At 71.6% G+C, this 224,768-nt stretch carries 189 protein-coding genes, 1 tRNA gene, 1 other RNA gene and 2 pseudogenes; 102 read left to right on the top strand and 91 right to left on the bottom strand.

Annotated elements, in window-relative coordinates; all coding sequences use genetic code 11:
• Positions 1-71 precede the first annotated feature (71 nt).
• On the top strand, positions 72-950 hold the full coding sequence (locus ACPT94_RS04995; protein ID WP_425245201.1) for a helix-turn-helix transcriptional regulator: 879 nt from the start codon (positions 72-74) through the stop codon (positions 948-950).
• Between the two features lie 297 nt (positions 951-1,247).
• On the opposite strand, the gene ACPT94_RS04990 is transcribed toward ACPT94_RS04995, so the two are convergent.
• The 3 genes from ACPT94_RS04990 to ACPT94_RS04980 form a co-directional block, all read right to left on the bottom strand.
• On the bottom strand, positions 1,248-3,146 hold the full coding sequence (locus ACPT94_RS04990) for a CASTOR/POLLUX-related putative ion channel (protein ID WP_425245200.1): 1,899 nt from the start codon (positions 3,144-3,146) through the stop codon (positions 1,248-1,250).
• A 600-nt stretch (positions 3,147-3,746) separates the two neighbouring features.
• On the bottom strand, positions 3,747-4,040 hold the full coding sequence (locus ACPT94_RS04985) for a hypothetical protein (RefSeq protein WP_360351559.1): 294 nt from the start codon (positions 4,038-4,040) through the stop codon (positions 3,747-3,749).
• A gap of 18 nt (positions 4,041-4,058) precedes the next feature.
• Complete coding sequence (locus ACPT94_RS04980) at positions 4,059-13,724, bottom strand: polymorphic toxin-type HINT domain-containing protein (RefSeq protein WP_425245199.1); 9,666 nt, start codon at positions 13,722-13,724, stop codon at positions 4,059-4,061.
• 465 nt (positions 13,725-14,189) lie between these two features.
• Here ACPT94_RS04980 and ACPT94_RS04975 point away from each other — a divergent pair, with 465 nt between their 5' ends.
• Together ACPT94_RS04975 and ACPT94_RS04970 are read left to right on the top strand one after the other, a co-directional pair.
• A complete protein-coding gene (locus tag ACPT94_RS04975) occupies positions 14,190-16,157 on the top strand; it encodes a DUF8189 domain-containing protein (RefSeq protein WP_360351565.1) in 1,968 nt (655 codons plus the stop codon).
• Between the two features lie 191 nt (positions 16,158-16,348).
• Positions 16,349-19,720, top strand: a complete 3,372-nt coding sequence (locus ACPT94_RS04970) for a LamG-like jellyroll fold domain-containing protein (RefSeq protein WP_425245198.1) — start codon at positions 16,349-16,351, stop codon at positions 19,718-19,720.
• Between the two features lie 205 nt (positions 19,721-19,925).
• Here the strand turns inward: ACPT94_RS04970 and ACPT94_RS04965 are convergent, their stop codons facing one another.
• Entirely contained in the window at positions 19,926-20,240 is a 315-nt protein-coding gene (locus ACPT94_RS04965; protein WP_360338857.1) for a hypothetical protein, read from the bottom strand.
• A gap of 185 nt (positions 20,241-20,425) precedes the next feature.
• Here ACPT94_RS04965 and ACPT94_RS04960 point away from each other — a divergent pair, with 185 nt between their 5' ends.
• From ACPT94_RS04960 to ACPT94_RS04950, 3 genes are all read left to right on the top strand, one after another.
• Positions 20,426-20,785 carry an arsenate reductase family protein gene (locus ACPT94_RS04960; RefSeq protein WP_425245197.1) on the top strand — a complete coding sequence of 120 codons (360 nt, stop codon included), beginning with the start codon at positions 20,426-20,428 and terminating at the stop codon, positions 20,783-20,785.
• 66 nt (positions 20,786-20,851) lie between these two features.
• The gene (locus tag ACPT94_RS04955; RefSeq protein WP_425245196.1) at positions 20,852-21,700 is read left to right on the top strand and encodes a hypothetical protein; all 849 of its coding nucleotides are present in this window, start codon (positions 20,852-20,854) and stop codon (positions 21,698-21,700) included.
• A 119-nt stretch (positions 21,701-21,819) separates the two neighbouring features.
• On the top strand, positions 21,820-22,521 hold the full coding sequence (locus ACPT94_RS04950; protein ID WP_425245195.1) for an RlpA-like double-psi beta-barrel domain-containing protein: 702 nt from the start codon (positions 21,820-21,822) through the stop codon (positions 22,519-22,521).
• A 3-nt stretch (positions 22,522-22,524) separates the two neighbouring features.
• Here the strand turns inward: ACPT94_RS04950 and ACPT94_RS04945 are convergent, their stop codons facing one another.
• Complete coding sequence (locus tag ACPT94_RS04945; RefSeq protein WP_425245194.1) at positions 22,525-23,379, bottom strand: alpha/beta fold hydrolase; 855 nt, start codon at positions 23,377-23,379, stop codon at positions 22,525-22,527.
• Positions 23,380-23,453: 74 nt separating this feature from the next.
• Here ACPT94_RS04945 and ACPT94_RS04940 point away from each other — a divergent pair, with 74 nt between their 5' ends.
• The 7 genes from ACPT94_RS04940 to ACPT94_RS04910 all read left to right on the top strand — a co-directional run bounded on the left by ACPT94_RS04940 (position 23,454) and on the right by ACPT94_RS04910 (position 31,161).
• The gene (locus tag ACPT94_RS04940; protein WP_425245193.1) at positions 23,454-23,903 is read left to right on the top strand and encodes a MarR family winged helix-turn-helix transcriptional regulator; all 450 of its coding nucleotides are present in this window, start codon (positions 23,454-23,456) and stop codon (positions 23,901-23,903) included.
• A gap of 333 nt (positions 23,904-24,236) precedes the next feature.
• A complete protein-coding gene (glnII, locus tag ACPT94_RS04935; RefSeq protein ID WP_360338875.1) occupies positions 24,237-25,265 on the top strand; it encodes a glutamine synthetase in 1,029 nt (342 codons plus the stop codon).
• Positions 25,266-25,334: 69 nt separating this feature from the next.
• On the top strand, positions 25,335-27,143 hold the full coding sequence (locus ACPT94_RS04930; protein WP_425245192.1) for a HEAT repeat domain-containing protein: 1,809 nt from the start codon (positions 25,335-25,337) through the stop codon (positions 27,141-27,143).
• Positions 27,144-27,221: 78 nt separating this feature from the next.
• Positions 27,222-27,344: a hypothetical protein gene (locus ACPT94_RS04925; protein WP_107468717.1), complete on the top strand. Its 123-nt coding sequence runs from the start codon at positions 27,222-27,224 to the stop codon at positions 27,342-27,344.
• A 115-nt stretch (positions 27,345-27,459) separates the two neighbouring features.
• Entirely contained in the window at positions 27,460-28,044 is a 585-nt protein-coding gene (locus ACPT94_RS04920) for a winged helix-turn-helix domain-containing protein (protein WP_360338881.1), read from the top strand.
• 66 nt (positions 28,045-28,110) lie between these two features.
• Positions 28,111-29,172, top strand: a complete 1,062-nt coding sequence (locus ACPT94_RS04915; RefSeq protein ID WP_425245191.1) for an NAD-dependent epimerase/dehydratase family protein — start codon at positions 28,111-28,113, stop codon at positions 29,170-29,172.
• A 351-nt stretch (positions 29,173-29,523) separates the two neighbouring features.
• Positions 29,524-31,161 carry a DUF1996 domain-containing protein gene (locus tag ACPT94_RS04910; RefSeq protein WP_425245190.1) on the top strand — a complete coding sequence of 546 codons (1,638 nt, stop codon included), beginning with the start codon at positions 29,524-29,526 and terminating at the stop codon, positions 31,159-31,161.
• A gap of 123 nt (positions 31,162-31,284) precedes the next feature.
• Here ACPT94_RS04910 and ACPT94_RS04905 read toward each other — a convergent pair whose 3' ends face one another.
• Complete coding sequence (locus tag ACPT94_RS04905) at positions 31,285-31,740, bottom strand: hypothetical protein (RefSeq protein ID WP_360338890.1); 456 nt, start codon at positions 31,738-31,740, stop codon at positions 31,285-31,287.
• A gap of 100 nt (positions 31,741-31,840) precedes the next feature.
• Between ACPT94_RS04905 and ACPT94_RS04900 the strand changes: the two genes are divergently transcribed.
• From ACPT94_RS04900 to ACPT94_RS04890, 3 genes are all read left to right on the top strand, one after another.
• On the top strand, positions 31,841-32,341 hold the full coding sequence (locus ACPT94_RS04900; protein ID WP_425245189.1) for a tetratricopeptide repeat protein: 501 nt from the start codon (positions 31,841-31,843) through the stop codon (positions 32,339-32,341).
• A 50-nt stretch (positions 32,342-32,391) separates the two neighbouring features.
• The gene (locus tag ACPT94_RS04895) at positions 32,392-34,314 is read left to right on the top strand and encodes a hypothetical protein (RefSeq protein ID WP_360339059.1); all 1,923 of its coding nucleotides are present in this window, start codon (positions 32,392-32,394) and stop codon (positions 34,312-34,314) included.
• Between the two features lie 95 nt (positions 34,315-34,409).
• A complete protein-coding gene (locus ACPT94_RS04890) occupies positions 34,410-35,099 on the top strand; it encodes a TetR/AcrR family transcriptional regulator (RefSeq protein WP_425245188.1) in 690 nt (229 codons plus the stop codon).
• A 4-nt stretch (positions 35,100-35,103) separates the two neighbouring features.
• Here ACPT94_RS04890 and ACPT94_RS04885 read toward each other — a convergent pair whose 3' ends face one another.
• The 8 genes from ACPT94_RS04885 to ACPT94_RS04850 form a co-directional block, all read right to left on the bottom strand.
• A complete protein-coding gene (locus tag ACPT94_RS04885; RefSeq protein ID WP_360338899.1) occupies positions 35,104-35,460 on the bottom strand; it encodes a 5-carboxymethyl-2-hydroxymuconate Delta-isomerase in 357 nt (118 codons plus the stop codon).
• 61 nt (positions 35,461-35,521) lie between these two features.
• Positions 35,522-37,144: a SpoIIE family protein phosphatase gene (locus ACPT94_RS04880; protein WP_360338902.1), complete on the bottom strand. Its 1,623-nt coding sequence runs from the start codon at positions 37,142-37,144 to the stop codon at positions 35,522-35,524.
• A gap of 70 nt (positions 37,145-37,214) precedes the next feature.
• Entirely contained in the window at positions 37,215-42,620 is a 5,406-nt protein-coding gene (pulA, locus tag ACPT94_RS04875; RefSeq protein ID WP_425245187.1) for a pullulanase-type alpha-1,6-glucosidase, read from the bottom strand.
• Positions 42,621-42,780: 160 nt separating this feature from the next.
• Entirely contained in the window at positions 42,781-44,154 is a 1,374-nt protein-coding gene (locus ACPT94_RS04870) for an alpha-amylase (protein WP_425245186.1), read from the bottom strand.
• A gap of 131 nt (positions 44,155-44,285) precedes the next feature.
• Positions 44,286-45,980: a glycoside hydrolase family 13 protein gene (locus ACPT94_RS04865; RefSeq protein ID WP_360338911.1), complete on the bottom strand. Its 1,695-nt coding sequence runs from the start codon at positions 45,978-45,980 to the stop codon at positions 44,286-44,288.
• 392 nt (positions 45,981-46,372) lie between these two features.
• Positions 46,373-47,284, bottom strand: a complete 912-nt coding sequence (locus ACPT94_RS04860) for a sugar ABC transporter permease (RefSeq protein ID WP_425245185.1) — start codon at positions 47,282-47,284, stop codon at positions 46,373-46,375.
• Between the two features lie 13 nt (positions 47,285-47,297).
• Entirely contained in the window at positions 47,298-48,299 is a 1,002-nt protein-coding gene (locus ACPT94_RS04855; protein ID WP_360338918.1) for a carbohydrate ABC transporter permease, read from the bottom strand.
• Between the two features lie 111 nt (positions 48,300-48,410).
• Entirely contained in the window at positions 48,411-49,682 is a 1,272-nt protein-coding gene (locus tag ACPT94_RS04850) for an extracellular solute-binding protein (RefSeq protein ID WP_360338921.1), read from the bottom strand.
• Between the two features lie 393 nt (positions 49,683-50,075).
• Here ACPT94_RS04850 and ACPT94_RS04845 point away from each other — a divergent pair, with 393 nt between their 5' ends.
• Positions 50,076-51,110 carry a LacI family DNA-binding transcriptional regulator gene (locus tag ACPT94_RS04845; RefSeq protein ID WP_360338924.1) on the top strand — a complete coding sequence of 345 codons (1,035 nt, stop codon included), beginning with the start codon at positions 50,076-50,078 and terminating at the stop codon, positions 51,108-51,110.
• A 131-nt stretch (positions 51,111-51,241) separates the two neighbouring features.
• Entirely contained in the window at positions 51,242-52,102 is an 861-nt protein-coding gene (locus ACPT94_RS04840; protein WP_360338927.1) for a phosphatase PAP2 family protein, read from the top strand.
• 117 nt (positions 52,103-52,219) lie between these two features.
• On the opposite strand, the gene ACPT94_RS04835 is transcribed toward ACPT94_RS04840, so the two are convergent.
• Positions 52,220-55,225: a bifunctional [glutamine synthetase] adenylyltransferase/[glutamine synthetase]-adenylyl-L-tyrosine phosphorylase gene (locus ACPT94_RS04835; RefSeq protein ID WP_360338930.1), complete on the bottom strand. Its 3,006-nt coding sequence runs from the start codon at positions 55,223-55,225 to the stop codon at positions 52,220-52,222.
• Between the two features lie 143 nt (positions 55,226-55,368).
• Between ACPT94_RS04835 and ACPT94_RS04830 the strand changes: the two are divergent.
• The 4 genes and pseudogenes from ACPT94_RS04830 to ACPT94_RS04815 all read left to right on the top strand — a co-directional run.
• A pseudogene (locus tag ACPT94_RS04830) lies at positions 55,369-55,620 on the top strand (hypothetical protein); the annotation flags it as partial.
• Positions 55,605-56,051: a VOC family protein gene (locus ACPT94_RS04825; RefSeq protein WP_360338933.1), complete on the top strand. Its 447-nt coding sequence runs from the start codon at positions 55,605-55,607 to the stop codon at positions 56,049-56,051. The pseudogene ACPT94_RS04830 and the gene ACPT94_RS04825, both read left to right, overlap by 16 nt.
• Before the next feature lie 278 nt (positions 56,052-56,329).
• Positions 56,330-57,214 (top strand): DUF4231 domain-containing protein, encoded by an 885-nt coding sequence (locus tag ACPT94_RS04820; protein WP_360338936.1) that lies wholly within the window; start codon positions 56,330-56,332, stop codon positions 57,212-57,214.
• A complete protein-coding gene (locus ACPT94_RS04815) occupies positions 57,211-60,201 on the top strand; it encodes a TIR domain-containing protein (RefSeq protein ID WP_425245184.1) in 2,991 nt (996 codons plus the stop codon). Before ACPT94_RS04820 ends, ACPT94_RS04815 begins: the two co-directional genes overlap by 4 nt.
• Before the next feature lie 63 nt (positions 60,202-60,264).
• Here ACPT94_RS04815 and ACPT94_RS04810 read toward each other — a convergent pair whose 3' ends face one another.
• On the bottom strand, positions 60,265-60,702 hold the full coding sequence (locus ACPT94_RS04810; protein WP_425245210.1) for a winged helix-turn-helix transcriptional regulator: 438 nt from the start codon (positions 60,700-60,702) through the stop codon (positions 60,265-60,267).
• Positions 60,703-60,842: 140 nt separating this feature from the next.
• On the opposite strand from ACPT94_RS04810, the gene ACPT94_RS04805 reads away from it, so the two are divergent.
• Positions 60,843-61,715, top strand: a complete 873-nt coding sequence (locus ACPT94_RS04805; protein WP_360338945.1) for an aldo/keto reductase family oxidoreductase — start codon at positions 60,843-60,845, stop codon at positions 61,713-61,715.
• A 257-nt stretch (positions 61,716-61,972) separates the two neighbouring features.
• Here the strand turns inward: ACPT94_RS04805 and glnA are convergent, their stop codons facing one another.
• Positions 61,973-63,334: a type I glutamate--ammonia ligase gene (gene glnA, locus ACPT94_RS04800; protein WP_360338948.1), complete on the bottom strand. Its 1,362-nt coding sequence runs from the start codon at positions 63,332-63,334 to the stop codon at positions 61,973-61,975.
• Between the two features lie 323 nt (positions 63,335-63,657).
• Here glnA and ACPT94_RS04795 point away from each other — a divergent pair, with 323 nt between their 5' ends.
• On the top strand, positions 63,658-64,842 hold the full coding sequence (locus tag ACPT94_RS04795) for a globin domain-containing protein (protein ID WP_425245183.1): 1,185 nt from the start codon (positions 63,658-63,660) through the stop codon (positions 64,840-64,842).
• A 6-nt stretch (positions 64,843-64,848) separates the two neighbouring features.
• Here the strand turns inward: ACPT94_RS04795 and ACPT94_RS04790 are convergent, their stop codons facing one another.
• On the bottom strand, positions 64,849-65,373 hold the full coding sequence (locus tag ACPT94_RS04790) for a hypothetical protein (RefSeq protein WP_360338954.1): 525 nt from the start codon (positions 65,371-65,373) through the stop codon (positions 64,849-64,851).
• A gap of 63 nt (positions 65,374-65,436) precedes the next feature.
• Entirely contained in the window at positions 65,437-65,871 is a 435-nt protein-coding gene (locus ACPT94_RS04785) for an RrF2 family transcriptional regulator (protein WP_360338957.1), read from the bottom strand.
• A 193-nt stretch (positions 65,872-66,064) separates the two neighbouring features.
• Between ACPT94_RS04785 and ACPT94_RS04780 the strand changes: the two genes are divergently transcribed.
• The 4 genes from ACPT94_RS04780 to ACPT94_RS04765 all read left to right on the top strand — a co-directional run bounded on the left by ACPT94_RS04780 (position 66,065) and on the right by ACPT94_RS04765 (position 71,617).
• Positions 66,065-66,727, top strand: coding sequence for a thioredoxin-like domain-containing protein (locus ACPT94_RS04780; RefSeq protein ID WP_360338960.1), 663 nt, complete (start codon positions 66,065-66,067; stop codon positions 66,725-66,727).
• Positions 66,724-67,338, top strand: coding sequence for a DUF305 domain-containing protein (locus ACPT94_RS04775; protein WP_425245182.1), 615 nt, complete (start codon positions 66,724-66,726; stop codon positions 67,336-67,338). The genes ACPT94_RS04780 and ACPT94_RS04775 overlap by 4 nt, the downstream gene beginning before the upstream one ends.
• 209 nt (positions 67,339-67,547) lie before the next feature.
• On the top strand, positions 67,548-69,488 hold the full coding sequence (locus ACPT94_RS04770; RefSeq protein ID WP_425245181.1) for a S53 family peptidase: 1,941 nt from the start codon (positions 67,548-67,550) through the stop codon (positions 69,486-69,488).
• An 89-nt stretch (positions 69,489-69,577) separates the two neighbouring features.
• Positions 69,578-71,617, top strand: coding sequence for an NAD(+) synthase (locus tag ACPT94_RS04765; protein WP_360338969.1), 2,040 nt, complete (start codon positions 69,578-69,580; stop codon positions 71,615-71,617).
• A 154-nt stretch (positions 71,618-71,771) separates the two neighbouring features.
• Here the strand turns inward: ACPT94_RS04765 and ACPT94_RS04760 are convergent, their stop codons facing one another.
• The 4 genes from ACPT94_RS04760 to ACPT94_RS04745 all read right to left on the bottom strand — a co-directional run bounded on the left by ACPT94_RS04760 (position 71,772) and on the right by ACPT94_RS04745 (position 76,637).
• A complete protein-coding gene (locus ACPT94_RS04760) occupies positions 71,772-73,010 on the bottom strand; it encodes an MFS transporter (RefSeq protein WP_360338972.1) in 1,239 nt (412 codons plus the stop codon).
• A gap of 99 nt (positions 73,011-73,109) precedes the next feature.
• Positions 73,110-74,168, bottom strand: a complete 1,059-nt coding sequence (locus ACPT94_RS04755; protein WP_360338975.1) for an endonuclease/exonuclease/phosphatase family protein — start codon at positions 74,166-74,168, stop codon at positions 73,110-73,112.
• 144 nt (positions 74,169-74,312) lie between these two features.
• Positions 74,313-74,981 (bottom strand): TetR/AcrR family transcriptional regulator, encoded by a 669-nt coding sequence (locus tag ACPT94_RS04750; RefSeq protein WP_360338978.1) that lies wholly within the window; start codon positions 74,979-74,981, stop codon positions 74,313-74,315.
• Between the two features lie 63 nt (positions 74,982-75,044).
• Positions 75,045-76,637, bottom strand: a complete 1,593-nt coding sequence (locus tag ACPT94_RS04745; protein WP_425245180.1) for an MFS transporter — start codon at positions 76,635-76,637, stop codon at positions 75,045-75,047.
• A 168-nt stretch (positions 76,638-76,805) separates the two neighbouring features.
• Between ACPT94_RS04745 and panB the strand changes: the two genes are divergently transcribed.
• The 3 genes from panB to ACPT94_RS04730 all read left to right on the top strand — a co-directional run bounded on the left by panB (position 76,806) and on the right by ACPT94_RS04730 (position 79,816).
• Entirely contained in the window at positions 76,806-77,681 is an 876-nt protein-coding gene (gene panB / locus ACPT94_RS04740) for a 3-methyl-2-oxobutanoate hydroxymethyltransferase (protein ID WP_360338984.1), read from the top strand.
• A gap of 246 nt (positions 77,682-77,927) precedes the next feature.
• The gene (locus ACPT94_RS04735) at positions 77,928-78,953 is read left to right on the top strand and encodes an ATP-binding cassette domain-containing protein (RefSeq protein ID WP_425245179.1); all 1,026 of its coding nucleotides are present in this window, start codon (positions 77,928-77,930) and stop codon (positions 78,951-78,953) included.
• Positions 78,950-79,816 (top strand): ABC transporter permease, encoded by an 867-nt coding sequence (locus ACPT94_RS04730; protein ID WP_360338990.1) that lies wholly within the window; start codon positions 78,950-78,952, stop codon positions 79,814-79,816. The genes ACPT94_RS04735 and ACPT94_RS04730 overlap by 4 nt, the downstream gene beginning before the upstream one ends.
• Positions 79,817-79,845: 29 nt before the next feature.
• Here the strand turns inward: ACPT94_RS04730 and ACPT94_RS04725 are convergent, their stop codons facing one another.
• Entirely contained in the window at positions 79,846-83,487 is a 3,642-nt protein-coding gene (locus tag ACPT94_RS04725) for an AfsR/SARP family transcriptional regulator (protein WP_425245178.1), read from the bottom strand.
• Between the two features lie 32 nt (positions 83,488-83,519).
• The gene (locus ACPT94_RS04720; RefSeq protein WP_360338996.1) at positions 83,520-83,795 is read right to left on the bottom strand and encodes a hypothetical protein; all 276 of its coding nucleotides are present in this window, start codon (positions 83,793-83,795) and stop codon (positions 83,520-83,522) included.
• 103 nt (positions 83,796-83,898) lie between these two features.
• Here ACPT94_RS04720 and ACPT94_RS04715 point away from each other — a divergent pair, with 103 nt between their 5' ends.
• Positions 83,899-84,699: a site-2 protease family protein gene (locus tag ACPT94_RS04715; protein ID WP_360338999.1), complete on the top strand. Its 801-nt coding sequence runs from the start codon at positions 83,899-83,901 to the stop codon at positions 84,697-84,699.
• Here ACPT94_RS04715 and ACPT94_RS04710 read toward each other — a convergent pair.
• Both ACPT94_RS04710 and npdG read right to left on the bottom strand, forming a co-directional pair.
• Complete coding sequence (locus tag ACPT94_RS04710; protein ID WP_360339002.1) at positions 84,689-84,868, bottom strand: hypothetical protein; 180 nt, start codon at positions 84,866-84,868, stop codon at positions 84,689-84,691. The genes ACPT94_RS04715 and ACPT94_RS04710 overlap by 11 nt on opposite strands.
• A gap of 98 nt (positions 84,869-84,966) precedes the next feature.
• Positions 84,967-85,683, bottom strand: a complete 717-nt coding sequence (gene npdG / locus ACPT94_RS04705; protein WP_360339005.1) for an NADPH-dependent F420 reductase — start codon at positions 85,681-85,683, stop codon at positions 84,967-84,969.
• Between the two features lie 127 nt (positions 85,684-85,810).
• Here npdG and ACPT94_RS04700 point away from each other — a divergent pair, with 127 nt between their 5' ends.
• The gene (locus ACPT94_RS04700; protein WP_360339008.1) at positions 85,811-86,410 is read left to right on the top strand and encodes a hypothetical protein; all 600 of its coding nucleotides are present in this window, start codon (positions 85,811-85,813) and stop codon (positions 86,408-86,410) included.
• Between the two features lie 43 nt (positions 86,411-86,453).
• Here ACPT94_RS04700 and ACPT94_RS04695 read toward each other — a convergent pair whose 3' ends face one another.
• Complete coding sequence (locus tag ACPT94_RS04695) at positions 86,454-86,687, bottom strand: hypothetical protein (RefSeq protein WP_360339011.1); 234 nt, start codon at positions 86,685-86,687, stop codon at positions 86,454-86,456.
• Between the two features lie 58 nt (positions 86,688-86,745).
• Between ACPT94_RS04695 and map the strand changes: the two genes are divergently transcribed.
• Both map and ACPT94_RS04685 read left to right on the top strand, forming a co-directional pair.
• Positions 86,746-87,603: a type I methionyl aminopeptidase gene (gene map, locus ACPT94_RS04690; RefSeq protein WP_360339014.1), complete on the top strand. Its 858-nt coding sequence runs from the start codon at positions 86,746-86,748 to the stop codon at positions 87,601-87,603.
• 199 nt (positions 87,604-87,802) lie between these two features.
• Positions 87,803-88,450: a biliverdin-producing heme oxygenase gene (locus ACPT94_RS04685; RefSeq protein WP_360339017.1), complete on the top strand. Its 648-nt coding sequence runs from the start codon at positions 87,803-87,805 to the stop codon at positions 88,448-88,450.
• Positions 88,451-88,477: 27 nt separating this feature from the next.
• Here the strand turns inward: ACPT94_RS04685 and ACPT94_RS04680 are convergent, their stop codons facing one another.
• Complete coding sequence (locus tag ACPT94_RS04680) at positions 88,478-89,122, bottom strand: PhzF family phenazine biosynthesis protein (protein ID WP_360339020.1); 645 nt, start codon at positions 89,120-89,122, stop codon at positions 88,478-88,480.
• A gap of 560 nt (positions 89,123-89,682) precedes the next feature.
• Here ACPT94_RS04680 and efeO point away from each other — a divergent pair.
• The 4 genes from efeO to ACPT94_RS04660 are packed head-to-tail and all read left to right on the top strand — an operon-like array spanning position 89,683 to position 93,966.
• The gene (gene efeO / locus ACPT94_RS04675; RefSeq protein ID WP_360339023.1) at positions 89,683-90,822 is read left to right on the top strand and encodes an iron uptake system protein EfeO; all 1,140 of its coding nucleotides are present in this window, start codon (positions 89,683-89,685) and stop codon (positions 90,820-90,822) included.
• Positions 90,823-90,839: 17 nt separating this feature from the next.
• Positions 90,840-92,114: an iron uptake transporter deferrochelatase/peroxidase subunit gene (efeB, locus tag ACPT94_RS04670; RefSeq protein WP_425245177.1), complete on the top strand. Its 1,275-nt coding sequence runs from the start codon at positions 90,840-90,842 to the stop codon at positions 92,112-92,114.
• A gap of 3 nt (positions 92,115-92,117) precedes the next feature.
• Positions 92,118-93,002, top strand: coding sequence for an iron uptake transporter permease EfeU (efeU, locus tag ACPT94_RS04665; RefSeq protein WP_360339029.1), 885 nt, complete (start codon positions 92,118-92,120; stop codon positions 93,000-93,002).
• Complete coding sequence (locus tag ACPT94_RS04660; RefSeq protein ID WP_360339032.1) at positions 92,950-93,966, top strand: SCO2278 family lipoprotein; 1,017 nt, start codon at positions 92,950-92,952, stop codon at positions 93,964-93,966. Before efeU ends, ACPT94_RS04660 begins: the two co-directional genes overlap by 53 nt.
• A gap of 104 nt (positions 93,967-94,070) precedes the next feature.
• Here ACPT94_RS04660 and ACPT94_RS04655 read toward each other — a convergent pair whose 3' ends face one another.
• The 3 genes from ACPT94_RS04655 to ACPT94_RS04645 form a co-directional block, all read right to left on the bottom strand.
• Complete coding sequence (locus ACPT94_RS04655) at positions 94,071-94,808, bottom strand: bifunctional DNA primase/polymerase (protein WP_360339035.1); 738 nt, start codon at positions 94,806-94,808, stop codon at positions 94,071-94,073.
• A 123-nt stretch (positions 94,809-94,931) separates the two neighbouring features.
• Entirely contained in the window at positions 94,932-95,555 is a 624-nt protein-coding gene (locus ACPT94_RS04650; protein ID WP_360339038.1) for a TetR/AcrR family transcriptional regulator, read from the bottom strand.
• 132 nt (positions 95,556-95,687) lie between these two features.
• A complete protein-coding gene (locus ACPT94_RS04645; RefSeq protein WP_360339041.1) occupies positions 95,688-96,689 on the bottom strand; it encodes a Gfo/Idh/MocA family protein in 1,002 nt (333 codons plus the stop codon).
• Positions 96,690-96,770: 81 nt separating this feature from the next.
• On the opposite strand from ACPT94_RS04645, the gene ACPT94_RS04640 reads away from it, so the two are divergent.
• The 3 genes from ACPT94_RS04640 to ACPT94_RS04630 all read left to right on the top strand — a co-directional run bounded on the left by ACPT94_RS04640 (position 96,771) and on the right by ACPT94_RS04630 (position 100,651).
• Entirely contained in the window at positions 96,771-98,189 is a 1,419-nt protein-coding gene (locus ACPT94_RS04640; protein WP_360339044.1) for a multidrug effflux MFS transporter, read from the top strand.
• A gap of 114 nt (positions 98,190-98,303) precedes the next feature.
• Positions 98,304-99,389, top strand: a complete 1,086-nt coding sequence (locus tag ACPT94_RS04635) for a serine hydrolase domain-containing protein (protein ID WP_425245175.1) — start codon at positions 98,304-98,306, stop codon at positions 99,387-99,389.
• A gap of 284 nt (positions 99,390-99,673) precedes the next feature.
• Positions 99,674-100,651 carry a small ribosomal subunit Rsm22 family protein gene (locus ACPT94_RS04630; RefSeq protein WP_425245174.1) on the top strand — a complete coding sequence of 326 codons (978 nt, stop codon included), beginning with the start codon at positions 99,674-99,676 and terminating at the stop codon, positions 100,649-100,651.
• A gap of 59 nt (positions 100,652-100,710) precedes the next feature.
• On the opposite strand, the gene ACPT94_RS04625 is transcribed toward ACPT94_RS04630, so the two are convergent.
• Positions 100,711-102,351, bottom strand: coding sequence for an alkaline phosphatase D family protein (locus tag ACPT94_RS04625; RefSeq protein WP_425245173.1), 1,641 nt, complete (start codon positions 102,349-102,351; stop codon positions 100,711-100,713).
• A gap of 283 nt (positions 102,352-102,634) precedes the next feature.
• Here ACPT94_RS04625 and ACPT94_RS04620 point away from each other — a divergent pair, with 283 nt between their 5' ends.
• On the top strand, positions 102,635-103,405 hold the full coding sequence (locus ACPT94_RS04620; protein WP_360351355.1) for an SDR family oxidoreductase: 771 nt from the start codon (positions 102,635-102,637) through the stop codon (positions 103,403-103,405).
• Between the two features lie 254 nt (positions 103,406-103,659).
• Here the strand turns inward: ACPT94_RS04620 and ACPT94_RS04615 are convergent, their stop codons facing one another.
• Complete coding sequence (locus tag ACPT94_RS04615; RefSeq protein WP_425245172.1) at positions 103,660-104,691, bottom strand: aldo/keto reductase; 1,032 nt, start codon at positions 104,689-104,691, stop codon at positions 103,660-103,662.
• A 63-nt stretch (positions 104,692-104,754) separates the two neighbouring features.
• Positions 104,755-105,081 (bottom strand): nuclear transport factor 2-like protein, encoded by a 327-nt coding sequence (locus tag ACPT94_RS04610; protein WP_360351352.1) that lies wholly within the window; start codon positions 105,079-105,081, stop codon positions 104,755-104,757.
• A gap of 247 nt (positions 105,082-105,328) precedes the next feature.
• On the opposite strand from ACPT94_RS04610, the gene ACPT94_RS04605 reads away from it, so the two are divergent.
• Entirely contained in the window at positions 105,329-105,874 is a 546-nt protein-coding gene (locus ACPT94_RS04605; RefSeq protein ID WP_360351350.1) for a DoxX family protein, read from the top strand.
• Between the two features lie 179 nt (positions 105,875-106,053).
• Positions 106,054-106,434 carry a MazG-like family protein gene (locus tag ACPT94_RS04600; protein ID WP_425245171.1) on the top strand — a complete coding sequence of 127 codons (381 nt, stop codon included), beginning with the start codon at positions 106,054-106,056 and terminating at the stop codon, positions 106,432-106,434.
• 15 nt (positions 106,435-106,449) lie between these two features.
• Here ACPT94_RS04600 and ACPT94_RS04595 read toward each other — a convergent pair whose 3' ends face one another.
• From ACPT94_RS04595 to ACPT94_RS04585, 3 genes are all read right to left on the bottom strand, one after another.
• Positions 106,450-107,646, bottom strand: coding sequence for an esterase-like activity of phytase family protein (locus ACPT94_RS04595; RefSeq protein WP_425245170.1), 1,197 nt, complete (start codon positions 107,644-107,646; stop codon positions 106,450-106,452).
• A gap of 62 nt (positions 107,647-107,708) precedes the next feature.
• Positions 107,709-108,111: RNase P RNA component class A (gene rnpB / locus ACPT94_RS04590), an RNA gene on the bottom strand.
• Positions 108,112-108,144: 33 nt separating this feature from the next.
• Positions 108,145-108,723, bottom strand: coding sequence for a Uma2 family endonuclease (locus ACPT94_RS04585; RefSeq protein WP_360351341.1), 579 nt, complete (start codon positions 108,721-108,723; stop codon positions 108,145-108,147).
• 159 nt (positions 108,724-108,882) lie between these two features.
• On the opposite strand from ACPT94_RS04585, the gene ACPT94_RS04580 reads away from it, so the two are divergent.
• The 4 genes from ACPT94_RS04580 to eda all read left to right on the top strand — a co-directional run bounded on the left by ACPT94_RS04580 (position 108,883) and on the right by eda (position 112,028).
• Positions 108,883-109,662 carry a MerR family transcriptional regulator gene (locus ACPT94_RS04580; RefSeq protein WP_360351338.1) on the top strand — a complete coding sequence of 260 codons (780 nt, stop codon included), beginning with the start codon at positions 108,883-108,885 and terminating at the stop codon, positions 109,660-109,662.
• Positions 109,663-109,674: 12 nt separating this feature from the next.
• Positions 109,675-110,247: a hypothetical protein gene (locus ACPT94_RS04575; protein ID WP_360351336.1), complete on the top strand. Its 573-nt coding sequence runs from the start codon at positions 109,675-109,677 to the stop codon at positions 110,245-110,247.
• Positions 110,248-110,444: 197 nt separating this feature from the next.
• Positions 110,445-111,227: a peroxide stress protein YaaA gene (gene yaaA, locus ACPT94_RS04570; protein ID WP_425245169.1), complete on the top strand. Its 783-nt coding sequence runs from the start codon at positions 110,445-110,447 to the stop codon at positions 111,225-111,227.
• A gap of 129 nt (positions 111,228-111,356) precedes the next feature.
• Positions 111,357-112,028, top strand: coding sequence for a bifunctional 4-hydroxy-2-oxoglutarate aldolase/2-dehydro-3-deoxy-phosphogluconate aldolase (gene eda, locus ACPT94_RS04565; RefSeq protein ID WP_425245168.1), 672 nt, complete (start codon positions 111,357-111,359; stop codon positions 112,026-112,028).
• Here the strand turns inward: eda and ACPT94_RS04560 are convergent.
• Genes ACPT94_RS04560 through ACPT94_RS04550 form a run of 3 tightly spaced genes read right to left on the bottom strand, consistent with a single transcriptional unit; the run spans position 112,000 to position 114,987 of the window.
• Entirely contained in the window at positions 112,000-113,379 is a 1,380-nt protein-coding gene (locus ACPT94_RS04560) for a bifunctional RNase H/acid phosphatase (protein WP_425245167.1), read from the bottom strand. The genes eda and ACPT94_RS04560 overlap by 29 nt on opposite strands.
• Before the next feature lie 19 nt (positions 113,380-113,398).
• A complete protein-coding gene (locus ACPT94_RS04555; protein ID WP_425245209.1) occupies positions 113,399-114,142 on the bottom strand; it encodes a zinc ribbon domain-containing protein in 744 nt (247 codons plus the stop codon).
• Positions 114,139-114,987: a Nif3-like dinuclear metal center hexameric protein gene (locus tag ACPT94_RS04550; protein ID WP_425245166.1), complete on the bottom strand. Its 849-nt coding sequence runs from the start codon at positions 114,985-114,987 to the stop codon at positions 114,139-114,141. Before ACPT94_RS04550 ends, ACPT94_RS04555 begins: the two co-directional genes overlap by 4 nt.
• A 794-nt stretch (positions 114,988-115,781) precedes the next feature.
• Here ACPT94_RS04550 and ACPT94_RS04545 point away from each other — a divergent pair.
• Together ACPT94_RS04545 and ACPT94_RS04540 are read left to right on the top strand one after the other, a co-directional pair.
• Positions 115,782-117,005: a hypothetical protein gene (locus ACPT94_RS04545; RefSeq protein ID WP_360351321.1), complete on the top strand. Its 1,224-nt coding sequence runs from the start codon at positions 115,782-115,784 to the stop codon at positions 117,003-117,005.
• A gap of 94 nt (positions 117,006-117,099) precedes the next feature.
• Complete coding sequence (locus ACPT94_RS04540; protein WP_360351318.1) at positions 117,100-117,270, top strand: hypothetical protein; 171 nt, start codon at positions 117,100-117,102, stop codon at positions 117,268-117,270.
• Positions 117,271-117,400: 130 nt separating this feature from the next.
• Here ACPT94_RS04540 and ACPT94_RS04535 read toward each other — a convergent pair whose 3' ends face one another.
• From ACPT94_RS04535 to ACPT94_RS04525, 3 genes are all read right to left on the bottom strand, one after another.
• Entirely contained in the window at positions 117,401-118,339 is a 939-nt protein-coding gene (locus tag ACPT94_RS04535; RefSeq protein WP_425245165.1) for a 3-oxoacyl-ACP reductase, read from the bottom strand.
• An 8-nt stretch (positions 118,340-118,347) separates the two neighbouring features.
• Positions 118,348-119,424, bottom strand: a complete 1,077-nt coding sequence (locus tag ACPT94_RS04530) for a Zn-dependent alcohol dehydrogenase (RefSeq protein ID WP_425245164.1) — start codon at positions 119,422-119,424, stop codon at positions 118,348-118,350.
• Positions 119,425-119,496: 72 nt separating this feature from the next.
• Positions 119,497-120,372 (bottom strand): MaoC/PaaZ C-terminal domain-containing protein, encoded by an 876-nt coding sequence (locus tag ACPT94_RS04525; protein ID WP_360351310.1) that lies wholly within the window; start codon positions 120,370-120,372, stop codon positions 119,497-119,499.
• Positions 120,373-120,707: 335 nt separating this feature from the next.
• Between ACPT94_RS04525 and ACPT94_RS04520 the strand changes: the two genes are divergently transcribed.
• The 3 genes from ACPT94_RS04520 to ACPT94_RS04510 are packed head-to-tail and all read left to right on the top strand — an operon-like array spanning position 120,708 to position 124,289.
• Positions 120,708-122,138, top strand: coding sequence for a sensor histidine kinase (locus tag ACPT94_RS04520; RefSeq protein ID WP_360351307.1), 1,431 nt, complete (start codon positions 120,708-120,710; stop codon positions 122,136-122,138).
• A gap of 5 nt (positions 122,139-122,143) precedes the next feature.
• Positions 122,144-122,776, top strand: coding sequence for a response regulator (locus ACPT94_RS04515; RefSeq protein ID WP_360351363.1), 633 nt, complete (start codon positions 122,144-122,146; stop codon positions 122,774-122,776).
• Positions 122,777-122,807: 31 nt separating this feature from the next.
• Positions 122,808-124,289, top strand: coding sequence for a hypothetical protein (locus ACPT94_RS04510; RefSeq protein WP_425245163.1), 1,482 nt, complete (start codon positions 122,808-122,810; stop codon positions 124,287-124,289).
• On the opposite strand, the gene ACPT94_RS04505 is transcribed toward ACPT94_RS04510, so the two are convergent.
• Positions 124,286-124,936, bottom strand: coding sequence for a class I SAM-dependent methyltransferase (locus ACPT94_RS04505; protein ID WP_360351247.1), 651 nt, complete (start codon positions 124,934-124,936; stop codon positions 124,286-124,288). The two genes, ACPT94_RS04510 and ACPT94_RS04505, sit on opposite strands and share 4 nt — an antisense overlap.
• A gap of 97 nt (positions 124,937-125,033) precedes the next feature.
• A complete protein-coding gene (locus tag ACPT94_RS04500) occupies positions 125,034-126,710 on the bottom strand; it encodes an MFS transporter (RefSeq protein WP_425245162.1) in 1,677 nt (558 codons plus the stop codon).
• 324 nt (positions 126,711-127,034) lie between these two features.
• Here ACPT94_RS04500 and ACPT94_RS04495 point away from each other — a divergent pair, with 324 nt between their 5' ends.
• From ACPT94_RS04495 to ACPT94_RS04475, 5 genes are all read left to right on the top strand, one after another.
• On the top strand, positions 127,035-128,513 hold the full coding sequence (locus ACPT94_RS04495; RefSeq protein WP_360351241.1) for a DHA2 family efflux MFS transporter permease subunit: 1,479 nt from the start codon (positions 127,035-127,037) through the stop codon (positions 128,511-128,513).
• A 148-nt stretch (positions 128,514-128,661) separates the two neighbouring features.
• Complete coding sequence (locus ACPT94_RS04490; RefSeq protein WP_360351238.1) at positions 128,662-129,630, top strand: N-acetylmuramoyl-L-alanine amidase; 969 nt, start codon at positions 128,662-128,664, stop codon at positions 129,628-129,630.
• 170 nt (positions 129,631-129,800) lie between these two features.
• Entirely contained in the window at positions 129,801-130,613 is an 813-nt protein-coding gene (locus tag ACPT94_RS04485; protein WP_360351235.1) for a hypothetical protein, read from the top strand.
• Positions 130,614-130,739: 126 nt separating this feature from the next.
• Positions 130,740-131,750 (top strand): LLM class F420-dependent oxidoreductase, encoded by a 1,011-nt coding sequence (locus ACPT94_RS04480; protein ID WP_360351232.1) that lies wholly within the window; start codon positions 130,740-130,742, stop codon positions 131,748-131,750.
• A 122-nt stretch (positions 131,751-131,872) separates the two neighbouring features.
• Positions 131,873-132,166, top strand: coding sequence for a hypothetical protein (locus ACPT94_RS04475; RefSeq protein ID WP_360351229.1), 294 nt, complete (start codon positions 131,873-131,875; stop codon positions 132,164-132,166).
• Positions 132,167-132,285: 119 nt separating this feature from the next.
• Here ACPT94_RS04475 and ACPT94_RS04470 read toward each other — a convergent pair whose 3' ends face one another.
• The 3 genes from ACPT94_RS04470 to ACPT94_RS04460 are packed head-to-tail and all read right to left on the bottom strand — an operon-like array spanning position 132,286 to position 135,535.
• Positions 132,286-133,356, bottom strand: coding sequence for a prenyltransferase/squalene oxidase repeat-containing protein (locus ACPT94_RS04470; RefSeq protein WP_425245161.1), 1,071 nt, complete (start codon positions 133,354-133,356; stop codon positions 132,286-132,288).
• Positions 133,353-134,117, bottom strand: coding sequence for a class I SAM-dependent methyltransferase (locus ACPT94_RS04465; protein ID WP_360351223.1), 765 nt, complete (start codon positions 134,115-134,117; stop codon positions 133,353-133,355). Before ACPT94_RS04465 ends, ACPT94_RS04470 begins: the two co-directional genes overlap by 4 nt.
• Positions 134,111-135,535, bottom strand: a complete 1,425-nt coding sequence (locus tag ACPT94_RS04460) for a glycosyltransferase family 4 protein (RefSeq protein WP_425245160.1) — start codon at positions 135,533-135,535, stop codon at positions 134,111-134,113. Before ACPT94_RS04460 ends, ACPT94_RS04465 begins: the two co-directional genes overlap by 7 nt.
• A gap of 214 nt (positions 135,536-135,749) precedes the next feature.
• Between ACPT94_RS04460 and ACPT94_RS04455 the strand changes: the two genes are divergently transcribed.
• A complete protein-coding gene (locus ACPT94_RS04455; protein ID WP_360351217.1) occupies positions 135,750-136,412 on the top strand; it encodes a TetR family transcriptional regulator in 663 nt (220 codons plus the stop codon).
• 314 nt (positions 136,413-136,726) lie between these two features.
• Here ACPT94_RS04455 and ACPT94_RS04450 read toward each other — a convergent pair whose 3' ends face one another.
• The 3 genes from ACPT94_RS04450 to ACPT94_RS04440 all read right to left on the bottom strand — a co-directional run bounded on the left by ACPT94_RS04450 (position 136,727) and on the right by ACPT94_RS04440 (position 139,063).
• Positions 136,727-136,984 carry a ferredoxin gene (locus tag ACPT94_RS04450; RefSeq protein ID WP_425245159.1) on the bottom strand — a complete coding sequence of 86 codons (258 nt, stop codon included), beginning with the start codon at positions 136,982-136,984 and terminating at the stop codon, positions 136,727-136,729.
• A 52-nt stretch (positions 136,985-137,036) separates the two neighbouring features.
• Positions 137,037-138,494, bottom strand: coding sequence for an aldehyde dehydrogenase (locus tag ACPT94_RS04445; protein WP_425245158.1), 1,458 nt, complete (start codon positions 138,492-138,494; stop codon positions 137,037-137,039).
• A gap of 290 nt (positions 138,495-138,784) precedes the next feature.
• Positions 138,785-139,063 carry a hypothetical protein gene (locus ACPT94_RS04440; RefSeq protein ID WP_425245157.1) on the bottom strand — a complete coding sequence of 93 codons (279 nt, stop codon included), beginning with the start codon at positions 139,061-139,063 and terminating at the stop codon, positions 138,785-138,787.
• 250 nt (positions 139,064-139,313) lie between these two features.
• Between ACPT94_RS04440 and ACPT94_RS04435 the strand changes: the two genes are divergently transcribed.
• Together ACPT94_RS04435 and ACPT94_RS04430 are read left to right on the top strand one after the other, a co-directional pair.
• The gene (locus ACPT94_RS04435; protein WP_425245156.1) at positions 139,314-140,405 is read left to right on the top strand and encodes a Strvi_7410 family MBL fold metallo-hydrolase; all 1,092 of its coding nucleotides are present in this window, start codon (positions 139,314-139,316) and stop codon (positions 140,403-140,405) included.
• Between the two features lie 55 nt (positions 140,406-140,460).
• Positions 140,461-140,946 (top strand): nuclear transport factor 2 family protein, encoded by a 486-nt coding sequence (locus tag ACPT94_RS04430; RefSeq protein WP_425245155.1) that lies wholly within the window; start codon positions 140,461-140,463, stop codon positions 140,944-140,946.
• Here ACPT94_RS04430 and ACPT94_RS04425 read toward each other — a convergent pair.
• Entirely contained in the window at positions 140,943-141,617 is a 675-nt protein-coding gene (locus ACPT94_RS04425) for a phosphotransferase (RefSeq protein ID WP_360351200.1), read from the bottom strand. The genes ACPT94_RS04430 and ACPT94_RS04425 overlap by 4 nt on opposite strands.
• 295 nt (positions 141,618-141,912) lie before the next feature.
• Between ACPT94_RS04425 and ACPT94_RS04420 the strand changes: the two genes are divergently transcribed.
• The 7 genes from ACPT94_RS04420 to ACPT94_RS04390 all read left to right on the top strand — a co-directional run bounded on the left by ACPT94_RS04420 (position 141,913) and on the right by ACPT94_RS04390 (position 149,001).
• Entirely contained in the window at positions 141,913-143,133 is a 1,221-nt protein-coding gene (locus tag ACPT94_RS04420) for an SCO2321 family membrane protein (RefSeq protein WP_425245154.1), read from the top strand.
• Positions 143,130-143,774 carry an SCO2322 family protein gene (locus ACPT94_RS04415; RefSeq protein WP_425245153.1) on the top strand — a complete coding sequence of 215 codons (645 nt, stop codon included), beginning with the start codon at positions 143,130-143,132 and terminating at the stop codon, positions 143,772-143,774. Before ACPT94_RS04420 ends, ACPT94_RS04415 begins: the two co-directional genes overlap by 4 nt.
• 160 nt (positions 143,775-143,934) lie before the next feature.
• A complete protein-coding gene (locus ACPT94_RS04410; protein ID WP_425245152.1) occupies positions 143,935-145,071 on the top strand; it encodes an energy-coupling factor transporter transmembrane component T in 1,137 nt (378 codons plus the stop codon).
• Positions 145,068-146,870 (top strand): ABC transporter ATP-binding protein, encoded by a 1,803-nt coding sequence (locus ACPT94_RS04405; RefSeq protein WP_425245151.1) that lies wholly within the window; start codon positions 145,068-145,070, stop codon positions 146,868-146,870. Before ACPT94_RS04410 ends, ACPT94_RS04405 begins: the two co-directional genes overlap by 4 nt.
• A complete protein-coding gene (locus tag ACPT94_RS04400) occupies positions 146,867-147,679 on the top strand; it encodes an ECF transporter S component (protein ID WP_425245150.1) in 813 nt (270 codons plus the stop codon). Before ACPT94_RS04405 ends, ACPT94_RS04400 begins: the two co-directional genes overlap by 4 nt.
• A 335-nt stretch (positions 147,680-148,014) precedes the next feature.
• The gene (locus tag ACPT94_RS04395; RefSeq protein ID WP_425245149.1) at positions 148,015-148,437 is read left to right on the top strand and encodes an aggregation-promoting factor C-terminal-like domain-containing protein; all 423 of its coding nucleotides are present in this window, start codon (positions 148,015-148,017) and stop codon (positions 148,435-148,437) included.
• 360 nt (positions 148,438-148,797) lie between these two features.
• The gene (locus tag ACPT94_RS04390; RefSeq protein WP_425245148.1) at positions 148,798-149,001 is read left to right on the top strand and encodes a hypothetical protein; all 204 of its coding nucleotides are present in this window, start codon (positions 148,798-148,800) and stop codon (positions 148,999-149,001) included.
• A gap of 25 nt (positions 149,002-149,026) precedes the next feature.
• Here the strand turns inward: ACPT94_RS04390 and ACPT94_RS04385 are convergent, their stop codons facing one another.
• Positions 149,027-150,262 (bottom strand): cytochrome P450, encoded by a 1,236-nt coding sequence (locus ACPT94_RS04385; protein WP_425245147.1) that lies wholly within the window; start codon positions 150,260-150,262, stop codon positions 149,027-149,029.
• Positions 150,263-150,505: 243 nt separating this feature from the next.
• Here ACPT94_RS04385 and ACPT94_RS04380 point away from each other — a divergent pair, with 243 nt between their 5' ends.
• A complete protein-coding gene (locus ACPT94_RS04380) occupies positions 150,506-151,675 on the top strand; it encodes a steroid 3-ketoacyl-CoA thiolase (protein WP_360351173.1) in 1,170 nt (389 codons plus the stop codon).
• Here the strand turns inward: ACPT94_RS04380 and ACPT94_RS04375 are convergent.
• Positions 151,659-151,850: a DUF397 domain-containing protein gene (locus ACPT94_RS04375; protein ID WP_360351170.1), complete on the bottom strand. Its 192-nt coding sequence runs from the start codon at positions 151,848-151,850 to the stop codon at positions 151,659-151,661. The two genes, ACPT94_RS04380 and ACPT94_RS04375, sit on opposite strands and share 17 nt — an antisense overlap.
• Entirely contained in the window at positions 151,831-152,658 is an 828-nt protein-coding gene (locus tag ACPT94_RS04370; protein ID WP_360351168.1) for a helix-turn-helix domain-containing protein, read from the bottom strand. Before ACPT94_RS04370 ends, ACPT94_RS04375 begins: the two co-directional genes overlap by 20 nt.
• 91 nt (positions 152,659-152,749) lie before the next feature.
• On the opposite strand from ACPT94_RS04370, the gene ACPT94_RS04365 reads away from it, so the two are divergent.
• Positions 152,750-153,175 carry an ATP-binding protein gene (locus ACPT94_RS04365; RefSeq protein ID WP_425245146.1) on the top strand — a complete coding sequence of 142 codons (426 nt, stop codon included), beginning with the start codon at positions 152,750-152,752 and terminating at the stop codon, positions 153,173-153,175.
• A 103-nt stretch (positions 153,176-153,278) separates the two neighbouring features.
• On the opposite strand, the gene ACPT94_RS04360 is transcribed toward ACPT94_RS04365, so the two are convergent.
• On the bottom strand, positions 153,279-153,683 hold the full coding sequence (locus ACPT94_RS04360) for a type II toxin-antitoxin system PemK/MazF family toxin (protein ID WP_425245208.1): 405 nt from the start codon (positions 153,681-153,683) through the stop codon (positions 153,279-153,281).
• A gap of 166 nt (positions 153,684-153,849) precedes the next feature.
• Here ACPT94_RS04360 and ACPT94_RS04355 point away from each other — a divergent pair.
• Positions 153,850-154,370: pseudogene (locus ACPT94_RS04355) on the top strand (IS701 family transposase); the annotation flags it as partial.
• Between the two features lie 133 nt (positions 154,371-154,503).
• On the opposite strand, the gene ACPT94_RS04350 reads toward ACPT94_RS04355, so the two are convergent.
• The 3 genes from ACPT94_RS04350 to ACPT94_RS04340 form a co-directional block, all read right to left on the bottom strand.
• Positions 154,504-154,872, bottom strand: coding sequence for a bleomycin resistance protein (locus ACPT94_RS04350; protein WP_425245145.1), 369 nt, complete (start codon positions 154,870-154,872; stop codon positions 154,504-154,506).
• Between the two features lie 117 nt (positions 154,873-154,989).
• Entirely contained in the window at positions 154,990-155,205 is a 216-nt protein-coding gene (locus ACPT94_RS04345; RefSeq protein ID WP_360348003.1) for a DUF2283 domain-containing protein, read from the bottom strand.
• A 630-nt stretch (positions 155,206-155,835) separates the two neighbouring features.
• Complete coding sequence (locus ACPT94_RS04340) at positions 155,836-156,567, bottom strand: TioE family transcriptional regulator (RefSeq protein WP_360348000.1); 732 nt, start codon at positions 156,565-156,567, stop codon at positions 155,836-155,838.
• A 58-nt stretch (positions 156,568-156,625) separates the two neighbouring features.
• On the opposite strand from ACPT94_RS04340, the gene ACPT94_RS04335 reads away from it, so the two are divergent.
• The gene (locus tag ACPT94_RS04335) at positions 156,626-157,828 is read left to right on the top strand and encodes an erythromycin esterase family protein (RefSeq protein ID WP_425245144.1); all 1,203 of its coding nucleotides are present in this window, start codon (positions 156,626-156,628) and stop codon (positions 157,826-157,828) included.
• A gap of 186 nt (positions 157,829-158,014) precedes the next feature.
• On the opposite strand, the gene ACPT94_RS04330 is transcribed toward ACPT94_RS04335, so the two are convergent.
• The 4 genes from ACPT94_RS04330 to ACPT94_RS04315 all read right to left on the bottom strand — a co-directional run bounded on the left by ACPT94_RS04330 (position 158,015) and on the right by ACPT94_RS04315 (position 164,836).
• Complete coding sequence (locus tag ACPT94_RS04330; protein ID WP_425245143.1) at positions 158,015-160,816, bottom strand: SpoIIE family protein phosphatase; 2,802 nt, start codon at positions 160,814-160,816, stop codon at positions 158,015-158,017.
• A 38-nt stretch (positions 160,817-160,854) separates the two neighbouring features.
• The gene (locus tag ACPT94_RS04325) at positions 160,855-161,976 is read right to left on the bottom strand and encodes a PP2C family protein-serine/threonine phosphatase (RefSeq protein ID WP_425245142.1); all 1,122 of its coding nucleotides are present in this window, start codon (positions 161,974-161,976) and stop codon (positions 160,855-160,857) included.
• Positions 161,977-162,057: 81 nt separating this feature from the next.
• Entirely contained in the window at positions 162,058-162,753 is a 696-nt protein-coding gene (locus ACPT94_RS04320) for a hypothetical protein (RefSeq protein WP_425245141.1), read from the bottom strand.
• Between the two features lie 34 nt (positions 162,754-162,787).
• Positions 162,788-164,836, bottom strand: a complete 2,049-nt coding sequence (locus ACPT94_RS04315; RefSeq protein WP_360347986.1) for a bifunctional glycosyltransferase 87/phosphatase PAP2 family protein — start codon at positions 164,834-164,836, stop codon at positions 162,788-162,790.
• 705 nt (positions 164,837-165,541) lie between these two features.
• On the opposite strand from ACPT94_RS04315, the gene ACPT94_RS04310 reads away from it, so the two are divergent.
• Positions 165,542-166,213 carry an O-methyltransferase gene (locus ACPT94_RS04310; protein ID WP_360347983.1) on the top strand — a complete coding sequence of 224 codons (672 nt, stop codon included), beginning with the start codon at positions 165,542-165,544 and terminating at the stop codon, positions 166,211-166,213.
• A 44-nt stretch (positions 166,214-166,257) separates the two neighbouring features.
• Here the strand turns inward: ACPT94_RS04310 and ACPT94_RS04305 are convergent, their stop codons facing one another.
• Positions 166,258-166,650: an FHA domain-containing protein gene (locus ACPT94_RS04305; RefSeq protein ID WP_360347980.1), complete on the bottom strand. Its 393-nt coding sequence runs from the start codon at positions 166,648-166,650 to the stop codon at positions 166,258-166,260.
• Positions 166,651-166,780: 130 nt separating this feature from the next.
• Between ACPT94_RS04305 and ACPT94_RS04300 the strand changes: the two genes are divergently transcribed.
• Positions 166,781-167,197 carry a DnaJ family domain-containing protein gene (locus ACPT94_RS04300; RefSeq protein WP_360347977.1) on the top strand — a complete coding sequence of 139 codons (417 nt, stop codon included), beginning with the start codon at positions 166,781-166,783 and terminating at the stop codon, positions 167,195-167,197.
• Between the two features lie 74 nt (positions 167,198-167,271).
• On the opposite strand, the gene ACPT94_RS04295 is transcribed toward ACPT94_RS04300, so the two are convergent.
• Both ACPT94_RS04295 and ACPT94_RS04290 read right to left on the bottom strand, forming a co-directional pair.
• Complete coding sequence (locus ACPT94_RS04295) at positions 167,272-167,850, bottom strand: hypothetical protein (RefSeq protein WP_425245140.1); 579 nt, start codon at positions 167,848-167,850, stop codon at positions 167,272-167,274.
• Positions 167,851-167,855: 5 nt separating this feature from the next.
• Positions 167,856-168,539, bottom strand: coding sequence for a hypothetical protein (locus ACPT94_RS04290; protein WP_360347971.1), 684 nt, complete (start codon positions 168,537-168,539; stop codon positions 167,856-167,858).
• Positions 168,540-168,714: 175 nt separating this feature from the next.
• On the opposite strand from ACPT94_RS04290, the gene ACPT94_RS04285 reads away from it, so the two are divergent.
• Complete coding sequence (locus ACPT94_RS04285; protein ID WP_425245139.1) at positions 168,715-169,239, top strand: GNAT family N-acetyltransferase; 525 nt, start codon at positions 168,715-168,717, stop codon at positions 169,237-169,239.
• Here ACPT94_RS04285 and ACPT94_RS04280 read toward each other — a convergent pair.
• Entirely contained in the window at positions 169,236-171,293 is a 2,058-nt protein-coding gene (locus ACPT94_RS04280) for an MDR family MFS transporter (protein WP_425245138.1), read from the bottom strand. The genes ACPT94_RS04285 and ACPT94_RS04280 overlap by 4 nt on opposite strands.
• 162 nt (positions 171,294-171,455) lie before the next feature.
• On the opposite strand from ACPT94_RS04280, the gene ACPT94_RS04275 reads away from it, so the two are divergent.
• Positions 171,456-172,538 carry a peptidoglycan-binding domain-containing protein gene (locus ACPT94_RS04275; protein WP_425245137.1) on the top strand — a complete coding sequence of 361 codons (1,083 nt, stop codon included), beginning with the start codon at positions 171,456-171,458 and terminating at the stop codon, positions 172,536-172,538.
• A gap of 346 nt (positions 172,539-172,884) precedes the next feature.
• Here the strand turns inward: ACPT94_RS04275 and ACPT94_RS04270 are convergent, their stop codons facing one another.
• Positions 172,885-173,547, bottom strand: a complete 663-nt coding sequence (locus ACPT94_RS04270) for an HAD-IA family hydrolase (protein WP_360347959.1) — start codon at positions 173,545-173,547, stop codon at positions 172,885-172,887.
• 200 nt (positions 173,548-173,747) lie between these two features.
• On the bottom strand, positions 173,748-174,329 hold the full coding sequence (locus ACPT94_RS04265; protein ID WP_425245136.1) for a TMEM165/GDT1 family protein: 582 nt from the start codon (positions 174,327-174,329) through the stop codon (positions 173,748-173,750).
• 421 nt (positions 174,330-174,750) lie between these two features.
• Between ACPT94_RS04265 and ACPT94_RS04260 the strand changes: the two genes are divergently transcribed.
• From ACPT94_RS04260 to ACPT94_RS04240, 5 genes are all read left to right on the top strand, one after another.
• Positions 174,751-175,395: an HNH endonuclease family protein gene (locus tag ACPT94_RS04260; protein WP_360347953.1), complete on the top strand. Its 645-nt coding sequence runs from the start codon at positions 174,751-174,753 to the stop codon at positions 175,393-175,395.
• A gap of 90 nt (positions 175,396-175,485) precedes the next feature.
• Positions 175,486-177,114 (top strand): alkaline phosphatase D family protein, encoded by a 1,629-nt coding sequence (locus tag ACPT94_RS04255; protein WP_425245135.1) that lies wholly within the window; start codon positions 175,486-175,488, stop codon positions 177,112-177,114.
• A 146-nt stretch (positions 177,115-177,260) separates the two neighbouring features.
• Positions 177,261-179,189 (top strand): FAD/NAD(P)-binding protein, encoded by a 1,929-nt coding sequence (locus ACPT94_RS04250; RefSeq protein WP_425245134.1) that lies wholly within the window; start codon positions 177,261-177,263, stop codon positions 179,187-179,189.
• A gap of 100 nt (positions 179,190-179,289) precedes the next feature.
• Positions 179,290-179,751 carry a DoxX family protein gene (locus ACPT94_RS04245; protein ID WP_425245133.1) on the top strand — a complete coding sequence of 154 codons (462 nt, stop codon included), beginning with the start codon at positions 179,290-179,292 and terminating at the stop codon, positions 179,749-179,751.
• A 314-nt stretch (positions 179,752-180,065) separates the two neighbouring features.
• The gene (locus tag ACPT94_RS04240) at positions 180,066-180,677 is read left to right on the top strand and encodes a DedA family protein (protein ID WP_360347941.1); all 612 of its coding nucleotides are present in this window, start codon (positions 180,066-180,068) and stop codon (positions 180,675-180,677) included.
• Between the two features lie 588 nt (positions 180,678-181,265).
• Here ACPT94_RS04240 and ACPT94_RS04235 read toward each other — a convergent pair.
• A complete protein-coding gene (locus ACPT94_RS04235; RefSeq protein ID WP_360347938.1) occupies positions 181,266-181,499 on the bottom strand; it encodes a DUF2277 domain-containing protein in 234 nt (77 codons plus the stop codon).
• 180 nt (positions 181,500-181,679) lie between these two features.
• Between ACPT94_RS04235 and ACPT94_RS04230 the strand changes: the two genes are divergently transcribed.
• On the top strand, positions 181,680-182,582 hold the full coding sequence (locus tag ACPT94_RS04230; protein ID WP_425245132.1) for a ketopantoate reductase family protein: 903 nt from the start codon (positions 181,680-181,682) through the stop codon (positions 182,580-182,582).
• On the opposite strand, the gene ACPT94_RS04225 is transcribed toward ACPT94_RS04230, so the two are convergent.
• Positions 182,579-183,109, bottom strand: a complete 531-nt coding sequence (locus ACPT94_RS04225) for a GNAT family N-acetyltransferase (protein WP_425245131.1) — start codon at positions 183,107-183,109, stop codon at positions 182,579-182,581. The two genes, ACPT94_RS04230 and ACPT94_RS04225, sit on opposite strands and share 4 nt — an antisense overlap.
• Before the next feature lie 135 nt (positions 183,110-183,244).
• On the opposite strand from ACPT94_RS04225, the gene ACPT94_RS04220 reads away from it, so the two are divergent.
• Positions 183,245-183,589: a DUF8825 domain-containing protein gene (locus tag ACPT94_RS04220; RefSeq protein ID WP_360347929.1), complete on the top strand. Its 345-nt coding sequence runs from the start codon at positions 183,245-183,247 to the stop codon at positions 183,587-183,589.
• Between the two features lie 58 nt (positions 183,590-183,647).
• Here the strand turns inward: ACPT94_RS04220 and ACPT94_RS04215 are convergent.
• A tRNA-Val gene (locus tag ACPT94_RS04215) sits at positions 183,648-183,722 on the bottom strand.
• A 206-nt stretch (positions 183,723-183,928) separates the two neighbouring features.
• Between ACPT94_RS04215 and ACPT94_RS04210 the strand changes: the two genes are divergently transcribed.
• The 3 genes from ACPT94_RS04210 (at position 183,929) to ACPT94_RS04200 (ending at position 186,846) form a co-directional block, all read left to right on the top strand.
• Entirely contained in the window at positions 183,929-184,717 is a 789-nt protein-coding gene (locus ACPT94_RS04210) for a DUF4097 family beta strand repeat-containing protein (RefSeq protein WP_360347927.1), read from the top strand.
• Between the two features lie 74 nt (positions 184,718-184,791).
• Positions 184,792-186,171, top strand: coding sequence for a coiled-coil domain-containing protein (locus ACPT94_RS04205; RefSeq protein WP_360347924.1), 1,380 nt, complete (start codon positions 184,792-184,794; stop codon positions 186,169-186,171).
• Positions 186,172-186,279: 108 nt separating this feature from the next.
• Positions 186,280-186,846 carry a DUF4383 domain-containing protein gene (locus ACPT94_RS04200; protein ID WP_360347921.1) on the top strand — a complete coding sequence of 189 codons (567 nt, stop codon included), beginning with the start codon at positions 186,280-186,282 and terminating at the stop codon, positions 186,844-186,846.
• Here ACPT94_RS04200 and ACPT94_RS04195 read toward each other — a convergent pair.
• The 4 genes from ACPT94_RS04195 to ACPT94_RS04180 form a co-directional block, all read right to left on the bottom strand.
• Positions 186,834-188,009 carry an amidase domain-containing protein gene (locus ACPT94_RS04195; protein ID WP_425245130.1) on the bottom strand — a complete coding sequence of 392 codons (1,176 nt, stop codon included), beginning with the start codon at positions 188,007-188,009 and terminating at the stop codon, positions 186,834-186,836. The genes ACPT94_RS04200 and ACPT94_RS04195 overlap by 13 nt on opposite strands.
• 114 nt (positions 188,010-188,123) lie before the next feature.
• A complete protein-coding gene (locus tag ACPT94_RS04190) occupies positions 188,124-189,404 on the bottom strand; it encodes a polysaccharide deacetylase family protein (protein ID WP_425245129.1) in 1,281 nt (426 codons plus the stop codon).
• 49 nt (positions 189,405-189,453) lie between these two features.
• Positions 189,454-191,619 (bottom strand): transglycosylase domain-containing protein, encoded by a 2,166-nt coding sequence (locus ACPT94_RS04185; RefSeq protein WP_425245207.1) that lies wholly within the window; start codon positions 191,617-191,619, stop codon positions 189,454-189,456.
• Positions 191,620-191,993: 374 nt separating this feature from the next.
• Entirely contained in the window at positions 191,994-194,300 is a 2,307-nt protein-coding gene (locus tag ACPT94_RS04180) for a peptidoglycan recognition protein family protein (protein WP_425245128.1), read from the bottom strand.
• Between the two features lie 286 nt (positions 194,301-194,586).
• Between ACPT94_RS04180 and ACPT94_RS04175 the strand changes: the two genes are divergently transcribed.
• Positions 194,587-194,805 carry an FmdB family zinc ribbon protein gene (locus ACPT94_RS04175; RefSeq protein ID WP_360347906.1) on the top strand — a complete coding sequence of 73 codons (219 nt, stop codon included), beginning with the start codon at positions 194,587-194,589 and terminating at the stop codon, positions 194,803-194,805.
• 30 nt (positions 194,806-194,835) lie between these two features.
• On the opposite strand, the gene ACPT94_RS04170 is transcribed toward ACPT94_RS04175, so the two are convergent.
• The 3 genes from ACPT94_RS04170 to ACPT94_RS04160 are packed head-to-tail and all read right to left on the bottom strand — an operon-like array spanning position 194,836 to position 199,375.
• Positions 194,836-195,645, bottom strand: coding sequence for an HAD family hydrolase (locus tag ACPT94_RS04170; RefSeq protein ID WP_360347903.1), 810 nt, complete (start codon positions 195,643-195,645; stop codon positions 194,836-194,838).
• Positions 195,645-198,185, bottom strand: coding sequence for a phosphoribosyltransferase (locus ACPT94_RS04165; protein WP_425245127.1), 2,541 nt, complete (start codon positions 198,183-198,185; stop codon positions 195,645-195,647). The genes ACPT94_RS04170 and ACPT94_RS04165 overlap by 1 nt, the downstream gene beginning before the upstream one ends.
• A 23-nt stretch (positions 198,186-198,208) precedes the next feature.
• Positions 198,209-199,375 carry an HpcH/HpaI aldolase/citrate lyase family protein gene (locus tag ACPT94_RS04160; RefSeq protein WP_425245126.1) on the bottom strand — a complete coding sequence of 389 codons (1,167 nt, stop codon included), beginning with the start codon at positions 199,373-199,375 and terminating at the stop codon, positions 198,209-198,211.
• A 246-nt stretch (positions 199,376-199,621) separates the two neighbouring features.
• Here ACPT94_RS04160 and ACPT94_RS04155 point away from each other — a divergent pair, with 246 nt between their 5' ends.
• Positions 199,622-200,386, top strand: coding sequence for a TerD family protein (locus ACPT94_RS04155; protein WP_425245125.1), 765 nt, complete (start codon positions 199,622-199,624; stop codon positions 200,384-200,386).
• A gap of 31 nt (positions 200,387-200,417) precedes the next feature.
• Here ACPT94_RS04155 and ACPT94_RS04150 read toward each other — a convergent pair whose 3' ends face one another.
• The 6 genes from ACPT94_RS04150 to ACPT94_RS04125 all read right to left on the bottom strand — a co-directional run bounded on the left by ACPT94_RS04150 (position 200,418) and on the right by ACPT94_RS04125 (position 204,993).
• Entirely contained in the window at positions 200,418-201,155 is a 738-nt protein-coding gene (locus tag ACPT94_RS04150) for a TerD family protein (RefSeq protein ID WP_360347892.1), read from the bottom strand.
• 97 nt (positions 201,156-201,252) lie between these two features.
• Positions 201,253-202,398 carry a DUF475 domain-containing protein gene (locus ACPT94_RS04145; RefSeq protein ID WP_425245124.1) on the bottom strand — a complete coding sequence of 382 codons (1,146 nt, stop codon included), beginning with the start codon at positions 202,396-202,398 and terminating at the stop codon, positions 201,253-201,255.
• Between the two features lie 125 nt (positions 202,399-202,523).
• Positions 202,524-203,099: a TerD family protein gene (locus tag ACPT94_RS04140; protein ID WP_360347887.1), complete on the bottom strand. Its 576-nt coding sequence runs from the start codon at positions 203,097-203,099 to the stop codon at positions 202,524-202,526.
• Positions 203,100-203,194: 95 nt separating this feature from the next.
• A complete protein-coding gene (locus tag ACPT94_RS04135; protein ID WP_360347884.1) occupies positions 203,195-203,770 on the bottom strand; it encodes a calcium homeostasis/redox stress adaptation protein in 576 nt (191 codons plus the stop codon).
• 150 nt (positions 203,771-203,920) lie between these two features.
• Positions 203,921-204,388 (bottom strand): peroxiredoxin, encoded by a 468-nt coding sequence (locus ACPT94_RS04130; protein ID WP_360347881.1) that lies wholly within the window; start codon positions 204,386-204,388, stop codon positions 203,921-203,923.
• A 167-nt stretch (positions 204,389-204,555) separates the two neighbouring features.
• A complete protein-coding gene (locus ACPT94_RS04125; RefSeq protein WP_167396176.1) occupies positions 204,556-204,993 on the bottom strand; it encodes a DUF3052 domain-containing protein in 438 nt (145 codons plus the stop codon).
• A 348-nt stretch (positions 204,994-205,341) separates the two neighbouring features.
• Between ACPT94_RS04125 and aceE the strand changes: the two genes are divergently transcribed.
• Entirely contained in the window at positions 205,342-208,089 is a 2,748-nt protein-coding gene (aceE, locus tag ACPT94_RS04120) for a pyruvate dehydrogenase (acetyl-transferring), homodimeric type (RefSeq protein WP_425245123.1), read from the top strand.
• Between the two features lie 93 nt (positions 208,090-208,182).
• Positions 208,183-208,920 (top strand): potassium channel family protein, encoded by a 738-nt coding sequence (locus tag ACPT94_RS04115; protein WP_360347875.1) that lies wholly within the window; start codon positions 208,183-208,185, stop codon positions 208,918-208,920.
• A gap of 120 nt (positions 208,921-209,040) precedes the next feature.
• On the opposite strand, the gene ACPT94_RS04110 is transcribed toward ACPT94_RS04115, so the two are convergent.
• Both ACPT94_RS04110 and ACPT94_RS04105 read right to left on the bottom strand, forming a co-directional pair.
• Positions 209,041-209,349, bottom strand: a complete 309-nt coding sequence (locus tag ACPT94_RS04110) for a small hydrophobic protein (protein WP_425245122.1) — start codon at positions 209,347-209,349, stop codon at positions 209,041-209,043.
• A gap of 286 nt (positions 209,350-209,635) precedes the next feature.
• Positions 209,636-211,255 carry an MFS transporter gene (locus ACPT94_RS04105; protein ID WP_425245121.1) on the bottom strand — a complete coding sequence of 540 codons (1,620 nt, stop codon included), beginning with the start codon at positions 211,253-211,255 and terminating at the stop codon, positions 209,636-209,638.
• 67 nt (positions 211,256-211,322) lie between these two features.
• Between ACPT94_RS04105 and ACPT94_RS04100 the strand changes: the two genes are divergently transcribed.
• The 3 genes from ACPT94_RS04100 (at position 211,323) to ACPT94_RS04090 (ending at position 214,171) form a co-directional block, all read left to right on the top strand.
• Complete coding sequence (locus ACPT94_RS04100; RefSeq protein ID WP_360347866.1) at positions 211,323-211,949, top strand: TetR family transcriptional regulator; 627 nt, start codon at positions 211,323-211,325, stop codon at positions 211,947-211,949.
• Positions 211,950-212,041: 92 nt separating this feature from the next.
• Positions 212,042-213,259 (top strand): alpha/beta hydrolase, encoded by a 1,218-nt coding sequence (locus ACPT94_RS04095; RefSeq protein WP_360347863.1) that lies wholly within the window; start codon positions 212,042-212,044, stop codon positions 213,257-213,259.
• A gap of 57 nt (positions 213,260-213,316) precedes the next feature.
• Positions 213,317-214,171, top strand: a complete 855-nt coding sequence (locus ACPT94_RS04090) for a DUF4429 domain-containing protein (protein WP_425245206.1) — start codon at positions 213,317-213,319, stop codon at positions 214,169-214,171.
• Positions 214,172-214,196: 25 nt separating this feature from the next.
• Here ACPT94_RS04090 and ACPT94_RS04085 read toward each other — a convergent pair whose 3' ends face one another.
• Positions 214,197-215,213 carry an aldo/keto reductase gene (locus tag ACPT94_RS04085; protein ID WP_360347860.1) on the bottom strand — a complete coding sequence of 339 codons (1,017 nt, stop codon included), beginning with the start codon at positions 215,211-215,213 and terminating at the stop codon, positions 214,197-214,199.
• Positions 215,210-215,671 carry a MerR family transcriptional regulator gene (locus ACPT94_RS04080; RefSeq protein WP_360347857.1) on the bottom strand — a complete coding sequence of 154 codons (462 nt, stop codon included), beginning with the start codon at positions 215,669-215,671 and terminating at the stop codon, positions 215,210-215,212. Before ACPT94_RS04080 ends, ACPT94_RS04085 begins: the two co-directional genes overlap by 4 nt.
• Before the next feature lie 95 nt (positions 215,672-215,766).
• On the opposite strand from ACPT94_RS04080, the gene ACPT94_RS04075 reads away from it, so the two are divergent.
• Genes ACPT94_RS04075 through ACPT94_RS04065 form a run of 3 tightly spaced genes read left to right on the top strand, consistent with a single transcriptional unit; the run spans position 215,767 to position 218,890 of the window.
• Positions 215,767-216,237, top strand: a complete 471-nt coding sequence (locus tag ACPT94_RS04075) for a GNAT family N-acetyltransferase (RefSeq protein WP_425245120.1) — start codon at positions 215,767-215,769, stop codon at positions 216,235-216,237.
• Positions 216,238-216,255: 18 nt separating this feature from the next.
• Positions 216,256-217,092, top strand: coding sequence for a serine hydrolase domain-containing protein (locus tag ACPT94_RS04070; RefSeq protein WP_425245119.1), 837 nt, complete (start codon positions 216,256-216,258; stop codon positions 217,090-217,092).
• Positions 217,093-217,147: 55 nt separating this feature from the next.
• The gene (locus ACPT94_RS04065) at positions 217,148-218,890 is read left to right on the top strand and encodes a serine/threonine-protein kinase (RefSeq protein ID WP_360347849.1); all 1,743 of its coding nucleotides are present in this window, start codon (positions 217,148-217,150) and stop codon (positions 218,888-218,890) included.
• Between the two features lie 6 nt (positions 218,891-218,896).
• Here ACPT94_RS04065 and ACPT94_RS04060 read toward each other — a convergent pair whose 3' ends face one another.
• On the bottom strand, positions 218,897-219,553 hold the full coding sequence (locus tag ACPT94_RS04060) for a pirin family protein (RefSeq protein WP_425245205.1): 657 nt from the start codon (positions 219,551-219,553) through the stop codon (positions 218,897-218,899).
• Positions 219,554-219,754: 201 nt separating this feature from the next.
• Here ACPT94_RS04060 and fasR point away from each other — a divergent pair, with 201 nt between their 5' ends.
• The 5 genes from fasR to fabF all read left to right on the top strand — a co-directional run bounded on the left by fasR (position 219,755) and on the right by fabF (position 224,666).
• Complete coding sequence (gene fasR / locus ACPT94_RS04055) at positions 219,755-220,960, top strand: fatty acid biosynthesis transcriptional regulator FasR (protein ID WP_360347847.1); 1,206 nt, start codon at positions 219,755-219,757, stop codon at positions 220,958-220,960.
• Positions 220,961-221,049: 89 nt separating this feature from the next.
• Entirely contained in the window at positions 221,050-221,964 is a 915-nt protein-coding gene (locus ACPT94_RS04050) for an ACP S-malonyltransferase (RefSeq protein ID WP_360347844.1), read from the top strand.
• 16 nt (positions 221,965-221,980) lie between these two features.
• A complete protein-coding gene (locus ACPT94_RS04045; protein ID WP_360347842.1) occupies positions 221,981-222,982 on the top strand; it encodes a ketoacyl-ACP synthase III in 1,002 nt (333 codons plus the stop codon).
• A gap of 82 nt (positions 222,983-223,064) precedes the next feature.
• A complete protein-coding gene (locus ACPT94_RS04040) occupies positions 223,065-223,313 on the top strand; it encodes an acyl carrier protein (protein WP_030341284.1) in 249 nt (82 codons plus the stop codon).
• 81 nt (positions 223,314-223,394) lie between these two features.
• Positions 223,395-224,666 (top strand): beta-ketoacyl-ACP synthase II, encoded by a 1,272-nt coding sequence (gene fabF, locus ACPT94_RS04035; protein WP_425245118.1) that lies wholly within the window; start codon positions 223,395-223,397, stop codon positions 224,664-224,666.
• Positions 224,667-224,768 lie beyond the last annotated feature (102 nt).

Raw genomic sequence — 224,768 nt, 5'->3', positions numbered from 1 at the left:
ACCAGTGCCCTCTGCGACGGTAGGACTGCCAGTACCAGGCACAACGGCTGTCCGGCGGAGACAATGGCCGAGTGGACGAGACCCTGGGCACGGCATTGCGCCGCTGGCGCGACCGGCTTTCTCCCCTCGACGTCGGGCGGCCTTCGCGGCCCGGACGACGTGCGGTGGGGCTGCGACGCGAGGAACTGGCCGAGCTCGCGGGGCTGTCGGTCGACTATGTGGTGCGGCTGGAGCAGGGGCGGGCCACGAGCCCTTCGGCGCAGGTCGTCGCGAGCCTGGCCAGGGCACTGCAGCTGCAGCCCATGGAGCGCGATCACGCCTACCGGCTGGCCGGCCTGCTCCCGCCCCAGGAGGGGACGATCTCCACGCATGTTCCGGCGGGGGTCCAGCGGATGCTGGCCCGCCTCGGGGAGTTCCCCGTGGGCGTGTTCAGCGCCGACTGGACCTTGCTGTCCTGGACCCCGGCATGGGCAGTGCTGCTGGGCGACCCCAGCGCACGGACACACGTCGAGCGGAATCTGGCGCGGGCGGTCTTCGCCGCAGGGCCCAGCCGGCTCGCGGCCTGGCCCGTGCTCCAGGACGGCGACGCCCTGAACCCCGCCCTCGTCGCCGACCTGCGCACAGCTCTCGTCGACTACCCCCGCGACCGTGGCCTGACCGACCTCGTCGAGGAACTGAGGTCCACCAGCGCGGAGTTCACCCGACTGTGGGACGAGGGTGCGGTCGGACCGCACGTCTCGGCCCGCAAAACCATCCTGCACCCCCAGGTCGGCGAGGTGACGTGCGACTGCGACGTGCTCACCGTCCCGGGCTGCGACATCCGCCTCGTCGTCTACACGGTGGCCGCGGGTTCCGCCGACGCGGAAAAGCTGGAGTTCCTGCGGGTCACGGGCGGCGTCCGCACCGACGGCCCCTCGCCTCCGGGGCGAGGCAGCTTCTCCACGCCGTAACGGTCTGGCGGCCGGACCCGTTAGGTCCCTCTTCGTGAAACCGGGCGCCACGGCGTTGATCCGCATGGTGGGGGAAGGCCTGCGGTGAGCATGTTGACCGTGGCCTTCGAGGCCGCGTAGGTGACACCCGGGTAGCGGTGGGCCGGATGGTTCGGGTCGGAGACGTGGCAGATGGAGCCGAGGCCGCCGCTCCGTCTCGTCGAGCTTCGCAGGACCGGGAGCCGCTGACACTCAGCGCGTTGCCGTGCCCGGGCGCAGGTGCTGGGCGGCGCCCCCGCGTCCCGCCGCAGCCTTCCGTCAGTCCTTGCCGACGACGACCACCTCGTCCTCGGCCCTCCAGCGGCGTCGCTCGGCCTTGGGCGGATTGATCCGCACGCCGTAGCCGGGACCCGTCGACGAGTCGTCATGGCTTCGGTAACCGATGGCGCATTCACCGCGACGACGTGCCGCGGCCACGACTGTGGCGAAGGACGTCTCACGCCCCGGCAGCACGTAGTCGGTGGCCGGCCGCAGTCGAACCCCGGTGCCGTCGGCGGAGAACAGTTCCTCGAACACCGCTGCCAGGTGCCGGTTCTGGGAGATCTGTGCCATGAGCAGGCCGATGAGCTTGCCACTGATGATCACGTCGGCTCCGGGGCTGATGGGGGCCAGCGCCCGGTTGCGGTCGTCGATCAGTTCGGTGACGACCGGCAGTTCGCGCCCGCCGGCTTCCTCCAGCTGACGCAGAAGCAGGAGGGTGACGAGCGTGCGGTTGTCGGGGTCGTCCGGCGGCTGTCCGGGAGCGGGGTCCTGGCCGAGCACGACCACGCTGTCGTAGGAGTGAACGTCGAGGCGTCGGAGGGTCTCGGGACGGGTGACGTCGCCGTCGTGCAGGGTCACGGTCAGGTCGGTGCCGCTCTGCGCCTCGGCCTCGCTCACCTGCCGGACCGTCGCCTCACCACCGTCCGCGACCACGTCGACGGCGGATCCGGGCCGGGCGCGGCGGCGCAACTGGTCGATCATGAGCGGCGCTCGGCGATTCCAGCCCAGCAGGAGAACCCGCTCCGGCCTCGCGGGCGTCGCAGGACCGGACGCCATCGCCGCCTTCTCGACCAACTCCGCGCAGTCGCCCGGCCAGGCCGTGTCGTCGTCACGGGAGATGACGATGAGCACGTCGTCCGGGGCTATCGGCGTCTGCGGTGGCGGGTTGAGCAGCGGGGTGTCTCCTCGCATCATCCCGACGACGCTCGACGTCGGGTAGGACAGCAGCGCGTCGCCGAACGGGCGGCCGACCAGGGACGGCTCGGTGATCAGGTAGAACTCGTCGCCGGCGAAGTCGAGGAGTTCCTGGTGCACGAGGGAGAGCCCGGGGCGGCGGGCGGCCTGGACGATCAGCCGGGCGGTGACGGTGTCGCTCTCCAGGACGACGCCGCCCGGTCCGGCGGCGAGACGGGCTGCCAGGCGGTAGCTGTCGTCCCGGACGGCGGCGACGACGGGCGGACGGGGTCCCTCCCCCGCCACGGCCGCCCTGAGCGCCAGCAGCGTCTTGACCACCTCGGCGTCGGCGTCGGGCTCGTCGTGGGGCAGGACCAGCACGACACCGGCCGTGTCCGGGCTGGTCAGGGTGAGCACGGCCGGGTCGGTGGTGGGGCCGCTGCGGCAGATCAGCCGCGTACGGCCGACGGGGCCCACCTTCCTGCTCAGGGCCTCCTCCATGGCGGTCTTGTCCCGGTCGGCCAGCACGGCCACCGCCGCGCGCCGCTGGTTGGCGCCCGCGGCCACCAGCTCGCTCACCACCGTGAAGACCTGCTCCGACCACCCCAGAACCACGGCGTGTCCTTGTTCGAGCACGGTGGAACGGCCCCGTCGCAACGCGGTGAGGCGCTCCGTGAGCGCCGTTGTGATCAGGCCGACGAGCGTCGAGACGTACAGCAGAGCGACCAGTGCGAGCAGCACCGACATCGTCACTCGCAGGGGCGTGTCCTTCGCACCGCCCAGCCGCAGTGTCTCCCCGGTGAGGTGCCACACCTCCGCCAGCCGGTCCGTCAGAGGCGCCGGCGCTTGCGGGTCGGTCCACACCAGCACCGCACTGGCCGGGACGACGATGGCCAGACACAGCAGCGCCATCCAGCCGACGAGGACGGAGGCACCGCGGGCCAGCGTGCTGTCGAACCAGTAACGGGCCCTGTCACCGAACGGAGTGCGCCGCTGCGGCACCCTTCCCTCCCCTCCGCCGCCCCGCACTCCTCGTCAGGACGCATCGGGCGCCGTGCACGCGATGCGCCGCGCAGGCCCGCCGGAGAGCACGGATGTGGATACGTATGTGGCAGTGTGGGGAATCGATCGCGGCCGTGGACGCGGTTCGCTGAGCATTCATCCCTTCGGGTTTCCCGAGCCGTCCACTGCGGCGGACCTGCGGTGACGTCAGGGTTTGCCGCCGTCTTCACTCTTTCGAGTCATGTCGACCGGATGCACGGGGCGTCCCGTGTGAACAGATAGCTGGTGATCCGGCAGGCCAGGAACTCGCCAAGGACGAGGTGGCGCAGCCGGCCGCCTGGCAGAAAGGCACGCGTGCACCACCCGCCGCCCGCCGATCAGCGTGCAGTCACCAGGGTCGTCGATGGCGAGCCGGGAGACATCTCGCTGCCCCACGCGACCTTGGAGAGCAGCTGAGGAATGGCCCGGGCCGGCGCCTGCCACCGCGCAATTCCCCCCAGCGGACCCCGGGCACGCCCCTCAGCAGGCCTCCTCCGGTCGGCCCATGCCGAAACGGCGCAGCATCAGGCGCACAACTCTTACGGCACAGCTCCGACCGCCTCACGTTCGGCCTCTCCCAGCGAACCGCAACTCTCGCAACATTTCAGCGAGCTCAGGCGGCATCTCTGACATCACGCCAGCAGCTACGTCGACCAACAGGCGCACCGCGCGCTCGAGTTCAGCCAGCGGACGTCCCTCCTGCAATGCCACATAGACCTCTGCGAGGGGCGTCCCGATCGAACTCTCCACCACCTCGGGCAAGGCGTCCAGGTATGCGTCGTCGTCCGTGAACACGAGGTCGACCACACGCGTCGCTGCCTCCCTGAACGCCTGCTCATTCCTGATGCCGGGCATACCCCTACTCCTCCTCGGCTACTTGTCGTGGTCGATGCCGACCCAGTCGAGACGTGGCTGGCATGTGTGAGCGCACGGCGTCGCAGGGGTGCCGTGAGCGGTGCCCCCAGAGTTCAATCCTCGAACTTTCACCACCTCCATCGTGCCGTTGATCAAGGCGGAGTCGCCTTCTGCCTGCTCAGCAAGAATCATGCACATCGTCTCTGCGCACTGATCGTGGCCGCGCTTGCCCTTCTGACGGATCATCCGGTCGAGGAGCCCTCCAGCCTTCGCCTTCAGACCGTGCCCGTTGTAGCCGAAGTAGCTCTTACCCGAAGGCGACGTGTACTTCGCCGCGTAGATCACCCCGCGCTTCTTTGAATGCGGGCGCAGGAAGTCCGCATATCCGACCAGATCCGCAGAGGGACCACAGTTGTGAACGAGGGTGGACGTCTCGCCCGCCGCCACGTAGTACGTGTGCGCCGTGTCGACCGTCAGGTTGTAGACCGCGGCCTGCTGTGTCCACGCGCTGACCGCGTCGACCTGCACCCACGTGCCGGAGCCGGTCTGGAGCCACTGGCCGGGCTTGAGTTCGCCGGCCTTCAGCCACTTCTTCAGGTCGGGGACCCAGAAGGGGTGGCCGGTGGTCGCGGTGATGGTGTCGGTGGCGTCGCCCTTGTCGCCGTCCGTGTCGACCGTGAGCCTGACGAGGTGCTTCTCGCCCCTGCCCTCGATGGTGTCGGTGACCTTCTGCTTGGTCGTCTTGCCGGTCGTGGGGTCGGTGGCGAGGACCTCGTCGCCTTCCTCGACCTTCTCGATGGGTTTGCGGCTGCCGTCGGCCATGACGACTTCGGTTCCCGGCACGAAGCTGTTGGCGGAAGCCATCGAGGCCACGTCCATCGCCGTGCTCGCGCACTCGACCGCAGACTCGACCCTGTCGACCGTGTCGCCGACTCTCTCCGCCGCCTTGGCGATGTCGTCCGCGTACTTCGCCGCCTTCGACGCCATCCGTCCGGCCTTCGCCGCCCGCACGGCCGCCGCGCCGGCGCCGCCGAGCAGGACTCCGCCGACCGTGGCCGCGGCCCAGGCGCAGGCCTCCATGTCGCCCTTGGTGACGCAGTTCTTGATGTCGTTGAAGCCGGTGACCTCGCCGACGACGTTGGCGACCGTCTTGACGCCTTCCCAGACCTCGCCCCAGTCGACCGCCTCCGAGACGGTCTCGACGACGCTGCCGACCTGCTTGACGACCTCGTCGCGGATGGCGTCCACGGTCCTGGCGACATCGGCGACGACCTGGACGGCCGCGCCGACGATGATCGCCGGGAGGTTGGGGTCGCCGGTGACGATGGCCTTGCCGACCGCGATCAGGGGCTTGGCCGCGGCGACGATCTGTGGGATCGGGTTGTGTTTGGCCGCGTAGGAGGCCGCTGATCTGGCCTTCTTCGTGATGTAGACCTTGGCCTGGTAGGCCGCCCGGGCGGCTTGTCTCGCCTTCTCGCGGGCCCACTGGGTGAAGCCCGTCTTCTGCCCCACCCACCTGACGGCGTTGACGGTGGCGTCGACGACCGTCTTCAGGCCCGACTTGCGGTACAGGTAGCCGGCGGCCTTGCCGACATAGCTCAGCGCCTTGCTGAGCGCGGCCCCCGGGTTGCGCCAGGCCCACTGCACGCCGTGCCAGACGGACCGCGCCTTCTTGTAGACCCAGGAGTTCTTGACCGTCTTGACGACGGCCTTCGTCTTCTTCTCGCACCAGCCCCAGCCGAAGCACGGGAAGTGGCCGTCGGGGTCGGTGTAGTCCATCGGAGCGCCGGCGCCGTACGTGTACCGGTTCGCGAGGATCGACGCGCCCGAGGTGGACTGGTAGTCGTCGCGGGAGTCGAAGACGCCGGTGCCCGGGTCGTACCAGCGGGCGTGCATGTTGACCTGGGCGGTGTCCGGGTCGGTCCAGTCGCCCTGGTAGCCGACGTTGCCGTCCACGCCCTCGGCGCTCGCGGTGCCGCGGACCTGGCCGAAGGGGTCGAAGGCCGTGGACTGGTCCAGGGCCGTCGCCGCGCCGTTCGTCGCCGACATGTCGCCGACGACGTCCCCGTGCTTGTCCTCCAGCGTGAGCCGGGCCGTGCCGCCGTTCTCGGCGACCGCCATGAGCTCGTCGGCGGCGCCGCGGCCGTACGTCGACGTCTGGTCCTTGACCGGGTCCGGTGTGAAGCCGGCGTAGCTGAAGTCCACGCCGTTGCGGGCCGCGACACGGTCCATCGAGTCGTAGGTGTACTCCGTGCCCGACTCGCCCGCCTTCACCATCCGGTCGAAGGCGTCGAAGGTGAACTTCTCCGTCAGGCCCGAGCTGGTACGGGTCTCCAGTGTGCCGCGCGGTGTGTGGTCGTAGGTGTAGTCGCCGTCGGACAGCAGCCGGTTGCGCTCGTCGAAGGTGGCGGTCTTGCCGCCGTTCTTCACGCGGTTGCCGCTGTCGTCCCAGCCGTACTCCGTCGTCGTGCCGTCGGCCGTCCAGGAGGTCAGGCGGCCTGCCTGGTCGTAGCCGTAGGTGCTGGTCCCTGCCTTGGCCGTGCCGGCCGTGGTCTTCGACGTGAGCTGGTCGTTGGTGTCGTAGCCGTAGTCGGTCGACGCCATCGTCTGGCCGGCGCTGTTCTTCAGCGTGTCGGTGTCGAGTCGGCCGAGGTCGTCGTAGGTGAAGGAGCGGGACTGGCCCGCGCCGTAGTCGACCTTCTTGACCACGCCCGCGCCGTCGTAGGTGTAGCTCTGCCGCACACCGGTCAGCGGGTCGGTCGCCGAGGCCAACTGCTGCTTGGCGTAGGTGAAGACGGCGGTGCCGGCCGCGTCGGTGCGGCTGGTGAGCAGGCCGTCGCTGTTGTACTCGTACGTGGCGTCGCCGGACGGTCCGGTCGCCTTCAGCAGTCCGCCCCGGTCGTTGTACTCGTAGGTGTTGTCGCCCTTCGGGGACGCGGCCTTGACCAGCCGGCCCGCCGGGTCGTACTGGAACCGCTTCTCGGGGGTGGCCACTTCGGCGCCCGTGCCGGTCTCGTGGACCAGCTGGCCGGCCTTGTCGTACTCGCGCTCGCGGACCACGTTGCCGGGCGCGGTGAGCTTCACCGGCTGGCCGAGGGCGTCGTACGCGGTGGTCCAGGTGCGCGCCTCGGGCGCCGGGTCGCGGGCCGTCGAGGGCTCGATGACCGACTCGGCGAGGCCGAGCGTGTTGACCGTGTAGATCGTCGTGTTCCCGCGGCCGTCGGTGTAGCGGGTGCGGTTGCCGAGCGCGTCGTAGCCGAAGGACGTGGTGATGGACTTTGTGTCGGAGACCGGCTCGGTCTGGCTGGTGAGCCGGTTGAGCGCGTCGTACGTGTACGTCGTCGTACGGTTCAGCGGGTTGGTCGACGTGACCAGGTTGCCCGCCTTGTCGTAGGTGTAACTCACCTTGCGCAGCTGGCTGTTGGCCGGGTCCAGGTCCTGGTCCTGGACGAGCTGGCCGAGCTGGTCGTAGATCTTCGCCGAGGTGCGGCCCATGCCGTCGGTGTGGCGCACCTCGCGGCCCGAGGCGTCGTAGCCGAGCTGGGTGACGGCGCCGCTCGGCTCCTGCAGCCTGGTCAGCTGGCTGAGCCCGTCGTAGGTGTACTGGCTGACCGCGCCGCTCGGCGAGGTCTGCTTCAGCACGTTGCCCGCGTCGTCGTACTCGTTGCGGGTGGTGAAGGCGCCGGGCACGGGCTTGCGCTCGATCTGGGTGGTGGTGACCGGGCGGTCGAGGTCGTCGTACGTCGTCTCGGCGCGGGCGCCGGTCGGGTCGGTGACCGACAGCAGCTCTCCGGTGCGGGTGTACGTGTACTTCCACTGCGCGCGCTCGTCGCCGGTGCCGACGGGCACGTCCTTGACGGTGAGCCGGTTCTGGCGGTCGTACTCGAACTTCGTCACGCGGCCGAGCGGGTCGGTCGTCTCGGTGACGTTGCCGAGCGCGTCGTACTTGTTGGTGACGGTCGGGGCGACGGTCTGCGACGATCCGGGCGCGGTGTAGGCGGGCGCGGTCGCGGTGACCGCGCGGCCGAGCCGGTCGTAGACGGTGCGGTTGGTGCGGCCGAGCGCGTCGACCGACTCGGTGACCGCGCCGAAGGTGTCGTACCCGGTGAAGGTGGTGGGCCGGGAGGTGGCGGGGGCGCCGCCGCCGGACTCGGTCTGGACCTCGGGCGCGGTGACGGAGGTCGCCCGGCCGAGCTCGTCGTAGCCGTACTCGGCCTTGTTGCCCGCCGGGTCCGTCTTGGACGTGGCGAGTCCGCGGTCGTCGTAGGTGTAGACGGTGGTCCGCGAGTCGGTGCCGTTCTCGACGGTCTCGTGGGTGACGTTGCCCGCGTCGTCGTACTGGTAGCGGACGGAGTCGCCGGTGACGCTCACCGGCCAGGGGACGTTGGAGGGAGAACCGCTGGAGGCGGTCGTCTCCACGTTGCCGGCGAGGTCGTAGGTGTAGGTGGTGCGCCTGGCCAGCCCGCCGGGGTCCATGACCTCGGACTTCACCCGGCCGACCGCGTCGTAGGTGTACTCGGTGACGAGCTTGCCGTTGGCGCTCGTCTCGGTCAGGACGTTGCCGGCACCGTCGTAGGTGTTGGACTCCACGACGATGTCGCGCTTGGTGCCGTCGGGGTTGTGGAAGTCCTTCAGCGTGATGGACTTGACCAGGTCGTCGCCGTAGTACTGGTAGATCAGCGAGCGGCCCATCGAGTCGGTGTGCCGGACGAGCCGGCCGCCCATGTCGTAGGCGTACGACTGCAGGACGGTGTAGTCGCCGTCGCCCCCGTCGTCGTCCCAGTCGCGCAGCCGGGTCTCGGCCATCATGTTGCGCGCGGTGTAGACGTAGTCGAAGTGGTTGCCGTTCGCGTCCACCATCGAGGTCTTGTTGCCGAAGACGTCGTAGGTGTACGTCGTCTCGTTGCCCTCGGCGTCGGTGACCCGTTCCGGTCGGCCGTGGTCGTCGAGCTCGAAGGCCATCACGCGCGTGGCGTCGCCGCCCAGCAGGTCGCTGATCTCGGTGCGCACCACGTTGCCGTCGGCGTCGTAGGTCGTGGTGGTCTTCTGCTGGTGCTTGCCGCTGGTGACGACGTTGGTGGCCGCCGGGTCGGTGAGCGTGGCGACCCTGGAGAGCTTGTCATAGGTGAACGTCGACGTGGTGCCGGCCGGGTAGGCGTCCGTGACGACGGTCTCGCTGAGCTTTCGGCCCAGCGCGTCGTACGTGTACTTGGTGACCCGCCCGGACGGCTCGGTCACCCAGGCCAGGTCGCCGTTCTTGTAGTACTGGTAGCGGGTGACCTTCCCGCGGGGGTCGGCGGTGGTCAGCGGCAGCCCGGTGGGCGTGTTGCCGCCGCCGACGGCCGGTTCGGCGCCGGTCGTGTAGGTGTTCCTGGCCGTGCCGCCGTCGGGGGCGGTCTGGGTGAGCAGGGCACCGCTGGTGTTGTACGAGTACTGGGTGCGGAAGCGGTTGTCGGTGGGGCCGGACGAGCGGCCGTCCCGGGTCTCCGAGGGCTGGTCGCCCCGCAGGTCGAAGTCGCCCGTCGCCACCGGGTAGGTGGTGTACGAGGTCTGGCAGGAGCCCGCGGCCCGGCAGGTGGTGCGGCTGGTCACATTGCCGCGGTCGTCGTAGCCGAGAGTGACCTTGTCGCCGTTCTCGCTGACGATCCCGGTCTGGAACCCGTTGTCGTCGTACTCGAAGAGGCGGATGGCGACGCCGTCGACGGGGTGCCGGATGAAGTCCGGCTCGCTGCCGCCGTCACCGGGCGGATTGGTGCAGAACGCCGGGTCTCCCGGGTCGGGTTGGGTGCAGATCTGGCCGGGGTCGGTGGGTGACGGGGACGGGGAGGCGGTGGCGGACTCGCGGGCGCCGAGGGCCATCGGCTCGCCGTAGCGCAGCAGTCGCGAGGACAGTCCGTCGTACTCGTAGAAGTACGGGGCGTCCATCGGGTCGTGGACCTCGACGGTGCGGCGCAGGTCCCGGTCGTTGCCGAAGACCGCGGGGGCGCCGATCTTCCAGGTGCCGCCGTTGCGGTCGGTGTACTCGTCGACCCGGTCGCGCGAGGCGTCGTACTGGACCTCGGAGGCGACCCGGCCGCTCGGCAGCGTCGTCCTCGTCAGGACGTCGGCGGTCCGGCCGGCCTCGCGGTAGTGGGCCGTGACGGCCGCGGAGCCCAGCGGGTGGTGGTAGACGGCGACGTCGTCGATGGTGCCCGCGAAGGACTTGGCGGCGGTGGAGCCCCAGCCGGGCCAGGAGGCGGGGGTGGTGGCGTGGGCGGCGCCGATCTGGTTGTGGGTGAGGTTCGTCTGCAGGGGCTGCTTGCCGGTGATGGTGCCGGAGAGCTTGCCGTCCAGGTAGAGGCTCTGGGTGGAGCCGGACATGGACAGCGCCGCGTGGTGCCACTGGCCGTCGTTGACGTTCTTGGTGATGTCGGTGATCGGCTCGACCGTGCCGGTCCAGAACTGGCCGCGCAGCTTTCCGTCGGTGCCGACGTACAGCATCGGGACACCGGTGCCGGGGGCGGTGCCCCAGGCCTTGTCCTGGTAGCCGACCAGCGGTCCGCCGACGCCGGAGGCGATCGTCTTGAACCAGACCTCCACGGCGGCGTCACGGCTCTTCTTCAGCGTGCCGGCGGGCAGGTCGATCCGCGAGGTGGTGCCGTTGAAGGTCGCGGCTGTGCCGGGGTCGCCGGCGATCGCGCCCGTCGCCTTCAGGGTGACGTTCTGGTAGGTGCCGCGGTCCTTGCCGAGGTTGGCCTCGTTGGCGCTGTCGGCGGCGGTGCCCTCCTCCTCGCCGAGGCGCCAGTACGACTCGGGGCGGGAGTCGAGCACGGTGGTGCGGTAGTGGCTGCCTGTGCCGTAGGCGTACTGGGTGCAGCCGTTCAGCGGGTCGCAGACCTTGTCCAGCAGGTCGCCGGTGTAGGTGTACGTCCAGGTCAGCGGGGCGCCGTCGACGGCGGTCGTCTGGACCCTGGTGACGTGCGCGCCGGTCCAGGTGAAGGTCAGCGAGCGGCTGGTGCGGGTGTTCGTCGCGGTCGAGAGCTTCCCGGCGCTGTAGGTGTAGGTGACCGCGTTGGAGTACGGGTCGGTGATCTTGGCCAGCAGGCCGGAGGAGCTGAAGTCGTACGTCGTACCGGACTTGTCCTGCAGCTTGTAGGTGCTGGTCGCCGAGTCGAAGGTCAGCTTGGCGAAGCGGCCGGGCGGCGGGGCGAAGGTCCCGTCGGTGTTCTTGCCGAAGCGGACGTCCTGGCCGTCGGGGTAGCGGATGACGACATTGCCCGTGCCGTCGTCGTCGGGCGTGAGCCGCATGTCGTAGCGGGTCGTCCAGCCCGCGCCGAAGGCGAGGTCACGCCGTGGGTCGAGGCTGTTGTAGGTGCGGATCAGGGTGAGCTCGGGGCCGACGCCGGCGACGGAGGCGTCGACCGCGCTGGAGGTGAAGTTGCCGACGTTCGGGTCGAACTCCTTGCCCTGCGCCTCGGAGAGCCGTGAGGTGATCTCGGGCTGCGGCACGGCGGCGACCAGCGCGACCTGCGCGGTGGGCACCTCGTTGGAGGCGTCCTTGACGAAGCCGCGCCACAGATAGGTCTTGCCCCACTTCAGCCGCCCGGACGGGACCGGGTAGGCCGAGCTCGTCTGATAGGCGGAGGTGGTGCAGGCGGTCGGCTTGCCGTCCTTGTCCGACTCGCAGATCTCGAACTTGTACTGGAGCGTGGAGCCGGGCGGCGCGTCGATGTCGGTGCCCGCCGCCCACAGTTGCGGGGTCAGCGTCTGGGCCTGGTAGCCGTTCGGCGGGAACTGCTCCTTGACCACCGGAGCGATGTCGAAGACCTGGATGGTCAGCCGGCCCGGCGGCACGTGCTCGTCGGTGAAGACCTTGCCGCCCTGGCGCACCATCGTGAAGTCGAGCATGTAGACGCCCGGCGGGAGCGCCTTGATCGTGGCGTCGACGGTCGCCTTGGCGCCGCGGGCCACATTGCCGGTGAGGCTGCCCGAGCGCTGCTGGGTGACCAGCTTGCCCTTCTTGTCGTACGCCCGGTAGGCCAGGTAGTAGGTGGACGGCGTCCAGGTCTCGGCGCCCTTGTTGGTGACGGAGACCTTGACCTTGCCGGCCTGGTTCTGCAGCACCGGCGGGTCGGGGACGGGCTTGGGGAAGCTGTAGGACGCGTTGTACGGCGAGTGGGTGACGTACAGCTTGGGCGGGTTGGCCGTGGCGTGGCCGGTGAACTTCTTGAACCCGAGCGAGTCGGTGGCGGAAGCCCGCAGCGACAGGCCGTTGTTGGCCTGGGTGCCGTTCACCCAGCGCTGCACCAGGTCGCGGCCGCCCTTGCCGAGGTCGAAGAGCTCGCCGGCGGCGGGGCAGGCGGACCGCGACTGCCCGAGGCCGATGTAGCCGTACGCGAAGGACTTCGAGGCGAGCGCGCCGCCCACCGAGGGGCCGGGGTAGGCGGTGCCCGTGCCGGCGGTCCAGGACTGGGTCACGGGGTGGACCGAGACCGGGCGTGGCTTGCAGGAGGCCGAGTCGAAGTTCACGACCTGGAGCTGCACACCGAAGATCTGGTGGTACCTGAGCTCCTCGTCGAGTCCGGGGAAGCCGAGGTACGCGGCGGAGGCGCCGTCCGGGCCCTTGCCGACCTGCAGTTCGCTGGAGCCGACGACGGAGCCGCCGCTGCGGACCGTCATGGAGGTGGAGGCGGACGTGGTGTCGACGGAGGGGTCGATGCGGACGGGGTAGGCACGGGCCGGGTCGGCGAGCCAGTCCCGGTCGGCGGTCACCTTCAGCGCCTGGCCGCCGCCCTGCCCCTGGACGAGTTCGTACGTGACGGCGTGCGACACGGCCTGGGCGGCGTCCTCCATGAACCCGGCCGGGACGACGGCGCGGGTGCGGCCCTCGGCGTCGGTCAGCAGAATCGATCCGCCGTCGATTCTGGCGGTGAGGCCCTTCAGGTGGAGCGGGAAGACGAAGCTGTTCGGGGCAGTGGCCGACTTCAGGAGGAGCGTCTCCTTGACACCGCCGGCCTGTGAGTCGAGCCAGAGGTCGGTCTCCGGGAGGACCTGCTCGTAGGCGACGCGGGCACCGTCCGCCGTGCCGGGCACGGAGGCGGCACCGCTCAGCCCGTAGCCGAAGGACTCACCGGAGGGCAGGGTGACAGAGGCGAGCTCCCCGGCGTCGGCCCGGTCGGCGAAGCGCAGGGCCACGGAGTCGGCGGCGTTCGCCCAGCCGCCGGTCTGCTCGACCAGTTCACTGTCGATGGGCCGCCAGGTCCCTTGCTCATCCCGGTAGTTGATCGGGTCGGTGGAGATCTCGCTGGTGCGGGTGCCGTCCTCGTTGGCGTAGGTACGGCTGCGGGCGTCCCGCTCCGAGACGATCTCCTTGCTCGTCCCGCGGTCGAAGCCCTTGACCGGCGCGGGGGCCGGAGTGGTGACTTCCACCGTGTTCTTCCGGGCCGTGGGCCGGGCGGCGGGCGGGCTCTTCAGCGGGTACTTGGCGCGCAGGGACCGCGGCGCGTTGTCGTTGCGTCTTCCACCCGCCAGGTGGCTGAGCCCCTCGGCGCTGCCCCAGCGCTGGCCGGGGCCCTTGGCGGCGGCCGGCTTCCCCGGGAAGAGCGGGATCCCCACCCCGGCGATGCCGAGTGAACCGACGGCGATGACCGCTGTCACGGCGAGTGCGATGGCCTTGCCCCAGCGTGAACGCAGGAGTCTTGGCATCAGGAACTTGCGCGCGAGTGTCCGGTACGCCGGCACGGCTCCCCCACAGGACGAACGAATGATCGAGGGGAGCCTGTCGAACCACCCTCACCCTGTCGACCGTGCGGCGTGATCATTCATCTGAGAGTGACCATTGCGTGATCACCGCCTCCGGTGCCGACACAGGCTTTTCACAGGCACTTCCTGGCAACGCCGATGCAAAGGGCGATTTTCCGCCGGTAGCCGAAATGGACCGGTCGCCGGGAGAATCGTTCGACGGAAGGACCTCTCGAATTCACACAACGTTAAACCGGTGCCGCACAGGGTCCCGGGAGTTTCGGTTCGCACGGCATCCGCGCCGGCGCCAACTGGCCAGGGTGCAGGGCCTGTTGTGTCCAGCCGTTCACCTTTGAGATTCTTTTTGAAGATCTTTGTTCACCTTCTTGAAACGGTAGCGTTCACCCTCGGACGCTTAACGTCCATGTCATGAACCGGATTTCAGCTCGCGCACTCATCTCCGCCACTGCTCTGGCCACGGCCCTGGCGACCGCGCTTCCGCTCACCGGCGCACTGCCCGCCGCTCCCGCAGCGGCTGCCGTGTCGCTGACCTGCGGCTCCAACGGGGCCACATACGCCCTGGACTCCGCCGGCAAGCTCAGCAGATTCGACATGCCGGACCCGGCGGTCGGCAACGCCCTGCCCGCGGGCAGCACCATCGACACCAGCTGGACCGGCTACGGCCATATGCTCGCCGGCCCCGGCGCGACCTTCTACGGCATCAAGTCGGACGGGCTGTACTACAGCCACCGGGTCAGCTCCAACAGCACCTGGGACGTCCACCACCGGAAGATCAGCTCCAGCTTCGCCCAGTTCAGGGCCGCCGACCGGATCGACGACATCACCATCGACCGCGGCGGCTACCTATGGACGCTCTCCGGCACCACCAACGACCTGCGCTGGTACCGCTACGACGCGACCGCCAACGAGTTCGTCGAGGGCAGCGGCAAGATCGTCGACATGGGCTGGAACTACGACGCCATCTACGCGGGCGACCGCGGCGTCATCTACGGCCGTGACGCCACCGACGGCAAGCTCTACCGCTCGCGCTACGACTACACCAGCCAGCGCTGGATCGAACGCCACGTGCTGGAGTCCGCCGCCGACTGGAGCGACACCAAGTTCATGCCGTCGTACGGCGGTGACACGCTGTTCCGCGTCAAGGGCAGCGGCGCGGTCGCGTACTACCGCTTCGACGAGGACATCCGCGACTGGCCCGTCTACAACAAGCAGGTCGAGGCGTCCGGCTGGGCCGGCTACGTCTCGGTCTCGGCGGGGCCCGACATCTGCAAGCTCAACGTCAACCACACGCCCGCGGCGACCCCGGTGCCGCTGGAGTCGTACACCCCCAACTCCGTCATGCAGGCGCCCGACGGCAAGCTGGAGCTCGCCTACACCGACAACATCGGCCGCCTGGTCCACGGCCGCACCGACCCGGCCGACTTCAACGGCACCCAGTGGACGGTGATCTCCGGCCAGGAGGCCTTCACCGGCCGGCCCTCGCTCTCCGCGCACACCGACGGCCGCGTCGTCGTCACCGCGCACAACACCTCCGGCAGCGTCTGGCAGCGCAACCAGACCGCCAAGAGCGCCGCCGACTGGGGCAACTGGATCGATCTGGCGGGCGCCATGAAGCAGCACGCCGTCACCGGCAAGACCCCCGGCGGGCTGATGACCCAGTTCGCCCTCGACGCGAGCGGCAAGCCCTGGTACCGCATCCAGCAGCGCGCCAACGTCGACTTCATGGGCTGGATGCCGCTCTCCGGCACCGGCTTCACCGGCCCCCTCACCGCTGTCACCGTGCGCGACGGCATCCAGCTCTTCGGCAGGAAGGCCGACGGCACCCTCTCCACCGCGCTCTTCAAGGAGGCAGGCACGCTCTCGGCGTGGACCGGCATGGGCGCCCAGGCCGTCGCCGGCACGCCGTCCGTCGTCGTCTACCCCGGCTACCGCATCCGCGTCTTCGCCACGGACCCGAACGGCAACGTGGTCACCGCCGCCCAGGCCGCCGAGGGCGGGGCCTACGGGACCTGGGAGACCGTCGCCGGCGTCACCGCGCAGGGTTCCCCCAGCGCCGTCATCTCCCCGCTGACCGGCCTCACCGAGGTCGTCGTCCGCGGCACCGACGGCACGGTCCACAACACCGGCGAGACCAGCCAGGGCAGCGGTGCCTGGCGCGCCTGGCAGCAGGTGAGCTTCGAAGCCTCGGCCACCGAGCCGACCGCCTTCACCTACACCGGCCCCACCGGTCCGACCTGGGCCTACACGTTCCGTACCGCCGACAACCAGACCCGCATCTACCAGGTCCAGCTGACCGCCTCGTTCAGCGCGATGCGCGCCGAGGCCGACGCGCCGGACTTCCAGGGCAGCGAGCTGACCGCGCCGCCGGCCAAGTGATCACACCACCGAGGAGGCCGTGGCGGCCCGGCGGCCGCCACGCCCCGCCTCCACCGCCGCCCGCTCCGCCCCGTCTCCTTCCGTACCCTCGGCGCGGGGCGGGGCGGGGCCGGGCGGCCTTCCGCTTACGGCCAGAGCCTCACCGCGGGGCCTCGTCGGGGCCTCACCGCACCAGAAAGGTCTGCACCGCCGTGTCCCGGCTACGCATACGCGGCCTCGGCGCCGCCCTCGTCACCCTGACCCTGGTCCTCCTCGGCGCCGTCGCCCCGCCCGCCGTCGCGAGCGGCACACAGCTGTCGGCCGACGGCCTCATCGGGACCGAACAGATCCTCTTCCGCTCCGGAACCGCCGGGTACGGCTGTTTCCGCATCCCCACGATCACCCGTACGAAGGCGGGCACACTGCTCGCCTTCGCCGAGGCCCGCCGCTCGCCCTCCTGCGCCGACCGGGGTGCCATCGACATCGTCGTCCGCCGCTCCACCAACGGCGGCCGCACCTGGGGCCCCGTCCGCGTGGTGCTCGCCGGCAGCGACACCGACCCGGAGACGCCCTACACGCGCGGCAACCCCTCCCCCGTGGCCGACCTGCGCACCGGCGACGTCCATCTGCTCTCCACGTCGGAACCGTCCGAGCCGGGCGGCAAACGGCTGCCGCGGATCCAGCGCAGCACGGACGACGGGCTGACCTTCGGCGCGCCGAAGCCGCTGCCGCGGCTGTCGAACCCGCAGGACGGCTGGTTCGGCACCGGCCCCGCGCACGGCATCCAGCTCAAGCGGGGCGACAAGGCGGGCCGGCTGGTGGTGGGGGCGTACGAGTCCCCGCCACAGCCCGGTCAGGATCCCCAGCTCGTCGGTGTGCTCTACAGCGACAACGGCGACGAGTGGTTCGCGAGCGCCACGGCCGACTCCTTCGGGCCCGGATTGATGCCGGGCGAGCCGACCGTCGCGGAACTCGACAACGGGAACATCTACATCAACGCCCGCAACAACAACGGTGTTTCGTCCGGGCACCGTACGCACGCCGTCAGCACCGACTCCGGCGCGACCGTGCCCGCGCAGCAGGTCGTGCCCTCGCTCACCACGCCCGAGGTGCAGGCGTCGGTCCTGGCGCTGGAGCAGACGTACCGGGCCAGGCCCGGTGACACGCTCGTCCTCTCGGCGCCCTCGCACCCGACGGACCGCCAGAACATGCGGATCCGCTACTCCACGGACCGCGGCGCCACCTGGCACGACGCCGCGCAGATCAACGCCAAGCGGGCCGGCTACTCGGACCTGGTGGAGCTGACCGACGGCGAGATCGGCCTGGTCTACGAGGGCGGCGACGGCTTCTCCGCGGCCAACATCTACTTCAACCGCTTCACCCCGGCGGCGGCCGGTGTGCCGGGCACCTTCACCGGCAAGGTGCATCCGCAGGCCTCAACGGCTGCGGGCCGCACCACTCCTGACGCCACGCCGGACGCCGACGACGCCCATCTCGCCGGGGGTTCGGCGCTCGGCGCCGGCCGTTGGGGTCAGGGCCTGGCCCTCGACGCCACCGGCGAGTACGCCGACGTGCCGTACACGCCGGGGATCGACCCGGGCGACGGCGACTTCACCTACTCGCTGTTCTTCAAGTACAAGGCGCAGCCCGGCGAGACCCAGCAGCGGGTCCTGATGTGGGCCTACGGGTACGGCGCGGCGGAACCGCAGGTGTGGGTGCGCGCCCAGCCCGGCCAGAACCGGCTCTACGCCTGGGTGCAGGGCACCGGCGGCAGCGCCTCCGTCGCCCTGACCGACCCCGGCCCGTCGACCGCCTTCGGCGACGACGCCTGGCACCATCTGACGCTGGTGCGCGGCGGCGGACGGATCACGCTCTCGGTGGACGGCACGGCCTCGGCGCAGGCCACCGGGGTGGCCGGGTCGGTCAGCGCCGACCGCGCCGTCGGTGTCGACGGGATCCGGCTCGGGGCCAAGCCGGAGACGGCGGCCGGCGACCCCTTCAGCGGCGGTCTGGACGAGTTCCGCATGTACCGCGGCGCGCTGACGGATGCCCAGATCACCGAGTTGCGCACGGCGAACGCGGCCCCCTCCGCGGACGGTTCGCTCGGTGTGCGGCTGCCGTTCCAGGTGGTCGACACGGCCGATGTGCCCGCGCTGACCTCGGTCGCGATCGAGGACGACGTCTCGGGGCACTGCGCCGACGGCACCCTGCTCGGCGGGGTGCCCGGTGAGGTGGCCGGCCGGGTCGGCAAGGGCGCGATCTCCGTCTCGGCGTCCCGTCCCGGTGTCGAGGTGCCGTATCTGCCGACCCTCGACGTCGGCGCCGGCGACTTCACCTACACCCTGTGGTTCCGGCACACCCTGACCGAGACCGACGCGAACGCCGCGCTGCTGTGGGCCTACGGCTCGGTGACCGGCGAGCCCTCGCTGTGGGTGCGGGCGCAGCCGTCCCAGCGGCGGCTGCTCGCCTGGGCCGAGACACCCGCGGGCGCGGTGCAGGTGGCGCTCGGCGACACCGGCCCGTCGGCCGCCTTCGGGGACGGCGCCTGGCATCTGCTGGCGGTCACCCGAAGCGGTGGCACGCTGCGGCTGAGCGTCGACGGAAGCACGGCCGCCGAGGCGAGCGGGCTGTCCGGTGCGCTCACCTCCAGCACGACGCCGCAGGGGCTGAGGGTCGGCTCGAAGCCGGGCAACCTCGATGTGTTCACCGGTTCCCTGGACGAAGCCCGGCTCTACCAGCGCGCGTTCACGGCGACCGAGCTGACCAGGATCGCGCAGTCCGCCGTCGGCTCCGGGGGCGGCTACCCGGGCGACCGGCCCGCCCTGTCGTGGTCGATGGAGAACGGCCACACCGAGGCCCACCAGGTGGTCAGACCGGCCGCGGGCCCGGCGACCCCGGACTCGTCGGTGCACTGCAACCACGCCTTCGTGCGGGGCGGAGCCCGGCCCGCGGCGGGCGGCGGCAGGTTCGGCGCCGGGCTTCCGCTGGACGGCACGGACGACTCCGTGGAGCTGCCCTACGGCGCGGACGAGGCCCTCGGCTCCCGTGACTTCACCGTGGCGACCTGGCTGCGCTACACGGCGAGCCAGACGAGCGCCAACCAGGTCGTCTTCTGGGCGTACGGCGTCGGCGGCGCCGAACGGCAGCTGTGGCTGCGGGCCCAGCCGGGCCAGGACCGGCTGGCGGCCGTGCTGCAGACCGACACGGCCATCACCACCGTCTACGCCGGCGACGGCAGCGCCGCCCACGCCTTCGGTGACGGCGCCTGGCACCATGTGGTGCTCCAGCGCTCAGGCGGGAAGCTGAGCCTGTCGGTGGACGGCGGGCCGCCCGGGGAGGCCGCGGCTCCGGCCGGCTCGGTGACGTACGAGGACGGCTTCGCGGTGCTCGGTCTCCATCTGGGGGCCAAGCCGGACGGCTCCGACCGGTTCAAGGGCTCCCTGGACGAGTTCCGCCTCGTGCGGCGCGCGCTGACGGCGGAGGAACTGGCCGCCCTGCGCACGTCCGACGCGGACACCGGGACGGCCACCACCGTCCGGCTCCCGTTCGAGACGCTGTCCCCCCAGCCGTACGCCCGGATGTGAGCGGGAGCCGCCGGACTCGGTCCCAGGATCTGCGCGACCCCTGCTGAGCACCTCGCCGGGGGGGGGGGGGGCGGCGGGGGGGGCCCCCCCGCCCCCCCCCCCGCCGCCGGGGGGGGGGGGGCCCCGGGGGGGCCGCCCCCCCCCCCCGGGGGGGGGGGGGGGGGGGGGGGGGGGCGCCCGGCCCCCCCCCCCCCCCCCACCCCGCTTACCGCGAGTACCTCATCAACGCCCGCACCATGTGGCACGTCGTGTCCGACGGCGGGTGAACGCCGATCAGTCGAGCCGTGTCACGGATCCTCTCGTTGCGGGCCTGCCCCGGCAGGTAGACGCCCGAGTCGAGGAGGGCGATGGCAAGACGCATCGCCTTGAGGCGACGGTTGTGCGAGACGTACCACTCGCGCGGGCGTCCCGCCGGCAGCGCCCGCTTCTCCACGGGCGCGTAGGGGAGGTCGAGTTGGACGGGACGCTTCGCGGTGGACTGGGTCGGCAGCGGCTTCGGCTTGAGTGCGGCAGCGGGCACAGGCATCCTCCTGTCGCGGTCAGGGTCCCGACCCGGAACCTCCGGCGGAACCCTCGAACACTGCTTCTATTCTACCGCCCCCCACTGACAAAAGCCCCTGGCCACAAGGGCTTTCGGGGTCGCAGTGACGCACGGGAAGAACGAGTTTCCGGGCACCTCGACACCCTCCGGCTACCGTGAGCCGCATGGAGATCTGGATCAACCCCGCCTGTTCCAAGTGCCGCAGCGCACTCACCCTGCTCGACGCCGAGGGCGCCGACTACACCGTCCGCCGCTACCTGGAGGACGTACCGACCGAGGACGAGATCAGGGACGTACTCGACCGTCTGAACCTGGAGCCGTGGGACATCACCCGCACGCAGGAGGCCGCGGCCAAGGAGCTGGGTCTGCAGGAGTGGCCGCGGGACGCCGCCTCGCGCGACCGCTGGATCGCGGCCCTCGCCGAGCATCCCAAGCTGATCCAGCGCCCGATCATCACCGCCGACGACGGCACGGCGGTCGTGGCCCGCACGGAGGAGGCCGTACGGGACGCCCTGTCCCGTTAGTCCGGTCGGCAATGGTTTGTCGGCAGAGGGGAGTTGAGGTGTTCCGCGCTGTTACCCTCCGCCGCCATGACCTTCGGTGATCAAGGATTCCCGTACGGACCGGCCACGCCGCCACCCGACCCCTACGCCCAGTACGTGGCCGACCTGGAGCGGATACGCAGGCGCCGGCGGACCCGGCGGGCGGTCGCCGCCGGAACCGGCGCCGTCCTCGCCGCCGCCATCGCCGCCGGCGCCGTGATGATGACGACGGGCGGGGACGACGGCGGCGAGCCCGCCTCGGCCGCCCCGCCGGCGACCACGACCGCCCCGGCCTCGCCCTCGGGCCCCGCCGTGCCCTCCGTCGACGTCGCCCTCCCCTCCGATGCCCCGAGCGCCCTGCCCTCCCTGCTCGCCCGGCCGGTCATCCGCCCGGAGCAGGCGTTCCCGCGGACGGTCGTCCAACTGAAGGACGGCTCCCGGTACACACGCGTGGACCTCGCCACCACCACCGACTGCGCCCGGGGCATGTCACCCGAGCTGGCCGAACTCATGGAACAGGGCGAGGAGTGCGCCCGGTTGACGGCGGCGCTGTTCACGGACGCCGACCGGCGCTCGCAGATCACGGTGTCCGTGCTGAGCTTCGCGCGGGTCGAGGACGCCTCGCGCGTGTTCATGATGGCCTCCATGGACCCGGTGACCTACCAGGTGGTCTCGCTCGACCCGCCCCCGCAGGCCGGCCTGCCGACGGTGCCGCCCGGCTCGGCCGGGGTCTTCCGACGGCTGATGACCGTCCGTTCGGTGGTGTTCGCCAACGGCCAGTGGGGCGACGGCGCCGAGACCGGGGAGGCCGAACTCACCGCCCAGACCGAGGGGTTGCTGCGACACGTCGACGACACGGTGGTGGCCTACGAGGACGGGAAGGACGGGGAGGAGTGACAGATCCTCACTGACCTTGTGAGGCAGGTCACTTCAGTTGACTCCTGTAACCGCTGAGTAACCTCGTTCGGTATCTCGTACATAGCGGCGTACGCTCCCCTACCTCTCAGGAGGCGCGCATGTCGCGCAGGAGAACTCTCAGCACGAAGAAGAAGCTCGCCCTGTTGGTGAGTGCCGCGACGGTGGCAGGAGGCGGCGCCTTCGTCATGGCGGCCACGTCGAACGCCGCGCAGCCCCCGCAGACGGCCGCCGAATCGTCCGTCTGCCAGGGTCTCGCCACCGCCCTCGGCAACAACCAGCGGTTCATCGACGGCCAACGGGCCAACCCGGACGCGCAGTCCGCGGCCCGGATCAGCAACCGCGAGGCCGTCATCGAGCAGATCAAGGTGCAGCAGAAGGCGTCGGGGTGCGTCGTTGGGGAGTCGGCTCAGGGCTCCCAGGCGACGCAGCCGGCGCAGTCCGCCCAGCCACCGGCCCAGAGCGCCCCCGCCGGGAATGCCGGAGACACCGGGAATGCCGGTGACAACGGAAACGCCGGAAACACCGGGAACACCGGCGGTGGCGCCGCCTCCGGCCAGCAGGTCTGCAACGGCTCCACCGTCACTCTCTCCGGCGAGGGCGGCACCCCGGCCGCGTCCAGCAACCAGTTCCCGGCGGGGACGAAGCTGAAGGTCACCAACCTGGACAACAACAAGTCCACGACGGTCGAGGTGACCTCGGTCTCCGGCAGCTGTGTGCTGCTGAACAACGCGGCCTTCGAACAGGTCCGTGAGCCCGGCAAGTTCCTGATCCGCCGGGCCGTGATCGAGAAGGTGGGGTGACGCTCAGACGAGAAACTCCCTGAGGCGGCGGCCCAGTTCGGGGGGCGCGGCGTGCGGCAGCGCGTGATGTGACACGTCCGGCAGGACGACCGTCACGGCGTTCCGCAGCACCTCGCCCGCCCGAGCCGTCACCTCGTACGTGTCATGGGTCCTGCTGTTCGCGGCCACGAACAGCAGGACCGGCATGTCCAGGGCCCGCAGCGCCTGAGGCGCCGGACGCGGGCCGGTCACCGGCTTCGCGGACGGGAAGCCCGCGGCCGCCTCCTGAAGACGCAGCCAGTCGGGGGCGAGATCCTTCCCCGTCCCGGTCTCCCACTCCAGAAAGGCCCGTACCCGGCGCGGGGTGGGCCGCAGCAGCATCGGCAGGGCGCGCAGCAGGTACGCCGTCCGGTACCCGGCGAAGCACTGGGTGGGGTCGAGGAGGAACAGGCGGCGTACGCGGCCGGGCGCGCGCAGGGCGTAGTGCAGGGCGATCCAGGCGCCGTAGGAGTGCCCGCCCAGGGACGTCGCCCGGACGCCGAGGCCGTCGAGGACGGCGTCCAGCCAGACGACGAGATCCGCGACCGTCCGCGGCGCCCGTCCCCCGTCCGTCCCGCTCCGCCCCGCCGCGCCGACCAGGTCCACGGCGTACACCCGCCGCTCCCGCCCCAGCTCGCCGGCCTGCGCGTACCAGGACGCCGAAGTCGCTCCCCCGCCTCCCGGCAGGAGCACCAGCGGGGCCGCGTCGCGTGGGCCGCAGACGTTGACGTACGCCGGACCGAAGGGCGTGGGGACGGTCACCGCCTCCCGGTCGGCGGGCCACTTGGCCAGGACCTTGTCGTAGGCCGCACGGAACGCGTCGCTGTCGTACCCGGGCATCACGCCTCACCTCCCCTATTATCTCGTTCAGCGAGATACTCGATGAGCGAGATAATAGCCTCGGAGGAGCACCCATGGCGGCCGAAGGTCCGGAAATGGAGATCGTCCACCTGCTGCGGGCGGTGACGGTCGAGCTGAGCCTGTACAGCGCCCGGTTCGCGAACCGCAACGGCATGCACCCGACCGATGTCCGTGCGCTGATCGCGCTCATGGACGCGCGGCGGGCGGACGAGGAGATGACGGCGGGGCGGCTCGGCGGGACGCTCGGGCTGAACTCGGCCGGGACGACCGCCGTGATCGACCGCCTGGAGCGCGCCGGTCATGTGCGGCGGGTGCGCGGCCGGACGGACCGGCGGCAGGTGGTCGTCGAGGTGGACGAGCGGGCCGTGGAGCTCGGCCAGGCCTTCTTCGGCCCGCTCATCGGGCGGGCGGTGGAGCTGCTGCGGGGCCACGACGAGCGGGAACTGGCGGCGATCCGCGGCTTCCTGGACGGCGTCCGGGAGGCGGCGGCCGAGACGGGCTGACGGCCGGCGTGCCCGCGCGGTCCTCCGTCACTCCCCTCGCATACGAGTCGGACTCCGCCGCTCACGAGTTCGCGGCCCCTCGCACACCGAGTCGCCGTACGCGCGCGTGCACGCGTCCGTCTTGCGACCGCGAACGGCGACTCCGGGCCGGGCCGGGCGTGCTCACACCGTGATGCGCACCACAGCACCACCAGGTAACACGGGGTTCACACTCGGGCAATGATCGGGAAATCGCCTGTTGACAGGCTGCCGGGCAAACAACCGCGGCGCCCCAGTGCCGCAGCGCCGCAGCACCCGCAAGTGCGCCCAGACCCACCCCGAAGGATGTGGCCCGTGAGCTTCAAGGCTGAGTACATCTGGATCGACGGCACCGAGCCGACGGCCAAGCTGCGTTCGAAGACGAAGATCCTCTCCGACGACGCCAAGGGTGCCGAGCTGCCGATCTGGGGCTTCGACGGGTCCTCCACCAACCAGGCCGAGGGCCACGCCTCGGACTGTGTGCTCAAGCCGGTCTTCTCCTGCCCGGACCCGATCCGCGGCGGTGACGACATCCTGGTCCTGTGCGAGGTCCTGAACATCGACCTCACCCCGCACGCCACCAACACCCGCGCCGCGCTCGTCGAGGTCGCCGAGAAGTTCGCCGCACAGGAGCCGATCTTCGGCATCGAGCAGGAGTACACCTTCTTCAAGGACGGCTACCCGCTCGGCTTCCCCAAGGGGGGCTTCCCGGCCCCGCAGGGCGGCTACTACTGCGGCGTCGGCGCCGACGAGATCTTCGGCCGTGACGTCGTCGAGGCCCACCTCGACAACTGCCTGAAGGCCGGCCTCGGCATCTCCGGCATCAACGCCGAGGTCATGCCCGGCCAGTGGGAGTTCCAGGTCGGCCCGCTCGCCCCGCTCGAGGTCTCGGACCAGCTGTGGGTGGCCCGCTGGCTGCTCTACCGCACCGCCGAGGACTTCGGCGTCTCCGCCACCCTCGACCCCAAGCCGGTCAAGGGTGACTGGAACGGTGCCGGCGCGCACACCAACTTCTCCACCAAGGCGATGCGCGAGGGCTACGACGCGATCATCACCGCGTGCGAGTCGCTCGGTGAGGGCTCCAAGCCGCTCGACCACGTCAAGAACTACGGCGCCGGCATCGACGACCGCCTGACCGGTCTGCACGAGACCGCCCCGTGGGACAAGTACTCCTACGGCGTCTCCAACCGCGGCGCCTCGGTCCGTATCCCGTGGCAGGTCGAGAAGGACGGCAAGGGCTACATCGAGGACCGCCGCCCGAACGCCAACGTCGACCCGTACACGGTGACCCGCCTGCTGGTGGACACCTGCTGTTCCGCGCTGGAGAAGGCCGGCCAGGTCTGATCCCCGGCTCTTCCCGGAAGGGGCGCCCGCCGACTCGGCGGGCGCCCCTTCTGCGTATCGTGCGCTGTCATGGCGACCGACGGGGTGGAACAGGTACGGGCCTACGGCGCGGCGGGGGACGTGTCCGGGCTGCTGCGGGCGATGGAGTCCGAGGACGCCGAGGTGCGCGAGGAGGCCATGCAGTGGCTGTGGCCCGCGGCGTGGAACGAGAACGACCTCGCCGTGGCGACCGCGCGAGCGGTGCCGCGGCTCGCCCGGCTCGCCCTGGAGGGGCCCGGTCACCGGGAGGATCTGCTGCGGCTGCTCGGCAGCATCGCGACCAGGCCCGAGTGGCCCGACGCGAGGGAGCCCGCCCAGCAGGCGGTGGCGGACGAGCTGCCGCCCCTGCTGTCCTTCGCGCACGACGCCGACACGGGCGTACGGGACGCGATGGTGACGCTGATCGCCGCGTGCGGCCGGGAGGACGACCTGCCGCTGCTGAGGACCCGGCTCGACCGCGAGACCGACCCGCTGGTGCGCGCCCATGTGGTGACCGCGCTCGGGCTGCTCGACCCGGGCGACGGCGCGTGGCGGCACGCTCTGCTCGACGACCCCGAGCCCCGGGTGGCGCTCGCCGCCGCCGAGGACCTGCTGCGCACCGCCGAACTGCCGCTGCCCGAGCCGCTGGTCGACCACTGCGCGCGGGCGTACACGGCCGACCCGCACGAGCCGGACCCGGCCGTGTGGCCCCACTCCCACACGTCGTACACCGACCGGCTCCTGGCGGACCCCGAGGCCGCTCTGAGGGCCACCGCCAGCGGGGTACCGCTCGCCTTCGACATCACCGCGCACTGGCGCGACCGCGAGGCCGACGTGCTCCCCTGGGCGCTGCGCGAGACGCGGGAGGGCGAGTACGGCATGGACTTCGAGCTGAACCGGCTGGCGCAGCTGACCTGCGCGCTGCCGCCTGAGCTGCACGCGCCCGTGCGCGACCACGCACTGCCCCACCTGGCCTCCGACCTGCCCGAGGTGCAGGCGGCGGCGATCACCGCGCTCGCCCGCGCGAAGGTGCCGCGGGCCGTCGAGGAGGCCGTACGGCTTGTCGAGGAGGTGCCCGGTTCGTACCGGACGGCCCGCACCGCCGCGGCGGTGGCCGAGGAGTTCGGAGCCGGGGCGCTGGAGGTGGCGCGGGCCGTGGCCCGGCGACTGGGGACCGCCCACTCGGAACTGGTCAAGGTGCTGACGCGGTTCCCGGAGGTGGCGGTGGACGTCGTCGACGAGCTCACCGTGCTGCTCGCCCGCACGGGCACCGGACACCCACCGGTCGCGGTCGCCGTGCTGGGCCGGCTCGGTCCCGCCGCCGGTGACCTGGCCGAGCGGGCGCTGCTGACCTGTGTGACCGAACGCGCCCACTCCTCGGTCTCGGCGGTCGCCGCGGTCGCGTACCACCGGGTCAGCGGTGACCCCGGGCCGGCCCTGTCCTTCTTCCGGCAGGAGATGACCGTCTTCGGCCCCGGCCTGACGATGGACTGGGCGAGCCAACTGGGTCCCGCCGCCGCGCCCTTGCTGCCGTTCATCGATCCCTGCCTCACCCGCGACGGCCGGCCCACGGCCGCGCTGGCGGTCTGGCGCATCACCGGCCGTACCGAGGACACCGTGGAACCCCTGGCCCGGCAGGCGGTCGAGTGGGGGAAGTTCTACGCCGGCACGCCCCACCCCGTGCTCACGCTCACCGAGATGGGGCTCCTCCCCCGTTTCGCGGTGGGCCCGCTGCGCCGCGGGGTCGAGGCACCCCACCGCGTCGTCCACGACTTCATGACCGGCGACAGTCTCCACGCGGACTACGTCGCCCGGGCCGCCGTCCGCAACCTGCTGGAGACCGCCCGCATCCTCGACTGAGCCAACTTCCCGCCAAGGAAACGTCCAAGCAGTGAGAGGAGTCTCCTGTCACGCGCGGGTGTCTGCTTCAATGGGCCCATGGCCAGCTTCCAGAAGTACTCCGCGACGGGTCGCCATGACCTCGAGCCCTTCTGGCCCTCCCGTCAGCACCACGACTTCGACCGGGTGTGTTGCCGCGCGACGAACGCGCCGGCCCTCTAAAGCCGTACCCCCGGCCTTCGGCCGCCGCGAACGACGTACGTCCCTCGACGAGCCCGACCACGAGTCACGGCCGTCGACCAGCCCGACGAACTCCTCGCGAAAGAGCTGACCTCTCATGGCGACCACTCGTTCCCTCTCCACCGCTTCCCTCACCACCCCGTCCGGCCCCTCCCGGCACCGTCTGCGAGCCGTGGACCGGGACGAGGTGGTGGAGGTCGCGGACTTCCTGCCGCCGGGCGCCACCTGGCTGCCCGCTCCCCAGCACGCCCTGCCCGCCCTGCCCGGCCAACCGCCCATGATCGGCTACCTGGTGCTCGTCCCGGCCGACCAGCAGCCGCCGTTCCTGCCGGTGGCGGTGCCCGACCAGCCGCACACCGAGGCGGCCGAGGACACCGACGACACCCGCGCGCCGCTCGTGCGGATCGACACCGGACAGCGCACCGCGTGGGTGGAGGGGCGTGAACTCGACCTGACCTACCTGGAGTTCGAGCTGCTCGCGCACCTCGTCGCCCATCCGCACCGGGTGCACACGCGCGACCAGCTCGTCACCACCGTCTGGGGCTACGGGCACGTGGGCGACGGCCGCACGGTCGACGTCCACATCGCCCGGCTGCGCCGCAAGCTGGGCGCGCGCCATCGCCAGGCGATCCAGACGGTGCGCCGGGTCGGCTACAAGTACACCCCGCCGACCGGCCGCTGAGCCCGTGCTCTGCCATCGGCAGAGCACGGTTCCGTACCGCGCCCGCACCGGGCAGAGTCTTCCACCATGAGACTTCTGGTGCTGGGTGGTACGGAGTTCGTGGGGCGGGCCGTCGTCGAGGCGGCCGTCGGGCGCGGCTGGGAGGTGACGGTCCTCAACCGGGGGCGGCACGCGCCCGTCCCCGGGACGCGGTCGCTGGTCGGCGACCGCACCGCGCCCGGAGGCCTCGACGCCCTGCGCGGCGGTGAGTGGGACGCCGTCGTCGACACCTGGTCGGCGGCGCCCCGCGCGGTGCACGAGGCGGCGCGGCTGCTGCGGGGCCGCGCCCGCCGGTATGTGTACGTGTCGAGCTGCTCGGTGTACGCGTGGGCCCCGCCGGCCGGATACGCCGAGGACGCGCCCCTCGTCGAGGGCGCTGAGGCCGACGCCGACCAGACCGACTACCTCCGCGACAAGCGGGGCGGTGAACTCGCCGCCGTCGACGCCTTCGGCGCGGAGAACTCCGTGCTCGTACGGGCCGGGCTGATCCTCGGGCCCTACGAGAACGTCGGCCGGCTGCCCTGGTGGCTGACCCGGATCGCCCGCGGCGGCCCGGTCCTGGCGCCGGGTCCGCGTGAGCTGCCCCTGCAGTACGTCGACGTTCGCGATCTCGCCGCGTGGATCCTGGGGGCGGCGGAGCGGGAGTTGAGCGGACCGTACAACCTGATGAGCCCTCAGGGGCACGCGACGATGGGCGAGTTCCTGGACGCCTGTGTGCGGGTCACCGGCGCGGCGGCCGAACTGCGCTGGACCGAACCGCGGGTGATCCTCGACGCGGGCGTGGAGCCGTGGACGCAGCTGCCCGTGTGGGTGCCGCCGGGCAGCGACATGCACGACGCCCTGCACTCCGCCGACGTCTCGCGGGCGGTGGCGACCGGGCTGACCTGCCGGCCCGTCGAGGAGACCGTCGCCGACACCTGGGCGTGGCTCCAGGCCGTCGGCGGCACGGCACCGCAGCGCCCCGACCGGACCCTCAAGGGCCTGGACCCGGAGGTGGAGGCGAAGGTGCTCGCGGCCGCCGCGGCGGAGTCCGCCGCCTCCGAAGGTGCGTCCGGCGCGTCCGGGGGCGGAGCTGACGCCACCCCTTGACCTGGGGCTTCGGGCCGGTGGCCCCCGTGCGGAAATCGGCGAAACGGGGGTTCGCGCCGGCCGTGGTGTCACGCCCGGCGCGGCGACGACCGGCCGCCGGCCCGACTGACGCCCCGTGAGCCGGCGGTGCCCGCCTACCGGGACCGGGAGACGTGATCCAGGTAACTCCCTTGTGGCAAAGGCGCGTTGATGACGTCACCTGTGCGGGCGTTGGGACCGAATTGTTCCACGAACCTCTCATCAATTTCTGAGACGGCTGAACACCTCTGGGGCGACGTGCGTATGGGAAGGCGCCGCTTCACTCCTGTCGGGCGCCTCGATGCTGCCCCGCAAGGAAGTCAGAGGAGTTCCATGGGACGCAACACACGTAAACGCCGTTCGTCGATGGCCACGAAGGCCGTGGCAGCATCGGCGGCCCTAGCGCTCGGTGGGGGCGGGCTGATCTGGGCGAACTTCTACGCTTCGGCGCACGAGTCCAAGAACTCGGCCCAGAACCAGACCAAGGCCGCCGCCGGACAGGTGGCGACCATCGCCTGCCCCGACGTCGGCCAGAAGCTGACGAACGTGCCCAACGGGGCGCGCCAGGGCGTCGACAGGGAGCTGGCGCTGCTGGACAAGCAGATCACCGAGGCCTACGCCCGGCTCGCCTCCACGCGCCAGGCCCAGGCCAACGACCCCGGCTTCGTGCAGAACGCGATCGTCGGCCCCCTCAAGGACAAGCGGGCCGCCACGATCGACCGGATCCGCATCAACATCCAGCGCGTCGGCGGCCAGGCCCAGAACCTGAGCCAGTTCGCCGCCTGCACCACGCAGACCGCGCAGACCAACGCCGGCGGCCAGAACGGCGGCCAGCAGCAGAACGGCGGCCAGCAGCAGAACGGCGGTCAGCAGCAGAACGGCGGCCAGCAGCAGAACGGCGGCCAGCAGCAGAACGGCGGTCAGCAGCAGAACGGCGGTCAGCAGCAGGGCGGTGGCCAGCAGCAGAACGGCGGTCAGCAGCAGAACGGCGGTCAGCAGAACGGTGGCCAGCAGAACGGCAACGGTGGCCAGGGCGGCAACGGCCCGACGGCGGCCGACTTCGTGGACATCACCAAGGTCCAGGGCAACGCCCAGCTCGGCGTGGGCCAGAACGGTCTGCCCGCCAACGGCAACAGCGGTTCGCGGGGCACCTTCACCACGAAGTGCGGCACCAACGGCAACGACAACCACAACACGGACAACGTGATCGTGGCCCCCGGTGTCACCAACGGCGCGCACCACCTGCACGACTACGTCGGCAACCAGAACAACGACGCCTTCGCGAGCGACCAGGAGCTGGCGGGCGCCGGCACCAGCTGCCAGAACCAGGGCGACAAGTCGTCGTACTTCTGGCCGGTGCTGCGTCTGCAGGACGGTTCGCAGGACTTCGACCAGAACAACGACGGTGGCGGCAAGGAGGGCAACGTCGGCAAGATCCTTCAGCCGGCCCAGGCCCAGCTGAAGTTCGTCGGCAACAAGAGGGGCAACGTCGTCGCGATGCCGACGGCCCTGCGCATCATCACCGGTGACGCGAAGGCCTTCGTCAACGGCAACGCCAACGCCAACGTGAACTGGAGCTGCACCGGCTTCGAGAACAAGGTGCAGCTGAAGGACAAGTACCCGATCTGCCCGCAGGGCAGCCAGGTCGTCCGCACGACCAACTTCCAGAGCTGCTGGGACGGCAAGAACATCGACAGCGCCAACCACCGTACGCACGTGGCGTTCGTCCAGGGCGACGGCTCCTGCGCCAACGGTTTCAAGGCGATCCCGCAGCTCCAGGTCCGGCTGGTCTACAACGTCCCGGCCCCGAAGATCCAGAACGGCCAGGTCGTGAACCCGTACGCGGTGGACACCTTCCCGGAGAACCTGCACAAGCCGATCACCGACCACAACGACTTCATCAACTTCTTCTCCCAGAACCTGATGAACAAGATGGTCAACTGCATCAACACCGGCAAGAACTGCCAGTGAGCGTGACGGTCTGACCGAACGCTGAAGGCCGGCGGTGAGGATTCCTCACCGCCGGCCTTTGCGTTGCCCGCCTTCCGTGACTCAGTGACGGAGACCCGGTGACGGAAACCGAGTGACCGGGACTCAGTGACCGGAGTGCGTGGCCCCGTCGGAGGCCTCGTGCGAGGTCTCGTGGGAGCCCTCGTGCGCGGAGTGGTCCTTGCCCTCCTCGATGTCGCCGCCGAGCGTGCCGCGCAGCGCCGTCACGGTGCTGGTCTCGCCCACGGCCACCCACTTGCGGCCGACCAGGTAGTGACCGCCGTAGTCCTTGGCCCCGTTGATCCACTCGCGCTGACCGCGGTCGGTCGCGAAGGTCACCAGGATGAACTTGCCGTCGGTGTTCTTGCAGATGGCCTGGCGGATCTCGTCGGCGTCGGTCTGCATGTTCGGCTTGCACTTCACCTCGGCGGCCAGCTGCTCCAGACTGCCGGTCGCCGTCTCCGGGACGGCCTGCGTGCCCCCGTCGGATCCACCGCAACCGGTCAGCACAAGCGCCGCCGCGGCGCCGGCCACCGCGAGCATCGATCGGGTCACCTTCATCTGTCCTCCCTGCGAAAGCCTCCCTCTGGATACGGCTCCCGCGTGCGGTCCGCTCAAAATACCGGTGCGTCCGCGGGCACGCCCGTGCGAAGGTGGGCCGGTGAACCAGGACTGGGAAGACCGCGTGAGCGCCGCTTGGGCCACCTTCGACGACTACCCCGAGGAGAAGGCGGCGGACTTCCGGGCCGTGATCGACGCGCTCGTCGCGGAGTTGCCGGAGGGCAGTGCGCCGGGCCTGTTCGAGCAGGCCTGCGCCTGGGACTCGACCGGCCACTCCGACAAGGCCGTCCCGCTCTACCAGGAGGCGCTGGCGCGCGGCCTCGACGGATACAAGGGCCGTCGCGCCAGGATCCAGCTCTCCAGCTCCCTGCGGAACCTCGGCCGGCCCGAGGAGGGCGTCAAGCTGCTGACGCCCGAACTGGACGCCCCGTCCGACGAACTGGACGACGCCGTACGCGCGACTCTGGCGCTGTGTCTGTCGAGCCTGGGCCGCGACCGCGAGGGCCTGTCCCTCGTACTGGAGGCGCTGGCGGCCCATCTGCCGCGCTACCGACGCTCGATGACGAACTACGCCCGCGCCCTGGTGGCGCCGGAGGGCTGACCCGCCCGGGCGTCGGGTGACCATCCCCCGGTTCGCTCGTTCTGGTGGACGTGCAGTCACAGGATGTCGCCCCGCGCCCCGGACCCGGGTCCCCCACCGACCGGGTCGTCGACGTCGAGCAGGCCGAGGCCGCGCTCGTCGAGCACTACCCGCGTCTGGTCCGGCTCGCCTATCTGGTGCTGCCACCGGGCCTCGGCCGCAGCCGACGGGTGCTGGCCGCCCACTCCCTCGCCCAGCGCGCCCTGCCCCGCGGCCGCGCCTCGGCCCCCGTCATCCCGGCCCAGTCGACCGCCCGCGACGGCGACCCCGGCTACGCCTACGTCCGCCTCCAGGTGGTGCGTACGGCGCTGGAGGCGGGCCTGCCGCTGAAGCGCCGCGCCCGGCCGAAGCGGTCCCAGCTGCCGCCGCTGCTGCCGCAGGTGTGGGGGCTGCGCCTCTTCCCCCGCTCCGGCGGCGCCGACGAACTGGACCTGGACCAGCGGCTGTCCGCCCTGTCCGGCCCGGCTCGCGCCGCCTACGTGCTGCGCGGTCTGGAGAAGCTCCCCGACGGCGATGTGCGCGAGGTGCTGGCCGAGGCCGGCGTCGAGGACGTGGACGCGGCGCTGCGCGCGGCCGACACGGTCCCCGCGCGGTACGCGCTGCTCGACTCCCCCGAGTTCGACCCCTGCTCGCTCCAGGCCCGTCCCACCGACCTGATGCGCCGCCGTCGGCACACGAGGGCCGCGCTCGCCGCCGCGGCCGCCCTCGCCGTGTGCGGCGCCCTGGTCGCCCTGCCCGGTGACGGCTGGGGCCCCGACGGCGCGGCCGCCCCGGTGTACGCGCGGAACCCGGCGGCCGAGGCCGCCCTCGACCCCGGGCGGCTGGTGAAGGCCTCCCCCGCCGCCTGGAAGACCTCCGGCCGCACCGACTTCTCGGTGTGGCCCGCGCGCGGTGGCCTCACCGGCGACAGCGCGCTGTTGCGCCGCGCCCTCGCCGTCTGGGCCCGCCCCGGCGAGACCGTCCGTGTCTCGGCCACCCCCGGCACCCCGACCGGCGGCCCGTCCGGCCCGCCCCAGCTCCTCTACGCGGGCGATGTCGACACCGGGCGCGTGGTGATCCTCCACGACGGTCTGCGTATCGCCCGCTACGCCGAGCCGAGGACCGGCACCGCCGGGGCGGCCCTGGACTTCGCGCGCGTGGACGGCGCGACCGGCGCCGAGGCGGCCGCGGTGGTCCTGGACCGGGCCGACGGCAACGTCCGCTATCTCACGGCTCCCTGGGTGACGAGGGCGGGCGAGCGGGATCTGTCGAAGCCGGGCGCCGGGATGATGGACCTGACGCTGACCGACGGCATCACCGCCCCGCTGGCCAGCCCCGCCACGCACACCGGCGCCTGCACCGGCTGGAACGTGCTGCATCTGACGGACGCCTCCGGCTCGTACCTGCTGAGCGATCTCGGCGAACTCGTCCCCGCCCGCCTCACCGCCGGCCGGCCGACCTCGCCGAAGGAGGCGGTGGGCGCGCAGGCGCTGCGCACCTGGGCGCCGTTCGCCTGCTCGCTGGGCTATGCGCGGGGACAGGGCGTGCGGTCGGTCAACGCCTGGGGGTACGCGCGGCAGCCGCTGCCCGACGCGAGCGGATCGGCCGTGTGGGTGTGCACGCGGGCCGAGACCTGGCGGGGCGACGGGACGCGGGTGCTGGCCCAGGTCCACACGCCGACCGGACTCTTCGGGGTGATCACGGCGAAGGCGGGGGACGTACCGGCGTGCGGCCGGCGCGATCCGCACGTGCTGGCCGGGGTGCTGTGGAAGTCGCAGGGCGGCTCCTGGTACCTCCTCGCCGCCGGCGACCGGAACACGCGCTCGGTGCGGGCGACGGGCGGGGTGAGCGGTGCGGCGCAGGGGAACCTGCTGGCCGTACCGACGAGGCAAGGGGCGCGGGCGGGCCTGGAGGGCACGCTGGAGGGCGGGCGGCCGATCAGCGGGCTGCGCTGAGACGTCGTCCCGCCGGCCGGCGGGTCCGCCCCGCGGCCGAACTGGGTGGCCGGTCCTGTCCGTTCGCGTCCGGATTCGATCGGTAAGGTGTTCGCATGACTACCGGGGTTCGCCGAAGAATGGGAGTCGAGGAGCGGCGGCAGCAGCTGATCGGCGTCGCCCTCGAACTGTTCGCCCGTCGCTCGCCCGACGAGGTCTCCATCGACGAGATAGCCGCGGCCGCGGGCATCTCGCGCCCGCTCGTCTACCATTACTTCCCCGGCAAACTCAGCCTGTACGAAGCCGCGTTGAAGCGTGCGTCGGAGGATCTCGCGGGCCGGTTCGCGGAGCCGCACGAGGGGCCGCTGGGGGCGCGGCTGCTGCGGGTCATGCACCGGTACTTCGACTTCGTCGACGAGCACGGCCCCGGTTTCTCGGCCCTCATGCGCGGCGGACCGGCAGTCGGCTCCTCGACCACGAACGCGCTCATCGACTCCGTACGCCAGGCCGCCTACGAACAGATCCTGTCACACCTGACCGTCGCCGATCCGCCCGCGCGCCTGGAGCTGGTCGTCCGCTCCTGGATCTCGCTCGCCGAGTCCACCGCGCTGATCTGGCTGGACGGACGGCGCATCCCGCGCGAGGAACTGGAGGTGCAGCTCGTCCAGGACCTCGCCGCCCTCATGGCGGTGAGCGCCGCCTACGACGAGGAGCTGCGCAAGCTCCTGCGGCCCGTGCTGGGCGACGAGCCGGCCGACGGCCCGTTCGCCGACCTGGTGACCCGACTCCTCGCCCTCGCCTCCTAGTGCCTCAGCCGTCGTACTTGCGGTACGACGGGTCGAGGTCGCGTACCTCGGCGGAGGCGTGCAGCGTGAGGCCTTCGGCGGGCTTGACGTGCTGCCGCAGCAACTCCAGGACCGTCTCGGTGAGCCGGGCCCTGGTCTCCTCGGTGCGGCCGGCCAGCAGTCCGATGTGGACGTGCACGATGGCGTGCCCCTGGGTGTCGGGGCCGACGGTGGCGTCCTCGGTGCGGCGGAACTGCGTCTTGCACGCCGGCGGCTTCGCGGCGGCGATCTCCACCACGGCGTCGTGCAGCGCCTTGGCGAATCCGGGCCGGTCGAAGTCGTCGGCGAGCCGGTCGGAGTAGTCGACGGTGATCTGCGGCATGGGGCACTCCTGTCTGGGCGACCTGTTGCGGGCGACCCGGTTCCGGGCGACGGAGGTCACCCTAATCGGCCAGCCGCAGCGCCAGCATGGCGATGTCGTCCTCGCGGTCGTGGCCGAAGCAGTCGAGCAGGGTGTCGCACAGGGCGTCCAGGCCGGGCAGGGCGCCCGTGGCGGCGGCACGCAGGTGCTCCATCGAGGCCGCGAGGTCCGTGCCCCGGGTCTCGATGAGACCGTCGGTGACCATGAGGAGCCGGTCGGTGGGTTCCAGGACCAGCTCGGTGGGCGGCGGGTGGGGCACGCCCAGGCCGAGCAGCGGGCCGGACGCCTTGACGTAGTCGGCGCTGCGGGTGTCCCGGACGATCAGCGGCGGGATGTGGCCCGCGTTGGCGATGCGGGTGCGGCCGGTGCCGGGGTCGATCAGCGCGAGGCAGACGGTCGCCGTGACCTCGGGGTGGTAGTGCTGCAGCATCCGGTCGAGGCGCTCGGCGAGCACGGCCGGGTCGCTCTCCTCGACGCAGTAGGCGCGCAGCGCGTGCCGGATCTCGACCATGACGGTGGCCGCTTCCAGCGAGTGCCCGACGACATCGCCGACGGCGGTGAGCGCCCCCTTTTCGGTGCGCAGGACCGCGTAGAAGTCGCCGCCGATCTCGGCGTCCCGGGAGGCGGGCACGTAGCGGACGGCGACGTCGAGGCCCGGCAGGTCGGGCAGCCGGTGCGGCCGGGGCAGGAAGCTGTGCTGGAGGGTGAGCGCGACGTGCCGCTCCACCTGGTACATGAGCAGCGGCTCGGCGGCGAGCACGGTGGCCTGGGCGAGCCGCGCCACCAGGGCCTCGCTCTCGGGGTTCACCCGGCGCACCCCGCGGGTGGGCGTGGCCAGGCACACCGAGGCGCTGCCGTCCTGGGTGGGGATCAGCGCCAGCCGGGCGTCGTGCTGCATGCCGGGCCGGAAGAACCCGGCGGGCCACAGCGGCGCCTGCACCGTCGTGATCCGCACCCCGCTCTGCCCCCGGGTGAGCCGCCGCAGCAGACCGGCCACGGCCCGGTGTGCGCTCGCGTCCGGCAACGAGAGCGAGGTGCGGTCCCGGGAGGCGCCGCTGTACAGCTCGCCGTCGGGGGCGAGGACGAAGACGGCGGCCGGGCCGCCGGCGAGCCGCGCGGTGCCGTCGGCGGCGGCGTCGGCGAGCTCCTGCAGGGAGCGCGCCGCCTGGATGGTGACGATCGTCTCCGACAGCAGCGACAACCTCCGGGCCAGCGCCTGGTCGTCGGCCCGCAGCCGCGCGGCGCGCACCGCGGCCCGGATCACCGCGTCGATCTCCTCGGGCTCGGCGGGCATCGTCAGATACGCCTCGCCCCCCGCGTCCAGCCCCTCGTAGCGGTCCTCCGGGGCGAGGGCGGCGACCGAGAAGTGCACGACGGGCAGCCCGGCCATGTGCGGCCGGGCCTTGAGCCGCCGGCACAGGTCGTAGCCGCTCATGTCCGGCAGGTCCACGTCGACGAGGGCCACGTCGGGCAGGGCTCCCTGCCGCAGCCGTACGTCGAGTTCCGCGAGCGCCTCGCGGCCGGTGGCGGCCTGGACGACCTGGTGGCCGGCGCGCCGCAGCAACGCGCCCATGGCGAACCTGCTCGCCGCCGTGTCGTCCACGACCAGCACGGTCGTGTCGGTGCGCACGCCGTTGACGTCCATATGTCAGCCCTCGGACACGCCGGTGGAGCAGACCCGGTTCGGGGCCTGCTCCACCAAGGTAATGCTCTTGTCAGGCGGTCCGGGAGAACACGGCCACGGTCCGCCCCGGAACGGCGAAGGTTCCCGATTCCGCTTCGTACGCCGCGGACTTGACGACCGGGTCCGCGCCCGCCGCCTGCACCGGGTGCAGCCGGTAGCCGTGGCCGGCGAGGGCGGCGATCCGCTGCCGCCGGTCCTGCGGGGTCGCGTTGAACACCACGACCAGATCACCGAGTTCCATGGTGATCACGCCGGGCGTCTCGTCCTCGCCGGACAGCGGGAAGGACAGCGCCGACTGCACCTGCGCGGCCGTGTCGAGGGAGAACGCCTTCTCCGTCGTACGGATCCTCAGCAGGTCCCGGTAGGCGGCGGAGGCGCCCTCGATCTGCGGGCAGCCCACGTCGATCCGGCTCAACAGGGGCTTGGCGTACGGCCACTTGGACGCGTTGTCGGCGGCCGGCGGCAGTCCGCGGCCGAAGCCGTTGCCGTCGGCGCAGTTCCAGTGGATCGCGTTGAACCAGTCGCCGCTGTCGTAGGAGTTGCGGTCCAGGGACTTGGAGCGCAGCAGGTCGGTGCCGGCCTGGGAGAGGGCCGGGCCCTGGGAGAGGGTGGCCGTGGCCAGGGCGAGGACCTGCATCCGGGCGCGGTCCTGCGCCGTCGTGTCCTCGGGGAGTTTGAAGGCGAGGGCGTCGAACAGCGTCTCGTTGTCGTGGGCGTCGGCGTAGGCGAGGGCGTCGCCGGGGGCGTCGGCGTAGCCCGCCGGACTGCCGTTGTAGTCGACCTCGGCGCCGGTGACCTCCTTGCCGCTGGTGTCGGTGAAGCGGTACCGCGCGAGGTTGCCGCTCAGCCCCACCTTGATCAGGTCCTGGTAGTGCAGCAGCCGCGCCTTCTGCTCGGCCGGGGTTCCGTTTCCGGTGGACGAGTTGGGGTCGGTGTACAGGCCGGAGGCGAAGCCCTGGATGCCGGGGTCGGCGTCGAAGGGGCCGCCGCCGCGCACGGCGTCACGGGCGCGGTCGGAGAAGGTGGCGATGCCCGTCCCCGCCATGTTCTTCTGCGTGGCCTGGACGAACCGGGCGTCGTCGGCGACCTCGCCGAAGTTCCAGCCCTCGCCGTAGAGGATGATCTTCTTGCCGTCGACGCCGTCCTTCGCGAGGGTCAGGGCGTCGAGAGCCTTGCGGACGGCGAGGATGTTGGCCTTCGGGTGGTGGCCCATGAGGTCGAAGCGGAAGCCGTCGACCTTGTACTGCCTGGCCCAGGTGACGACCGAGTCGACGACCAGCTTCCCCATCATGGCGTTCTCGGTCGCGGTGTTGGCGCAGCAGGTGCTGTTGGCGACGGAGCCGTCGGCGAGGAGCCGCTGGTAGTAGCCGGGGACGATCCGGTCGAGGACGCTCGTCGCCGCCTGACCGCTCGCCGCCGTGTGGTTGTAGACGACGTCCATGACGACCCTGAGGCCGTCCTCGTTCAGCGCCTTGACCATCCTGCGGAACTCGACGGTACGGGCGGTGCCCTCCGGGTCGGTGGCGTACGAGCCCTCGGGGACCGTGTAGTGGTACGGGTCGTAGCCCCAGTTGTAGGCGTCCTTGGCGGCGATCGCAAAGACGCACTCCTGCTGCCGGTCGGAGTCGGGCGCGTAGGAGGCGAGGTCGCAGTCGGTGGTCGCCTGGTCGGCCTTCCGCTCGGGGATGGTGGCGATGTCGAACGCCGGCAGGAGATGGACGTAGGACGTGCCCGCCTTCGCGAGCTCGCGCAGGTGCCTGGAGCCGTCGCTGTCCTTGTCGGTGAAGGCGAGGTAGGTGCCGGGGTGTTCGGCGGTCCGGTCCTCGACCGAGAAGTCCCGGATATGCAGCTCCTGGATCTGGGCGTCCTTCAGGGGCACCGCCGTGGGCTTGGTCAGGCCCGACCAGCCGCTCGGGGCGAGGGACCCGTCGTTCAGGTCGACGACCAGGCTGCGCTCGGAGTTCGCGGTGAGGGCGGTCGAGTAGGGGTCGGTGACCCTGTTGGTGACGACCTGGCGGACGCCGGGCGCCCAGACCCGCACGACGTACCGGTAGGGCTTGCCCTTCCAGGACTTCGGTCCGGTGACGGACCAGACGCCGGTGGTGGCGTCCCGCTTCATGGCCACGGTGGAGCCGTCGAGTTCCAGCTTCACCGACTGCGCGGTCGGGGCCCAGACGGACAGAGTGGGGCGGCCCTGGTGGAACACCGGGCCGAGCTCTGCCTCGGTCGCCTCCGGGTACAGGTCGTCGAGCACGCCCGCGATCTGGACGCCCGTCGCCGCCAGGACGGCCCCGCCCGCGGCCCGCTGGGAGGCGACGAGCTGGCCGCGCACGGCCTCGCGGACCCGGTCGCGGTCGCGTGGGTCGACGGACCAGGCGGTGTAGTTCTTCAGGTGCGGGAACCTGGCCTTCTGGCTGTCGGTGAGGGTGGTCCTGGTCAGCCGCAGCCACCGCTCGTCGTCGCTGGTCAGGGCGCCGTCCTTCACCGCGATCGAGCCGTCGCGGGAGTACAGCAGCTGGGTGGAGGCGGCGGCCTCGGAGCCGTCCCAGGCGACCGTGTTCCGGTCGATCCAGACCGCCTTGGAGGTGGTCAGGTCGAGCGCGGTCGCGGCGCCCGCCGGCTGCGGGAGCAGGTACTTCTCCTGGCCGCTCAACAGCCACACCTCGTGGCCGTTCGCCGTGAGGTCCAGCGACTGGTCGGCGGGCAGGTCCTTCTCGTCGCCCTTGTGGATGATGTAGCTGAGGCTGGTGGCACCGTCGGTGAGCGGTACCTCGAAGACTGCGCCATAGGCATCAGTCTTGACCGGCTGCAGGGGGTTCGACCACTCGGTGGGGTTCGCGGCACCGGTCCAGACGTGCAGGCCCCAGCCGTCGTAGTTCCCGTCGGCGCGGTGGTAGTGGAGGAGCGCCTTGCTCCTGTCCTGGGCCGGGTACTCCGGGCGCTGCGTGAGGACGGCCTCCTTGCCCTGCTCGACCCAGACCTCGCCCGTCTTGGTGACGTCGATCGTGCGGTCGGCGGAGACGTCCTTGGTGCCCTGCTTGTCGATGACCAGGAAGCCGACGTTCGAGGCGCCGGGCTTCAGCTTGACGTACGCGAAGGCGCCGTAGGCGTCACGGCCGGTGAACGGGTGGCTGTCCGGCCAGTTCGTCGCCTCGCCGTCGGCGAGGTCGCCCCAGGCGTACAGGCCCCAGTCGGCGTAGTCGCCATCGGCACGCTTGTAGTGGACGATCGCGTGGTCGCGGGAGGAGGCGGTGGGGATCTCGGGCGCGGGCGGCGTGCCGGTGGTGCTCTGGGCGGTGGCGCTCGCCGTGCGTCCGGCGGAGTCGATGACGACCGCCTTGTAGCGCAGGGCGGTGCCGGCCGGTACGTCCTTGCCGATGACCTGCGTGACCTTGTACGGGGCGTGGTCGACGGAGCCGAGCGTGCGCCATGTGCCGTTGCCGGCCTGGGCGGCGAAGACGACGCGGTTGAGCTGACCGCCGGTCACGTCGGCGCCGAGCTCGACCGTGCCGGTGGCGCCGGTGGCCGGGGCCTGGAGGCGGATCGTCGGTGCGGTGGCGGGCTTGCCGAGCTTGCCGGCCGCCTTGAGAACGACGGCTGTACCGGCCGGGACGGTGAGGGTGACCTTCCGGTCCGCGCCGGAGGTCACGGTGCCGGACGTGCCGTGGATCCCGCGGAACGCCATGCTCGCCGAGCCGGTCGCGAAGGTCGCCGTCCTCGCCTCACCGGCGTTGTTGAAGGCGACGAGGTACTCGGTCCCGGTCCTGGCGTCCGTGCGGGAGAAGGCGTAGACGCCGGCGCCGTCCGCCGCGTACCGCTCGGTCTGGACGCCGTCCGCGAGTGCGGGGTTGGCCTTGCGGAGCTTGGACAGGGCGCTGATCTGCCGGTACAGCGGGGCGCTGGTGTCGTAGGCGTCACTCGCGTGGGTGCGGTCGGTGCCGATCTCGTCGTCGTCGAGGTAGTCGGCGGTGCGGGAGGCGAACATCGTCTGGCGGGCGTCCTTGTCGCCGCCGGAGCCGGTGAAGCCCTGCTCGTCGCCGTAGTAGACGACCGGGTTGCCGCGGCTGAGGAACATCAGCTCGTTGGCGAGCCGGTCCTTGGCGAGCAGTTCGGCGTCGGTGGCCTTCGGGTTGTCCTGCTTCAGGAAGTACCCGACGCGGCCCATGTCGTGGTTGCCGAGGAAGGTGACCTGCTCGTACGCGTTGGCCTTGTCGGTCGTGTACTTGTAGTCGTCGCCGAAGACGGACGCGAGTTTCTTCGCGCTGCCGCCCTGGGAGGCGTACTGGCGGGCCGCCTCCTGGAAGGGGAAGTCGAGCGTGGCGTCGAGGCGGCCCTGGGTGACGTACGGGGAGGTGATGTCCGTGTCGGCGGAGTACACCTCGCCGAACATGAAGAAGTCGTCGCGTCCCTGCCTGGCCGCGTAGGCGTCCAGCGCCGTGGCCCACTGGGTCCAGAACTCCATGTCGACGTGCTTCACGGTGTCGATCCGGAAGCCGTCGATGTCGAAGTCCCTGACCCAGCGCTGGTAGATCCTCTCCATGCCCTTCACGACCTCGGGACGCTCGGTCCACAGGTCGTCGAGGCCGGAGAAGTCCCCGTACGTCGAGCTCTCACCGGCGAAGGTGGAGTCGCCGCGGTTGTGGTACATCGTCGGGTCGTTGAGCCACGACGGGACCTTGACGTTCTTCTTGGCGGCGGGGACGGTCGGGGTGCGCGGGAAGGAGTCGGCGTCGACGGTGGGGAACTCGGCCTGCCCGTCCGCGTAGTCGGCGTCGTCGAAGGGCCTGCCGTCCTTGGTCAGGTACGGGAAGGCGCCCTTGGAGAGGTAGTCGTACGACTTCTCCTCGTAGTCGACGACATCCGCCGTGTGGTTGGTGATGACGTCGAAGAAGACCTTCATGCCCTTGGCGTGCGCCTTGGAGATGAGGTTCTCGAGGTCCTTGTTGGTGCCGAAGTGCGGGTCGACCTGGGTGAAGTCGGTGATCCAGTAGCCGTGGTAGCCGGCGGAGGCGTTGCTCCCGGTCCCCTGCACGGGCTGGTTCTTGAAGATGGGGGCCATCCAGATGGCGGTGGTGCCGAGGCCCTTGATGTAGTCGAGGCGCTTGGTCAGGCCCTTGAGGTCGCCGCCCTGGTAGAAGCCCTTGTCGGTGGGGTCGTAGCCGGTGGTGAGACGGGAGCCGGTGAGCCCGCCCCGGTCGTTGGACGTGTCGCCGTTGGCGAAACGGTCCGGCATGACGAAGTAGAACTGCTCACGGGTGGCGTCGTGCCGGGCGGGCTCGGCGGCGAGCTTCGCGTCGGACGGCGGCGGGGGCGGGGTGTCGGCCCGGGCCGCCAGAGGCTGGACGAGCGCCGCGGCCAGCGCGGTCACGGTGACCGCGGCGACCCGTCCGGCATGGGCTGTTTGGCGCCTTCGCGGCGCCGGCCATCTCGGTATCACTGACGTGGACTCCTTGCGATACGGCTCTCTTGGGTCCGACCCCGCGCGACCGTATCGCCGCCGAAAGCCTTTCAGCAAGAGTCCTGAAACGATCGGCAAGACCTTTCAGGGTGGGGTTCGACGCCGCGAACGGGATCCCTCCCCCACCGCATCGGGGAACTCAGCAGCTCGACTTCCCCGCGTAGACGGCCAGGGCGGTGTTCGAGCCGAGGGTGGCCGTGAACTGCCCACTGGAGTTGACGGTCACCGTGGTGTTGCTCTGCACATTGCAGTACGTCCCCGCAGGCAGCGACGTCTGGTACGTACGGCTCAGGGAGCTCGACTCGTGGTTGATGGCGACGAAGCCCTTGCCGCCCCGACCGAACGCGATCGCGTCGCCCCCGTTGTCCCACCAGTTGGTGACGGCCTCACCGCGGGTCGCGTTGCGGAAGGCGACCATGCGGATGATCTCGGGCCACTTGTGCTGGCACTTCCAGCCGTCCTGCCAGCAGGCGTCGACCTGGCCGCCGTTCGGCGGGCCGGCGTCGGCGTCCGACCACTCGTAGCCGGAGTTGATGTCGGGCGCGCCGTAGGGCCAGGCCAGCATGAAGACGTTGGCCAGGGTGTAGTTGGCGTTGTCCTTGTAACTGAGCGTGGAGCCGTTGCGCTCGGTGTCGTGGTTGTCGACGAAGACGCCGGCCACCGAGCTGTTCATGTAGCCCCATCCCTCGCCGTAGTTCTTCAGGTAGGCGAGGTTCTCGTTGTTGAAGACGCGCTTGAGGTCGTAGGCGTAGCGGAACTCCTGCACGTCGCCGTTGCCCGTGTACTCGGTCGGCTGGACGGCCTCACCGCTGCCGTAGATGACCTCCTGCTTCCAGTACGCGTTCGGGTTGGTCAGCCGGGACTTGATGTTCGCGAGGTCATTGGTGTCGATGTGCTTGGCCGCGTCGATGCGGAAGCCGTCGACGCCGAGGGACAGCAGGTCGTTCATGTACCCGGCGATGGTCTTGCGGACGTACTCCTCGCCCGTGTCCAGGTCCGCGAGGCCGACCAGTTCGCAGTGCTGGACGTTCCAGCGGTCGGCGTAGTTCGTGATCCGGCCGGTGCAGTCGTCGAAGTCGTAGGAGGAGTACAGGCCGGGATAGTCGTACTTCGTGTACGACGATCCGCCCGTGCCGGTGCCGCTGCCCGCCGACATGTGGTTGACGACCGTGTCGACGACGACCTTCACACCGGCCGCGTGGCAGGTGTTCACCATGTTCTGGAAGGCCGTGCGGTCGCCGAGACGGCCGGCGATCCGGTAGCTGACCGGCTGGTACGACGTCCACCACTGCGCGCCCTGTATGTGCTCGGCGGGTGGGGAGACCTGGACGTATCCGTAGCCGGCCGGGCCGAGGGTGTTGGTGCACTCCTTGGCGACGGAGGCGAAGTTCCACTCGAAGAGGACGGCCGTGACGTCCTTGGCGCCGGGCGGGGAGGCCTGCGCGGCTGCAGTCGGGAGCATGACAAGAGCAGCCGTGAGGGCGGCCGCCCCGGAGAGGGTTCTGCGTGCCATGTGGGGTTCCTTCTTCATTGAAGGCTCTTGCTGAAATATTTCAGCAACCTTGCAGTCACGCAGATGTTAGAGGCCCGCCGCCCGGATGGGCAGCGGGCCGTATGAAATTCAATGAAAAAAGTTGCGGGGCGTCAGGCGGTCGTCCACCACACCGTGGTGTCGCCCGGCACCTTCGCCTCGCCGTCCGTCTCGCTCACCTCACCGCTGGCGAGCAGGAGACGGCCGTACGCCGGGGTCGTCACCGACTCCTCGCCGGTGTTGGCGACACAGACGAACTCCCCGCGCCGGAAGGCGAGGACGCCCTCGGGGGCCTTCAGCCACTCCACCGAGTCGCCCGCGCCCAGGTCGGGCTGCTCGCGGCGGACGGCGAGGGCGGAGCGGTACAGCTCGAGGGTGGAGTCCGGGTCACCGGTCTGGGCCTCGATGCTCAGTTCGCCCCAGCTGTCCGGCTGAGGCAACCAGCTGCCACCCGTGCCGAAGCCGTACGACGATCCCGTGCGCGTCCACGGGATCGGCACCCGGCAGCCGTCACGGAAGCCGTCCTGGCCGGCGCCGCGGAAGTACGCCGGGTCCTGGCGCACCTCGTCCGGCAGGTCGACGACGTCCGGCAGGCCGAGCTCCTCGCCCTGGTAGACGTACGCCGAGCCGGGCAGCGCCAGCATCAGCAGCGTGGCCGCCCGCGCCCGGCGCAGGCCCAGTTCGCGGTCGCCGGCGGTGCGGATCTGGGTGCCGAGGCCGGGCGGGTTGGCGAAGCGGGTGGCGTGCCGGGTGACGTCGTGGTTGGACAGCACCCAGGTGGCGGGGGCGCCGACCGGGCGCATGGCGTCCAAGGTGCGGTCGACGACCTTGCGCAGTTCCTCGGCGTCCCACTCGGTGCTGAGGTACTGGAAGTTGAAGGCCTGGTGGAGTTCGTCCGGACGTACGTAGTTCGCGGTGCGCTCGACGGTCGGCGTCCAGGCCTCGGCCACGAAGATCTGCTCGCCGGCGTACTCGTCGAGGATCGTGCGCCACTGCCGGTAGATCTCGTGGACGCCGTCCTGGTCGAAGAACGGCGTGACATCGTTGCCCAGCAGTTTGAGCTGATCGTGGGATCCGACGTCCGGGAGCCCCTCCGCCTTCACCAGGCCGTGCGCGACGTCGATGCGGAAGCCGTCGACGCCCATGTCGAGCCAGAAGCGCAGGATCGAGCGGAACTCGTCGCCCACCGCCGGGTGATCCCAGTTGAAGTCGGGCTGCTCGGGGGCGAAGAGGTGGAGGTACCACTCGCCGGGGGTGCCGTCGGGCTCGGTGACCCTCGTCCACGCGGGCCCGCCGAAGATGGACTCCCAGTCGTTGGGCGGGAGTTCGCCGCTCTTCCCCTTGCCGGGACGGAAGTGGTAGCGCTCCCGCAGGGGCGAGCCGGGGCCTTCCGCGACCGCCCGCCTGAACCACTCGTGCTGGTCGGAGGAGTGGTTGGGGACGAGGTCGACGATGATCCGCAGGCCCAGTTCGTGGGCGTCGCGGATGAGCGCGTCGGCGTCGAGGAGGTTGCCGAACATGGGGTCGACGGCCCGGTAGTCGGCGACGTCGTAGCCGGCGTCGGCCTGCGGGGAGGCGTAGAAGGGGCTGAGCCACACGGCGTCCACGCCGAGGTCGCGCAGGTACGGCAGGCGGGAGCGTACGCCTTCCAGGTCGCCCATGCCGTCGCCGTTGCTGTCGGCGAAGCTGCGCGGATACACCTGGTAGATCACCGCGTCCCGCCACCAGTCGCCGCGCTGGGCGACGGTGGCGACGGCCGAGGCGGGCCGGGAGGTCGGGGCCGGTGCGGCGGAGTGCTGCTGGCTCATGGCGTCCTTGGTGGTGGTACGTAACGGGCTTGCGGTCATGGGGATGGTCGGGTTTCGAAGGGGTCCCCCCGCTCGAACGCGGCCGAGAGTGGGGGAGGGTGACGAGGTGATGAGGCGGCCGCGGTGCCGGCGGGGTCGGATGGACACCGCGGCCGCCACCCGCGCGGCAAGCCGCGCGGGAGTGTGCGGCGCCCCGCAGGGGCGCGGGGCTGGATCGACTCGCGGCTCCGCCGCGATGGGGGGCGCCCCCGTACACGGGGGTCCCTCTCGCTCGGGCGAGGCCGAGAGCGGGGAGAAGCCGGGAGCGGGGAGAAGCCGGGAGTGGGGGGAGCGACCGGCCACGACGGCGCCGCCGACGACCGACGGCCCCTCGCGGCCCGCCCGGCGGAGGGTCACCCCTTCGTGCCGCCCGCGGTCAGGCCGGTCACCAGGTTCTTCTGCACGAGGTAGAAGAACGCGGAGACGGGTATCGCGATCAGCACCGCGGTGGCGGCCATGAGGTTGCGCTGGGCGTCGTGCTCGCTGACGAAGCTCTGCAGCCCGACGGCGAAGGTGTACTTCGAGTCCGTCAGCATGAACGTCGAGGCGAAGGCGACCTCGCCGAAGGCGGTGAGGAAGTTGTAGAACGCGGCGACCGCGAGGCCGGGCTTGGCCAGCGGGAGGACGAGCCGCAGGAAGGTGCCGAAGGGGCTGAGCCCGTCGACGCGTCCCGCCTCGTCGATCTCGAACGGGATGGTGTCGAAGTAGCCCTTGAGCAGCCAGGCGCTGTACGGCACGACCGTCGTGCAGTTCACCAGGATCAGGCCGAGGTAGGTGTCGATGAGGCCCAGGTCCGACAGGATCTGGTACATCGGCACCATGAGGACGGCGACCGGGAACATCTGGGTGACGAGCAGGACCCACATGAACTTCTTGTAGCCGGGGAAGCGCATGCGGGAGACCGCGTAGCCGCTGGTGGCGGCGATGATCACACCGATGGCCGTGGTCCCGAGGACGACGATGAGCGTGCTCTGCAGCCAGTCGAAGAACCCGGTGTGCCGCAGGACGAACGTGTAGTTGTCGAGCGTCATCTTGTGCCAGATCTGGCCGGGGTGCAGGTAGTCGTCCTTGTCCGGGCCGAGAGACAGGAAGATCAGCCAGGCGACCGGGAAGAACGCGACGAGGCTCGCCACGATCAGGACGCCGTGGGTGGCGAGGGTGGCCAGCGGTCCGCGCCGGCCGCGCCGGCGGGCGGTGCGCCGTGGGGTGGCCGCGGGGGCCGGCTCGGTCTGCACGGCGGAGGTCTCGGTGGTGCTCGTGCTCATGGGAACTCCTGCCTCAGATCGCGAGCTGCTGGTCGTTGCGGTTGAGCCAGCGGCGGTAGAAGGAGGTGAAGACGATCAGGACGGCCAGCAGCAGGATGCCGTAGGCGGCGGACTGGGCGAAGTCACGCGGCTGCTGTCCGAAGCCGAGGTAGTACGCCCAGGTGACGAGGATCTGGGCGTCCGGGGCGGTGTCGCCGAACAGCAGGAAGATGATGGCGAACTGGTTGAAGGTCCAGATGACGCCCAGCAGGACGACGGTGGAGCTGACCGACCTCAGGCCGGGCAGGGTGACGTACCGGAAGCGCTGCCAGGCGTTGGCGCCGTCCATCTCCGCGGCCTCGTAGAGGGAGGCGTCGATGGCCTGCAGGCCGCCGAGCAGGGAGAGCATCATGAACGGCACACCGCACCAGGTGTTGACCATGATCGCCGCGAACCGCTGCCAGAAGGTGTCCTCCAGCCACAGCGGCGCCGGCAGGTGCAGCGCCTCCAGGCCGGCGTTGATGATGCCGCCGTCCGCCAGCATGAACCGCCAGCCGAAGACGGTGACGAAGGTGGGTACGGCCCAGGGCAGGACGAGGACGAGCCGGTAGAACGTGCGTCCGCGGAGCTTCTGGTTGAGCAGCAGCGCGAGGCCCAGCCCGATGAAGTAGTGGAGCGTGACGCAGAGCGCCGTCCACACGATGGTCCAGATGAAGTGCGACCAGAAGCGGTCGTAGGCCGTGGGACCCCACAGGATGTCGGCGTAGTTGTCCAGGCCGATGAACTTGTAGGTGGCCTCGATCTCGTTGACGCCGATGGTGCGGGCCGTGTTGAGGCTGTTGGCGTCGGTGAGGGTGAGGTAGAAGCCGTACGCCAGCGGATACAGCACGAGGACGCCGAGGACGATCACCACCGGGGCGATCATCGCGTAGGCGTACCAGTGCTTCTGGTAGCCGTGCTTCAGGCGCTGGCCCAGCCCGGGCCGCGGCGCGTCACCGCGGCGCTTGCCGGTCGCGCGGTCGATGGCGACTGTCATGGTTCGACACCTTCTGGAAGGTCTGCGGATCAGGGCGTGGGGCTGGGCGCAGGCCGGTGGCCGCCGGATCACTCCCCCCATGAGCTGGGTGATCCGACGGCCACTCGGGGCTCACTTGCTGAAGTCCGGCACCAGCTTGGCGATGGCGGTCTCGGCGTTACTCAGGCCCTTGTCGAGGGACTCCTTGCCACCCGCGATCTTGGGCAGCTCGGTGTCCAGCGGACCCCACAGCGAGCTGTACTCCGGCAGCGCCGGGCGCGGCTGGGCGGCGGACAGGACGGCGCCGTAGCCGGCGATGCCCGGGTCGGCCTTGACCTGGTCGGTGTAGGCGTCGTCGCGGGTCGGCAGGGTGGAGTTCTTCAGGGCGATGGTCGCCTGGGACTTCGCGGAGGTCATGAAGTTGACGAACTTCAGCGCGGCCTTCTGGTGGGCCTCGTCGGAGCCGGCGTAGACCGAGAGGTTGTGGCCGCCGGTCGGGGCGCCCGCCTTGCCGGTGGAGCCGGCCGGGACGGTGGCGATGCCGAGGTTGGCCTTGTCCTTGAACGCGGTGCCCTTGTAGAAGTTCGTGATCTCCCAGGGGCCCTGGATGATCGCGGCGACCTTGCCGTTGACGAAGGCGTCCTGGATGTGGGCGTAGGCGTCGGCGGTGGTGTCGGCCTTGTGCAGGCCCTTGCCGTCGAACAGGCCGAGCCAGGTGCCGTACGCCTTCTTCGCCTCCGCCGAGCCGACGGTGATCTTCTTGGCCTTGGCGTCGACGGTGTCGGTGCCCTCGCCGTACAGGAAGGACTGGGCGTAGTAGGCCTGGGTGGAGCCCCAGTAGCCGTCGACGCCGGTCTTGGCCTGGATGGTGGCGGCGGCGGTCTTCAGCTCGTCCCAGGTCTTCGGGGCGGCGGTGAGGCCGGCCTTCGCGAAGAGCTCCTTGTTGTAGACCAGCGCGAGCGTGTCGGTGACGAACGGCACGCCGTAGGTCTTGCCCTCGTACTTGGCCTGCTCGATCAGGTTGGACTTGAACTTGTCCTGGTCGGCGAGGGCCTCGGTGCCGTCCAGCGGCAGGAAGAAGCCCTTCTTGGCGAAGGCGGGGGTCCAGCCGACCTCGGAGCGCAGCACGTCCGGGGCGCCCTTCGAACCGGCGGCGGTGTCGAACTTGTTCTGCGCCTGGTCGAACTGGACGTTGACGTACTTGACCTTGATGTCCTTGTTGGCGGCCTCGAACTCCTTGACCAGGGCCTGGTACGTCGGCGCCTCGTTGGTGGCGTTGGAGGTGTCCCACCAGGTGATGGTGACCGGGCCGTCGGCCGAGTCGCCGCTGTCGCTTCCGCCGCAGGCCGTCGCCGCGAGGGCGAGGGACGCCACCAGCGCGGTGGCCGCTATGCCACGCCGCATGAGTTCTCCTTGAGGGTGAAAGCCCGTGTAGCCAGGGAGCGGTCCCGTCCGCCGTCCCTGTCGACTTGCCGACTGCGCCGTTGCGGCGGCCGCCGGGCGACGTGAACGTAACAGCGATGTAAGCGTTGCGAAAGACCTTGCAGAAAAAAAGCGCAAGACATCTTCGAAGTTATCCGGGCGTGACCTGATGACAACCACCGCGAGACCGTTGTTGACCCGGTTCAACGGCTCCTCAGCGGGGCACGTGATGGTTGTGCAAGACTCTGCAAGCTCTTGCCATCACTTTCACGAGGGAGCGCGATGACGCAGCAGCCCCGGCCGATCCGTTCGACGGGTCGGCCACGGCGTCCGATTGGTGTGCAAGGTGACACCTGGCCGGTACAGTCCACCCCTGTGACCACACGGCTTGCCGACATCGCTGCGCAGGCGGGGGTGAGTGAAGCGACCGTCAGCCGCGTCCTCAACGGGAAGCCGGGCGTCGCCGCCACCACCCGCCAGTCCGTGCTCGCCGCCCTGGACGTCCTGGGCTACGAGCGCCCGGTCCGGTTGCGTCAGCGCAGCGCGGGGCTGGTCGGTCTGATCACGCCCGAGCTGGAGAACCCGATATTCCCCGCCCTGGCCCAGGTCATCGGCCAGGCGCTGACCCGCCAGGGCTACACCCCGGTCCTCGCCACCCAGACCCCGGGCGGCTCCACGGAGGACGAGCTGACCGAGATGCTGGTCGACCGCGGGGTCGCCGGCATCATCTACGTCTCCGGGCTGCACGCGGACACCACGGCCGACATGCAGCGCTACGAGCAGCTGCGGGCCCAGGGCGTCCCCTTCGTCCTCGTCGACGGCTTCTCCCCGAAGGTCCAGGCCCCCTTCATCTCCCCCGACGACCGGGCGGCGATGACGCTGGCCGTCACCCATCTCGTCTCCCTGGGCCACACCCGCATCGGACTGGCGCTCGGCCCGAAACGCTTCGTCCCGGTGCAGCGCAAGATCGAGGGCTTCGTCCGCGCGATGCAGGACCAGCTGGGCCTCGGCCCGGAGACGATCGAGTCGGAGCTCGTCCAGCACTCCCTCTACACCCTGGAGGGCGGTCAGGCCGCCACCACGGCGCTCATCGACCGCCGCTGCACGGCGATCGTCTGCGCCAGCGACATGATGGCCCTGGGCGCGATACGCGCCGCACGCCAGCGCGGTCTGGCGGTCCCCCAGGACATCTCGGTGGTCGGCTTCGACGACTCGCCCCTGATCGCCTTCACCGACCCGCCGCTGACCACCATCCGCAAGCCGGTCCCGGCGATGGGCCAGGCGGCGGTCCGCACGCTCCTGGAGGAGATCGGCGGGACGCCCGCCCCGCACAGCGAGTTCGTCTTCATGCCGGAGCTGGTGGTGCGCGGCTCGACGGCCTCGGCGCCCGGAGACCGCAGTCGTCCGTAGGGCGGAGAGCCATCGGTTTCGGGCAGTGCAAGAGGAGTACCCGTAGGGGTCTGCCGGTCGTAGAACATGCGGGTAGGACTGGACCCCTGGGATGATCGGGGGAGAAGGCTTTTCTGGCAGACTCTGTATCCATGGGTGAAGCGACCGTGACACCACTGGAAGGCCGCGAAGAGGCCGTTCCGGACGCCGTCACGGCCGAGGCGGGTCCGGGGCTCCTGCACCGTCTGCGTACGCCCCGTCGCCCCCGGTTCTGGTTCGAGATCCTGCTGATCGCGGTGAGTTACTGGACGTACTCGCTGATCCGCAACGCGGTCCCGGAGCAGAAGGCCGAGGCGCTGCGCAACGCCGACTGGATCTGGAAGGCCGAACACCACCTGGGCATCGCCGTGGAGGAGTCGGTCAACCACGCCGTGAACTCGGTGACTTGGCTCGTCATCGGCATGAACTACTACTACGCGACCCTGCACTTCGTCGTCACCCTGGGCGTCCTGGTGTGGCTCTACCGAAGCCACCCCGGCCGCTACGCCGCGACCCGCATGGTCCTCTTCGCCACCACCGGTGTGGCCCTGGTCGGTTACTACCTGTATCCCCTCGCTCCCCCACGCCTCATGAACGGCGGCGACTTCGTCGACACGGTCGTGGTCCACCAGACCTGGGGCTCGATGGCCTCCGGCGACCTGAAGAACATGTCGAACCAGTACGCCGCGATGCCGTCCATGCACATCGGCTGGTCCCTGTGGTGCGGCCTGACGATCTTCGCCCTGGCGACCGTCCCCTGGGTCCGGGTCCTCGGCCTGCTCTACCCGGCGGCCACGCTGGTGGTCATCGTCGCCACGGCCAACCACTTCTGGCTGGACGCGGTGGGCGGCGCCCTCTGCCTCGCCTTCGGCTTCACGGTGGCGCGGGTCTGGTACGGATCCATGCCGTACGCGTTGCCGAAGCTGGTTCCGGGCCGGGGAGCGGGCAGGGCGCTGGTGCCCACGAAGGCGTAGGGGGCGGGGGCGGGAGCGTTGCCGGGTGGCCGGTGAGTCCAGTGGGCCGCACCGCCACGGTCCCCACACCGCACTCCACCCGGCCGCGCCCCACGGAGCCGCGCCGAGCACCCGCGCCTACCCCCCGTAGAACAGCTCGTCCACAACCCCCCGGGCCCGCCGGGCGGTGCGGCGGTAGTCGTCCAGCATGTCCCCGACGTGGCCCGGCCCGTACCCCAGGTACCGTCCGACAGCTCCGAGCTCCCGTGCCTCCGACGGGAACGTGTCTGCGGCCCGCCCCCGTACGAGCATCACCGCGTTCCGCACCCGGGTGGCCAGCACCCACGCCTCGTCGAGGATCCCCGCCGCCTCCTCCGACAGAAGGCCGGCAGCCCGGGCGGCCGCGAGGGCGGCGCGCGTGCGGGTGGTGCGCAGCCCCGCCACCTCGGCGCCGTGCCGCAGCTGCAGCAACTGCACCGTCCACTCGACGTCGGACAGCCCTCCGGGCCCCAGCTTGGTGTGCAGCTTGGGGTCCGCCCCGCGAGGCAGCCGTTCCGACTCCATCCGCGCCTTCAGTCGCCGGATCTCCCGTACGGCGTCGGCGCCCAGCCCCGCCTTCGGATACCGCAGGGGGTCGATCAGCTCGACGAACCGCCGCCCCAGCTCCTCGTCGCCGGCGACGGGTTCGGCCCGCAGCAGCGCCTGCGACTCCCACACCAGCGACCACCGCCGGTAGTAGGCCTCGTAGGACTTCAGGGTGCGCACCAGCGGCCCGGACTTCCCCTCGGGCCGCAGATCCGCGTCGATCAGCAACGGCGGATCGGTACTGGGGATCTGCAGCAGCCGCCGCACCTCGGCCACCACGGCGTTGGCCGCCCGGGCGGCCTCCTGTTCGTCGGCCCCCTCCCACGGCTCATGCACGAACAAGACGTCGGCGTCGGACCCGTAGCCCAGCTCGTGCCCCCCGAACCGCCCCATGCCGATGATCGTGAACCGGGTGGGCAGAGTGTCGCCCCACCCTTCCCGCACCACGGCCCGCAACGTGCCGGCCAGCGTCGCGGCCGTCAGATCCGACACCGCCCCGCCGACCAGGTCCACCAGCGCGCCCTGGTCGGCCTCGGCGGGCTGGGCCTCCGTCCCGTACGACCCGACGATGTCCGCGGCAGCCGTACGGAACAGTTCCCTGCGCCGCACGCCCCGCGCGGCCGTGACCGCCTGCGCGGCGCCCTCCGCGCGCCCGACCGCCGCGAGTATCTCCTGCTCCAGATGGGCCCGCCCCCGCGGCTCCAGCCCGCCCGCTCCCCCGTCCCCGTCTCCCAGCAAGGCGACCGCCTCGGGCGCCCGCAGCAGCAGGTCCGGCGCGAGCCGCCCGGCGGACAGCACCCGCGCCAGGTTCTCCGCGGCGGCCCCCTCGTCGCGCAGCAACCGCAGGTACCAGGGCGTCTTTCCCAACGCGTCCGACACCTTGCGGAAATTGAGCAGCCCGGCGTCCGGATCGGCGGAATCGGCGAACCATCCCAGCAGCACCGGCAGCAAGGTCCGCTGGATCGCCGCCTTCCGCGACACCCCGGAGGCCAGCGCCTCCAGATGCCGCAACGCCGCCGCGGGATCGGCGTACCCGAGCGCGACCAGCCGCTCCCGGGCCGCCTCACTGCTCAACCGCGCCTCACCGGAGGGGAGTTGGGCCACCGCGTCCAGCAGCGGCCGGTAGAACAGCTTCTCGTGCAACCGCCGTACCACGGCGGCGTGCCGCTTCCACTCCCGGTTCAGCTCGCCCACGGGATCGGTACGCAGCCCCAGCGACCGCCCGAGCCGCCGCTGATCGGCCTCCCCCTCCGGCACGAGATGGGTCCGCCGCAGCCGGTACAGCTGGATCCGGTGCTCCATGGACCGCAGAAACCGGTACGCCTCGTCGAGCTGCACGGCGTCGGCGCGCCCGACGTACCCGCCCGCTGCCAGCGCCTGCAACGCGTCGAGCGTCGTACCGCTGCGCAGCGACGCGTCGGCCCGCCCATGCACCAGCTGCAGCAACTGCACGGCGAACTCGACGTCCCGCAGTCCGCCCGGCCCGAGCTTCAGCTCCCGCTCGATCTCGGCGGCGGGGATGTTCTCGACGACCCTGCGCCGCATCTTCTGCACGTCGGCGACGAAGTTCTCCCGCTCGGCGGCCTGCCACACGAGCGGTTCGACGGCGGCGACGTACTCCTCGCCCAGGGCGAGGTCCCCGGCGACGGGCCGGGCCTTGAGCAGCGCCTGGAACTCCCAGGTCTTGGCCCACCGCTGGTAGTAGGCGACATGACTGCTGAGCGTCCGTACCAGCGGCCCGTTGCGCCCCTCGGGCCGCAGGTTGGCGTCGACGGGCCAGATCGACCCCTCGACGGTGGTCTCCGAGCAGATCCGCATCATGTGCGAGGCGAGCCTGGTGGCGGCCCGCAGGGCCTTGCCCTCGTCGGCCCCGTCGACGGCCTCGCCCACGAAGATGACGTCGACGTCGGAGACGTAGTTGAGCTCGTGCCCGCCGCACTTGCCCATCGCGATGACGGCGAGCCGGCACAACGCGGCGTCGCCCGGCGCCGCGGCACACGCGAGACCGAGCGCGGCCCGCAACGTGGCGGTGGCCAGGTCGGCCAGCTCGGCGGCCGTCTCGGCCAGGTGCGTGGTCCCGCAGACATCGCGGGCGGCGATGGCCAGCAGGCACCGCCGGTAGGCGATCCGCAGCGACACCGGGTCGGTCGCCCCGGCGAGCCCCCGTTCGAACTCCTCGACCCCGGGATGCAGGTCACGCGGCTCGTAGGTGACGAGCGCCTCCCAGTCCCGCGGGTGCCGGGCCAGATGATCGGCGAGCGCGGCGGACGCCCCCAGCACGCCCAGCAGCCGGTCCCGCAACGGCTTGGCCGCGATGACCATGTCGAGCAGCCCGCGCCGCGCGGTGGCCCCCGGCTGCGCCTCCAGCAGCCGCACCAGCCCCTGCAGCGCGAGATCGGGATCAGCGGTCCGCCCCAGGGCCTCCAGCAGGACGGGATCATTGCGCACGGGCGACAGCTCGGCACTCTCGAGCAGCCGCTCCGCGGCGGACGGATCGATGAAACCGTGCCGCAGCAGCCGTGTGAAGGTACTGCTCCTACGCCCCGGCGCCGCCGTCATCCCCGGCCTCCTCGACTCCGATCAAGGTCGTACGGGTTTGAGCCTAACCGGAGAGCCCGGGGGAAGCGCCGGGGCCAGGAGCGATGAGTTCCGGTGGTACGGCGGGGCTGTCCTGGAGAGGGGACGATGTTGATCCGGGGCGGGACGACCACCGGCTGCGCGAGCCGGCCGCGGCCCGGGAGGCGCGAGTACGCGGCCTTCCGCGCTTCGGGGTGCGGGACGGCTTCTTCCCGCACGGTTCCGGACACGCCCTTGTCCTCGCTGTGGCGCCGGGGACCGTTTTCGGCTTCGGTAGGGGGGAGCCGTTCAGCCGGACGCGGTGGCGACGCGACCGACACGGCCGGCCCGACTCCGTCAGAGGCGACCTGGAGGACCAGCGATGCAGTACACGCTAGAAGTGATCCCGCTGCCGGTCAGCGACATCGACCGGTCCCGGGACTTCTACCGCGACAAGGTCGGGTTCCATGTGGACATCGACCAGGAGGTCATGCCGGGCATGCGGATCGTCCAGCTGACACCGCCCGGCTCGGGCTGTTCGATCGCCCTGGGCGACAGCGTCTGGGAGCTGACGCGGGGCCCGCGCCCGGCCCCCGGCTCCTACCAGGGCCTGCAGCTTTGTGTGGCCGACATCAAGGCCGCCCGCGCGGAGCTCGTGGAGCGCGGCCTGGACGTCTCCGAGCCGATCCAGTACGCCCCCGACGACGGCGCCACCTTCATGTACTTCACCGACCCGGACGGCAACGGCTGGTCCATCCAGGAGTACCGCCGCCGCGCCACGGAACCGCTGCACCAGGTGCTGACGGAACTGGCCCGGCAGCAGCGGTAGCGCACCCGGCTCCGTCCGGGGCACGCGCCATTCCGCCGCCCGCGCTCCCGTTCCTCTCGCGCACCTGTTCCCCGCGCTCCTGCTCCGCCCGCGCTCCTGCTTCTCCTGCGCTTCTCCTTCTCCTGCCGCCCGCCCCTTGCTCCCGCCGCCCGCCCCTTCTTCCGCCGCTTGTCCTGATTGCCCGCAGGGAGCACCGGGCACGATCACTGGGGCTGAACGGACCCATGGCACAAAGGAGTTCCGGCATCCTGGGGTCAGGTCTCGGGGAGGGGGAGCGCATGGCGGTGACGGTCGGCTTCGAGGACTTTCCGGCGCTGTACCGGTCGGCCGACGGGAACTCGCTCAAGGGGCAGCGCCGCCATCTCGCCGTCACGCGGTTCCGGCTCGGCGCGCTGGTGACCGCCGCGGCCTTCGGTGTGGTGGCCCTGCGCGCCGGTGGCGCGGACGTGGCCGCCGTCGTGGCGTCGGTGGCCTTCGGGGCAGCCCTCGTCAGCGATGTGTACATGCTGCGGGAGCGCCCCGACCGGCAGTGGTACGCGGGGCGCGCGGTCGCCGAGTCGACGAAGACCCTGACCTGGCGGTACATGGTGGGCGGCAGCCCGCTCGGGATCACGGACCTCGACGAGGACGAGGCCGCGGACCTGCTGCTCGCGCGGTTCACCGAGATCGAGTCCGATGTCGAACCCCTCCTGCTGATCCCCGATCACGGCAGTCCGGAGCAGGTGACCGAGGGCATGCGCCGAGTCCGTGCGCTGCCGCTGGAGGAGCGCCGTGAGCTGTACCTTCGGGCGCGGATCAGGGACCAGCAGGAGTGGTACGGGACGAAGGCCCGCTGGAACGAGCGCAGGGCCACGCAGTGGTCGGTCCTCCTCGCCGTACTGGAACTCCTCGGCCTGACCGCCGGGGTGCTGAAGTCGGCCGGTCTGATCGACATTGACATCCCCGGTCTCGTGGCGGCGCTGGCCGCGGCCGGAGTGGCGTGGGTGCAGACCAAGCAGCACCAGAACCTCGCGACCGCCTACGCGATGGCCCACCACGAACTGGCCACCATCGGTGCGCGGATACGGCACGCGCGGACCGAGGAGGAATGGGCGGGCTTCGTCGGCGGATCGGAAGACGCCATCTCGCGTGAGCACACGCTGTGGCGGGCGTCGCACTCATGACGCCGTCCCCCACGTCGCGCGGCTCCTACGACGCCTTCGTGTCCTACAGCCATGCGGCGGACAGCGCGCTCGCCCCCGCTCTGCAGCGTGGGCTGCACCGTCTGGCCAAGCCCTGGAACCGGCCGCGTGCCCTGCGGGTCTTCCGTGACCAGGCCAGCCTGGCGGCCAACCCGGACCTATGGACCACCATCGAGGGGGCCCTGGAGAGCTCCCGTTACTTCATCCTGCTCGCCTCGCCGGAGTCGGCCCGGTCTCCCTGGGTCCGGCGGGAGATCGACTTCTGGAAGGCGCACCACGGCCCCGAGACGATGCTGATCGTCCTGACCGGCGGTGAGATCGTCTGGGACCACCACCGGGGCGACTTCCAGTGGGAGCGGACGACCGCCCTGCCCGACGGCCTGCGGGGCTGGTTCCAGGGGGAACCGCTCTGGGTGGACCTGCGCTGGGCCGCCGCCGAGCCGAACCTCTCCCTGAACCACGGCAGGTTCCGGGAGGCCGTCGGCATGCTGGCGGCGGCCGTCCACGGCGTCTCCAAGGACGAACTGGACAGCGAGGAGGTACGGCAGCACGCCCGCAGCGTGCGGCTGCGTCGCGCCGGCGTCGGCGCCCTGACGGTGCTGCTGGTGATCGCGCTGATCATGGCGAACCTCGCCGACGAGCGGCGCCGGGAGGCCGAGAAACAGCGGCGGCTGGCCGAGGAGCAACGCCGCCTGGCCACCGTGCGGGCACTGCAGGCGGAGGCCGAGAACCTCCGGGACAGCGACCCTCTCCTCTCACTGCGGCTCAGCCTGGCCGCCGGCCGCGTCAAGCCGACGGCGGAGGCCCGGGAGGGGCTGATCACCACACTGCACCGCACGCGCCTGGCCGGCAGGTCCGTGACCGGTGTCGGGAAGCACGACCAGGCGTCCTACGCCCCCGACGGCACGCTGCTGGCCACCACGTCGGACACCGGTGTCACCCTGTGGGACACGCGCGACGCCGTCCACCCGAGGCGGCTCGTGCGGCTCACCGGTCCGCTGGAGTCCGTCGTCAGCATGACGTTCAGTGCCGACGGGCGCCTGCTGGCGACCGTCGGCAACGTCGGTCTGAACCCGTCCGACGGCATCCAGCGGGGCACCAGCAGCCTGATGCTGTGGGACCTCGCCGACCGCGCCCGTCCACGCCGGGTGCTGCACTGGGCCCTGCAGGACGCGGTGGCGGCGGCCTTCAGTCCCGACGGCACCACCATGGCCGTGGTCACGGGCCGGGCCAACGGCACGCTGCAGCTCTGGGACGTGACCAAGCCGTCCGCGCCGCGGCGGCTGACCGGAGCGCTGCCCGCCTACGACTCGGACACGGTCATGTTCAGCCCCGACGGGCGCACCCTCGTCACCGGCTCCGGCTACTTCACCGCCAAGGACGGCTCCCTCGAACCGGGGAGCGTCACGCACACCACGGGGTGGACGGTGTGGGACATCCGTGACGTGCGTCGCCCACGGGCGGTGGCACGGCGCCCGCACTTCGGCATCGCCGTGTTCAGCCGAACCGCCCCCGTCCTCGCGGTCGGGAACGACAGGACGCTGACGCTGTGGGACCTCCGCACTCCGAGGACGCCTCGGCAGCTGGCCCGGTTGGACCACAAGGACCAGGTGGAATCGGTCGTGTTCAGTCCGGACGGCCGTTCCCTGGTCGCCTCCGTGCTGGACAAGACGGTGTTTCTCCGCGATGTCAGCGACCCCGCACACCCCGGCCGGCCGGTCATGCTGGGCGAGCACACCAGGCCGGTCGACGCCGCCGCCTTCAGCCGTGACGGCCGGACCATCAGCCTGGCGGACCAGACCGGCGCCCTCACACGCTGGCTGACGGGCAGCCGGGCCCCGGTGCGGGTCGCCACCCTGACCATGGACGCCTTCCGGCTCGCGGCGTCGGCGTTCAGCCCCGACGGCCGCAAACTGGCGGTCGGGGGCACCGGTGGCAAGGTGTGGCTCTGGGACACCTCCGATCCCACCCGCCCGCGCAGGAGGACGCCGCTGACCGGCCAACTCCAGAGAGCTGAGACGGTCTCCTTCAACAGCGACGGCTCCGTGCTGGCCGTCGGCAGTCAGGCCGGCGAGGTGAACCCCGACGGCAGGATCACGCTGTGGGACACCTCCGATCTGGGGGCGCCGCGTCAGCTGGCCGAGATCTCCACGAGGTCCGGAGTGACGGCGGTCGCGCTCAGCCCTCGCCGGCCGGCGCTCGCGGCAGTTGGTGCCACACTCTTCGGCGAGCCCTGGTTCGGCCTGTGGGACATCCGCGACCCGCGCCACCCTGTCCCCACCAAGCTGGTGAACCCCTACACACCACGTGGGGAGACCTCGGCCTCCGCGTCCCCCGACCTGCCGTCCCTGCCCTTCATGGGCACCACCCCGGCGGTCTTCGGGCCGGACGGCACCACACTGGCCCTCCCCGGCGCCCTGTGGGACGTCACGAAGCCGTCCGCCCCGGTCCTGTTGCCCCCGCGGGACAGCTCGGATCTGCAGTCGATGCAGTTCGACAGCTACGACTTCGCGGCCTTCAGCGGTGACGGACGTCACCTGGTCACCACCGAGGGGCGCGCCCTGGCCGTGTGGTCGGTGGGCGACGAGGGGCGCAGCTTCCTCTCCTCGACGCAGGTCCCCGACCGGCTCTCGCAGCTCGATGTCCACCCGGCGGGCCACCTGATCGCGACCGGAAGCCCCACGGGCCGGGCGGGTCTCTGGTCCGTGAGCGGCTCCACGCCCCCCACTCTGGCGACGACGCTCACGGACGTCATGGCCGAGGTGGTGGACGTCCGGTTCAGCGGTGACCGCAGGACGCTGGCCGTCACCCTGGACTCCGGCACGGTCGAACTGTGGAACCTGGGCGACCTGCCGGCCATCGCCGCCGACCCGACCGGCGCGGCCTGCGCCATCACCGGAACCGGCCTGTCCCGCGAGGACTGGCAGCAGTACGCCCCGGGCCTGCCCTACACGGCCACCTGCCCGTAACACCGGCCGAGCCTCTCGGGCCGGGCCGACCGAACCCAACTGTTGGACGGTTGGGTGGAGTCGTCAGGAGGTGCGGGCGTCGTGGTTCTCGCGGTTTGCGAGGACCTCGGCCATGTGTGTCTGCGCCCAGTTTCTGAGCCCGCGCATCATGTGGTGGAGCGAGAGGCCGAGGTCGGTCAGCTCGTAGGAGACGGTGACAGGGACGGTTGGTGTCACGGTACGGGTGAGCAGGCCATCGTGCTCCAGCGCCCGTAGCGTCTGGGTCAGCATCTTCTGGCTGACCCCGGCCAGAAGACGAGAGATCTCGGAGTAACGCATCGCCTTCGGAGCGTCTGCGTGTGCTGCACCGGGCTGGCCAGGGCTGGTGTCGCCGCCCAGCGCACACAGGATCAGGACGACCCACTTGTCCGAGATTCGGTCGAGCAGTTGCCGGCTGGGGCACCCTGCCAGGAACGCGTTGTACTCCACCTTGGCCTGAGCCCTCTTCTGGGCCGCCTTCATCGTCGTCACTGATCGCGCCTCTCACCGATGGGTGGGTTACGCACTCCAAAGTGCCTACTTCCCGACAGGAAGTTTCTCTCCAATGCTGATGCAGGGAGGCAGCAGGCGCCACCCCCCAGTGCACGACGAAAGGCAACAGGATGAGCACACCCTCCCTCTCTCTTCCCGGCGGCACCTGGACTCTGGGTGACTTGACCGTCAGCCGGTTCGGCTACGGCGCCATGCAACTGGCCGGCCCGTGGGTCATGGGGCCGCCCGCCGATCGCGAGGGTGCCCTGGCGGTTCTGCGTGCAGCGGTCGACCTCGGTATCACCCACATCGACACCAGCGACGCCTACGGGCCGCGCGTCACCAACGAGTTGATCCGTGAGGCACTGCACCCCTATCCCGAGTCGCTGCACATCGTGACCAAGGTGGGCGCGACCCGCGACGAACAGGGTGGCTGGCCCACGGCCCGACGACCCGAAGATCTGCGCCGCCAGGTCCACGACAACCTCAAGTCCCTCCAGGTCGACGTACTCGACCTGGTCAACCTCCGACTCGGCAACGCCGAAGGTCCCCAGCCCGGCTCGCTCGCCGAGGCGTTCGAGACGCTCGTCGAACTCCAGCAGCAGGGCCTGATCCGCCACCTCGGGGTCAGCAACGCCACCGAGGAGCAGGTCACCGAGGCACAGCGCATCGCGCCGATCGTGTGCGTGCAGAACATGTACAACCTCGCCCACCGCCACGACGACAAGCTCATCGACCGGCTCGTCACCGAAGGCGTCGCGTACGTGCCCTTCTTCCCCCTCGGGGGCTTCACCCCGCTTCAGTCCTCGGCGCTCTCGGCGGTCGCCGCTCGATTGGGGACGACCCCGATGTCTGTCGCACTGGCCTGGCTGCTGCAGCGATCACCTAACATCCTGCTCATCCCCGGCACGTCATCGACAGCGCACCTGCGCGAGAACATCGCCGGCGCGGGACTCTTCCTCTCGCATGAGGACTTGACCGAGCTGGACGACATCGGCCGCTGAATGCCCCGTGGCTGAACGGCCCACAAGCCACGACCGGCGAACCCTCCACACCGGCACTGACCTACTCACCGACAAGCAGAAGGACCGACTGGCCACGCTGTTCGCCGGCGACGCTCACGTTGAGGTCGAAGCCACGTGGGGGGGACCAGCGGTGACGGCCCGGAGATGGCCCAGAAGCGGTGGGGCGCATGGGGCCGACGGTCCACGACCGTCGGCCCCATACGTCGTCCCAGCGGGTCGCCCGCTCCGACCTGCCCCTACAGCACCGGCAGGTTCTTCCGCAGCTCGAACGCCGTCACCTCGGACCGGTACTCCTCCCACTCCTGCCGCTTGTTGCGCAGGAAGAAGTCGAAGACGTGCTCGCCGAGGGTCTCGGCCACGAGGTCGCTGCGTTCCATGAGGGTGAGGGCCTCGCCCAGGTTCTGCGGCAGCGGCTCGATGCCCATGGCGCGGCGCTCGGCGTCGGAGAGCGCCCAGACGTCGTCCTCGGCGCCCGGCGGGAGTTCGTAGCCCTCCTCGACGCCCTTGAGGCCGGCGGCCAGCAGCATGGCGTAGGCCAGGTACGGGTTGGCGCCGGAGTCCAGGGAGCGGACCTCGACGCGTGCCGAGCCCGTCTTGCCGGGCTTGTACATCGGGACGCGGACGAGGGCGGAGCGGTTGTTGTGGCCCCAGCAGATGTAGGAGGGGGCCTCGCCGCCGGCGCCGGCGGTGCGCTCGGAGCCGCCCCAGATGCGCTTGTAGGAGTTGACCCACTGGTTGGTGACGGCGGAGATCTCGGCGGCGTGCTTGAGCAGACCGGCGATGAAGGACCGGCCGACCTTCGACAGCTGGTACTCCGAGCCGGACTCGTAGAACGCGTTGCGGTCGCCCTCGAAGAGGGAGAGGTGGGTGTGCATGCCGCTGCCGGGGTGCTCGGAGAACGGCTTCGGCATGAAGGTCGCCTGGACGCCCTGTTCCAGCGCCACCTGCTTCATGACCAGGCGGAAGGTCATGATGTTGTCGGCGGTGGAGAGCGCGTCGGCGTAGCGGAGGTCGATCTCCTGCTGGCCGGGGGCGCCCTCGTGGTGGGAGAACTCGACGGAGATGCCCATCGACTCCAGCATGGTGATCGCCTGGCGGCGGAAGTCCATGCCGATGTTCTGCGGGGTGTGGTCGAAGTAACCCGAGTTGTCGGCCGGGGTCGGGCGTGAGCCGTCCAGCGGGCGGTCCTTCAGCAGGAAGAACTCGATCTCGGGGTGGGTGTAGAAGGTGAAGCCCAGGTCGGAGGCGCGGGCCAGGGCGCGCTTGAGCACGTACCGCGGGTCGGCGAAGGACGGGGAGCCGTCCGGCATGAGGATGTCGCAGAACATGCGGGCGGTGCCGGGGGCCTCGGCGCGCCAGGGCAGGACCTGGAAGGTGGAGGGGTCCGGCTTGGCGATCATGTCGGACTCGTACACGCGGGCGAAGCCCTCGATGGCGGAGCCGTCGAAGCCGATGCCCTCGTCGAACGCCTGCTCGAGCTCCGCCGGGGCCACGGCGACGGACTTGAGGAAGCCCAGCACGTCCGTGAACCACAGGCGTACGAACCGGATGTCGCGCTCCTCCAAGGTCCGGAGCACGAACTCCTGCTGCTTGTCCATCTTCCGCTTCCCCATCCTTGCTGGTCAGGCCGCCTGCCCCCGGTCCCGCGGGAGGCGGTCGGGCACCTGAGCATCCCACCACAACCGCATTTCGTGCGCGTTGCGGACCTTGATCGTGACGGCGACCCCGGCCTGAACGCCTCGCGTACGGCAGGTGTACTGCTCTGCCGCCCATCTTGCCTGCTCGGACCGACATCCGTAATGCCCGGCCCCCTTGACGTCCCGCCCCATCTCCTAAATTTGCATCTCAGATGCAAGTTTTAATACGGTGCCGACCGCCGGCCGCCGAACAGGGCCCCGGCAAGTGAGCCCCAGGAGGCCTGATGCTGTCCGACCAGTCCGCAGCCACCGTCCGCGCGACGCTCCCCGCCGTCGGAGCGGCCATCGGAGAGATCACCGAACGCTTCTACACGGGCCTGTTCACCGCCCACCCCGAGCTGCTGCGCGACCTGTTCAACCGCGGCAACCAGGCCGCCGGCACCCAGCGCCAGGCCCTGGCCGGCTCGATCGCCGCCTTCGCCACGCACCTCGTCGAGCACCCGGACACCCGCCCCGACGCGATGCTGACCCGCATCGCCCACAAACACGCGTCCCTGGGCATCACCCCCGAGCAGTACGAGATCGTCCACGAACACCTCTTCGCCGCCATCGCCGGCGTCCTCGGCGAGGCGGTCACCCCCGAGGTCGCGGCCGCCTGGGACGAGGTCTACTGGCTGATGGCGAACGCGCTGATCGCGATCGAGAAGCGGCTGTACGAGGAGCGCGGCGGCCACGCCTGGCGGACGTGGGAGGTCGTCGAGCGCGTCCCGGAGACCGCGGACGTCGTCACGTTCCGCCTGCGTCCCCTCGACGACGCCCCGGTGCGCGACTTCCTCCCCGGCCAGTACGTCTCCGTCCGCACCGAACTCCCCGACGGCGCCCTCCAGATCCGCCAGTACAGCCTCTCCGCCGCGTCCGACGCGGCCGTACGCCAGATCAGCGTGAAGCGTGTCCCCGGCGGTACGACCCCGGAGGGCGAGGTCTCGAACCACCTTCACGCGCGCGTGCGCGAGGGCAGCGTGCTGGAACTGTCCGAGCCGTACGGCGACCTCGTCCTCACCGACGCCCCCGGCACCCCGCTGCTCCTGGCCTCGGCCGGCATCGGCGTCACCCCGATGATCCCGATGCTGGCCCACCTGGCGGCGACCGGCCACGACGCCCCGGTCACCGTCGTGCACGCCGACCGCTCCCCCACCGACCACGCCCTGCGCACCGACCACGAGGCCTACGCCGCCAAGCTCCCCGAGGCGAACGTCCACCTCTGGTACGAGCAGGACGCCCCCGAGGGCGCCCGCACCGGCCTCGCCGACCTCACGGACGTCCCCGTGCACCCCGGCACGCGCGCGTACCTGTGCGGCCCGCTGCCCTTCATGCGAGCGGTACGGACGCAGCTGATCGAGAAGGGCGTGGCTCCGGCAGACGTGCACTACGAGGTGTTCGGGCCGGATCTGTGGCTGGCGGGGGCCTGACGTCCGTCAGGCCGTGATCAGGGGGTCGTAGGGCTCGTCCTCCGGCGTGAGGACGAGGACGAAGTCCTTGCCGGCCCCGACCGCGACCTCCCGGAGGCGGGCCAGGGCGTCCGCCTCCGTCGGCAGGGTGAGGCCGAGGACCGCGGCGGCACGGTCCCGTCGGTCGGCCAGGTCGGGCATGTCCGCCAGGTACTCGGCGGCGGCCTCCCGGCTCTCCTCCGCGGTGAACGCCCCGCAGTCACGCCACCACGGGGCGACCAGGAGGAGGCGCAGGAGTTCGGGCAGACCGATCGCGACCAGCGCCGCGCCGCCCTCGGAGTCGGCGTACAGGATCGGACGTTCCTCGCCGCCCTCGCCGCAGAAGAAGTAGGTACCGCCGGCGCCGTCGCCCGCGAATCCCTCGAGCGCCGCGCCGGAGGCGAGGTGGACCTCCTCGCCGTGGTCGCCCAGGTCCAGGTCGAAGTCGCCGGGCCAGGCGAGGAAGCGGGCGGCCTCGTCGTGTTCGCGGACGGCCGTGATCAGTGATCGCATGCAGGGGACGGTAGCGGCGCCCGCCGACAAGCGCGCCGGCGAGCACCGTTCGGCGGGGCGGGCTCAGGCCGGCCGGGGGATGCCCAGCAGCAGCGGACCCGTCGGCTCGGCCACCATGTCCGACACCGTCACCGGGTCCAGGGACGCGAAGAAGGCCTCCTGCGCCCGGCGCAGCGCCCCCCGCAGCCGGCAGGCGGAGTTCAGGGGGCAGGGGGTCGCGCCCTCGCAGTCCACGACGTCGCCGTCGCCCTCGAAGGCGCGGACCACGGTGCCCACCGACGCCGTACGGCCCTTCCCGGTCAGCGCGAGGCCGCCGCCGCGGCCGCGGCGGGCCTCCAGCAGGCCCATGTGCTGGAGTTCGGCCACGACCTTGGCCGCGTGGGTGTAGGGGACCTCCATGGCGGCCGCCACATCACGGGTCGTGGGGGTGGTCTCGCCCGCCACCGCGAGCCGCATCAGCACGCGCAGCGCCAGGTCGGTGGATCGCAAGAGCCGCATGAGAGGAAGCGTAGATAATACGCATCTTCGCTTCAAATTATCCCGGGGGCCGTCTCGGTGTCCGTCCGGTCGGCAGTTGGCTGTGACCTGCCTACGAGATCCCCGCCCTTCCCTATTACGATCAGCGGACCCGCACGCCCCGAACACCCCGTACGCCTCACCCCGTCCGCCCCTCCACCGAAGGACAGGCCCCATGGGTTCCGCCAAGAACAGCACCAACGCGGCGCGCAAGGCGCGCATAGAGGAGATGCGGCGAGCCGAGCAGGCGCGTGAGCGGCGCAACCGGATCCTCACGATCACGGCGAGCGTCGTCGTGGTCGCCGGGCTCGTGGCGGGGACCGTGTTCCTGGTGCAGACGCAGGCGGACGACGACTCCTCCACCGACGCCAAGGCGACCGCGGGGAAGTTCGTCACCGGCTCGGACGGGGTGCGGACGTGGAAGGGGACGCTCGGGCGCACCCACGTCACCAAGACCGTGAAGTACCCGACCGAGCCGCCGGTCGGCGGGGACCACGACCAGGCCTGGATGAACTGCAACGGCGACGTCTACGGCAAGGCGCTGAACAACATGAACGCCGTGCACTCCCTGGAGCACGGAGCGGTCTGGGTGACGTACAACAGCAAGGCCTCGAAGGCGGACGTCGACGCGCTCGCGGCGAAGGTGAAGAAGACGCCGTACACGCTGATGAGCCCGGACGACAAGCAGGCCGACCCGATCGTGCTGACGGCGTGGGGGCACCAGCGGACGGTGACCGGCGCGAGCGACCCGAACCTGGACAAGTTCTTCGAGAAGTTCGTGCAGGGCGAGCAGACGCCCGAGCCGGGGGCCGCGTGCACGGGCGGTCTGTCGCAGTGAGGTACGCGGGGGTCGCCGTGGCCGTGGCCGGGGTGCTGGTCGCGGCCGGGGCCATCAGTTACTCCGTCGCCGGGGACAACGGCGCCGACGTCCCGTCCGCCGACTCGGCGGACGCCGGCTTCGCCCGGGACATGGCGGTGCACCACCAGCAGGCCGTCGAGATGTCGTACATCGTGCGCGACCGCACCCGGGACGAGGACGTGCGGCGGCTCGCCTACGACATCGCGCAGACGCAGGCCAACCAGCGCGGCATGCTGATCGGCTGGCTCGATCTGTGGGGGCTGCCGAAGGTGTCCTCGCAGGAGCCGATGGCCTGGATGGGCATGAGTGGCATGGCCTCCGGCGAGGACGGCGCGCTGATGCCGGGCATGGCCACCGACGCCGAGATGAAGAAGCTGGGAACCCTCAACGGCAAGCAGGCCGAGGTGTTCTTCCTGCAGCTCATGACGGACCATCACAAGGGCGGCATCCACATGGCCGAGGGCTGTGTCGCCAAGTGCACGGTCGGCGTGGAGAAGCGGCTCGCGCAGGGCATGGTCGAGGCGCAGGAGTCGGAACTGCGGCTCATGGCGGACCTGCTGAAGGAGCGGGGCGCCGCACCCCGGGCGTAGGGCCGGTCCGGCGGATCACGCCCGTGGCGGCGCGGTGTCGGCCTCGTCGGGCGTAAGCCTCAAATCACCCTGCCTTTCGATCACTTGGACTCTTCTTGGTCCGGGCAGGGTTCTTCTTGGGTTCCGCATTCCCCTGGCATGAACGGTTCATCGACAGAGTGGCGAGCGTCGAGTGATCCACTCGTGACGAACCACCCACAGGGGGTCCCATGAGATCCAACCGCGCCGCCCTGCGCGCCGGGGCGAGCATGGCAGCGACACTGCCCATGATCGCCGGCGCGCTCGCGCTCGGCGTCCCCGCGGCGCACGCCGCGGACGGCCCGGCCCGTGATCCGCTGGCCGGGACCAGGCCGGCGTGGGCCACGGCCAAGGCGGACCGGGGCGCCACCCCGGACAGTTCCAAGGTGACCGCGCGGGTCTACCTCGCCGGCCGGGACGCCGCCGGTCTCGCCCGCTACGCGAAGGCCGTGTCCGACCCGAGTTCACCCGCCTACGGCAAGTACCTCAGCGCACAGCAGGCGCAGGCCCGCTTCGGCGCGACCGCGGCGCAGGTCGCCGCGGTCAGAGCTTGGCTGACGTCGGCCGGTCTGAAGGTCACGGGCGTCACCCGGCACTACGTCTCCGTCACCGGTGACGTGGCCGCCGCCGAGAATGCCTTCGGCACCCAGCTGCACAACTACGCCAAGGGCTCGACGACTTACCGCGCGCCCGCGGCGACCGCCTCGGCGCCCGCGAGCCTGGACGGCGCGGTCCTGACGGTGACCGGCCTGGACAACGCGCCGCACCGGGCGAGCGCCAAGGACCAACTCCCGCCGCCTGCCGCCGTGTTCAGGAACGCCGGCCCGTTCTCGTCGTACTACGGCTCGAACATCGCGACCACGCTTCCGGACGCGTACGGCACGAAGATCCCGTACGCCGTGCAGGGGTACACCGGCAAGCAGCTGCGGGCCGCGTACGGCGCGGGCACGTACACCGGCAAGGGGGTGCGCATCGCCATCACCGACGCGTACGCCTCGCCGACCATCGCCTACGACGCGGCCACCTACGCCAAGAACCACGGGGACGCGGCCTGGAAGACCGGTCAGCTCACCCAGGTGCTGCCGAAGAACTACACGAAGACCAAGGAGTGCGACGCCTCCGGCTGGTACGGCGAGGAGACCCTCGACGTCGAGGCCGTGCACGCGGTCGCGCCCGCCGCGAACGTCACCTACGTCGGCGCCGCCTCCTGCTACGACGACGACCTGCTCGACTCGCTCGGCAAGGTCGTCGACAACCGTCTGGCCGACATCGTCTCCAATTCCTGGGGTGACATCGAGGCCAACCAGACGCCGGACCTCGCGGCCGCCTACGACCAGGTCTTCCAGCTCGGCGCGGTGGAGGGCATCGGCTTCTACTTCTCCTCCGGCGACAACGGCGACGAGGTCGCGAACACCGGGACCAAGCAGGTCGACACCCCGGCCAACTCGGCGTGGGTGACGGCGGTCGGCGGTACCTCGCTGGCGGTCGGCAAGGGCGACACGTACCTGTGGGAGACCGGCTGGGGCACGGAGAAGGCAGCCCTGTCGGCCGACGGCAAGAGCTGGGACGGCTTCCCCGGCGCGTTCACCTCGGGCGCGGGCGGCGGCACCAGCAGGACGGTCGCCGAGCCGTACTACCAGAAGGGCGTCGTCCCGGACGCGCTCGCCACGGCCAACAGCGCCGCCGGCAACCGGGTCGTCCCGGACATCGCGGCGATCGCCGACCCCAACACCGGCTTCAAGGTCGGGCAGACGCAGACCTTCCCGGACGGCTCGCAGCAGTACGGCGAGTACCGCATCGGCGGCACCTCGCTGGCCGCGCCGGTCATCGCCGCCGTACAGGCCCTCGCCCAGCAGGCGCGCGGCGGCCACGCGATCGGGTTCGCCAACCCGGTGATCTACTCCAAGTTCGGGACGCGGGTCTATCACGACGTCACCGACAATCCGACGGGCTCCGGCCTCGCGGTCGCGCGCGTCGACTACGCCAACAGCTACGACGCGGCGGACGGTCTGCTGACCTCCGTACGCAGCCTCGGCAAGGACAGCTCGCTGTCCGCCGTGAAGGGCTACGACGACGTCACCGGCGTCGGCACGCCCGCGAACGGCTACGTGGAGTCGTACCGGCGACGCTGACGCCACAGGCAGCGCCGTATGGGGTGGCGTGAGGTGTGCGACATCTCACGCCACCCCATCGCGTCTCTCTGACGATTACACTGCTCCTCGTGCCTCCGTTGAACTTCTGGTCGATCTATCAGCACGGCTTCGCACGCGTCGCGGCATGCACGGGTCACACCGTCATCGCGGACCCGCATGCCAACGCCGAAGCGGTCCTGCGCCACGCGCGCCGGTGCGCCGGGGAGGGGGTGGCCGTCGCCGTCTTCCCGGAGATGGTGCTGTGCGGCTACTCGATCGAGGACCTGCTGCTGCAGGACGCGCTGCTCGACCAGGTCGAGGAGGCGCTGAAGGAGGTCGTGGCCGACTCGGTGGATCTGCTGCCGGTGCTGGTCGTCGGCGCCCCGCTGCGCCACCGCAACCGGGTCTACAACTGCGCGGTGATCGTGCACCGCGGCCGCGTCCTGGGCGTCGTGCCCAAGTCGTACCCGCCGAACTACCGGGAGTTCTACGAGCGTCGGCAGATCGGCGACGGCGCCGACGAGCGCGGCGGGTCGATCCGCGTCGGCGGCGAGACCGTGCCGTTCGGCGTGGATCTGCTGTTCGCCGCGGACGACGTCCCGGGGCTCGTGCTCCACGCGGAGATCTGCGAGGACATGTGGGTGCCGGTGCCGCCCAGCGCGGAGGCGGCTCTCGCCGGTGCGACCGTCCTCGTCAATCTCTCGGGAAGCCCGATCACGGTCGGGCGGGCCGAGGACCGCAAGCTGCTGTGCCGCTCGGCGTCCTCCCGCTGCCTCGCCGCGTACGTCTACGCGGCGGCCGGCCTCGGCGAGTCGACCACCGACCTGTCCTGGGACGGCCAGGCCATGGTCCACGAGAACGGCGTGCTGCTGGCCGAGACCGAGCGGTTCCCGCTCGGCGACAGTTACGCGGTGGCCGACGTGGACCTCGACCTGCTGCGGCAGGAGCGGCAGCGGATGGGCACGTTCGACGACAACCGCCGTACGCACGCCGCGCGGACCGGCGACTTCCGCACGGTCACGTTCGAGCTCGACCCGCCGCTCACCGACCTGGGGCTGCGCCGTCGCCTGGAGCGCTTCCCGTTCGTGCCGGCCGACCCCGACCGCCTCGCCCTGGACTGCTACGAGGCGTACAACATCCAGGTCGCGGGCCTTCAGCAGCGGCTGGCGGCGATCGGCGGCCCGAAGGTGGTCATCGGGGTGTCCGGCGGCCTGGACTCCACGCACGCGCTGATCGTCGCCGCCCGCGCGATGGACCGCGCGGGCCGCCCGCGCAGCGACATCCTGGCCTTCACGCTGCCCGGCTTCGCCACCAGCGACCACACCAAGGCCAACGCCCACAAGCTGATGAACTCGCTCGGCGTCACCGCGGCCGAGCTGGACATCACGCCCACCGCGCGGCTGATGCTGAAGGAGATGGGCCACCCGTTCGCCTCCGGCGAGCCGGTGTACGACGTCACCTTCGAGAACGTGCAGGCCGGGCTGCGCACCGACTACCTGTTCCGGCTGGCCAACCAGCGCGGCGGCATCGTGCTCGGCACCGGTGACCTGTCGGAGCTGGCGCTCGGCTGGTCCACGTACGGCGTGGGCGACCAGATGAGCCACTACAACGTCAACTCGGGCGTGCCGAAGACGCTGATCCAGCATCTGATCCGCTGGGTCATCAGCAGCGGCCAGTTCGACGAGGAGACCGGCGGGACGCTCGCCGCGATCCTCGACACCGAGATCAGCCCGGAGCTCGTACCGGGCGAGGAGATGCAGTCCACCGAGTCCAAGATCGGCCCGTACGCGCTGCACGACTTCACGCTCTTCCACGTCCTGCGGTACGGCTTCCGGCCGTCGAAGATCGCCTTCCTGGCCTGGCACGCCTGGCACGACCCGGAGGCCGGCGCCTGGCCGCCGAACTTCCCCGAGGCCAAGCGGGTCGCCTACGACCTGCCCGAGATCCGTCGGTGGCTGGAGGTCTTCTGCCGTCGCTTCTTCGCGTTCGCGCAGTTCAAACGCTCGGCCATGCCGAACGGGCCGAAGGTCTCGGCAGGCGGTTCGCTCTCCCCGCGCGGCGACTGGCGGGCACCGTCCGACAGCTCGGCGACGGTTTGGTTGCGGGACCTGGCCCGCTTCGACGGGTAACCGGGCTCTTTGCCCACCAACCCGCCCCCGGGCGGAGTTGGGGGGCCGGGGCGAAGCCCGGCGCCCCAGGGGCGCGGGGAACTGCGCGACCAGCCACGACGAACCCGCGGCCGCCCACCGGACCGCTCCCGTACGGCGCATCGCACCAGGTTCGTCAGCGACGCGCCCCCGCCTCCACCGCCTCCGGCACATGCGTCGCCACGATCCGCTCCCGGCCGGGGTGCCCGGCGGCTCCGGTGGACGCCCGGCGCCGGTCCACGCCGTACGCCACGCCGGCCACTGCCAGGCCCAGCACCGCCAGGGCCGCGCCCGCCACCGCCGGGGACGTCACGCCGAAGCCCGCTGCCAGGGCGAGGCCGCCGATCCAGGCGCCGCCGGCGTTGGCGAGGTTGAAGGCCGCCTGGTTGGCGGAGGAGGCGAGGGAGGGGGCCGAGGAGGCCTTCTCCATGACCATCAGGTTGAGGGGGGTGCCGGCGACGAAGGCCGCGACGCCGAGGAGGACGACGGCCAGGGCACCGCTCCACTGCGTGCGCATCAGCAGCGGGAAGAGGGTCAGGACGGCCGCCAGGGAGGTCAGGCCCCCGAACAGCGTGCGCCGCATCGCGTGGTCCGCGAGGCGTCCCCCGAGCAGGTTGCCGATGGTCGCGCCCACGCCGAACAGCGCCAGCAGCACCGTCACGCTGGAGTCGGCGTACCCGGCGGCGTCCGTCAGCATCGGCGTGACGTAGCTGTACGCGGCGAAGAGCGCGCCGAAGCCCGCGACCGTCGTACCGAGTGCCAGCCAGACCGGGAGCGACTTCAGCGCCGCCAGTTCGCCGCGCAGGCCCGTGGCGGGTGCCGCGTGCGTGCGGGAGGCCGGGATCAGTACGGCCAGGAAGGCTATCGCCGCGAGCCCGATCACGCTCACGCCGAGGAAGGTGACCCGCCAGCCCAGGTGCTGGCCGACGAGCGTGGCGACCGGAACGCCCGCGATGTTGGCGACCGTGAGGCCGAGGAACATCAGCGACACCGAGCGGGCCTTGCGTTCCGGCGCGACCAGACTGGTGGCGACCACCGCGCCGACGCCGAAGAAGGCGCCGTGCGGGAGGCCGCTGAGGAAGCGGGCGGCCAGGAGGGAGTCGTAGCCCGGGGCGAACGCGGACAGCGCGTTGCCCGCCACGAACAGGGCCATCAGGGAGACCAGGACCGTGCGCCGCGGCAGCCGTGCCGTCGCCGCCGCCAGCAGCGGGGCGCCGATGACGACGCCGAGCGCGTACGCGGAGACCAGATGTCCGGCCGTCGGGATCGAGATGTGCAGGTCGTCCGCGACGTCGGGCAGCAGTCCCATCATCACGAACTCGGTGGTGCCGATGCCGAAGGCACCCACGGCGAGGGCGAGCAGGGCCAGGGGCATGGAGAAGCCTGTGCCTTTCAGGGAGAGGGGTTCGGTTCCATCGTATGTTCAACTGCGGAACAAACCCGCTCCGGCCCCGTATTCCGGCAGCTCACCGGGTCATGATGTGGTGACCTTCACACGCGCCGCCACCGGCAGATGGTCGCTGCCGGTCTCCGGCAGGGTCCACGAGGTGACCGGCTCCACGCCGGTCACCATGATCTGGTCGATGCGCGCCATCGGGAACGACGCGGGCCAGCTGAAGCCGAAGCCGCTGCCGGCCGCGCCCTGCGCCGAACGCATCTGGGAGGTGACGGCGTTGAGGGAGCGGTCGTTCATCGTGCCGTTCAGGTCGCCGAGCAGGATCTTCCGGCTCAGCGGGTCGGCGGCGATCGCCTCGCCCAGCGCGTCCGCGCTCTTGTCGCGCTGCCGGGCGGTGAACCCGGCCTGGAGCTTGACGCGTACGGACGGCAGGTGGGCGACGTAGAAGGCGACCGGCCCCTCGGGCGTGGTCACGGTCGCCCGCATCGCGCGGACCCAGCCCAGCTTGATGTCGACGTCGGCGACGTCACTCATCGGGTACTTGCTCCACAGCCCGACCGTGCCCCGCACCGAGTGGTACTTGTACGTCGCCGCCAGCGCCTTCTCGTACACCGGCACCGCCGAGGCCGTCAGCTCCTCCAGGGCCAGCACGTCCGCGCCGGACGCGGCCACGTCGCGGGCGGTGCCGGACGGATCGGTGTTGTCGGCGTTGACGTTGTGCGTGGCCACCGTGAGGTCGCCGCCGCCGGCGGTCTTGTCGGTGAGCAGCCCGCCGAAGAGGTTCAGCCAGACCACGGCCGGGACGACCACCGCGATCAGGGCGGTCGCCGACCTGCGCACCACCGCCAGCAGGAGCAGCAGCGGGATGAACACGCCCAGCCACGGCAGGAACGTCTCCGTCAGGCTGCCGAGGTTGCCGAAGCGGTTGGGGATACGCGAGTGCAGCACCATCACCAGGGCCAGCGACAGGGCCAGCAGGGCGACGACGAGGCCCCGGCGCCAGATCCTCGGGTCGCCGCGCCAGCTCGCCGGCAGCCGCTCGGCCAGACGTCCGAGCAGGCGCCGAAGCCGGGTTTCCCGGCGCTCGGGCCCCGAGCCGCCGTTGTCCGTCTCCGTCATGTACGCCTGCTGCGCCATACCGTCGCCTCACTGCCTGCCGTGCACACCGTTCGCCCCCCGCGTGTATGACCCTAGGGGATGATCGGCTTGGATCCCGCCGTCCCATGACGGCCGTACGGGGGCGAGGACGAACGGGTCGGCGTCAGAAGTTCCGGTCCGGGGTCACGAGGGCCGGTCTGTGACGAAACGCTCACATTCGGGCGCGGTCGCCGGGGAACTGACGGGCCGTAGACCGGCCAGCAGCGTGTCGACGATCTGCTCCGCGAGGCCTTCCGGGAGGTCGGAGTCGGGGTGCAGGACGGCCCGGACCAGCATGGGGCCGATGAAGAGGTCGTACAGCAGCTCGCGGTCGAGGTCGGTGCGCAGTTCGCCGTTCTCCTGGCCGCGGCGCACCACCTCGAGACCGATCCTGCGGCGGGGTTCGACGACCGTGTTGTGGTAGGCCGCCCAGATCCTGGGGCTGCTCTTCATCTGCGCCCGGACGTTGTGCAGGATCGCCGAGGACCGGGTGGCCAGTCCGCGCCGGCGCACCGACTCCAGCAGCACGATCAGGTCGTCGCGCAGGGAGGAGCCGGGGAGTTCGGGGTCCTCCGGTTCGGCGGCCCGCAGGACGTCGACGAAGAGTTCCTCCTTGCCGCTCCAGCGGCGGTAGATGGTCGCCTTGCCGACGCCGGCGGTCCGGGCGATCCGCTCGATGGACACCTCACCGAGCGGAACGCCCTCCTCCAGCAGCTTCATCGTCCCCTCGATGATGGCCCGCTCCACCGCCTCGCTACGGGGTCGCCCCCGACTGGGCTGCTCCACACCGGCGCCGTTCCGCGCGAGACTCACGTCCGTCCGTCCCTTCTTCGCACTGGGGTGATTGTCGCTCAGCGGGGCGGCCGCAGGCCGGTCCTACGAGTCCGCCTGCACCAACTCCTCTTCCTTCGCGGCCTCCTGAGGCGCCTTCGGCCTGCCGGGCAGGAAGAGCCCCACGACCACCGCGCCGAGGACCGCCACCCCGGCCCCGCACAGCGCGGTGACGTGCATCGCGTGCAGGAACGCGTCGTGGGCCGGGGCGACCAGGGACCTGCCCTGCGGGCCGAGCTTCGCGGCGACGCCCAGGGTGGCCTCGATGGACTCCCCCGCCGTCTCGCGCAGCCCCGCCGGTACGACGCCCAGCCGGTCCTCGATGCCGCCCCGGTACGAGGTCGACAGCACCGAGCCGAGGACGGCGATGCCGAGCGCGCCTCCGACCTGGCGGAAGGTGTTGCTGAGGGCGGAGGCGGAGCCGGCCTTCTCGCGGGGCAGGGCCTGCATGATGACGACGCTGGTCGGCGTCATGATGTGGGCCATTCCGGCGCCCATGAAGAAGAAGACGACCTCCAGGATCCAGATCGGGGTGTCCGCGTCCAGCGTGGCGAACGCGACCAGTGTGGCCGCGATGACGAGCATGCCGGCCGTGGTCGTGGCCTTGTTGCCGAAGCGGTCGACGACCAGTCGGGCCCGCGGCGCGAAGATCATCTGGGCGGCGGCCAGCGGCAGCATCAGCAGGCCGGTCTGCAGCGGCGAGTAGCCGCGCACGCTCTGGGTGTAGAAGACCGAGAAGAACGTCACGCCCATCAACGCGAAGAAGACCAGCGCGATGACGGAGATCGCGGCCGAGAAGACCGGGCTCTTGAAGTACGTGATGTCGATGGACGGATGGTCGCTGCGCTTCTCGAAGACGACGAACCCGACGAGGACGACGAGGCCCGCGGAGATCGTGGCCAGCACGGTCGGGTCGGCGAAGTCGGCGAGCTCGCCGCCCCGGATGATGCCGTAGACCAGCAGGACCAGCCCTACGACGGACAGGACGACGCCGACGGGGTCGATCCGGCCGGGGTTCGGGTCGCGGGAGTCGGGCACCAGCCACAGCATCAGCGCGATGGCGAGCAGCACGATCGGCACGTTGATGAGGAAGACCGAACCCCACCAGAAGTGGTCGAGGAGGAGACCTCCGGTGATGGGCCCGATGGCGATGGCGAGCCCGACGCCGCCCGCCCAGATCCCGATCGCCTTGGGCTGCTCCTCGCGTTCGAAGACGTTCATGAGGACGGCGAGGGTCGCGGGCATCACGAACGCGGCGCCGAGGGCCATCAGCGCGCGGAAGGCGATGAGCTGGGCGGGCGAGCCGGACTCGGCGGCGAGCGCCGAGCCGATGCCGAAGACGGCGAGACCGCCGAGCAGGACTTTCTTGCGGCCGACACGGTCGCCGAGCAGGCCGGCGGAGAACAGCAGGCCCGCGAAGACGAGGGTGTAGGAGTTGATCGCCCACTCCAGCTCGCTCTGGGTGGCGCCCAGGCCGACCGGGGCGGGGGTGGAGATGGTCTTGATCGCGACGTTCAGGATCGAGTTGTCGAGGACGACGATCAGCAGGCTCAGCATCAGCACGCCGAGGATCGCCCAGCGGCGCCGGTGCACGGCTTCCGGTATCCGGGGGCCGGAGGGGACGGCAGCAGTAGTCATGCTGCCGAGGCTACGACCATTTCGATACGAGACGGTCTCGTATCGGAATTCCTTACTGAGGCTTTACCCACAGAGGGCGCTCTGGTCCTCCCTGGCACGAGGTGCCACCATGGAGGTGGTCCGGGGACGCCGTGAGGGCGCCTCGAGATGACGTAAGGAGCCGTTGCAATGACGCAGCTTTCGGCTGCCCAGACTGTGCAGAACAGGCCCTCCGACGGCAGCAAGGCGCTGTACGGAGGCAAGGGCACCCGCCGCATCACCGTTCGCGACATCGCCGCCGCCAAGGAGCGCGGCGAGAAGTGGCCCATGCTCACCGCGTACGACGCGATGACCGCGTCCGTCTTCGACGAAGCCGGGATCCCCGTGATGCTCGTCGGCGACTCGGCGGGCAACTGCCACCTGGGGTACGAGACGACCGTGCCCGTCACCCTCGACGAGATGACCATGCTGTCCGCCGCGGTCGTACGGGGCACCCAGCGCGCCCTGATCGTCGGCGACCTGCCCTTCGGGTCCTACCAGGAGGGCCCCGTGCAGGCCCTGCGCAGCGCGACCCGGCTGGTCAAGGAGGCCGGGGTGGGCGCCGTGAAGCTGGAGGGCGGCGAGCGCTCGCACCGGCAGATCGAGCTGCTCGTGGAGTCCGGCATCCCGGTCATGGCGCACATCGGCCTCACCCCGCAGTCCGTGAACGCCATGGGCTACCGCGTCCAGGGGCGCGGCGAGGAGGCGGCCGCGCAGCTGCTGCGGGACGCGAAGGCCGTCCAGGACGCGGGGGCGTTCGCCGTCGTGCTGGAGCTGGTGCCGGCGGAGCTGGCCGCCGAGGTCACGCGTGTGCTGCACATCCCGACGGTCGGGATCGGCGCGGGACCGGAGACGGACGCGCAGGTGCTGGTGTGGACGGACATGCTGGGGCTGACCGGTGGTCGGGTCCCGAAGTTCGTCAAGCAGTACGCCGATCTGCGGGCGGTCATGGGCGACGCGGCGAAGGCGTTCGCGGAGGACGTCGTCGGCGGAACGTTCCCGCAGGAGGAACACTCCGTTCACTGAGCCAACTCCGCACCGGGCAGCCCGCCGATCTTCCCCCGTCGGCGGGCTGCCGCTCTTTGCGCCTGAACCGGCGCCGCTCTCGCGGACCTGGTTGCTCGCCGTCGTGGTTCCTCAATTGATGGTTGCTGTGTTCGTCATTGATGGTTGCTGTGTTCGTCGGGGATTTGTCGGTGGTGTCGGCGATCTTTCGGCGGCTGTCGGTGGTCTGTCGGTGGTTTGTCGGTGAGCGCTGACACCGTCATCGGCATGACGCGAATCGACAAGAACCCCAGCGGCGCCGGCAGCGCCGTCACCGTGCGGGGGCTGGTGAAGCACTACGGCGAGACCAAGGCGCTGGACGGCGTCGACCTCGACGTGCGGGAGGGCACCGTCATGGGGGTCCTCGGCCCGAACGGCGCCGGAAAGACCACCCTCGTCCGCATCCTGTCCACCCTCCTCTCCCCCGACGCCGGCCAGGCCACCGTCGCCGGCTACGACGCCGTACGCCAGCCCCGGCAGCTGCGCCGGGTGATCGGCCTGACGGGCCAGTACGCCTCCGTGGACGAGAAGCTCCCGGGCTGGGAGAACCTCTACATGATCGGCCGGCTGCTCGACCTGCCGCGGAAGGACGCACGCGCCCGCGCCGACGAACTGCTGGAGCGGTTCTCGCTGACGGACGCCGCCAAGCGGCCCGCGAGCACCTACTCCGGCGGTATGCGGCGGCGGCTCGACCTGGCCGCCTCGATGATCGGGCGGCCGGAGGTGCTCTTCCTCGACGAGCCGACCACCGGGCTCGACCCGCGCACCCGCAACGAGGTGTGGGACGAGGTCAAGACGATGGTCGGCGACGGGGTGACTGTCCTGCTGACCACCCAGTACATGGAGGAGGCCGAGCAGCTCGCCTCCGAGCTGACCGTCGTCGACCGCGGCAAGGTCATCGCCGGCGGTGCCATCGACGAGCTCAAGGCCAAGGTCGGGGGGCGGACCCTGCGGGTGCGGCCGGTCGATTCGATGCAGTTGCGGCCGCTCGCCTCCGCGCTCGACGAGCTCGGCATCACCGGGCTCGCCGCCACGACCGTCGACACCGACAGCGGTTCCGTCCTCGTGCCGATCCTCAGCGACGAGCAGCTGACCGCCGTGGTCGGCGCCGTCACCGCGCGTGGCATCACCATCAGCTCCATCACCACCGAACTGCCCAGCCTGGACGAGGTGTTCCTGTCCCTCACCGGCCACCGCGCCAGTGCCCCGCAGGACGCCACGCCCACCGACACCCGCGAGGAGGTCGCCGCATGAGCGCCCACCCGTCGCCCACCACCACCCTGAACGAGGCGCTACGCGCCGCCCCTTCGACGACCGCTGCCGTCACCACCGCCGACGCCCGTATCCCGCTGCGCGGCCACCTCCGCCACACCGGCGCCCTGATCCGCCGCAACCTGCTGTGGATCAAGCAGGACCCCGAGTCGATGTTCGACGCGCTGCTGATGCCGGTCGTCTTCACCCTGCTGTTCGTGTACGTCTTCGGCGGCTCGATCGGGCAGGCCCTGGGCGGCGGGCAGGACGGGTACGTGCAGTACGTGATCCCGGGCATGATCGCGATGATGAGCATGTCGCTGTCCCAGGGGGTCGGCACCGGCTTCAGTCAGGACTTCAACTCCGGTGTCATGGACCGCTTCCGGTCGCTGCCGATCGGGCGTGGTTCGGTGCTGTTCGCGAAGATCTCGGTCGAGCTGGCGCGGATGCTCTTCGCGACCACCGTGCTGATGATCGTCGCCGTCCTGGTCGGCTTCGACATCACCAGCTGGCCCGGTCTGTTCGCGACTGTCGGTCTGTCGGCGGTGTTCGCCTCGTCGATCATGTGGGTGTTCCTCACCCTGGGCGTGATCCTGAAGAACGCGCAGTCCGTGCAGGCGATGGGCTTCCTGGTGCTGTTCCCGCTGCAGTTCGGCTCGTCGATCTTCGCGCCGACGGCGTCGATGCCGGGCTGGCTGCAGGCCTTCACCGACTACAACCCGCTGTCCACGCTCGCGGACGCCTCGCGCGGGCTGATGGTGGGCGGCCCGGTCGCCCACGACCTGTGGGTGACGCTCGCCTGGTCGGTGGCCATCACGGCCGTGATGGCGCCGGTCGCGATCCACAAGTTCCGTACGAAGAACTGACCGTGGCCGTCCCGTCGTGGTCGTCCCGGTCACACCAGGGCGGCGGCCTCCTCGTAGGAGAGGCCGCCGCCTTCGGCGTACGCGGCCTCGTACGCCTCGTCGCCGAGGACGGCCCGGGCGGCAGTCACGGCCCAGGTGCGGGTCGTGCGCTCCAGACGGACGGCGACATGGCGCTCGGGCAGCAGGGCGTCGGCGGTGCCGAGGCAGCGGGCGGCGGCCTCCGCGCGGCGGCCACCGTCGGCACCGGTCAGGGCCATGGCGGAGACGTAGAGGTAGAAGGAGCGCATGTGCGGGGCGATGGTCAGGGACAGCTTTTCACCGGCGCGTTCCAGCGCCTTGCGGACCATGGCCAGGGAGTCGTCGTAGCAGCCGTCCGCCGCTTCCACCCACGCCTCGGCGCCGAGGATGAGGGCGTCGAAGAAGACGAAGTGCGCGATCCCGAACTCCTCGCGCAGCAACCGGAGTTGCTCGCGAGCCTCGGCGCGGCGGCCGGTGAGACCGAGGTGACCGGCGAGGAAGAGGCGGGCGGCGGGCATGGCCTCGTTGGCGATGCCGTACGGGTTGTCGATCACCTCGCGCAGCAGGCGCTCGCCCCGCTCCTCCTCCCCCGCCTCCAGGAGTGCGCTGCCCAACCGGGCCTCGAGGACCGCCACCTGGTGGCGGGCGCCGAGCCGTTCGGCCTGGGCCACGGCCTCCTCGTAGTCGGCGGCGGCCTCCCGGTGGGCGCCCAGCCGTTCGCGGGCCTCGGCACGCGCGGACAGGGCCTCGGCCGCGCCCCACGCGTCGCCCAGGCGGCGGAAGGCCTCCAGCGCCTCGTCGGCGTCCCGGCCCGCGTCACCGGCCCAGTCGGAGCGGTTGGCAAGGAGGTTGGCGCGCAGTTGCAGGCAGGAGGCGAGCTCCCACTCGTAGCCGGGCGTGCTGCGGCAGGTCTCGACGTTGGCGTCGGCGATGGCGTGGATGCGGTCCATGTCACCGGTCAGCAGCACCGCGTAGAACCAGAGCAGGCCGGGGATGCGGCAGGTCTGCGGCAGACCCGGGGTGTACGTGTCGCCGATGACGCGCAGCTTGTTCTGTGCCGCCGGGGTCTGCCAGGCGTCCAACTCGGTGTCCATGGTGGACAGATGGGCCAGGTGGACGCCGCGCCGGGCCTCGGCGAGGACCTCACCGGTCATCGGCGGCGGGTCGTCGGTGCAGGATCTCCACACCGGGGCGGCGGGGCGGACGGGTTCGGCGAAGGGGTCGGGGCCGAGGGACATGACCTCGCGGCACCAGGTGCGGGCCTCGATGCGCAGGTCGCGCATGGTCCAGTACCAGACGAGGGAGAGGACCAGGCAGAGCCCCTCCTGCTCGTCGCGCACGGCGACGGCCCGGCGCAGCGCGGTGCGCAGGTTCTCGTACTCCAGCTGGAACCGGTCGATGGCGGCGCGCTGCTCGGGGCCGCGCAGCAACGGCTCGGTGGTGCGAGCGAGTTCCCGGTAGTACGTGAGGTGCGCGCGCTCGGCGGAGGGGCGGCCGCCGGACTCGTCGAGGCGTTCGCCGGCGTACTCGGCGACGGTCTCCAGCAGCCGGTAGCGCATCGCGCCGTCGGGCGCCGGGGCGGCGACGACCAGCGACTTGTCGACGAGGGAGCCGAGCGCGTCGAGGGCGGCCGGGCCGCACACGGCCTCGGCGGCGGCGAGGTCGCAGCCGCGGGCGAACACCGACAGCCGGCCGAGGACCTCGCGTTCCTCCTCGTCGAGCAGGTCCCAGGACCAGTCGACGACGGCGCGCAGGGTCTGCTGACGGGGCAGGACGGTGCGGCTGCCGGAGGTCAGCAGCCGGAAGCGGTCGTCGAGCCGGTCGGCGATCTGCCGGGGCGTCAACATCCGCAGCCGGGCGGCGGCCAGCTCGATGGCGAGGGGCAGGCCGTCCAGGCGGCGGCAGATCTCGGCGCAGGCCTCGGGGTCGTCGTCGACCCGGAAGCCGGGCCGGGCGGCCGCTCCCCGGTCGGCGAACAACCGTAGCGCGACCGGCTCCGGCAGCGGCTCCACGGGCCGCAGCACCTCGCCGGGTATGCCGAGGGGTTCGCGGCTGGTGGCCAGGACCGTGAGTTCGGGGCAGTGCCTGAGCAGCTCGTCGACGAGCCGGGCGGCGGCCTCGACGACGTGCTCACAGTTGTCGAGGACGATCAGCATGCGGCGCCGGGCGCAGTGCTCGACGAGGCGTTCCACGGGGTCGTCATGGCGCTCGGCCACCGACCGCATCTCCTCGGCGCCGGCGCCGTACAGCACGGTCTCGCGGGCTCCCAGGGCGGTGAGGACGGCCTGCGGCACGGCGTCCGGGTCGGCGACCGGCGCGAGCTCGGCCAGCCACACCCCGTCGCGTGCCCTTTCCCCTACGGTCTCGGCGGCCTCCTGCGACAGCCGCGTCTTGCCGGCGCCGCCGGGCCCGAGCAGCGTGACGAGCCGGGCGGCGGCGAGATCACCCCGGATCGCCTCGATGTCGGCCTCCCGGCCGACGAAGGAGGTGAGACGGGCACGGAGGTTGCCTCGGGGCGGGGCGGAGGCGGCCGGTGGCTGGGCGGAGGCGGTCGGGGGGTGGGCGGAGCCGCCCGGAGAGTGGGCAGGACCGTCCGAACCCCGGGTGGAATCGGCCGGCGGCCAGGCGGGATCGCCCCACGGCCGGGCAGCACCGTCCGAGGGCCCGGCCGGAACGCTCGACGGTCGGCCAGAGCCGCTCGACGACCAGGCAGCACCGCTCGACGACCGAACGGGACCGCTCGACGACCGAACGGGACCGCTCGACGACCGATCGGGACCGCCCGACGACCGGTCCGAACCGGCGAAGGCGGTCGGGCCCGGACGCTCCCGGCCCGGGCCCGGACGCTCCCGGCCCGGGCCCGGATGGTCCCGGCCCGGGCCCCAGTCCTCCCGGTCCGGACCGAGGTGGTCCCCGGCCGGGCGCGGCAGCTCTGCAGGGGTCAGTAACGCGGCGTGCAGCGAGCGCAGTTCGGGGCCGGGGTCGGAGCCCAGCCGGTCGGCCAGGAGCCGGCGTACGTCCTCGTAGGCGGCGAGGGCCTCGGCGGTGCGGCCGGCGTCGCGCAGGGCGCGCAGACGCAGGGCCTGGAGGGGCTCGTCGAGGGGGTGGGCGTCGCACAGGGCGGTCAGCTCGGGCAGGGACTGCTCGGCATGACCGAGGGCGAGGGCGGCGGTGTGCCGGGCGCGTACGGCGTCGAGGCGGCGGGCCTCCCGGCGGGCGGCCTCGGAGGCGCGGTCGGGCAGGTCGGCGAGGGCCGGGCCCTGCCACAGGGCGAGGGCGTCGTCGAGGAGGACGGCCGCCTTGGCGGGGTCGCCGTCGGTGAGAGCACGCCGGCCGTCATCGGCCAGCCGCTCGAAACGGTGCAGGTCGACGGCGTCGGGCGCGGCGGTGAGCCGGTAGCCGCCGTCCACCGAGGCCACCGCGTCCGCGCCGAGGGCCCGGCGCAACCGCCCGACCAGCGCCTGCAGCGCCCCCGTCGCGTCGGCGGGGGGCTCCCCGGCCCACACCTCCTCCACCAGCATCCCCGCGGGCACGGTCCGCCCGGCACGCAAGGCGAGCACGGTCAGCAGCGCGCGCAACCGCGCCCCGCCGACGGCGACGGGTGTCCCGTCGGGGCGGAGTGCCTGGGTGGTGCCGAGGATGCGATAGCGCACGGGGTCATTGTCTCCGGTGAGGGCGGGGCGGGTCACGGGGCTTCCACGGCGCGGCGGGGCGGGGCCGGGCCCTGCGAAGGGCGTCCGCCGTGACGCCGTCGGTCTCCGCGCCGGGAGCGGCCCCTCGTACGGAATGCCACGGGCCCGGCGGGCGGCGTACGGCAGCCGAGCCGGTCGGGCCGGCCGCCGTCGAGCACCGCGCCGGCAGCCTGGAGCAGCAGCGGCCACCGCGTCTCGTCCCCCGCCGAGAACGGCGTATCGCGGCGCTCCGTCCGCCGGCTCTCGTGGAGCATGTGCCACCGTCCCATGGCCCCACCTTCCTAGGAACCGACCACCGACCGCGAGACGTTTTCGCCCTACGACAGGTACGGTCGGGCAGTTCCACGCCCGCGCCTAGCTCAGGGAGCCCCATTGACCACCGCCCTCACCCGCCGCAGTGACCGGCGGATCAGCCCCGTCTTCGTCGGGATCGTGGCCGTCATGGCGGTCACGGGATGGGCGACCTGGACCGGATTCGCCGCGGAGCCGGGCGTGGCCGTGTTCCTGTTCGTGACGGCGGCCTGGGTCGTGTCGCTGTGCCTGCACGAGTACGCGCACGCGCGCACCGCCCTGCACAGCGGCGACATCTCGGTCGGCGCGAAGGGGTACCTGACGCTCAACCCGCTCAAGTACACGCACGCGCTGCTCAGCATCGTGCTGCCGGTGCTGTTCGTGATCATGGGCGGCATCGGTCTGCCGGGCGGCGCCGTGTTCATCGAGCACGGGCGGATCCGGGGGCGGTGGCGGCACAGCCTGATCTCGGCGGCCGGTCCGCTGACGAACGTGCTGTTCGCCGCGGTGTGCACGGCGCCGTTCTGGCTGGACGCGCTGGACGGCGTGCCCGCCGACTTCCGCTACGCGCTCGCCTTCCTCGCCCTGCTCCAGGTCACGGCGGCGATCCTGAACTTCCTGCCGGTGCCCGGCCTGGACGGCTACGGCGTGATCGAGCCGTGGCTCCCGTACAGCGTGAAGCGGCAGGTGGCGCCGTTCGCGCCGTTCGGGCTGCTGTTCGTGTTCGCGCTGCTGTGGGTGCCGTCGGTCAACGGCGCGTTCTTCGACGTGGTCGACGCGGCACTGCGCGGTCTCGGGATCAGCGACCTGGAGACGTACTGCGGTGACGGTCTGTACCGCTTCTGGGAGGGGACCCCGGAGATCTGCACGTTCAACCCGTGACCGACCTGCGGGCCTTCTCGCGCTTGACGTAGTACCAGGTCATGTTGGACGACAGGCCGGCCAGCAGCACCCACACGACGCCCAGCCAACTGCCCTGAACGAAGGAGACGACCGCGGCGGCCACGGCGAGCAGGCAGACGGCGAGGGAGTAGAGGGCGAGGCGGGGCATGGGGGTGTTTCTCCTGTCGGGTCCTGTCCGGTTCCGTGTCCGGGTCCCGTCGGGGGACACTGGCGCACTGCTGGTACGGAACAGTGTCCCCCATCCCCTCACACGTCGGTGATGCGGAGCCCCGCGTGCGCCTTGTACCGGCGGTTCACCGAGATCAGGTTGGCGACCAGCGACTCCACCTGGTGGGCGTTGCGCAGCCGTCCCGCGAAGACGCCCCGCATGCCGGGGATGCGGCCGGCCAGCGCCTGCACGATCTCGACATCGGCGCGCTCCTCGCCGAGGACCATGACGTCCGTGTCGATCTCGTCGATCTCCGGGTCCTGCAGCAGCACGGCCGACAGGTGGTGGAAGGCCGCGGCGACCCGGGAGTCGGGCAGCAGGGCGGCGGCCTGTTCGGCGGCGCTGCCCTCCTCCGGCTTCAGCGCGTAGGCGCCCTTCTTGTCGAAGCCGAGCGGGTTGACGCAGTCGACGACGAGCTTGCCCGCCAGTTCCTCGCGCAGGGACTCCAGGGTCTTGCCGTGACCCTCCCAGGGCACGGCGACGATCACGATGTCGCTGCGGCGCGCGGTCTCGGCGTTGTCGGCGCCCTCGACACCGTGGCCGAGCTCGTCGGCGGCTGCCTGGGCGCGGTCGGCGGCCCGCGAGCCGATGATCACCTTCTGGCCGGCCTTGGCGAGCCGGTAGGCGAGGCCCTTGCCCTGCGGTCCGGTCCCGCCGAGCACGCCGACGACGAGCCCGGAGACGTCGGGGAGGTCCCACGGGTCCTTGGCGGGGGCCTTCGCGGGGGCGTTCTGTGCGCTGTCGGTAGAGGTCATGGGCCGACTTTACGTGCGCGTGGGCACGCCGGCGGGGCGGGGTGGCGGCGGTCACGCTTCCCCGGGTCGGGGGAATCCACGGCGAACGCCGGGACGGGGGCGGGCGCGTGGTGCAGGATGCCGTCGCATGGACGCCGTACGGGTCGCGCTGCTGCGCGAAGTGCTCGCCGGGACGGAGTGGCTGGGGGCCACGCGGAGGTTCGCCACGGTGCTGCGGGGGTCCGTGGTGTCGCACGGCGGCGGACTGCTGCTGGTGGGCACCGCGGACTACGAGCCCTGGCATCTGGCGGCCCACCTGGTGGACGAGGCCGCCTGGTCCGGTACGCCGGAACTGGCGCCCACTCTTGTACGGCATGACGCCCGCCCCTCCGATCCGGCGCACCTCGCGGTGGGCCTCGGGCGGATCGAGGCCGCCCGTCGGGGCGAGACCCTGCTGGTGGTGACGCCGCAGGGGGACGTGCCGCTGCTGGAGCGGGTGTCGGACGCGCGACGGGCCGGGGTCACCGTGCTGTCCCTCGGTCCCGGTGAGGGGGAGTTGACGGCCCTGGCGCACGAGACGCTGGCCGTGCCGGACGGCTCGGAGCTGGACCTGGACACCGTGCAGCACCTGGTGAGCGCGGCGGCGGGTGAGCACGCGGTGCCCTCCCCGAAGGGTCGCCGCCGCCTCCGCGACAGGCTCTCCGGACTGGTGGAGTCCCTGACGGCCCCGCCGCCCACGCCCTGGTGACCGTGGCCCTGCCCCCGGCCGTCCGTCCCGGCCGGGGCCGGTGTCAGTCCTCGTCCGTCGCCCCGCCCGTCGGTGCGTCGTGCCATCGGGGGTCGTTCTCCCACTGGAGGTTGCGCTCGCGGGCCGTCGCCATCGCGTGTTCGGCCTCGCCGCGGGTCGCGTACGGACCGAAGCGGTCCTTGGCCGGGCACTCCGGCCCCTCCTCGACCTTCTTGTGCTCCAGGCAGTAGTACCACTCGCCGGGCTTGCCGACCGTCCGCTTCTTGAACAGGGCCATGACCAGCTCCTCTCGCCAACGACATGTTCCCCCATGCCCGCTGGTTAGACTCGCTGGCATGTCTGGCCAGTCGTTGCTCGTGCCCGGGGAGCTGTCCCCCACCCGTTCCGTGCCCGGAAACATCCGGCGCCCCGAGTACGTCGGCAAGCCCGCGCCGACCCCGTACACCGGGCCGGAGGTGCAGACGCCCGAGACGATCGAGGCGATGCGGATCGCGGGCCGGATCGCCGCGCGGGCGATGGCGGAGGCAGCCCGGCTGATCGCGCCGGGCGTGACCACCGACGAGCTGGACAAGGTGGCGCACGAGTACCTGTGCGACCACGGCGCCTACCCCTCGACGCTGGGCTACCGCGGCTTCCCCAAGTCGCTGTGCACGAGCGTCAACGAGGTCATCTGCCACGGCATCCCGGACTCGACCGTCCTGCGCGACGGCGACATCGTCAACCTCGACGTGACCGCGTACATCGGCGGAGTGCACGGCGACAACAACGCGACCTACCTGGTCGGGGACGTCGACGAGGAGAGCCGGCTGCTGGTGGAGCGGACCCGTGAGTCCCTCGACCGCGCGATCAAGGCGGTCAGGCCGGGGCGGCAGATCAACGTCATCGGCCGGGTCATCGAGTCGTACGCGAAGCGGTTCGGGTACGGGGTGGTGCGTGACTTCACCGGCCACGGGATCAACTCGTCGTTCCACTCGGGGCTGATCATCCCGCACTACGACAGCCCGCACGCGACGACCGTCATCCAGCCCGGGATGACCTTCACGATCGAGCCGATGCTGACGCTCGGGACGCACGAGTACGACATGTGGGACGACGGCTGGACGGTCGTGACCAAGGACCGGAAGCGGACGGCTCAGTTCGAGCACACGCTGGTGGTGACGGAGACGGGCGCGGAGATCCTCACGCTGCCGTAGCTCCCCCGTCCCCGCCCCGCGGCGCTCGCGGCGCCTCACGACGCGCGGAAACGCGCTCTCTCCCCTCAGCCCGCTCTCTTCTCGGAGAGCGGGTTTCTGGTTCTCGCGTTACGTTTTTTACCGACGGGTCGTCGGAAAAGGTGCCGACACCAGGTCGGCAAAACATTGACTTCAGGTCGCCTGACGAAGGTCTGCCGCCATGGACTCCTTCTCGACAGTCATCCGCACCGCGTCCCACGAGCAGCACACGGAGGCCGAGACCTCGACGTTCATGAGCGACCTGCTCGGCGGGCGGCTCGGCGTCGACGCGTACGCGCGCTACACCGAGCAGCTGTGGTTCGTGTACGAGGCCCTGGAGGCCGGGGCCGAGCGGCTGGCGTCGGATCCGGTGGCCGGGCCGTTCGTCCGGCCGGAGCTGTTCCGGCTGCCGGCGCTGGAGCGGGACCTGGCCCATCTGCGGGGTCCCGGGTGGCGGGCGGGACTGTCCGCGCTGCCGGCGACGCGGGCGTACGCGGAGCGGGTGCGCGAGTGCGCCGAGCGGTGGCCGGCCGGATACGTCGCCCACCACTACACGCGTTACCTCGGCGATCTCTCCGGCGGGCAGATCATCCGCGACAGGGCGGAGAGGACCTGGGGCTTCGAGCGGAAGGGCGACGGCGTCCGCTTCTACGTCTTCGAGGGGATCACCGACCCGGCGGCGTTCAAGCGGGGGTACCGGGAACTGCTGGACGCGGTGCGCGCGGACGATCTGGAGAAGCAGCGGATCGTGGCCGAGTGCAAGCGGGCGTTCGCCCTGAACACCGCGATGTTCAGGGCGTTGGGCGAGGAGTTCCCGCTGTCGGCGTGAGCGTCGGACGGGGGGCGCCCGTGGGGCTCAGCGCTCCAGGAAGACCCGGCCGCCGATCTCGACCCAGCCGTACGGCTGCGGGGCCGTGAGGATCTGGGAGCCCGCGCCCTGGGTGATGTTGAGGGCCCGGCCCAACTGGTCCGTGAGGAGGAGCGCCGCCGCGCCCGTGGCCTCGTCCTCGTCGATGCCGTCGCCACGGCCGGGGAAGGCCCGTGCGCGGATCCGCCCGGCCGGCTCGTCCTCCCAGGCCCAGGCATAGATCCACTCGCCAGGCGGCGGCACGGGCAGGTCGTCGACCTCGGCGGCGGTGGCGTACTGGCGGAGGGTGCGCGGTGGGGCCCACTCCGCCCGCGCCTCGATCCAGCTGAACTCGCCGTCCAGGCGGGCGCCCACGACCCCGGCGGGCGTGACGAGTTCGGGCACGTCGAGCAGCCAGGCCGTGCCCACGCAGGGGTGGCCGGCGAAGGGCAGGCGCAGGGTGGGGGTGTAGATGTCGATGATCCCGCGCTCGGGGTCGTCGACGAACACGGTTTCGCTGAAGCCGAGCTTCGCCGCGAGCTCCTGCCGCTCGCTCCGCTCCGGCACGCGTGAGCCGTCGCGGACGACGCCCAGTTCGTTGCCGTATCCGCCGTTGGGCGCGCAGAAGACACGGAGCACGTCGTAATCAGTCACCGGGGAATTGAAACATCGTGCGGGCGGGGGTGCGGTCGTGGGCGCAACAGGTTGCCGGGCATCGGCGCAGGCGCCGAAGGGTTTCCGCCCCGCCGCCCCACTCCTTCCCGTCCCTGGACGGCTGCCGCCCCGGGCCCCTGCTTCGGCCCCGAACGGGTCTCGCGCTCCAACTCCCCCAGAGGGGGACCCCGAAGGCGGGCCGGCGATACCGGCCTCGACAGGAAGCGGGCGCCTTTCCCGGCGAGTTGATGCTGTCGTCCGCGCAGCACCGAGTGGGGCTCGGGGGCGCGGAGTCGGACTCGTGCGGCACCCCCGGCCCCGCCGTCCCCGGCGATGTCCTCGATGCCCGCAAACCCGAAGCGGAACCTTTGAATCTCCTTTGACTGATTCTTTGCGCCCGATTTGGGGGACCGTGATCATCTCGCGCTCTTACAGCGTCTATGAGAGCTGAATCACGGCACGGTCGGGTATCACACAGGTAAGCCTTGGATAAGTTAGGCAAGCCTCACCGATTCGAGTGAGCCCTGTCACGCGATTTTTCAGCCACGCTGGGAGCCCTCATGCCCGCCGCCAGACTGTCCGTCGTCACCGCCGTCGCAGCCGCGGCGGCCCTGACCGCCGTCACCGGCTGCACCGAGAAGAGCGACGCCGCCGACGGCGACCGCGTGATCAGCGTGACCGCCACCGACGACAAGTGCGACACCTCCAAGAAGGAGATCGCCGCCGGGCACCTCGAACTCGCCATCGAGAACAAGGGTTCCAAGGTCACCGAGGTCTACGTCCTCTTCCCCGACGACCGGGTGGTGACCGAGCGCGAGAACATCGGCCCCGGCACCAAGCAGCGCGTCACCGCCGAGGTGAAGGCCGGCGACTACCAGATCGCCTGCAAGCCGGGCATGAAGGGCGACGGCATCCGCCAGGACCTCAAGGTCACCGGCGGCTCCGTCGCCAAGCGCGACCCGCGCCTGGACAAGGCCGTGGCCGCCTACCGGGCGTACGTGCAGACCCAGGCGGACGAGACGCTGCCCAAGGTCAAGACCTTCGTGGCGGCGGTCAAGGCCGGTGACCTGGAGGCCGCGAAGAAGGCGTACGCGCCCTCCCGCATCGGCTGGGAGCGCACCGAGCCGGTGGCCGAGTCCTTCGGCGACATCGACCCGAAGGTCGACGTCCGCGCCGACGGCCTGGAGGCGGGGCAGGAGTTCACCGGCTGGCACCGGCTGGAGAAGGCCCTCTGGCAGGACAAGAAGATCGGCGCGACGGAGAAGACCCTCGCCGACCGGCTGGTGACCGATCTGACGGACTGGCAGAAGCGGGTCGGCAAGGCCGAGATCACCCCGACCTCCATGGCCAACGGCGCCAAGGAACTGCTCGACGAGGTCGCCACCGGCAAGGTCACCGGCGAGGAGGAGCGCTACTCGCACACCGACCTGGTCGACTTCAAGGCCAACGTCGAGGGCGCGCAGCAGTCGTACGAGCTGCTCAAGCCGGTCGCCAAGGAGAACGACCCGGCGCTGGTCTCCGAGCTGGACAAGCAGTTCGCCGCGCTCGACGCCCTGCTCGACAAGTACCGCGCGGACAAGACCTCGTACGACTTCGTCTCGTACGACAAGGTCACCGAGGCCCAGCAGAAGGAGCTGTCGGACGCGGTGAACGCGCTCGCGGAGCCGCTGTCGAAGCTCGCCGCCGCCGTCGCGAAGTAAACCGGGAGGTCAGGAACATGACGGACGTGACGGACTCGGACGGCACCTCGGCCACCACCTCGGCCACGCCCACCCGGCGTGCGCTGATCGGCTGGGGCGGTGCGGGGCTCGCGCTCGGGGCCGCCGCGGCCGGCGGCGCGGTCGCGATGGCCCGGACCGGGAACGACGTGGACCCGGCCGGCGCCGAGGCGGGCGCCGCCGTCGCCTTCCACGGCACGCACCAGGCGGGCATCGCCACGCCCGTCCAGGACCGGCTGCACTTCGCCGCCTTCGACGTGACCACCACCGACCGCGCCGCGTTCGTGCAGCTGCTGAAGGACTGGACCGAGGCGGCCCGCCGGATGACGGCCGGCAAGGCGGTCGGGGACGGCGCGTACGGCGGTCTGCCCGAGGCGCCGCCGGACGACACCGGCGAGGCGCTGGGCCTCAAGCCGTCCCGGCTGACCCTCACCCTCGGCTTCGGCCCGTCGCTGTTCAAGAAGTTCGGGCTGGACGCGCAACGGCCCGAGGCGCTGGTCGACCTGCCGCAGTTCGCCGGGGACAACCTCGACGCCAACCGCAGCGGCGGCGACCTGTGTGTGCAGGCGTGCGCGGACGACCCGCAGGTCGCGGTGCACGCGATCCGCAACCTGGCCCGGATCGGCATGGGCAAGGTCGTCATCCGCTGGTCGCAGCTCGGCTTCGGCAAGACCTCGTCGACGACGCCCGAGGCGCAGACCCCGCGCAATCTGATGGGCTTCAAGGACGGCACCCGCAACATCGCGGGCACGGAGACGGACCGGCTGGAGAAGTTCGTCTGGGTCGGCGAGAAGGACGGCCCCGACTGGATGGCGGGCGGCTCCTACCTCGTCGCCCGCCGCATCCGCATGCACATCGAGACCTGGGACCGCACCTCCCTGCAGGAGCAGGAGGACATCTTCGGCCGCGACAAGGGCGAGGGCGCACCCGTCGGCAAGGCGAAGGAGCGCGACGAGCCGTTCCTGAAGGCGATGAAGCCCGATGCGCACGTCCGCCTCGCGCACCCCGACGCCAACCACGGGGCGACGATCCTGCGGCGCGGCTACTCCTTCACCGACGGCACCGACGGCCTCGGCCGCCTGGACGCGGGCCTGTTCTTCCTCGCCTACCAGCGGGACGTGCGCGAGGGGTTCATCCGCATCCAGCGCAACCTCGCGACCGACGCGCTCAACGAGTACATCCAGCACGTGGGTTCGGCGGTCTTCGCCGTCCCGCCGGGCGTCCGTGACAAGGACGACTGGTGGGGCCGGACGCTGTTCTCCAAGGAGGCCTAGCCCGTGTTCTCCAACTACCTGATCGGTCTGCGCGAGGGCCTGGAGGCCAGCCTCGTCGTCTGCATCCTCATCGCCTACCTGGTGAAGACCGGCCGCCGGGACGCCCTGAAGCCGGTGTGGACGGGCATCGCCGTCGCGGTGCTCCTCGCGCTGGGCTTCGGCTGCGTCCTCGAATTCGGCTCGCAGGAGCTGACGTTCGAGGCACAGGAGGCGCTCGGCGGCTCGCTGTCGATCCTCGCCGTGGGCCTGGTGACGTGGATGGTGTTCTGGATGCGGCGCACCGCCCGGCATCTGAAGGCCGAGCTGCACGACAAGCTGGACGCGGCCCTCGCGATGGGCACGGGCGCGCTGGTCGCCACGGCGTTCCTGGCCGTCGGCCGGGAGGGCCTGGAGACGGCCCTGTTCGTGTGGACGTCGGTGCGCGCGGCCGGTGACGGCACCGCGCACCCGGTGATCGGCGCCGGACTGGGCCTGGCCACGGCGGTGTTCCTCGGCTGGCTGTTCTACCGGGGCGCCCTGCGCATCAACCTCGCCAAGTTCTTCACGTGGACCGGCGGCATGCTGGTGGTGATCGCGGCGGGCGTGCTGGCGTACGGCTTCCACGACCTGCAGGAGGCCGACTGGCTGCCGGGCCTGAACGACAAGGCCTTCGACATCAGCGGCGCCATCCCGCCGGACAGCTGGTACGGCACGCTGCTGAAGGGCGTGTTCAACTTCCAGCCCGATCCGACGGTCCTCCAGGTCACGGTGTGGCTGCTGTACCTGGTCCCGACGCTCACGCTGTTCCTCGCCCCGGTAGGGTTCGCCTCCGGGAAGGGGAAGGTGAAGGCACCTGATGACCAGGGAACGCAGCCTGAGGACCGGCCGTCCACGGCTCCGCGGGCTTGACCGGAACGCACTCATGGCGGCCTCGCTCACCGTCGTCTCGCTGACGGCGAGCGGGTGCGTGGTGGTCCACGGCGAGCGCGAGGTGCTCCCGACGGCCACCCGGGCCGAAGCCGCCAAGGCCGTCCAGCAGTTCACGGCCGCGTACAACAAGGCGGACGCGGCGTACGACGGTTCCCTGGACGCCGAGCACACCACGGGGGCGCTCGGCGCCATCGACGCGGCGCGGCTGAAGGCGGGGCGCGTCAACCACCCGGACGGCAACCCGCAGCACCAGCCGCTGGTGTTGACGGACGTGAAGTACACGATCCCGAAGAAGGCGGGCTGGCCGCGCTGGTTCGTCGCCGACGCCAAGGCCAACAAGGGCGGCGACGCGCGCTGGCTGCTGGTGTTCACCCGGGATGCCCGGTCGAACCCGTGGGAGGCGGCCTACCTGACGCTGGTCGCGCCGGGCGCGCTGCCGGAGTTCACCAAGGACAAGGACGGCTGGGCCGAGGCCGTACCGTCCGACTCCGCCGAACTGGTCCGCGCGCCCCGGGACTTGAGCAAGGACTACGCGACCTACCTCCAGAACGGCGGGGGCGCCTTCGCGGACGGCGCGTTCACCAGCGAGCTGCGTGCCACGCGGGCGAAGAACTCCAGCAAGCCGGGCCTGGCCACGCAGTACATCGACGAACCGCTGACCACCGGCGACTTCGCGCCGCTGGCGCTGCGCACGGCGGACGGCGGGGCGCTGGTCTTCTTCACCACGCACCACTACGTGAAGCAGACGGCCGCGGCGGGGGCGTCGGTGCCGACGCCGAACGAGAACGTGCGGGCGTTGACGACCGGAGAGATCTCGCAGTCGCTGACCATGGAGTTCGTCGCGAACGAGGTCGCCCTCGCGCCGGCGAAGGGGGACGCCGGGGACGGGAAGGTGTCGTTGCTCAGCCGACTGGAAGGGCTGACTGCGGCCAAGGGGGAGTAGCAGCGCCTCGGGGTCTGCGTGGTCACTGTCGTCCTCGGGGCTGCGGGCCATATGCGACTGGTCGCGCAGTCCCCCGCCCCCCTGAGGTGTTGCGCTCGGGTCGCTCAGTGACGCAGGGGCCACGTCGCAGTCGTGTGGCCGGGCTCCTGGCCGGCGTACCTGGCGCACGCGTCCGTCAACGGCTCCAGGAGGGTCAGTGGGTCCGGGAGCGGGTGTTCGGGGCCGCGGAGCCAGTGGACCGCGCGGTCGTCGTCGCCGGGGAGGCGGGCGGGGGGTACGAGGACGTAGGAGCCACGGCAGTGCCAGCGCAGGCCGGGGTGTTCGTCCATGGTCTCGGGGTGGCAGTCCAGTTCGCAGGGCCACCACTCGTCCTCGTCCTCGGGAGTGCCGCGGGTGAGGGTGAAGAAGAACATGCGGCCGTCGTCGCTGACGGCGACCGGGCCGACGTCGACGCCGGAGGCGAGCAGCCGGTCCAGGGCTTCCTGGCCCGCCTCCAGCGGCACGTCCAGGACGTCGTGCACCATGCCGGTCGCGGTGATGAAGTTGGCCTGCGGCTGGTGGCGGGCCCAACGCTCGATCTGGGCGCGGTCGGTGGTGGACTGGGTCTGCCAGGCGAAGGAGACCGGATGCCGGGCGGGGGTCGGACAGCCGACCCGGTCGCAGGAGCATCGGTAGCCGGGGGCGGGGTGCGCGGCGGGTGCGAGCGGCAGTCCCGCTCCGGCGGCGGCGAGCAGCAGGGCCTCACGGCCGCCGTCGTCGGCGGCCTCCTTCGGGCGGCGTCCCCGCAGCCACTGGGAGAGTTTGCCCTGCCGGCCGGTTCGGCCGCCGAACTCCGCGCTCATCTATCCCCTCGCCTCGCTGTGGTAGCGGACAGCATGCCCTATGGTCCCACCATCCTGCGCATCGGGGGTCCGGTGCCCCCAATCGGGGCAGGTGGGGCGAGGGGTACGGATGGGCCAGAGGGGTCATCGGGGCGCGAGGCCGTACAGCGCGTAGTCGACGAGGGTGTCGGTGTACTCGTACGAGATCGGGCCCGTGTGCTGCAGCCAGCGCTGGGCGAGCGGGGAGACGAAGAGCTCCAGGGCGATGCGCGGGTCGACGTCGACGCGGACGTCCCCGGCCTCCTGGGCGGAGCGCAGTCGGTCGACGTAGAGCTGGAGCTGGGGTTCGAGGAGCTTGGCGACGAACTCGCGGGAGAGCTGCTCGTTGACGAGGCCCTCGGCGGCCAGGGCGCGGGAGGGCGCCTCGAAGCGGGGGTCGAGGAGTTCGTCGACGGTGGCGCGCAGTACGGCCTTGAGGTCGGCGGCGAGGTCACCCGTGTCCGGGATGGCGTACGGCACCTGCCCGGCGGCCTCGGCCGCCTGCTCGGAGAGGTCGAGGAAGGCCTCCAGCAGGACGTCGGCCTTCGACCCCCACCAGCGGTAGATGGTCTGCTTGCCGACGCCGGCGCGGGCGGCGATGCCCTCGATCGTGGTCTTCGGATAGCCGGCCTCCGCGACGAGGGCGAGCGCGGCCTCGTAGATGGCGCGCCGGGACTTCTCACTGCGACGGCTGGTGTCGGGGGCCGGCTTTCCGGACTGGGTGACCATGGATCGACGGTACCAAGGCGGTGAGACGGGGCGTCTCGCCGCCGACCCGGCAAGGGCGCCGCGCAAAGGACATGCACGGTAAAGGCCCTGCACGGGAAAGCGCCTTACGGGAAAGCGCGCCACGAAAAGGGCTTACGCGGCCTCCCCCGGATACCGCACCCCGATCCGCTCCCGGACCGCGTCCAGCGTCCGCATCACGGCGAGGGTGCCGTCGAGCGGGACGAGCGGGGACTCGGTCTCGCCGGCCCGGATCGCGCGCATGACCTCGCGGGCCTCGTGCCGGAAGGTGGTACGGGGCCCGTCGGCCGGGTCGGCGGCGAACTCCTCGGGGTCGCGGCCGGCGCGGTGCAGGACGAGCCGGTCGGGGTGGAAGAAGCCCGACGGGATGTCGATACGGCCGCGCGAGCCGGTGACGGACGCGGAGACACCCGTACCGCCGACGAGGGAGCAGTGCAGGGCGGCGAGCGCGCCGGAGTCCCAGGAGAGCGCCAGCGCCGTCTGGAGGTCGACGCCCTCGGCGGAGAGGACGGCCTGCGCGGAGATGCCCGAGGGTTCGCCGAGCAGCAGCTGGGCGAAGGAGACGGGGTAGACGCCGAGGTCGAGCAGGGCGCCGCCGCCCTGGGCGGGGTCGCGCAGCCGGTGCGAGGGCGGGAAGGGCCCTTCGAGACCGAAGTCGGCCTGCACGGTCCGCACGTCACCGATCGCGCCGTCGTCGACGAGGGCCTTGAGCCGGCGGATCAGCGGGTTGCAGTACGTCCACATGGCTTCCATGAGGAAGCGACCGTTGTCCCGGGCCAGCGCGACCAGCTCCTCGGCCTCGCGCAGGTTCAGCGTGAACGGCTTCTCGCAGAGCACGTTCCGCCCGGCCTTCAGGCACAGGGCGGTGGCGGCCCGGTGGGCGGAGTGCGGGGTGGCGACATACACGACATCGATGTCCTCGTCCTGCGCGAGCGACTCCCAGTCGCCGTACGCCCGGGGGATGCCGAACCGTTCGGCGAAGGCGTTCGCCGAGGTCTCGGTGCGCGAGGCGACCGCCACGACCTCCGCCTCCGGCAGGTCGATCAGGTCCGCCGTGAAGGCGGCGGCGATCCCGCCGGTCGCCAGGATCCCCCACCGCACGCTGTCCGTCGTCATCCCGCCCACCCTCATGCCGTCCCAGCAGTGTGTTCGAGCTGAGAGCATAGGTGGCGCAGATGTCGGAGAGGGAGGGGCCACATGCCCGAGGGTGGGGCGCCGATACCGGGCGTGTCGCAGACGGCCGATACGAGAACAGAACAGTCGGGACATCCAGAACATCAGGGGCATTCGGAGCACCCCGGACAGCCAGGACGATCGGAACATCGGGGACAGTCGAGGCAATCAGAGCGGACAGGGCAGCCGGGACAGTCGCAGCGCACACAGCGCCGTACAAGCCTGCTGGTCACCCTGATCCTGGGCGGCCTGACCGCCACTCCCCCGCTGGCGATGGACATGTACCTCCCGGCGCTTCCCGAGGTCACCCGCCACCTGCACGCTCCCGCGGCGACCGTCCAGCTCACGCTGACCGCCTGCCTGGCCGGCATGGCCGTCGGCCAGCTGGTGGTCGGCCCGATGAGTGACCGCTGGGGCCGCAGGCGCCCGCTGCTCGCCGGACTGGCCGTGTACATCCTGGCGACGGCCCTGTGCGCGCTGGCGCCCACCGTCGAGTCGCTGATCGCCTTCCGGCTGGCGCAGGGCCTCGCGGGCGCGGCCGGCATCGTCATCGCGCGGGCGGTGGTGCGCGACCTGTACGACGGCATGGCGATGGCCCGCTTCTTCTCCAACCTGATGCTGATCTCGGGCGTGGCCCCGGTGGTGGCGCCGCTGATGGGCGGCCAGATCCTGCGGGTGACGGACTGGCGGGGCGTGTTCGTGGTCCTCACGGTGGTCGGCGTCCTGCTGGCCGCGCTGGTGGCGACGAAGCTGCCCGAAACCCTCCCCCCGGCCGAACGTCACTCGGGCGGTGTCGGCGAGGCGCTGCGCTCCATGCGCGGCCTGCTCGCCGACCTCCCCTTCGCCGGTTACATGCTGACGGGCGGCTTCGCCTTCGCCGCCCTGTTCGCGTACATCTCCGCCTCGCCCTTCGTCATCCAGGAGATCTACGGCGCCTCCCCGCAGACCTTCAGCCTCCTCTTCGGCCTGAACTCGGTCGGGCTGGTGGTGGTCGGCCAGATCAACGGCAAGGTGCTGGTGGGCCGGGTCCGTCTGGACCGCGTCCTGGCAGGGGGCCTCACGGTGGTCGTCCTGGCCGCGACCGCCCTGCTGCTGATGGCGACGGGAGTGTTCGGCGAGGCCGGCCTGGCTCCCGTGGCGGCGGCCCTCTTCGTCCTGATGTCCGCGATGGGCGTCACCCTGCCCAACGCCCAGACGCTCGCCCTGCTGCGCGTCCGCCACTCCGCCGGCTCCGCCTCCGCGCTCCTGGGCACCTCCTCCTTCCTCATCGGCGCGGTCGCCTCCCCGCTCGTCGGGATCGCCGGCGAGGACACCGCCGTCCCGATGGCCGTCGTCCAACTGGCGGCGGCGCTGGTGGCGCTGACCTGCTTCGTGGGACTGTGCCGTCCCTGGACGAACATGGAGGCGGAGGACGCCCCTCCCGGCGTGGGAGAGGACAGCTGAGCGCGCGAAGAGTCGGAGAGGACATGTGAGCGCGCCGAGAGCGGGAGAGGACAGCTGAGCGCACCGAGACTGCGGGTCGACACCCCGGAACGCGCCGGGCTCGACCCCGAGGAGATGCGTCACCTCGTCCGCGAGGTCCGCGACCTCACCACCGGCGACCGCCCCTGGGCGGCCGGCACCGTGGTGGTCGCCGGCCGCGGCCCGGTGATCGCCGTGCAGGAGGCAGCGGGCTGGGCGGTCCGGTACGCACGCTATGACCCGGAGACCGACACGGGCGTGGAACTGCCGCCCGCCGCCCGCGTCCCCATGACCGTCGACACCCCCTTCGACCTGGCCTCCCTCACCAAGCTCTTCACCGCGGTGGCGGCGGTCCAGCAGATCGAGCGCGGCACCCTGGGCATCGACGCGAGGGTGGGCGCCTACCTCCCCGACTTCCGCGCGGCCGCCGCCCACGACATCACGGTCCGACGGCTCCTGACCCACACCTCCGGTCTGCGCCCCGAGCTGCCCCTCTACGACTGCAAGGACGACACCGAACGCCTCGACCTCCTCCGCGCCGAGGCCCCGACCGGCGAGCCCGGCACCTACCTCTACTCCGACCTGAACCTGCTGCTGCTCCAGCACCTCCTCGAACGCCTCACCGGCCGCTCCCTCGACGTCCTCGTCCACGACGGCATCACCCGCCCCCTGGGCATGACCTCCACCGCCTTCGGCCCCTCCCCCGGCGCGGCCGCCACCGAGGACCAGCGCAGACCCTGGGCCAAGGCCGACCGCGGCATGCTGCGGGGCGTCGTCCACGACGAGAACGCGTGGGCACTCGGAGGCGTCGCCGGCCACGCGGGCCTCTTCTCCACCGGCCGCGACCTGGCGATCTTCTGCCGGACCCTCCTGTCCGGCGGCTCCTACGGCCCCGCCCGCATCCTCGGCCCCGACTTCGTGGAACTCCTCCTCACCCCACCGGGCCTGGGCTTCGCCGTCGATCAGCCCTGGTTCATGGGCGAACTGGCGGGGAGAGGCGCGGCAGGGCACACGGGCTTCACAGGAACGTCGTTGGTGCTGGACCCCGCGACAGACACGTTCCTGGTGCTACTGGCGAACACGGTCCACCCGCGAAGACGCCCCGCGGAGAGCGGGCCGCGGGCACGGGCGGGGACGCGGGTGGCCAGGGCGGTGATTCCGAGTTCGTCGGGTGGGTTGTAGGTGGGGGTGGATGCGTCCGGCCGGTCCGGCGCCTTGCAGGCGGGGGTGGGTGCATGCCGCCGGTCCGGCGCCTTGCAGGCTGGGCCGGCAAAATCCAGCCCGTCCGGCGTTTGAGGACGAGGCCCGTTCAGGGCCGATGCGGGGGTCTGGGGGCGGAGCCCCCAGGGGGACGGCAACCTCTTGGCCGACCGAGTCGGGTGGCGGGGTGGGCGAAGGCCCCGGGGGTCCGGGGGCGGAGCCCCCGGCAAGGCCCGCACCAGCACCGGTGCACTTAGAATCGGCGGGTGAACGACCCCGCATCCCCGGCGGAAGCCCTCCGCAAGCTGCTGGACGGCCTCCCGCCCAGGCAAGCCGCCCAGGCCGTGGACCGGCTCATCGCCAACTACCGGGGCGCCACCCCCACCGACGCCCCCATCCTCCGTGACCGCGCCGACGTCGCCGCGTACGCCGCGTACCGCATGCCGGCGACCTTCGAGGCGGTGCGCTCGGCGCTGGAGGCGTTCGCGGACGCCGTACCGGAGTGGACGCCCGGCAGCCATGCCGACGTCGGCGGCGGGACGGGCGCGGCGACCTGGGCCGTCGCCGCCACCTGGTCCGGCGAGCGCCCGGTGACCGTCCTGGACTGGGCGGAGCCCGCACTGGCCCTCGGCAGGGAGATCGCCACCGCGAACCCCGCGCTGAGGAACGCCCGCTGGCAGCGCGCCCGCATCGGCGCGACCCTCACCCTCGACGACACCGACCTCGTCACCGTCTCCTACGTCCTCAACGAACTCCCCGCCCCCGACCGAGCCGCCCTCGTGGACGCCGCCGCCTCCGCCGCACAGGCCGTCGTGATCGTCGAGCCGGGAACCCCGGACGGTTACGCGAGGATCATCGAGGCCCGCGACCGTCTGATCGCGGCCGGCTTCCACATCGCCGCGCCCTGCCCGCACAGCGCCGCCTGCCCGATCGTGCCCGGCATGGACTGGTGCCACTTCTCGGCGCGGGTCAGCCGCTCCTCCCTGCACCGGCAGGTGAAGGGAGGCTCCCTCCCCTACGAGGACGAGAAGTTCAGCTACGTCGCCGCCGCCCGCTTCCCGGTCACCCCGGCCCCCTCCCGGGTGGTCCGGCGGCCGCAGATCCGCAAGGGCCAGGTGCTCCTCGACCTGTGCGAGGCCGAGGAGCGACTGGACCGGACGACGGTGACGAAGCGCCACGGCGACCTGTACAAGGCGGCCAGGGACGCCGACTGGGGCGACCCCTGGCCGCCGGCCGGCCTCTAGCGAACCGCCGGCCGGCCCCTGGCGAACCGCCGGAAAGGCTTGTGCGCCCGCCGGTGTGATCAGACCGGCCTGAGCCCCGGCTCCCCGACCTCCGTCACAAAGGACGCGGCCGTAGTGATCGGCGCGCCGGGCGTGGTGACGTACGGCACCGTCTTGAAGTCGGCCCGAGCGTGGTCGCGCCCGAGCGAGACGGTGACGTAGCCGCGCCGCCCGTCGTAGAACTTCAGGTGCGGGTTGGCGGTCATGTAGGTGTTCCAGTTCGCGGGCTTCTCGGAGCCGTTGCGCCCGCTCGCGATCGAGGTGGCGACGATCTCCGTGCCGAGCGTGCGCGACGCCGGGTCGTCGAAGTCGTCCTTGATGTCGAAGGCGTACCCGACGTGCACGTCGCCGGTGAGGACCATCAGGTTGTCGACGCCGGCGGCCTTCGCGCCGTCGAGGACGCGGCGGCGGGAGGCGCGGTAGCCGTCCCAGGCGTCCATCGACAGCTTCGCGACCGGGTTGAGGTCGAGCTTGCGCTGGGAGAAGGTGACCTGCTGCGGTACGACGTTCCACAGCGCCCGGGAGGCGCGCCAGCCGTCGAGGAGCCATCGCTCCTGCGTCTGACCGGTCATCGTGCGCGAAGGGTCGTCGATGTCCGGGCCGGGGAGCTGGGCGCCGTCGCCGTAGGCCTGGTCGGAGCGGTACTGGCGGGTGTCGAGGACGTCGAACTGGGCGAGGCTGCCCCAGTGCAGGCGGCGGTACAGCCGCATGTCGGGGCCCTCGGGGAGCTGGGGGCGGCGCAGCGGCTGGTTCTCCCAGTACGCGCGGTAGGCGGAGGCGCGGCGCAGCAGGAACTCCTCCGGCGGCACGTTGTTCTCGGGGGTGTCGTCGGCGTAGTTGTTCTCGGTCTCGTGGTCGTCCCAGGTGACGACGAAGGGGTGGGCGGCGTGCGCGGCCATCAGGTCGGGGTCGGACTTGTAGAGGGCGTACCGCAGGCGGTAGTCCTCCAGGGTCACCGTCTCCCGGTTGAAGAGGTCGGGGAGTGTGCGGTCGGTGTAGTTGCGGTTGTTGCCGACGGAGTTGATCGCGTACTCGTACAGGTAGTCCCCGAGGTGGAAGACCACGTCGACGTCGTCCTGGGCGAGGTGGCCGTACGGGGTGTAGTAGCCGTCGGCGTACGCCTGGCAGGAGACCGCGGCGAGGGTGAGTTCCGCCGCCCGGGAGCGGGTGGCGGGCGCGGTGCGGGTGCGGCCGGTCGGGCTGATCCAACTGCCCACGCGGAAACGGTAGTAGAGAACGCGGTCGGGTTCGAGATGGGGAACCTCGACGTGGACGGTGTGGTGGAACTCGGGGTGGGCGGTCGCGGTGCCGCGTCTGACGACTCGCCGGAACGTCTCGTCACGGGCCAACTCCCAGCGCACCGAGACGCGTTGTGCGGGCAGGCCGCCGTCGGGCTGGTACGGGGCGGGCGCGAGGCGCGTCCACAGGAGCACCGAGCCGGGCAGCGGGTCGCCGGAGGCGACGCCGAGGGTGAAGGGGTTGTCGGTGATCTGCGCGGGGGCGAGTTCGGCGGCGGCCGCGGTGCCGGCCGCCGGGAGGTTGACCGCGAAGGCGAGCGCGGCGGCCGCGCCGGTGACGGTGAGGAAGCGGCGGCGCCCGATGTTCCGGGCGGCGTCGCGGAGTTCGGGGGCGTGCTGGGACTGGTGCGCTGCGGGTGTCATTCCGGTCCTCCCCTGACGATGGCTGCAGGAGGCATTGGAGTGGCCGGGGACGACCCGGGAACGACCTAGGGTTGGCGCGTACACAACAGCTGGATGACGGACGGACAAGTTCCGCATGACGGGCCCGCCGCGAAGGCGGCCCCACAGGCTGAGGCCACACAGGCTGCGACCGCACACGGGGGCGGCCGCACAGACTGCGGCCCCCTACGGAGGCGGCCCCGCACGCTCCGGCCGCGCACGACGCGGGCGGCCCACACGTCGCGCCCCCGTACGCTGCGACCCCATGAATGCCAAGCACACTTCCGAGCAGGCGAGGATCGCCGTGGTCACCGGCGCCGGTTCCGGTATCGGCCGCGCGGTGGCCGTGGAACTGCTGCGCGCGGGCTGGTCGGTGGCCCTGGCCGGCCGCCGCACCGAGCCCCTGGAGGAGACGGCCGCACTCGTTCCCGAGGCCGCGCGTCTCGCCGTACGGACGGATGTCTCACGCCCGGACGACGTGGCGGCCCTCTTCGCGGCCGTGCGGGACCGGTTCGGGCGGGTGGACCTGCTGTTCAACAACGCGGGGACGAACGGTCCTCGTGACGTGCCCGTCGAGGACCTGCCTTACGACGCCTGGCGGCAGGTGGTGGACACCAACCTCAACGGGGCGTTCCTGTGCGCGCAGGCGGCGTACCGGCAGATGAAGGAGCAGCGGCCGCGGGGCGGACGGATCATCAACAACGGCTCGATCTCCGCGCACACGCCCCGCCCGCACTCCGTCGCCTACACGGCGACCAAGCACGCCCTCACCGGCCTCACCAAGTCCCTTTCGCTGGACGGGCGGCCGTACGGCATCGCGGTGGGGCAGATCGACATCGGCAACGCGGCGACCGACATGACGGCGCGGATGCGGACGGGTGCGCTGCAGGCCGGCGGTGAGATCGCGCCGGAGCCGGTGATGGACGTCGCCGATGTGGCGCGCACGGTGCGGCACATGGCGGAACTGCCGTTGGAGGCGAACGTGCAGTTCGCGACGGTTCTGGCGACGGCGATGCCGTACGTGGGACGTGGCTGAACGCTCAACCTACACAAACGGAATACAGACTTCCGGACCATCATCGCCGGTCGGAGGCTTATGCTCGTCCCACCCTCCACACAAGCTTCACAGTTGGAATGCCGGGCTTCCGCAGACCGCACCGATGGGGGAGGACGGCAGCCGTTCCACGGCACCGGATGGGGGTGGACCTCGCGTGGGACCGCGAGGTGCGCACCGGACCGTGGAACGGCTGCCGTGCACCGCGCAGGGCCTGCGGCGCGAGCACCCGCCGCTCACCGCCCGAGTATCACGTCCACCTCGGCCAACTGCCTCGCGGTGAGCGGCCCTTTCCCGATCGCGCCCGCGTTCTCCTCGGCCTGCGCGACCGAGCGGAACCCGGGGATCGGCACGGTCCGCGGACTGCGCGCCCACAGCCAGGCGAGCGCGCCCTGGGCGAGCGTACGGCCGCCGCTGGTGAGGACGTCCCTGAGGGCGTCGACCCGGCCGAGCCACTCGGGGTCGGCCCCGGACCCGTCGGCGAACCCCTTCAGCCAGGCCGGCGGACGACTGCGGATGTCACCGGCCTCCAGGGGCTGCCGGTCCCGGCGCTTCCCGGCCAGCAGCCCCATGGCCAGCGGACTGCGGTTGATGCTGGCGAGGCTCAGCTCGTCGCACAGCGCGAGCATCTCGGGCGCGTCCTGCAGCACGTTGACCGCGTGCTGGACGCCCGCACAGTGCTCCCCCTCGGCGAACACGGCGGCGCGCGCGGGGTCGTCGGTGCTCCAGGCGTAGGCGCGCACGAGCCCTTCCCGTACGAACTCCTCGCACAGGTCACGCAGTTCGGCCGCGTGCTCGGGGTGGGCGTCGGAGAGGTGCAGCTGGTACAGGTCGACGTGATCGGTGCCGAGCCGGTCGAGGGAGGCGGTGAGCGCGGCGCGCGCGTGCTCGGTGGAGGCGTCCTGCCCGTACAGCGTCCGGGTGCCCTCGTCGAAGAGGTTGCCCCACTTGGTCGCGACGACGACCTCGTCCCGCCGCCTGCCGAGGGCGCGGCCGAGGACCCGCTCGCTGTGCCCGGCGCCGTAGACGTCGGCGGTGTCGAAGAAGGTGACACCGAGGTCGAGGGCCCGGTGGATCGCCCGTACGGACTCCTCGTCGTCGACCCTTCCCCAGCCGAGCGGCTGTCCGGCCGCGTCCTGCCACTCCCCGCCGATGGCCCAGCATCCGAAGCCGAGCGGGCTGACGCGCATGCCGCTGCGCCCCAGGATCCTGGGGGCGGTCTCCGTGGTCCCGTGGATGGTGTCCGAGGTTGTGCCGGTGATCTCCATGGCCGTGCACGCTAGGAGTTGGAGTGCACACGAAGGCAAGGGCCGTACCGGCTTTTACGGCTTCTACGCCTGCCCGGTCTCGAATCGTGAGATCCGCCCGTCGTCCTCGACGACGAACCGCCACTTGGTGCGCATCTCGCCCCAGGTGTCGTTGCTGTAGCGGGCGAGGAGGACACGGCCGCCGTTCGACTCGTTGTCGACCTCCATGTGGCCGTGGGAGGAGAAGATCTCCCGGTCGATCCACTCGGCGAGGTCGCGGTCCGAGCCGTCGTCCGCCATGGTCGCGTCCGGCGTGAGGAGGCTCAGGAAGGCCTCCCGGTCATGGGCGTTGACGGCGGAGACGAAGGCCCGGACGGCCGGATCGGTGAGTTTGGCTGGCTGAATCGTCATGCCAGTCAGCGTCACACCGCGGCCCGCGGCCCGCCACCGGACCCCTGAAGACCACACCCGACCCCGGGCTGAAGACCGCACCCGATCCCCGGCGCCGGCCACCCGAACGGCGCGCAGGACAGGCCCACCGGGTGTGAGGAGTGCGACGGTGGAAACGCGTGGGGTGTTCCTGTTGTCCGCCGCCGCTCATCTGTCGGCTCGTTCATTTGTTCGCCTGTTCGCCTGTTTGTCTGTCCAGGGAGTCACCGTGACCTGTTACGACCGACGTGATCTGGGGCTGCTGCTGCTTCGGCTGGGCACCGGAGGAGTCCTGGTGGCACACGGCACGCAGAAACTGTTCGGCTGGTTCGGCGGCCACGGTCTGGAGGGGACCGGCCAGTACATGGAGTCCGTCGGCTACGCGCCCGGCAAGGCGAGCGCGACGGCCTCGGGCCTGGCGGAGGCCGGCGGCGGCACGCTGCTGGCACTGGGCCTGGCCACCCCGGCGGCGGGCGCGGCGGCGGCCGGCGCGATGGCGGGCGCGTCCGCGGTGCACGTACCCAACGGCTTCTTCGCGCAGAGCGGCGGCTACGAGTACGCGGCCTCCCTCGGCCTGACCGGTGCGGCCCTCGCCATCGCCGGCCCCGGCCGCCTCTCCCTGGACCACGCCCTCGGCCACACGGTCAACCGGGGCTGGATGGTCCCGGCGGCGCTGGGCGTGACGGCGGCGGCCACCACCGTGATCGTGGGCCTGCGCAACAAGCGGCTGCGCAAGCGGGAGGAAGGCGAGCAGGAGGCGCTGTTCGAGGAGTAGCGCCGGTGGGCTCGGTGAGCGCCGTTGGGCGTGGTGAGCGCCGATGTGCTCGGTGAGCACCGGTGGGCTCGGTCGGCGGCGGTGGGCTCGGTGGGCGCCGATGGGCGCCAGTGGGCTCGGTGCCGGTTTGGTACGGCCTCCGGCTGTTCGAGGGGTGGCCGCCGTGGCAGGCTGCGCCCATGAGCGACAGCCACCGTCGAGACACGCGGGCCCGGTCCACCTCGGCGCCCACCGACCTCTGGGAGACCGTCGACGCCCTGTGGACCTGGCTCGACGCCGATCAGCCGGCCGACGGCGGGCGCGGCCGGGAGGCCCTCCTGCTGCGCGTGCTGAAGCTGTCGGAGGAGGTCGGCGAGGTGGCCCAGGCGGTGATCGGCGTGACCGGCCAGAACCCCCGCAAGGGCGCCAGCCACACCTGGGAGGACGTCGAGTCCAAGCTGTGCGACGTCGTGATCACGGCGCTGGTGGCGCTGCGGACGCTGACGCCCGAAGCGCGGGAGGTCTTCGGGCGCCATCTGGCCCGGGTGGCGGAGCGGTCGCTGGGCACGACCGCCCCGTGACACCCGGGCGCGTGGTCAGCGCAGCGCCCGCCTGTCCGCGTGCAGCGGGGCGGACAGCCGTACGGTGATGAACTCGTTGTCGTCCGGCTCGCCCGGGGTGCGGCCGCTGGAGAAGGGGAAGTTGTTGTCGTTCAGGACCACGACCGTGCGGTCGTCGAGGAGGGCGAGGTCCTCGATGGTCTGGAACGGGAAGCGGAAGGTCGTACCGAAGCCGCCCAGCCCCTTGGGGTTGGCGAGATCCAGCAGATCGGCGACCAGGGTCTTGTCGACGAGGCCGTCGTCGTCACGGTCGCGGGTGTCGACGAGGTAGATCCGCTTGAACTTGGCGGTGTCGCCCTGCCCGCCGTCGCGCTCGACGACGAGGAAGCGGTGCTTGTCGACGGCGATGGCGTCGCCGATGGCGTTCGAGGTGGACTCGAGGCGGTAGACGAACCGCTTGCCGGTGTAGCGGCCCTTGCGCAGGTCGAACTCGCTGAAGCGCAGGTCGCCGGGGGTGTCACCGGCGACGGTGCCCTCCGTGAGCGGGTAGAGGTGGCGTCCGTCGACGCCGCGCACGAGGCCCTCGAAACCCTTGCTGCTGGGCAGGGTGGGCTGGGCGCCGTTCAGGTACGGGTTCTCGGGCGCCTGCACGCCCGTCAGCGGGACGGGGGCCTGGAGGAGCCGCCCGGTGGCGGAGAAGTGCAGCAGGAACGGGCCGAACTCGTCGCCCATCCAGTACGTCCCGTCCGCCACCCGCACGATCGACTCGACGTCGAAGTCGGCGCCGGTGAGCACCCGGTCGGCGCGGGTCAGCGCGAACGGCACCTTGCGGTCGGGGTCGCTGAGGTTGAACCCGCCCAGCACGGTGACCTTCCCGGTGCGGGTGTCCGGCTCGACGCGGTGCACGCGCAGCAGGAAGTCGGCGCTGTTGGCCTTGGTGCCGTAGCCGTTGTCGGACAGCACGTCGTACGTGCCGTCGTGCCGGTTGACGACCCCGCTGAAGCCCTGGACGGGCTGGTCGGCGAAGGGCACGGCGACCCCGTTGAACGGCCCCGCCCCGATCGCCGACCCGGACGCCTCACTGCCCGGCACGAAGGTGGTGGCCGGCAGCGCCGCGAAGCCGGTCAGCGTGGCCTGCCCGAACCCGGCGGGCGCCCGCTCGGCCACCGCGGGCGCGGCGGCGAGACCGAGGGTCAGCGCCGCGGCGGTGACCATGATCGAGATTCTTCTCATGGCGCGCACGGTAGGGAGACGGGGTGACGGGGGGCCGAACTGCGGGCGACGGGTGGGTGCGGCAGACGAGTCGGGCTGTACGCCGGGTTCTGTCACCCGGTCGCCTCGCGGCGGCCGGGGAGACGGCCATCCATCTAGGACCGGCGTTGCCGCCGGCCTCGTGCGGTCTACCCGCGGACTCGGGCGGGCAGCCCTCGAACGTCCGCGCAGAAACACCGGGGTGTTTCCTTTTGACCTTGCTCCGGGTGGGGTTTACCTAGCTGCCCAGGTCACCCTGGGCACTGGTGGTCTCTTACACCGCCGTTTCACCCTTACCGAGGACCGAGGTCCCCGGCGGTCTGTTTTCTGTGGCACTGTCCCGCGGGTCACCCCGGGTGGCCGTTAGCCACCACCCTGCCCTGTGGAGCCCGGACGTTCCTCGGGAAGCCCCCTGGGGGTACTTCACGCGGCCGTCCGCCCGGCTCGTCTGCCGTGTCGACCATGGTACCGGGCGACGGCTCAGAGGAAGTCGGCGGTCTCCAGGTCGAAGGCGAAGGGCTCGGGGAGAGTGAGCGGCTTGCCAAAGGGGAGGGTGCGGTGCTCGCGGTAGTCGTCGTTCTCGGGGGCGCTGAAAAGGGTGACCTGCGACGTCTCTCGGTCCGCCAACAGGTAGAGGGGGATGCCTCCACGGGCGTAGCAGCGGCGTTTGGCCTCGCGATCCGCCTGGGGTTTTGAGGACGTCACCTCCAACACCATGGCGACACCGCGACAGGGCATCCAGGAGCCGGCGCTCCCGAAGAGGTCGAGGTCGAGGGGCGCGAAAGTGGCGTCCGGGACGACGTGGTTCTTGGGGTAGGCCCCTCCGCTCTCCAGCCTCAGCCCCTTGTTCGCGGAGAAGTCCATATCGGTTCCGGACCTCTTGATCACCTGCCTCACGATCCGGCTGATGTACTTCTCGTGCTCCCCGTCCGGCGGCGGTGTCACAACGATCTCCCCCTCGACGAGCTCCGCCCGGAAGCCTTCCGGGGTGTCCAGGGCGAGAAAGCCCTCCAGCAGGACTTCTTCCTGCGTGAGCGGCTCATGGGCCATGGCAGTCATGTCACGCCCCTCCTTCGGTCGCTCGCCAGACTCGGACATCGCCGGATCACCTGTCCGTGAGATCGGGAACCGTTCCCTCGATCGTGGCACACGATCACCGCTACCGTCAGGACGCCGCCCGCTTGACCCTGCCGCGACGTCAACGTCTCTACTGAGGGCATGCGGATCGGAGAACTCGCCGAGGCCGTCGGCGTCACCACGCGGACCGTCCGGCACTACCACCATCTGGGGCTGCTGCCCGAGCCGGAGCGGCGGGCCAACGGGTATCGGGACTACACGCTGCGGCACGCGGTCGTGCTGGCCCGGATACGGCGGTTGACGGAGCTGGGGCTGGGGCTCGCGGAGGTGCGGGACGTACTCGCGGACGACGCGGGGAAGGACCTGGTCGAGGTGCTGACCGAGCTGGACGAGGACCTGGCCCGGCAGGAGGAAGCCATCCGGGAGCGCCGGGCCCGGCTGCGGGCACTGCTGGAGGCGGACGAGCTGCCCGCCGAGGGGCCGGTCTCGCCCGAGCTGGCCACCCTGTTCGCGGGGCTCCCCGCCTCCGACTCCCCCATGGCCGCCAAGGACCGCGAGGTGCTCGCGCTGCTGGACACGGCGGCGCCCCCGGAGGCGCGCGAGCGGCTGCTGACCGCGCTGAACAGCACCCTCGGGTCGCCCGACGCCCTGGCGCGGGCCCAGGAGGCGTACGCGCTGCTGGACTGGCTCGCCGACGCCGACCCGGACGATCCGCGCGTGGAGGAGGCCGCCCGCTCGCTCGTCGCCAGCATCCCGCGAGAGATGCTTCCGAAGGCGACAATTGATCACGACGGCAGTTTCCTGCGCGCCTTCTACGCCGACTTCGCACCGGCCCAGGCCGAGGCGATGCGCCGGGTGCTGCGGATCCTGACCGACGAGAACCGACCAGAACCGACGACGACCGATGAGACCGACCGATGAGAAGGGGGCACGGTGAGACTCGCGTACACACTCGCCCGGCATGAAATACGGCTGCTGGTGAGCCTGCTGCTGTGGGCGGGCCGGCGGCGGCACGGGGTGGGCGACGGACGGGCGTTCGGGTACGCGCGGGGGCAGGGGGCGGTGATGGGCGGGTTCGTGTTCGTGTGCGTGATCGAGTCGTTCACCATGTCCGTGCTGCTGCGCGACTGGCCGACCGCGCACGCCGTGGTGCTCGTCCTGGACATCTATACGGTGCTCTTCGTGGCCGGCCTGTACGCGGCCTGGCAGGTCCGCCCCCACGTGCTGCACGGCGACGCCCTGCGCGTCCGTCATGCCGCCCACGTCGACCTGCGCATCCCTCTGGAGCGGATCGCGACCGTACGGCACGAGCCGCGCTCCACGCACGAGCGCGCCGACGGCGAGCTGGACCTCCCCGTCGGCTCGCAGACCTCCGTCACCCTCGAACTGACCGAGCCGGTCCCCCACTTCACCTTCCTCGGCCGACGCCGGGAGGTGGGCGTGGTGCGCCTTCAGGCGGACGAGGCGCGGGAGCTCGTCCAGGCCATACAGGCCGCGAGGCCGTGAGGGCCGCGTAGGCGGTGAGGGCCGCGTAGGCCCTGAGGGCCCTGAGGGTCGCGTAGGCCGTGAGGGCCCTGAGGGCCGCGTAGGCCGTGAGGGCGGTGGGGGCCGTGAGGCGGCGTGGGCGGTGAGGCCGCGTGGGCGCGGGCGGTTTCGTGGCACCCCGTACGCTGACGCGGAGCCCAATCGAAGGAGAAACGTCCGTGCTCGTCCTGCTGCCCCCGTCCGAAGGAAAGGCGGCCTCCGGCCGTGGCGCCCCGCTGAAGCCGGAGTCGCTGTCCCTGCCGGGGCTCGCCGCCGCCCGTGAGGCCGTCCTCGCCGAGCTGGTCGAGCTGTGCGCGAGCGACGAGGAGAAGGCGCGCGAGGTGCTGGGGCTGAGCGAGGGGCTGCGTGGCGAGATCGCCAAGAACGCCGGACTGCGCACGGCGGGGGCGCGGCCGGCCGGGGAGATCTACACGGGCGTGCTGTACGACGCTCTCGGCCTGGCCTCGCTGGACGCGGCCGCGAAGCGGCGTGCCGCACGGTCGTTGCTGGTCTTCTCCGGCCTTTGGGGCGCCGTCCGGGTCACGGACCGCATCCCCTCGTACCGCTGCTCGATGGGGGTGAAGCTGCCGGGGCTCGGGGCGCTGGGCGCGCACTGGCGGGCGCCGATGGCGGCCGTGCTGCCCGAGGTGGCCGGGGACGGGCTGGTGCTGGACCTGCGGTCGGCGGCGTACGCGGCGGCGTGGAAGCCGAAGGGCGAGGTCGCCGGGCGGACGGCGGGCGTGCGGGTGCTGCACGCGCCGACCCGCAAGGTGGTCAGCCACTTCAACAAGGCGACGAAGGGGCGGATCGTCCGCAGCCTGCTGACGGCCGGGATCGCCCCCAAGGACCCGGCCGAGCTGGTGGTCGCGCTGCGGGACCTGGGTTACGTGGTGGAGGAGAAGGCTCCGGCGCGGGCGGGGGCTGCGTGGACGCTGGACGTGCTGGTGGAGGAGGTCCACTGAGGCGGGAGGCGGAGGCCACGGGCCGCCGCGGGTCGGTGAGCCCTGGCTGGGAGTAGCACCGGGTCGGCGTCGTTGCATCATGCGCAATGAGCTTTGCGTACTGTGCAGTGCGCGGGCAGGATGAGGCGCATGACCTCGCCCCTGCCCTCCCCTTCGGCTGCCTCCGTACTGGATCTGGCGCCCGTCGTGCCCGTCGTGGTCGTGGCGGACGCCGCCGACGCCGTACCGCTGGCGCGGGCGCTGGTCGCGGGCGGGTTGCCGGCGATCGAGGTGACGCTGCGCACGCCCGCCGCGCCGGCCGCGATCCGCGAGATCGCCGGGGCGGTGCCGGAGGCGGTGGTCGGGGCGGGAACGGTGATCACGCCGGAGCAGGTGGCGCAGTGCCGGGCGGCCGGAGCGCGGTTCCTGGTGAGCCCGGGCTGGACGGACGCGCTGCTGGCGGCGATGCGGGCGTCCGGGGTGCCTTTCCTGCCCGGGGTGTCGACCGCCTCGGAGGTGGTGGCACTGCTGGAACGCGGGGTGCGGGAGATGAAGTTCTTCCCGGCGGAGGCGGCGGGCGGTACGGCGTATCTGCGGTCGCTGGCCGGGCCGTTGCCGCAGGCCCGGTTCTGCCCGACGGGCGGGATCGGCCCGGACAACGCGGCGGAGTACCTGGCGCTGCCCAACGTCAGGTGTGTGGGCGGGAGTTGGATGGTTCCCGGGAACGCGGTGGCGGCCCGGGACTGGGGGCGGATCGAGGAGCTGGCGCGGGCCGCCTCGCGCCTCACCGGTGCTACGGGCGCAGGTGGGACGTGTCGTTGAGGAGGCGGACGCTGGCGTTGCCGTCCGCGTAGTACGCCACGACCGACAGCGAGGCCGCCGACAGCTCCATGCGGAACAGGGACTCGGGCGGGGCGCCCAGGGCGAGCCGTACCAGGGTCTTGATCGGGGTGACGTGGGTGACCAGCAGGACCGTGCGGCCCGCGTAGGCCGCGACCAGCTTGTCGCGGGTGGCGGCGATACGGGTGGCGGTCGCAGCGAAGCTCTCGCCGCCGCCGGTGGGTTCGGCCTCCGGGTCGGCGAGCCAGGCGTTCAGGTCGTCGGGGTAGCGCTCGCGGACCTCGCCGAAGGTCAGTCCCTCCCAGGCGCCGAAGTCGGTCTCGCGCAGACCGTCGTCGACGGTGACCGCGAGCCCCAGACGGGCCGCGACGGCGCCGGCGGTCTCCCGGGTCCGGGCGAGCGGGGAGGCCAGGATGTGCTGGATGGTGCCGCGCCGGGCGAGGGCGGCGGCCACCCGCTCGGCCTGCTCCCGGCCGGCGTCGGAGAGGGAGGGATCGGTGCCGCCGCTGCCGGAGAAGCGTTTCTCGGGGGTGAGGGGGGTCTCACCGTGCCGGAGCAGGACGAAGGTGGCGGGGGCGCCGAGATCGGGCGCGGAGGACCAGCCGACGGACTGCTGCGAGGCGGTGGGGGTGGGGGTGGCGGCGGACTGTTGCGAGGTGGTGGAGGTGGCGACGGTGCGGGCGGCGCGCTGGTCGGCGTCGGCCTTCGTACCGGAGGGGGTGGGGGTGGCGGCTGTCGCCGACGTGGCCGAGGTGGTTGCCGCGGTGGCCGTGGCAGTGGACGAACGGCCCTGGGCCAGCGCCTCGCGGGCCTTGGCCGCGCCCGCGGCCGCGTCTCCGGGCGGTCCCGCAGGTTCGGGAACCGCCCGCGTCGAGGCGGAGGCCTCCAGGGCGGCACGGGACGCCCCGGCGTCCCACTGCTCCCCCCGCTTGCCCGCGTCCATCGCCTCGTTGGCCAGACGGTCGGCGTGCTTGTTGCGCTCCCGGGGGATCCACTCGTAGGTGACCTGACCGGGCGGCAGGATCCGGGCCGCCTCCGTGGCCAGCGGCTTCATGTCGGGGTGCTTGATCTTCCAGCGGCCCGACATCTGCTCGATGACGAGCTTGGAGTCCATCCGGACACGGACGGTGGCGGACGGGTCCAGTTCACGGGCGGCGCGCAGGCCGGCCAGCAGTCCCCGGTACTCGGCCACGTTGTTCGTGGCGACACCGATGTACTCGGCGCGCTCGACAAGGGTCTCCCCCGTCGCCGCGTCGATCACCACGCTGCCGTAGCCCGCGGGCCCCGGGTTGCCCCGGGAACCGCCGTCGGCCTCGACGATGAACTCCCGCACGTCACGCGCCCCTTACCGACTACAGACCGGACTCGGACGTACGGACCAGGATGCGCCGGCAGTTCTCGCACCGTACGACGGTGTCGGGCGCGGCCGTGCGGATCTCGTTGAGCTCGGTGATGGCGAGCTCCTGGCGGCAGCCCTGGCAGGTGCGCTGGTAGAGCTTGGCGGCGCCGATGCCGCCCTGCTGCTCGCGCAGCTTGTCGTAGAGCTTGAGCAGATCGGCCGGGACGGAGCCGGCGATGACCTCGCGCTCCTTGGTGACCGAGGCGGCCTCGCCGTCGATCTCCTCGAAGGCGGCGTCCCGGCGGGCGGTCGCGTCGTCGATCTTCGTCTGCACGGAGCCGACCCGCTCGGTCAGCTCGGCGACCCGCTCCTGCGCGGCCTCACGACGCTCCATGACCTCCAGGACGACGTCCTCGAGGTCGCCCTGGCGCTTGGCGAGGGAGACGATCTCCTTCTGGAGGTTCTCCAGGTCCTTCGGGGAGGTGACGGCACCCGAGTCGAGCCGCTGCTGGTCGCGGGCGGCGCGCTGACGCACCTGGTCGACGTCCTGCTCGGCCTTGGTCTGCTCGCGGGCGCAGTCGCTCTCCTCGGTCTGCGCGGCCACCAGGAGGTCGCGCACCTGCGTGAGGTCCTTCGTCAGCGACTCGATCTCGGCGTGCTCGGGCAGCGACCTCCGCCTGTGCGCCAGCTGCTGAAGGCGGACGTCGAGGGCCTGGACGTCGAGGAGTCGGATCTGGTCGGCGGGCGCGGCGTTCAGTTGGGGGCTCCAGGTGAAGGGGAGGACGGGGAGTGGCTGGTCCAGGGGTCGGTGACCGTCTTGGAGACGTGGACCCTCAGGCCCCATCCGTTCCGGTCGGAGATCTCGTCGAGCTGGGCTGCGGCCAGCTCGCACCAAGGCCACTCGGTGGCCCAGTGCGCCGCGTCGAGCAGCGCGAGAGGACTGTGGGCGCGGGCCTCGGACGCCGGGTGGTGGCGCAGGTCCGCGGTGAGGAAGGCGTCGACGCCGGCCGCCCGTACGTGGTCGAAGAGGCTGTCGCCGGAACCGCCGCTGACGGCGACCCTGCGGACCGTCGCCTCCGGGTCGCCGGCCACGCGGATGCCCTGCGCGGTGGCGGGCAGCCGCTCGGCGGCCCGCGCGGCCAACTCACGCACGGTGAGGGGATGATCCAACTCGCAGATCCGCCCCAGCCCGCGGCGCCCGTCGGGGTCGGAGGGGTCGGGGACCAGAGGGCCCACGACCCGCAGGTCGAGCGCGCCGGCCAGCGCGTCGCTGACGCCGGGGTCGGCGGTGTCGGCGTTGGTGTGGGCGACGTGCAGCGCGATGTCGTTCTTGATGAGGCTGTGCACGACCCGGCCCTTGAAGGTGGAGGCCGCGACGGTGGTCGTCCCCCGGAGGTACAGCGGATGGTGGGTGACCAGCAGGTCGGCGCCGAGCTTCACCGCCTCGTCGACGATGTCCTGAACGGGGTCGACGGCGAAGAGCACCCGGACGACGTCCTGGTCGGGATCGCCCACGACGGTGCCGACCGCGTCCCAGGACTCGGCCCGCTCGGCGGGCCACAGGTTCTCCAGCGCGGCGATGACTTCAGACAGACGGGGCACGGGGAAAGGCTACCTGGCCGGTATGGCGCAGTGCACAGGCGCTGCGCTGCGGATACCGGGCGGGCTCGCCCACCCACCCGCCCGACTCGCTCGGCCGAGAAGCCCCCACCCCGAGGCTCCGCCCCACACCCAAGAGGCACTCGCCCACCCACCCGCCCGTCTCGCTCGGCCAAGAGGCCCCCACCCCGAGGCTCCGCCCCAGCCCCAGCGGGGGCTCCACCCCCTGCACCCCACCCACCCGCCCGACTCGCTCGGCCAAGAGGCCCCACCCCGAGGCTCCGCCCCAACCCCAGCGGGGCTCCGCCCCTGCACCCCCAGGTCCGCCCCACACCCCAGCGAGGCTCCGCCCCCTCACCCCCAGGCACTTACCCACCCACCCGACTCCGTCGGCCAAGAAGCCCCACCCCGGGGCTCCGCCCCACACCCCAGCGGGGGCTCCGCCCCCTGAACCCAGGCACTCGCTCCCGACTCAGTCGCAAACAGGCACCCGCCTGCGGCTTCGCCCAAACCCCCAGCTCGGGCTCCGCCCCCCGCACCCCCCATCTGCTCGCCAACCGAGACGGCAAGCCCCCAGGGCGTAAAGGGCGCAGGCCCCCGCCGCAGGCGGGGCCCAGCCCGAGAGGGGCACCTCTCGGCCAACCGAGACGGGCGGGTGGGTGGGCAAAAGCAGCACAACCACAACAACCGCCGGAGGCGAATCGCTTCTGCGCCACTCGTACGAGCGAAGCCCCGCCCCGCCGATCCCCCCGCCCTCGCGTAGGAAAACTAGCTTCGTCGCCGGAGGTGACCGAACGATGACGGTCTGTGCGATCGAGCCCACCGCGGAGGACGAGGACGAGGACGGTACGCCGTACCCGGACTGCGTGATCACCGCGGCCGGCAGCTACGCCGCCCGCCTCGCGCGAGCGGGCGAGTCCTGGTTCCCGGAGCGCTGGACCCTGGACGGCCCGGAGCCGTATGCCGTACCGCTGCCCGCCCACCAGCCGGAGGAGCCCGGCACGGAAGTGCACCCGATGGGGGACGGCCGTGTCCTCATCCGCCGCCTGGTGCAGGGACGGCACGCCTTCTCGCTGCTGTATCCGACCGGTCCGGGCACGGGCGAGCTCCCCCTGGGCGCGGTCGAGTGCCCGGCGGAGGGCACCCGTCTGCGCCTGCTCCCGCCGGCCCCCTGCGGGCAACGCGCCTACGCCCTCGCCGTGGGCCGGCACTCGACGACGCTGTGGCTGGTGGCGGGCGGGGCGTTCGGTCCGGAGCACGTCGCGGAGGTCCCCGGCCGCTGCTCGGGCGGGGTCTGGCTCGACCGGACGGGGCGCATGCTGGCGCTGGACCAGGAGGCCGGCGGGCGGACGAAGGCGATCGTGCTGGATCTGGAGCGGGGCGGTGAGATCTCCCCGCTCCTGCAGATCGCCGCCGACAGCGACGACCGCCTGCTGCTCGCCGACCCCGACAGCGGTCTGCTCCTCATCCGCTCGGACGCGCCCTCACCCGGTGAGCCACGGCTCGGCTGGGGCGTCCTCGGCAGCACGCTCCCGGTGCGTTTCCCGGAGTCGCTGCGGCTCCCCGACTGCGCTCTGACGCCGTTCGCGATCCAGCCGGGGCAAATCCTGGTCCCCGAGAACTGCGCGGTGGCCCTGCGGATCGACAGCGACTTCGGCAGCTGGGTCGGCGTGTGGCGCCCCGCAGAACGGTATCTGCACCAGCTCGCCGCGCCCGAAGGCTGGCTGGGCGGCAGCGGCCTGTGGACGCAGGACGGCGTGCTGCGGCTGCCGTACTCGACGAAGGCGGAGCCGTGCGGGGTGGCCCGTGTGACCGTGCCGTACGTCAGAACGCCGGCGTCCGCTCCCCGGTCCGCCTCGGAATCCCCACAACCGGGGACTCGGATGCCCCCGCCACCCCCGGAGTCCGCGGAGTCCCCGGAGTCCCCCGAATTCCACGAATCCCATGCATCCCACGAACCCGCCACGCCCCGCCCCGTCCCCCTCCAACAGGCACCCCTCGGTCGGCTTGTAACGAAGTAGCAGCGGTTGGCGTGGGCGCCTGGATCCGCCCCGAGGTGCGCCGGATAAACTCGGCCGCTGTAAAAGATCATGTTTGACGGGGTGAACTCTTCCGATGAGCGACGCAAGCACGATGCAGCCGCTGTCCGCCGACTCCTCCGAGACCGCCGGTCACGGCCGTCACCGGGGTCCTGTCTCGTCCCACGACAGCGAGTCCTCTCCTCGCGGCCGGCACCGCAAGCCGGCCGACAAGCTGGTCGAGGAGAAGGCCGAGACGGCTGCCTGACGGTACGCGGGAGGGGCTCCGTTCGTCTGCGAGGACGAGCGGGGCCCCTTCGCATGTACGGCCCTGAGGGCCACCAAGGGCAAGGGGCCGGAGCCAGGGACCAGGGCCCGGCCCCCGAATCCCCACCCCCCTACTCCCGCCGCAACCCCAGCACCTCCCCCGCCGCGAACGTCTCCCCCTCCGGCCGCTCCGCGTAGTGCGGGGTGAGCACGGCGTCCAGTTCCTCGTATGTGAAGGTCTCCTGCTTGCTGTCGAACTTGGCCTGCACGCGGGGCCGTTCGACGACGGCGACCATCCCGCCGTGCACGACGAGCAGCTGCCCGTTGACCCGTGCGGCGGCCGGTGCGGCCAGGTAGCCGACGAGCGGGGCGACGTGCTCGGGGGCCAGCGGGTCCAGTCCCTCCTCGGGGCGTCCGAGGCCGGCGAAGACGTCCTCGGTCATGCGGGTGCGGGCGCGCGGGCAGATGACGTTGGCGGTGACGCCGTACTTGGCGAGCGCGAGGGCGGTGGACGTCGTCAGGCCGACGATTCCGCCTTTCGCCGCAGCGTAGTTGGGCTGTCCCGCCGAGCCGGCCAGGAACGCCTCCGACGAGGTGTTCACGATCCGCCCGTACACCGGGCCGCCCGCCGCCTTCGAGCGCTCCCGCCAGTGCGCGGCGGCGAAGCGGGTGGTGTTGAAGTGGCCCTTGAGGTGGACGCGGATCACCGCGTCCCACTCCTCCTCCGTCATGGAGAAGACCATGCGGTCGCGCAGGATGCCGGCGTTGTTGACGAGGATGTCCAGCTTGCCGAATTCCGTGATCGCCGACTCGACGAGTTCGCGGGCCTGTGGGAAGTCCGACACGTCCCCGGTGTGGGCGAGCGCGGTGCCGCCGGCCGAGCGTATCTCGCGTGCGACCTCCTCGGCGGGGACGGCGGACGTCTCGCCCGAGCCGTCCCGGCCGGGCCGCCCGTAGTCGTTGACGACGACGGCGGCCCCCAGCCGGGCCAGTTCCAGCGCCTCGGCCCGGCCGAGCCCGCGTCCGGCGCCGGTCACGATCGCCGAATACCCCTCCAGCGGCAGCGACATGAGGGGCCTCAGATCTCTATGCAGGTACGCAGGGACGTCCCCGTGCGCATCTGGTCCAGCGCCTCGTTGATCTCGGCGAGCGGGACGCGGTGCGTGATCAGACCCGCGAGGTCGATCCGGCCGGCCCGCCACAGGGCGATGGTCCGCTCGTAGGAGCGCAGGACGTCGCCGCCGCCGTACATCGAGGGCAGGATCCGTTTCTCGTCGAAGAACAGCTCGAACATGTTGAGCTGGAGGAAGTCGTCCAGGGCGCCGGCGCCGACGACGACGAGGGTGCCGCCGCGCCGGGTGGTCTCGTAGGCGGTGCGGGCGGTGGTGGAGCGGCCGACGACCTCGAAGACGTAGTCGAAGCCCTCACCGCCCGTGATCTGCTGCTTCGCGTCGGCCAGTTCCTCGGGTGGGACGGCCTTCGTGGCGCCGAACCTGAGGGCGGCCTCGCGGCGGGAGGCGACCGGGTCGACGGCGACGATCTCGGCGGCGCCCTTGAGCCGGGCGCCCTGGATCGCGGCCACGCCCACGCCTCCGCAGCCGATGACGGCGACGGACGAACCGGCCTCCATGTCGGCGGTGTTGAGGGCGGCGCCCAGGCCCGTCGTCACCCCGCATCCGATGAGCGCGGCGATGTCGAAGGGCACGTCGTCGGGGATCGGGACCGCGCAGCCCGCGTCGACCACGACCTCCTCCGCGAAGGTGCCGGTGCCGGCGAACCCGAAGACGTCCCCGCCGGGGCGCCTGAAGTTGGGCGTGCCCGCGTTCATGAACCCCGCCAGGCACAGCTCGGTCTGTCCGCGCTTGCAGGCGGGGCACGCGCCGCAGGCCGGCAGCCAGCACACCACCACCCGGTCGCCGGGCTTGACGCGGGTGACGCCCTCCCCCACCTCCAGGACCTCGCCCGCGCCCTCGTGGCCGGGCACGAACGGCGCGGGCTGGGGCAGCACCCCGCTCATCGCGGACAGGTCCGAGTGGCACAGCCCCGTGGCGCGCACCCGGATCCTGACCCTGCCGGGGCCGAAGCCCACCGCCTCGACGTCGTCGAGGACCTCCAGCTTGTCCTGGCCGATCTCGTGCAGTACGGCTGCGCGCATGGTGCGGCTCCCCTCAAATCCCCTCGGGGGACGGCTGGTTCAGGAGTGACGGTGGTTCGGAGCGATGGGTGATCAGGAGTGTTCGACGATCGTGTCGGCGAGGACCCGCGCGTCATCACGCTCGACGGCGCTCACCGCTGCCCGGACGGAGCCCTCCCCCCGCCACAGGCGGATGCGCAGGGTCTCCCCAGGGTGGACGACTCCGGCGAAGCGGGTGGCGTACGACCGCACCCGGGTCACGTCCCCGTCGAGCAGTGTGTCGACGACGGCCTTGAGGGTGATCCCGTAGGTGCACAGGCCGTGCAGGATGGGCCGGTCGAAGCCGGCGAGCTTGGCGAACTCGGGGTCGGCGTGCAGCGGGTTCCAGTCGCCGGAAAGGCGGTAGAGCAGGGCCTGGTCCTCGCGGATCGGCCGTTCGAGCACCTTGTCGGGGTCGCCGACCGGTTCGGCGAGGCGGGTGGAGGGTCCCCGGTCGCCGCCCCAGCCGCCTTCGCCCCGTACGAAGATCTGGGCGTCGTTGGTCCACAACGGGCCGTCGGCGTCGGCGACTTCGGTGCGCATGACGAGGACGGCGGCCTTGCCCTTGTCGTACACGGCGGCGATCCGGCCGGTGGCCGTGGCGGTGCCCTCGACGGGGATCGGGCGGTGCAGGGTGAGCGACTGGCCGCCGTGCAGGACGCGGGCGAGGTCGACGTCGACGCCGGGCATGGACAGTCCGCTGATCACGCCGGGGGAGCCGGAGCCCGCGACGGTGGCGAAGCTCGGCAGGACGTGCAGCCGGGACTCCAGGGTGTAGCGCAGTTCGTCGGGGTCGGTCGCGGGGCTGTGTTTGTCAGGATTCGCGGCCGCGCCTACGCCGAGGTGGTAGAGCAGGACGTCCTTGCGGTCCCAGGTGATCTCGCCGGACCGGGGTTCGGCGGCGAGCGCCTTGGCTGCGTCGATGGGCATGGGGCTCCTGACGGTGGCGGTACAGGCGTAAGACCCCGGTACGGTCGTCCGCACCGTCGGCCGCACCGAGGTCGTCACGGGGCCGCGGAACCCGCCTGTTCTAGAACGCGTTCCAGTGCGGCGACCTTCTGTATAGCCCAGGCCCCGGTACTTGTGAAGACTCCTGACGGTATGTCAGAAACGGTTCGCGGCGCCCGTACGCGTCCCGGCCGGCCATGACATTTGTCCCGCCGGGATCGGTACGGGCGCCCCTGCCGGACGGCGGTCCGTTGGCCCTAACGTCGAAGCCGACAGGCACGAGGGGCGGGCGACGAGAGACGTACGGGGGCAGGGACATGAGATGGTCGCGCGGGCAATGGCGGCGCGGACCGGCGTGCCGCTGGCGGGCGTGGCGCGCGTCGGTACGGGAGGCGCGGGAGTACCAGCGCGCGTACCAGGCGAACAAGGAGCGCTTCAAGGCCGACTACCGGGCCGCCCGCGATGCGGGGTTGCTCCCGGAGAACCCGGGACCGCCGCCCAGCGGCTTCTCGCTGCTGCCGTGGCTGCTGCTGGGGATGGGCGCCTTCTCCAACCTCTTCCAGGGCGAGACGCCCCACTGGTGGATCGGCGCTCTGGGCCTGCTGACCTTCAACAGCCTCTACATCTACGTCGCCTTCCACTCCTTCTCCGAGCGGCACCGCGAGGCCGCGCCCACCCGGGTGGCCCTGGCCCTGATGGCCGTGGTGACCTGTGGTCTCGCCGGGGCCTACGGCGGCAACTGGGTGCTGTTCTTCCCGCTGCTGGGCCTGGCGACGGGCGCGGCCCTGCGCGGCCGGCACCTGCGCGGCTTCGGCACCGCCGTGGCCGTCGTCGCGGGCGCGGTCTCCTACCTCCACGAGGGCTGGAGCGGCCTGGACACCGCCTACGCGACCTGGATCTCGACGATGGTGACGGCCGCGATCCTGTCCCTCTCCGAGGCCGTACGGGATCTGCGGGCCGCCCGCGAGGAGCTGGCCCGGCAGGCGGTGGAGCGGGAGCGGCTGCGCTTCTCCCGCGATCTGCACGACCTGCTCGGGCACACGCTGTCGGTGATCGTGGTGAAGTCGGAGGCGGCCCGGCGGCTGGCCCCGCGCGACGTCGACGCGGCCCTCGCGCAGATCACGGACATCGAGGCGGTGGGCCGCCAGGCGCTGACGGAGATCCGCGAGGCGGTCACCGGCTATCGCGAGGGCAGCCTCACCACCGAGCTGGACCGGGCCCGCTCGGCGCTGACGGCGGCGCGCGTCGAGCCGGTCTTCGACCAGTCGGGCCCACCGCTCGCCCCACAGACGGCGGCCCTGCTGGGCTGGGTGGTACGCGAGGCCGTCACCAACGTGGTCCGCCACAGCGACGCCACCCGCTGCGAGATCACCGTGTCGGGGGCGGCGGAGCGAGTACACCTGACGATCACGGACAACGGCACGCGTACGACCGACCGCACCGGCGGTCCCGGGGGCGTGGGCGGACCCACTCACTCCGCCGGCACCGCCCACACCGGCACCCCCACTCACTCCGCCGGCAGCGCCCACACCGGCACCCCCACTTCCACCGGCGGCACCGGTCTGACCGGTCTGCGTGAGCGGCTCGCGGCGGCCGGTGGCCGGCTGACGGCGGGGCCGGGGCCGCGCGGGGGCTTCACGGTCACGGCGGAGCTTCCGGCGGACGTGGCGGGGTCGTCGTACGGCCCGGTGGAAGCGGTGTCCGGGCAGGCGCCCTCCGTCGCCGCCGGACCTACGCTTGGCCCGTGAACGAGATGCCCCGCGACCACCGTCGCGCCAAGTCCGTCAGGGTGCTGCTCGCGGAGGACCAGGGCATGCTGCGCGGGGCGCTGGCCTTACTGCTGGGGATGGAGACGGACATCGAGGTCGTGGCGCAGGTGGGCGACGGGCACGCGATCGTGGACGCGGCGCTCGCGCACCGGCCGGACGTGGCACTCCTCGACATCGAGCTGCCCGGCATGAGCGGCCTGGACGCCGCCGCCGAGCTGCGCGCCCAGGTGCCCGACTGCCGGGTGCTGATCCTGACCACCTTCGGCCGGCCGGGCTACCTGCGGCGGGCCCTGGAGGCCGGGGCCGCGGGTTTCCTCGTCAAGGACGGTCCCGTGGAGGAGCTGGCGGCCGCGATCCGCCGGGTGCTCACCGGCGAGACGGTCGTCGACCCGGCCCTGGCCACCGCCGCGCTCAGCGCCGGCCCGAACCCGCTGACGGCCCGCGAGTGCGACGTCCTCAAGGCCTCCGCCGACGGTGCGACCGTCGCCGACATCGCCGGCACACTCCACCTCTCCGAGTCGACGGTCCGCAACTACCTCTCCTCCGCCATCGGCAAGACGGGCACCCGCAACCGCATGGAGGCGATGCGGGAGGCGCGTCAACAGGGCTGGCTGTGACGGCCCTCGGGCCCACTGGCATAGTGCCGTGATGCTTCGACGAACACGGATCGGCAGACGTGCGGCGGCCCTGGGGTCGAGTCTCGCCGCCGTGCTCGCCGCGGCCGTGGCGCCCGCCGCGGCCGACGGCTCCGGTCAGGTCATGCTGCGGCTTCAGACGCCCTCCACCTTCGTCATGTACAACGCCGACGAGGGCGCCGGGGCGTCGAACAGCGACTTCGTCGTGCCGGTCGCCGTCGTGCCCGGCGGGGGCCCGGCCCGCGACGTCAGGGTCGTCGTGGACGCCTCGGGGCTGGCGGGCGTCGCCATGGCGAGCAAGGGCGGCTACGGCAACTGCACGGGCGACGGTCCGGTGTTCACCTGCGTGTACGGCGACCTCCAGAACGGCGACGGCGAGGCCAACGCGCCCTTCACGCTGCACGGGGTGGACGGCATCCGGCCGGGCGACAGCGGGACGGTGACGTACACCGCCACCGCCGACAACGCGGCCCCCGTCACCGGCGTCACCCGCATGACCGTCGGCGGCCCGACGCTGCACGCGCCCGGCCCGGAGAAGGGCGTGAGCGGGCTGGAGCCGGGCCGGGCCGCGACGCTGACACCGAGGTTCGCCAACAACTCCCGGTTCCCGGCGAAGCAGGGTGTCGCCCTCCAGGTCGACGTGTCGGACGGGATGACGCTGACGGCCCGGCACAGCAACTGCTCCTACGCGGGGCCCGCGCCGACCTCGGCGTGGTGCACGTTCCCCACACAGGCCGCGCCGGGCGCCGCCTACCGCACGAGCGCCCCGCTGGTCTACTCGGTCACGCCGCCCGGGGAGCTGACCGGTGAGGTGACCTACACCTGGTCGGCGGCCCCGCAGAAGCCGGCCGGCCACACCGTGCGCGGCAGGGGCGCCCCGCTCACCCTGGTCCCCGTTCCCGGCGAGGGTTTCGGCGACAGCCGCGGCAGCGTCGCCGTCACCACCACCGTGCAGGCCGACTACCGTCCGGTGACCGCGACCGTGCGGGGCCGGGTCGGCGACACGGTGAAGGTGCGGCTCGGGGTGCGCAACCTGGGCCCCGGGGAGCCGTCCGACGCCGAGACGCTGGGCCGCTTCGAGGTGGTCCCGCCGGAGGGCACCACGGTCACCTCCATCCCGTACTCCTTCGAGGGGGACGGCGGGACGTGGGCGTGCGAGCGGCCGGCCGGGACCGGCGGGGCGTTCGTCTGCGCGATCGGGTACGACCCGTTCTACGAGGCCCGGGACGGCCGGGGGACGACCGCCCTCGACTTCCACATCCGCATCGACCGGCGGGTCCCGGGCGCGAAGGGCACCATCCGCACCTACAACCCGTACGACCGCACCCCCGGCAACGACGTCGCCGCCATCCCGCTGGAGGCGTCACCGGCCCTGCCGTACCGCGCCTTCCGGCAGCCCGGCGCCTGGTTCGCGATCGGCGCGGGCGTCCTGGCGGCGGTCGCCCTGGCGGCCGTCCACCGGCGTCGCCGGGCCGCCGCCCGGGAGGGGTCCTAGAGACCCGGGCCGGTGCGCCGCAGCACCCGCAGCGAGCCGGTGTCCGAGACCTCCGTGAAGGCGCCGGAGGCGAGGGCGCGCAGGTAGACGCGGTAGGGGGCCTGGCCGGTGAACTCGTCGGCGGGATCCGGGAAGACGTCGTGGATGACGAGGAGCCCGCCCTCGGCGACATGCGGGGCCCAGCCCTCGTAGTCGGCGTTCGCGTGCTCGTCGGTGTGACCGCCGTCGATGAAGACGAGGGCGAGCGGGGAGCCCCAGACCGTCGCCACCTGGGGCGAGCGGCCGACCAGGGCGACGACGTGCTCCTCCAGGCCCGCCCGGTGGAGGGCGCGGCGGAAGGTGGGCAGGGTGTCCATCAGTCCGAGCTCGGGATCGACCGTGTCCGGGTCGTGGTACTCCCAGCCGGGCTGCTGCTCCTCGCTGCCGCGGTGGTGGTCGACGGTGAGGGCGGTGACCCCGGCCTGGCGGGCCGCGTCGGCGAGCAGGATCGTGGACCGCCCGCAGTAGGTGCCGACCTCGAGCAGCGGCAGCCCGAGCCCGCCCGCCTCCGCGGCCGCCGCGTACAGCGCCAGCCCCTCGTCGGCCGGCATGAACCCCTTCGCGGCCTCGAACGCGGCCAGGATCTCGGGCTTGGGTGCCGCGGTCATGGGTCCCTCTCGGTCGTACGTACGTCTGGGCGGCCCATGGTGCACCACGCCCCCCGCCGGTGGACGACGGGGGGTGTGGAGGGCGCGGGTGGGCGTGTCAGGCGGTGACCGTCTCGCCCGGCAGTGCCAGGTCCACGTCCACCGCCCGGTCGTCGCCGGCGTGGGTCGCGGCGGAGGCGAGCGGGCCGTGGCCGGTGGCCTGGGCGGCGAGGACGTAGGCGCCTTGGGCGGGGACGGTGAGGGTGTAGCTGCCGTCCTCCGCGGACAGGGCGGCGCCGGCCTGGCGGCCGCGGCGGTCGATGAGGGTGACCCTGGCGCGGGCGACCGGGGTGCCGTCGGCGTCCTCCTCGCTGCTCGCGTGCAGCTGCGGGGAGCGGTCGGCCTTGGGCAGGAAGAGGGCCAGCAGCAGGCCCACGGCGACGGCGGCGGTGGCGATCAGGAAGGAGACCCGGAAGCCGTGCATGGTGGGGACGGCGACGCCGTTCACGGTGTTCGCGGTGTTGGCCAGCACCATGCCGATGACGGCGCTGGAGACGGACGTGCCGATGGAGCGCATCAGGGTGTTGAGCCCGTTGGCCGCACCCGTCTCCGAGGCGGGGACCGCGCCGACGATCAGTGCGGGGAGGGAGGAGTAGGCGAGGCCGATGCCGGCGCCGAGGACGACCGCGATGACGAGGCTCTGCCAGGCGGCGCTCATCAGCCCGAGGCCGGCGCCGTAGCCGATCGCGATGACCAGCAGGCCGAGGATCAGGGTGACCTTGGGGCCGTACTTGGCGGAGAGGCGGGCGTAGACGGGCGCGGTGAACATCATCGTCAGGCCGAGCGGCGCCACGAGCAGGCCCGCGACGACCATCGACTGGCCGAGGCCGTAGCCGGTGCTCTTCGGCAGCTGGAGCAGCTGCGGCAGGACCAGGGAGACGACGTAGAAGCTGACGCCGACCATGATCGAGGCGAGGTTGGTGAAGAGCACGGCGGGGCGGGCCGTGGTGCGCAGGTCCACCAGCGGGGCCGACACCCGCAGCTCCATCACGCCCCACAGGACGAGGACGACGGCGGAGGCGGCGAACAGGCCGAGGGTGGTGCCGGAGGTCCAGCCCCAGTCGCTGCCCTTGGTGATCGGCAGCAGGAAGAGGACGAGGCCGGCGGACAGGCCGAGCGCGCCGGGCAGGTCGAAGGAGCCCTCGGCGCGGGCCGGGGACTCGGGGACGACGAGCAGGGTGAGGGCGATGGCGAGGGCGCCGAGGCCGGCGGCGCCGTAGAAGAGGGCGTGCCAGTCGGTGTGCTGGGCGACCAGGGCCGCGGCGGGCAGGGCGAGGCCGCCGCCGACGCCGATCGAGGAGCTCATCAGCGCCATCGCCGAGCCGAGCCTCTCGCGGGGCAGCATGTCGCGCATCAGGCCGATGCCGAGCGGGATCGCGCCCATCGCGAAGCCCTGGAGGGTGCGGCCGGCGATCATCGTGAGCAGTTCGCTGGTGACCGCGCTGAGCAGCGCGCCGGCGACCATCACGGCGAGGCTGGCGACGAGCATGCGCCGCTTGCCGTACAGGTCGCCGAGGCGGCCCATGATCGGCGTGGCGACGGCGCCGGACAGGAGGGTCGAGGTCAGGACCCAGGTGGCGTCGCTGGGGGCGGTGTCCAGCAGTTGCGGCAGGTCCTTGATGACCGGGACGAGCAGGGTCTGCATCACCGCGACCACGATGCCCGCGAAGGCGAGCACCGGAACGACGGCGCCGCTCGCTTCGCGTCGGGGCTGGTCGGTCGGCGTGTGCGTCATGGAGCGGGGCCTCCAGGCCTGGGTGGGTGGTGCGGCGGGTGTGTACGGCTGTGTACGGCGGGGCTGTACGGAATACGTGCAGGGTGAACCCTGTATGCATGAGCAACTATTCCGTTGCTTTGGCACCCTAACGAAACCTTGACCTTCTCTTGGGGAAGGGGCCCGTCTCATGCGGAAGGGGGACACGCCGAGAGGGACACACGCAGGGGTCACACCGAGAGCGATTCGCCTGTTGAGGAGGGGGATCCACGCGTGCGGACAGCGGACGGCCACCGGAGTCGTAGGCCGAAATTCCGATGGAAGGCACGCAAGCCGGTTGACACCATGACGTCCATGGCCGAAGCGACCCGTACCTCCCGCCGCTCCTCCTCCCCCTCCTCCCCCGCCTGGCTCGTCGTCGCGCTCGCCTGCGCCGGCCAGTTCCTGGTCGTCCTCGACGTGTCCGTCGTCAACGTGGCGCTGCCGTCGATGCGCGCCGAGCTGGGGATGAGCGCGTCCGCCCTGCAGTGGGTGGTGAACGCGTACGCCATCGCCTTCGCCGGGTTCATGCTGCTCGGCGGACGGGCCGGTGACCTGTACGGGCGCAAGCGGATGTTCCTCGTCGGGCTCACCCTGTTCACGCTGGCCTCGCTGGCCGGCGGGCTGGCCGGGGACGACGCACAGCTGCTGCTCGCGCGGGCCGTGCAGGGCCTGGGCGCGGCGGTGCTGGCGCCGTCGACGCTGACGCTCGTCACCGCCGCGGTCCCGCAGGGCGCCGCGCGGGCCCGGGCGATCGCGACGTGGACGGCGGTGGGCGCGGGCGGCGGTGCCGCGGGCGGGCTCGTCGGCGGGGTGCTGGTGGATCTGCTGTCGTGGCGCTGGGTGCTGCTGATCAACGTGCCGGTCGGCGCGGTCGTCCTGGCCGGCGCCCTCGCCCGCATGCCCGAGAGCCGGGCCGGGGACGGCCGGCGCCTCGATGTGCCGGGCGCCCTGCTGGTCACGGCCGGGCTCGCCACGCTGGCGTACGGCATCTCGCAGACGGAGGCCGCCGGGTGGACCGCGCCCGCGACGCTGCTGCCGCTGGCCGCCGGGGTCGCGCTGATCGGGCTCTTCGGCGTCGTGGAGGCGCGGACGGCGGCCCCGCTGATGCCGCTCGGGCTGCTGCGGCTGCGGGCGGTGTCCTCGGCGAACGTGGCGATGCTGCTGTGCGGCTCGGCCATGTTCTCCATGTGGTACTTCATGACGCTGTACGCGCAGAACGTGCTCGGCTACACCCCCCTGGAGGCCGGCCTCGCGCTGATGCCCAGCTCCCTGGCCATCGTCCTCGGCTCCAAGCTCGCGCCCCGCCTCATGCGGGCGGTCGGGGCCCGCGCCGCGGCCGCGCTGGGCGCGCTGGTGGCGGCGGCCGGGTACGGCTGGCAGTCGACGTTGAGCGCCCACGGCGCCTATGTCACCGGGATCATGGTGCCGGGCGTGCTGATGATGCTGGGCGCGGGCCTGTCGTCGACCCCGCTCGCCGCGATCGCCACCTCGGGGACCGCGCCGGGCGAGGCCGGTCTGGTGTCCGGGCTGGTCAACACCTCGCGCACGATGGGCGGTTCGCTGGGGCTCGCGGTGCTGTCGACGCTCGCCGCGGCCCGCACGAACGGGCGCGGAACGCCTCAGGCGCTGACCGAGGGCTACGCGCTGGTGTTCCGTACCGGGGCGGGGGTGCTGCTCGTGGGGGCGGTGCTGATGCTGACGTGGCTGCCGCGCGGCACGGCCCCGGCGACGGCGGGTCCCGCGTCGGCCGGGAACCTGCCCGAGGTGAGGCAACCTTCCTGACCGCTCATGGCCTCGGCCGGTGATCCGGAGGACCGATGCGTGACCCGGAGGACCGACGTGCTGGGAGCACCCCGGAAGAAGGCCGGCCGCCGTCCGTGCGGCCACCGTCCCCCGGACCGCTCGGGGCGGGCCCGTTAGGGTGGCACGCGTGTCGTACGCAGGCCCGGAACTCGATCCCCCGCACCCCCGCCGCTCCCCGCTGCGCCGCCCCCTCGTGGTGGCGCTCGCCGCGCTGGTGCCCGGCGCGCTGCTCGGGTGGGTGGCCTTCGAGGCGCTGGGCGGGTCGGGGGACGGCGGGCCGGACCGGGTGACGGGGGCGGCGTCGAGCAGCCGCACCTCATCCTCGGGCGGCCCCGGCGGTACAGGCGCCGGCAGTGGCGGCGGCGAGAAGCCCGGCGCCTCCGCCTCGCCGTCCGGAACGGCCTCCGTCCCGGCCGGCGCCGGCTCCCTCGAGGGCCGGGTCGTCGTCATCGACCCGGGCCACAACCCGGCCAACGTCGAGCACACCGCCGAGATCAACCGCAAGGTGGACATCGGCACCAACTGGAAGGAGTGCGACACCACGGGGACGTCCACCAACTCCGGTTACAGCGAGGCCGCGTTCACGCTGGACGTGGCGCACCGGCTGCGCACCCTGTTGGAGCGGCAGGGGGTTACGGTGAAGCTGACCCAGGACGGGGACCGGCCCTACGGCCCCTGTGTGGACGAGCGGGCCCGGATCGGGAACGCCGCGCACGCCGACGCGGTCGTGTCGATCCACGCCGACGGCTCCGGGACCGGCAACCGCGGCTACCACGTGATCCTGCCGGGCACGGTCCGCGCGGGCGCCGCCGACACCCGTGCCGTCGTGGGCCCTTCGCGGGACCTCGGGAAACTGATCGCGGACGACTTCGGTCGCGTCACGGGCAGCGCGCCCGCCAACTACATCGGCGACGGCAGCGGTCTCGTCACGCGTAAGGACCTGGGCGGTCTCAATCTGTCAACGGTTCCCAAGGTGTTCATCGAGTGCGGCAACATGCGCGATAGCAAGGACGCGGCGCTGCTGACCAGTGGTGCCTGGCGGCAGAAAGCGGCGCAAGGGATCTCTGAGGGAATCGTGAGTTTCCTGCGCGGGTAGTGATCAGCGCGCTGATCCCTGCGGACAGCCCGATCGTGCGGACGATAGTGTCGTCCCTACGATGAGGGGTCACCCCCGCGCTTCACACCCGGGCCTGACGGCGACATGGTGACAGCGACGCCTCTACCGATGCGTGTATCGATGACGAGACGACTGACGAAGGACCTGAAGTGAATATCCGCTCCCTCACTCGAGGCGACGGCGTGGTGATCGGAGCAGCGGTGTTGCTGTTCATCGCGTCGTTCCTGGACACGTTCGACGGCTCCGGCAACGACGTCCCCAACGCCTGGGACAACCTCGGGCTGCTGATGAGCATGTACGTCGGCGGAATCATCGGGGCGGCCCTGATCGTCGTCGCCAGGGCGCTCCCGCAGCCGCGCAAGGTCATCGGCCTGGACCTCGGTCAGCTCGGGGTCGCGCTGACGATCGTCGCCGCGTGGACCGCGTTCTGGACGATCATCGACCCGCTGGGCGCGTTCACCGACGCCTTCGACGGCGCGGACATCGGCGCCGGCACCGGCCTCATCCTCGGCCTCATCGGCGCTCTGCTGCTGGCCGCGGGCGCCGTCGCCACCCCGCTGGTCCCGGCGCTGCAGGCCGCGCTGATCCCGGCGCCGAGGCCGCAGGCCCCGCAGCCCTACGGCGCCCAGCCGCCCGCCGGTTACGGCTACCCGGGCGCGCAGCAGCCGTCGCCGTACGGCGGTCCGCAGCCGGGTCAGCCGGGTCAGCCGGGTCAGCAGCCGTTCGGCGGGCCGCAGCCGGGTCCGGCGCAGCCGCCGGCCGCGGACTTCTCGCCGTTCTGGTTCGCGGTGCCGGTGCCGCGCCCGCTGTACGCGGAGGACGGCGCGCCGACGCCGATCGCCGAACTGGCGCCGGGCACCTGGTACCTGGCCGTCGAGCAGGGCGCGCAGGGTCTCGTCGCGCAGACCCAGGACGGCCGGCGCGGTGTCCTGCGGGACACGTCCGGCATTCAGCGCGGCTGACCCCGGCCGCGTTCCGGGCCCGTTCGGGGCCCGCTCCTCAGCACTGCACGGCCCCTCGCCCTTCCGGGCGGGGGGCCGCTGTCGTACAGTCGCCTCCCGGATCTGACGTACCGTCAGGAGGCTGGTATGCGGCTCGGACTGGCGCTCGGCTACTGGGGGCGCGGCCCCTCCCCCGGCCATGTGGAGCTGGCGCGGGAGGCGGAACGGCTCGGCTACGACTCCGTGTGGACGGCCGAGTCGTGGGGGTCGGACGCCTTCACCCCGCTGACCTGGATCGCCGCGCGGACGTCGAGGATCAGGCTGGGCACGGCCGTTGCGCAGATGGCGGCGCGCTCGCCGACCACGACCGCGATGCACGCGCTGACCCTGGACCATCTCTCCGGCGGGCGGATGACACTGGGCCTCGGCCTGTCGGGGCCGCAGGTCGTCGAGGGCTGGTACGGGCGCCCGTTCCCGAGCTCGCCGCTGACCGCGACCCGCGAGTACGTCGACGTCGTACGGCAGGTGCTGCGGCGGGAGGGGCCGGTGGAGGTGGACGGGCGGTTCCACGCCCACCCCTACCGGGGCCCGGACGCGACGGGGCTCGGGAAGCCGCTGAAGCCGATCACGCATCCGCTGCGCGCCGATCTGCCGGTGCTGCTGGGCGCGGAGGGGCCGAAGAACGTGGCGCAGACGGTGCGGATCGCCGACGGCTGGCTGCCGCTGTACTGGTCGCCGAGCCGGCCGGAGGCGTACGGTCCGGCGGTGGCGGGGCTGCCGGAGGGCTTCCGGGTCGCGCCGATGGCCCGGGCCACGGTCTGCGACGACGTCTCCGAGGGACTGCTGTCCGTCAAGGCCATGCTCGGCTTCTACATCGGCGGCATGGGCCACGCCCGGCGCAACTTCCACGCCGACCTGATGGCGCGCATGGGGTACGAGGAGGAGGCCCGGCGGATCCAGGAGCTGTTCCTGGCCGGGCGCCGGGAGGAGGCCGTACTGGCCGTCCCGGACGCCTTCGCCGACGAGATCTCCCTGGTCGGGCCGCGGGAGCGGATCGCCGAGCGGCTGGAGCTGTGGCGCAAGGGCCCGGTGACGGACCTGCTGGTGGTGGCACCGGACCCGCACACGCTGCGGGTGCTGGCCGAACTCAACGCATAGGAGACGCGGGCCGACCCGCGGCGCAGGCCCCGGAAGGGTCAAGTCCACCCCGACGCGGGGGAAACGGAAGCATCGGAAACCGGGCGGGGTTTCATCCCGTATCGAACGGCAAGCCGAACAGTATGTCAGCTCGATATCGCAACGGTGCGAATCAGGCCGGTACGGTCATCGCCGTCGTGGCCGACGTGATGGCCCTCATCCTGGGCCTGTGGATCCTCATGTACCTGCTGGGCGCCAACCGCGGCAACGAGTTCGTGCAGTTCGTGCACGACGTGGCCCGCTGGCTGGCGGGCTGGTCGCACGACCTGTTCACCTTCGACGAGGCCTGGGCGAGGGTGGTCGCGGGCTACGGCCTGGCAGCGGTGGTGTACCTGTTCGTGGGCCACGCGATAGCGAACAGGGTCCACCGCCACTGAGAGGGGGCGCCGCAGCGCCCCTTCAGGGGCGCGGGGAACTGCGCGACCAGCCACACTGAACCCGCACCCGCCACCTGGCAGAACCAACCGGGCTCTCAGGCGCCCCCGCCCGCCGGAGGCTACCCGCAACAGTCCGGGTCCAGCCCCGTCGGCAGTTGCTCGCCCCCGAACACCGTGCAGGTGGCCTCATGGCCACCCAGCGCGGCGACCGCCAGCAGCAAGGACCCCGCGGTCCACGTGGTCAGCTCCCGGGGCCAGATCGCCTCGTCCTCGAAGACGAACCCGGTCCAGTACAGCCCCGACTCCGCGTCCCGCAGGTGCTGGATGGACTGCAGGATCTCCAGGGCCCGGTCGGACTCGCCCATCGCCCACAGGGCCAGGGCGAGTTCGGCCGACTCGCCCCCCGTCACCCACGGGTTGGGCACGACACACCGCACGCCCAGCCCCGGTACGACGAACCGCTCCCAGTCCGCCTCGATCCGCGACTTGGCCTCCACCCCGGTCAACGCCCCGCCCAGGACCGGGTAGTACCAGTCCATCGAGTAGCGCCCCTTGTCCAGGAACCGCTCCGGGTGCCGGCGGATCGCGTGCCGCAGGGCGCCCGCCGCCAACTCCCAGTCCGGCTGCGCCTCCTCCCGCTGCTCGGCGATCGCCAGCGCGCACCGCAGCGCGTGGTGGATCGACGAGGAGCCGGTCAGCAGCGCGTCGGCCGTGGGGGTGCCGTCGTCGTCGCGGCGCCAGCCGATCTGCCCGCCCGACTGCTGGAGCCGCAGCACGTACTCGATCGCCGCGTACACGGTCGGCCACATGCGGTCCAGGAACGTGTCGTCGCCGGTGGACAGGTAGTGGTGCCACACCCCCACGGCGACGTAGGCGACGAAGTTCGTCTCGCGGCCTCGGTCGGTGACGTCGGCGAAGTCCCCGTCCTGGTAGGCCGCGTACCAGGAGCCGTCCTCGTTCTGGTGCCGGGCGAGCCACTCGTACGCCCGCTCGGCGGCCTCGTGCTCGCCCGCCGCGTCGAGGGCCATCGCGGCCTCGGTGTGGTCCCAGGGGTCGAGGTGGTGCCCACGGAACCACGGGATCGCGCCGTCCTCCCGCTGTACGGCGAGGATGCCGCGGACGGTCGCGGCGGCCTGCTCGGCGGTGAGGACCCCGGGCAGGACGAGGTGTTCTGTCCGGGGGGTGGTCACTTGGCGTCCGCCCCGGTCTTCTCGGCTTCCGTCCCGGCGAGACGCGGCAGGTGCGGCTTGGTCGCGTACGCCACGAAGCTCTTGCCGATCAGCGGGTTGAGCGCCTGCTCGGCGACCCGGGTGGCCAGCGGCTTCTTCATGATGTCCCAGACCAGCAGCTTGTGGTACGCCCGCACCGGCAGCGCCTTGTCGTTGTCGACGCCGAACGCGCACTTCAGCCACCAGTACGGCGAGTGCAGCGCGTGGGCGTGATGGGTGCCGTACGGCTTCAGCCCCGCCTCGCGGATCCTGGCGAGGAGTTCGTCCGCCTTGTAGATGCGGATGTGGCCGCCCTCGACCTCGTGGTAGGCGTCGGACAGGGCCCAGCAGACCTTCTCGGGGCCGTAGCGCGGGACGGTGATGGCGATCCGGCCACCCGGCTTGAGCACGCGCACCATCTCGGCGAGGACGCCCTTGTCGTCGGGGATGTGCTCCATCACCTCGGAGATGATGACGACGTCGAAGGACTCGTCGGGGAAGGGCAGCGCGAGGGCGTCGCCCTCCATGGCGGTCGCGGTGGCGCCCTCGGGGGCCTCGCCCGCCTCCTTCATCGCCGCGAACCACTTGGCGACCTCGCGGATCTCCTCACCGTTCTGGTCCAGCGCCACGACCTGCGCGCCACGCCGGTAACACTCGAAGGCGTGCCGGCCGGCCCCGCAGCCGAGATCCAGGACTCGGTCGCCCGGGGCGAGCGGGAACCGGGAGAAGTCGACGGTCAGCACGTGGCCCTGCTTTCGCGATCGGATTCAACGTCAACAACGGGAGAGGGGGTCGTCCGGGGGGTGGCCGGAGGCCCGGCGGGGCGTGGCCGTCCGCCCTTGGCGCCCCCGGCGCGCTCGATGGCCTCGCGGTAGCGGGCCACGGTCCCCTCTGCGGCCCGCGCCCAGGTGAACCGCTCCAGCACCCGCTCGCGTCCGGCCGCGCCGAGGCGGGCCCGCAGGTCCGGGTCGCCGAGCAGCCGGCTCAGCCCGGCGGCCAGCGCCCCCGCGTCCCCCGGCGGGACCGCCAGGCAGGTCTCGCCGTCGCGCCCGGCGACCTCGGGGATCGCCCCGCCGGTGGTGGCGACGAGCGGCGTCCCGGTCGCCATGGCCTCGGCGGCCGGCAGGGAGAAGCCCTCGTACAGGGACGGCACGCAGGCGACCTCCGCCGAGCGGACGAGGTCGACCAGTTCGGCGTCGGAGATGCCCTTGACGAACTCGACGGCGCCCTCGAGGCCGTAGCGCTCGATCGCCTGCGCGACGGGCCCCTCCTCCGGCCGCTTGCCGACGACGACGAGGTGGGCGCCGGGGTGCTCGGTGCGGACCTTGGCCAGCGCCTCGACGAGGAAGACCAGGCCCTTGAGCGGCACGTCGGCGCTGGACGTCGTCACGATCCGGCCGGGTATGACGGGCACCGACGGGTCGGGGGCGAACAGGTCGGTGTCGGCGCCGATGTGGACGACGTGGATACGGTCCTCGCGGACACCGAGGTGGTCGACGATCTCCTGGCGGGAGGTGCCGGAGACGGTGAGCACGGACGGCAGCCGGCGCGCGACCCGCTTCTGCATACGGGTGAACGCGTACCAGCGGCGCACGGAGTAGCGGCGCTGCCGGCCCTGGGCCGCGTCGAGCTCCAACTGCCGGTCGACGGTGATGGGGTGGTGGATGGTGGTGACGAGCGGCGCGCCGACGTCCCCCAACAGTCCGTAGCCGAGCGTCTGGTTGTCGTGGACGACGTCGAACTCGCCGCGCCGGGCGCGCAGATGGCGGCGGGCGCGCAGCGAGAAGGTGAGCGGCTCGGGGAAGCCGCCGGTCCACATCGTCGCGACTTCCAGCGCGTCGATCCAGTCGCGGTACTCGTCGCGCTTCGGGGTGCGGAAGGGGTCCGGCTGACGGTAGAGGTCGAGGCTGGGCAGTTCGGTGAGGGAGAGGCGGTCGCCGTGGCCGTCACCGAGGACGTCGAGCACCGGGTACGGCTGGGAGCCGATGACCTCGACCCGATGGCCGAGGCGGACGAGTTCGCGCGAGAGATGGCGGACGTAGACGCCCTGGCCGCCGCAGAACGGGTTTCCCTTGTAGGTGAGGAGCGCGATGTCGAGCGGTCGCCCGCCGTCCGCGGCGAGGTCCTGACCGGGCCCCGCCTGACTGGCCTCAGCGGTCACTCCGGGCCCCCTTCTGCCTGCACTGTCCCGCGAGACTACGACGGGACGCTAATCTAGAACAAGTTTCAGACTTGATCGTTCGGGAGGCTCTGAATCTACCGGCAGGTAGGGACCCTGTGAGCAGTGGATCAGGTGATTCACACCACGACCGGACACCCTGTTCTGCAGTGTGATCGCAAGCCCTCACCGACTGTCACGGAACGGGACCCGGACCATGCCTGCGGAAGCCAGTACCCAGCACCCCTCCCCCACTTCCGGCTCCGCCCGAGCGGGGGGACCCCCGTCCTCGCCCCTCACGGAGCGGCAGGAGGCCCGCCGCCGCCGCATTCTGCACGCGAGCGCGCAACTGGCGAGCCGGGGTGGTTTCGACGCGGTGCAGATGCGGGAGGTCGCCGAGTCCTCGCAGGTCGCCCTGGGCACCCTCTACCGCTACTTCCCCTCCAAGGTCCACCTGCTGGTCGCCACGATGCAGGACCAGCTGGAGCACATGCACGGCACGCTGCGCAAGAAGCCCCCGGCGGGCGAGACCCCGGCCGAGCGGGTCGCCGAGACCCTGATGCGCGCCTTCCGCGCCCTGCAGCGCGAGCCGCACCTCGCCGACGCGATGGTCCGCGCCCTCACCTTCGCCGACCGCAGCGTCTCCCCCGAGGTCGACCAGGTCTCCCGCCAGACGACGGCGATCATCCTCGACGCGATGGGCCTCGCCGAGCCCACCCCCGAACAGCTCTCGGCGGTCCGCGTCATCGAGCACACCTGGCACTCGGCCCTGATCACCTGGCTCTCGGGCCGCGCCTCCATCGCCCAGGTGCGGATCGACATCGAGACGGTGTGCCGCTTGATCGACGTGACGGATCCGGGCGGCCCCCGGCACTCGTGACCCCGACACGCGCAGGCGCGTACAGAAGGGGCCGGGCACGGGCGGGACCACATACAGACAAGGACCACCGCGCACAGAAAGGACCTACGAGACGGGTTCCCTGCGCCGGCATTACCCGGATCAGGTAGTGGAGGTCGCCTTCCGGCCCGACTACTGCCTTCCGGCCTCTCAGCCCGACCGTCGACGTCGGCCCCAGCGGATGCCGAAGCGTCTCGCCAGAGTCGGCTACTCCGGTCGAACTCCCTCACTCGTCCCGTAGGCCAATAACAGAATAAAACGCATCACAGCAGAGGGAACCCCCCAAAGGGGATTTTTTACTCTTCCGGCGGGAAAACCGCCTCCCCGCTCTCCCTCAGCGTGATCGTGATCGCCTCCACCGGACAGCTCTCCGCCGCCTCCAGCACCCGCTCGTTCGCGTCCGGGTCCGGGTCCACCGGACGGGACTGGCGGGCCGCGTCCAGGCGGAAGCCGTCCGGAGCGTGGTGGAGGCACTGGGCGGAGCCGATGCACAGGGAGCGGTCGACCTCGACGTGCCAGCGATCCCCCGCCCCCGCGCCCGGCTCCCCCGCCACTCCCGGCTTCGCTGGAGCGGGACCCCCCTGCGCGGGACGTGCCCCCATCGGCTCAGCCCTCCCAGCCCGCCGGCAGATGGATCATCTTGTGCTCCAGGTACTCGCCGTACCCCTCGGGACCGAACTCCCGCCCCAGCCCGGAGTTCTTGTAGCCGCCGAACGGGCCGAGCATGTCGAGGCTGAAGGTGTTGACCGAGTAGGTGCCGGTACGGACCTGGCGGGCGACCTCGATGCCGTGCTCGACGTCCGCCGTCCACACGCTGCCGCTCAGCCCGTAGTCGGAGTCGTTGGCGATCTTCAGGGCCTCGGACTCGTCGCCGTAGGGGAGCAGGCAGATCACCGGGCCGAAGATCTCCTCCCGCGCGATCCGCATGGAGTTGTCGACGTCGCCGAAGAGGGTCGGCTCCACGTACCAGCCCCGGTCCAGGCCCGGCGGGCGCCCGCCGCCGGTGAGGATCTTCGCGCCCTCCTCCTGGCCGATGCGGATGTAGTCGAGGTTGCGCTGCTGCTGGCGCCTGGCGACCAGCGGGCCGACCTGGGTCGCCGGGTCGAGCGGGTCACCGACGACCAGGGCGCTCGCCGCCGCCGCGAAGGCGTCCGCGAACTCGTCGTAGCGGGAGCGCGGGACCAGGATGCGGGTCTGGGCGACGCAGGCCTGGCCGTTGTTCATCCAGGCCGCCGGGACGATCCCGGCCACCGCCGCCTCCACCTCCGCGTCGGGCAGGACGACCGCCGCCGACTTGCCGCCGAGCTCCAGGGTGACGCGGGTGAGGTTGCGGGCGGCGACCTCCATCACGCGTTTGCCGGCCGCCACCGATCCGGTGAAGGAGACCTTGTCGACTCCGGGGTGCCCGACCAGGTACTCGCTCACCTCGCGGTCCGCCGGGAGGATCGACAGCACGCCCTCCGGCAGGCCCGCGTCCCGCGCGATCTCCGCCAGCAGGTAGGCGTCCAGGGGCGACTCGGGCGACGGCTTGAGCACGACCGTGCAGCCGGTGAGCAGCGCGGGCGCGAGCTTGGCGGCGGCCACGAACTGGGGGACGTTCCAGGGGACGACGGCCGCGACCACACCGACCGGCTCCCGCCGTACGAGGATCCTGCCGAGCACGCCGTCGCGCCGCTCCTCGTACCGGAAGTCGCGGGCGACCGTGATCGCCGCGTCCCAGACCATCATCGCGCCGAGGGCCTGCGCGAGGACGCTCCAGGAGTACGGGGAGCCGTTCTCGGAGGAGATCACGCGGGCGATCTCCTCGTGGCGGGCGGCGATGCCGTCCTTGATGCGGGTGACGACGGCGATCCGCTCGTCGAGGGCCAGCCGGGGCCAGGGCCCCTCGTCGAAGGCCTGCCGTGCCGCCGCGACCGCCCGGTCCACGTCCGCGGGCGAGGCGTGCGGGACGCGTCCGATGACCTCCTCGGTGTGCGGCGAGACGACCTCGATGACGTCCTTGCCCAGGGGGTCGGTCAACTCCCCGCCGATGAACAGCTGTCCGTGTTCCACGAGCTCGGTCATGACGACCGCCTCTCCGAGAGGGCCTGCGGGAATCCCGTTTCTGACGGTGTTTCAGAAACTGATACCAGTTCCGGTCGAACTAAGCCAGGCTTGCCACAAAGCAGGCCCCCACCAGCGGGTTTAGCGCTGGTGGGGGCCAGTCGTGCCACCGGGGGGGGCGGTCCGTGGGCCGTTGTTCCCCGAGCCGCCGCGCGTGGGAGCTCCGAGGGGAGTGGGTGTCCGAGCAACGCCCACCCGAAGGGCGGTCTCCTTGGGAGTTCAGATGCCAGGGGCGTAAAACCGTGAGGGTTTCAGTCGCCGTTCTTCTCCACGAAGTTCGTGGAGGTTCCGGGTGAGCAGATGTTCGCGTTCGAGTTGACGCCTTGCGGCTCCACGAAGCCCACCGCGGACGCCGCGGCGCTGGCAGTCTCAGCGGCAACAGCGAATACACCCGCCGTGCCCTCGCTCGGCGTCGTGGTGTTCACCGACTCGCCCACATAGCAGTTGTACTCGATGTGGTACACGACCGTCTGACCCTCGTCGCGGTGACGGTTCTCACCGTGGTAGCCATCGGCCTGGGCAGTCCCCACCCCGGCGAGGCTGACGCCGCACACCATGGCCGCCCCCACGGCGAGCTTGCGCGCAGGTGTTCTCCAGGGCTTTTGAAATGCCCGGCGTTCGGGGCGCCGTCACAGCGTCTCCCTGTCCCGGGCGCGGCAATTCCGCCGGCGAAGACCGCTCACGCCTGGCCGGAGATGGTCTCGCGGGCTCCCTCCCGGCCCTGTCTGACAGTCCGTCAGTTCTGGTTATAGTGGGCAACGGCCGTGGGACGGAGGGCAGATGACAAGCAGCCTGGGCGGGGATCCCGTGACCCCGACGACGTACGACCACGGTGGAGGCGTGCGCTCGATCCGCGTCCCCATCCCGGACAACCCCCTCGGACACACGCTCGTGTACGTCGTCGACACCGACCGGGGCCCGGTCCTCGTCGACACCGGCTGGGACGATCCCACCGCCTGGGACACCCTCACCGCCGGACTGACCGCCTGCGGCACCTCCGTCACCGAGCTGTACGGCGTCGTCGTCACCCATCACCATCCCGACCACCACGGCCTGTCGGGCAGGGTGCGGGAGGCGTCCGGGGCCTGGATCGCGCTGCACGCGGCGGACGGCGCGATCGTCCGGCGCACCCGTTCGACCCGCCCCGAGCGCTGGTACACGTACATGACGGCCAAGCTGGTGGCCGCCGGCGCCCCCGAGGAGCACGTGGCACCCCTGCGCACAGCCCTCCCCCACTCTCGGCTTCGCCCGAGCGGGACGGACCCCCAGCGCACCCTGCCCGGCCTCTCCCCCGCCCTCCCCGACCGCGAGATCGTCCCGGGCGAGTTCCTCGACCTGCCCGGCCGCCGCCTGCGCGCGATATGGACCCCGGGCCACACACCCGGCCACGTCTGCCTCCACCTGGAGGAGGAGCACCCGGCCCGGCTCCCCGGTCGGGGACGGCTGTTCTCCGGCGACCACCTGCTCCCCGAGATCACCCCGCACATCGGCCTGTACGAGGACCCCGACGACACCACTGTCACCGACCCCCTCGGCGACTACCTCGACTCCCTCGAACGCGTCGGCCGCCTCGCCCCCGCCGAGATCCTCCCCGCCCACCAGCACGCCTTCACCGACGCGCCCTCCCGGGTACGGGAGTTGCTCACCCACCACGAGGACCGCCTCACCGACCTCCAGGGCCTGCTGGCCGAGCCCCTCACCCCCTGGCAGCTCGCCGAGCGCATGGAGTGGAACCGGCCCTGGGAACAGATCCCGTACGGGTCCAGGAACATCGCGGTCTCGGAGGCCGAGGCACATCTGCGGCGCCTGGTGAAGCTGGGGCGCGCGGAGGCGGTGGCGGGGAGCGAGCCGGTGACGTACGTCGCGGTGTGAACCGACGGCGTCGACCGCTCGCGGGACATGAGCGACCCCTGGTAATCACGGACCCATGAATCCCTTGGAGCAACTCCTCGCCGAACGCGCCTGCGAACGCCTCGTCCTCGACTTCGTCCACCGTCTCGACCTCGGCGACCCCTCCTCCGTGGCCGAGCTGTTCACGCAGGACGGCACCTGGGAGTGGCCGGCGGGCGAGCGACTCGTCAAAGGCCGTGACGCCCTGCGCGCCTACTTCGGCGCCCGCCCCGCCGACCGGCTCTCCCGCCGCCTGATGTCGAACGTCCTCGTCGAGGTGACCTCCCCGCACACCGCCGTGGCGACCTCGTACTTCACGACCTACCGCGTCGACGGCCACGAGGGCGGGATGGTTCCGGCCGGTCCCCCGGTCCAGATCGGCCACTACGAAGACACCTTCCGCCGCTCCCCGGAGGGCGAATGGCTGCTGGACACCCGGACCTTGTTCCTGCCCTTCGGCGGCCCCACACCGCACCTCCAGCAGCCTTCGGACCACCCGGAAACCTCCAGTGGGAGCGTCTAGTTCGCCAGCGAGCGGACCAACTCCCCGGCTGCCCCCAGGAGTCCGACCTCGCCTTCGCTCATCGTCGGATTCGCCGCCCGTCGCCGCAGCGCCTCCGTCAGGCCCTCCTCGGTGAGGTCGAACGGGTCGGCGAGCAGGGCGGTCAGCATCGCGCGGGCCGGTGCGGCGAGCGGCTCGGCGGAGACGGCGACCTGGGCGAGGATCACCGCCGACATGCCCCAGTCGAGGCCCGGTTCGCCCTCCTCGGCGGTGGCCCAGTCGATGACCCGGGGACCGTCGGAGGTGAGGATCACGTTCTCGGGGTGCAGGTCGAGGTGGAGGACCGCGGCCCCGGGCCCGGACGTGCGGGCGGGGACGGCGTGCAGCGCGCGCAGCAGCCGGGCGATCGTGGCGCCCGCCTCCTCGGCGCCCAGCGCGCCCGCCGCGAACGCCTGGAGCATCGTCGGCCCGTCCAGCCGCTCCATCACCAGGTCGGTGCGCGAGCCGGAGGGCCGTACGGCGGGCGCCGGGTAGCCGTGGGCCCGGACGTGCGCCATGACCGCCCCCTCGGCGGCCGCGTCGCCCCACCCGTCGCGGTCGCGGCGCAACACCCACGCCTCGTCGATCTCGTACACGTCGGCCGTGCGACCCGAGCCGAGCAGTCGGCCCGGCGCCCTCCCCGTGGTGGTCATGGCCCCAAGCTACCCGGGCCCACACCGGCACCCCTCAGGGCTTTCCCTACGGGCGAGTACAGTGGCCGAGTCGTCATCACACCCGTACGGGGGGAAGCCGGTGCAATTCCGGCGCTGACCCGCAACCGTGAACCGTCCTTCGGGCCGGCGAGCCGGACTGCCCCGGGCGGGAGCGTGACCGGCTCGCGTGCGCCGGCAGCCCGCCGTCGCACGGCACCGTCGAGGTTTACGGAGCCGAGCCGCCGGGGTGTCCCGTGCTGCCCGGCTCCCTGACAGGGAGAGGCACCCGCCGATCATGAACGTCCGCCGCAGCGCCGCTGTCCTGGCCGCCACCGCAGTGATCGGCGCCGCCACGCCCGCCGTGGCCGCGTCCCCTTCGCCGTCTCCGTCGGTGGCGATTCCCTCCGGCCTGTACGGCAGCACCGACCCCACGTACGACGGCGTCTGGCGCCAGTCGCTCGCACTGCTCGCCCAGGACACGGTCGGCGTGAAGCCGGCGGAGAAGGCCGTGAACTGGCTGACCGGGCAGCAGTGCGCGAGCGGCGCCTTCGCCGCCTTCCGCGCCGACCCCGCCAAGGCCTGCGACGCCAAGCTCATGGTCGACACCAACAGCACGGCCGCCGCCGTCCAGGCCCTCGCGGCCCTCGGCGGCCACGAGGCCGAGGCGAAGAAGGCCGTCACATGGCTGAAGTCCGTACAGAACGCGGACGGCGGCTGGGGGTACTCCCCCGGCGGCGCCAGCGACACGAACTCGACGTCCGTCGTCGTCGGCGCGCTGGTCGCGGTCGGGGAGAAGCCCGACGAGGTGCTCAAGGGCGGCCGGTCCCCTTACGACGCGCTGTTGAGGCTCGCCCTCCCCTGCGACGGAGCGGGCGCGGGCGCCTTCGCCTACCAGCCCGACAAGCAGGGCAAGCTGGCGGCCAACGCGGACGCGACGGCCGCGGGTGTCCTCGGCACGCTCGGCGAGGGCCTGGCGCCCGGCGCGGGGGCGAAGAGTGACCCCGCGCCCTGCGCCGACCCGGACCACCCGCGGCAGGCCGCCGCCAACGCCGGCACGTACCTGACGCAGGCCGTCGCCAAGGACGGTTACCTGAAGTCGGTACTCCCCGGCGCCACCGACCAGCCCGACTACGGCAACACCGCCGACGCCGTGGTCGCGCTCGCCGCGCAGGGCGGCGCGGAGCGGGCGCGGAAGCCGTTGCGGTGGCTGGAGCAGAACGCCGCCGCCTGGGCGAAGCAGAGCGGTCCCGCCGCCTACGCCCAGCTGATCTTCGCGGCCCACGCGACGGGCACGGACCCGCGCGCGTTCGGCGGAACGGACCTGGTCGCGGCCCTGAACGCGACGGGCCCGACACCGCAGGCGACGGAGAACACGGCCACGGAGAAGCCGGACGACGACTCGGACAAGGGCGACTCCGACGACGGTTACGGCACCTGGTGGACCATCGGCGTCTTCCTCGTCGCCGGCATCGGCATCGGCTTCCTGATCAGCGGCCGCAGGAAGCAGCAGCCGTGATACGCCGCGCCGCCGCCCTCGTCCTCGCCGCGCTGCTCCTGGCCCTGGCCGGCCCCGGCCCGGCCCAGGCCACCGGCTACCGCTACTGGTCCTTCTGGGAGCACGACGGCGACCGCTGGCTGTACGCCACCGAGGGCCCCTCCACGGCCCGCCCCGCCGACGGCGCCGTCCAGGGCTTCCGTTTCGCCGTCAGCGAGGACTCCCAGGACGCGTCCCAGCCACGCGGCGGGGCCGACTTCGCGGGGATCTGCGCGAGGACGCCCGCGCAGGAGGGCAAGAAGCGGGTGGCTCTGGTCCTCGACTTCGGCACCCGGGAGGACGCTCCCTCGGGCGAAACCCCACCGGCCTCCCGCACGGCCTGCGCCCAGCTCCCCGAGAACGCGACCACCGCGGAGGCCCTGGCCCTGGTGGCCAAGCCCCTCCGCTACGACACCAACGCCCTGCTCTGCGCGATAGCCGGCTACCCGAAGACGGGCTGCGGCGACCAGGTGAGCACGGGCAAGAACCCGACGGCGACGGAGAAGCCGAGCGAGAAGGGGGACGACGGCGGCCCGTCGGTGGGCGTGTACGCGGGCGGCGCCCTGATCGCCGCACTGGCCGCAGCGGCGGTGTGGCAGGCCCGGCGGCGTGGGCATGGATAGGCGCGGCGAAGCCATTCAGCCCACGGGCAGTCAGCCCACGCGCCCCGCGGGCCGCCGAGCAACGCAGCCTGCGGGCCGTCAGCCCACGCGGCCTGCGGGGAGTCGTGCCGCTGGGGCGCTGGGGGTCCCCCCGCGCGAGCGAAGCCGAGAGTGGGGGAGGGTGGGCGCAGGAGGCACCCCGCCGGCGCCGGTGAGCACCCCCACCCCCCAGCCCCCCGCACCGCTGCACCCAGGTGCCTGGTGGCTCTGGGCCCTGGCCCTCGGCACGGCAGCGACCCGCACCGACAACCCCCTCCTCCTCGCCCTCCTCCTCACCACCTCCGCCTACGTCGTCATCACCTGCCGCCCCGACACCCCCTGGTCCCGCTCCTACTCCGCCTTCCTGCACCTCGCCGTCGCCGTCGTCCTCATCCGTCTCCTCTTCGTCATCGCCCTCGGCTCCCCCGTCCCCGGCACCCACGTGATCCTCACCCTCCCCGAAGTCCCGCTCCCCGCCTGGGCCCAGGGCGTCCGCCTCGGCGGAAGGGTCACCGCCGAGGGCGTCCTCTTCGCGCTGTACGACGGCCTCCGCCTGGCCACGCTCCTGGTCTGCGTGGGCGCGGCGAACGCCCTCGCCAGCCCCTCCCGCCTCCTGAAGTCCCTCCCCGGCGCCCTGTACGAGGCCGGAGTCGCCGTCGTCGTGGCCCTCACCTTCGCCCCGTATCTCATCGCCGACGTCCAACGCCTCCGCGCGGCCCGCCGTCTGCGAGGCCGCCCGGACAACGGCCTGCGGGGCCTGCTCCAAGTCGCCCTCCCCGTCCTCGAAGGCGCCCTGGAACGCTCCATCGCCCTCGCCGCGGCGATGGACGCCCGCGGGTACGGCCGTACCGCCGACGTCCCGGCCCCCGTCCGCCGTACGACAGCCGCCCTCACCCTCGGCGGCCTGCTCGGCGTCTGCGCGGGAACGTACGGCCTGCTCACCGCGGCCGGCGGCGCCTACGGCCTCCCGGTCCTCCTCACCGGAGTCGCGGCCGCCCTCGCCGGACTGCACCTCGGCGGCCGCCGCTCCCCCCGTACCCGCTACCGGCCCGCCCGCTGGACGCCCCGCTCCCGCCTGGTCGCCGCGTCCGGCATCGCGGTGGCCGCGCTCCTCGCCCTCGCCGCCTCCACCGACCCGACGGCCCTGCACCCCACCGTGGTTCCCCTCACGGCCCCCACCCTCCCCCTCTGGCCGGCGGCGGCGATCCTCGTCGGTCTCCTCCCCGCCTTCCTCGCACCGGCGCCCAACCCCCGGAACCAGCCCAAGGACCCGTCGTGATCCGCTTCGAGAACGTGTCGGTGACCTACGACGGCGCCGCCGAACCCACCCTCCGCGGCGTGGACTTCACCATCCCCGAGGGGGAACTCGTCCTCCTCGCCGGCCCGTCCGGCGTGGGGAAGTCGACGCTCCTCGGCACGGTCGGCGGTCTCGTCCCGCACTTCACGGGCGGCACCCTGCGCGGCCGCGTCACGGTCGCCGGCCGCGACACGCGCACCCACAAGCCACGCGAACTCGCCGATGTCGTGGGCACGGTGGGCCAGGATCCCCTCTCCCACTTCGTGACCGACACGGTCGAGGAGGAACTCGCCTACGGCATGGAGTCGTTGGGCCTGCCCCCGGCCGTGATGCGCCGCCGCGTGGAGGAGACCCTCGACCTCCTCGGCCTGGCCGCCCTGCGCGACCGCCCCCTCGCCACCCTCTCCGGCGGCCAGCAGCAGCGCGTCGCGATCGGCTCGGTCCTCACCCCGCACCCCGGCGTCCTCGTCCTGGACGAACCGACCTCCGCGCTCGACCCGGCCGCCGCCGAGGAGGTCCTCGCCGTCCTCCTCCGCCTCGTCCACGACCTCGGTACGACGGTGCTGCTGGCGGAGCACCGCCTGGAACGCGTCCTGCAGTACGCCGACCAGGTCGCCCTCCTGCCCGCCCCCGGCGCGGCCCCGGTGCTCGGCACTCCGGCCGACATCATGGCCGTGTCCCCGGTGTACCCGCCGGTGGTGGACCTGGGCCGCCTGGCGGGCTGGTCCCCCCTGCCGCTGACGGTCCGGGACGCGCGCCGCCGGGCGGCGGATCTTCGCGAACGGCTGACGGAGAAGCCGACGGGGAAGCGCGAGCGGCGGACGGAGACGGCGGACGCGGCACCCGGCCCGTTCCCGGCGGACACCGCGCCTCCGCTCCCCGCACCCCGTCCTCCCGCCCCCCTCTCCCGATGGCTCCCCTTCGGACGCGGGCGTGAGCGCGGGCTCGGGCGGGGGCTCGGGCGTGAGCGCGGGCGCGGGCGTGAGCGCGGGCGTACAGGCGCCTCCTCGCAACCGGCCGCCACTCCCCCGCCTCCCGCCGAGACCCACGCCCTGGCCGTCCGCCGCGCCCACGTCCAGGCCCTGCGCCGTATCGACCTCACCGTCGCCCCCGGCGAGACCGTCGCCCTCATGGGCCGCAACGGCGCCGGAAAGTCCACGCTGCTCAACACGCTCGTAGGCCTGGTCGAACCGTCCGCCGGGACCGTCCGCGTGGGCGGGGCGGTCCCCCACCGCACCCCGCCCCGCGACCTGGTGCGCCACGTCGGCCTGGTCCCGCAGGAACCCCGTGACCTTCTCTACGCCGACACGGTCGCCGCCGAGTGCGCGGCAGCCGACCGGGACGCGCAGGCCGCCCCCGGCACCTGCCGTGCCCTGGTCTGCGAGCTGCTCCCCGGCATCACCGACGACACCCACCCCCGCGACCTGTCCGAGGGCCAGCGCCTCGCCCTCGCACTGGCGGTCGTCCTGACCGCGCGCCCGCCCCTGCTCCTCCTCGACGAGCCGACCCGTGGCCTGGACTACGCGGCGAAGGCCCGCCTGGTCGCCGTGCTGCGCGAGCTGGCCGCCGCCGGGCACGCGATCGTGCTGGCCACGCACGACGTGGAACTGGCCGCCGAGCTGGCCCATCGGATGGTCCTGCTGGCCGAGGGCGAGGTGATCGCGGACGGCCCGACCGCCGAGGTGGTCGTCTCCTCCCCGTCCTTCGCCCCGCAGGTGACGAAGATCCTGGCGCCGCAGGAGTGGCTGACGGTCGCGCAGGTGAGGGAGGCGCTGCGGTGACCCGGCAAGCTCGGGCGGTCCGCCTGGGCCCCCGTTCCGTGGCTTCCCTCGTGCTCGTCAGCGCGGTGGGAGTGGTGGCGTTCACCTGGCCCTTCCTGGCTCCTCCCGCCTCCACCCTGAACGCCCACTCCCAGGACGCGCCCTGGCTCTTCGCGGGTCTGCTGGTACTGCTGGTCGCGGTGGTGGCGGCGACGATCTCCGAGTCGGGGCTCGGCGCGAAGGCGGTCGCGATGCTGGGCGTGCTGGCGGCGACGGGCGCGGCCCTGCGCCCGATCGGTGCGGGCACGGCCGGCATCGAGCCGATGTTCTTCCTGATGGTGCTCAGCGGCCGGGTTCTGGGCCCCGGCTTCGGCTTCGTCCTCGGCTCCCTCACGATGTTCGCGTCCGCGCTGCTCACGGGCGGGGTGGGTCCGTGGATGCCGTTCCAGATGCTGTCGATGGGCTGGTTCACAATGGGCGCGGGCCTGCTGCCCGGCCCGGACCGTCTGCGCGGCCGTGCCGAACTCGCGCTCCTCGCCGTCTACGGCTTCCTGGCCGCGTTCGCCTACGGGACGGCGATGAACATGGCCGGGTGGCCCTTCATGGGCACGCTGGCCTCCCGCGTCTCCTTCGACCCGGACGGGACGGTCACGTCGAATCTGGCGCGGTTCGTCGCGTACTGCACGGCGACGTCGTTGGGCTGGGACCTGGGCCGGGCGCTCGTCACCGTCGTCCTGACCCTCACGCTCGGCCCGGCGGTACTGAGGGCACTACGGAGAGCCACGCGGCGGGCGGCGTTCGAGACCGCGGTCACATTCGACAGCCGTTGACCGGTGAACCGCCCCACATGACCCGGATCACCTACTAACGACCCTAGTCGGGCAATTCGGACGCCATGCACATGCAGAAGTGCCCACTGACCTGCGCATCGAGGGTCGGCACACACCACCAACCCTCCCCCCACATGCGGCCACAACTAGTAAAAGGGGTCATTGCGGACCCCTTCCGGGCCTGTTTCTCTGGATGACGTCGCACGGCGCCGACGAGCCCCACGGGCCTCGGCGCCGACGCATGCAGCCCCCCACCGCACACCACGCGGTGCGGCCACGCACCGCGTGACCCCGGCATGCCGCGACACCACTGCCCCCGAGGAAAAAGGTTCTCCGTGTCCGTCTCCTTCATCCGTCGCATCGCCTCCCCCAAGAAGACCCTCACCGCCGTCGCCGTGGCCGCCGCCACCGCCGGCATGGCTCTGACCGCGGCGCCCGCCCAGGCGGCGGCCCCGACCGCGTCCTCCGCCTCCGAGGCCCAGGCGATCGCGCACAAGATGATCCCGGACGCCGCACAGTTCAACGCGTTCAGCAACATCGTCGAGCACGAGAGCGGCTGGGACGTCGACGCCACCAACGCCTCGTCCGGCGCCTACGGCCTCGTCCAGGCCCTCCCCGGCTCGAAGATGGCCTCCGCCGGTTCCGACTGGAAGACCAACCCGGAGACCCAGATCAAGTGGGGCCTGGACTACATGAACTCCCGCTACGGGAGCCCGGCCGGCGCCTGGGCCTTCTGGCAGGCGAACGGCTGGTACTGAGCCACGCCCGCCACGGCACACTGACGCCGGCTCATGGAAGCGGCGGCCCCCTGATCCCCGGGGCCGCCGCTTTCGCCGTTTCCGTACCCGCGCGTGGTCCACTGAGCGGATGCCCACCGAGCCGTCACCGAGCACCGGCCCCGCCCCCGAAGCACGCGGTGTCCGGCATGGCTGCTGCTCCACCACGGCCCGGCCGTCCCGCTCCTGATCGCGGCGCCGGCGTCGGGCGTCCTGGCGGTGACGGCGTCCGGCCGCGACTGACCGGCTGACCCGACCGAGCGACGGCACGCGTGACGCGCGAGGCGACGCGGTACTGGTACACGCGGTGCAGACAAGGAACGAGGAACGGAGACAGCAGCCGTGCCGGACTACCAGGTCGGTGACCAGATCATGTTCCACGACGCGGAGATGAGCGACCTGCTCAACCTCACGGCCCCTCTCAACCCCACGATCGGAACGATCACCAAGGTCCACACCGACGGCGACCCGCCGATGTACACGGTGCAACGCGAGGACGGCTCCACCACCACACTGGGCAGCAGCGACTTCCTCAACCAGGAGTGAGGGGCCGCACCGTCTCCCGGCCGCGTCAGTCCGCGCTGACCTGCAACTCCTTCACCCCGTTGATCCACGCGGACCGAAGCCGTCGAGGATCCCCGACGAGCCGAAGGCCCGGCATGGCGTCGGCGACGGCGTTGAAGATGAGGTCGATCTCCAGCACGGCGAGCGACTTCCCGAGGCAGAAGTGCGGCCCGCCCCCACCGAATCCGAGGTGAGGGTTGGGATCCCGGGTGATGTCGAACGCGTCGGGCTGGTCGAACACCTCGGGATCGTGATTGGCGGAGGCGTAGAAGATCCCGACGCGGTCCCCCTTCTTGATGAGCTTCCCGCCGAGCTCGGTGTCCTGGGTGGCGGTCCGCTGGAAGGCGACGACCGGGGTGGCCCACCGCACGATCTCCTCGGCGGCCGTGGAGGGCCGTCGTTCCTTGTAGAGCTCCCACTGCTCGGGATGCGTGAGGAAGGCGTGCATCCCGTGGGTGATGGCGTTGCGGGTGGTCTCGTTGCCCGCGACGGCGAGCATGAGCACGAAGAACCCGAACTCGTCGGAGTTGAGGTTCCCCTCGTCCTCGGCGGCGACCAAGGTGCTGACGATGTCCTTGGCCGGGCACCGCTTCCGCTCGGCGGCCATGTTCATCGCGTACGAGATGAGCTCGGCGGCGGACTCGGCGCCGACCTCCTCGGTGATGGCGTACTCGGGGTCGTCGTACGCGATCATCTTGTTGGACCAGTCGAAGATCTTGGCCCGGTCGTCCTGGGGTATGCCGATGAGCTCGGCGATGGCCTGGAGGGGCAGTTCGCAGGCGACGGAGGTGACGAAGTCGAAGGGCCCGGAGTGCTCGCGCGCCGCCGTCACGATGGCGGCGGCGCGGTCCCGGAGCCGTTGCTCCAGCGCCCGTATGGACCGGGGGGTGAACCCGCGCTGCACGATCTGCCGCACGCGCGTGTGCTCGGGCGGATCCATGTTCAGCATGATCAGCCGCTGGGCGTCGATCGAGTCGCGCTCGATGTGCTCGTTGAAGCGGATGATCGCGGTGTTGAGGGTGGAGGAAAAGATCTCGGGGTGGGTGGAGACGTACTTGACGTCGGCGTGGCGGGTCACCGCCCAGTAGCCCTCGTCCTGGAAGCCGGCCACGTTCCCCGACTGCGGGATCCAGCGGACCGGTTCGGCGCGGCGCAGCTCGGCGAACTCCGGGAGGGGCACACGGTGTTGCAGCAGGTCGGGGTCGGTGAAGTCGAACCCGTCGGGAAGCGCTGGACAGTGCATGGGCAGCTCCAGCCAGAGGGCAGCTTTGCGGGCGTCGTTTTCTGACGGCTCATCAGAAAAGAGGTGGGGCGAAGGTAGTTCAGGCACCTGAAGGCTGCAAGACCCTTGCGGTGACGCACATCACGTCAGCAGACTGCACGGAGAACTAGTACGTGTTCTAGTTCCGTGACGCGGCGCTGGGACGCGGTCTGGTTCCGCACGTTCCGTTCCGGAGGAGAGCCGCCCCCGAGAGGATCCGCACCCATGGCCGCCGAACCCGTGATCGTGGAAGCCGTCCGCACCCCCATCGGCAAGCGCGGCGGCGCGCTCGCCAACCTTCACCCCGCCTACCTCCTCGGCGAGACCTACCGCGAACTCCTCGGCCGCACCGGCATCCCCGCCGACGCGGTCGAGCAGATCGTCGGCGGCACGGTGACCCACGCCGGCGAACAGTCCATGAACCCCGCGAGGACGGCCTGGCTGACCATGGGCCTCCCCTACGAGACGGCCGCGACGACGGTCGACTGCCAGTGCGGCTCGTCGCAACAGGCGAGCCACATGACGGCGAACATGATCGCGGCAGGAGTCATCGACGTCGGGATCAGCTGCGGGGTGGAGGCGATGAGCAGGGTCCCCCTGGGCTCAGGCTCGAAGCACGGCCCCGGAAAGCCGTTCCCGGACGAATGGAACGTGGACCTGCCGAACCAGTTCGAGGCGGCGGAACGCATCGCCAGACACCGGGGCCTGAGCCGGGAGGACGTGGACCAGCTGGGCGTGCTGTCCCAGGAACGGGCGGCGGTGGCCTGGTCCGAGGAACGCTTCAAGAAGGAAACCTTCGCCGTCCAGGTCCCGACGACGGAGGAGGAGCAGGCGGCGGGGCAAGGCATGTGGCGCCTGGTGGACAAGGACGAAGGCCTGCGCGACACGTCCATGGAGGCGCTGGCGGGCCTGAAGCCGATCATGCCGACGGCGGTTCACACGGCGGGCAACTCGTCCCAGATCAGCGACGGCGCGGCGGCGATCATGTGGGCGTCGAAACGGATGGCACGAGCGCTGAAACTGAAGCCGAGGGCACGGATCGTGGCGCAGGCGCTGGTGGGAGCGGACCCGCACTTCCACCTGGACGGCCCGATCGACGCGACGAACGCGGTGCTCGGCAAAGCGGGCATGACGTTGAAGGACATCGACCTCGTCGAGATCAACGAGGCCTTCGCCTCCGTGGTGTTGAGCTGGGCGAAGGTCTTCGAAGCGGACCTGTCGAAGGTCAACGTCAACGGCGGCGCCATCGCGCTCGGACACCCGGTCGGAGCGACGGGCGCCCGGCTCATCACGACGGCACTTCACGAACTGGAGCGCACGGACAAGGAGTTCGCCTTGATCACGATGTGCGCGGGGGGCGGCTTGGCCACGGGGACGATCATTCAGCGGCTGTAGCGGCCGAGGCCCAGGAGAGAAACTCGACGAAGGCGGCGGGCCGGAGGGTGAGGATCGGGCCCGCCGGGGTCTTGGAGTCGCGTACGGCTACGGTGGCGCCCGGGAGTTCGGCGACCTCGACGCAGTTGCCGCCCTGGTCGCTGCTGTAGCTGGACTTACGCCAGTTGGTCTCCATAGCGTTCCTCCGTCACGCGCCGGATCAGCTCCGCCGAGTCCCTGAGGGAGAGCGCGGCGGCTTGCAGGTGATCGTAACGGAGCGAGCAGTCCTTGATGGTGACCGGGTTGGCGGTGGGATGCGCGCTGCCGTAGCCCTCCGTATAGACGATGGCCGGGTCGCTCGCGAAGCGGTAGATGTCGAACGAGCCGGTCATTCCCGCGTGCCCTCCGACCGAGAACGGCAGCACCTGGATGTTGATCCGGGGATTGTCCTGGAAGGACAACAGGTGGGTGAGTTGCTCGCGCATGACCTGGGGACCACCGATCTCCTGATACAGCGCAGCCTCGCTCAGGACGACCCAGAACAGCGGCGGCTCGTCCTTCTCGAAGATCCGCTGACGTGCCAGTCGGACGGCGGTGCGGTCGTCGAGGTCCGCCTGATCGATCGCCCCCAGCACAGCACGCGCGTAGGCCTTGGTCTGCAGAAGACCAGGCACCATGCCCATCTCGAAGGAGTAGATCTCGGTGGCCCGCGCCTGCAACTCGGCCACCTGCTGAAACCACGACGGCAGTTGACTACGAAGCACCAGCTCAACGAGCCGCGAGAGTAAGCCGCCCGTCACCAGCGCCGCATCCGCCCGCTCACTGAACTCGACGGTCGGAACCTTCCTGGCGGTCTCGATCTGACCGACCAACGACCCGGTGTAGTTGAGGATGTCGCCGAGTTGCCGCTGCGTAAGCCCGGCGGCCTCCCGTAGCCGCCGCAGTTCGAACCCGTAGTAGTCGAGCGGCGAAGCGCCGGGATCAAGGACGTTGATATGGGTCACGCAGAGCCCCTCTCACGCAGCACTGCCCACACCTGGACGGGTTGTATCCAGCCAGTAGCCCACAGTAGTTGCGCCAGGTCATCCTCGTCCCGTGAACGAATACTTTCCCTCTGTCCTCACCCCTCCCGTCACGACCCAGTACCGCCTGACCCTCACAGCCGGCACCCACTCGGCCCAACACATCCGCAGCATCGCCCGCTCGCTTTTGGAGGACTGGGGCCTGCAGGAACTCACGGACACGGTGGAACTGGCGATGACGGAACTGATCGCCAACGTCGTCCGCCACGTCCCGGACCGCCGCTGCACGGTGCTTCTGCTGAAGCAGGGGACGGGGATCCGGGCGGAGGTGAAGGACAGCTACGGCCAACTGCTCCCGGCTCCAGCCGAGTTGCAGCTGGAGTCGGAGAGCGGGCGGGGTCTCTTCCTGCTGGATGCGGTGGTGGACAAGTGGGGGGTGTCGCCGGCGTCCGGGGGCGGGAAGACGGTGTGGTTCGAGTGCAATGTACTCCAGCCGTAGATCGTGATCTCGATGGTGAGGGGCGTCGAGGCGGCAGGTGTCCAGCGTGGATCATCTCGCCCGAGATCGCCCATGCCGTCGCGGGCGTCGACTCCTTCTCCCTCTACCCGAGTTCACCGCGACGGAGGGCGTCCCTTATCTCGCTGAGCTTCGCGGTCGTTGCCGGGGTCCGCTCCTGTGCTTGTTCAGCGAGTCGGAGGGCATCGTCGATCTCGCTGAGCTTCCTGGAGGACAGGACGGCCGCCCGCTCTATCAGGTCGTCCCGGGCCACGGTGGTCAGCCACGTGCACGGGGTGAAGCCTGGACGCGGGAACGCGAGCCGCAGCACGCCTTCGAGCGGCAGCCCTTCACCGGCGCCGACCGTCACTTCGATGCCCAGACCGCTGATGTCGAGGCCCGCCGGAGCGACGACCTGCATCACCTGGAACCCGGACCCGTCGTCTCCCGACAGCAGTACGACCAACCTCCGCTCGTCGAACTGGACCCACCAGACTTCGCCACGTTGCACAAGCCCTCCGATACACAGGACGGCAGGCAGACGCTGCGCGACCTGACGCGGTGTGGAGACGGGTGCGGCCACCGTTGATCATCGGTGTGTGAAGACAAACGATCACGCGGTGGCCGCAGGTCACAGCGTAGACCCCGCCTGCCGGCAGGAGGCGTTCGAGGGCCTGATGAGCCGGATAGCGGGACGCTTCACACGGGTCGAATCCCGACGCCGGGCCCGGAAGTTGGTACTCGGCCTGCTGTCGGACCTGCCGCGCAAGAACTGCTGGACCATCGCCGAGTGGGCCGGGACAGGACCCCGGACGGCATGCAGCACCTGCTCGGAAGGCGAAGTGGGACGCCGACCAGGTCCGCGACGAAGTGGGTGACTACGTGGTGGAGCATCTGCACGACGACGAGGCGGTGCTGGTGGTCGACGAGACCGGAGACGTGAAGAAAGACACCGACACCGTTGGAGTCCAGCGGCAGTACACCGGCACCGCGGGCAGGACCGAGAACGCCCAGGTCGCCCGTCTACCTGGTCTACGCCGGCCGCCGCGGGCACGCCACAGTGGACCGGGAACTCTATGTTCCGCGTTCCTGGACCTCGGATCCCGACCGCTGCCGGGCCGCCGGCCTCGGTGACAATACGGATTTCGCGACCAAGCCGGAGCTGGCCGCTCGCATGGTCACCCGATCCCTCGACGCCGTGCAGGGGACAGATCAACGAGGCCTTCGCCTCCGTGGTGTTGAGCTGGGCGAAGGTCTTCGAGCAGAGCTTGGAGAAGGGTCTTGGCGTCGCGTACGGCTACGGTGGCGCCGGCGCGATCCGCACGCGCACCTCAAGGTGTCAGCGGGGACCCCACACGGTGAGCCGTGCCATCGGCATCCACGTACGTGAACTCGCGAAGTTTGTAGGGGGTGTCCGCAGGCTCGACGAAGCGACCCTCGACGCCGGAGGTCTTCCACTCGGCGTAGAGGGCGTCAGCGTCACTCACGTAGAGGTAGACGACGGCTCCGGTGTGATGAGGGTCGTGCTGGGCCCACTCGCTCAGGTGGATCGAGACCGAGCCCCGCTCGACGAAGCCGTAACGATCCGGCCCCTCATAGGCATGCGCCGCGAAGCCCAGACGACGGTACCGATCCAGAGCGGCGTCAAGATTCCGGACCGGGACAACGGGCGCGACTCTGGTGAAGGCGACCTCTGACATCCGCCCAGTCTTGCACGCACAGGCCCTGCGGGGCCGTCGCCTTTGAGACGCCTGAACAGCCAAGGTCCTTGTCCCTTTCCCCACCCCGGAAAGGCGGCGTCTCGGGCAACCAGACCCTCAACCGATCTGCTCTGCGATGCTCAGCAGGTCGGGATGCAACCGGCGCCGGGCATCGAACAATTCGATGCCCAGGACTCGGCCTTGTGAGTCGAGGTCGAGCACCGCGGTGGTGTCCTCTCCGGCAACCACCTGCTCGACGGCCTCGCCCGGTTCGATCCTGTCGACGAGACAGATGTACGCCATGTTCGCCGATGCGTCGTACGTGACTCGCATTGCCCTCCATATCGTTCGGCGACTTCCAACAGAGACGACCCCTGGGGGCAGCAACTGCCCTGCTAGGGCTCTTGCGCGCTATCAGCCTCTCCCCAGCTTCTGCGCCAGTCCAGGCTTCCAGAGCCATGTACGCGCGCGAGTTCGGCCTACGACATCGGCGCTGTGCGCGGCGGCCACTACCGTCATTACCGGCCATGCCAGAAGGGTCGTCCCCAACGCTGCATAAGCCCCGTCCGTGCCTATCACGACGATCAGGAACTCGGCAGGGAAGATCAGCACTCCGAGCAGTGCTCCTACGAGAGCAAGTCGCCATGCGCGGGTGACGGCGCGAGAGGCAAGTGCCAGTCCTCCAGCGAGAATCGAACCCATCAGCACACCGGCCAGCAAGCTCCCTCCGAAGAGCAGCCCGCCGTACCGCACGTTACGCGCGGCAAGTTGCGTGTCCCCTCCCCTGAGGAATTCCACCAGAGCGACTGCCAGGGCGAGAGCGGCCCATGGAATGCTCGGAGCGCAAGCCATCAACAGGCCGACTCTCACGCCACGCCTCAGCATGCCCCGCCTGTCCATGCGCCCCCCAGCCATCGCACGTGCTCTGCGGAGGAGACTACGTGAGCGGCTTATGAACCCCCCTCATCCCCGCTCGCGGAGGTACGCCTCCAGCTCGGCGGCCCCGGCGAGCATCGCCCGCCCCCGGGCGGACAGCCGGCCGCGCCAGTCGCCCAGTGCGGCCTCCAGCGGTTCCAGCCCGCCGGCCGCCCGTACCTGGGCGATCAGCGGGGCGATCTGCTCCAGCAGGTAGCCGCCGCGCCGGAGCTGGTGGACCAGGCGGGCGTCCCGTACGTCGGTCTCGTCGTAGACGCGGTACCCGGTCCGCCGGTCGCGGCGTGGGCGCACCAGTCCGGCGTGCTCCCATTTGCGCAGCGTCGCGGGCTGGATGCCGAGCTTCTCCGCCAGCGGCCCGATGAACGTGCCGTCGGGCCCGGACGCGGTGCCGGGGTGGGACGCCGCCGTGGGATCCAGGCCGCGGAGGGCGCGCTCCACGGCCTGGAGGGTCCGCCGGTCGTCGAGGAGCTGTGCGTGGCTCTCGTCGATGAGACGGAACGCCTCGTCGACCGCGCCCTGGTTCACGGCCCGCATGATCGACGTCGCCGTCGGGTGACCGTGGCCGGGCACCAGGGCGAGAAACGCGCGCAGGGCCCGTGCGTGCAGCGGCGTATAGGTGCGGTAGCCGTGGGGTGTGCGACCGGCCGCCGGAAGGATGCCGGCCTCCTCGTAGTTCCTGATCGCCTGCGTCGACAGACCGTGCCCGCGCGCCAGATCAACCGGCCTGAGCCGTTCATCGCTTTGAAGGTTTCGCCCCACGCTTCCGACGATAGCGCGGAAAAGTTTCAACCGAGAGTTCAACGATACCGTTGAAGGCATGGCGACCGACATCAAGGACACCGCCCATGCCGTCGAGGCTGCCGCCGTCATGAGGCTGCTCCCGACCCGGCCTCGGCTGCTCGCCCTGGGCGAGCCCACCCACGGCGAGGACACACTGCTCGAACTGCGCAACGAGCTCTTCCGGCAACTCGTCGAGCACGAGGGCTACCGGACGATCGCGATCGAGAGCGACTGCATGAGGGGCCTGGTCGTGGACGACTACGTCACCGCGGGCACGGGCTCCCTCGACGACGTCATGGAGCACGGGTTCAGCCACGGGTGGGGCGCGTCCGCGGTCAACCGCGAACTCGTGCGCTGGATGCGCGCCCACAACGACGGCCGGCCCGCGTCCGAGCGGCTCCGCTTCGCCGGTTTCGACGGCCCGCTGGAGATCACCGGCGCCGCGAGCCCCCGGCAGGCCCTCACGGCACTCCACGGCTACCTCTCGGACCGGGTGGACCCGGACCTGCTCCCCTGCACCGCGGAGACGCTCGACCGCCTGCTCGGCGCCGACGACCGGTGGACCGATCCCGCGGCGATGATGGACCCGGACCAGTCCGTGGGGCAGTCGGCCGAGGCCGGGGAACTGCGGCTGCTCGCCAGCGATCTGGTGGCGCTGCTCGACCAGCAGACGCCGCACCTGATCACGGCGACCCCGCGGGACGACTGGGACCGGGCGCGCCTGTACGGGCGCACCGCGACGGGCCTGCTGCGCTACCACTCCTGGATGGCCGACACCTCATCGGCCCGCATGACCCGGCTGGTGGGCCAGCGGGATCTGATGATGGCCCACAATCTCCTCGCGATCGCCGAACGGGGCCCGGCCCTCATACACGCCCACAACTCCCACCTCCAGCGGGAGAAGAGCACGATGCGGATGTGGCAGGGGCCGGTGGAGTGGTGGAGCGCCGGCGCGCTGGTGAGCGCCCAGCTCGGCGAGGAGTACGCCTTCGTGGCCACGGCTCTCGGCACGATCCGCCACCAGGGCGTGGACACCCCGCCGCCGGACACCGTCGAAGGGTTCCTGTACGCGCTCCCGGAAGACCGCTGCGTCGTCGACGCCCGGCGCCTGGCCGCCGTCCTCGGCGACACGCGCCCCGCGCCCCGCGTGTCCCCCTGGTTCGGCTACTCCCCGCTCGACCCGACGCACCTGGCGAGCAGCGACGGGATCGTGTTCGTCAAGGACGTCCCACAGACATAGGGCCACTGACACAGGGCTATTGAGACAGGGCTACTGACACAGGGCTACTGACTTCGGGCCGTCAGAGTCCGTGCGGGACGCCGCCGCCGGTGCCGGTGCCGGTGCCGGTGCCGGTGCCGGTGCCGGTGCCGCGAGGGTGCGGTGCGGACGCCGGCGGCCTGGGACCCGGCGAGCAGGCCGTCCGCATCACAACGCCGCATCACCGAACTGCTCCAGCAGAACGTCCACAGGTGTGTGCCCCGCGGCGGCGGATCCGCCGGCGTCGGCGCTCTGTTCCGCCCAGATGACCTTGCCCCGGGGTGTGTACCGCGTTCCCCAGCGCTGTGCGAACTGCGCCACGAGGAACAGCCCCCGCCCGCCTTCGTCCCAGGTCGTCGCCCGTCGCAGGCGCGGTGATGTGCTGCTGCCGTCCGACACTTCGCAGATCACACAGCGCCCGTGCAGAAGCCGCACCGTGACGGGCGGTGATCCGTACCGGATCGCGTTGGTGACCAGCTCGCTGACGATCAGCTCCGTGGTGAATCCGGTGTCCTCCAGGCCCCACTCCCGCAGCTTCTCCCGGCAGTACGACCGCACGGAGGGCACCACCGAGGGGTCCGACGGCACGTCCCACTCGGCCACGCAGGAGGGCGGGAACAGCCGGGTACGCGCCACGAGCAGCGCGATGTCGTCGGAGGCGTGCGCCGGCTTCAGCGCGTCGATCACCGCCTGACACGTCTCCTGCGCGGTGCGCCCCCCGGTGCCGTCCAGCGCCCGACGCAACGCGTCCAGGCCGACGTCCAGGTCACGGGTGCGGTCCTCCACCAGGCCGTTGGTGTACAGCACCAGTCGGGAACCTTCGGGCAGGTCCAGCTCGGTGGTCTCGAAGGGGTGGCCGCCCAGCCCGAGCGGGACCGATGCCGGGGCGTCGGAACAGGTGACGGTGCCGTCCGGGCTCACCACCACCGGGTCGGGGTGTCCCGCGCGGGCCATCGTGCAGGTGCCCGCTGTCGGGTCGTAGATCGCGTACAGACACGTCGCGCCCGTCACGCCCTCACCCTCGTGGCCGTCCGCGGCGTTGCCGGTGCTCTCCTCGTTGTCCATACGTACGACCAGGTCGTCGAGGTGCCCGAGCACCTCCTCCACGGGGAGGTCGAGCGTGGAGAAGTTGTGCACCGCGGTGCGCAGTCGCCCCATCGTCGCCGCGGCGTGCAGCCCGTGGCCGACGACGTCGCCCATCGCCAGCGCCACTCGGGCGCCCGGCAGCGGGATGACGTCGAACCAGTCCCCGCCCACCCCCTCCTCCGCCGGCAGATAGCGCCAGGCCACCTCCAGCGCGTCCTGGTCCGGCTGCCCCCGCGGCAGGAGACTGCGCTGCAGCGTCACCGCCATCGCGTGCTCCCGGGTGAATCTCCGGGCGTTGTCGAGGGCCACGGCGGCCCGCGCGGCCAGTTCCTCGGCGAAGGACACGTCCTCCGGTTCGAACGGCGGGGAGTCACCCGCCCGGAAGAAGTTCGCCACGCCCAGCGGCACGCCCCGGGCCCGCAGCGGCACGGTGACCAGCGCGTGCAACCCGCGGTCCAGAGCCTCTCGCGCGCGCTCCGGATCCTGCTCCTGCCAACCGTGGGCCTGCCGCAGGTCCGTCTCCAGCACGGCCCGTCCCTCCGGCAGCGTCCGCATCTGCGGGGTCCCCGGCAGGTACGTGACCACTTCGCCGACCCGGTACACGGGCATCATCCAGTGCGCCCCACTGGTCGCCACACGCCGAAGATGCCGCCATCCCTCGGCCGTCGGCTCCGATCCCCGCAGCACCGAGTCCAGCAGATCCACCGTGACGACGTCCGCGAAGCGCGGCACGGCCACTTCGGCCAGCTCCTGGGCCGTACGCCGTACGTCCAGCGTCGTCCCGATCCGCCCCCCGGCCCCGTACAGCAGTTTCAGTCGCTCCCGCGCCACCTGCGCCCGCCCCGAGACCGCGGCCAGCTCGGTGGTGTCCCGTAGCGTCACCACGCTGCCTTTCCGGACCGCGTGCGGGAACGTGGGCCGCTTGTTCACCGCCAGCAGGCGGTCCTCCGCGAGATGCACCTCGTCGGTCACCGCCTCGGGCGACGTGATCAGGCACTCGATCCTCTCCGGCAGCCCCAGCTCCCGCACAGGGCGCCCGTGCGCCGCCTCCGGAAGGCCCAGCAGGCGCCGCGCCTCGTCGTTGGCCAGCACCAGTCGGTCGTCGGCGTCGGTGATGAGCACCCCTTCCCGCACGGCGTGCAGGACGGCGTCGTGGTGTTCGTACATCCGTGCCAGCTCCGCCGGCGCCAGGCCGTGCGTCTGCCGCCGCAGCCGCCGGGACACCAGCGTCGTACCGGTCGTGGCCAGCCCCAGCGCCACCGCGCCGGCACCGAGGATGATGGGCAGCTGGGGCAGCCACAGTTCCGACACGTTCTTGGCGGTGATCCCCGCCGAGACGAGGCCGACGACCGTGTCCCGGGAGTCGGTCACGGGCACCACGGCCTGCACGGCCGTGCCCTTGCCCGCGGGCAGCGGCGGGCCGCCGGCCTGCTCGATGACGGTACGTCCTTCGCGCGCCTCTTCGATGCTGCCGACGAACTTCTTCCCGATCTCCTCCGGGTAGGGGTACGTGTAACGAATTCCCTCGGTGCTCATCGCGACGATGAAGTCCACGCCCGTTCGCTTCCGTGCCGCTTCGGCTCGCGGCTGCAGCACCGCGGTCGGGTCCTGGCTGTGGAACGCCTGCACGACACCGGGGGAACTCGCGAACGCCTGGGCCGCGACGACCGACTCCCTGCGCGCCTGCTGCAGAGCGTCGTTCGCCGCCTGGAGCACCATGGCGGCCATCGCGGCCACGACCAGCAGCACCACGATCACGACCTGGAGAAGGAACACCTGCCCGGCTGCGCTGCGCGGGTTCAGCAGGGAAAGGCGACCTTCCTGCGAACGTCCGGTGGGCGGAGGACGCGGCCGAGTCAGATATCGCCGGATCGATGCCCGCATATACCTTTCATATCACCGCCGCGCGGACCCGGCCCGACTCATCCGACACCGCTTGCGGGCCGTATGGGCCGGCAACGCACGGCGAGCGCGGCGATGTCGTCGTCGAGTCTTCCTCCGCTGTAGTGGAGCAGGTCCCGGTGAAGCCGGTCCAGCAGCTCACGGGGCGGCTCCGGGCCGTGCTGCCGCATCCAGTCGGGCAGTGGGAAGAACGCGCCGGCGCGGTCCCGGGTCTCCGAGACGCCGTCGGTGTAGAGCAGCATCTGGTCGCCCGGGAAGAAGGTGACGGTGTCGACGCAGTAGCAGTCCTCCTCGACGAGCGCCGCGAGATTGAGCGGTGGCGAGGGGGTGGTCGGCTCCAGGACGTGGACCTCCCCGCGCTGCACCAGCAGCGGCGGTGGGTGCCCGCAGTTGAGCACGCGGATCTGCCCGCCGCCGTACGGGATCTCGGCGATCAGAGCGGTGGCGAAGTGCTCCGGCTGCTCGTGGACGGGGGTCGCCATGCTGTAGCGGGCGATGCTGACCTCCAGGCGACGGATGATCCCCTTCAGATCGGGCTGGTCGTACGCGTTCTCCCTGAAGCAGTTGATCACCACCGAGGCCGCCCCCACCGCCGACAGCCCCTTCCCGCGTACGTCGCCGATGAGCAGCCGAACCCCGTACGGCGTCTCGGCCGCCTCGTAGAAGTCGCCTCCGATCCGGGCCTGCTCCTGGGCCGCCAGATACAGCGACTCGATGTCGACGTCATGGATCCGACGCGGCAGCGGGCGCAGCAGCACTTTCTGGGCCGCGTCCGCGACGAGCCTGACCTGGAAGAGCGTCTCCTCCCGCTGGAGCCGGAGATGGCTCGCGTACGCCGCCGCCAAGGTGACGGCGACGATCGCGCCGGCCGTGTACGGCGTCCCCAGATCGGAGTAGACGAAGCTGAGCCCGATCATGACCAGCAGGCAGAACACGCCCAGCAGAACCGTCGGCAGCACGGGCCACAGCGCGGCCGCGAGGGCGGGCGCCGCGGGCAGCAGCCGACTGAAGGCGATCTCCCTCGGGGTGGAGAACGCCAGGCTGCCGATGACGACGGTGACGATCACCGGCGACATCAACACTGCTTTCCCCTGCCCACCGTGGGGAGGGTGGCGGCGCCGCAGCCGTCCCGACTTGATCACAAAATGCATCTTATCGGGATGAAACGGTCATCTGCTGCGATGCGGCAGATACTCAAGCACAGCGGCCGGCCGCCCTGGGCGTCAAAATCCCTGCGCCTCCCCCACCCGATCCACCTGCCGCTCCACCAGATCCCGGGGAAACGTCGCCTCGTGGCCGGCCTCGGTCTTCCGGAAGGCGGCCGTGACCTTGCCGGCGCGTACGAAGACGTAGTCCTCGTGCATCGCCAGGCCGTCCTTCGTCGGTGTGACGGTGCGGAAGGTCAGGGCCTCGTCCCCGACGCGGCCCGCCTGGGGGGCGTCCACTCCTGTGACCTCGGTCGTGTACGCGCCCGCGTAGGACACCCCGGAGTAGGACCGGCAGGTCTTCAGACCCTCCTGGAGTCGGTCGAAGGCCTGCTCCGCCCCCTCGCCCTCGTACGAGGCCAGCGTCGACGCGCCGCCCCACAGGTCGTCCTTCCAGTTGAAGACCTGGCGTACGACGGCGAACGCCCCCTTCGCGTCCAGGACGTCGAGGACCTGCCGGCACGACGCGTCGGACACCGGCGGGAACGTCGGCTCGTGCTGCTCGGGGAGGGAGTCCTGCACCGGCACGGCGTGCGTGTTCGGTATCTCCCCCTCCTTGAAGGCCAGACGTCTCAGGTCCTCGTGGGTCAGGGGCCCGCCCGCCGTCGCGCCGGATTCCTTCGCGGCCTCCTGTCCGGAGCAGCCCGCCCCGGCCATCACCATCACAACGGCGGCGGCGCCGAACAGCAGCCTCCGCGGCTTGTTTCTGAGCATGCGTCCTTGTCCCCGCACCATGGCCGGCGCCCGATCAGCCGGGCGCCGGGTCCTTCTCCAGTACCGCCGGCTCGACGGCGGCCTCGGTCACCACCGCTGCCCGGGCCCGGGGCCCCTGGAACAGGTACGCCAGCCCGAAGCCCGCGAACACGACGACCGCACCGCCCACCGCGTCCAGCACCCAGTGATTACCAGTGGCCACGATCGCAGACACCGTGAAGAACGGATGCAGCAGCCCCAGGGCCTTCATCCACCCCTTCGGCGCGACGATCGCGATCACCGCCCCGCACCACAGCGACCAGCCGAAGTGCAGTGAGGGCATGGCCGCGTACTGGTTGGTCAGGGCCGTCAGCGTCCCGTAGTCCGGCTTGGTGAAGTCCTGGACGCCGTGCACCGTGTCGATGATGCCCAGGGTCGGCATCAGGCGCGGCGGAGCCAGCGGGTAGAGCCAGAAGCCGACGAGCGCGAGCAGGGTCGCGAAACCCAGGGACGAGCGCGCCCAGCGGTAGTCCACCGGGCGCCGCCAGTACAGAACCGCCAGCACCGACAGCGGCACCACGAAGTGGAAGGACTCGTAGTAGAAGTCGAAGAAGTTCCGCAGCCAGTCGACCCCGACCACCCAGTGGTTGATCGTGTGCTCGATGTCGATGCGCAGGAAGCGTTCGATGTCGAGGATCTCCTGGCCATGGGCCTCCGCCCGCTTCCGCCCGCCCGAGTTCGTCCCGCCCGTCGCCGCCAGCCGCACCTGCTGGTACGCCGCGTACGTCACGCGGATCAGCAGCAGCTCCAGCAGCAGGTTCGGGCGGGTCAGGACGCGGCGCAGGAACGGCAGCAGCGGGACGTGTTTCCATCGCGCCGGCACCGGGGTGGCGTACTCCGCCGGGATCGGTGAGCGATAGTACTCCGACGTGCGCGACAGGAACGGCACGACCGTCGCCGCGCTCACCGCCGCCAGCAGTACAACGTTGTCCCGCAGCGGATACAGCGCCGACATGTTCGGCAGCATCATCTTCGCCGGGAGGGTCATCACGAGGACGACCGCCACCGGCCAGACGTAGCGGTCCGAGGCCCGCTTGCCCACGCGGCCGACGACCGCCGGCAGGACCCACAGCAGCTGGTGCTGCCAGGTCGTCGGCGACACGGCGATCGCCGCGCAGCCCGTGATCGCCACCGCCAGCAGCAGCTGGCCGTCGCGGGCGTACCGCACCGCCCGACGGACGCCCACGACGGCGACCGCCGCGCCCAGCGCCAGGAACAGCGCGATCTCCAGGGAGCCGGAGAGGCCGAAGCGGAGGAGGGCGCCGTGCAGGGACTGGTTGGCCAGGGCGTCCGCCTTGCCGCCGAGGCCCACGCCCGCCATGTGGTGGACCCAGTAGGTGTACGAGTCGTGCGGCATCGCCGCCCAGGCGAGCAGGGTCGCTCCGGCGAACGTCACGCCCGTGGAGAGGGCCGCTTGCCGCCGGCCCGTGAACCACAGCAGCGGGGCGAACAACAGCACCGTCGGCTGCAGTGCCGCCGCGACGCCGATCAGCGCGCCGCCCGCCCGCTGTCCCCGTACGACGAAGCAGCCGAGCAGGACGAGCAGGACCGGGATGATGCTGGTCTGGCCGAGCCAGAGGGTGTTGCGGACGGGCAGCGAGACCATCAGCAGGACGATCGCGACGGGCGCGGCGAGCAGCGAGGTGCGTCTGCTCACCGGTTGCGGCAGGGCTCGCGCCATCACCAGGCCCAGCGCCGCGACCAGCAGCAGCGTGCCGAAGGTCCAGCCCCAGCCGAGGGCCTGTTCGGCCGCTCGGGTGAGGGGCTTGAGGACGAGGCCGCCGAACGGGGTGCCGGTGAAGAGCGTGGAGTCGTAGAGGGAACCGTTGACGTGGAGCACGCCGTCGGGTCCGACCCAGGTCTCCAGGTCCGTCAGCCGCTCTCCGCGCGGGGTGCCGAGGACGACGGCCACCTGCCGGACGGCGAGGACCGCCGCGACCAGCCAGAGGCCGAGGCGGGCCGCGCGCAGACGCGCTCTCGCCGTGCCGACCGCCGTCGCGCCGAAGGGTTCCGCCGGTCGCCCGCTGTGCTCCGCATTCGCCACGCCTCGTCGGCCTCCCGCCCCGTTCTGCCACGCGTCCCATGCGTGAGGTGCCATGTCGAACCCTATGAGGCTCGCGGCGCCCCCGGAGAGAGACGCAGGCCATCCCGCCTTCACCTGACGTCCGCTCTGCTTTTGTCCGAAAGACGATAGTGCGCCGGGTGGAGGGACGAGCCCGCGAGTGCAGGTGGCTCGCAGCGCGAACGGAACCGGTCCCGCACGCGAACGGAACCGGCCCGCCTGCTCGTACGCGTCGTAGCCACCACGGGCAGCGATCGGCGACGGATCGACCACGCAGGGCGACTGGCCGGGTGGCCGAGGCGGTCGCGCTCCGTGTGCGGAGGGGGCGGGCGAGCCGGCGGTTCGCCCGGGGGCAGCGCCTCGTCGAACCCGGGTGCCGGGTACCGCCTCCGCGCCCGGCAGACCCGCCGCGCCCGCCTGGCGCCCTGTGCCGCCGCTGCCCCCGGCCGCTCGCGCTCCCGCTCCGCCGGCCGCTCCCGCTCCACCGCCGCCCCCTCCTGGGCCGAACGGCTGAATTCCGTCTGCCGGAAACCTGTGAGGGGCGGTGGGCGGGGAACTCGGGCACAGCGGACGGCGTTGACACGACTAGTTAGGGTTCCTAACTAGATGTTCCGCATCCATGATCTCCGTATGTCATGAACAGCGGTGCAGGTCCTAGATATGTCAGGTACACGAGAGGCAGAGCGCATGAGCGAGTCGCAGGTCTGGGACGCCGTCGACGCCTACTTCGACGCCCACCTCGCCCCGGAGGACGAGGTGCTGGAGGCCGCGCTGCGGGACAGCGAGGCCGCCGAGCTCCCGCGCGTCAACGTCACGGCGAGCCAGGGCAAGCTGCTTCAGCTGCTCGCCGAGATCCAGGGGGCGCGCAACATCCTGGAGATCGGCACGCTCGGCGGGTACAGCACCATCTGGCTGGGCCGCGCCCTTCCGGCCGACGGCCACCTGATCTCACTGGAGTACAACCCGAAGCACGCGGAGGTCGCCACCCGCAACATCGCCCGCGCGGGACTCGACGCGCAGGTCGAGGTGCGGGTGGGCGCGGCCCTGGACCTGCTGCCGCTGCTGGCCGACGAGAACCCGCCCCCGTTCGACCTGGTCTTCATCGACGCCGACAAGGCCAACAACGCCAACTACCTCGACTGGGCGCTCCGGCTCACCAGCACGGGCAGCCTGATCGTCGTCGACAACGTCGTCCGGGGCGGCCGGGTGGCCGACGCGGACAGCGACGCGGGAGACGTGCGGGGCAGCCGCGCCGCGATCGAACTCATCGGCTCCCACCCGAGGTTGAGCGGCACGGCGATCCAGACGGTGGGCACCAAGGGCTACGACGGGTTCGCGCTGGCCCGCGTCCTGGCGTAGCCCCTCTCGTGGGGCAACCCGGGTGACCCGGGTGACCCGTGAGGTCACGCCTCGTGGTAGAAGCCCACGTTCACGCTGCGCGGCCCGGTGCGGTCCACGACGACGATCTCGCCGTTGCCGCCCCGCGGCAGCTGCACGGTCCCGCCGTACGCGATGGCCTGGGCGTACTCGCCGACCACCAGCCGGACCTCGGACGACGGGTCCGGCTGGGAGCCGCGCAGCCAGGTGACCTGCCAGACGCCCTCGGGGCCGCACAGGAACTCCAGGTGGACGCGGGAGACGAACAGCCAGTCCTCAGGGGTCACGAGGCGGCACACGGCCTTGTCCCGGCCCACCCGCAGCACGGCGCCCGGCTCACTGGGCGCGTCGGCCATGAGCATGCCGGCCGTGGCACCCTCTTCCGTCCCCGAGACGGTGGCCATGGTGAGTTCGAGCACGTGCGCTCCTCGTGAGATGTCGGTGTCTGAACTGACCGCGCACGTCACCCGCGAGTGGTCCGACAAGTGACCTTGCACAGCGGCCGCATACTAAATCGCCCGGGCCCGTCGCGTCCGGCACAATGGACGCATGACCGAGCGAAAGCCACCCGGTGTTCCGTTCGAGTCCTGGGTCGACAAGCAGATCCAAGACGCCCAGCGACGTGGCGAGTTCGACCAACTTCCGGGCGCGGGCAAGCCGTTGGCCCCCGGCACCGACACCTCGTACGACGAACTGTGGTGGATCAAACGCAAGATGGCCCGTGAGGGCCTCTCGGTCCTGCCGCCGGCGCTCGCGCTGCGCAAGGAGGCGGAGGACGCCCTCGCGGCGGCGTACGCGGCCCCTTCGGAGCGCCTCGTCCGCAAGATCATCACGGACGTCAACGTCAAACTCCGCGACATGATGTTCAAGCCGCCGCCCGGCCCCCCGCTGGGCATGAAGCCGTACGACGTCGAGACGGTCGTACGGGAGTGGCGGGAGCGCCGGGCGGCGGCCGGGGACGGCTAGGGCCGCTACGGGCCCTGGGCCGCTCACAGGGCCAGGCCCCCGGGACCGACGGGTCAGCGGCCGGGCGGCCCGGGTCAGATGTGCAGCAGCCGCTCCGTCAGTTCGCGGTAGTCCCGCAGGGCCAGGCGGAGTTGCTCCGTGTCGGCGGTCGTGACGGTGTCGTCCTTGGCGCCCTCCGCCAGCTGCCAGGAGCCGCGCAGGGTACGACGGCGGCTGTTCACGGCGTCGGTGAAGCGTGCCGCCAGCTCCTCCAGGACGTGATCCGCCTCCTCGACGGCGTCCCGGGGACGGTCCACGAACTCCGCGACCGCGTGCTGGATGCGCGAGGTGAGCTTGTCGCACTCCTCGTGCGGAAGCAGCGGGGAGCCGTGCGGGTCCTCGGAGCGGCGACCGCCGCCGACGGGGGCCGTGGCGCCCTTGGTGCTGTCGGCGCCGGTACCGCCCTCACCGGCGGCCCTGACGCCCCTGGCGTCCCTGGTCTCCTCGACCATGGCGCCCCGCAGCTCCGCCGTCGTCGCCGGGGCCTCCTGGCCCCCGGAGACCAGGCGGGGCCGCTCCTCGTTCCGTTCGAGGTTCCGCTCGGGGTTCCGCTCGGGGTTCCGCTCGTTGCGCGTCCCCCACCGGTCCTCGCCGCTCGATGTCACGTCCGGCATCGCTGTCACCCCTCCTTCGTCTGGTGCCGGTGGAAGCTCCACGGCAGGTGATGGCCCTGGCGGGCCCGGGTCGCCCGGCGCTCGGTGGGCCGGGCCGGTGCGCGGTGGCGGCCGGACACGTGCCGGTCCTGGCTCACCAGGTCGTCGAAGAGGGAGCGGGCGTCGACCAGAGCGGCCCGCAGGTCCTCGGTGCCGGGGGCCTGGCCGCTGCGCGCGCCGCCGTCCGTGTGGAAGCGCGCGACCTGGTGGACGCGCCGGTAGCCGTGCACATGGTCCGCGTGGTGCACGGAGAGCGCGGCGACCTGCTCCTCGTACTGCGCGCCGTCCGGGAAGCCCCGGGCGCCGGCCACCTCGGCGAGCAGTCGGTCGGCCTCGGCGACCGCCTCACGGGGCGAGTCGACGAAGCGCTCCTGCGCTGCCGCCCAGCGGGCCTCGAACTGCTCGCGCTCGGTCGGCTCCAGCGGGCGCTCCTGCAGTCCGCCGTGCCGCTCCACGAGGGCGCCGAGTTCCCGCTCGGCCGCCTTGACGTCCCCGTCGTGCCGGGCGACGGCCCGGTCGTACTCGGGCCCGAAGCGCTGCTTCAGGCCACGTCCTCCGTGCGACCCTCGGGCCCGCACGGCAAGGACGGCCGCGACCGCGATGACGGCCGCCACGATCACGATCAGAGCGATGATCACGCCTGTGGACATGGTTGCCTTCCGGTGTGTCGGCCCCTCGGGCCGGTTCACCGTTCGGGTTGCCCGGACCGCGCCGGACAAACGGCACGCGGTGCGCGCCGCCCCGTCCACGGGATCGACGGGACGGTCCCGGCGGCGCCCATATCCGGTTGCGCGCCGGGTGGGTCCGCTCCCCAGAATGACCGGCATGAGCTGGACGATCGCCCCGGAACCCGTGGACTCCCCCGTCGCCGCCGCGCTGTGGCGGGCGTACTACACGGAGGTCAGCGACCGCTGGTACCTGCTGCACGAGGGGCGCCGCACCGACCCCGACGAGCTGGAACGGGAGATCGCCGCCAACACGGGGGACCGGCTCGCGCCGCCGCGGGGCCGGTTGCTCGTCGCACGGTACGACGGCGAGCCGGCCGGCAGCGCGGGCGTACGGCTGGTGGACGCCACGACCGCCGAGCTCAAGCGCGTGTTCCTGCTCCCGCAGGCACGCGGCAGGGGCGGCGCGGCCCTGCTCGTCGGCGCCGCCGAGGACGCCGCCCGCGCACTGGGCGCCGGTCGCATGATCCTCGACACCCGCGGTGACCTGGTCGAGGCCCGCGCCCTGTACGCCCGGCTCGGCTACACGGAGACCGAGCCGTACAACGACGACCCGTACGCCGAGCACTGGTTCAGCAAGAACCTCGCCGGAGGAACCTCCGGAGAGGACCTCCAGGGCCACTAGGCCTTCGGCGGGCCCTGGCCGAGGCGGGCCGTCGGCCTGCCCTCATGCGGCTGTTCGCGGTCGGAGCCGCACAGTTCGGCGTTCAGCTCCTTGACCAGTTGGACCAGGTCGGTGGGGCGGTCCGGGCCCCACCAGTCGCCGAGGAGTTCGGCGAGGGAGTCCTCGCGGGCCTGGGCGAGGCGTTCGGCGACCTCGCGGCCCTGGGGGGTGAAGACCAGGTCGAGGCCCTCGCGGGCGGCGAGGCGGCGCTCCTCGAGCTGGCGGGCGCCGTCGAGGATCACGGACAGCGGGACGGTGGTGCGCTCGGCGAGCACGCCCGGTTCGATGCTGCCGTAACGCTTGACGCGCAGGAGCATCCAGGCGGCGACCGGGAGGAGGTCGTATCCGGCCCGGGTGGTGATCTTGCGGTAGATCTCGCGCTGCCCCTCACGGGTGCCGAGGACGGACAGCGCGCGGCACACCTCGTCGTACGACGACCGCTCGACGGGGTTGCTGGCGAGGGTCTCGGTCACGTCCGGGGCGGTGACGGAGCCGCGCAGACGGTCCTCCCGCAGGAACCAGGCGAGGAGGAAGCCGAGGAGGGCGACGGGGGCGGCGTAGAGGAAGACGTCCGTGATGGCGGACGCGTAGGCGTGCAGGACCGCTGGGCGCAGGGCGGGCGGCAGGTCGGCGATGACGCGCGGGTCGGCCGCCAGGGCGTCGGGGGAGACGCCGGGCGGGAGGACGACGCCCCGGAAGGCGGCGGCGAGCTTGTCGTCGAGGCGGCCCGCGAAGACCGTGCCGAAGATGGCGACGCCGAAGGACGCGCCGATGGAGCGGAAGAAAGTCGCGCCGGAGGTGGCCACGCCGAGGTCCTCGTAGGAGACCGCGTTCTGCACGATGAGGACCAGGACCTGCATCACCAGGCCGAGGCCCAGACCGAAGACGAAGAAGAACACGCTCATCTCTGCCGTGGGGGTGTTCTCGTCGAGCTGGTGGAGGAGGAGCAGGCCGACGGTGGTGACGGCGGTGCCCGTGAGCGGGAACACCTTCCAGCGGCCGGTGCGGCTGACGATCTGCCCGGACACCGTCGAGGACAGCAGCATGCCGGCCACCATCGGCAGCATGTGCACGCCCGACAGGGTGGGCGAGACGCCCTGGACGACCTGGAGGAAGGTCGGCAGATAGGTCATCGCGCCGAACATCGCGAAGCCGACGATGAAGCTGATGACGGCGGAGAGGGTGAAGGTGCGGACACGGAACAGCTTGAGCGGCAGGACGGGTTCGGCCGCCTTGCGTTCCACGCCGACGAAGGCGACGGCGAGGCCGACGCCCAGGACGGCCAGTGCCACGATCTGCGGTGAGCCCCAGCCCCAGGTCGTGCCGCCGAGGGAGGCCACCAGTACCAGACAGGTGGCGACCGAGGCGATGAGGAAGGTGCCGAGGTAGTCGATGACGTGCCGGGTCGCCCTGTGCGGAATGCGCAGGACGGTCGCGATGACGGCGAGGGCGACGACGGCGACGGGCAGGTTGACGTAGAAGACCCAGCGCCAGCTCAGGTGCTCGGTGAACAGGCCGCCGAGGAGGGGGCCGAGGACGCTGGTCGCGCCGAAGACCGCTCCGAACAGGCCCTGGTAGCGGCCGCGTTCACGCGGTGGGACGAGGTCGCCGACGATCGCCATCGACAGCACCATCAGCCCACCGCCGCCCAGCCCCTGCACGGCCCGGAAGGCGATGAGCTGCGGCATGTTCTGCGCCATCCCGCACAGCGCCGAGCCGACCAGGAAGATCACGATCGCGGTCTGGAACAGCCTCTTGCGCCCGTACTGGTCGCCCAGCTTGCCCCACAGCGGGGTCGCGGCCGTCGACGCCAGCAGATACGCCGTGACCACCCAGGAAAGGTGCTCCAGCCCACCGAGGTCGCTGACGATCGTGGGCAGCGCGGTCGACACGATCGTCTGGTCGAGGGCGGCGAGCAGCATGCCGAGCAGCAGCGCGCCGATCGAGACGAGGACGTTTCCGGGGACGTGTTCCTGACGGGGATCCCCCGTCCGCGTGTGCGCGTCCAAGGCCATGGATGCCTCCCGAGGCTCACGTGACACCTACTCCATCGTGATCGGTGTGTCCCGTTATGGCCTGTCGAGTCCTGTCGGAACCCCGTATTCCGGGGGTCGCGGGCAGGAAGTTGTGTGGAGGATCTGCATAATCTCTGGAGTTCTCACGGGGAGGGACGACAGGTGAACGAACCGACGGGACGTCAGGGGCGGCCGGGGCAGCACGGGCTTCCGTGCCCGGAGTGCGGAGCGCTCCGCGCGCCGGACAACACCCCGTCGTGCACCTGCGCCCAGCGGGCCTCCGAGGCCCTGCGCGACACACGGGAGGCGGAGGCGGCCGCCGCGGGCGACTTCGATCCGCTGCGGATACGGCCGTACGTCGAGCTCGGGGAGCAGGAGCCCGACGCCGGAACCGGGGATGCCGCGCCGTCCGACGTGACGGCGCCCCTGCCGGCGGTCTCCGACGCGACCATGCCGCTGCGCGCGGTGCACCCGTCCGGTCCGGCGCCGGAGACGGCAGCGCTTCCCACACCGGTCGCCCCCGTGGGCTCCCCGCCCGCCGCGGCCGACCTCAGCCTGTTCGAGGCGGGTGACTCCGACGGCGGCGTAGCGTACGCGGACGGCAAGCGGCCGCGCGGCCGGCGGCGCCGTACGCTGCTGATCGCGAGCGCCGCCGCGGCCGTGGCCGTCATCGCGGCGGCCGGGTTCGCCGGCGGGCTGCTGTCCTACGAGAAGCCGACCCGGGACGGCGCGGCCCCCGAGGACGTACGGGCCGCCGTGCCGGACACCTCTACGGCCCCTGCCTCCCCGTCGAACTCCAGCGCCGCGCCGTCCCCTTCGGAGAGCGAGAGCGCCTCCCCCTCGCCCTCGGAGCGCGAGAGCCCCTCACCGTCCCCGTCGGAGAGCGAGAGCGCCTCCCCGTCGGCCTCCGCGACGACCGAGCCGAGCCCGAGCGCCCCGACCGCCGGGGCCACGGGCTCCGCGGCACCGGGGAAGGGCCCCGACAACGCCGCCGACAACGCCGCCGGGAGCAGCCCCGCGGCCACGGTCCTGCGCCGCGGGGACCGCGGGGACGAGGTGACGGAGCTCCAGGTGCGGCTGAAGCAAATTTTCCTCTACAACGATGAGGTCAACGGCGTCTTCAGCAGCCGGGTGGAGGAGGCGCTGCGCAACTACCAGTGGTCCCGGGGCGTCCAGGGCGACGAGCTGGGCGTGTACGGGGCGGCGACGAGGGAGAAGCTGGAGTCGGAGACGAAGGAGCCGTGACGCGGGTCGGCAGCGGCCCGGCGCCGCCCCCGCTCACGCCGCTGGGGGCCGCCGCCCCCAGACCCCCGCTCCGGCCCTGAACGGGCGTCCTCGAACTCCCCCAGAGGGGGTGCGGCTTCGTAGACGGTGCGCAGCAGACGGGCTGCTCTTCCCCGCCCAGCCGACACGGCACCGCACGGGCTGGATTTGCCGGGGCCGACCGGCACGGCACCACAGGGACGGCTGGATGTGCCGGAGGCCGACCGACAAGCCACCCACACGGGCAGGCTTTACCCGCGGCCCAGTCGACAAGGCACCGCACAGCCACAAGGCACCGCACAGCGACAAGGCACCGCGCGAGCCGGCCTCACCCGACGTGGATGCGGACGCCCTCTGCCACAAGCTCCACCCGCACCTCTCGCAAGTCCCGCACCACCGCATCCGGCGCGTGCGCCCTCGCCCGGTCCCCGACGCCCACGACTCGCATCCCCGCCGCCCGTCCCGCGGCGATCCCCGCCCCGGAGTCCTCGAACACCACGCAGTCGGCCGGGTCGACGCCCAGCTCCGCCGCGCCCTTCAGGAATCCCTCGGGGTCCGGTTTGCTGGCTCCCACCGACTCGGCGGTGATCCGTACCTGCGGCAACGTGAGCCCCGCGGCCGCCATCCGCGCCGTCGACAGCGGACCGTCCGCCGAGGTGACGAGCGCGTGCGGAACACCTCGCAGCGAGGCGAGGAGCGCGGGCGCCCCCGGGACGGGGACGACGCCGTCCATGTCGGCGGTCTCCTCGGCCAGCATCCGCGCGTTGTCCGCGAGGTTCTGCTCCATCGGCCGGTCGGGCAGCAGTACGGCCATCGAGGCGTGCCCCTGGCGGCCGTGGACGACCTTCATGACCTCGTCGCCGTCCAGACCGTGCCGCTCGGCCCAGCGCCGCCAGACGCGGTCGACGACGGCGTCGGAGTTCACGAGGGTGCCGTCCATGTCGAGCAGGAGGGCGCGGGCGGTCAGGACGGTGGACTCGGCGGCCGGCATCGGCGACTCCTAGCGCGGACTCCAGGGACGTACGGGCGTGTACAGGTACGTACAGGCACGCAGGAAAAACAAGGCGGCCCCGCCCGCCGGTCAGGGAAAACGAGCGGGAGCCACTTTGTTCCTCCACGGTACAAAACCATCCGGGGGTCCCGCCACCCCACCCGGGAAGCGTTCACTTTCCGTTCAGCCCGCCCGCCGGATCAGCCCGCGAACGCCTCCCACAGGCTCCACACACCCAGCGCCAGCATCAGCACCGCCGCGATCCGCGTGATCAGCTTCAGCGGCACCCGCTTCATCAGGGCCTTTCCGCCGACGATGCCGAGTCCGGCCACCGCCCACAGCGCGAGCACCGCGCCGACGCCGACGGAGAGCGGATCGTCGTAGCGGGCGGCGAGGTTGGCGGTCATGATCTGGGTGAGGTCGCCGAACTCGGCGACGAGGATGAGCATGAAGCCCGCCCCGGCGACCTTCCAGAAGGACTGGTCCTCGGGCCGCCGGATCTCCTCGTCGTCCTCGTCCTTCTTCAGCAGCAGCATCGCCGCGCCGGCGACGAAGAGCACACCGGTCAGGGCGTGCACGATCTGCTGCGGAAGCAGGGTCAGCACACTGCCGGCCGCCACGGCGAGCGCGACATGCAGGGCGAAGGCGGCGGCGACGCCGGCGAAGACGTACGAGGCGCGGTAGCGGGTGCCGAGGACGAGGCCGGCGAGGGCGGTCTTGTCCGGCAGTTCGGCGAGGAAGACGACGCCGAAGACGAGCGCCGTCACGGTGAAGCTGATCAAGGGTCCTCAATCGGTCGGGGCTGCCCCACCGAGAGTGCTGTCTCCTTCGCGCAGGACGCCTCGGCACGGCAGCACACTGGGCATCCGCGCCGTATGGCACGGATGTGCACTGCTTGCCGAAGGTCTCGCTGGCCGACCCACCGCGGGCCTGCCTCCGGGCGCCGGCTCGGCTGTCACGAGGACGAGCTGAGCAGTGTGTCGACGGTCCGGCGAAGAGCTACTCCCCTTCTGCGCCGTCCATGGTACGTGACTCTCACACCGGTCACGCGGGGCCGAAGATCCCGCACGGATCCCGCCACATGTCTTGTCGTGTCATGTTCGCGTCATTAACTTCTTACCGCGCGCACACCTCCCCGCAACGCGGCATCGCGAGCATTCCCACGCTCGCACCGCAACGCCCCCACCCCTCAAGGGAGTTCGCATGTCCAAGTTCTACGCGCGTCGACGGGTCAGCATACTCGCGGCGCTCACCGGACTCATAGCCTCGGTCGCGCTCTTCAACTCCCCGACCGCCTCCGCCGCCCTGCCCACCCCGGTCAGCGCCGCCACCGCCCGCACCTACCTCGCCTCCCTCACCGTGGCCGCCGAGGACCGCACCGGCTACGACCGCGACCTCTTCCCGCACTGGATCACCCAGTCCGGCACCTGCAACACCCGCGAGACCGTCCTCAAGCGCGACGGCTCGAACGTCGTCACCGACTCCGCCTGCGCCGCCACCAGCGGCAGCTGGTACTCCCCCTACGACGGCGCCACCTGGACGGCCGCCTCCGACCTCGACATCGACCACCTCGTGCCGCTCGCCGAGGCCTGGGACTCCGGCGCCGACAGCTGGACCACCTCCCGCCGCCAGGCCTTCGCCAACGACCTCACCCGCCCGCAGCTCATCGCCGTCACCGACAACGTCAACCAGGCCAAGGGCGACCAGGACCCGGCCACCTGGATGCCGTCGCGCACGGCCTACCGCTGCACCTACGTCCGCGCCTGGGTCCAGGTGAAGTACTACTACGGCCTCTCCGTGGACTCCGCCGAGAAGAGCGCGCTCACGAGCTACCTCTCCGCCTGCTGATCCCGAGCCGCTGATCCCGATTCCGCACCGGAACCTCCCCACCGACCTCCGTCGTTCCGTACCGTACGGGGCGACGGAGGAGGCGATCACGTGGCCGGACTGCGGCTGGGACCCCTGCTGAGATACGCCGACGGCTCGTCCGCGACCGTCTGGGTCGAGGCGAGCCGTCCGTGCGCCGCCGAGGTGCGCTGCGCGGACGGTTCCGGCGGCACGGCCCGCACCTTCCAGGTGGCGGGCCATCACTACGCCCTGGTCCCGGTGACCGGCCTGGCGCCGGGCAGCGAGACGGCGTACGAGGTGTTCCTCGACGGCGCGCGCGTGTGGCCGCCGCCCGACTCCCGCTTCCCGCCCTCCGTCATCCGCACCCCGGCCGACGGCGACGACGTCCGCGTGGCCTTCGGTTCCTGCCGGTGGGCGGCGCCCCCGGCCGACGAGCGGGACCCCGTGGGCCCGGACGCCCTGGACAGTCTGGCCGCGCGGATCGCCGCCGACCCGGGGGGCGAGCGGCCCGACGTCCTGCTGCTGCTCGGCGACCAGGTGTACGCCGACGAGACCTCCGCCGCGATCCGCCGCCGTCTCGCGGCCCGCCGTGACCTGGCCGAGCCGCCCGGCGCCGAGGTCGCCGACTACGAGGAGTACACCTGGCTGTACTACGAGTCCTGGCTCGACCCCGAGGTCCGCTGGCTGCTGTCGACCGTGCCCAGCTGCATGATCTTCGACGACCACGACGTGATCGACGACTGGAACACCTCCGCCTCCTGGCTCGCCGACATGCGGGCCACGCCCTGGTGGCGCGAGCGGCTGCTGAGCGGCCTGATGTCGTACTGGGTCCACCAGCACCTCGGGAACCTCTCCCCGGCCGAACTGGCCGCCGACCCGCTCTACGCGGCCGTACGCGACACCCCCGACGGCACCGACCTCCTGCGCGACTTCGCCTGCCGCGCCGACGCGGACTTCACCTCCGTGCGCTGGAGCTACCGGCGTGACTTCGGGCGGGTCCGGCTGCTGATGGTGGACACCCGGGCCGCGCGGGTGCTGGAGGAGGACGGGCGGGCGATGCTCGACCCGGGCGAGGCCGAGTGGCTGCGCGAGCAGGCCCTCCAGGGGCGGGGGTCGTACGACCATCTCCTCGTCGGCACCTCTCTGCCCTGGCTGCTGCCGCACCTCGTGCACGACGCCGAGGCGTGGAACGCGGCGCTGTGCCGGGGTGAGCGGGGCGAGCGGTGGGCGCGGTTCGGGGAGAAGCTGCGGCGGGCGGCCGATCTGGAGCACTGGGCGGCGTTCCCGGACTCCTTCACCGCGCTGACCGAGCTGCTCGCCGAGGTGGGGACGGGAGCGCAGGCGCCGGCGAGTGTGCTGGTGCTGTCCGGGGACGTGCATCACGCGTACGTGGCCGAGCCCCGGTGGCCGGCCGCCGCTCCGGACGCGCGGGTGCTGCAGCTCACCTGCTCGCCCGTCCACAACTCCATCCCGCTGTCGATCCGGGTCGGTTTCCGCTTCGGGTGGAGCGCGGTGGCCCGCGCGCTGGGACGCCGGTTCGCGCGGCACGGGCGCTGTCCTCGGCCGGCCGTGGACTGGCGCAGGACGGGCGGGCCCTGGTTCGGCAACCAGCTCATGACGCTGACGCTGCGCGGACGTTCGGCCCGGCTGCGGCTGGAGCAGGCGCGGGCGAACGGGGCGCTCACGACGATGGAAGAGTCCGACTTGACCCCGGCATGAGGTGCTTTTGAGGGACAACCCGGGCCTGTGGGGCCCGCGTTGGCTTCCGTGGGACGCGGGGGCATGATGAGGCGGACCGTCCGCTTCCATCGCGGCCCGTGGGCGGTCCGCTCCATCGCGCCCCCACACGCCCGGGAGTCAGCCCCTTGCCCTCAGTCACAGCGGAACCGGCGTCGAACCCGGAAGGCCGCCCGCGGCCGGCGTCGGCCGCCGTAGCCGTCGCCCTCGTCGGCGCCGGGCCGCGCGGCACCAGCGTCCTGGAACGCCTCTGCGCCTCCGCCCCGGAGCTGCTCCCGCCCGGGGCACGGTTGACGGTCCACGTCGTCGACCCGGCGCCGCCCGGACCGGGCCTGGTGTGGCGCACCGGGCAGTCCCCGGAGCTGCTGATGAACACCGTGGCCGCGCAGGTGACCCTGTTCACCGACGACAGCGTGGACTGCGCGGGCCCGATCCGGCCGGGCCCCAGTCTGCACGAGTGGGCGGGCGGCGAGCTGGGCCCGGACGACTACCCGACCCGCGCCCAGTACGGCCGCTACCTGGAGTGGGTGTTCGCGCGGACGGTCCGCCAGGCCCCGCCCGCGGTCCACGTCGAGACGCACACGGCGCGCGCGGTCCGGCTCGACGACGCCGCCGACGGCCGCCAGGTGCTGACCCTGGACGACGGCCGGGTGCTGCTCGGCCTGTCCGCCGTGGTCCTCGCCCAGGGCCATCTGCCGGTGGCCGCCGACGCGGAGCAGCAGCGCCACGCCGCCTACGCCGAACGCCACGGTCTGTGCCACATCCCGCCCGCCAACCCGGCCGACGTCGACCTCTCCCCCGTGGCCCCCGGCGAGCCGGTGCTGCTGCGCGGCCTGGGCCTGAACTTCTTCGACCACATGGCCCTGCTGACCACCGGTCGCGGCGGCCGCTTCACCCCCGCCGGGGCCGGCGGCCTGCGCTACGTCCCTTCCGGCCGCGAGCCGCGCCTGTACGCCGGCTCCCGGCGCGGCATCCCGTACCAGGCGCGCGGCGACAACGCCAAGGGCCCCTACGGCCGCCACACCCCGCTCGTGCTCACCCCGGAGGTGATCTCGGGCTTCCGCAAACGCGCGGACTCCGGTGACGCCCCTGACTTCCGCACGGAGATATGGCCGTTGGTGGCGAAGGAGGTGGAGACGGTCTACTACTCGGCCCTCGTACGGCGCCCCGGGTTCGCGGACCGCTTTCTCGCCGCCCCGCACCGCACTCCCCAGGAGGCCGCCGTTCTCACGGAGTTCGGGGTGGCGGAGGCCGACCGGTGGAGCTGGGAGCGCATCTCCCGGCCGTACGCGGGGCGGGAGTTCACGCATCCGGAGCAGTGGCGGGGGTGGCTGCTGGCGTATCTGCGGCGGGACGCCGAGGAGGCGGCGCGGGGCAATGTGCGCGGGCCGCTGAAGGCGGCCCTGGACGTGCTGCGGGACCTGCGCAACGAGCTGCGGCTGGTCGTCGACCACAAAGGGCTGTCCGGCGCCTCCCGCCGGGACCACCTCGACCGCTGGTACACCCCCCTCAACGCCTTCCTGTCCATCGGCCCGCCCCGCCGCCGTGTCGAGGAGCTGGCCGCGCTGGTGGAGGCGGGGGTGGTGGAGGTGCTCGGTCCACGGCTGGAGGTGCGGGAGGAGGACGGGGCCTGGCGGGCGCACTCACCGGACGTGCCCGGTTCGGCCGTCCGTGTGACAACGCTCATAGAGGCCCGGCTCCCGGAAACGGATCTGCGCCGCACCGCCGACGCCCTCCTCGCCCACCTGTTGAGAACCGGCCAGTGCCGCCCGCACACGGTCGACGGTTACGTGACCGGAGGGCTGGACGTCACACCACGGCCGTACTGCCTGATGGGGCGTCAGGGGCGGGCCCACACACGGCGGTTCGCCTTCGGGGTGCCCACGGAGGGCGTGCACTGGGTGACCGCGGCGGGCGCCCGGCCGGGCGTGGATTCGGTCACTTTGTCGGACGCGGACGCGGTGGCGAGAGCGGTTCTGCGCGCGGCGGCGACGGAAACGGAACCGCCGGCGGGGTCCCCCGTCTGGCCGAATGTTGAACTTGCAAGCATCGATTAGGTCCCCCTACCGTGGGTCGCTCGTTCGGTACCGCCGCCCCCACCGGCCGGTCCGTCCCCAGGGCCGGTCGTACGACCGACACCGAAGGAGTACCCCCCACATGTCCGCTCGTCTCGACACCGCGCAGCCCTACGTGATCGGCCTGTTCCGCATCGTCGTCGGCCTGCTCTTCGTCTGCCACGGCGTCGCGTCGCTCTTCGGCGTCCTCGGCGGAGCCGCCGGCACGAACGGCGGCACCATCGACGCCGGCACCTGGCCCGGCTGGTACGCGGCCGTGATCCAGCTGGTCTGCGGCAGCCTGGTGCTGATCGGGCTCGGCACCCGCGCGGCCGCGTTCCTCGCCTCGGGCTCCATGGCGTACGCGTACTTCAAGGTCCACCAGCCGGAGGCCCTGTGGCCGATGGAGAACGGCGGCGAGGCCCCCGCGATGTTCTGCTGGGCCTTCCTGCTGCTGGTCTTCACCGGCTCCGGCGCGCTCGGCGTGGACCGGCTGTTCGCCAAGCGGTCGCGCTCGGCGGAGCAGCAGGAGCCGGCGAGGCGGAAGGCCGCGGTCACGGCCTGAGCCGGCCTGAGTTGAGCAGGTGGCCTGAGCTCTCCCGGGTCGAGTAGCCGGCCTGGGTGTCCGGGGCCACGAGAGGGGCGCTTTCTCCGCGCGTGCGGGGAGGGCGCCCTTGCCGCGTTCAGGGGGTGTTCGCGATACCGGGCCCTCCGGTTGGCCGATCGCCCAGGTGAACGCGCTGTGCCGAACACACAAGCCCCCAGTGAATCCGCTGTCACACCCCGGGCGTACGCTGTATGGCTGTTATGGCCGCACCAGCCGCCCCCGCGCCACCGCGGCATGGTCGGGCCGCACGGGGGAGACACGGGGAGTCCGCGGTGTTCGAGAGTGTGGGGGCGTTGTTCGGCGCTCCATGGATCTATGCGCTGGTGGCCCTGTCGGTCCTCCTCGACGTGTTCCTGCCGGTGCTGCCGAGCGGGGTGCTCGTCATCACGGCGGCCACGGCGGCGGCCGCGGGGTCGGGGGCGGCGACAGGGCGGGTGCCGCACGAGGTCCCCGACATCCTGGCGCTCATCCTCTCCGCGGCGACGGCCTCCGTCCTGGGTGACCTGGCGGCCTACCGGCTGGCCTGGCGCGGCGGAGCGCGCCTGGACCGCGCGATATCCCGTTCCCGGCGGCTGACGACTGCGCAGGAACGTCTCGGCGGGGCTCTGGCGCAGGGCGGCGGCGCCCTGGTCGTCCTCGCCCGCTTCGCCCCCGCCGGCCGCTCGGTCGTCTCCCTCATCGCCGGCGCCGCCCACCGCCGTGCCCGCGACTTCCTCCCCTGGTCCGCCCTCGCCGGCCTGTCCTGGGCCGGCTACAGCGTCGCCCTCGGCTACTTCGGCGCGCACTGGCTGGGCGCGACATGGCTGGCGACGGGTGTGTCGGTGCTGGCCCTCTTCGGGGCGGGCGCCGCAGCGGCGTATCTGATGCGCCGCCAGCCGGCGTAGCCGACGTGACGCCACGTCCTGGGGGCTGTGCCCCCAGCCCCCGATCGGCCTGAACGGCCTCGTCCTCGAACTCCCCCAGAGCGGGCGCCCCCGGCGGGCTGAAGTTGCGCTGCCCGCTGCCCGCTGCCCGGTGCCGAAAGGCTCGGGCCGCCGAGCCCTCGCCCCCGCGGCCACGCACCCACCCTGGGGGCTCCGCCCCCACACCCCCGTCGGCCCCGAACGGGCCTCGTCCTCGATCGCCGGACAGGCTGAGATCGCCCCTGCCCGGCACGGCACGGCTCGGCCGACTCGGCGCGGGGGCGCGACGCCCGGCCGGCCCGCCGTGCGGCGGGCGCACACGACGCCGACCACCCCCGTCAGCCTGCGGGCAGTCGTGCCGCCGGGGCGACGGGCGTTCCGCGCATGGGGGCCCCTCCCGCCAGAGCGAAGTCGCGAGTAGGGAGAAGTCGGGAGTGGGGGTAAGCCGGGAGTGGGGAGGGGTGGGCGCTGGGGGCGCCCCCTGGGGGGAGGCGCCCTGTAAGCGCCGGGCGGCGCGACCCAGCCCACGGCGGCAACCCCCGAGTGCCCGTCGAGCGACGACACCCGCCCCTACCCGTGCCGCACGGCCTGCCCCTGCCCTCGTACCTCCAACCCACCCAGCAACTCAGCGGTGGCCGCGGCGACCGCCTCCACCGCCTTCTCGAACACCTCCCGGTTGTGCGCGGCCGGTGCCCGGAAGCCGGACACCTTTCGTACGTACTGCAGGGCAGCAGCCCGGATCTCGTCCTCCGTGGCCTCCTCGGCCAGCGCCGGCGGGCGAAGTGTCTTGATGCTTCGGCACATGCCCCCAGTCTCGCCCCACCGCACCCCGTCCGTCGCCCCTTCCGGAGACCCGTCCGCCGCCTCTTCCGGAGACCGTCCGTCGTCCTTCCGTCACCTCTTCCGTCCACACGCCGCCCCCTGTCATGATCACTCCGAGGCGGCCACCGCACCGGAGCCGACCGACGAGAGGAACACCCACCCATGGCGAACGACGCACTCACCGTGGCCGTCCTCGGCCCCGGAGGCATCGGCGGGCTCCTGGCCGCCCTCCTGTCCCGGGCCGGGCACCAGGTGACCTGCCTGGCCGGAGACGACACGGCCGCGCACCTGCGTACGCACGGCGTCAGCGTCCGCAGCGAGCAGTTCGGCGAGTTCACGGCCCCCGTCGACGCGGACACCGAACTCCGCGCCCCCGTCGACGCGGTCCTGATCGCCGTCAAGCACACCACCCTCGACGCGGCCCTGGCCCGCATCCCCACCGCGGCTCTCGGCGACGCCCTCCTCGTGCCGTTCCTGAACGGCGTCGAGCACCCGGCGGCGCTCCGCGAGCGTCACCGCCCGGATCGCGTCGCCCCGGCCGTCATCCGCGCCGAGTCCACCCGCGTCGCCCCCGGTGTGATCGAGCACGGCAGCCCCTTCGCGGAGATCGACCTCGCCGGTGACGAGGTGCCCCGCCCCCGCCTCGACGCCCTCGCGGACGCGCTGTCCAAGGCCGGCCCGACCACCCGCGTCCTGCCGGACGAGACGGCCGCGCTCTGGGCGAAGATGGCCTTCCTCGCCCCCTTCGCCCTTCTCACCACCCGCCACGCCCTCCCCCTGGGCGAGGTCCGCACCCGCCACCGCGAGGACCTGACCGCCCTGGTCGAGGAGACGGCCGCCGTCAGCCGCGCCTGCGGTGTCCCCGCCGACCCGGCCCGGGCGCTCGCCCGCTACGACGCCTTCCCGCCCGCCACCAAGTCCTCCATGCAGCGTGACGCGGAAGCGGGCCGCCCCCTCGAACTCGACGCGATCGGCGGGGCGTTGCTGCGCGCGGCCGACCGGCACGGCGTACCGGCGCCGGTGACGGCCCGCCTGGTAGGGGAGTTGAGCGACGCCGGCTATTAGGCCACGTCGGTGTCCAGGTCGACGCACCAGTCGTTCGACGTCATCCAGTGCCCCTTCGGGTACTCGAAGTCGGCCGTGCCGAGGAGGGTGAAGCCGGCTCTTCGGCACACCCCGTTCGACGCGGGGTGATCCACACCGGGGAAGGCGTGCAGGGACCGGTGGCCGCCGGTCTCCCGCACGGCCGCCCGGACGGTCTCGACGAGCGTCCGGGCGGCCCGCGCGGCGAGCCCCCGCCCCTGGAACTCGGGCAGGATCCCCCAACCGGTCTCCCACACGAGGCCGCCCTGCCAGGGCCGCTCCCAGTAGCCGATCGAGCCGACGGTCTCGCCCCCGTCCGCGAGCACGACCCGGTACATTCGGCCCGCATCCAGCTCGAGGTATCTCCGGTGCCGGTCGCGGAGCTTCTCCTCCGTCTCCGGTCCGCCCACGTGCTCGGTCATCTCGGGACTGTTGGTCCGCCTCAACAGCCAGAAGTCGCCCTCCGCCCAGGGCACCAGCCGCACCTGCTCCACATCAGTGAGGTCCATACCGCCACGCTAGGGCAGAGGTCTGACAGTCCCCCCGGCCCGGAATCCGCCTGCCGAGCCCCGGGTTCTCATCCGAACACACGAACCCCTCGAAGGAACTCGCCACCCAAAATCGAACAGGCGTAGCATTGTCGCGTGGCTACGACCTATGACTTTCCCAGCGACCTGCGCGCCGGTCAGGAGGAGCTGCATCAGGTCCGGGCCGAGCTGTCGGCCCTGCTGAAGCGGCTCCCCTGGTCGGTCGAGCCGCTGGACGGCTTCAGTGACGACGGCGGCTGGCGCAAGGTGGAGCGCCCCGCCTCCCCCGGCTGGACGGCCGACGAACAGGCCGAGGTGGAGAAGCTCCGGCAACGGGAGCACGAGCTCGCGGTGTTCGTGTCCTGCCACCGCTTCTGGGCGGAGGTCGCCGCCGCCGACCGGGTGGAGGCCCGGATGCGGCTCAAGCACGCGCACGAGACGCCCCCCGACGAGGAGAACTAGCGAGGCCCTGGAAAGACGCGAGAGGCCCCCGGAGGATTCCGGGGGCCTCTCGCACTCCTGGTGGGCGCGGACGGTTTCGAACCGCCGACATCCTGCTTGTAAGGCAGGCGCTCTACCCCTGAGCTACGCACCCAGGACGAGTCGACAGCCTACATTGCCGGGGGCCCTGCCCCGCAAACCCGTATCGCCTCCCCGGTCCCCTCTGGTCCCCCGGGGGTTAACCCCACCTCGGATCCGGTAGCGCACCGGATCGTCCGGCCGGCGGCCGCTTTCTACCGTCGTAGACGTCAGCAAGGCGGCGTCGACGCGGACCCGCGGTCCGTCCAGGGGGAGATCACCATGAGCCGTACCACCGTCCCGGCACGCGCGGCGCGAGCGGCCCGCACGGCTCTCGTCACCGGTGCCGTCGTGGCTCTCGCCGCGACCGCCACCGCCTGCTCCTCCGCGGGCGACGACGAGCACCCCGAGCACCGTTCCTTCGCCCTGGGGGGCGGCACGCTCACCATCGACTCGGACGACTCGGCGTTGGAGATCGTGGCGTCGGACACGCACCGCGAGGGCACGGTCGAGGTCACCCGCTGGTTCGACGGGTCGGTCGTGATCGGCGACGAGCCGGAGGTGACCTGGTCGATGAAGGACGACCGGCTGGTGCTGCGGATGCACTGCTCCGGCATGGTCGCCGACTGCTCCGCCAAGCACCGCGTCGAGGTGCCCCGGGGTGTCGCCGTCAAGGTCGAGACGGACGACGGCAGCGTCCGCGCGCGGGGCTTCCGGGACGCCCTGAGCATCCGTACGGCCGACGGCTCGGTGCGGGTCACGGACTCCAGCGGGCCGCTGGAACTGCGGAGCGACGACGGTTCCGTGCGCGCCGAGGTGGCCTCGCGGCGGGTGAACGCGCGGACCCAGGACGGGTCGGTCCGCCTTGATCTGAGCGCCGTACCGGACCGGGTGGAGTCCGTCTCCGACGACGGGTCGGTGACGATCGCGCTGCCCGAGGCGACGTACCGCGTGACGACCCACACCGGCGACGGGTCCGTGGATGTGTCGGTGCCCCGGGACGACTCCAGCGCGCACGTCGTGTCCGCGCGCACCGGCGACGGCAAAGTCACCGTGCGGAAGGCGAACTGACCGGCCCGTGTGTTCGTCTTCATCCGGTGGGAGAATGACACCGGGCAGGGCGGATCACAGCACGGGAGAGGGATGTGACGGCGACACCAGCGCAGCCGTACTCGCCGTCGGTGCCGCGTGCACGCCTTCGCGTGCTCGGGGACACGCTCACGCTCGTCGCCCTTCCGCTGGTCGCCGTGCTGGCGCTGCCCGCCGCGTTCGCGGGCGGCGGCACCCGGCGCTGGTTCGGTGGGCGGGCGGAGAGTCAGCGGGCGGAGGCGCAGGCCGCGAAGGACGCCGCCGCGGCCGCGTTCTACGAGCTGGACACCGCGCAGCGGGACCTGCGGATCTCGATCGAGACGATCATGGCCGTGGACGACTCCCCGGCCGCCCGGCGCGCGCTCACCGACTTCGAGGCCCTCGGCCGGCGCATCGACGAGGTCAGTCACCAGTACATCGACGCGGTCGACGCCCACGATCTCGACCGGGACGACCTGGAGGCCTCGGTGGCCGGCCAGGCGCGCGCGGAGCTGACCCGCGCCAAGGACGAACTGGGCCGTGTCAAACAGGAGCTGGACCGCTTCGCCGACGGGCTCGGCCCGCTGCTCGGAAAGGCCGAGACGCAGCTGGCGCGGCTGGCGCCCGCCGTGGAGCGGGCCCGGCAGGCGCTGCTGGCGGCGTCGAACGCGCTGGACGCCGTCCGGGGCACGGGGCTGAGGGCGGACGATCTGGCGGCCCGGCTGGCGGCACTCGCGCCCGAGCTGACCAAGCTCAACCAGGGCGCCGGGCAGCACGGCGTGCCGCAGACGCTGGAGCGGGCCGAGCGGGTCTCCCGGGAGGCCGAGGCGGTCCGGGTGGAGGCCGAGCGGCTGCCGGAGCGGGCCGCCGAGATCGACCACCGGCTGGTGTCGCTGCGGACCCGCGCGCAGGCGCTGACGACCCGGGCCGAGCAGGTGGACCCGGTGCTGAGCGAGTTGCGCCGGCGGTTCACGGCGGCCTGCTGGCAGGACCTCCAGCGCGTCCCCGAGCAGGCCGTGGAGCACATACGGCAGGCCGAGGCGAAGCTGGCCGAGGCGCAGACCGCGCGGGACGCGCAGCGCTGGCCGGACGCGACCGCGCTGCTGTCGACGGCGCGAGCGCTGCTGAACTCCACCGACGAGGCCGTCTCGGCCGCCGGTGACCGGCTGACCAGGCTGAACGCCGTGCAGAAGGACCCGCGGCAGGAGATCGAGCGGACCCGGTTCGCGATCCGGGACGCGCAGCGGCTCGCCATGGCCGGCCGCAACACGCCCGACCCGCGGCACGCCCGCCCGCTGGACGACTCCGTGGCCCGGCTGGAGCGGGCGGTGGCCACGCTGGAGGGACGCCACCCCGACTACTGGCACTTTCTGACCGAGACGGAGGCCGTCCGGCACACGGTGGCCGACGTGGTGGCCCGGATCCGGGAGGAACGCGGGGCGGCGGCCGGTCACTGAGCAGGGGCACGGGGCGGGCGCCCTGCCGTTGCCGCCGGGGCGCGGCGGGCGGATATTGAGAGATACGGACGGCTTCCGTCGGCACGCCACACCCCCAGGGAGGCGACGATGGCCCACGCAGCGCACGCCAAACAGCGGCAGCGGATCAGGTTCGACGAGCACCTGCCGGTCGACCACCGCCTGAACAAGGTCTACCGGGTCGGCGCCGGCCTCATGGGTGCGGGGCTGCTCGTCTTCGGGATCTTCGGGATCCTCGACAGGATCGGCTTCTTCGACACGGGCGGCGACACGGTCTGGGGCCTGAACACCAACGGCGCGCTGAGCTGGCTGTCGGTCGCCGTCGGCCTGCTGCTCCTCGTGGGCATGGTGGTCGGCGGGAACTTCGCGTCCACCCTCAACATGACCCTGGGGGTGCTGTTCATCCTGAGCGGCTTCCTGAACATGGCCCTGCTGGAGACGGACTACAACTTCCTGGCCTTCCAGATCCAGAACTGCATGCTCAGCTTTGTGATCGGGATCCTGCTGCTCGTCTTCGGGATGTACGGCAGGGTCGGATCGGCCCTGCCGCACGACAACCCCTACTGGCGGGCCCGCCACCCCGAACTGGCCGAGGAGCGGGACCGTCAGCGGGAACTCAGGGAGCACTGGCCCCCGTCGTCCGATCAGGTGCGGTAGGCGTAGTAGTACGCGTTCGGGTACGAGGCGACGAGGCTCGCCACCGACCTGCGGAGGGTGTTGTTGGAGTGGTACGTCACGTAGGGCACGCCGCCGCTCTTGGACGTGACGATCATCGTGTGGTCCTTGGACCCGTCCTTGTCGAAGTCCATCTGGAGCACGTCACCGACCTCGAGCTGGTAGACGTTGGCCAGCGGGGTGGTCCGCTTGGAGTTCTGGGCGAACCAGGACCACTCGTTGACGCCGACGAACGAGTCCGACTGGATCTCGTTGTTGCCGAACCACCTGGTGTAGTCGTACACGTAGCCGGGGACGTGCTTCCAGCCGCCCGCCTTCAGGGACTGGCTGACGAAGTTGGTGCAGTCGCCGCCGGCGCCGTGCCCGTTGAAGTCCGGGTAGTCCTTGTTGTAGTTGTTCCAGTACTTCTCCGCGTACGTGGCCATGGCCTTGTAGTCCAGGGCGGTACCGGTGAGCGTCTTGGGCTTGGCCGCCGGGTTGCGCGTGGTGGCCGCGCGCGGGGCCGACGGCATGGTGTCGTCCGCGGTGGTCGCCTTGACGGACGTCGGCTTGGACAGCGTGTTCACCGCGAGACCGCCCTGGTCGGTGTCGCGGATGTTCGTCAGCTGCCAGTTGCCCTGCCGGTCGGCCTTGAACGTCAGCTCGTGATGGGCCTGGAACCCGGTGCTCTTCGGCTGGTTGCCGCGGGCCTGCGCGTAGGTCAGGGTCGTGGTCTCGGTGACCGCGGCCTTGGCCGTACGGCCCGTGACGCGCGTGGCGTTCAGGGTGACGGTGGTGCTGGCCTTGCTGTACGTCTCGCCGGCCTTCGCCAGCTTGTCCTTGCGCTGCCCCAGCGAGGACAGGGTGGCGTCCTCGGTGCGGGCCGTGCCGGACGACAGCTTGACGTCACCGGAGAAGCCGTCGGTCAGCGGCTTCTCCCGGTCGCCCTGCTTGCCGGTGACCAGCGCGTCCGTGCGGTCGGTGAAGACCGCGTCCGCCAGCCGCTGGAAGGTGGCCTTCGTCTTCGCGTCGACCGTGGGGTCGTCGACGACCGCCGCGCCGGCGGACCAGTTGGGCAGCAGCGCCACTCCGGCGACCACGGAGGTGGCGGCCGCGCCGAGTATGGCGGCGCGGCGGCGCGTACGGCTCAATTTCCTTGACTTCACTGATGTTTCCCCTCTTGCCCCGGCGGACGGATGCCGGGGTAGCGCATCTTCGCATGCCATGTGTAGCTGTTGTGAAGGGGGATGCCCCTGTGCACCAAGGCCGTTATGCGAACGTCACTGCACGACCGTCGACCAGTCCGACGGCGACTGCGCCGGGTCGAGGGTGCGCAGCCGTTCGAGGGTGGCGGGTTTCTGCACGTCCATCCAGTCGGCCAGTTCCTTGAAGGACACGCACTTGACGTCCTTCTTGGTGCACACGTTCTCGATGACGTGGTCGACGGCGTTCATGTAGATGCCGCCGTTCCACTGCTCGAAGTGGTTGCCTATGAACAGGGGGGCCCGGCTGCCGTAGTAGACGCGGTTGAAGCCCGCCATGTAGGAGTCGATCGTCTGCTGCTGCCACTGGGGGTGCTTGGCCGGGTCGCCCTCGGTCTCACCGCCGGTCTGGTTGTAGAGGAAGTTGAAGTCCATGGACAGGGCCTGGTCCTCGCCGTACGGGAGCCCCTGCAGCGGGAAGTCCCAGAGGCCGTTCTTCTTCGTCGGCCAGATCTGGAAGCTGCCCGGGGAGGACGCGTCGTAGCGCCAGCCGTAGCTCTTGGCGGCCTTCAGCAGGTTCGGCTGACCCTCCAGGCAGGGGGCGCGGCCGCCGACGACCTCCTTGCGGAAGTCGAACGGCAGCGGATCCATCTCGGTGTAGCCGGTGTTGGTCTTCCACTTCTCCGCGAACTCGTAGAACTGGTCGATCTCGCTCTTCCACTCCTCGACGCTCCAGTCCTTGCCGCCCTTCGCGCCGCAGAAGTGGCCGTTGAAGTGGGTGCCGATCTCGTTGCCCTCCTCCCACGCCTTGCCGAGCTGTTCCACGGTGGTGCGGATGTGGTCGTCGGTGGGGTAGCTGATCGCCGCCGAGCCCTTGGAGTGCTGCGGCGGGCTGTAGAGGTCGGCCTTGCTCTTGGGCAGCAGGTAGATGCCCGTGAGGAAGAACGTCATGTGGGCGTTGTACTGCTTCGCCATCTTCCGGTAGTGCTGGAAGAGTTCGTCGTCGCCCGCGAGCGCGCCGTCCCAGGAGAAGACGACGAACTGGGGCGGCTTCTCACCCGGTTTGAGCGGCTCGGGCTTCAACTGGCCCTTCTGCGGGCCGGTGTACGAGGTGGACCTGTCCCCCAGCACCTTGGTCTTGCCGTCCCATTCCGGCTCCTTGGTGGCCGTCGCCGCCGTCTTCTTCTGTTCCCCCGAGGACGCGGTCGGCGCGGTGTTGTCCGTACGGTTCAGCACCAGGTACCCCGCCGTCAGGGAGGCGACGACGAGGAACGCCGCCAGGGTCAGGAACCCCGGATGGAAGGCGGCGGTGCGGCGCGGTGCCCGGGCCTTGCGGCGGCGGCCCGACGGTGACTTCATGTGCGGCTCATTCTCCAAACGGTGGGGGGTTGTGCTGCCCGGTCGGTGGTCAGCCGAGCGGGCCCATGGCACCGGACCAGATGCGGTAGGGGACGCTGTCGTCGGCGGTGCCGGCGACGCCCTTCAGCGGCAGAGGTTCGAGGCTCTTGGCCAGGTCGATGCGGTAGACGACGATCGCCGTGGAGACGGCCTTGTGCGTGCCGACGTACCAGGCGGCGGTGTCGTTCTGCGTGGTCCCGGCCTTCCCGGCCACCTCGGCGGTGGCGGACGCGGCGCCGGGGTGGGAGGTGCGGAAGGAGTCCGTGAGTGCGGAGGTGACCTCCTCGGCCACGTCGGCGCCGACCGCCCGGCGCGGGGTGGGCAGGTCCAGCGGGAGCTTGGTGCCGTTGCGGGTGATCTGCCGCACCGAGTACGGCTCGGTGTGCTTGCCGGCCGCGGCGAAGGTGGAGTAGCCGCTGGCCATGCGGATGGCGCTGGGCGTGGAGCTGCCCATGGACAGGGCGGGCACCTGGGCGCCGAGGCTGGAGGGCAGCAGTCCGGACGCCTCGGCGGTCGAGCGCACCTTGTCCAGGCCGGTGTCCATGCCGAGCTGCATGAACGGCGCGTTCACCGACAGCTCCAGCGCCCGGTGCAGGGAGATCGGCCCGTAGTCCTTGTCACCGTCGTTGTCGGCGGCCACCTTCTTGCCGCTGCGGTCCCAGTACGGCCCCTCCGGCGTGGTCACCAGCACGTCGTCGTTCCCGTTGTAGACGGACTCCCCGGTGACCGGGGTGGCCTCGCCGTCCCGGGTCTTGCGGATGCCGTGTTCCAGGCCGGCCGCGTACACGAACGGCATGAACGCCGAACCGGCCTGGACGGTGGTGGCGTTGGACTCGTTGTAGCCCTGCGTACGGTGGTCGGGGCCGCCGTAGACGGCGAGGATCCGGCCGTCGGCGGCCACCGAGGCGGCGCCGTAGTGGGCGGTCTTCGCGTTCTTCGGGTCGTCCTTCAGGGCCTTCCTGCGGGCCTTGGTGACGGCCTCGGTGAGCTGCTTCTCCCGCTTCTTGTCGAAGGTCGTGTAGATCTGGTAGCCGCCGAGGTCGAAGTCCTTGTCGGAGATCTGCGCGGCCTTCTTGGCGTACTGGGCGGCGAGTTCGACGAGGTAGTCGCTCTGCTCACCGGTGTTGTACAGCGGGTTGTTCCTGAGCGGGTCGGGGAACTTCTTGTACTTGGCCCGCTCGGACTTCGACAGCTTGCCGATGTCGACCATCCGGTCGAGGGTCCAGGACCAGCGCTCGACGGCCCTGGCGCGGTTGTCCTTGCTCAGGGTCGGGTCGTACAGGGCGGCGCCCTTGAGGAGGGAGGCGAGGAAGGCGGCCTCGCTGGCGTTGAGTTCGCTGACGTCCTTGCCGTAGTAGGCCTGGGCGGCGCGCTGGATGCCGTAGGTGCCGCGGCCGAACCAGCTGGTGTTGAGGTAGCCCTCCAGGATGTCGTCCTTGCTCATCTGGTTGTCCAGCTTGAGGGAGATCATCGCCTCGGTGAACTTGCGGCGCAGGGTCTGGTTCTGGTTCAGGTAGACGTTCTTGACGTACTGCTGGGTGATGGTGGAGCCGCCCTGGGTGTCGCCCTGGCCGAGCGTGCGGAACAGGGCGCGGCTGATGCCCTTGAAGGAGATGCCGGGGTCGCTGTAGAAGCTCGCGTTCTCGGCCGCGAGGACCGCCCAGCGGACGTCCTCGGGGATGTCCTTCAGCGGCATCGCCTGGCGCTGCACCCAGCCGGTGCGGGCCATGGGCGTGCCGTCGGACCAGAAGAAGACGTTGTCCTGCTGGGTGGCGTAGGAGTTGAGGTTCTGCGGGATGTCGGTGGCCGCGTAGGCGACGACCAGGAGCAGGCTGCTGAGGCCGAGGGAGGCCAGCACTCCCCCGAGCCACTGCCGCCAGGACGGTATCCAGCGCCGCCAGTCGGTGCGTCCCGGCCGCGGGTACTGCGGGCGCATCCGGCGGACGTACGGCGTGACACGTGCGACCAGCGGAGCCAGGACGGCGACGAGAGGTGCGATGCGGGGGCCGACGACGGCGGAGATCCGGGCGAAAAGGGAAGGGCGGGGAGCTCTGCGACCCTTACGACGGTTCTCCGCCGTCCGGGGTATTTCCTGACTGCCCGGTATACCCCCCTCGGGCACCCGCAGTTGCATGGTCTCGTCCGCCCTGAAAGAAGCGGGAACCTTCAACTGCATGGTGGCGTCCGGCTCTTGGGGCTCCTCCCCCTGCCCCGACTGGGTCACGATGTCTCCCTCCGCACTCCGTGTTGCTCGCGTAGGCAGACGTACAGACGTACGAGGGTCTGACATGGTTGCCGTGGGAACGGCTGCAAACCCTGAATCCCCCGACCTCGCGGTTCTTCGCGGCGCCCCTCAAATTACCAGCGCCCTTCGCAAGTTCTCCACATAAGAAATCGACAGAAGGAAACACTGTCGGAAGCCTGCGGCGTACTTCGGAAACGCCCTCCAATACCGGACTTTCGCGCCACTTCATGCGAAGAGGAGCGCCGGCGCCGTGCGGCGCACGGCCCCGCTCACCCGTACGACGGGGGACGGGGCCGTGCGGAGCCCTACTTGAGGTAGACGATCCCGTCGGTGGTGATCGTGGGACGCCCGGACGTGCCCACCACCACGATCTTGACCGTGTGCTGCGCACTGGAGGACCAGGTCTGCGTCCAGACCGCGTTCCGGTAGGCCTTCAGGGACGACTTCAGGTCGACGGTCGTGACCTTCCTGCCGTCGACGTAGACGTGCGCCTGGCCCGAGTTGGCGGCCCGCGAGACCACCCAGGCGACCGAGCGACCGGTGAAGGTCCAGGTCAGCGAGGCGTTCTTGGAGCCGCTGGAAAGGGACTTGCCCCCCAGGTAGCTGCCGGAGGACCTGGCCGTCCAGGTCCCGGACCTGGTGGCCGCGGTTTCCTGGAGGATCACCGGGGTGCCCGAGACGTCGGCGGTGCCGGTGTTGCCGGCCACGTCGTACGCCTCGAGGGACCAGGTGGTCGCGGCGCCGGAGGCGGCGGTGTGCCGGGCGCTCGTCACGGTCGGCCCGTAGGTCCCGGTGACCGGCGCGGTGAGGCGCACCTCCTTCAGGGCGACGGAGTCGGCCGCCTTCCAGTTCAGCGTGAGCGGGACGCTCGTGGTGCCCACGATGCCGGTACGCAGGGCCAGGTTCGGCGCGGTGGTGAACGTGGGGGCGGTGGTGTCCGCGATCACGGTGGCGGCCTCGGAGACCGACGTCCTGCCGGACTGGTGGACGGCCCTGACCCGCACCTGGTGGGTGCCGGCGGTCAGCGTCACCTCGGCGGAGGTCGCGCCGCCCTTGGCGGTGGCCGCCGGCTCACCGTCGACCAGCACCTCGTACGTGGAGATCAGCTCGGCCGGAGTCGTCGCCGACCAGTTCACCGTGACGGGGCCGTTGGTGTACGGGGTCGAGCCGACGACGGCCGTCCCGGTGACCGACGTGAGCGCGAGCCCGGAGACGGGACCGGCGGCATAGGCGCGGACCGTGTCGAGCGCGGCGTAGAACGCGTCACCGGGGCACAGGGTGTTGTAGCCGTCGCGGTGGCCGTGGATCGCCGGAAGCCTCAGCTCCTCTCCGGGGCCCCATGATCTGCCGGCGAGGTTCTGGCCCTCCACGGCGGTGGTGAGGGTGACGGTCGAGTCCGGGTCGACGCCGTACTGGCCGAGCTTCCACGCGGCGACCCGCGCCACCGAGGTCATCGCGGCCCGCGGAGGCGCGGAGTCGGTGTAGGTGCCCAGGACCGCTATGCCGGTGGTCTGGGAGTTGAAGCCGTAGGCGTGGGCCCCCACGACCGGAAGGCCGACGCCGCCCTTGCGGCCCTCGTACACCGTGCCGCACTTGTCCACGACGAAGTTGTAGCCGAGGTCCTTCCAGCCCAGCGCCGTCACGTCGTACGTGTAGACGGCGTTGATGATGGAGGGGGCCTCGGCGCAGGTGTACGTGTTGCTCTGGGCGGTGTGGTGGACCACCACGGCCTTGATCTTCCCGCCGGGCAGATAGGCCGGCGCCTCCGGGCTGAGCGACTCGTCCGCGCCCCATGCGGAGCGGGGCTCGATGTCGGGCTGCGGCACCGTGGACGGCGGGGCCGACGCGGACGCGGACGCCGAGGCGGACGGGCTCGCCGACTCACTGGGCGTCGCGCTCGGCGACGGCGGCTCCGAGGCCGACGGGGACTCGGAGGCCGACGCGGAGGCGGACGGCTCGGCGGTCGCCGGCTCCGGCTCCGGGGCGGACGGCTCCGCGGTGGTGCCGTCGCTCGCCTCGGGCGCCGTGGCTCCCGGGGAGGTCGCGGACTGCGAGGCGGTGGGATCGTCGCTTCCCTCGGCGACGAACGCGGCGGGCTCGATGCCGTCGCCGCCACCGGAAGCGCCGCGGGAACCGTCGGCGGTGCCGATCATGTCCAGGCGGAGGCCCTGCGGCAGCCGTGTCGCCGGCTTCCCGTTCACCCGCACCTCGACGCCGTCGGACGGCCCCACCCACGCGGGTTCGGTGCCGCCCCGGGCGGCGCCGCCGTTCTCCTCCGGGCCGTTGTCGCTGTCCAGGGTCAGCCAGTGCGACCACTTGCCCGAACCGACCGCCCTGGTGCGCACCTCGACCGTGCCGGACAGCGCGGCGAGGCCACCCCGCCACGTCACTCCGAGCATGCTGAAGGTCTCGGTGTCCCGCCGCCCCAGCGTCGCGGAGCCCCCGTCACCGCTCACCTTCAGCGCGGCCGACCGCACCTCGTTCCTGACCGGTCCGGGCCTGCTGTCGGCCCCGCCCCCGGTGGATCCCCCCATCACCCCCTGCGCCACCAACGTCCCGCACACACCCGCCGCGACGACCGCGCCCGTCCCCCACCGACGACGTACTCCCATACCGAACCGCGACCTTTCCCCGTGACGCGGAATCAGCTCCACCCGTGACGGGCACGGAGCCGGAACCGGCCACTCCCCCCGCTGAGACACCAAACGATCACTTATGTGATCTTCACGTAAAGATATCGGGGGAGTAAAGACGTGAAATCCCGTCATGTGCCTTCAAGGCCACACACGATCCCCGGGGGGCCTGGCGTGATCTGTGCCATAGGGGGTCGGGCGACGGCCGCCGCCACGGACGGCACAGGACCCCCGCCCCGCGAGCGCGTGACGTTAGCCTGTCCCCATGCCTCGCTACGAGTACCGCTGCCGGACCTGCGGCGACACCTTCGAACTGAACCGCCCGATGGCGGAGTCCTCCGCCCCCGCCGACTGCCCCGCCGGCCATGACGACACGGTGAAGCTTCTGTCGACGGTCGCCGTGGGCGGCACGGCGTCCGCCCCCGCGCCCAAGGCGGGCGGCGGGGGCGGCGGGGGGTGCTGTGGCGGGGGCTGCTGCGGCTGACGGCCCTGCGGCCGGGGAGCGGCCGGCGGGCTACTTCTCGCGGGCGCCCTTCAGGAACTCCCGCAGGATCCGCTCCCCCGCCAGGACACCCCGCTCGGGCAGGGCCGTGATCCGCGGTGCCGTCCAGGCGGCGTCGGCCAGCTCACCGTGGCCGGGCCGCCAGCCGCGGTCCGCGGCCAGCAGCAGATCGGCGTCGAGGAGGGAGTCGCCCGCCGCCAGCGTCAGTTCGGCGCCCGCCCGGCGGGCCACCTCGCGCACGGCCGCGCTCTTGGTCAGCGGCTTGGGCACGGCGTAGATCTTGCGGCCCTGCAAGGACACCGTCCAGCCGCGGTTCTCCGCCCACACCGCGAGCTCCTTCACCCACTCCTCCGGCAGCAACTCGCGCTCCACGACGAGGTAGGCGAACAGGTCCTCGGCGATCCGCTGCTTGCGCAGCCAGACCGGGTCGGCGAAGGCCGCCAGATGGGCCTGGACCTCCGCGAGCGGGGCGCACTCGTCGGCCAGCCGCGCGGTGACGGCCGCGTGCCAGTCCGGGTCGGACACCCCGTCGACCAGCAGATGGCCGCCGTTCGCGCAGATCGCGTAAGGGGGCGGCGGGCCCGGCAGGTTGATGCGCTGGTACTGCTTGCGCGTCCGGGTGGTCGTCGGCACGAACACCGCCGCGTCCCCGAGGTCGGTCAGCAGCTGCGCCGCCGTCTCCGTCATGTACGACAGCGGCCGGCTCTCGTGCACCTCCACGCACAGCAGCCGGGGCGCCCGCGCGTCCGGCATGGTCAGCGCGAGGGCCGCCGCGGAGTAGATGAGCGTACGGTCGAGGTCGCTCGCCACCATGACCGGCATCAGACCGTCACCGCCTTGCCGTCGGCGCCCGTCGCACCCCGCGTGTACCGCGGGTGGATCAGCCCCACACAGGTGTACGGCAGGTCGCCGACCTCCTCCACCGGTACCCCTCTCTGTCCGGCGAGCAGCCGGACGTGGTCCAGGTCGGCGCCCGCCCCGGCCCGCGCCAGGATCTTCCAGGGCACCCGGCGCAGCAGCACCCTCGTGGTCTCGCCGACGCCGGGCTTGACCAGGTTCACATCGTGGATGCCGTACTCCTCGCTGATGCGCTCGACCGCCGCCCAGCCCTCCCAGGTCGGCGTCCGGTCGCTCGCCAGCAGCTCCTTCACCGCGCCGTCGACCGCGTCCACGACCTCCGGGAAGCGGGCGGAGACAGCGTCCAGGAAGGCGTTGGAGACGTCCGCGCCGGCCAGCTCGCGGTAGAACTTCGCGCCGTGGAAGTCGTCGGGGCCGACCAGGTCCGCGCGCAGCACGGTCCGCGATATCAGGCCGGACACCGTGGAGTTGAGGCAGGCGGACGGGATGAGGAAGTCCTCCCGGGTGCCGTACGTCCGCACGCAGGAGCCCGGGTCGGCCAGCACGGCGATCTCCGGGTCGAAGCCGGCGGCGCCGCCCGCGGCCTCGAACTCCTCGATCGCCTCGGCCAGTTCACGGGTGATCGCGCCCTTGCCGGTCCAGCCGTCGACGAAGACGACGTCGCGCGGGTCGTGGTGCTCGGCCAGCCAGCGCAGCGCGTTGGCGTCGATGCCCCGGCCGCGCACGATGGAGACGGCGTAGTGCGGCAGGTCGAGGCCGTGCCGGTGCTGCGCCCAGCGGCGCATCAGCACCCCGATGGGGGTGCCGGCGCGGGCGAGGGAGACGAGGACGGGCCGGGGCGAGCGTTCCGCGATCACGATCTCCGTCACCGCGCCCACCGCCCGCGCCAGCCGCGCCGCGGACGTCTCCAGGGCCGAGTGGAACAGCTCCTGGTACTGCTCGCTCGGCTGGTACTCCACCGGCAGCGACTCCGCGTAGTGCGCGCCGCCGCTCTGGATGGCCTCCTCGCGCTCCTCGGTCGGCGCCTCCAGCGTCACGTCCGAGAGGTCCTGGAGCAGCCAGCCGACCTCCTCCGGCGCGTACGAGGAGAAGGCGGGACCGCGGAGGGGCTCGGGCAGCATGGCGGATCTTTCTCCAGACAGGGCGGCCGCGTACAGCGGCTCGGGGACGTACGACGGCACGACCGCGAGGACGACATGCGGGGTGTGGGCGGCGAGCTGGGCCAGAAGGCCGTCGGGGGCGTGCAGTTCCCCGGTGTCGGCCACGGAGTCCACGACGGCGACGACGGCGTCGAAGCCGCCGCCCGCGACGTTGTAGGCGTACCGCTCGCCCGGGCCGTCGGCGGGCTCGTCGTGGGCGGGGAAGACGAGGCGGCTGCGTATCGCGTACCCGGGATCGTCGACCGCGAGCACGGGCGAGCGGGTGGTGGTCGAGTAGCGCACCTCGGCCCCCACGACCTGCTCCAGCTCCCGCGCCAGCCGCAGCGGCGCGTACATCAGCTCCTCGAACCCGAGGACGAGGACGCTCCGCGCGTCGGTGGGGAGCGTCTCCGCGAGGCGGGCCGCCATGGCGGGGAGGGCGCCTTCGAGGCGGGTGCGGTGCGCGGGGGTGAAGCCGTGCCGGCCGCCGTCGGGGAGGTTGCGGGGCCAGCGCAGGTCGACGCGGGTGAGGTGACCGTGGGGTCGCGTCTGCCGGGTGCGCTCGTCCTCCGGGTGCGGGCCGTCGGTGGCCGGTCGCGCCCCGTGGCGGAGCCGCGTGTCGACACCGCCCGGCGCTCCCGGGTGGGTGGACTCGTACCGCGCCACCAGGTCCTGCCCCTTCTCCAGCACGCCCTCCGGCAGGATCACCGTGCCCGAGGCGGCCGCCACCAGGTCGACGCGGGCGCCGATCTCGCGGGCGAAGTCCCGCAGCCGCCCCGCGTCCGCCGCGGACCGCATGTCGACCAGGGCGACCACCACGTACCGCCGTCGCGGGTACCGCTCGTGCAGGTCCCGGACGGTGTTCAGCACCGTGTTCCCCGTCGAGAACTCGTCGTCGACCAGGACCAGCGGGCCGTCGCCGACCAGCAGTGCCGGATCCTCGGGCAGCAGCAGGTGGGAGGTGGCGTGCGAGTGGGACTCCTCGAAGCCGCCGGCGGGCGCGACGCCGGGGACCGGGCGGCGGGTGGAGTGCAGGTAGGGGGCTGAGCCGAGGCCGTCGGCGACGGAGTGGCCGAGGCCGGTGGCGGTCTCCGCGTAGCCGAGGACGACCGCCCGCTCGGCCTCCTCACCGAGCAGCTCGCGCACCCGGCGGCCCAGGGCGAAGCCGTAGCCGTAGACCACGGACGGCGACTGCGGGACGTGCTTGCCCAGGACGTGGGAGACGAGCAGATGGGCCCGTTTGGGGTTGCGGCGCAGGGCCAGCCCCAGCAGGTCCCTCAGTTCGTCGTCGCCCACGAGCTGGACCCCGAGCCGCTCCGCGACCCAACTCCCGGACCAGACCCCGTTGTTCACTGCGTTGTTCATGCGTCCCTAGGTAGTGAAGTGGCTCAGCCGGGGATGCCCGCGGCGAGCAGGTCGACGAAGCTGACGTCCTCGTGCGCGACGCCGAAGACCTCCGCGCGCAGCATGGTCCGCTCGGCCCAGGCGCGGTGCGGCTTCACCTCGTTCATCTTGTTCGTGTACGCCGACCGCAGCACTCCCCCGCCGCCGCGCTCCGGCCGCAGGATGTCCGCCGCGTCGCTGTACTCCTCGTGGCTGACGACGGACAGCGCGTGCACCGCCGGGACGTGCGAGGGGTGTATGCAGGTCTTGCCGAGCAGGCCGTTGGCGTGGTCGAGGGAGATCTCGCGCAACAGTCCGTCCATCGCGTGCTCGATCAGCTTCTCACGCAGTTCCACGGCCTGTCCCTCCAGGAAGGGGCTGTGCCGCAGCATCGGCTTGAACATGCGCTCCGGGACCCGGAAGTACTCCCACACCGGCCCGGTCACCGTGAACCCGGTGCCGTCGGCCCGCCCCAGCATGTTCACCACGTCCGCGATCACGGAGGCGACGATCTGCACGTCGTAGGCGGTCATGTCGGGGGCCCGGCGCAGGCCGTACGAGGAGCAGAAGTCGGTCACGCCGAGGCGCAGCGCGAGGACCCGGCTGCGGTACTTCTCGACCGCGCGGGCGATGCCCTCGAGGGCCTCCACCCGCGACTCCCGGTACATCAGCTCGGGTGTCTCCAGCACGGGCATGCCGAACAGCCGCCGGCCGCTCGCCACCTCGGCGCCCGTCAGGGCCTCCAGGAACGGGATGCCGCGTTCCTCGGTGAACTTCGGGAACACGAACCCGCTCAGCAGCCGCACCGTCGGGCCGAGGCGCCGGACCAGGTCGGGGATCTGCTCGGGCGTGCGGACCCGGATGAAGAGCAGCGGCAGCTGCAGACCGGGGCGGGCGGCCAGGTCGACGAACTGGCGGACGAGGTTGTCCTCACCCTCCGCCACGTCCTCGTCACCGATGGAGTCCTCCAGGCACAACACCATCGACACCACGCCGCGCTCGGTCTGCTTGACGATGTCGTCGGCCAGCCGGGGCCGGGTGGCCGGGCTGTAGAGCGTGGCGCCCAGGGCCGCGGAGAGCAGCCGGGCCGGGGAGTCCGCGTCGAACTCGCACGGCTCCCGGTGGAAGAGGCGCTCCCGCACCTCAGGGGCGAGGTGCCCGAAATGACGCATAAAACTCCCCCGTGGGCGCAAGGTAAGGCTGTGGATTTCGGCAAGAGGTGGCCGGTAATAGTACGTAGGGACCTGTGTCAGGGGTTCCCACCGGTCATGAATTTCAGGTAACGGGCACAAGCACAGCCAAGCACGGGCAAGCTCAGCCGAGATCGGGCGGGGACAGCGAACCCGGCTGTGGCGGTTGCCGTGTTCCTCGTGTACCCCGCGTTGTCGTGAGCAGAACCGAGAGGGCAGGATGACCGCATGACGCACGCGATGCTGAAGGGGTCGAACGTCCCGCTGAAAGCCACCACGGTGCGCGCCGTGCTGCGCTGGACACCCGGGCAGGGGGTCCCGGACGTCGATGCCTCCGCGCTTCTCCTCGGTCCCGACGGTCGTGTGCGCTCCGACGAGGACTTCGTCTTCTACAACCAGCCCCGGCACCCCTCCGGGAAGGTCTGGCGGCTCGGCAAGAAGCGGGGCGCCGAGGGCCTCACCGACACCATCCAGACGGATCTGGCCGGTGTCGAGTCCGGAGTCAGCCGGATTCTCCTGGTCGCTTCGGCGGACGGCGTCGCCTTCGACCGCGTACGGTCCCTCAGCATCCTGCTGTACGACGCGACGGTCGCCGACGGGGAGCCGCTGGCCACCTTCGACATCCGCCCGGAGACGGGCGAGGAGACGGCCCTGATCTGCGGCGAGCTGTACCGCCGTGGCGAGGGCTGGAAGTTCCGCGCGCTCGGCGAGGGCTACTCCAACGGCCTCAAGGGCCTGGCGACCGACTTCGGCATCTCGGTCGACGAGTCGGAGGAGGCGGCGGCGCAGGCTCCCGAGCCCACGCCCAGCCTCTCCCAGCCCCTCCCCCCGGAGCAGCCGACCTCGGCGGTCCCCCAGCAGCCCGCCGCGTCCTACGGCTATCCGGCGAACCTCCCGACGTACGGCTACGGCTACCCGGACGCGCAGCCGGCGGGGGCGCCCGCCCAGGAGTTCCGCATGCCGCCGCAGGGGCCGCAGTTCATCGGACGGTAGCGGGGTTCCGGCGGCGGCGCGGGCGCCGCCGCTACCGCTCGACCTTCGTCTTGTAGCCCCGACCCCACTGCAGCCCCCACCCGTACAGCCGGTCCAGCTCCGCCTGGAACCCGTACACGAACCGCACCTCGCGCCGTACCAGCAGCTCCCCCTTCACGTTCTCGATCATCACCACGGCACACGACCGGGCCTGGGGGTGGCGCTCGTCGAGACCGATCTCGATCCGCGGCCCGTTGCTCGGATACAGCGTGACGATGGCGTGGGTACGGTCGAACGCCGGTGTCTGGTCGTAGATGTAGACGAACACCAGCAGTCGTTTGATGGCGTCCCGGTGGTCGAGGTTGACGTACATCGTCTCACCGGACCCCGACCCGAACCGGTCGTCCCCGGTGAGCTTCACGTACGGCGGCGCGTTGACGTCGCCGAGCAGCCCGCCCAGCGGCTGTACGACGCCCTTGCTGCCGTCGGCCAGCTCGTACAGGCAGCCCAGGTCGAGGTCGACGTTGACCATGCTCTGGCTGTGCCCGATGACCTCCGGCGGACGCAGCGCCTTGAAGGGGTGTCGCAGCAGACTCTCCCGCTGGGTGCCGCCGATGTCGGAGGTGCGCATCCGCCAGGTCAGGTTGACGCGCAGGTGCCCGGTGGCCGCGTCCTGCTTGGTGAGCGAGACCTGGCTGTGCCGTTTGGTCAGCTCGATCGCGTTGGTCGCCGCGCTGCCCGAGTCGAAGTCCGCGGCCCGGCCGGGCCGGAGTCCGTCGAAGAAGCCCATTCCCGCCCCCAGGTTCACTGAAAAAGACCGGCGGGGCGGCCCGAGGACACGTCCTCGACGGCCGCCCCGCACAGAGCGTTCCTCACTCGGAAGCTGATCACACCCCGGAGGAGACCTCAGTCTTCTCGTCGGAGTCCGCTGTTCCCTCGGCCGCCGCCAGGGCCTTGTTGCGGCGGACGGAGGACCAGAAGGACCAGCCGATCAGGACGACGCCGACGAGACCGGTGATGATCTCGTTGATCTCGTACTGGATGGTGACGAGCAGGATCACGGAGAGGGCGCCGATCGCGTAGTGCGCGCCGTGCTCCAGGTAGACGTAGTCGTCGAGGGTGCCCTGGCGGACCAGGTACACGGTGAGCGACCGGACGTACATGGCGCCGATGCCGAGGCCGAGGGCCATCAGCACGATGTCGTTGGTGATGGCGAAGGCGCCGATGACACCGTCGAAGGAGAAGGAGGCGTCCAGGACCTCGAGGTAGAGGAACATGAAGAACGCGGCCTTGCCGGCCAGGACGACCGCGGAGCGGGGCTTGCCCGCGCGCTCGGCCTCTTCCTCCGCCTCGTGCTCGCGCTCCTCCTGCTCTTCCAGCCGGTCCTCGAAGAAGCCGGAGAGTCCGCCCACGATCATGTAGGTGATCAGACCCGCGATACCGGAGATCAGGACGGTCTCCGCCTTGTCGGCGTGCGTGCCGCCGTGCTGGTGGGCGTGGGTGGCGAAGGTCATGGAGGAGATCAGCAGGACGATCAGCGCGATGCAGACCGACAGCATGTCGACCTTGCCGAGCTTGGCCAGGGGCCGCTCCAGCCAGCCCAGCCACTTGATGTCACGGTCCTCGAAGATGAAGTCGAGGAAGATCATCAGCAGGAACATGCCGCCGAAGGCGGCGATCGACGGGTGGGCATCCGTCACCAGCTGCTGGTAGCGGTCCTTGTCGGTGAGGGCGAGGTCGACGGCCTCGATCGGGCCCATCGAGGCGCTGACGGCGACGATGACGACGGGGAAGACCAGTCGCATGCCGAAAACGGCGATGAGAATGCCGACGGTGAGGAAGATCTTCTGCCAGAAGGCACTCATCTTCTTCAGGATGCCGGCGTTGACGACTGCGTTGTCGAAGGACAGCGAGATCTCGAGGATGGAGAGGATCGCCACGATACCGAAAGCGGTCCACCCCCCGTAGAAGACCGCTGCGACGAGGCCGAGCGCGGTGACCGCGAACGACCAGCCGAAGGTTTTCAGAACCACTGGCTACCCAATCCTGTATGTACGGGTCTCCCCCGCGCCGTACTCGGCTTTACGAAACTTTGAAGCCGAAGTCTAGTCGGCCCCCCTTCACACCCCACGCGGCCCCGACTTTTGCTCATATAGCGTTATGAGACGCTGACACCGAAGTCCAGTGCGATGCCCCTGAGGCCCGACGCGTACCCCTGTCCGACCGCACGGAACTTCCATTCGCCCTGGTAGCGGTAGAGCTCGCCGAAGATCATGGCCGTTTCGGTGGAGGCGTCCTCGCTCAGGTCGTAGCGGGCGAGTTCCTGGCCGTCGGCCTGGTTGACGACCCGGATGAAGGCGTTGCTGACCTGGCCGAAGGTCTGGCCGCGCTCGTCGGCCATGTGGATCGAGACGGGGAAGACGATCTTGTCGCACCGGTCCGGGACCTTGGACAGGTCGACCATGAGCGACTCGTCGTCGCCGTCGCCCTCGCCGGTGAGGTTGTCACCGGTGTGCTCGACCGAGCCGTCGGGGCTCTTGAGCTGGTTGTAGAAGACGAACCACTCGTCCCCGAGGACCCGCCCGCCGTTGCACAGCAGGGCGCTGGCGTCGAGGTCGAAGGGGGCTCCGGTGGTGGAGCGCGCGTCCCAGCCGAGGCCGACCATCACCTGAGTGAGGTTCGGCGCGACCTTGGACAGGGAGACGTTTCCTCCCTTGGCGAGCGTGACGCCCATGATGCTGTCCTCCCCTGGGTCTTGCTTCTTCGGTTGTCCTGCGCGTCCGGCGCCGCCCGTAAACAGTGCGGCGCCGGACGCGGGGGCCGTCACGCTCAGACGTTGACGCCGAAGTCCTGCGCGATGCCGCGCAGGCCCGACGCGTACCCCTGGCCGATGGCGCGGAACTTCCACTCCGCGCCGTGCCGGTACAGCTCGCCGAAGACCATCGCGGTCTCCGTCGAGGCGTCCTCGCTGAGGTCGTAGCGGGCGATCTCGGCGCCGCCGGCCTGGTTGACGACGCGGATGAACGCGTTGCGCACCTGGCCGAAGGACTGCTGGCGGTTCTCGGCGTCGTAGATCGACACCGGGAAGACGATCTTGTCGACGTCGGCGGGGACGCCGGCGAGGTTGACCTTGATCTGCTCGTCGTCGCCCTCGCCCTCACCGGTGAGGTTGTCACCGGTGTGCTCGACCGAGCCGTCGGGGCTCTTGAGGTTGTTGAAGAAGACGAAGTGCTGGTCGCTGGCGACCTTGCCCGAGTTGTTCAGCAGCAGCGCGCTCGCGTCCAGGTCGAAGTCGGTGCCGGTCGTGGTGCGCACGTCCCACCCCAGACCGACGATGACCGCGGTCAGGCCCGGGGCCTCCTTGGTCAGCGAAACGTTGCCGCCCTTGCTGAGGCTGACTCCCACGAGTCCTCCATTGGTGTCCTGGGGCGGGGAGCCCCGTCATGCGTTGGATATCGGATCAACGAGTCGATCCTAGTGACGGGTTCCCGCCGCTCGCAGGCCCTGGAGCCGAAGAATCACAGGGTGTCGGGATCGGTTCGGGAGCGGCCGGGATCAGAGGGCGTCGAGTGCCGAGACGTACTCGTTGAGGTCACGCGCGTCCGGCAGCGCGTTGACGACGGTCCAGCGCACGACGCCCTCCTTGTCGATGACGAAGGTGCCGCGCACCGCGCAGCCCTTGTCCTCGGCGAAGACGCCGTAGGCGCGGGAGACCTCGCCGTGCGGCCAGAAGTCGCTGAGCAGCGGGTACTCCAGGCCCTCCTGCTCGGCGAAGACGCGCAGGGTGTGGATGGAGTCGTTGGAGACGGCGAGCACCTGCGTGTCGCGGGCGGAGAACTTCGGCAGGTTGTCGCGCACCTCGCACAGCTCGCCGGTGCACACGCCGGTGAAGGCGAAGGGGTAGAAGAGCAGGACCACGTTCTTCGCGTGCCTGCCGCCCCGGAAGTCGGACAGCTTCACGGTGGCGCCGTGGTTGTCCTTGAGCTCGAAGTCGGGGGCCGTCTCGCCGACCTGGATCGCCATCGCTGTGGAACCCTTTCTGGGCTTCGCCGGAGCCGTTGCGGCATTCGGATGAGAAACACCCGGGACGCCGGGGACCACCCTACGCAGCGCTCAGGACGCACACGCGGGCGGGCCGATCGGGATCGGCCCGCCCGCGGCGATGAGACCGGGGTTCTACCTCGACGAGGTCACTTCTTGGACTTGGCGGCCTTGGGCGTCACCAGCCGGCTGCCGCTCCAGTCCTTGCCCACGCTGACGCTCTTGCTGGCCGACAGACCCGCCGTCGTCGCGGCTTCAGAGATGTCACTCGGTTCCACGTACCCCGTCCGGCCGGTCTTCGGCGTGAGGAGGAGGATCGAGCCGCCTTCTTCGATGTACGTGGTGGCGTCCACCAGCGCATCCGTCAGGTCGCCGTCCTCGTCGCGGAACCACAGCACCACGGCGTCGGCCACGTCGTCGTAGTCCTCGTCCACCAGGTCGCTGCCGATGACTTCCTCGATGGACTCGCGGAGCTCCTGGTCGACGTCGTCGTCGTAGCCGATCTCCTGGACCACCTGCTCGGGCTGGAACCCCAGCCTGACGGCAGGGCTCGTCCGCTCCTCCGCGTGGTCCGCGGTCGCGCTCACGGGTTGCCTCCTGATCATGTTTCGGGAATAACTCAGCCACGCGCGTGCGCGAAGCATTGGCCGTAGTCCACACGGGCGGGACGGATCGCGCAAGTACCCGGCGGTTCAGACCGCCGAAACGGTGACGATCCTGGCCGTGTCGACGCAACTCCAGGCATGCGATCCGCGCCTTCGGTGACGTACACCACACCTATCTGCCCTGTTTGTACGTTTGGGAACCGTTCATGGGTACGAGTTCCGAACAGATACCGGTTACCTCTCGGTAGAGATGACGTTTGGGCCCCCGAGGTACACGATGGGGAGCAGCCCCACACAGCCCCACCAGCCCTCTGACAGGTAAGGAACAGCGTGGCTTCCGGATCCGATCGCAACCCGATCATCATTGGCGGCCTTCCGAGTCAGGTTCCTGACTTCGATCCCGAGGAAACCCAGGAGTGGCTCGACTCCCTCGACGCCGCCATCGACGAGCGTGGCCGGGAGCGGGCCCGCTATCTCATGCTGCGCCTGATCGAGCGGGCCCGCGAGAAGCGCGTGGCCGTGCCCGAGATGCGCAGCACGGACTACGTCAACACCATCCCCACCAAGAGCGAGCCGTTCTTCCCCGGCAACGAGGAGATCGAGCGGAAGATCCTCAACGCGACCCGCTGGAACGCGGCCGTGATGGTCTCGCGCGCCCAGCGGCCGGGCATCGGCGTCGGCGGCCACATCGCCACCTTCGCCTCCTCCGCCTCGCTCTACGACGTGGGCTTCAACCACTTCTTCCGCGGCAAGGACGAGGGCGACGGCGGCGACCAGGTCTTCTTCCAGGGCCACGCCTCCCCGGGCATCTACGCGCGCGCGTTCCTGCTCGACCGGCTCGGTGAGCAGAACCTGGACGCGTTCCGCCAGGAGAAGTCGAAGGCGCCGTACGGGCTGTCCAGCTACCCGCACCCGCGGCTGATGCCGGACTTCTGGGAGTTCCCGACCGTGTCGATGGGCCTCGGGCCGATCGGCGCGATCTACCAGGCGCGGATGAACCGCTACATGCACGCGCGCGGGATCGCCGACACGTCGAAGTCGCACGTGTGGGCCTTCCTCGGGGACGGCGAGATGGACGAGCCGGAGTCGCTCGGCCAGCTGTCCATCGCCGCCCGCGAGGGCCTGGACAACCTGACCTTCGTCGTCAACTGCAACCTGCAGCGCCTGGACGGCCCGGTGCGCGGCAACGGCAAGGTCATCCAGGAGCTGGAGTCGGTCTTCCGGGGCGCCGGCTGGAACGTGATCAAGCTGATCTGGGACCGCACCTGGGACCCGCTGCTCGCGCAGGACCGCGACGGCATCCTCGTCAACAGGATGAACACCACCCCGGACGGGCAGTTCCAGACGTACGCCACCGAGTCCGGCGCCTACATCCGCGAGCACTTCTTCGGCGACGACCAGCGGCTGCGCGCGATGGTCGAGGGCATGACCGACGACCAGATCCTGCACCTGGGCCGCGGCGGTCACGACCACCGGAAGATCTACGCGGCGTACAAGGCGGCCAAGGAGCACCAGGGCCAGCCGACGGTGATCCTCGCCAAGACGATCAAGGGCTGGACGCTGGGCCCGAACTTCGAGGGCCGCAACGCCACGCACCAGATGAAGAAGCTGACGGTCGACGACCTCAAGCGCTTCCGCGACCGGCTGCACCTGCCGATCTCCGACAAGGAGCTGGAGTCCGGCGCGCCGCCGTACTACCACCCGGGCCGGGACTCGGAGGAGATCCAGTACATGCACGACCGGCGCAAGGGGCTCGGCGGATACGTCCCGACGCGGGTCGTGCGCGCCGAGCCGCTGCCGCTGCCGGACGAGAAGACGTACGCGACCGTGAAGAAGGGCTCCGGTCAGCAGTCGATCGCCACCACCATGGCGTTCGTCCGGCTACTGAAGGACCTCATGCGGGACAAGGAGCTCGGCAAGCGGTTCGTACTGATCGCGCCGGACGAGTACCGCACGTTCGGCATGGACTCGTTCTTCCCGAGCGCGAAGATCTACAACCCGCTGGGCCAGCAGTACGAGTCGGTCGACCGCGAACTGCTGCTCGCCTACAAGGAGTCGCCGACCGGGCAGATGCTGCACGACGGCATCTCCGAGGCCGGCTGCACGGCCTCGCTGATCGCGGCCGGCTCGGCGTACGCCACGCACGGCGAGCCGCTGATCCCGGTCTACGTCTTCTACTCGATGTTCGGCTTCCAGCGCACCGGCGACCAGTTCTGGCAGATGTCCGACCAGCTCGCGCGCGGCTTTGTCCTGGGCGCGACCGCCGGTCGTACGACCCTGACCGGTGAGGGTCTGCAGCACGCCGACGGCCACTCGCAGTTGCTCGCCTCGACGAACCCGGGCTGTGTCGCCTACGACCCGGCGTTCGGCTTCGAGATCGCGCACATCGTGCAGGACGGTCTGCGCCGCATGTACGGCGAGACCGCCGACGGCAAGCCGGGCGAGGACGTCTTCTACTACCTCACCGTCTACAACGAGCCCATCCAGCACCCGGCCGAGCCGGCGAACGTGGACGTCGAGGGCATCGTCAAGGGTGTCCACCGCTTCAGCGAGGGCACCTCCGGCTCCGTCCCGGCGCAGATCATCGCCTCGGGTGTCGCGGTGCCGTGGGCGGTCGAGGCCCAGAAGATCCTCGCCGAGGAGTGGAACGTGAAGGCCGACGTCTGGTCGGCGACCTCCTGGAACGAGCTGCGGCGCGAGGCCGTGGAGTGCGAGGAGCACAACCTGCTGCACCCGGAGGAGGAGCAGCGCGTGCCGTACGTGACGCGGAAGCTCGCCGGGGCCGAGGGGCCGTTCGTGGCCGTCTCCGACTGGATGCGGTCGGTGCCGGACCAGATCGCGCGCTGGGTGCCGGGGTCGTACCAGTCGCTGGGCGCGGACGGCTTCGGCTTCGCGGACACCCGTGGGGCGGCCCGCCGCTACTTCCACATCGACGCGCAGTCGATCGTGGTGGCGGTGCTGACCGAGCTGGCGAAGGAGGGCAAGGTCGACCGGTCCGCGCTGAAGCAGGCCGTCGACCGGTACCAGCTGCTGGACGTCGCGGCGGCTGACCCGGGAGCGGCGGGCGGCGACGCGTAACTCCCCCACTCTCGGCTCCGGTCGAGTACCGAGGGGCGGTGAGGTCATGGCCTCACCGCCCCTCGATCCATACACGTTCTTTACGATGCGAGCATGCAGGAACGAACGGCACAGGCCTGGTGGGAAGAGCGGACTCAACGGCCTTTGCTGGCCCTCGCCGTGGTGTTCGCCGTCGCCTACGCCGTGCCGATCGTCGCCACCTCGGCCGACCGGTCGGTGACCAGGGCGTGCGCGGTGGTCGAGTGGGCGGTGTGGGCGGCGTTCGCCGCGGACTACGTGATACGGCTCGTGCTGACGGAGGACCGGCGGAAGTTCGTCCGTACGCACTGGCTGGACCTGTGCGCGGTCCTGCTGCCGCTGGTCCAGCCGCTCAAGCTGCTGCGGCTCGTGTCGACGCTGCTGCTGGTGGGGCAGCGGGCCCGGATGGCCTCGCAGATCCGGGTGACGACGTATGTCGCGGGGGCCGTCGTCGGACTGCTGATGTTCGGGTCGCTCGCCGTCCTGTCCGTGGAGCGGGACTCCCCGGACGGGAACATCCGCACGCTGGGTGACGCGTTGTGGTGGTCGTTCACGACGATGACGACCGTGGGGTACGGGGATCACGCGCCGACCACCGGACTGGGGCGGATCATCGCCGTCGGGCTGATGCTGTCCGGGATCGCCCTGCTCGGTGTGGTCACCGCGAACATCGCCGCGTGGTTCATCGAGCGGTTCGAGAAGGACGACGTGGAGGAACGGCAGCAGACGGAGGCGATCCGCGCGCTGACGGAGGAGGTACGGGCGCTGCGGGCGGAGGTGGCGGCGCTGCAGGGGCAGTTGGAGAGAACGTGACGTGAGGGACTGCGCCCCTTGGACCTCGGGCGGGGCCGGCGCCCCGCACCCCGCTTCGGCCCAGGCAGGGGACGGGTAGGGGCGGCGGGGACGTGAGCCGCCCGCCCGGGCAGCCGGTGTCTACAGCAGACCGTTGCCCGGGCCGGCGGCCCCCGCCAGCCAGATGATCGCCAAGAGCGTGTCGATCGCGCCCAGGACGACCGCGACCACGGCCGGCACCGGGCGGGCCCCCGCCCAGCTACGGCCCATGGCGAGCCACCCGCACACGACCGCCACCGGGCCCAGGATGATCCCCAGCGCGAAGAACCCGGCGATCGCGCAGATGACTCCGATGATTCCGAGCGTCGCGCGATCCGGCCCGGTCCGTGACCCCATCCGGCCACGTGAGCGGGGGTACCTGCGCGTTCCGTGTCCGAAGCCCGCCATCATCAACTCCCAGAACCCCGGGGTTGGTGGATGCGACTCGGGGTTCGGATGTTCGGGTACCCCGCACAGGACGGTTATGCCTTCAACCGACCAGGGCTGCGGCGCGCTGTCCCCCTCCGGCAGCGCGTCGCAGCCCTGGCCGCGTTCCTCATCGGGCGGGTCCGCACCAGCCCGGTTGATCCACTGTGGCCCGGGGCACGTGCCGGAGGCGAGGGACCTTTAGCGTTGTCACCCTGATAGGGGAACTCCGTTGAAATCCCGTCAGGTCCGGCACGTGCGGGCGGGGCTGTCAGATGTGGCCGACCCCCGCGCCCGCCTCCGCGTTCTCCCCGCGCTTGGTGAGCAGGGCGACGAAGACGGCCACGAGCGCCACACCGGCCGCGACCAGGGACGCGAGGCTCATGCCGGAGATGAAGGTGTCGTGGGCGACATCCGTGATCTTCGTGACGACGGCCTCCGGGGTGCCCTTCTGCACCGGGGGCACGCCGACCTGGACGGCCTCGGAGGCCTGGTCCAGCTGGGCGGGGGTGAGCTCGGGCAGGCCCGCGTCCTTCCAGTTGACGGGCAGGTCGCTGTCGACCTTGGAGGCCATCACGGCGCCCAGGACGGCCGTACCGAGGCTGCCGCCGATCTGCATGGCGGCCTGCTGGAGACCGCCGGCCACACCGGAGAGCTCCATCGGGGCGTTGCCGACGATGACCTCGGTGGCGCCGACCATGACGGGCGCGAGGCCGAGACCGAGCAGGGCGAACCAGAGCGACATGACGGCGCTGCCCGTGTCCGTCTCCAGCGTGGACATGCCGTACATGGCGATCGCGGTGGCCGCCATACCGCCGGCCAGCGGGACGCGCGGGCCCAGCTTGGTGATCAGCGCGCCGGCGAGCGGGGAGCCGACGATCATCATGCCGGTGAGCGGGAGCAGGTGCAGACCGGCGTCGATGGGGCTCATGCCGTGCACGTTCTGCAGGTAGAACGTCACGAAGAACAGGCCGCCCATGAAGGCGATGGCCATCAGGACCATCAGGACCACGCCCGCGGACAGCGGGACGGAGCGGAAGAGCGCCAGCGGGATCAGCGGCTCCCTGACCTTCGTCTCCCAGAAGGCGAAGAGGGCGAAGCCCGCGACGGACGCGACCACGAACGCCCAGGTCTTGCCGTCGCCCCAGCCCCACTCGGGGGCCTTGATGAGCGCCCAGACCAGGCAGAACATCGCCGCCGACAGCAGGGCGATGCCGAGGAGGTCGAAGGAGCGCGGCGCGTTCTCCGCGCGGTGGTCGAGCAGCATCACCACGCCCAGGACGACGGCGAGGATGCCGACCGGCACGTTGATGAAGAACACCGACTGCCAGTTGACGTGCTCGACGAGGACACCGCCGAGGATCGGGCCGCCGGCGGTGGAGGCGCCGATCACCATGCCCCAGATGCCGATGGCCATGTTGAGCTTCTCGGCCGGGAAGGTCGCGCGCAGCAGGCCGAGCGCGGCCGGCATGAGCAGCGCGCCGAACAGGCCCTGGAACACCCGGAAGGTCACGACCAGCCCGATGCTGCTGGACAGGCCGATGGCCCCGGACGCGGCGGCGAAGCCGACGACGCCGATGAGGAAGGTCTGCCGGTGACCGAAGCGGTCGCCGAGCTTGCCCGCGGTGATCAGGGAGACCGCGAGGGCGAGGAAGTAACCGTTGGTGATCCACTGGACCTGGGCGAAGGTGGCGCCGAGGTCCTTCTGGATGGCCGGGTTGGCGATGGCCACGATGGTGCCGTCGAGGGCCACCATCATGACCCCCACTGCGACGGTTATGAGGGTGAACCAGGGGTGGCCGCGCAGCCCCTTGTCCGGCGTCGCGTCCGACGGGGTTGCCGGCGCCTTGTCCCCCGACCCCGTCGTGTCGATGGTGGTCTGACTAGTCATGTGTTCGAGGCTAGTGACAGCCGCTGACAATTGACAAACCAATTCACAAGTCGGTAACTGACACATTATGGAAACTCTGCGTGAGCGAAAGAAGCAGCGCACCCGGGACGCGCTGCTGCGCGCCGCGCTGGAGCTGTTCACCGCCCAGGGGTACGAGCGGACCACCGTCGACGAGATCGCCGAGACCGTCGACGTCTCGCAGCGCACCTTCTTCCGCTACTTCGCCGGCAAGGAGGAGGCCGCGCTCGCCCTGACGGAGATGACGATCGAGCGCTTCGTCGAGGCGGTGCGCGCCCGCCCGCCCCACGAGGCCCCGATGGAGGCGCTGCGCCAGGCCGTCCTGGACGGCTGGTACTCGATCAACGAGGTCGTCGAGTCCGTCGCGCCGATCGAGCTGTATCTGCGGATGTGCCGGGTGATCGAGTCGACGCCGGTCCTGCTCGCCGCGCATCTGCGGCGCTCGGTGGAGACGGAGGAGACGATCGCGCGGGTGCTGGCGGAGCGCGAGGGGCTGGACGTGGACGCGGACCCGCGGCCACGGGTGGCGGTGGCCGTCTTCGGCGGCGTGATGCGGATGACGGAACGGCAGTGGACCCTCGGCGCGGACTTCAGCCTGGAGGGCATCCACGAGCTCACGTCCCGCTACCTCGACCAGGTGGGTCCGGCACTGCTGGGGAGCTGGCGCACGACGTGAAGAGTCCTATGACCATCACCACGGTTATCGAAACGTGATCCCTGTCACTCAGGCCACGCGAGACCTTCTCGTTCTCCTAGTGTGTCCTCCCAGTGACTTCCTTCGACACCTCCCCGCAAATCAACGTGTGGCGCGCGCTGCTCGCGCTGTCCGTCGTGTTCCTCATGCTGACGACCACCGGCTGGACCGCCGTACGTCAGAACCGGGGAACCAGCGCCCTGCAGGCCTCGCTCGCGGCCTGGGAGGACGGCCGGATCGACGGACGCCGGCTGCCGGACCCGCACGCGAGTCCCGTCCGGCTCGCCCGGTTCTTCGCCTCGCTCACCGCGCCGCAGCGCACCGCGCTCGCCCGCCGCTTCCCGCTCGCGGTCGGCAACATGAACGGCGCCCCCGCCGAGCTGCGCTACCGCGCCAACCGCATCGCGCTGCGCCAGCAGGCGCGGATCGAACGCACCCGTATGCACGACGAGCGCCTCTCGCCCGCCGGGCAGCACGAGGCCGGCCGGCGCATGCACCGCTTCGAGGCGATGAGCGGCGCCCGCCGCCACATCCTCGCCTTCGACCCGGACGGCTCCGGCCGCGCCGCCGAGGTCTTCGGCGACCTCGACAAGGCCGAGCGGATCTCCGTCGTCGTCCCCGGCGTCGACACCGCGCTGCTCACCTTCCAGCGCACCTACCGCAAGTACTCGGCGCCCGTCGGCATGGCCGAGGCCCTGTACGCGGCCGAGCGCGAGGTGAGCCCCTCGACACGCACGGCCGTGATCGCCTGGGCCGACTACACCTCCCCCGCCGGCCTCGGCATCGACTCAGCCACCGCGATGCGCGCCGAGTACGGCGCCGTACGGCTGAACGCGCTGCTGCGCGCCCTGCCCGGCAGCGCACCCGTCTCGCTGTTCTGCCACAGCTACGGCTCGGTGGTGTGCGGGGTCGCCGCGCACACGCTGCCCGGCCGGGTGAGCGACATAGCCGTGGCCGGCAGCCCCGGCATGCGAGTGGAGAGCGCCGCTCAGCTGCACACCTCCGCGCAGGTGTGGGCGATGCGGGACGCCGACGACTGGGTGCAGGACGTGCCCTATCTGGAGCTGGGGGGCCTCGGACACGGCGCGGACCCGGTGTCGTCCGCGTTCGGCGCGCGGGTGCTGTCGGCGCGGGACGCCGAGGGGCACGGAGGCTACTTCGAGCCCGGCACGGACAGCCTGAAGAACTTCGCCGGCATCGGCACCGGCTCATACCGGTCGGTGCGGTGCGCCGGCGACGATGGCGCCTGCCGGGACGGTTTGTCCGACACGACGACGGCCGGACGCGCGTAGAGACGCAGGAATTGCGGCGTGCGCGAGGTGGCGACGAAGGAGCGTGTCCCGCATACGATGAGCCGCATGGGTGACGTACTGGCCGGATTTCATGCCGCCTGGGAGTTCGAGTCCGACTCCGTCCTCATCCGCTACGAACGGGGTATGCGCACACCCAGGCTGTGGTCGGCGCTCGGGGAGCGCCGGATCCCCCTGGCGGCGATCGAGGCGGTGACGCTGGAACCCGGCAGACGCGGGACCGTGGTGCTGCGCGTCGAGCCCCGGCCCGGGGCCGATCCGCTGATCGAGGCGGCGGCGGGGCAGCTGAAGGAGGCGGGCGATCCCTACCGGCTGGTGCTGCCGGCCGAGCGGGAGGTCCTCGCGGAGTACTACGCCGACGAACTGCGGGCCGGATTGAGCGAGTCCGGGCCCGCCGAACGGTTCCTGGTCCCCGCCCCGCAGGCGCCGTTGTCCTTCAAGGCGTACGACGCGAAGGTGTCCTTCGACGGGCGGACCGTACGGTTCCGCTGGTTCTGGACGGGGGCCTCGTCGGCGAAGTGGAAGGCCGGCGACCAGAGCTTCCCGGTGTCCGGGCTGAGCGGGGTGGAGTGGCGGTCGCCGGAGGTCTTCGAGGGGCATCTGCGGCTGCTGCGCGGGCAGGACGAGTCCGTACCGGCCGATCAGGATCCGGCGGCCGTGGTGTTCGGGCTGGGGTACGGGGCGGTGCACGAGTCGCTGCCGTTCGCGGCCGCCGTCCTCGCCGCGATCCGCTCGCGCGGGGCGGGGGCGGCGGTCCCGGCCACGGCTGCGCCGCGCCGGGACCCCGCGGACGTCGCCGAGCGGATCCGGCATCTCGGGGAGCTGCACCGAGCAGGACTGGTGACCGACGAGGAGTTCTCCGTCAAGAAGGCGGAGTTGCTGGCGGAGCTGTGACCGCTCGCGTCGGCCGCGCTCCGGGCTACTCGCGCCCGGCGGAGGCGAACGACATGTCCGGGTAGCGGTCGCCCGCCACCTTGCCCGCGATGGGCTCCAGCAACGCCCGTTCCTCCTCGGTCAGTTCGATGGTCGCCGCCCTGACGTTCTCCTCCACCCTGCCCGGCTTGCGGGTGCCCGGGATCGGCACGACCGTGAGGTGGTGCCGGCGGGCCTGCTGATGGACCCAGCCCAGGGCTATCTGCGCCGGTGTCGCGTCGTGGGCCTTCGCCACGGTGCGGATCGGCTCCAGGAGGCCGGCGTTCGCGGCCGCGTTCTCGCCGGTGAAGCGGGGCTGGTGGCGGCGGAAGTCGTCGGCGGTGAGGTCCTGGTCGGCGTTGGCGAAGGAGCCCGTGAGGAAGCCACGGCCGAGAGGCGAGTACGGGACGAGGGCGACGCCCAGTTCGCCGGCGGCCGGCACCACCCGGGCCTCGATGTCCCGGCTGAACAGCGACCACTCCGACTGCACGGCGGCGATGGGGTGGACGGCGTGGGCCGCGCGCAGCTCGGTGGCGGTGACCTCGCTCAGCCCCAGGTGCTTGACCTTGCCCTCGCGCACCAGCTCGGCCATCACGCCGACGGTCTCCTCGATCGGCACGTTCACATCGCGCCGGTGCATGTAGTAGAGGTCGATGACGTCGACGTCGAGGCGCTTCAGGCTCGCCTCGACGGCCTCGCGGACGTAGGGGCGGTCGTTGCGGATGACGCGCCGGGTGGGGTCGTCCGGCGGGATGGAGAGGGCGAACTTGGTGGCGATGACCACCTCGTCGCGGTGCGCCTTGAAGAACGGGGAGAGGAAGCGCTCGTTCTCGCCGGCGCCGTAGGCGTCCGCGGTGTCGTAGAGCGTGACGCCGAGTTCCAGCGCGCGCTCCAGGGTGGCCCGGGACTCCTTCGCGTCGGAGGGGCCGTAGGCGAAGCTCATGCCCATGCAGCCGAGGCCCTGGACGCCGACCTCGGGGCCGCCTTCGCCGAGTCGTGCGGTCGGGATCGTGCTGTCGGTCATCGGGTCCCCCGGGAGTAGAACGTGATCTTGCGGTCGAGCACGGCGAGTGTGTCCTGGAGTTCGGCGATCCGGGCCTGGACGTCGCGCCGGGTCTCCTCCAGCAGCTCACGTCGCTGTTCGTACGTGTGCTCGCCCTCGCGCACCAGCTCGGCGTAGCGCACCATGTCGGCGACCGGCATGCCGGTCAGCCGCAGCTTTCCGACGAGGTCGAGCCAGTCCAGGTCGCGGTTGCTGTACCGGCGCTGGCCGGTGTGCGAGCGGTCGACATGGGCCATCAGCCCGATCCGCTCGTACCAGCGCAGGGTGTGCGCGCTCAGGCCGGTGAAGGCGACCACCTCGCTGATCGTGTAGCTGTCCTGCCCGTCCGGGCGGGGATGCCGCCGTGGTGGGGCGGAGCAGACGTCTGCGGGGCTCGGGGCTTGCTCGGTGGTCACGGGCGTGGTCTGCAACACCGTCATGGGCCCCACGCTATGACCTTTGAGTGCGCTCCAAGCAAGCGGAAACGGTAAGAAACGGGAAGACGCGGCTTGATCCGGCTGGTTAGCGTGCGGGCATGAGTGTTGTACGCCGGGCCTTGCCCGCGGACGCCGCCGAAGTGCTGAGGCTGCGTCAGGTGATGATCGACTCGCTCGCGCCCGCGCCCGCGCCCAGCGACTGGCACACCGAGTCGCTGCCCGTACTGCGGCGGCGACTGGCGGAACCGGACGGGGACTTCGGCGCGTTCGTCGTGGACCATCCGGAGCGGCCCGGGGCGCTGGCCGCGCTGGTGGTGGGGACGGTCGAGTACCGGATCGGGCGGGCCGGCAATCCGCACGGGACCGTCGGCTTCGTCTTCAGCGTCGCGACGGACCCGGATGCTCGGCGCCGTGGGTACGCGCGCGCGTGCATGGACGCGCTGCTGGCCTGGTTCCGGGAGCGGGGTGTCCGTCAGGTCCAGCTCACCGCGTCCGCCGACGCCGAGCCGCTGTACGTCTCCCTGGGCTTCAAGCCCAAGCCCGACCCCTTGCTGGAGCTGCTCCTGTGAGCCGCATAGGCTCGGGGCATGTCGCTGAAGAGCCTCGCGCTGATCGAGAACTGGCCGGTTCCCACCGCCGCGGCGGGTGTCGTACGGGCCGACGGTACGGTCCTGGGCGCCCACGGGCCGGTCGGGCAGCGCTTCCCGCTGGCGTCGGTCACCAAGCCGCTCGCCGCGTACGCCGTGCTCGTCGCGTACGAGGAGGGGGCGGTCGAGCTGGACGAGCCGGCCGGGCCGCCCGGGGCGACGGTCCGCCATCTGCTCGCGCACACCTCCGGGCTCGCCTTCGACGAGCACCGGGCGACGGCCGCGCCCGGGGAGCGGCGGCTGTACTCCAACGCCGGCTTCGAGCAGCTCGGCGACCACATCGCGAAGGCCACGGACATCCCGTTCGCGGAGTATCTGCGGCAGGCGGTGCTGGAGCCGCTGGGGATGACGGCGACCTCGCTGGAGGGGTCTCCGGCGAAGGACGGGGTGTCGACGGTCGAGGACCTGCTGCGGTTCGCGGCGGAGGTGCAGGCGCCGCGGCTGCTGGACCCGCGGACGGTGGCGGCGGCGATGAGCGTGCAGTACCCGGGGACGAAGGGTGTCCTGCCGGGGTACGGGCACCAGAACCCCAACGACTGGGGGCTGGGCTTCGAGATCCGGGACTCCAAGTCGCCGCACTGGACGGGCACTTCGTCCTCCCCGCGCACCTTCGGGCACTTCGGGCAGTCGGGTACGTTCCTGTGGATCGACCCGGACGCGGGGGTTGCGGGAGTCGCCCTGACGGACCGGGCGTTCGGGCCGTGGGCGATCGAGGCGTGGCCCGGCCTCACGGACGCGGTGCTCGCGGAGGTCAGGGGCTCGGGCACGGCCCGCTGATCCACTCGGCTAACCTCCCTCTGCACAACCCATATGCGGATCTCGGGGGAGAGCGATGGCAGCGGTACAACCGGGCGGTCAGTTCCGGCCGTTGGAGAGCGGCGATCCGACGACGGTGGCGGGCTACCGCCTCGCGGCACGGCTCGGCTCGGGCGGCATGGGCACGGTGTACCTGTCGTACACGCCCGGCGGGCACCCGATCGCCCTCAAGACGATCCGGCCGGAACTGAGCGAGGATCCTGAGTTCCGCCGCCGGTTCCGGCAGGAGGTGCAGGCCGCCCAGCGCGTGCAGGGCCTCTACACGGCGCCGGTCATCGACTACGACACCGAGGGCACGCAGCCGTGGCTGGCCGCCGCCTATGTGGCCGGCCCCTCGCTGGCCTCGGCCGTCGCCGACCATGGGCCGCTTCCGGTGTCGTCGGTCCTGCTGCTGCTCGCCGGGATGGCCGAGGCGCTGTCGGTCATCCACGGGGCGGACATCGTCCACCGCGACCTCAAGCCGTCCAACGTGCTGCTCGCCTCCGACGGCCCTCGCGTCATCGACTTCGGCATCGCCCGGGCCGCCGACGCCACGGCGCTCACCGGCACCGGCGTCTCCATCGGCACCCCCGCCTTCATGTCGCCCGAGCAGGCCGCCGGCAAGCCGGTCACGCCCGCGTCGGACGTGTTCGCGCTCGGCCAGGTCGCGGCGTTCGCGGCGCGCGGCACCGGAGCGTACGGGGACGGGCCCTCGCACGCGGTGCTGTACCGGATCGTCCACGAGGAACCCGACCTCAGCGGGCTCCCCGAGCAGCTCGGGTTCATCGCGCGCTGCCTGGCCAAGGACCCGGCCGAGCGGCCTTCCCCCGCCGAGATCATCGCCCTGTGCCAGGAGGCGTCGCCCACACCGCTGCGCCAGTCCGGGTCGTGGCTGCCGGAGGCGATCGCCGAGCAGATCACCCAGCGGGTGTCGGCCTCGGCGGCGCTGGCGGCGGCGCCGACGGCCGCTCCGGCCGCCCCCTCGCCCACGGCGCCGGTCACCCGGCCCGACGTGACGCCACCGCCGGCGCCGGTGCACGCGGCACCCACGGCGACGGCCACGCCCGTGCCGCCGCCGCCCTCCTACGGACCTGCCGGCCCGCCGCCCCAGCCGCAGCCGCCGTTCCCGCCGTCGTACGGCCCGCCGACCGCGCCGCGGCCGCCCTTCGTCCAGCAGCCCGGCTGGCGGCCGCACCCGGTGCCGCCGCCGAAGCAGAACAAGGTCGGCAAGTGGATCGCGGTCACGGCCGGGGTGGTGATGGGGCTGTTCTGGCTCGGCAGCTGCGCCTCGCTCATCAAGGGCCTGGGAGACAACGCGGACGGCTCCTCGACGAGCGGCTCCGGGGGCACGTCGAGCAGCGCGAGCGCCAAGCCGCTGCCCGATCCCAAGCCGGTCAGCTACAAGGGGATCAACATCCCCGACGGCTACTACGTGCAGTTCGCGGACTCCCCGCCCAAGCCGCGAGACGACGACGACGGTTTCTACTCCGGCGACCTGTCCTACTACGACGGCGACCTGCGCAGCGGCAACGACAAGATCGTCCTGCTCAACAACGCCCAGCAGGGCTCGCTGAAGACCTGCCGCGACGAGACCCGGTACGCCGAGAGCGTCTCGCTCTCCCAGCTCTCCAAGGGCTCGCAGTTCTGCGTGCACACCAGCTCCGGCCACATCGCCCTGGTCACCTTCCGGGGCACCGCCTCCGAGAACGACCCGAGCGACTACGTCTCGCTGGACTTCACGATCTGGCGCAACGCGGAGGAGCCCAGCGGCCAGGGGTGAGCCCGCTCACCCCGGCATCTCCCAGACGAGCACCTCGGCCGGGCCGGCGGCCGCGGTCAGCTCCAGCCCGTCCTCGTCGGCGGCGCGCACCGCGTCCCCCGGCCCCAGCTCGTACGGACCGATCCGGACGGTGCCGCGCACGACATGGACGTACGTCCGCACCGCGTCCGGCACCGCCGTGCGCTCCCCCGGCCCCAGCCGCCGTACGTGCAGCATCGCGCCCGCCTCCGGGACGGCGTACGGGGTGGAGTCGGCGATCCCGCGGACGATGTCGTAGGCCGGGTCGCCGCCGGGCTCCAGGGGAGCCAGCCACATCTGCACGAAGGTCAGAGCGACCGAACCGTCATTGCGCTCGACGTGCCGCACCCCGCCCGCCGAGCTGAGCCGCTGCACGTCCCCGGGGCGGACGACCGTCTCGTTCCCCCGCGAGTCCCGGTGGGTCAGCTCCCCCTCCACCACCCACGTCACGATCTCCGTATGGCTGTGGGGGTGCTCGCCGAAGCCGGCACCGGGGGCGAGCCGCTCCTCGTTGCAGGCGATCAGCGCGCCGAACCGAAGGTTGTCCGGGTCGTAGTGGGCCCCGAAGGAAAAGGCATGCCGGCTCTCGATCCCGGCGTCCGGATCCCCACCGCGATAGCGCTCGTCACCGCGCCGTACGTCCATCACGAGGACCACGGTAGCCCCGCGCCCGGCCCGCTGGAGGCGCGAGCGTTTCGCCGCCGGTCGGGGCGGTCCGGCCCGCTCGGCGACGCCCGACGAACGCCGGTCGGGTGAATCAGCCCGTCCGGGGGCGCGGGCCGGGGGCTGACGCCCCCGGGGACCCGCCCCCACACGCTGACGTCCCGATAAGGCAGTCTTGTCCCCGTGCCCGAACCCGAAGCCCGCAACATCGAAGCCGCAGCGTACGGCGTCCACCCGCACTCGGCGACGCTGAAGCGGCTGGAGAAGTCCTCCGGCAGTCTCGCCGCCCAGGCGATCGCGCGGATGGACGAGACCCTGCCGTGGTACCGGGCGATGCCCCCGGAGAACCGTTCCTGGATCGGCCTGGTCGCCCAGGCGGGCATCGCCGCCTTCACGGAGTGGTTCCGGCACCCGGACGCGCCGCAGGCCATCTCCACCGACGTCTTCGGGACCGCCCCCCGCGAGCTGACCCGGGCCATCACGCTCCGCCAGACCGTGGAGATGGTGCGGACGACCATCGAGGTCATGGAGTCCGCGATCGACGAGGTCGCGGCCCCGGGCGACGAGAGCGTGCTGCGCGAGGCCCTCCTCGTCTACGCCCGCGAGATCGCCTTCGCGACCGCCCAGGTGTACGCCCAGGCCGCCGAGGCACGCGGTGCCTGGGACGCCCGGCTGGAGTCGCTCGTCGTCAACGCCGTTCTCAGCGGGGAGGCGGACGAGGGCGCCGTCAGCAGGGCCGCCGCCCTCGGGTGGAACGCGCCGGAGCATGTGTGCGTCGTCCTCGGGACCGCGCCGGACGGGGACTCCGAGCTGACCGTGGAGGCCATCCGGCGCGCCGCCCGGCACGCCAAGCTGCAGGTGCTCACCGGGGTGCTCGGGAGCCGGCTCGTCGTCATCGCCGGCGGGAGCGACAATCCGCTGGCCGTCGCCAAGTCGCTCATCGGCCCGTACGCCGCGGGCCCCGTCGTCGCCGGTCCTGTCGTGCCCGACCTGCTCGCCGCGACCCGGTCCGCGCAGGCCGCGGCGGCGGGGCTGAAAGCGTGTTCGGCCTGGCAGGACGCCCCGCGGCCGGTCCTGGCGGACGATCTGCTTCCGGAGCGGGCCATCGCGGGCGACCCGAGCGCGCGCGAGCAGTTGGTGGAGGAGATCTACAGACCGCTGGAGGAGGCCGGCTCCGCGCTTCTGGAGACACTCTCCGTCTATCTCGAACAGGCGTCCAGTCTGGAGGGCGCGGCGAGGATGCTGTTCGTCCATCCCAACACCGTGCGCTACCGGCTTCGACGTGTGACTGACGTCACCGGCTGGTCGCCTTCCGATGTACGCTCGGCGTTCACCTTGCGCATCGCGCTGATCCTGGGGCGTCTGGTCGATGGAGATCCCCAGGCCTAGTGTTTTGTCGGGGGCCCACAAAACCCCCTGCCGTTCTTCGTCCTTGTCCCCACGGGCGGCCGTGGCCGTCCCCAAGAGAGAGTGTGAGAGTGCTCGTACTCGTCGCTCCCGGCCAGGGCGCCCAGACGCCCGGCTTCCTGACCCCCTGGCTCGAACTGCCCGGCGCCGCCGACCGCGTCGCCGCGTGGTCGGACGCCATCGGACTGGACCTCGCCCACTACGGCACGCAGGCCGACGCGGACGAGATCCGTGACACCGCGGTGGCGCAGCCGCTGCTCGTCGCCGCCGGAATCCTCTCCGCGGCGGCACTCGGTGACGTGGTGCCGGGCGCCGTCGCCGGCCACAGCGTCGGCGAGATCACCGCCGCCGCCTTCGCCGGCGTCCTCGACGACACCGCCGCGCTGACCCTCGTGCGCAAGCGGGGTCTGGCGATGGCCGAGGCGGCCGCGATCACCGAGACCGGTATGTCGGCGCTGCTCGGCGGCGACCCCGAGGTGAGCGTCGCGCACCTGGAGAAGCTGGGCCTGACCCCGGCGAACGTCAACGGCGCCGGCCAGATCGTCGCCGCGGGCACGCTGGAGCAGCTCGCCGCGCTGAACGAGGACAAGCCCGAGGGCGTCCGCAAGATCGTCCCGCTCAAGGTCGCCGGCGCCTTCCACACGCACCACATGGCCCCCGCGGTCGAGACGCTGGCCACCGCGGCCAAGGAGCTCACGCCCGCCGACCCGGCCGTCCCCTATGTCTCCAACAAGGACGGGCAGACCGTCGCCACCGGCGCCGAGGTCCTCGACCGGCTCGTCGGCCAGGTCGCCAACCCGGTCCGCTGGGACCGGTGCATGGAGACCTTCAAGGAGCTCGGCGTCACCGCGCTCATCGAGGTGTGCCCCGGCGGCACCCTCACCGGTCTCGCCAAGCGCGCCCTGCCCGGCGTGAAGACGCTGGCGCTGAAGACCCCCGACGATCTCGACGCGGCCCGCGAGGTCATCGCCGAGCACCGTGCCTGACAAGGAGTCGACGAGCATGTCGAAGATCAAGCCCAGCAAGGGCGCCCCGTACGCGCGCATCCTCGGCGTGGGCGGTTACCGGCCCACCCGCGTGGTGCCCAACGAGGTGATCCTCGAGACGATCGACTCGTCCGACGAGTGGATCCGCTCGCGCTCCGGCATCGAGACCCGGCACTGGGCGAACGACGAGGAGACCGTCGCCGCCATGTCGATCGAGGCGTCCGGCAAGGCGATCGCCGACGCCGGGATCACCGCCGAGCAGATCGGCGGCGTGATCGTCTCGACGGTCTCGCACTTCAAGCAGACCCCGGCCGTGGCCACCGAGATCGCCGACAAGCTCGGCACCGCCAAGGCCGCCGCCTTCGACATCTCCGCCGGCTGCGCGGGGTTCGGCTACGGCCTGACCCTCGCCAAGGGCATGATCGTCGAGGGCTCCGCCGAGTACGTCCTCGTCATCGGCGTGGAGCGGCTGTCCGACCTGACCGACCTGGAGGACCGGGCCACCGCCTTCCTGTTCGGCGACGGCGCGGGCGCGGTCGTGGTCGGCCCCTCCAAGGAGCCGGCGATCGGCCCGACGGTCTGGGGCTCCGAGGGCGACAAGTCGGAGACCATCAAGCAGACCGTGCCGTGGACGGACTACCGCAACGGCGAGGTCGAGAAGTTCCCGGCCATCACCCAGGAGGGCCAGGCGGTCTTCCGCTGGGCCGTGTTCGAGATGGCGAAGGTCGCCCAGCAGGCGCTGGACGCGGCCGGGATCAGCCCGAGCGAACTGGACGTCTTCATCCCCCACCAGGCCAACGAGCGCATCATCGACTCGATGGTCAAGACCCTCAAGCTGCCGGAGTCGGTCACGGTCGCCCGTGACGTACGCACCACCGGCAACACCTCGGCCGCCTCGATCCCGCTCGCGATGGAGCGGCTCCTGGCGACCGGCGAGGCGAAGAGCGGCGACACCGCGCTCGTCATCGGATTCGGGGCGGGTCTCGTGTACGCCGCGACGGTCGTTACCCTCCCCTAGGCACTCCGTGCCGGATCATGCGGTCCGGGACGGGAAACACCCCATGCCACACCCTCTGGAACATCAACGAAGGAGCGCCAACATGGCCGCCACTCAGGAAGAGATCGTCGCCGGTCTCGCGGAGATCGTGAACGAGATCGCCGGGATCCCGGTTGAGGACGTCCAGCTGGACAAGTCCTTCACCGACGACCTGGACGTCGACTCCCTGTCCATGGTCGAGGTCGTCGTCGCCGCCGAAGAGCGCTTCGACGTCAAGATCCCGGACGAGGACGTCAAGAACCTCAAGACGGTCGGCGACGCGACCGACTACATCCTCAAGCACCAGGCCTGAGCAACTTGGGCCGGCCGCTTGACCGGCCCCGCCACCCGGCGGTGGCGCCGCTGAATCCTCGTAACGTTGGAGAAAGAATCCGTGAGCCCGACCAATCGCACCGTGGTCGTCACCGGTATCGGCGCAACCACACCGCTGGGTGGCGACGCAGCCTCTACCTGGGAGGGTCTGGTCGCCGGCACGTCCGGCGTCAAGCCCCTGGAGCAGGACTGGGCGGCCGAGCAGGCCGTCCGGATCGCGGCCCCGGTCGCCGTGGAGCCCACCGAGGTCATCCCGCGGCCGCAGGCCCGCAAGCTGGACCGCTCGGCGCAGTTCGCGCTGATCGCGGCTCAGGAGGCGTGGAAGGACGCCGGTTTCGAGGCGAAGGCCGGTGACGACTCATCCGTCGACCCGGACCGTCTCGGCGCCGTCATCGCCTCCGGCATCGGCGGTGTGACGACCCTGCTGGACCAGTACGACGTGCTGAAGGAGAAGGGCGTCCGCCGCGTCTCCCCGCACACCGTGCCCATGCTGATGCCGAACAGCCCGTCCGCCAACGTGGGTCTGCTGGTGGGCGCCCGCGCGGGCGTGCACACGCCGGTCTCCGCGTGCGCGTCGGGCGCCGAGGCCATCGGCTACGCCATCGAGATGATCCGCACCGGTCGCGCCGACGTCGTCGTCGCCGGCGGTACGGAGGCGGCGATCCACCCGCTGCCCATCGCCGCGTTCGGCAACATGATGGCGATGTCCAAGAACAACGACGACCCGCAGGGCGCCTCGCGTCCCTACGACACCGCGCGCGACGGCTTCGTCCTCGGTGAGGGCGCCGGTGTGATCGTCCTGGAGTCCGCCGAGCACGCCGCCAAGCGCGGTGCCCGCGTCTACGCGGAGGCGGTCGGGCAGGGCATCTCCGCCGACAGCCACGACATCGTGCAGCCGGAGCCGGAGGGCCGCGGCATCGCGCACGCCCTGCAGAACCTGCTGGACCGCAACGACCTGGACCCGGCGGAGATCGTGCACGTCAACGCGCACGCGACGTCGACGCCGGCCGGTGACGTGGCCGAACTGAAGGCGCTGCGCAAGGTGTTCGGCGACGACGCCGACCACTTCGCGGTGTCCGCGACCAAGTCGATGACCGGTCACCTGCTGGGCGGTGCCGGCGGTGTCGAGACCGTCGCGACGATCCTCGCCCTGTACCACCGGGTGGCCCCGCCGACCATCAACATCGAGAACCTCGACCCCGAGGCCGAGGCCAACGCGGACATCGTCCGCGGTGAGGCCCGCAAGCTGCCCGTCGAGGGCCGCATCGCCGCCCTCAACGACTCGTTCGGCTTCGGCGGACACAACGTGGTGCTGGCGTTCCGTACGGTCTGACACGTACGGCCCGAGCGGCCCCTCAGTACGCAGGAAGGGCCCCCCCCCCCCCGGGGGGGGGGCGCGCGGGGGGGGGGGGGGGGGGGGGGGACCGGGACCCCC

Origin of the sequence: Streptomyces aurantiaciflavus, assembly GCF_049808595.1 — a bacterium.
Classification (GTDB): domain Bacteria; phylum Actinomycetota; class Actinomycetes; order Streptomycetales; family Streptomycetaceae; genus Streptomyces.
This window is presented reverse-complemented; position numbering and strand designations above follow the sequence as displayed.

Coding starts and splice junctions, on each gene's coding strand:
- ACPT94_RS04110 (WP_425245122.1), bottom strand. CDS start 209,349: ATGATGGCGGGCTTCGGACACGGAACGCGCAGGTACCCCCGCTCACGT.
- ACPT94_RS04850 (WP_360338921.1), bottom strand. CDS start 49,682: ATGCGGCGTGGCATAGCGGCCACCGCGCTGGTGGCGTCCCTCGCCCTC.
- ACPT94_RS04910 (WP_425245190.1), top strand. CDS start 29,524: ATGGGACGCAACACACGTAAACGCCGTTCGTCGATGGCCACGAAGGCC.
- ACPT94_RS04980 (WP_425245199.1), bottom strand. CDS start 13,724: ATGCCAAGACTCCTGCGTTCACGCTGGGGCAAGGCCATCGCACTCGCC.
- ACPT94_RS04330 (WP_425245143.1), bottom strand. CDS start 160,816: ATGCGGGCATCGATCCGGCGATATCTGACTCGGCCGCGTCCTCCGCCC.
- ACPT94_RS04160 (WP_425245126.1), bottom strand. CDS start 199,375: ATGCGTCATTTCGGGCACCTCGCCCCTGAGGTGCGGGAGCGCCTCTTC.
- ACPT94_RS04960 (WP_425245197.1), top strand. CDS start 20,426: ATGGAGATCTGGATCAACCCCGCCTGTTCCAAGTGCCGCAGCGCACTC.
- ACPT94_RS04930 (WP_425245192.1), top strand. CDS start 25,335: ATGGCGACCGACGGGGTGGAACAGGTACGGGCCTACGGCGCGGCGGGG.
- ACPT94_RS04585 (WP_360351341.1), bottom strand. CDS start 108,723: ATGACTGCCATGGCCCATGAGCCGCTCACGCAGGAAGAAGTCCTGCTG.
- ACPT94_RS04650 (WP_360339038.1), bottom strand. CDS start 95,555: ATGGTCACCCAGTCCGGAAAGCCGGCCCCCGACACCAGCCGTCGCAGT.
- ACPT94_RS04810 (WP_425245210.1), bottom strand. CDS start 60,702: ATGAAGGCGGCCCAGAAGAGGGCTCAGGCCAAGGTGGAGTACAACGCG.
- ACPT94_RS04445 (WP_425245158.1), bottom strand. CDS start 138,494: ATGACCGAGCTCGTGGAACACGGACAGCTGTTCATCGGCGGGGAGTTG.
- ACPT94_RS04890 (WP_425245188.1), top strand. CDS start 34,410: ATGACTACCGGGGTTCGCCGAAGAATGGGAGTCGAGGAGCGGCGGCAG.
- ACPT94_RS04595 (WP_425245170.1), bottom strand. CDS start 107,646: ATGAGAAGAATCTCGATCATGGTCACCGCCGCGGCGCTGACCCTCGGT.
- ACPT94_RS04820 (WP_360338936.1), top strand. CDS start 56,330: ATGGCGGTGACGGTCGGCTTCGAGGACTTTCCGGCGCTGTACCGGTCG.
- ACPT94_RS04295 (WP_425245140.1), bottom strand. CDS start 167,850: ATGCCGGACGTGACATCGAGCGGCGAGGACCGGTGGGGGACGCGCAAC.
- ACPT94_RS04285 (WP_425245139.1), top strand. CDS start 168,715: ATGAGCTGGACGATCGCCCCGGAACCCGTGGACTCCCCCGTCGCCGCC.
- ACPT94_RS04380 (WP_360351173.1), top strand. CDS start 150,506: ATGGCCGCCGAACCCGTGATCGTGGAAGCCGTCCGCACCCCCATCGGC.
- ACPT94_RS04165 (WP_425245127.1), bottom strand. CDS start 198,185: ATGAACAACGCAGTGAACAACGGGGTCTGGTCCGGGAGTTGGGTCGCG.
- ACPT94_RS04615 (WP_425245172.1), bottom strand. CDS start 104,691: ATGGAGATCACCGGCACAACCTCGGACACCATCCACGGGACCACGGAG.
- ACPT94_RS04625 (WP_425245173.1), bottom strand. CDS start 102,351: ATGACACCCGCAGCGCACCAGTCCCAGCACGCCCCCGAACTCCGCGAC.
- ACPT94_RS04090 (WP_425245206.1), top strand. CDS start 213,317: ATGAGCCGCATGGGTGACGTACTGGCCGGATTTCATGCCGCCTGGGAG.
- ACPT94_RS04290 (WP_360347971.1), bottom strand. CDS start 168,539: ATGTCCACAGGCGTGATCATCGCTCTGATCGTGATCGTGGCGGCCGTC.
- ACPT94_RS04310 (WP_360347983.1), top strand. CDS start 165,542: ATGAGCGAGTCGCAGGTCTGGGACGCCGTCGACGCCTACTTCGACGCC.
- ACPT94_RS04155 (WP_425245125.1), top strand. CDS start 199,622: ATGACGCACGCGATGCTGAAGGGGTCGAACGTCCCGCTGAAAGCCACC.
- ACPT94_RS04510 (WP_425245163.1), top strand. CDS start 122,808: ATGCTTCGACGAACACGGATCGGCAGACGTGCGGCGGCCCTGGGGTCG.
- ACPT94_RS04060 (WP_425245205.1), bottom strand. CDS start 219,553: ATGGACGTACGGCGCGGTGACGAGCGCTATCGCGGTGGGGATCCGGAC.
- ACPT94_RS04100 (WP_360347866.1), top strand. CDS start 211,323: ATGGAAACTCTGCGTGAGCGAAAGAAGCAGCGCACCCGGGACGCGCTG.
- ACPT94_RS04085 (WP_360347860.1), bottom strand. CDS start 215,213: ATGACCGACAGCACGATCCCGACCGCACGACTCGGCGAAGGCGGCCCC.
- ACPT94_RS04720 (WP_360338996.1), bottom strand. CDS start 83,795: ATGGGACGGTGGCACATGCTCCACGAGAGCCGGCGGACGGAGCGCCGC.
- ACPT94_RS04235 (WP_360347938.1), bottom strand. CDS start 181,499: ATGTGCCGAAGCATCAAGACACTTCGCCCGCCGGCGCTGGCCGAGGAG.
- ACPT94_RS04420 (WP_425245154.1), top strand. CDS start 141,913: ATGAACGTCCGCCGCAGCGCCGCTGTCCTGGCCGCCACCGCAGTGATC.
- ACPT94_RS04140 (WP_360347887.1), bottom strand. CDS start 203,099: ATGGGCGTCACGCTCGCCAAGGGAGGAAACGTCTCCCTGTCCAAGGTC.
- ACPT94_RS04190 (WP_425245129.1), bottom strand. CDS start 189,404: ATGAAGTCACCGTCGGGCCGCCGCCGCAAGGCCCGGGCACCGCGCCGC.
- ACPT94_RS04925 (WP_107468717.1), top strand. CDS start 27,222: ATGGCCAGCTTCCAGAAGTACTCCGCGACGGGTCGCCATGACCTCGAG.
- ACPT94_RS04130 (WP_360347881.1), bottom strand. CDS start 204,388: ATGGCGATCCAGGTCGGCGAGACGGCCCCCGACTTCGAGCTCAAGGAC.
- ACPT94_RS04180 (WP_425245128.1), bottom strand. CDS start 194,300: ATGGGAGTACGTCGTCGGTGGGGGACGGGCGCGGTCGTCGCGGCGGGT.
- ACPT94_RS04185 (WP_425245207.1), bottom strand. CDS start 191,619: ATGCAGTTGAAGGTTCCCGCTTCTTTCAGGGCGGACGAGACCATGCAA.
- ACPT94_RS04150 (WP_360347892.1), bottom strand. CDS start 201,155: ATGGGCTTCTTCGACGGACTCCGGCCCGGCCGGGCCGCGGACTTCGAC.
- glnA (WP_360338948.1), bottom strand. CDS start 63,334: ATGGACAAGCAGCAGGAGTTCGTGCTCCGGACCTTGGAGGAGCGCGAC.
- ACPT94_RS04175 (WP_360347906.1), top strand. CDS start 194,587: ATGCCTCGCTACGAGTACCGCTGCCGGACCTGCGGCGACACCTTCGAA.
- ACPT94_RS04825 (WP_360338933.1), top strand. CDS start 55,605: ATGCAGTACACGCTAGAAGTGATCCCGCTGCCGGTCAGCGACATCGAC.
- ACPT94_RS04735 (WP_425245179.1), top strand. CDS start 77,928: ATGACGCGAATCGACAAGAACCCCAGCGGCGCCGGCAGCGCCGTCACC.
- ACPT94_RS04375 (WP_360351170.1), bottom strand. CDS start 151,850: ATGGAGACCAACTGGCGTAAGTCCAGCTACAGCAGCGACCAGGGCGGC.
- ACPT94_RS04495 (WP_360351241.1), top strand. CDS start 127,035: ATGACGTCCATGGCCGAAGCGACCCGTACCTCCCGCCGCTCCTCCTCC.
- ACPT94_RS04940 (WP_425245193.1), top strand. CDS start 23,454: ATGGCGGCCGAAGGTCCGGAAATGGAGATCGTCCACCTGCTGCGGGCG.
- ACPT94_RS04115 (WP_360347875.1), top strand. CDS start 208,183: ATGCAGGAACGAACGGCACAGGCCTGGTGGGAAGAGCGGACTCAACGG.
- ACPT94_RS04075 (WP_425245120.1), top strand. CDS start 215,767: ATGAGTGTTGTACGCCGGGCCTTGCCCGCGGACGCCGCCGAAGTGCTG.
- ACPT94_RS04335 (WP_425245144.1), top strand. CDS start 156,626: ATGGCGACCGACATCAAGGACACCGCCCATGCCGTCGAGGCTGCCGCC.
- npdG (WP_360339005.1), bottom strand. CDS start 85,683: ATGACCTCTACCGACAGCGCACAGAACGCCCCCGCGAAGGCCCCCGCC.
- ACPT94_RS04700 (WP_360339008.1), top strand. CDS start 85,811: ATGGACGCCGTACGGGTCGCGCTGCTGCGCGAAGTGCTCGCCGGGACG.
- ACPT94_RS04780 (WP_360338960.1), top strand. CDS start 66,065: ATGGGTTCCGCCAAGAACAGCACCAACGCGGCGCGCAAGGCGCGCATA.
- ACPT94_RS04530 (WP_425245164.1), bottom strand. CDS start 119,424: ATGCGCGCAGCCGTACTGCACGAGATCGGCCAGGACAAGCTGGAGGTC.
- ACPT94_RS04535 (WP_425245165.1), bottom strand. CDS start 118,339: ATGTCGCTGCCGCTGGAGGGGTATTCGGCGATCGTGACCGGCGCCGGA.
- ACPT94_RS04620 (WP_360351355.1), top strand. CDS start 102,635: ATGAATGCCAAGCACACTTCCGAGCAGGCGAGGATCGCCGTGGTCACC.
- ACPT94_RS04945 (WP_425245194.1), bottom strand. CDS start 23,379: ATGCCCGGGTACGACAGCGACGCGTTCCGTGCGGCCTACGACAAGGTC.
- ACPT94_RS04600 (WP_425245171.1), top strand. CDS start 106,054: ATGAGCGACAGCCACCGTCGAGACACGCGGGCCCGGTCCACCTCGGCG.
- efeB (WP_425245177.1), top strand. CDS start 90,840: ATGACGGACGTGACGGACTCGGACGGCACCTCGGCCACCACCTCGGCC.
- ACPT94_RS04985 (WP_360351559.1), bottom strand. CDS start 4,040: ATGCCCGGCATCAGGAATGAGCAGGCGTTCAGGGAGGCAGCGACGCGT.
- ACPT94_RS04880 (WP_360338902.1), bottom strand. CDS start 37,144: ATGGACGTCAACGGCGTGCGCACCGACACGACCGTGCTGGTCGTGGAC.
- ACPT94_RS04500 (WP_425245162.1), bottom strand. CDS start 126,710: ATGACGCACACGCCGACCGACCAGCCCCGACGCGAAGCGAGCGGCGCC.
- ACPT94_RS04865 (WP_360338911.1), bottom strand. CDS start 45,980: ATGAGCCAGCAGCACTCCGCCGCACCGGCCCCGACCTCCCGGCCCGCC.
- map (WP_360339014.1), top strand. CDS start 86,746: ATGTCTGGCCAGTCGTTGCTCGTGCCCGGGGAGCTGTCCCCCACCCGT.
- ACPT94_RS04745 (WP_425245180.1), bottom strand. CDS start 76,637: ATGACTACTGCTGCCGTCCCCTCCGGCCCCCGGATACCGGAAGCCGTG.
- ACPT94_RS04425 (WP_360351200.1), bottom strand. CDS start 141,617: ATGACCACCACGGGGAGGGCGCCGGGCCGACTGCTCGGCTCGGGTCGC.
- ACPT94_RS04755 (WP_360338975.1), bottom strand. CDS start 74,168: ATGGCGCAGCAGGCGTACATGACGGAGACGGACAACGGCGGCTCGGGG.
- ACPT94_RS04855 (WP_360338918.1), bottom strand. CDS start 48,299: ATGACAGTCGCCATCGACCGCGCGACCGGCAAGCGCCGCGGTGACGCG.
- ACPT94_RS04430 (WP_425245155.1), top strand. CDS start 140,461: ATGAATCCCTTGGAGCAACTCCTCGCCGAACGCGCCTGCGAACGCCTC.
- panB (WP_360338984.1), top strand. CDS start 76,806: ATGACGCAGCTTTCGGCTGCCCAGACTGTGCAGAACAGGCCCTCCGAC.
- ACPT94_RS04280 (WP_425245138.1), bottom strand. CDS start 171,293: ATGGCCTTGGACGCGCACACGCGGACGGGGGATCCCCGTCAGGAACAC.
- ACPT94_RS04885 (WP_360338899.1), bottom strand. CDS start 35,460: ATGCCGCAGATCACCGTCGACTACTCCGACCGGCTCGCCGACGACTTC.
- ACPT94_RS04950 (WP_425245195.1), top strand. CDS start 21,820: ATGTCGCGCAGGAGAACTCTCAGCACGAAGAAGAAGCTCGCCCTGTTG.
- ACPT94_RS04200 (WP_360347921.1), top strand. CDS start 186,280: ATGGCCCACGCAGCGCACGCCAAACAGCGGCAGCGGATCAGGTTCGAC.
- ACPT94_RS04760 (WP_360338972.1), bottom strand. CDS start 73,010: ATGCCCCTGGCCCTGCTCGCCCTCGCCGTGGGTGCCTTCGGCATCGGC.
- ACPT94_RS04770 (WP_425245181.1), top strand. CDS start 67,548: ATGAGATCCAACCGCGCCGCCCTGCGCGCCGGGGCGAGCATGGCAGCG.
- ACPT94_RS04785 (WP_360338957.1), bottom strand. CDS start 65,871: ATGCGGCTCTTGCGATCCACCGACCTGGCGCTGCGCGTGCTGATGCGG.
- ACPT94_RS04955 (WP_425245196.1), top strand. CDS start 20,852: ATGACCTTCGGTGATCAAGGATTCCCGTACGGACCGGCCACGCCGCCA.
- ACPT94_RS04260 (WP_360347953.1), top strand. CDS start 174,751: ATGTCCAAGTTCTACGCGCGTCGACGGGTCAGCATACTCGCGGCGCTC.
- ACPT94_RS04905 (WP_360338890.1), bottom strand. CDS start 31,740: ATGAAGGTGACCCGATCGATGCTCGCGGTGGCCGGCGCCGCGGCGGCG.
- ACPT94_RS04385 (WP_425245147.1), bottom strand. CDS start 150,262: ATGCACTGTCCAGCGCTTCCCGACGGGTTCGACTTCACCGACCCCGAC.
- ACPT94_RS04685 (WP_360339017.1), top strand. CDS start 87,803: ATGGACTCCTTCTCGACAGTCATCCGCACCGCGTCCCACGAGCAGCAC.
- ACPT94_RS04475 (WP_360351229.1), top strand. CDS start 131,873: ATGTCAGCTCGATATCGCAACGGTGCGAATCAGGCCGGTACGGTCATC.
- ACPT94_RS04835 (WP_360338930.1), bottom strand. CDS start 55,225: ATGACGGCGGCGCCGGGGCGTAGGAGCAGTACCTTCACACGGCTGCTG.
- ACPT94_RS04105 (WP_425245121.1), bottom strand. CDS start 211,255: ATGACTAGTCAGACCACCATCGACACGACGGGGTCGGGGGACAAGGCG.
- ACPT94_RS04350 (WP_425245145.1), bottom strand. CDS start 154,872: ATGTCAGAGGTCGCCTTCACCAGAGTCGCGCCCGTTGTCCCGGTCCGG.
- eda (WP_425245168.1), top strand. CDS start 111,357: ATGACCTCGCCCCTGCCCTCCCCTTCGGCTGCCTCCGTACTGGATCTG.
- ACPT94_RS04610 (WP_360351352.1), bottom strand. CDS start 105,081: ATGACGATTCAGCCAGCCAAACTCACCGATCCGGCCGTCCGGGCCTTC.
- ACPT94_RS04210 (WP_360347927.1), top strand. CDS start 183,929: ATGAGCCGTACCACCGTCCCGGCACGCGCGGCGCGAGCGGCCCGCACG.
- ACPT94_RS04045 (WP_360347842.1), top strand. CDS start 221,981: ATGTCGAAGATCAAGCCCAGCAAGGGCGCCCCGTACGCGCGCATCCTC.
- ACPT94_RS04870 (WP_425245186.1), bottom strand. CDS start 44,154: ATGGCACGCAGAACCCTCTCCGGGGCGGCCGCCCTCACGGCTGCTCTT.
- ACPT94_RS04640 (WP_360339044.1), top strand. CDS start 96,771: ATGCCCGAGGGTGGGGCGCCGATACCGGGCGTGTCGCAGACGGCCGAT.
- ACPT94_RS04655 (WP_360339035.1), bottom strand. CDS start 94,808: ATGAGCGCGGAGTTCGGCGGCCGAACCGGCCGGCAGGGCAAACTCTCC.
- ACPT94_RS04070 (WP_425245119.1), top strand. CDS start 216,256: ATGTCGCTGAAGAGCCTCGCGCTGATCGAGAACTGGCCGGTTCCCACC.
- ACPT94_RS04435 (WP_425245156.1), top strand. CDS start 139,314: ATGACAAGCAGCCTGGGCGGGGATCCCGTGACCCCGACGACGTACGAC.
- ACPT94_RS04520 (WP_360351307.1), top strand. CDS start 120,708: ATGAGATGGTCGCGCGGGCAATGGCGGCGCGGACCGGCGTGCCGCTGG.
- ACPT94_RS04580 (WP_360351338.1), top strand. CDS start 108,883: ATGCGGATCGGAGAACTCGCCGAGGCCGTCGGCGTCACCACGCGGACC.
- ACPT94_RS04920 (WP_360338881.1), top strand. CDS start 27,460: ATGGCGACCACTCGTTCCCTCTCCACCGCTTCCCTCACCACCCCGTCC.
- ACPT94_RS04540 (WP_360351318.1), top strand. CDS start 117,100: ATGAGCGACGCAAGCACGATGCAGCCGCTGTCCGCCGACTCCTCCGAG.
- ACPT94_RS04695 (WP_360339011.1), bottom strand. CDS start 86,687: ATGGCCCTGTTCAAGAAGCGGACGGTCGGCAAGCCCGGCGAGTGGTAC.
- ACPT94_RS04080 (WP_360347857.1), bottom strand. CDS start 215,671: ATGACGGTGTTGCAGACCACGCCCGTGACCACCGAGCAAGCCCCGAGC.
- ACPT94_RS04455 (WP_360351217.1), top strand. CDS start 135,750: ATGCCTGCGGAAGCCAGTACCCAGCACCCCTCCCCCACTTCCGGCTCC.
- ACPT94_RS04915 (WP_425245191.1), top strand. CDS start 28,111: ATGAGACTTCTGGTGCTGGGTGGTACGGAGTTCGTGGGGCGGGCCGTC.
- ACPT94_RS04805 (WP_360338945.1), top strand. CDS start 60,843: ATGAGCACACCCTCCCTCTCTCTTCCCGGCGGCACCTGGACTCTGGGT.
- ACPT94_RS04710 (WP_360339002.1), bottom strand. CDS start 84,868: ATGCCCCGCCTCGCCCTCTACTCCCTCGCCGTCTGCCTGCTCGCCGTG.
- ACPT94_RS04245 (WP_425245133.1), top strand. CDS start 179,290: ATGTCCGCTCGTCTCGACACCGCGCAGCCCTACGTGATCGGCCTGTTC.
- ACPT94_RS04170 (WP_360347903.1), bottom strand. CDS start 195,645: ATGCCGGTCATGGTGGCGAGCGACCTCGACCGTACGCTCATCTACTCC.
- ACPT94_RS04320 (WP_425245141.1), bottom strand. CDS start 162,753: ATGCTCAGAAACAAGCCGCGGAGGCTGCTGTTCGGCGCCGCCGCCGTT.
- ACPT94_RS04790 (WP_360338954.1), bottom strand. CDS start 65,373: ATGCGATCACTGATCACGGCCGTCCGCGAACACGACGAGGCCGCCCGC.
- ACPT94_RS04545 (WP_360351321.1), top strand. CDS start 115,782: ATGACGGTCTGTGCGATCGAGCCCACCGCGGAGGACGAGGACGAGGAC.
- ACPT94_RS04345 (WP_360348003.1), bottom strand. CDS start 155,205: ATGCGAGTCACGTACGACGCATCGGCGAACATGGCGTACATCTGTCTC.
- ACPT94_RS04840 (WP_360338927.1), top strand. CDS start 51,242: ATGGGTGAAGCGACCGTGACACCACTGGAAGGCCGCGAAGAGGCCGTT.
- ACPT94_RS04975 (WP_360351565.1), top strand. CDS start 14,190: ATGAACCGGATTTCAGCTCGCGCACTCATCTCCGCCACTGCTCTGGCC.
- ACPT94_RS04230 (WP_425245132.1), top strand. CDS start 181,680: ATGGCGAACGACGCACTCACCGTGGCCGTCCTCGGCCCCGGAGGCATC.
- ACPT94_RS04480 (WP_360351232.1), top strand. CDS start 130,740: ATGCGGCTCGGACTGGCGCTCGGCTACTGGGGGCGCGGCCCCTCCCCC.
- ACPT94_RS04270 (WP_360347959.1), bottom strand. CDS start 173,547: ATGCCGGCCGCCGAGTCCACCGTCCTGACCGCCCGCGCCCTCCTGCTC.
- ACPT94_RS04635 (WP_425245175.1), top strand. CDS start 98,304: ATGCGTCACCTCGTCCGCGAGGTCCGCGACCTCACCACCGGCGACCGC.
- efeO (WP_360339023.1), top strand. CDS start 89,683: ATGCCCGCCGCCAGACTGTCCGTCGTCACCGCCGTCGCAGCCGCGGCG.
- ACPT94_RS04065 (WP_360347849.1), top strand. CDS start 217,148: ATGGCAGCGGTACAACCGGGCGGTCAGTTCCGGCCGTTGGAGAGCGGC.
- ACPT94_RS04515 (WP_360351363.1), top strand. CDS start 122,144: ATGCCCCGCGACCACCGTCGCGCCAAGTCCGTCAGGGTGCTGCTCGCG.
- ACPT94_RS04300 (WP_360347977.1), top strand. CDS start 166,781: ATGACCGAGCGAAAGCCACCCGGTGTTCCGTTCGAGTCCTGGGTCGAC.
- ACPT94_RS04860 (WP_425245185.1), bottom strand. CDS start 47,284: ATGAGCACGAGCACCACCGAGACCTCCGCCGTGCAGACCGAGCCGGCC.
- ACPT94_RS04815 (WP_425245184.1), top strand. CDS start 57,211: ATGACGCCGTCCCCCACGTCGCGCGGCTCCTACGACGCCTTCGTGTCC.
- ACPT94_RS04225 (WP_425245131.1), bottom strand. CDS start 183,109: ATGGACCTCACTGATGTGGAGCAGGTGCGGCTGGTGCCCTGGGCGGAG.
- ACPT94_RS04040 (WP_030341284.1), top strand. CDS start 223,065: ATGGCCGCCACTCAGGAAGAGATCGTCGCCGGTCTCGCGGAGATCGTG.
- ACPT94_RS04525 (WP_360351310.1), bottom strand. CDS start 120,372: ATGCCCATCGACGCAGCCAAGGCGCTCGCCGCCGAACCCCGGTCCGGC.
- ACPT94_RS04505 (WP_360351247.1), bottom strand. CDS start 124,936: ATGACCGCGGCACCCAAGCCCGAGATCCTGGCCGCGTTCGAGGCCGCG.
- ACPT94_RS04730 (WP_360338990.1), top strand. CDS start 78,950: ATGAGCGCCCACCCGTCGCCCACCACCACCCTGAACGAGGCGCTACGC.
- ACPT94_RS04795 (WP_425245183.1), top strand. CDS start 63,658: ATGCTGTCCGACCAGTCCGCAGCCACCGTCCGCGCGACGCTCCCCGCC.
- ACPT94_RS04645 (WP_360339041.1), bottom strand. CDS start 96,689: ATGACGACGGACAGCGTGCGGTGGGGGATCCTGGCGACCGGCGGGATC.
- ACPT94_RS04660 (WP_360339032.1), top strand. CDS start 92,950: ATGACCAGGGAACGCAGCCTGAGGACCGGCCGTCCACGGCTCCGCGGG.